Genomic DNA, 228,028 nt, shown 5'->3' with positions numbered 1-228,028 from the left:
TGATCAGCGTGGCGACGGCTCCGGCGAACAAGATGCCGATGATCGGGATGAAGCTGGACACGAAGATCAGCAAGGCGAGCGCGACCCAGAGCGGCACTCCCATGATCGCCAGGGTGACGCCGAGGAGGACGGCGTGCACCGCGGCCACCGCCACGGTGCCCTGCACGTAGAAGGAGAGCGCCCTCCACGCGGCCCGGCCGGCCCGGTCGACCCGGCGCGCCTCCCCGCCGAAGGCCTTGAGGAACCAGGCCCAGATCCGGTCGCCGTCCTTCAGCAGGAAGAACGTCACGAAGAGCAGCAACACGATGGAGGCCAGCGCCTCGATCAGCGCCACGGTGCCGGCCAGCACCGTGGAGGTGATCTCCTGCTGGCGCTGGGTCACCAGCTTGGCCGCCTCGTCGAACCAGATGCTGAGCTGGCGCGGTTTCAGGTGCAACGGGCCGGTGTAGAGCCAGGCTTCCAGTGACTTGACGGTCTGCCGCATCTGTCGCACCAGGCCGGGGAACTCCTCGCTGCCCCGGACGCCGATGATCGATCCGAGCCCGCCGAGCAACGCGAACGCGACGAACATGGTGACCCAGGTGGCCCAGATCGGCCGCATTCCCCGCCTGCGCAGCGCCCCGGTGAGCGGGAACATCAGCGCGGTCAGCAACAGGGCGACCGCGACCGGGAGTGCGACCAGCCGCATCGAGGACACGACGTTGACCACGAAGTTGGCCACGATCCCGATGAGGATCAGGCAGCCGCACCACGCGGCGATCCTGGCCAGCGTGGGCGGCACGAGCCCCCAGAGACGGTCCGGCTTCGTCGGTTCCGGAGCGTTAACTCCGGTTGCGATGCGCACGCCTCCCTCTTACCCGCAAACCGGACAGTAGGCACCGAAGTGCCTGAAACCCCCACGGGTAGGAGGGTGTGCCTCATCGTGCCGAGGTGTCCTCTGTGAAGTAGGCCGTCCGGGTTGTCCGCGACGACGATGACGGTCCGCTCGTCTGTCCCTACCGTCGCTTGCGGGGCTCTGCCCGAGCGGAGTGGCGCGTTTGTAGGCTCGTCGGCGTGAGGCAGTCGGCAGAGGGGCTGACCCGGCACCTGCGGGCCGGCGGGGCCGGGCATCGCCTGCGGTTCGGCTCCGGCGCCGAGGGGATCGAGCGGCTGGAAGCGTCGCTCGTGGGCGAGGCGTTCGCGCCCCACCGCCACGACACCTACGCGATCGGCGTGACGCTGGCGGGCGTGCAGACGTTCCGCTACCGGGGCGAGACGCGCCACTGCCTGCCCGGCGAATGGCACATCCTGCATCCGGACGAGCTTCACGACGGGGCGGCGGGCACCGAGGAGGGGTTCGGCTACCGGATCATCTACCTTGATCCGTTCCTGGTCCAGGAGGCGCTGGGCGGGGCGCCGCTGCCGTTCGTGGCGGATCCGGTCGTCGGCCGCCGGGAGATGGATCCGGCCCTCGCGGCGTGCCTGCGCGACATCGACGAGCCGATCGGCGACTTCGAGCGCCTGGAGGTCACGCTGCTGGTCGCGGGAGCGTTGAACAGGCACGCGTCCGTGCCCGCGCGCAGGCGGTCGCCGCTCGCCGTGGCGGCCCTGTCGCGGGTGCGCGACCTCATCGCCGACGATCCCACGGTCAGGCGTACGGTCCGGCAGTTCGAGGAGGTGTCGGGGCTGGACCGCTGGACGATCGCGCGGCAGTTCCGGGCCGCTTTCGGCACCAGCCCGACGCGCTTTCGCACCATGCGGCAGCTCGACCGGGCCCGGCGGGCGCTCAGGGGTGGCCTGCCGCCGTCCGAGGCGGCGCTGGAGGCGGGGTTCGCCGACCAGAGCCACCTGACGCGGATGTTCAAGCGGGCGTACGGCCTCACGCCCGCCGCGTGGACCGCCGCGCTCGCCGCGTCACAGCCCGCCGGACACGTTCAGGACGGCCCCGGTGACGTACGACGACTTGGCCGACATCAGCCAGGAGACCGCCTCGGCTCCCGCCGGTGACGATCACGATCGGTCTGGTCGTCATGCTCCGGTGCCGTCCTTCCAGGATGAGGAGGAGGTCCTGGCCTCGATCGCGTGGACCACGGCCGCCATGTCGAACCGGCCGTGCCCGAGTGACAGGGCCTCGCCGTACAGGGCGTGGCAGACGTCCAGCAGGGGTGAGGCCAGGCCGGAGGCGCGGGCGGCCTCGGCGATGAGCCGGTTGTTCATCAGCACGTCGGTGATCGACGCCTGCGGGGCGAAGTCACGTTCGACCAGTTTGGCCGCCTTCACCCGCGAGACGTCGCTGGCCATCGGCCCGGAGCCGAGCACGTCGAGCAGGAGGCGCAGGTCGAGCCCGTGCCGGTCGGCGAAGTGCACCGCCTCGGCGAGCCCGGTGACCATGGTGATCAGGAACACGTTGACCGCGAGCTTCGTCAGCAGCGCCGACGGGACCGCCCCGCACGCGACCGTCTCGTGGCACATCGGCCCGAGCAGCGGGCGTACCTCCTCGACGTCCTCGGCCCGGCCGGCGAGCATCGCGACCAGCCGCCCGGCCTCGGCGGGCCCGCGCGAGCCGGAGACCGGCGCCTCGACGTACCGGCCCCCGGCCGCGCGGACGTCCGCCTCCAGCCCGGTCGAGTAGACGGGCGAAGTCGTCCCCATGTGCACCACGATGTGCTCGGTGACGTTCGCCGCGAACCGAGGTGTCCCGCGACCCAGCACGGAGTCGGTCGCCTCGTCGCCGGCCGGCATGAGGATCACCACGCGAGCCTCCGAGAATACCTCCGCCGGGCTCGCCGCCACCCTCGCGCCCGCCGCCCGCACCGGCTCGCACCTGCCCGCCGTACGGTTCCAGACGACGAGGTCCGTGCCCGCGCGGGCCAGGTTGAGCGCCATGGGCTGCCCCATGAGCCCGAGCCCGATGAACCCCACAGCCATGAACCCGCCTCCCCACCTGGTTCTATCCCGGGACGTTCTATCCCGGGACGCGGCGGCCGGTCTTGAACGATTGTGCCGCGCCGCCCGTCACCGCCGGGACCGGAGGAGGGTGACGACGAGGAGGGCGATGCCGGCCATCAGGCCGGCGCTGATCGCCGCGGCCAGGTGGAAGCCCTCGACGAAGGCGGCTCGCGCGGTGCCGAGGAGCTCGGCCGCGAGCCGTTCGGGAAGGCCGTCCGCCACGGCCACGGCGGCGGTGAGGCTGTCGCGGGCGGCCGGCGGGAGGGACGAGGAGACCTCGTTCCGGTAGACGGCGGTGATGACGCTGCCGAGCAGCGCGATGCCGAGCGCGCCGCCGAGCTGGGGAGCGGTCGAGGAGATGGCCGCCGCCGCGCCGGCCCGCTCGGGCGGCGCCGAGCCGACGACGAGGTCGGTGGCGAGGGCCATCATCGGGCCGAGGCCCGCCGAGACGACGACGGCCCCCGTCACGAGGACGGCCAGCCCGCCGGTCTGGGTCAGCACGAGGTAACCCGCGGCGGAGACGGCCAGGCCGACGCCGATCACCATGGGTGGGCGGATCGTCCGCGCCAGGCGGGGAGCCAGCAGGGATCCGGCGATGACGCCGGCCGCCGAGGGCGCCGTCCACAGGCCCGCCTCCAGCGGGGACAGGCCGTGCACGAGCTGCAGGTACTGCGCGATGGCGTAGTTGGAGCCCCAGAGCACGAAGATGCCGAGTGCCAGTGTGGCGGCGGCGACGCCGAACGTCCGGTCGGCGAACAACCGCAGGTCGACGAAGGGCACGGCGAGCGCCCGCTGCCTGCGCGCGAACGCCGCGCCCAGCACCACCCCGGCCGCGATGGCGGCCGCCGACGGCACGTCCGGGCCGTCGGCGGCGATCTGCTTGAGCCCGTACACGACCGGCAGCACCGCGCCCAGCGACAGCAGCGCGCTGGCCAGGTCCAGCCGCCCGGCGCCGGGGTCGCGGACCTCCGGCAGCAGCAGCGGCGCGACGACGAGCAGCACCGCCATGAACGGCACCGCGAGCAGGAACGCCGACCCCCACCAGAAGTGGGCCAGCAGCCAGCCGCCGACCAGCGGGCCGATGGCGGTCCCTCCGGAGACGCTGGCGACGATGACCCCGATGGCGACCGCCCGCTGCCGTGGCTCGGGGAACAGGGCCGTGGCCAGCGACAGGGTGGACGGCATGAGGGTGGACCCGGCGACCCCCATCAACGCCCGGGCGGCGATCAGACTTCCGGCGTCGGGGGCGAAGGCCGCCAGGAGCGAGGCCAGCCCGTACGCCGCCGCGCCGATGAGCAGGAGCCGGCGGCGGCCGATCCGGTCGCCCCAGACGCCCATGGTGATGAGCGACCCGGCGAGCAGGAAGGCGTAGATGTCCACGATCCACAGCAGCTGGGTGCCGCTCGCGCCCAGATCCCGGCCGATGGCGGGTAACGCGAGGTTCGTGACGGTCAGTTCGAGCGAGGCGAGGAGGGCGGGCAGGGTGAGCACGGCGAGGCCGATCCACTCCCGCTTTCCCGTGGTGACAACGTTCATGATCTCAGGATGAAAGCTCAACCAAAGTCGAGGTCAACTCGTCAGGGTTCGGTCCGTCGCCGATCGAATGAGGAAGTATACCTACCGAAAATATGTGGATATGCTACTGTCCTCCCGACGATCTTGGGTTGCACGTGAACCCGGCTGGGGAGGGCGGTTGGACACCAATCTGGAAACACAGGGCTTCGACAACCTGGTGGGGGCCGCGCTGCGCGCGCTGAAGTCCACGGGGGAGCCGGACCGGGAGGCCTCGGCTCGCGCGGAGGGCACGGCTGACGACGGCAGGGTGCGCGCCACCGTGGTGACGGGAGGGCGGCTGGCGGCCGTGCGCATCGACCCTCGCGCGATGAAGCTGGGCTCCGAGACGCTCGGCGAACAGATCGTGCTCGCGGTCAACGCGGCCCTCGACGAACTGCACGCGGCGCCCGCCCCTCCAGGGGAGGGTGATCCGGCGGCGCACCTGCGCCGGATCCAGGACGAGGCCGTGCTCCGCCTCGACGTCTTCGCCAAGGCCGTCGAGGACGCGCTCGCCCGGGTCGAGGCGCGATGAGCACGACACCCCCGGAGCTCGGCATCCACCACTCCAGCCTGCGGGACGGAGGCGACGGGCTGCGCGCTTCGGCCACCGAGCTGGGAACGCGCATCGAGGCGCTGGCCACGTCGCTCGAGGCCCTGGGGCCGCTGGGCGGCGCCGACGACATCAGCGCGCTGATCGGCGAGGCTTACGAGGCCATCCACAATGCCGCGTTCGAGTCCCTCCAGACCGCCTTGGAAGCCCTCGCCCAGGACGGGAACACGCTCGACGCGATGCGCGTGACCTTCCGCGTCCAGGAGCGATCGACCGAGCAGAGCATCGACTCCCTGAGGGCGTGACGCATGGGACTGCAGATTCCGGACCAGCTGTCCGGGTTGCTCTACGACCTCGGCTTCCTGTGGCCCGTGGTCGACGAGGAGAAGCTCTACGCCGCGGGCCTGCTGTGGCTCCGGTTCGGCGGGGACGCGGGGACGGTGGCGCGGCAGGCGAACGACGCGGCGCTGCGGGTGTCGGCTGTCAACACGGGGTCGTCGGTCGAGGCGTTCACCGGGGCCTGGGCCGAGGACGACGCGCCCCACGCGATCCTCACCGATGGAGCGACCGGCGCGTACGTCGTGGGCGCCTGCCTCTTCGCCTGCGCGGGGCTCGTCCTGGCCCTGAAGATCACCGTGATCGTGCTGCTCTGCACGCTGCTCGCCCAGGTCATCCAGGCGCTCCTCGCCGGGCCCGGCTCCGCCCTGCTGATCCCGGTGTACCGGAAGTTCACCGCGATGGCGCTGAACGCGCTGTTCAACCGTACGGCGACGGTCCTCCTTGGCTGAGCGCGCCCGGACCGGAGGCGCCGGGCATGGTTAGGGGCGGCAAGGCGGCCAGGCTCGTCGGCGGCTTCTTCGGACGGCGGGCGGGGCGGTTCTTCCGGCGGGCCCGGAAGCGTGAGGAGATCACCCCGCGCGGCTTCCTCAGGGACGCCAGGGAACGCGGCGGGTTCACCTGGTCGCCGCACACCCGCCGGCCGCCCGACGACGGCTACATGGTCGCGCTCACCGGCCACACCGTCCAGCACCCCGCGAGCCTCCTCGACGACCTGGACGCCTCGGCCTCGGCCATCGACGACTACCTCATGCGCAGGCGGTCGCTGTTCGAGAACGACCGCGACATCTATCTGGGCGGCTGGATCGAGGACGGAAAACTCTGGCTGGAGCCCTCGCGCAACGTCCGGGACCGCGCCGCCGCGGTCAGGCTGGCCCGGGAGACCGATCAGATCGCGATTTACGATGTCAGAGCGGGGACCACCATCGATACGGGAGGTGCCGGTGGCTTTCTTTAGGAAGAGCCGGAAGGTTCATGCGCAGCCGCCTGAGGGCTACTTCGACATGTCCGAGGAGGACCGGCTGGCGTGGGCCCGCGGCTTCGCCGAGGAGCTCAGGGACGAACGCGACGGCACCCCCGACGACACCTCGCCTTCGTCAGGCCGCGACGACTCGAAGGATGGTCCCTGATTGAGCCTCACTGCCCCTGGGCGAGTGAGGCCCGATCCTGACTTCTCAGTGCGCCTAGCTGGAGCCCCTGCGAGCTTCGCGGTGTCCGCCGCAGTGATCGAAGCCCTTCGAGCCGCCGTAGGCGCGGATCTGGACACCTGCCATGCGCCCGTTGTCGGGAACGTTGCCGATGCGCCCGTCGAAGGCGAAACAACCGCCCCTGACCTGTACCTTCACCGGACCTGCGTAGTACCTGAAGTTGCCCTCGTCCGGGAAGGTGGAGTGGCTTCTGAAGAAGCCTCTGCGGACGAGGGCCGCCCTGGTCGGCGTGAGCTGCCCCACGAAGCTCGACTTGATGGTGACGACGCAGTACTGATCGGTACGCACGCTGTGGAGCAGGTGGACCTGGCCTCGGACGATGCCGAGATGGTCGGTCACCGGCTGGGTGCCGCCCGCCACCCTGCCGAAGCCGCTGCCGCACACCTGCTCAGGGGTGTATCCGTTGGTCGCGGCGGACGCGGAGGCCGGCAGTGCGCTGAGGGCGGTTGCGAGCAAGGCCGCTGAGGTGAGTCGTGCCATGACTCCACTGACCATGAGTGTCCTCCTGCTTGGCGGATTCGCGGCTGGATCCCGGCTCGACGGTGATCGCCCGGTGTTTCCGAGGCTGATGGGCGCCGCGGTTGTCCGGAACCGCTCGGCGCGAAATCGCTGGTGAAATGCGGACAATGAGTTGTCCGCGGACAATTGTTCTGCTGTCCTCATTCCGTGGAGGAGCAGCGGGACACGCCTGCGATGCCCCGCAGGGCGGGCAGGCCACAGGGCAGGGCGAGGGGGAGCACGGAGCAGGCGAATGCCCTCGCGGAGTTCGTGTTGTCGCTGACCGGCGGCGTGACCGTGCGCGAGCTCGCCGGGCGTTACCACGTGGGCAAGACGCTCTGGGGCGAGTACCGTTCCGGCCAGAAGATCATCCCGCTGGAGTTGCTGAGGCGGTTGGTGCAGGACCGCACGCCGGATGAACGCACCCGCCGGCTACGTCTGGAGACCGCCCTGCGGCTGCACGCGGCAGCCCTTGAGGCGGGCTCGGCGACCAATCCGTCACCGGACCGCGACCCCTCACCGGACCGCGACCCCTCACCGGACGCGGAACCCCCACGGGACGCGGAACCCTCACCGAACCTGGAACCAGCGCCGGAGTCCGCACAGGTACCGGCTGCGAACCCCGGTGCGGCGTCCACGGTGAGACGCCGCCCACGCCTGACGTACGTCGGCGGTGGGGTCGCAGTCGTGCTCCTCGCCGTGCTCGTCCTGCTGGTCGGGTGGGGCCCGGCGGACGTGGACGGAGTGGCGAGCGCGCCCGTCGCCCCCGAGGCCGGCGGCGCCGCGATGGCCGTGCCGAGCGCGGGCACCGGCGTGTACGCCGCCGGACCGGATGGCCGCGGCGTCTTCCAGTGGAACGGCGAAGACGCGACCGGATGGACGAGAATCGGCGACGCCGCGAAGCGGCTCTGGTCCGGCCCCGCGGGCCTGTTCGCGACCAGGACGGACGACCGGCTCTACCGGTACGAAGGGCGGGGCGGCCGCTGGATTCCCGTCAGCGAACCGGCCGCCGACTTCGCGATCAGCGGCTCACACGTCTACCGGCTGACCGCCGACCGTCAGGCCGTCGACATCTGGGACGGGCGAGGCAGGTCCTGGACCCGGATCGGCGGCCCGGCGGTGCGGTTGTACGGCGGTGCCCCGGGCCTGTTCGCGACCAGCCCGAACGACGGCCGGATCTTCCGATACCTGGGCCGCCCAGGCCACTGGGACCCCGTCGGGACCGCGGGCGCCTCGTTCGCGCTCACCGGCAGGCACCTGTACGGCCTCACCCCGGAACGGGCCATGGTCAATCGCTGGCTCGCGGACGAGCACCAGGGCCCGGGACTGCCCTGGATCTACGCGGCGGGCCCGGCCGGCGACCTGTACGGAGGCGTCGCCGGGCTGTTCTCCACCGATCTGTCGGGCGAGCGGTTGCGCTTCCTCACGGAGCCGGGGGCCGACGCCACGAGTCAGAACTGGCGGGACATCGGCTCAGCGGGCGCGGAGGTGTGGGTCGGGCGGCGGGAGGCGTACGTCCTGACCAGAGATCGCTCGGAGATCCTCCGCTGGTCCCGCGACACCGGAGCCTGGAGCCGCATCGGCGGGCCCGCTCAAACACTGACGGTGTGGGCCACCCCGGAATGACGAGGCCGATTTTTCGACGTCCGTGCAGGTCAAATGGCGGCAATGACCGCGAAGGTTATTCAAGGTACGGCAGGCATCAATTGGCTTGAAAGCGGCGTGTTCCACACTCTCGTCAAGAGAGAGAGGAACCCCCATGAAGGCCAGCCGTACGATCACGATCGCCGTCGCCACCGGAGCGCTCCTGGCAGCGACCGCCGCGGGCACCGCCACCGCCGCCTCGGCCGCCACCGTCCTCACCGCCCCCGCCACGACCCCGACCATGACCGAGCAGAGCGCGCCGACCCCCTGGGGGCCGAGGTACGCGCCCGGCAAGCGGGCCGTGGCCAAGGGCACCCTGACCAGCTCCCAGCTGAACAAGCAGACGATCCCCAACATCAGCACCGTCAAGGTCAAGGGGAAGGTCACCGACCTGACCCGTGGCGGCGGCTGCGGCTGGGCCGTCTTCCGCGTCACCTACCTCAAGTCCGACGGCAGCGTGCCGTTCAAGCACCGCAGCTACCTCGACTGCTCCTACGGCACGCCGAAGCCCTTCTCCTTCACCGACCGCAACGTGGCCCTGGTGGAGCTCAAGGTCTGCAACGAGCGCAGGGCGGGCAAGCCGTCGGACATCTGCCTGTACGCCGGCACCTGGAAGACCCTCCACTCCAACCTCTGACCGTCACCTGGGCTCAGGCGGGCGCCGGGAGCACCCGCCGAACGCCCGCCGCCACCCAGATCGTGGCCAGTCCGGCATAGACGCTCAGCAGCGCGGCGCCCATCGAGTTCAGCGGCGCCGCCGCGGCGACGGCCAGGCCGAGCAGGCCGGTCCAGCCGTACAGGATCGCCCGCCCGAGGGCCGAGCCCGTGTGCGCGGTCTCCTGAACGGCGGTGATCAGCGCCATCACGGCCACGCCGACGGTGGCGACGATCTCGCTCCCGAGCGCGATCCCCAGCCCGAGCAGGGCCGCGCCCGCGACCAGCAGCGCACAGCAGAGCACGGCCACTCGGGCCTCGACGCCCTCGAAGAGCAACCGGGTGGCCCTGGCGCGGGCCAGACGCAGCGTGGTCCAGGACTCGGCGACCCACGCCGCCCAGTGCAGCACCGCGACGAGCGCGAACACCGCGATGACGGGCGGCGCGACGGGCAGCAGGAACACCAGCCGCCAGCCACCACGGAACCGGGCCCGCAGCGGATCCAGCACCCGATAGACGGGGTTGCGCTGCTTCAGGGCGGTGACGAGCAGGTCCCTGGCCTGGTGGTAGCCGGGATCCAGGCGGAGCACCTCCCGGAAGGCGTCGGCCGCCCGGCGGGGATCGCCGGCGGACAGCGCCACCGTGCCGTACACGTGGTGAGCGCCGGCGTTCTCCGGATCCAGCCGTACGGCCTGTGCGGCGGCGGCCCTGGCCGGTTCCTTCTCGCCGAGCATGGTGAGGGCCAGCGCCAGCAGGCTCGTCAGGTCCGACTGCTGCGGATCGATCGCCAGGCCGCGTCGCGCCGCATCGGTCACCTGGTGCCACTGGGCTTTGAGCACGTGCGCGCGGGCCAGCAGCTCCCAGCTCGACGGCTGTTCGGGAGACAGGGCCAGCGACGCCTGCAGGGCGGCTATCGCCTGGTCGGCCAGATGGGCACGGACGTAGACCTGTCCGGCCAGGTAGTGCGTGAACCAGTGCTCGGGCGCGAGTCGTACCCCCTCGGACGCCTCGGCGATCGCTTCGGCCGTGCTGCCCTGCGCGGACAGGGCGAGGGCCAGTAAGGAATGCGCCCCGGGGTGCTCCGGCTGCCGGGCGAGCAGCCCCCGCAGCTCGCGCTCGGCCTCGGCGGGCCGGCGCAGCTCCAGCAGGGCGCGGGCCCGCTCGATCGCATCAGGGGCGATCACCACTTGTTGCCCTTGATCCAGGGCATCAGCTCGTCCCACGCCCCCGATTCGTTGGCGTGCATCACGTAGTTGCGCGCGGTGGACATCCACTCGCGCACCGCCGTGGGCTTGGTGCTCCTCGCGGCGGCCACCAGGTCGGCCGTCGTCAGCGGGATGGGACGGCCCGCGCTGATCGACTGGTGGAGCTTGGCCTCCACCGCCCGGTCCACCACGCCCTTCAGGTCCGCGCCGACGAAGTGCTCGGTGATCCGTGCCACCGCGTCGAAGTCCATCTCGGCCAGCGGCTTGTCGCGGCACAGGATGCGCAGGATGGCCGCGCGCGCCGCGGCGTCGGGCGGCGGCACGAACACCGGCTGGTCCAGCCGTCCCGGACGGCGGAAGGCGACGTCGATGTACCAGGGGACGTTGGTGGCCGCCAGGACCAGCACGCCCTCGTTGGCGCTCTGGTCCACGCCGTCGAGCTCGGCCAGGAACTGGTTGACCAACTGCCGGTTGTGCGCCTGGCGCATGTCGGAGCGGCGCGCGGCCAGCGCGTCGACCTCGTCGAAGAACAGCACGCACGGGCGGCTGCGCCGGGCCAGCTCGAACGTGGCCCGCAGGTTGCGCTCGCTGGAGCCGACGTACATGTCCAGGATGTCGGCCAGCCCCACGTTGACGAACGACGCGCCCAGCTCTCCGGCGGCCGCCCTGGCCAGGTGGGTCTTGCCCGCCCCCGGCGGCCCGTACAACAGCACCCCGCCACCGGCCCGCTTGCCGAACGCCGCGAACAGCTCCGGCTGCTGGAGCGGCAGCAGCAGCTTGACCCGCAACGCCTCCTTGACCGCCTCCATCCCGGCCACGTCCGCGAACGTGACCCCCGACCGCTCCACCGCTCCACCATCCGGCCCACCACCCGGCGCCCCGGAATGCGGCGCCGGCGTTCCGTACGGCGATGCGGCGGGAGCGGACACTCCGTGGGACGGCGCCGCCGGTGCCTGAAGGGGCGGCACCACCAGCCGGGCGGCCAGGCCCGGGTCGCCGACGGACGGATCACGGGAGACCGCTTCGTGATAGCGGTAGGCCGCGCCGCCCATGTCGCCCTCGCCGAGCAGCGCCCGTGCCGCGATCACACCCAGCCGGGGCGGGTAGCCGGGCGAGGCCAGGAACGGCTCCAGCGCCGCCAGCGCGGAGCCGTGGGCGTTCTGCCGGACGAACGCCTCCGCCAGCCCGGCCGTGACGTCCACATCCCGGGGCGCGAGCATGAGCGCGGCGCGGTACTCGGTCTCCGCCTCAGCGAGGTACCCCTTCTCCAGCAGCAGCCCGGCGAGGTGTCGCCGCAGGGGGAGGTTGTCGGGGGACAGGCGCGCTGCCTCACGAAGCGCCTGGAGGCCGGCGTCGTCGAGCACGCGCTGGGTCCCTTCTGTGGAAGACGTCGGTTACGTAAGCTACCGAACCGGACGAATCCCGCGCATGCTTCCGCCGTGACCCGTGCCCCCGCATGGATCGCGTCGGCCTCAGCCTCGATCGCGGGCCGCGCCGTCGATGACGTGGTCGATGTGCGCGGCCAGTTCGACGTCCTTGGCCGTCACTCCGTCCTCGCTGTGCGTCCACAGCCGGAACCGGATGCCGTCGGGAGTGCGCTCGATCTCAGGGTGGTGGTCGAGCGCGTTCGCCTCGTTCATCACCGCCTCGCTCAGCCAGCGATAGCTGTCAGGCGTGATGGAGATGTCCCTGACCAGGGCGTTGTCCTCCTGGTGCCACCCTTCCAGGGCTGCCAGCGCGGTGTCGATCTCCTCGTCGGTCAGACGCATGATGTCCCCCTATGTCCGTGTTGTCGCTCTCGCTGAGGGGGCTACCACCGTGACGCCCTTTCACACCCCGATGCGGGTAGGTTGGCCCGCTATGGGAGAACGCCCGGGGATCATCCGGTCCGGTGACCGGAACCGCACGCGTGTCAGGCCCCTCGCCGCGGTGGTGGTCGCCGTCCTCCTCGCCGCCGCGGGGTGCGGTGATCCCGGTCCAGCGCGTACGGCGGACACCGCGCCGTCACCCGTGTCCACCCCGACGCGATCACCCGCGCCCGCCGCGGCCCGATCACCGGACCTCCCGGCTCCCGATGCCAAGATCCCCGGCGACGCCGCGAAGCTGGCGGCGGGCCTGGAGCGGACGTCCAGGCGGCTCGACGAGGCCATCGACGCCTGGACGGCAGGGAAGGCCGGGAAGGCGCCGAAGGGCCCGCCACCGGAGGAGGTCGAGCTCCTCGCCCTCCACCAGCAGCGGATCTACCGCTACGCCGCCCGCCATCCCAAGGTGGCCGAGCGGGCCTTCGCCCGGCTGCCCGCCGAGCGGGCGGCCCAGGCCAGGGACAACACGGCCGCCATCCGCGAGCTGCTCTCCCTGGCCCACCCCATCAAGGGCTCGGCCACGTTCAAGGTCCAGGACCCGTTGCCGGCGGGCACGCTGCTCGGCCACTTCAAGAAGGCCGAGCGCCGCTTCGGGGTGGAGTGGGAGGTGCTGGCGGCGGTGATGTTCGCCGAGACCAAGTTCGGCAGGGTGCGCTCGGCGAGCCATGCCGGCGCCCAGGGGCCCATGCAGTTCATGCCCGCCACCTGGAGGGCGTACGGGATGGGCGGCGACATCCAGAACGTGCGCGACGCCGTGATGGCCGCCGCCAACTACCTGCGGGCGACCGGCGCGCCCGGCGACTACCGGCGCGCGCTGCACGCCTACAACCCGTCGCGGGCGTACGTGAACGCCATCCAGTTGCACGCCCGTCAGATCAAGCGTGACGCCCGGCACTTCTACGCCTACTACAACTGGCAGGTCTACGTCATCACCACCACCGGCGAGCGCCGCCTCACCGGCCCCTGACCCCGGGCGCGAGAGCGACGACGCCGGTCAGGACGGTCAAGGAGGAAACCCTCCATCAGGCCCCGCGCGGTGGTCATAATGTCGGGCGCACGTTTCGGGCGGTCTTCAAAAGCTCCCGATCTGCGCACCTATGATCTGTGTTCGCATAGTCTGAGGACTCCGCCGCTGGTCTCTGTGGTGGCCCTGGCGAATGAAAGGACCTGGGAAAACCATGGCTGACAGCGCACGTTCCACCCCCAACGGCACCGGGGTCGGTGAGGCGGAGCTGCGGCAGCTGCTGGCCGGGCTGACGGCGGTCCGCGACGGAGACTTCCGGACGCGGCTGCCGGCCGACGCCGACGGACTGCTGGGCGAGATCGCGTCCGTGTTCAACGGGATGGTCGACCAGCTCTCGCTGTTCACCTCCGAGGTCACCCGCGTGGCGCGCGAGGTGGGCACCGAGGGGCAGCTCGGCGGGCAGGCCGACGTGCCGTCGGTGTCGGGCACCTGGAAGGACCTGACCGAGTCGGTCAACGCCATGGCGGGCAACCTGACCGGCCAGGTGCGCAGCATCGCCCAGGTGACCACGGCGGTGGCCAAGGGCGACCTGTCGCAGAAGATCACCGTGGACGCGCGGGGCGAGATCCTGGAGCTGAAGAACACCGTCAACACGATGGTCGACCAGCTCTCCTCGTTCGCCGCAGAGGTCACCCGGGTGGCCCGCGAGGTGGGCACCGAGGGTCAGCTCGGCGGCCAGGCCGACGTCAAGGGCGTGGCGGGCACCTGGCGCGACCTCACCGACTCGGTGAACTTCATGGCCAGCAACCTGACCGGCCAGGTGCGCAACATCTCGCAGGTGGCGACCGCGGTGGCCAAGGGCGACCTGTCGCAGAAGATCACCGTCTCGGCGCGGGGCGAGATCCTGGAGCTGAAGAACACCCTGAACACGATGGTCGACCAGCTGTCGTCGTTCGCCGACGAGGTGACCAGGGTGGCCCGCGAGGTGGGCACCGACGGGCGGCTCGGCGGCCAGGCCGACGTCAAGGGCGTCTCCGGCACCTGGAAGGCGCTGACGGAGTCGGTGAACGTCATGGCCGACAACCTCACCGCCCAGGTGCGCAGCATCGCCCAGGTCACCACGGCCGTCGCCAAGGGCGACCTGACGCAGAAGATCCGGGTCGACGCGCGCGGCGAGATCATGGAGCTGAAGGAGACCATCAACACGATGGTCGACCAGCTCTCGGCGTTCGCCGACGAGGTGACCAGGGTCGCCCGCGAGGTCGGCACCGAGGGCAACCTGGGCGGCCAGGCCACCGTCCGGGGCGTGTCCGGCACCTGGAAGAACCTCACCGACAACGTCAACTCGATGGCCGACAACCTGACCAACCAGGTGCGCAGCATCGCCCAGGTCACCACGGCCGTCGCCAAGGGCGACCTGACCCGCAAGATCGACGTCGACGCGCGCGGCGAGATCCTGGAGCTGAAGACCACGATCAACACGATGGTCGACCAGCTCTCCTCGTTCGCCGCCGAGGTCACCCGCGTGGCGCGCGAGGTGGGCAGCGAGGGCAGGCTGGGCGGCCAGGCCGAGGTCGAGGGCGTCTCCGGCACCTGGAAGCGGCTCACGGAGAACGTCAACGAGCTGGCCGGCAACCTCACCCGCCAAGTCCGCGCCATCGCCAAGGTGACCAGCGCCGTCACCTCCGGCGACCTGACCCGCTCCATCACGGTGGACGCCGAGGGCGAGCTGGCCGACCTCAAGGACAACATCAACTCGATGGTCAAGTCGCTGCGCGAGACCACCCGGGCCAACGAGGAACAGGACTGGCTGAAGTCCAACCTGGCCCGCATCTCGGGGCTGATGCAGGGGCACCGCGACCTGGCCACCGTCGCCGAGCTGGTGCTCAACGACCTGGCGCCGCTGGTCTCCGCGCAGTACGGAGCGTTCTTCCTGGCCGAGGAGTCGGAGCTGGAGCTGATCAGCGCCTACGGCTACCCCGCCGACCCCGACCGGCCCACCCGGTTCAGGATGGGCGAGACGCTCGTGGGCCAGGCCGCCCGCAGCCACCAGACCATCGCCATGACCGACATCCCGGCGGGCTACATCACGGTCGCCTCCGGCCTCGGCCGCACCCAGCCCGCCTCGGTCGTCGTGCTGCCGATCGTGGTCGAGGAGCAGGTGCTCGGAGTGATCGAGCTGGCCTCGGTGTACGTGTTCACGCCGGTGCACCGGGCGTTCCTGGACCAGCTGATGGAGACCATCGGGGTCAACCTCAACACGATCGTCGCCAACGCGCGTACCGACGAGCTGCTGGTCGAGTCGCAGCGGCTGACCGCCGAGCTGCAGGCCCGCTCCGAGGAGCTGCAGAACCAGCAGGAGGAGCTGCAGCACTCCAACGCCGAGCTGGAGGAGAAGGCCAGGCTGCTGGCCAGCCAGAACCAGGACATCGAGGCCAAGAACCTGGAGATAGAGCAGGCCCGCCAGGAGCTGGAGGACCGCGCGCAGCAGCTCTCGATCGCCTCCAAGTACAAGAGCGAGTTCCTCGCCAACATGAGCCACGAGCTGCGCACCCCGCTCAACTCGCTGCTCATCCTGGCCCAGCTGCTCGCCCAGAACCACACCCGCAACCTCACCCCGAAGCAGGTCGAGTACGCCGGCATCATCCACTCGGCCGGCTCCGACCTGCTGCAGCTGATCAACGACATCCTCGACCTGTCCAAGGTCGAGGCCGGCAAGATGGACATCAACCCCGAACGGGTGTCGCTGCGCCACCTGCTGGAGTACGTCGAGGCCACCTTCCAGCCGATGACCACGCAGAAGAACCTCGACTTCCGCATCACCACCGCGAGCGGCGTCCCGGTCGACGTGGTCACCGACGACTCGCGGCTGCGGCAGGTGCTGCGCAACCTGCTGTCCAACGCGGTCAAGTTCACCGAGACGGGCAGCGTCGAGCTGCGCATCGAGCCGGCCGCCCTGTCCGAGCTGCCGGTGTCCGTACGCCCGCACGGCGCGGCCGTCGCCTTCCGGGTGATCGACACCGGCATCGGCATCCCCGAGCAGCAACTCGAAGTGATCTTCGGGGCGTTCCAGCAGGCCGACGGCACCACCAGCCGCAAGTACGGCGGCACCGGCCTGGGGCTGTCGATCAGCCGCGAGATCGCCTACCTGCTGGGCGGCGCCATCACCGCGCGGAGCACGCCGGGCCAGGGCAGCGAGTTCACCCTGTACCTGCCCATCGCGCGGCCCGACTTCGCGGAGGGCTCCGCCAAGCCCGCCACCGCCGAGTCCGCCGACACGGCGGACGGGCAGGACGAGACGCACGAGCCCGCCCCGCCGCGGCCGGCGCCGCAGCAGCGGCGGCTGCTGGTGATCGAGCACCGGCCCCGCGGGCTGCTGTCGCTGGTCGCCGAGAGCGTGGTGACGGAGCTGTCGCCCGACCGGGACAAGTCCATCGAGATCGTCACCGCCGAGGGAGAGGAGGCGGCCGCCACGCTGGCCGCCGAGCCGTGCCACTGCATCGTGCTCGACCTGGACATGCCCGAGCAGGCGGCCTACCGGCTGCTGGAGGCGATGGACGGCGATCCGGCGCTGCGCACGGTGCCGGTGCTCGCCTACCACAACCGGCGGGCGCACCCGCAGTACGAGGCAGACCTGCAGGCACGGGCCGCGAGCCAGCCGCTCGAACTGCTCTCCGGCCTGGACGAGCTGCGCGAACGGATCGCGCTGCACCTGTCGGCCGACCAGCCGGGCGACGTCCTGCCGCTGCTCAGGGCCGAGAGCGTCGAGGTGGCGGCTCCGGAGGCCGAGGTCGACGGGTCACTCACCGGGCGTACGGTGCTGGTCGTCGACGACGACGCGCGCAACCTGTTCGCGATCACCAGCATGCTGGAGATCCACGGGCTGCGCGTACGGCACGCCGAGAACGGCCGGATGGGCATAGACGCGCTCCTCGCGCACCCGGACATCGACCTGGTGCTGATGGACGTGATGATGCCGGAGATGGACGGCTACACCGCGACCATGAAGATCCGCGAGATGCCCGAGTACGCGGACCTGCCGATCATCACGGTCACCGCCAAGGCCATGCCCGGAGACCAGGAGAAGAGCCTGGCCGCGGGAGCCAGCGACTACGTGACCAAACCCGTCGACGCCGACCAGCTCATCACCTGTATCCGCCACTGGATGAGCGCGTAGTCCGGGATGTCACAGGTCGCCGTATCGCCCGCGAGGAGCCGCACACCGTGAACATCCCTCAGCAGCCGGTGGACTCCGCGCTGCTCGCGTACCAGCTCACCGAGGCGCCGGCCGACACCAACGTCAGCCGGCTCGCGGCCACCATCCAGCGGCTGCGCAGGGAGATCGAGGAGGCCCAGCACGCCGCCGAGGGCCGCGCCCTGATCGAGCTCGCCAAGGGCGTGCTCATCGAGCGGCTGCGCTGCGGCGTCGCCAAGGCCGCCCAGCAGCTCGCCACGCTGGCCGAGCAGGCCGGGGTGACGCAGCTCGAACTGGCCGCCGACATCATCAACCAGGCCGCCCAGGACCGCATCAGCGAGGTGGTGCGCGAGTTCCTGACCGCCGCCGAGTCCGCGACCGTGACGCCCGGGGCGTCGGACGTGGCGATCCGGCTGCGGGCCGCCGAGAGCGGCGCGCTGAAGGCGCCCGACACGCAGGCGGTCGCGGAGTCCCTGCTGGAGCACGCCCTGGCGCCGCTCGGCGCGACCGCCGTCGCCGTGTGGGAGGCCGGGCCGGACGCCTCGTTCACGCTGGTGGGCTTCGCGGGCTTCAGTGAGGAGGAGGCCCGGCGGTGGCGTTACGTGCCACCGGGCGTGGTCACGCCGGCCCGTCGCGCGCTGGTGGAGCGGCAGGCCGTGTGGATGGAGGGGATCGGCGACGGTGGCCTGCCCTCGATCGGGCAGCGCGAGACCGCCGGCGGCCGGGTCACCGTGCCGGCGGGCACCGGCGGGCGGGTGATGGGCGTGCTGGAGATCGCCTGGCCGCACCCGCTGCCGCCCCAGCCGCCGCAGATCCGAAAGCAGATCGAGGCGCTCGCGGAGCTGTGCGCGCACACCCTCGACACACCCATGCGACAGGAGCACGAGCCGCGCGTCCTGCCCGAGCTCATCGACCTGGCCGACGCGCTGCCCGACCCGGCGCTGGTGCTCCGCCCGCACCTCGACGCCGACGGCCGGCTCACCGACTTCCGGGTCCACCACACCAACAGCCACTTCGTCGACCCGGCCGGCCGGCCGCGCAGCGTCGTCACCGGCTCGCTGCTGCTGGAGGCGTATCCGCTGGCCGCCGTGGACGACGGCCTGTTCACCAAGATCGAGTACGTGCACGCCACCGGTGAGCCGTTCCGCTCGGAGCAGATGATGCTCACCGCGCTGGTCGACCAGGTGCCGCTGCCGAGCGTCGCCGGCATCAGCATCACCCGGCACGGCGACAACGTGCTGCTCATCTGGCGTATCCAGGACGAGGCCGCCAGGCTGGCCAGCATCCTGCAGCACGCGCAGCGCCTGGGCCGGATCGGCGGGTTCGAGGAGAACACGCTGACCGGAGAGATCACCTGGAACGGCCAGCTCTACGCGCTGTACGGCATGGAGAGCGGCGAGCAGCCCATCCCGCTCGACCGGCTCGCCGACCACGCCCACCCGGACGACGGAGTGGCCATCGGCCGGTTCCTGGCGACGGTGCTGCACCACCGGCGATCGGCCTCCACCGCGTTCCGGCTCCAGCGGCCCGACGGCATCACCCGGCAGATCAGGGTCGTCGCCGAGCCCGTCTTCGACACCGACAACCGGCTGATCGCCGTCCGAGGCGCCTACCAGGACATCTCCTCCCAGCACTGGACGGAGGTCGCGCTCGCCGCCACCCGTGACCAACTGGCCGAGACCGAGCAGCAGGTGGCCGAGCAGAACCGGCTGGCCCTCCAGCTCCAGCACGCGATCATGCCCGCGAGCCGGGAGCCGATCGAGATCTCCGGCCTGAACATCGCTGTCCGCTACCGCCCCGCCGAGAAGGAACACCTCGTCGGCGGCGACTGGTACGACGTCGTCATGCTGCCCACGAAGCAGATCCTGATCTCGGTCGGCGACGTGGCCGGACACGGCATCAAGGCCGCCACGGTCATGGTCGTGCTGCGCAACGCGCTGCGCGGACTGGCCGTCACCGGCGCCGGGCCGGCCCAGCTCATGACCTGGCTCAACCTGGTGGCGCACTACCTGACCGACACCGTGACGGCCACCGCGATCCTCGGCCTGTACGACCCCGAGACCCGCGTCCTGCGCTGGGCACGGGCCGGCCACCTGCCGCCCATCCTGGTCAGGCAGGGCGACGCGGAGGAGCTCGACCTGCTGCGCGGGATCCTGCTGGGCGCCATCTCCGAGAGCGACTACGTGGAGGGCGAGATCCAGCTGACGCCGGGCGACATCCTCCTGATGTACACCGACGGCCTCATCGAACGCCGTGACCAGGCCCTCCAGCACTCCCAGGAGCAGCTCCTGCACACGGCACGCCATTCGGCCGAGACGCTGGAACGCCGCCTCGACCACCTGCTCACGCACAACAACTCCGACACCGACGACGACACCTGCATCGTCGGCATCCAGCTCCACTGACCGGGCTCGACCTGGGTGACTCTTGTCCGGTGCGGGAACACGTCCACCAGCGTGTCATGACAATACGTGCGCGATCGGACACATAGAGTCGGCGGCATGGATCCCTTGGACCTCGCGCGCTGGCAGTTCGGGATCACCACGGTCTACCACTTCCTGTTCGTGCCGGTCACGATCGGGTTGTCGCTGCTGGTGGCCATCCTGAACACCGTCTGGGTGCGTACGGGCAAGGTGGCCTACCTGCGCGCCACCAAGTTCTGGGGCACCCTTTTCCTGATCAATTTCGCCATGGGCGTGGTGACGGGGATCGTGCAGGAGTTCCAGTTCGGCATGAACTGGAGTTCCTACTCCAGGTTCGTCGGCGACATCTTCGGCGCCCCGCTCGCCCTGGAGGCGCTGCTGGCGTTCTTCCTGGAGTCGACGTTCCTCGGCCTGTGGCTCTTCGGCTGGAACCGGCTGCCGAAACTGGTCCACCTGGCCTGCATCTGGCTGGTCGCGATCGGCACGACGTTGTCCGCCTACTTCATCCTGGCCGCCAACTCGTTCATGCAGTGGCCGGTCGGCTTCAAGGTCGACGGGCGGGCCGAGCTGGTCGACTTCGGCGAGGTGCTGACCAACAAGGTCCTGCTGGCCGCCTTCCCGCACACGATCGTCGGCAGCTGGCTGTCCGGCGGGATGATCCTCATGGCGGTCTCCGCCTGGCATGTCGCCAGGAAGAGAGACCTCGACGTCTTCCGCCCCTGCCTCCGGCTCGGCGCGGTCGTCGTGCTGCTGGGCGCCTTCGGCACCCTCGTCACCGGCGACGTCCTCGGCAAGGTGATGACCCAGACCCAGCCGATGAAGATGGCCGCTGCCGAGGCGCTCTACCAGACCGAGCAACCGGCGCCGTTCTCGCTGTTCACCATCGGCACCCTCTCCGGCACCGAGCCGGTCTTCCAGGTGACGATCCCGGGCGTGCTGTCGCAGCTGGCCACGGGCTCGTTCGACGGCAAGGTCCACGGCATCAACGACATCCAGGCCGAATACCAGAAGAGGTTCGGCCCCGGCGACTACCGCCCCTTCATCCCAGTCGCCTACTGGGGTTTCCGGCTGATGATCGGCTTCGGGATGCTCGCGGCGCTGGTGGCGCTCGCGGTGCTCTGGCTGACCCGTAAGGGAGGGATCCGCGGCAGCGGCTGGATGTGGAGCGTCGCCGTCTGGTCGGTCGCGCTGCCCTTCCTCGCCCACAGCTTCGGCTGGATCTTCACCGAGATGGCCAGGCAGCCGTGGATCGTGTTCAGCCAGATGAAGACCGCCGACGGCGTCTCGCCCAGTGTCGGCGGCGGCACCGTGCTCACCTCGCTGATCGTCTTCACGGCCCTGTACGGCGCGCTGGCCCTGGTGGAGCTCGGCCTCATGATCAAGTACGGCCGCAAGACCCCGCCGTCCCCCGAAGACGAGGAGCCGGGCGAGTCCGGCCAGGAGTCGTTCGCCTACTAGGCCCCATCGGGAGAGATCATGGAGCTCACCAACGTCTGGTTCGTGGCGATCGCCGTCCTGTGGCTCGGCTACTTCGTCCTGGAAGGCTTCGACTACGGCGTCGGCGTGCTGCTGCCCGTCGTGGGCAGGAACGACGCCGAACGCCAGGCGATGCTCAACACCATCGGCCCCGTCTGGGACGCCAACGAGGTGTGGCTGATCACCGCCGGAGGCGCCACGTTCGCCGCCTTCCCCGAGTGGTACGCCTCGCTGTTCAGCGGCTTCTACATCCCGCTGCTGCTGATCCTGCTGGCGCTGATCATGCGCGGGGTCGGGATCGAGTACCGCACCAAACACGACGACAAGAGGTGGGAACGGCGCTGGGACGCGGCCATCGTCGTGGGCTCGTTCGTGCCCGCCCTGCTGTGGGGGGTCGCGTTCGCCAACCTCGTGCGAGGGGTGCAGCTCGACTCCCGTCACGAGTACGTCGGCACGTTCTGGGATCTGCTCAACCCCTACGCGCTGCTCGGCGGGCTGGCCACGCTGACGCTGTCGGTCACGCACGGCGCGGTGTTCCTGGCACTGAAGACCAAGGGCGACATCAGGCGGCGGGCCGCGGCCGTGGGCCTGAAGGCGGGCGCGGTCGCCGCGGTCGCCGGGGCGGCCTTCCTGATCTGGACCCAGCTCACCAGAGGCGACCTCGTCACCTGGATCCTGGGCGCCGTCGTCGCCCTCTCCTTCGTGCTCGGACTCGGCGCCCTGGCCAGGCGCCGGCAGGGCTGGGCGTTCCTGCTGTCGGCGGTCGCCATCGGCATGACCGTGATCTGGCTGTTCACGGTCCTCTATCCCAACGTCATGCCGTCAACGATCAACCCGGCCTACAGCCTGACCGTCGAGAACGCCGCGGCCACGGACAAGACGCTCGGCATCATGACCTGGGTCGCGGTGTTCTTCCTGCCGCTGGTGCTGATCTATCAGGGCTGGACCTACTGGGTCTTCCGCCACCGGATCAGCACCAGCTGACGCCACCCGGGAGGGTCAGAGCGCGTTGGTGCGCTGCGCGGCCTGGTAGACGGCCATCGCCTCGTCGCCGAAGAAGGGGCCGAACATGAAGTCGGGGGCGAAGTTGTACTTGAAGCTGTTGACGGAGTTGAGCCAGCCGAGCCCGGTGGACTCGTCGAACCCCTGGAACCACGGGCCACCGCTCGACCCGCCGGTCATGTTGCACCGTAATCCCAGGTCCCTGGTCATGACGGTGTCGTCGAACGCTCGCCCGCCGCAGTAGATCAGCGCCGAGCCGTCGAAGGGCGCCGCCGCCGGATAGCCGAAGGAGAACATCTGCCGCTGCCTGGGCTGGTTGAACGCCACCCCCTGCCCGCCCACGACATCGGTCAGCGTCCGGCCCTGCAGGGGCGCGACCACGGCGGCGGCGACGTCGAAGTTGATGTCCTCGCGAACGTTCCACTGCTGGGTGGTCAGCAGCCTGCTGGCCACCCAGGTGCCGAACGGGCGCCGGCCGTTGTCGAAGCCCGGGACGAACACCCAGTTGCGGTGGAAGGCGCCGTTCAGCTTCACACAGTGCCCGGCGGTCATCACGACGCTCTCGTTGGCACTGGTCACGGCCGTTCCGGAACAGGAGGAGTTGCGGCCCTGCGCGGTGGTGAAGAAGACCCGTCCGGCGGTGCGCACGACGGCTCCGCCGTCGGTCCAGCGCAGGCCCGGACTGTTGGGCACCACGGCCTGTCGCTGAACGGCGCCGGCCGCCTGCCGGGTGGTGACGGCCGAGGAGCGGCGGATCGTCCACGGCGTGCCCTGGCCCGTGCCCGCCGAGCCGCCCCGGGTCGCCCACGGCGTGCCCTGGGTCGGCGTGTTCGACCGGGTCGCGCGCCGGGGCGCGGGCGCGGCCAGCGGCTGCGCCGCCAGCATGCGCCGTGGAGTCCAGTACGACAGCACGGTCCTGCGCTCCGGCCAGGAGTCCGCGGCCGACCACCTGGCGGGCGTGGGGTCGAGCCCGTTCCCTGCCCTGGCCTGGGCGGTGCCCGTGGAGACCAGGGCGCCTGCCACGGCGACCGTGACAGCGGAGAGCAGGGCGACACTGCGGTGCATGACGTACCTCCCGAAGACCGGAATCTGCTATCGGGAGGTACGTACGGCGATGTCCATCTTCCTCAAGCCATGACCGTTTGGGTATGACGCCAATACGGAAAGATGTCACCACGCTACTGCTGGTCATGTCCAAGTGTCCGGTGGCCGAACATGGCCGACCCTACGCATTCAACCTGTGTACTTCGCCCAATAAACCATTCGACCATACGCATTCAACATCGTCGGATCAGGCGTTCCCTCATGGACTTCAGGCTCGATGAGCGGATGTTCATCAGAGAACATGGCGTCCAGTTCGAAGACCACCTGATCGATGTCATCGTCAAGCTCGCTCGTTCGGCGACGAACCCAGAAGGTCAATACAAAGCGGTCCTTTTCCACGCGGACGGCCACTGCGATCACATCCGAGGAAATGAGGCCCAGCAGTGCCTGCACGGCATGCAGAGCCATCTCATTCTCTCGCTGAAGATCCTCTGGGTTCGTCAAGGGGGCCCCGGCTGAGGGTTCATCGGCACCACGTCCGGGCTCTTCGTGGCCTCGATCACACATGGAACAAATGGATGCGGCGGCACGTGGAGCACACGAAACAGGTCGCGTCACGATCAGCCCAGTCAAGGTAGAAGAATTTCATGCTCATGATGCTAGACACGTTCTCATCTGGTGCGTGATCAAGCTGTGCTCCGCCCCATCTGGTGACTGTCCGGGCCCACTGCGAAATCGCCGAAGACCAAGAACAAAGACGTGTGCGGTGCCGCGCGGACACGATCATCCTGTCATCCTATGATCGGCAAAATCGGCAGGTCAGAGGCGTGCGCGGACCGGGGCGGCTCTCCTCACTCCCTCTCGTTCCAGAGGTGAGGTCTTTACCCGCGTGACTGTTGACACACTTATCCGCTCGCTGCCACGATGCAGTGACCAGTCATTCATTACTGAATAGATATGCAGCCTGTGTGTCTGGTCAGTGGCGACGTGCGTCGCCGGCTGCCCCTTCGCAGTTCGTGTGACATTCGGCAGGAGAAAACCATCGTGGCTGACGCCAGCATGCCCAGAGGTGTCCCCGCGGTCGCCGCCATCGATCAAGGGACGAGTTCCAGCAAGGCGGTCGTCGTGGGCGCCGACGGCAGGGTCCTCGGCAGGTCCTCGGTCGGCATCGGCCGGGCCGACCCCGCTCCCGGCTGGGTCGAGCAGGACGCGAACGAGATCCGGGAGAGCGTCCTCGCCGCGCTCGTGACCGTCCTGGACTCCGTGGACGTCGAACTCGTCGGCATCGGCCTGTCCAACCAGCGCGAGTCCGCCGTCATCTGGAGCCGTAGGACGGGCGAGCCTCTCGGCCCGGTCCTCGGCTGGCAGGACCGGCGCACAGCCGATCGGGTACGCCCGCTGGAGGAGTCCGGCTGGGCCGCCAGGATCCGCGCGAAGACGGGCCTCCCGCTCGACCCCATGTTCTCCGCGCTCAAGTACGAATGGCTGCTGGACCAGGTCGATCCCGACCGCGAGGCGGCCCGACGGGGCGAGATCGCGCTCGGCACGATCGACTCCTGGCTGACCTGGACGCTGACCGGCGAGCACCGCATCGAGATCGGCAACGCCAGTCGCACCCAACTGCTCAACCTGGAGACGCTGGCCTGGGACGGCGAGCTGCTCGACCTGTTCCGCATCCCGCCCGTCTGCCTGCCGCGCGTCTCCGCGTCGGCCGAGGCGACGGCGGCGCTCATCGACATCCCCGGCGTTCCCCGGGGCACGAGCATCCACGGAATCCTCGGCGACTCGCACGCCGCCCTGTACGCCCACGGGGTGCGTGCTCCCGGCCAGGTGAAGGCGACGTACGGCAGTGGCAGCTCGATCATGGGCCTCGCCGAGGTCGACGACCGGGCCGGCGCCCGCGTCCTGGACGGCCTGGTCACCACCATCGCGTGGGCCGACCCCGTGCCGGCCTTCGCCTTCGAGGGGACGATCCTGTCGACCGGCGCCACGCTGCTGTGGCTCGCCAAGATCCTCGGAGTCGACCCGGCCCAGCTCAGCACGCTCGCGCAGTCCGTCCCCGACACCCAGGGCGTCGATCTCGTACCGGCCTTCGCCGGTCTGGGCGCGCCCTGGTGGGACGAGGCGGCGGTGGGGCTGGTCAGCGGCTTCGGGCTGGGCACCGGCCCAGGACACCTGGCCCGCGCGGCGTTCGAGTCGGTGGCGTTGCAGACCGAGGACCTGTTCGACGCGGTGGAAGAACGGCTCGGCACCCCGATCGACACGGTGCTCGCCGACGGCGGCCCCAGCCAGAACGACTGGCTCATGCAGGTGCAGGCCGATCTGAGCCAGCGGCGCGTGGTGCGCAGCAACATCGCCGAGCTCTCCGCCACCGGGGCCGCCCACCTGGCCGGCGTCAGTTGCGGGCTGTGGACGGCGGACGAGTGCCTTCGCCTTCCCCGGGACCGCTCGCCGTTCGACCCCCTGATGGAGAGATCCGACGCCGACGCCCGCCGTCAGACGTGGCGATCGGCGATCGAACGCTCCCGATTCCAGCCCGCCATCCCCAGAAAGCAGAGCAACGTATGAACGAACAGGCCTCGAACATCTTCGCCGGGCACTTCGCCGGTAAGAAGGTGCTGGTGACCGGCGCCGCCCATGGCATGGGACGCGCGATCTCCCGTGCCTTCGCCGAGGCGGGAGCCGCGGTGCTGCTGGTCGACCGCGATGATCAGGTGCACGAGACGGCGAAGCTGATGCGTGCCGACGGGCTCGACACGCGCGCCCGCACCGCGGACGTCACCGACGACGCGGCCGTCAAGGCGGCCGTCGCGGTGGCGGCCGAGGAGTGGGGGCGCATCGACGTCCTCATCAACAACGCGGGCGTGATCAGCGTCGAACGGCTCACCGACCTGACGACCGAGGAGTTCAAGCGCGTCCTCGACGTCAACACGGTCGGCCATTTCATCGTGGCGCGCGAGGCCGTCCCGCTGCTGCGCGAGGCCGGCGGCGGGGTGATCCTCAACGCCGCGAGCGCCCAGGCGAGGGAAGGCTTCATCTTCACTCCGCACTACGCGGCCAGCAAGTTCGGGGTCGTCGGCATGACGCAGTCCCTCGCCAAGGAGCTCGCCAAGGACGGCATCCGGGTCAACGCCTACTGCCCCGGCATCGTCATGACCGACATGTGGGGCTACCTGGACGGCGCCTGGGGATCCAAGCTCGGTGACTATCAGCCCGGCGAGCTCGTGGCCGAGTGGATCCGCGACATCCCCCTGCAGCGCCCCGCCACCGAGGCCGATGTGGCCAACCTCCTGCTCTTTCTCGCCTCCGATGCCGCCACCTACATAACCGGCCAGACGATCAACGTCGACGGCGGAATGTCGATGGACTGACATGGACCATCCGAACACCCGTACGCCCCCTTGGAGCCAGCAGTGGCCATGACCCAGAATCCCGCGAGCGCCGGCCCGCGCGCCGATGACGGCGCACGGTCGCGGCGCGGCGCGGCCAAAGGCCTAATGCGGATCTTCGACGGAGTGGGCGGCCCGTTCCTGGGCCTGGTCGTACTCGTCGTGATCATGGCGATCTTCGCCCCCAACTTCGCCAAACCCGTCAACCTGATCAACATCCTCGACCAGGTGACCGTGCTCGGGATCCTCGCGCTGGGCGCCACCGCGGTCATCATCACCGGCGGCATCGACCTGTCGGTCGGCGCCGTGTTCGCCCTGTCGGTGATGGTCCTCGGCTGGCTCTCCCATGACGGCGGACTGCCGCTGTGGATCGCGATGATCGCCTGTGTGGCGGTCGGCGGCCTGGCCGGGCTGGTCAACGGCCTGGCGGTCACACTCACGCGATTGCCGCCGTTCATCGCGACGCTCGCCATGATGTCGGTCGCCCGAGGTCTGGCCAACATGATCACGGACGGACGTCAGATCACCGGCTACCCCGAGTGGTTCTACTCGCTGGCGTCGACCAGATACGGCGGCTTCCTCTCGATCACGTTGATGGCACTGATCGTGCTCTACGTCATCGGGTGGGCCATCCTGAAATATCGGCCGAGCGGCCGCTCGGTCTACGCGGTCGGCGGCAACCCCGAAGTCGCCCGCCTGGCCGGCATCAAGGTCAAGGCCGTGACGACCTGGGTGTACGTCGTGGCCGGCCTCACCGCCGGACTCGCGGCCATCGTGCTGGCCAGCCGGCTCGACTCCTCCCAGCCCAGTGCGGGAGAAGGGCTCGAACTCGACGTCATCGCCGCCGTCGTCATCGGAGGCGCCAGCCTCGCGGGCGGGGTCGGCCGGATCACCGGCACGATCGTCGGCGTGCTCATCGTCGGCGTGATGCACAACGGACTCAACCTGCTCGGCGTGTCGCCGTTTCTTCAGCAAGTCATCATCGGCGTCGTCATCGCCGCCGCCGTGTTCACCGACGTTCTCCGGCGCCGCAAGGAACGAAGCGCATGAGCGCCGGACGGCAAGAGATCTGGAACGTTCCCACGGGAATCATTGGGAGAGGAACCCCCCGCATGTACAAAGCACGCAGGCCCGTCAAGCTGTTCGTCGGGCTGATGACCGCCGCCCTGCTGTCCACGACGCTCGGCGCGTGCGCGTCGAGCACCAGCGCCGAAGAGGGCGAGATCACGATCGGTCTCGCGGTGCCCAACCAGCAGTCCCCCTTCTACGTGGCGATCCGCAAGTGGGTCGAGGACGAGGCCAAGCGCGAGAACGCGAAGGTCCTGATCGCGGACGCCAAGAACGACGCCGACGACCAGGTCAGCCAGGTCCAGGACTTCATCACCCGGGGAGTAGACGGCCTCATCTACATCCCGGCGGGCGCCGCCGCGGCGACGGTTCCGGTGCGTGCCGCGAAGTCGGCCGGCATCCCGGTCGTCACGGTCGACCGCAACCCCAAGGACGCCCCCGGCGACACGTTCATCGCCACCGACAGCGTCGCCGCCGCGCAGGAACTCGGCGAGTGGGTCGTGAAGAACGCCGAGGACAAGAGCAACCTCGCGATCATCCAGGGGCAGCTCGGCACCACGCCCGAGGAGGCGCGTGACGAGGGGTTCAAGAAGGGCATCGAGGGCAGCAAGATCAAGGAAGTCGCCCGGCAGGCTTCCAAGGCGTGGCTTCAGGACGAGGGCTACCAGATCACCACGGACCTCCTCCAGGCGCACCCGAACATCGACATCATCTTCGGACGGGCCGACGGGCTCGCGCTCGGCGCGGCCCAGGCCGCGCGCAACGCGGGCAGCAAGGACATGCTCGTCGTCGGATTCGACGGTGACCCCTCGGGCCTGGAGGCGGTGAAGAGCGGTCTGCTCGCCGCGACCGTCACCCAGCAGACGACGGCCATGGGCAAGCTCGCCGTCCAGTCGGCGCTCAAGCTGATCAAGAAGGAGCAGGTGCCCGCTGAGCAACTGCAGAAGGGCATCCTGACGACCAGCGAGAACGTCGATGAGTACATGGCGAACCACCCGTGATGAACGAGCCCGCTCCGAGCCCGATTCTGACGGTTCGCGGCATCTCGAAGTCGTACCCGGGCACCACCGCGCTGAATGGAATCGACCTGGAGGCGCGGCCGGGTGAGGTGATCGCCCTTCTTGGCGAGAACGGCGCCGGAAAATCCACCCTGTCCGGTATCATCGCCGGTGCGATTCAGCCCACCACGGGCACCATGACCTGGCAAGGCCGACCGTATTCACCCGCGACGCCGCGCGATTCGATCATGCGGGGCATCGGCATGATTCATCAGGAGATGCGGCTGCTCCCCGACCTGACCGTGGCCGAGAACGTCGCGGTCGGCCGGTGGCCCACCCGGGCCGGGTTCCTCAGCGCGAAGACGATGCTCCGGCAGGCAAGGGAGCAGCTGCGCAAGGTCGGGTTCACCGGCCGGATGAATCAGCCGGTCCGCGAGTTGAGCGTCGCGGGCCAGCAGCAGGTCGAGATCGCCAAGGCGCTCATGCTCGACGCCTCGCTGCTCATCCTCGACGAGCCGACCGCCGCACTCGGCGAGACGGAGACGACCGCGCTGTTCGAGTGCATTCGCTCGCTCAAGGAGCAGGGTGTCTCGTTCATCTACGTCAGTCACCGGCTCGCGGAGATCGCGCAGATCGCCGACCGCATCGTCGTGCTCCGCGACGGAGAGAAGGTCGCGGAGCACGACAGCGGGGAGATCGCCCCTGACGTGCTGGTGCGGGAGATGGTCGGACGCAGCGTCGACCGGCTCTTTCCGGACTTCGACGCCCCGCGCGAGGAGGTCGTTCTGTCGGTCGAAGGCATCTCCGACCGGGCCGGCCGCTTCGATGACATCTCACTCACCGTACGTGCCGGAGAGGTCTTCGGCATCGCGGGCATCGTCGGCGCCGGACGCACCGAACTGGTGCGGTCCATCGCCTCTCTGGAGCCCCTCCGCCGCGGCGAGATCAAGGTCGACGGTGTGCCGCTCGCGCCGAACGATCCCATCGCGGCCAAGGCGGCGGGAGTCGTCCTCATTCCCGAAGATCGCAAGCGGCAGGGCGTCATCCTCTCCGACACCATCGAGGACAACATCGCGCTGCCGAACCTCGCCGCCATAACCCGGTGGGGCTTCGTCACCCCTTCGAACGTCACCAGATTCGCCCGGAAGGCCGCGGAGCGGTTCGGCGTCAAGGGCGGCGTCGGTGACCCGGTGGCGACCCTGTCCGGCGGCAACCAGCAGAAAGTCGTCCTTTCCAAGTGGCTCTCGTCGGATCCGAAGGTCATCATCCTCGACGAGCCGACCCGGGGCATCGACGTCGGCGCGCGAGCGTCGATCTACGAGGTCATCGCCGAGCTCGCGCGGCAGGGCAAGGCGATCATCGTGGTCTCCTCCGACCTGGAAGAGGTGCTCGGTCTTGCCCATCGGGTCATGGTTCTGGCCCAGGGACGGAATCAAGGGATCATGGAGGCGGCCGACGCGACCGCCGACCGCGTCATGGCGTACGCCACCCAGTGAACATGTGCCACCGCGGACCTGAGCGATCAGCGACAACGACGGTTCAGAAAGGAGAAGCCACGTGATTGGGAGAACAGGCACCGAGAGTCGCGATTCCGTGACCATGATCGTGCAGGTCGCGCGGATGTACCACGAGCAGAACATGACGCAGCCGGCGATCGCCGAGCAGCTGCGCATCTCTCAGTCGCGGGTGTCGCGGTGGCTCAAGCAGGCGGTGGAGATGGGGATCGTCCGCACGGTGGTGTTGCCGCCCGAGGGGGTCTATCCGGAGCTGGAGGAGCAGCTCGTCCGGAAGTACGGGCTGCGGCAGGCACTCGTCGTCGAGAGCAGCGGCGACGAACGCTCCACCATGTGGGCGCTGGGCGCGGCGGCGGCGACCTATCTTGAGGCGACGCTCACGAACGGCGCGCGGGTCGGGTTCTCCTCCTGGTCGGAGACCCTGCTGGCGACCGTCGACTCGATGGTGCCCCTCAAGCGTCGGCGTGCCGAGTCGATCGTGCAGATCATGGGCGGAGTGGGACAGCCGGCGGCACAGCTCAAGGCGACAGAGCTCACGTTTCGGCTGGCCCGCATCGTGGGCGGCACCCCGATGTTCCTGCCCACGCCGGGCATCGTCGCGACGCCGTCCGCGCGTGAGGCCCTTTTCCAGGACCCGAACGTCGTCGAGACGGCGGCGGCCTGGGAAAGTCTCACCGATGTTCTCGTCGGCATCGGCAGCGTCACGCCGTCGCCACTGCTCCAGGTCTCCGGCAACGCCGTGTCAGAGGCGCAGATGCGGACGTTGCGCGAGCTCGGCGCGGTGGGCGACGTGGCGATGCGGTTCTTCGACGCCGGTGGCCGGCCGATCGACACCGAGTTCAACGACCTGGTGGTGGGCATCGGGGTCGAGGCGCTGTTGAAGACACCGCGACGCGTGGGCATCGCCGGTGGCGCGCGCAAGTTCGAGGCCATCCGCGGAGCCCTTCGCGGGGGGTGGGTCGACGTCATCGTCACCGACCTGGTGAACGCGCAGGCGCTGGCCGCCGACAACTGACCGGAAGAACCGGCGCAGAACCCGAAAGGTGCTGCCCGGCCCTCCGTCGCTATCATTGAGAATAATCATTCGTGTTTGAATATATATGCAAGGGAGGATTTGTGCGAACCGACATACCCACGTCCACGCTGCTGGAGATGCAGCGGCGGATGACGCGCATCCGGCGCTTCGAGGAGCGCGCGGCGAAGATGGTCAAACGCGGCCTGATCCCTGGAACCGTGCACACGAGCATCGGCCAGGAGGCTCAGGTCGTCGGCTCCTGCATGGCGCTCGATGACGACGACTACATGACGGGCAACCATCGCAGCCACGGCCACCCCATCGGCAAGGGCTCGCCGCTCGGCCCGCTGATGGCCGAGCTCGTCGGCAAGGCCACCGGAGTCTGCCGGGGCAAGGGCGGGTCGCTGCACCTGGCCGACTTCTCGGTCGGCAGCCTGGGCGAGTCGGGCATCGTCGGCTCCTCCATCCCGATCGCGACCGGCTCCGCGTTCGCGTCGAAGCTCCTCGGCCGCCCGCGGGTCTCCCTCGCGTTCTTCGGCGACGGCGCCGCCAACCAGGGAGTGCTCTACGAGGCCATGAACATGGCGGGCGTCTGGAAGCTGCCGGCCATCTTCCTGTGTGAGAACAACCAGTACGCGCTCAGCACGCCGGCGCACACCGTGACCTCCGGCAACATCTTCGAGCGCGCGGCCGGGTTCGACATCCCCGGCGTCCGGGTCGACGACGGCCAGGACGTGATCGCGGTGTACGACGCGGTGAAGACCGCGGCCGACCGCGCCAGGGCGGGCGAGGGCCCGAGCCTGGTGGAGGTCATGACCTACCGCTTCAACGAGCACTCCGAGGGCCTGCGCATCGACAACTACCGCGACAAAGAGCAGATCAGTGAGTGGCTCAGCCGTGATCCGCTGGATCGCCTCGCCGGGCACCTGCGCGACCGCGGCATCACCGACGAGCAGCTCAAGCAGCTCGACGCGGAAGTCATGGAAGAGGTCGATCGCGCGGTCGAGTTCGCGAACGAGAGTCCCTATCCCGAGCCGTCCGTCGCATTCGAGGACCTGTACACCGACGAGGTGACCGCCGTATGAGCATCATGAGCTATCTCGGAGCCATCGGCGCCGCGCAGCGCGAGGCGATGGAGGCCGACGAGCGCGTCGTCATCGTGGGCGAGGACGTCGAGGCCAACGTCTACGGCACGACGGGCGGCGGAAAGTCCCGAAGCAGCGAAGGCGACTTCCTGCAGATGTTCGGCCGCAACCGCATCAGGAACACGCCGATCTCCGAGGAAGGGATCGTGGGCATCGCGGCCGGCGCCGCGATGACCGGGCTGCGTCCCATCGTCGACCTGTCCTATTCGAGCTTTCTATACATGGCGATGGACCAGTTCGTCAATCAGGTCGCCAAGAACCGCTACATGTTCGGCGGCCAGGCGTCCATGCCCGTGGTCTTCCGCTCGGCGATGTTCTACGGCCTCAACACGGGCGCGCATCACTCGGACCGGCCGTACCCGATGTTCATGAACGTACCCGGGCTGAAGATCATCGCTCCCGCGTCACCCGAGGATGCCAAGGGGTTGCTCCGCGCCGCCATCGATTCCGATGACCCGGTGCTGGCGTTCGAGGCCGTGAAGCTGTGGGGGCTGAAGGGCGAGGTCGGCGACGAGCCCTTCCGCATCCCGTTGGGAGTCGCGCGGACGGTGAAGGAGGGAACCGACGTCACCCTCGTCGCGATCTCCGGTTCCGTGCCCGACGCGTGCGCGGCCGCCGACCGCCTTGGGGAGGAAGGCGTGTCGGTCGAGGTCATCGACCCGCGCACGCTCGTGCCCCTGGACACGGCCGCGATCCTCACCTCGGTCGCGAAGACCGGGCGGCTCGTCGTCGTCGAGCCGGCCCACCGTACCTGCGGCGCCGCGGCCGAGATCTCGGCCCTCGTCGCGGAGGAGGTGTTCGACGCGCTCAAGGCCCCCATCGTGCGGCTCACCGCGCCGGACATGCAGATCCCGTTCAGCCCCAGCCTCGAGCAGCAGATGTACCCCACCCGCGACGGCATCGCCGCCGCGCTCCGGCGGGTGACCGGTCTCAAGCCGGCCTAACGATAAATCGGATATACAGGAAAGGAACTGACAATGAGGGTTGAAGTCCTCCTCCCGCAATGGGGAATGGGCATGAGCGAGGGCACGATCTCCACCTGGCTCAAGAAGGTCGGCGAGCGGGTCGTCGAGGACGAGCCGCTCGTCGATGTCGAGGCCGAGAAGGTCGAGGAGACCGTGGAGGCTCCGGCGACCGGCACTCTCACCGAGATCCTGGCGACCGAGGGAGAGACCGTGGACGTTCGCGCGGTCATCGCCGTCATCGAGACGGACTAGCGCGATGACCGTGGACGGGAGCGGCCCCGCCGTTCGCGACGTGGTGCCGCTGACCGGCATCAGGCGGACCGCCGCGCGCAGGATGATCAAGGCGTGGGAAGCGCCGGCCTTCACTCTGACGATCACCGTGGACATGTCGGCCGCGCTCGCCGCGAAGCGGCGCGCCGCCGGGGCGACCGTGACCGACAGACTGATCGAGTGCTGCGCGCGAGCACTGGTGGAGCACCCGCAGCTCAACGCGTGGTACGACGAGTTGACGGTCACGCGGTTCGACGAGGTCAACATCGGTGTGGCGGTCGCGACCGACGCGGGCCTCATGGTCCCCGTCGTCCAGGGCGCCGACCGGCTCGCGCTGCCGGAGATCAGGGCCGCCCGCCGTGATCTCGTCTCCCGGGCGCGGGAGGGCCGGCTCGGCAGGGCCGACGTGACGGGCGGCACCTTCACGATCTCCAACCTCGGCATGCAGGGCGTCGATCGGTTCACCGCGATCCTCAACGTGCCGCAGGTGGCGATCCTGGCGATCGGCGCGACCACCGAGCGGTACGTCCGCCGTGACGGGGTGGCGGAGTGGGTCCCCCAGGCCGACTTCACGCTCACCTGCGATCACCGTGCGGTCGACGGCGCGACGGGCGCCGCGTTCCTCGCCGAGTTGCGCGCCCTGATCGAGACGCCTTGATCCCCATGCTCCCCGCCGATCGGACCGGCCCCCCGGAGGGAGACCCGTTTCGGCATGTCGCGGGTCTCCTGCTGAAGCTATCGCGAGAAGAGCGGGCATCCCCCATCCTGCATGTCCGTCGGTTGCCGCCGGTCGTCGCCTTCAGCCGCCGCGACACGAGGAACCCCCGATTCGAGTCCGCCGCCGCGGCGGTCGCGGCACATGGCTTCGCCGCCCACGTTCGCCCGGTCGGGGGATCGGCCGCCCCTCTGCATGAGGGCAGCCTGGTGCTCGATCACTACGGCGTCGACCCGGTCGGCGTCGTGTCCCCGCACCACCGCTTCACCGCGGTCGCGGAGGCGCTGCGCGCCGCCCTGGCCTCCCTCGGCCTGGACGCCCGCGTCGGTCCCGTGCCACGGGAATACTGTCCGGGCGACCACAGCGTCAACGCCCGGGGCCGAGTCAAGATCGCCGGCATCGCCCAGCGCATCCGGGGGCGTTCCTGGCTGGTCAGCTCCGTCGTACAGGTCAACGGCGGCGCCGCCCTGCGCGACGTGGCCCGGTCCTGTTACGACGCGCTGGACCTCGAACTGGACCCCTCGACGATCGGCACGGTCGAGGAGGAGACGGGCATCTTCCAGCCACATATCGTCGCCGACGCGATCACCACGGCGTACGTCACGCACGGACTCGTACGCTCCGGCGACATCCTCGACACCACCACCCCGGCCCCCGCGGGAGCCCGCGGCTAGCCGGCGGCCGGTGCCGGGTGCGGACGGCGGGCCGCTCGCGCCGCCATCCGCCGTTCGAACCACAGCGAGGTGAACGGCGGGACCGCGCACGCCAGGCCCAGCAGCACCGTGCCCCGGCTCCAGCCCGCCTCTCGGGCCGCGAGGATCACTCCGGCCGCGTACAGCACGAACAGCGCCCCGTGGATCGGCCCGAACACCTTCACCCCGAGATCCCCGGTCGCGGTCACGTACTTGAAGAACATCCCGATCAGCAGTCCCGCCCATGAGCAGGCCTCGGCCACCGCCACGGCTCGGAACCAGCGCAGCATGTCTCTCCCTTTCACCCGGACACCGGCGCATACTCTACAGCCTGTAGAGGAAGGTGGTCGCTGCGGCTCCGGCGCCCGGGACAGTGATCGGAGAGACGGGTCAGCCGCGCCGGTCGGCCCGGTCAGCCCGGTCAGGCCGGTCAGGCCGGTCGGCCCGGTCAGCCCCGTCGGTCGGGTCGGTCGGGTCGCGCCGGGCGCGCCGGGTCGGTCCGGCGCGCGGCCAGGCGGTCGGGGGACGGCCAGTGCACGTCGTGCGCCCAGCCCGCCCGCTCGAACCAGCGGATCAGCCGGGCGCTCGGATCGAGCTGACCCCTGAGCACCCCGTGCCGGGCGCAGGTGGGTTCGACGTGATGCCAGTTGTGCCAGCCCTCACCGAGCGTCAGCAGCGCCACCCACCGTACGTTCGACGAGCGGTCCCTGGTCCGGAACGGACGGTCGCCGAAAGTGTGCGCGACGGAGTTGACCGACCAGGTGACGTGGTGCACCAGGGCGTAGCGGACCAGCCCGCCCCAGAAGAAGGCGGTCCACGCGCCCGTCCAGGACATCGACCACAGCCCGCCCACCACGGCGGGCAGCGCGAACGACAGCGCCGCGACGGCTGGGTAGGCGGCGTCGAACCGGCGCACGTCCGGATCGGCCAGCAGGTCGGGCACCCAGTGCCGTGGGCTGGAACGCCGGCGCGCCGTGAAGAACCAGCCGACGTGGGCGTGCGTCATGCCGCGCAGCAGGGCCAGGCCGTCGTCGCCGTAGCGCCATGGTGAGTGCGGGTCGCCTTCGCGGTCGGCGTACTTGTGGTGGCGGCGGTGCTCGGCCGTCCACAGGGTGACCGGCCCCTCGACCGCCATGCCGCCGGCCAGCATGAGCGCGATGCGCAGCGGCCTGGCGCACTTGAAGGCCCGATGGGTGAAGAGCCGGTGATAGCCGATGGCGATCCCGAAGATGCTGATCAGGTACATCACGACCGCGATGACCACGTCGCGCGGGCCGATGCCCCAGCCCCAGGCGGCGGGCACGGCCAGGGCCGGCAGCAGCGCCGGGAGCACCACGAGGACGACCAGGTAGACGGTCCGGCGGCCGGTGGTGACCGGCACCGTCTCCGCCGTGCCCGAACCCGGCTGCGGGATGGAGGACGAGTTCACGCTTGCTCCCGTGATCGGCGAGGACGATACGGCTCCTCATTCAACGGTCGTCCGCCGGGATCACGGCAATGGCCGCCGAGTGATGAAGTCGTCACTCAGAGGAAGCAAAACACTCCATACGGTAGCCATCAGGGAAGGGGGTTTCGGCCGCCTAGATTGTGGTGGCCACACAACGTGATGATCTCTGTTCGATCCGACGTCACAACGGAAGGGGCCACGGCATGGGCGCTGTCGATCAGGCAACCACGGGCAGCCATCTGGAGAGATACGACGAGGCACTGGCCCGCGACCCGATGTCCGCGTTCGGCCTCGTCCGCGAGTGGATGCGCACCGACTGGCGCGCCCTGTTCGCCGAGCTGCGCGAGCGACGCCCGGTCTTCGTCACCCCCGCCTTCACGGTCGTGACCCGCTTCGCCGACGTCACCGAAGTGCTGTCCCGCGAGGAGGTCTTCTCGGTCCGGATCTTCGGCCCGCGGCTCGACGCCGCGCTCGGCGGCCCGTTCATGCTGGGCCGCGACGCCACCCCGACGAACTGGCGGGACAAGGGCCTGATGAGGGTCATGCTCGACCCGCGCGACACGGCCGGTGCCCGCGAGCTGGCGGGTCGCATCGCGGACGAGCTGCTCGACGCCGCCCTGCCGTACGGCCGCGTCGACGCGGTCCAGGCGCTGTTCCGTCCCGTCGCCCTGGGCGTGTCCGCCGGCTATTTCGGCTTCCCCGGCCCGGACCAGCAGACCCTGTCGCGGTGGACCCGGGCCATCGTCACCGACGGGTTCGCCAACTTCCTGGGCGACCCGGAGATCCAGGCCGCGTCGATCCGCGCGGGCGCGGAGATGATCGACTATCTGCGCGGCCGGCTCGCCGAGCACAGGGCCGCGTTGCAGGCGGGGCTCGACCTGCCCGACGACATCTTCACCCGGCTCGCCCGCACCACCCTGCCGTCGGAGATCGGCCTCGACGACGAGCGCATCCTGATCAATATGGCCGGCCTGCCCCTCGGGTTCGTGGAGAGCGGGCCCGGAGCCATGGTCGAGGCCGTCGAGCAGCTCCTTCTGCGTCCCCAGGTGCTCGCGGAGGCCGTCAAGGCGGCCGCCGACCCCGACCCGGGCCGCTTCGACCGCTACGTCTGGGAGGCGCTGCGGTTCAACCCGTTCTTCAAGCTGCTTCCCCGGCTGTGCGAGCGCGACTACGTGCTGGCCGCCGGCACCCCGCGCAGCACCCTGATCCCCGCCGGCACGGTCGTGCTCGCGGCTCCGGCCTCGGCCATGTTCGACGCGGACGTGGTGACGGAGCCCGACGAGTTCCGCCTCGACCGGCCGGGTCACCACCAGCTGTTCTTCGGCTACGGCCATCACGCCTGCCTCGGCGTGCATCCCGCCAGGGCCGTCGTCTGCGAGGCGGTGCGCCGCCTGCTGTTGCGCCCCGGCGTGCGCCTGCTGCCGCCGCCGGAAGGCCGGATCGCCCGCTCCCAAGGGATCTTCCCCGACCGGTTCCTCCTCGGACTCGGCGCCGACGGCCAGGAGGGATGAGCATGGCGGCAGGCAGGACGACGGCACGCGGCATCGCCACCGACGGAGCGGCCAACCGGCTCAGGTTTCTGGCTCTGACCAGCGGCCGGCCGTTCTGGGAGCTCGTACAGACCGTCCAGCCGCTACGGTCGCGGCTCAACGCCTCGTTGATCGACCACGCGATCCGCGAGATGCCGCCCCGGCCGGAGCCGCTGAGCACGATGGCCGACTACACGTCGTGGGTCTCGCTGACCGACCGCTCCTACAGCGGCAGGCACCTGCCCCCGTTCGCGGGGGACGAGAGCGGGCGGCCCAGCCCCCAGCGCGCCGCCGACCTCTTCACCCGTGGCGACACCATGATCCCCTGCCCGCGCTCGACGGTGCTGTTCGCCTACTTCGCCCAGTGGTTCACCGACGGCTTCCTGCGCGGCGACGTCAACATCCCGCGCGACCCGCGCCGTAACACCTCCAACCACCACATCGACCTCAACCAGGTCTACGGCCTCCACGCGGAGATGACGGCCGCGCTGCGCACGTTCGACGGCGGGCTGCTCAAGAGCCAGCTCATCAACGGCGGGGAGTTCCCGCCCTACCTGTGCGCGAACGGCAAGGTCAAACCGGAGTTCGCGCCGCTGAGCGTCATCCGCTTCGCGGAGATGACCGACGAGCAGCGTGACACGCTGTTCGCGACCGGGAGCGACCGGGGCAACATCCAGATCGGCTTCACCATGCTGACGGTGTTGTTCCTGCGCGAGCACAACCGGGTGGCCCGCCTGCTGGCCGCCTGCCATCCGGGCTGGGACGACGAGCGGCTCTTCCAGACCGCGCGCAACATCCTCATCGTGCTGCTGATCAAGCTGGTGGTCGAGGAGTACATCAACCACATCACCCCCTACCACTTCCGCTTCACCCTGGACTCGGGGCTGTCGTCGATGCTGGCCCGTGCGCCCTGGCACCGCGAGAACTGGGCCTCGGTGGAGTTCAACCTCGTCTACCGCTGGCACAGCCTGATCCCTTCCTGGCTGTCCGTGGGCGAACGCGAGCTGCCGATGGAGCAGACTCTGGTCGCCGGCGCGCTGATGCCCGAGCCCGGTCTCGGCCGGCTGTTCGATGACGCCTCCCGCCAGCGCGCCGGCCGCATCGGCCTGTTCAACACCGATCCCGTCCTGCGGGAGGTCGACGTGGCCAGCATCGCCGACTCGCGCGCGCTCAGCCTGGCCCCCTACAACAGCTACCGCGAGCACTGCCGCTTCCCCCGCATTCGCCGCTTCGAGCATGTCTCCGGCGACGAACGGGTCAGCGGCGCGCTGCGCGAGCTCTACCGCGGCGTCGACGACCTCGATCTGTACGTCGGCTTGTTCGCCGAGGAACCCGGCGCGCCCGACGCCATCCTGCCGCCGCTCCTCACGAAGATCATCGCCATCGACGCCTTCTCCCAGGCGCTGACCAACCCGCTCCTGTCCCCACGGGTGTTCAACGCCGAGACGTTCTCCGCGCACGGCCTGCGGATCATCGCGACCACGAAAACCCTGTCCGACGTGCTACGCCGCAACGTCCCGGAGGATCCGCGCCCCCACTTCGTCAGCATGTCCCGACGGGCCGAGCGGTGAGCGGGGAGACCGGCCCGGCCGCCGGGTCGCTGCGCGCCGCGGCCCGCGAGCTGGTCGACATCGGGGTCATGATCCGTGAGGCGTCGGTCCACGCCACCGCCGCGCTCACGGACGGCGCCCTGCTCCGCGCCCTGCCGCACGCCCCCTCGGCGGCCTGTTCGGCCCACCGCTCGTTGCTGCGCTCCCTGGCCAACGGCGACGGCCTCGGATACGCGCTCGCCGGCGGCCGGTTGGGCGCGCTGGCGGCGGCCTTCGGCGCCATGGCGGGCACGGAGAGCCTGGCGGTGCGCGTGCTGGCCACCTCGCTGCGGCTGCGGATCGCCGCAGTGGCCGTCGACCACCCCGAGCTGACCGGCGACCCCATGCTCGGCCGGCTCATCGAGGCGGTCGCGGCCGACCGCGACCTGGCGGCCTTCCGCGCGCTGCGCGCCCTGCTCAAGGATCGGGGCGCGGTGCGCGCGCTCAGCGAGCTCGCCCCGGTCTTCGGCGAGGTCCTCGCGCTGCGGGCGCTGCTGGACGAGAACCCACTCAACGACGACGCCGCCTGGCTGATCGCCACCGGCGGGGGCTATGCCACCGCCGACCCGATCACCGGCCTGAGCAACCGGGCCATCGCCGTCCTCGACACGGGGGAGGGAGCCGCCCGCCGCGTCGACCTGACCGACGCCGAGTCCGCGCGGCTCTGCTCGCGGGGGTCGCTGCTCGGGTTCCTGCGCAACGTCAGCGCGGTGGGCACGACGGGGCGGGTGCTCATCCAGAGCGTCGAGGGCCCCGACGGGGTGGTGCGCCACATCGTCCAGGCCCCCGGCATGCGGGCGGGACGGCCCGACCTCGACTCGCCCCAGGACCTGCTCGGCGCCTTCAGCAGCGCCGTGCTGGACAGCAGCCCCTACAGTCGCGCGCTGGCCGAGGCCGTGGCCGACTACGGCCTGCCCCAGGGGGCCGAGCTGGCGCTCATCGGGCACAGCGCGGGTGGCGCGGCCATCATGAACCTGGCCCAGGATCCGGAGTTCTGCGCCCGTCACACCGTCACGCACGCCGTGGCGGTCGGCTCGCCCATCGACTTCAAAAGACCAGCCGACCCCCGCACCTGGGTCGCCAGCGTCACCAACCAGCACGACATCATCCCCACCCTCGACGGGCAGGGCGCGGGCGGCTGCTTCGACCTGCATCCCGGCTGGTACGTGGTCGACTACTTCGACTCCACCCACCTCTTCCCGCTCTGCCACAGCATCGACCACTACATCGCCAACATCGCCGACGACCTGATCGAGGCCCGTGGCCGGATCGACGGGCAGCTCGCGCCCTACCACGGGCCGGTCGTCCGCTCACAGGCGTACCTCCTGTTCGACCGCGCGCCCGACCCCGAGGGGTTCCCCTTCCTCACCGTGCCCACCTACCCGGTGGACGGCCCGGAGGGCCCCGTCGAGCTGCCGATCAGGTGTCACGACGGCAGCGCGCTCACGGCGTACTTCGCCGCGGATCCGGGTGCGGCGGCGGAGCTGCTGGCCGGCACCGGGTTCGGCCCCGCCGTGCGGCTCGCGGGCCGTGCCCTCGTCGCCCTGTACGCGTCCTGGAACCGGCGCACCAGCGTGGGCGGCTACCGCGAGCTCCACCTGGGGATCGTCGTACCCGGCCCGTGGCCGACACGGTCGTCACGCGTCTGGCCCGACCTGCTGCGCGGCGCCGACCGGCGGCGCTCGGGCAGCTACCTGGCCGGCTCGGTGGTCGACGCCGCCGCCGTCTCGGCCGTGGCGCCACGGTTGTGGGGTGGCGAGCCGTACCTCGCGCCTCTGGAGTTCGAGCTCACCAACAGGTCCGCGCGCGTCACCGCCGGCGCGGCCGACGACCGGGTGCTGACTCTGCGCGGCCACCTCGGCCCCGGGCTGCCCGCGAGCGACCCCGACCTGGTCGGCTACACGTGCGAGGCGGGCACGACGCTGCGCTCCTGCCTGCGGACCCGCGGCCTGGGTCGTCTCCATCCCGTGCCACGGCTGCGGCTGGCCGTGGCGCCACGGTCGGCTCACCCGCTGGCCCGCCGGCTTCGCGACCTGGGTCTCGACGGCGCCCGTCCGCTGCTCTGCCTGTCGTCCGGTGCCCGCCAGACGCTCCGGCCCGCCGCCACTCCGATGCCGCTCCTGTGACCGGAATGCCGTTGTCAGCCGAGCCCGGCGGCCGTCGTCCTGCCGCTCACTGACCGGAGGTGCCATGTCAGGCGACCTGGCGACTGCCGCCCGGTTCTGATCTTCTGACCGGAGGACCCATGTCAGACGAAGCCGCGGCGATCGCCGCCCATGCCGTGGTGCTGCAGTCCGACGCCCGGACGCTCGCCGAGTGCGTCGAACGCCTGCGGGAGATCGAGGCCGGGCTGGAGGCCGGTGGTGTCGCGCCACCATGGCTGCGTGAGGCGGTGACCGCACACCTCGGCGCCTGCCAGGCGGCCGCGGCCGATCTGAGCGTGGCCGCCGCGCACCTGCACCGTTACGCCGAGCGGGCACGCTCGTGAGCCTGCCAGCCGCACCGCTCGTGGCGGGCGCCTCCTGACGAGCCCTCCGCCAGGCCCGCTGCGCCCACAGCGGCGGTGATCCGGCCTGACGAAGGCACGCTCGGCGGCATGAGCAGCGTCCGCCGGCGCCTTTGGTGCTACTTCCCGGCCGTGCCGGGTTCGCCACGGATGGACTCCTGATAGAGGTCCGCGTAGGTGCGTGAGTCCTTGACCAGGTCGTCGCAGAAGGCAGCGACGTCGTTGCCGATGAGCTCCAGGACTCCCTTGCCGGCCGCGACGCCCTCCTCGAAGAAATCGAGGATCCCTGAGAGCAGGGACCCGTCAGCCAACCCGACCGGCCCGACCTTGAAGAAATACCTCTGCATCTCCTTGTAGACGATCTGGTAATCCGGCGGGAGCGCCTTGACCCGCGCCATGTGCGCCCGCCACTGCTTCTTGCCCTCGATGATGTCCTGGACGCCCACGTCAGCCTCCTAGCCGGCCCAGTTTCCTTGCGACGTTCCTGTTCAGCTGCTCGCGCCACCGGTCGCGATAGGTCCGGGCCCCTTCTCCGCCGGCCAACGCCGCGCAGAAGCCCTCGATGTCGTCACCCAGCACCTCGTGAATGCTCTGCCCATCGGACGCCGTCTCTTCGAGCAGCCCCAGAGCACCGTCGAGAATCGGCATCAGGTTGCGGCCAGTGAAGTCCCCGTAGACAAAAAGGTGACCCTTGATCTTCTCCCACGCCGCCCGGTGGTCGGCCGGCAATGTCGCGGCCCGGGCTTCGAACGTCTTCCATTCCCTGGTGAGATCGCTGCCGGTAATGGTCTCCCAGAAGTTCATCGCATCTCCTTGAGGCTGTCGATCCGTGATGAGACGTACTCCCATTTCGCCCAGAACGTCGCGAGTTCTTCGCGCCCCGCGTCATTGAGCGCGTAGAACTTGCGCGGCGGGCCCAGCCCGGACGGTCGTTTGGTCACCTGGACAAGCCTCTTCTTCTCAAGTCGCAGCAGGATGGTGTAAACCGTCCCCTCGATGACATCAGTGAAGCCGAGTTCGTTCAGCCGACGTGTGATGGCGTATCCGTAGGTCTCCTCGGTGCCGATGATTTCAAGCACGCACCCCTCAAGCGTGCCCTTGAGCATCTCCGTCAGGTCGTCCACCCGGTCCTCCTGCATCAGTACTCTGTGGCACCGAGTACCACTATACGGTATCACGGAGTAGTGAAGGGGGGGGGCCCAGCAAGCGAGCGAGGCTGTTGCGGCGGGCCGGCTTGCTCAGCGCAGAGAAGCAACCTCGGTCCTTCAGGGCTGACACGCTGCCGATTCCGTCTCTTTGTCGGGGCCGAGGAACTCCAGCCGGTTCTCGTGACAGTCGAAGGCGTAGAAGCGACGGTGACCGGGGAAGTCGTCGTCCCAGGTGACCTTGACCCCCTGGCCGGTCAGGCGTTCGGCGAGCGCGTCGAGGTCGGCCACGAGGATGCCGGGGTGGGCCTTGCGCGCCGGGCGGAAGTCCTCTTCAACGCCCAGGTGGATCTCCAGGCCGTCGGCGCGTACCCACAGGCCGCCTCGGGCGGCGAGCACCGGCGGCTTCTGGATCTCTGTCATGCCGAGCACGTCCACGTAGAAGTGGCGGCACACGTCCTCCTCGCCCGGCGGCAGGGCGAGCTGTACGTGGTGCAGGCCGAGGCCGAAGGCGGAGGTGATCGCGGTGGTCTCGTAGGGCTGGGACTGCTGGTCGTCCATGCTGAAAGGCCTTTCGTCGGTCGCTTCGCCGGTGATCGCATTGCTGATCTCGTCGGAGCCTTCATGGTGAGGTATGCCGGCCTTGGACACACGAGAGCCCTCCCGCCGGCAGCGGCGGGAGAGCTCGGGTGCGTACGTCAGGACAGGGCGGGTGCGCTGGGGAAGCGGTTCCAGACCCGGTGTTCGGTCAGCAGCTGGACGATCTCCCGCAGTGCCGTCTGGGCGTCCGGGGCGACGAGGACACCGGGCGCCTGGGTGGGCACCCCGGCCAGTTCGAGCACCCCGGAGACGTCGCCCCATCCGCCGACCGGCTTGGCGTGCCGGTAGGCCTCGGAGAGCATGAGCAGCACGCGCGGGTCGACCACGGTCTCGGTGATCGTGGCCGTGCCGGCCTTGGCGTCGCGCGCGCCGTACGCGTCCAGGCCGGGAGCCGGCGCGCCGGCCAGGAGCAGCGCGTCGAACTCCACCGATCGCGCGGTGGCGAACGTGCGCTGCACGGTGACGGGCTCGTCGCCGTCGGCCGCGAGCGTGCCGCCGGTCGGCGCGATGACCAGCGGGACCATGCCGGCGTCCAGCACTTCCTGGCGGAGGGCGCTGACGGCCCGCAGGTCGCCGTCGCCGTCGGCGATGATGCCGACGATCCGGCCGGTGACCGGCCAGGTGTCGCCCACCTGGGACAGCGCGGGGCTGGGCCGCGGGTTCGGCAGCGGCTGCGACGGCTCGGGGGCGGGCAGGCCCAGCCCCTGGGCGACCTGCTCGCACAGGTGCGGGTCGATCTCGGCGAGCACCCGCAGGTTGCGCTCCTTGATGGCCTGCTCGTAGACCTTGCCCAGCTCGAAGGTGTAGGCGGCGATGACGTGCTCCCGCTCGACCGGCGACAGGCTCAGCCAGAACAGCCGCGGCTGGGTGAAGTGGTCGGCGAAGGAGGCCGGGGCCTCCCGCACCTTGGGCGCCGCGGCCACCTCGACCGGCACCTCGACGTACGCGCCGTTCTGCGCGCCCGCGACGAAGGGGCACCCGCCGTCCAGCGAGTTGGGCCGGTACGGCGCCACGCCCTGGTGCACCGCCGTCTGGTGCATGCCGTCACGCAGCATGTCGTTGACGGGCGCGTGGGTGCGGTTGATCGGGATCTGGGCGAAGTTGGGCCCGCCCAGCCGGGTGAGCTGCGTGTCGAGGTAGGAGAAGAGCCGCCCGGCGAGCAGCGGGTCGTCGGTGATGTCGATGCCGGGCACCAGGTGGCCGGGATGGAAGGCGACCTGCTCGGTCTCGGCGAAGAAGTTGGACGGGTTGGCGTTGAGTGTGAGCAGGCCGATCGGCTGGACGGGCGCCAGCTCCTCCGGCACGATCTTCGTCGGGTCCAGCAGGTCGATGCCCTCGAAGGTCTGCTCGGGCGTGTCGGGGAAGGTCTGGATGCCCAGCTCCCACTGCGGATACGCGCCCGCCTCGATCGCGTCGGCCAGGTCACGCCGGTGGAAGTCCGGGTCCATGCCGTTGATCAGCTGGGCCTCCTCCCAGGTCAGAGAGTGCACACCGGCCTTGGGCTTCCAGTGGAACTTCACCAGGGTGGTCGCCCCCGCCGCGTCCACCAGGCGGAAGGTGTGAACGCCGAAGCCCTCCATGGTGCGGAACGAGCGCGGGATGCCGCGGTCGGACATGTTCCACAGCGTGTGGTGGGTCGCCTCGGTGTGCAGGGAGACGAAGTCCCAGAAGGTGTCGTGGGCGCTCTGCGCCTGCGGGATCTCCCGGTCCGGGTGCGGTTTGGCGGCGTGGATGATGTCGGGGAACTTGATCGCGTCCTGGATGAAGAACACCGGGATGTTGTTGCCGACCAGGTCCCAGACGCCTTCGGTGGTGTAGAACTTCGTGGCGAAGCCGCGGGTGTCGCGTACGGTGTCGGCCGAGCCGCGTGAGCCGAGCACGGTGGAGAAGCGCACGAAGACCGGGGTCTCGACGTCCTTGGCGAACAGGGCGGCCTTGGTGACGGTCGTGGCCGTGCCGTAGGACTTGAACACGCCGTGGGCGGCGGCTCCCCGGGCGTGCACGACGCGCTCGGGGATGCGCTCGTGGTCGAAGTGCATGATCTTCTCGCGCAGGTGGTGGTCCTGCAGGAGCACGGGCCCTCGGGGCCCCGCCTTGAGCGAGTGGTCGGTGTCCCGCAGCCGCAGGCCCTGGGCGGTCGTCAGGTAGGCGCCGCCCTGCGCGAGGTCCGAGGGTGGCACGTCCAGGGGCTGGCCGGTGGGGGAGTAGGGCTCCGGCCCGCGCTGGTCGGGCTTGGGTGGCAACGGCTCCCTGGGCTCGGTCGGCTCCTCCATGGCCGGGGGCCGGCTGTTCGGCGCGCCTGGGATCTCGGGGCCGTCGCCGGTCACCGCGTCGATGACCTTGTCGACCGCTGCCTTCACCGGATGGGACTCTTTCATGATCTCTCCTGGAGCGATTATGAAGATCGACTTTGTGGGCGCTGTGGTGGGGGGCGGCGTCTCGAGGCGCTACCCTCTGCCTATCGGCACAAACCGCCACATTCTGCTCATTGACGCCGTTACGGGATGCCTGACCTCTGTCCGGTAGATCCGCCGCTCAACACGCTCGCCGCCAGGCGTAGATCCAGCCGGCTTCCGCCAGCGCGTCCAGCAGGTACGTGGCGCGGATCCGCCCCGTGGGCACGTACGCGAGGTCGATGCTCAGCAGCGTCGCGGCGGTGGTCAGGCCGATCCGGCGGGCGTGCCGGACGCCCTCCGGCGTGCCGGACGCGCGGATCTGGCTGTAACCGATGCCGACCAGCAGCCCGGCGACGGTCCGCACCAGCCAGCGGTCGACCTTGGCGCCGAAGACCTTCTCGAAGCTGGACATGTGCGCCAACGGCCAGACGCCTCCCAGCAGGTTGCACGCCCCTTGGGTACGCGCCAGCCAGGCCCCGTCGGTGTGACCGTTTTCGGCATCCATGTCCGGTGGCTGCCCTCCGGTGTCAGGGACAAACCGTAGGCGACCGGGGCGGAGGGCGCAGCCCCGTGTACGGCGGCTCGCGGAGTCGCCGGAACGGCCGTCAGTTCCCGCGCTCGACGTCCAGCGCGCTGCGGGCCGCTTCGACGGCCGGTGGCAGCCCAGCGCCCCGGCGCCCACCAGGAGTCGTCGTCGGCGAAGGTGACATAAGGCGTCGTGGCCGCGCGCACCCCGAGGTTGCGGCCCGGCGCGCCCAGGATCCGGCCGTGTGGGGGCGTCCTGGGAGGTCAGGCGTCCTCGGGCTGCCGGCGCAGTGTCCGCCTGATCTCGGCGAACAGGTCGCTCGTGGTGTCCGTGACGGTCGCGCCGTACGCGGAGATCTCCTCGTTCCCCTGGAACGGCACGGCGTTGGAGGTGTAGAAGATCAACGGAGTCCGCCGTCGGCCGGACCGCATCTCGCGCAGCAGCTTCAGGCCCGCCCGCGGCTCCTCGGCGCCGTCCTCGACCCGGTGCATGTCGGAGATGACAAGGTCGAACTTTTCCGAGTCGAGGGCCTGGAGCGCCTGCGCCGTCGTGCGGGCCTTCTCGAGGTCCACGCCGAGCCGGTGCAGGTAGTTGACCTCGAAGAGGTGGTGCCGGAGGTTGTCGTCGGCCCACAGGATGCGGCTGCCGGAGAAGGACTCGTCGTCGCGTTTGGAGGTCTGCCCGGTCATCTTCGAGATCTGCTCGCCGAGGAAGTCGGCGAGCCGGGTCGGATCGGCGCCGGGCTCCTGGACCGCCTGCCGGACCGTGTCCTGTAAGGCCTCCACCGCGACCTCGTCGAACTCGACGCTGAGCGGACCGACCGACGCGCTCCGCGCCCGCCCGGTCAGCGCGCTGAGCGCGGAGATGATGCGCCTGCGGAAGAGGATCACGATGACCAGGGTCACGACCGGCCACGAGACGAGGTGGCCGACGAGGCGGAGTATGGAGTCGACCCATTGCTGAACCGTCATCACGCGCCTTTCGTCGTCTGTCCCGCCCGCGCGGCGAACTCGGCGTCGGCAACATAACACCGTGCCGGTCGGTGGCACAGCGGTGAAACGCGTTCTCAGGCGCCCGAAGACAGCCCGTCGGTGAAAAATGCAGTCGGGCTGGAGACTTATTCTCCGACCCCTTTTGGGGCGGGGAAAGCGAGAATTTTTCCACGCTTGAATGGCCGGTCACCTGCGGAAAAGAGGGCCGGTTGCTGCTGGTTGCGGCGTGCTTGATTCGGTTATGATTATCGCGGATCGCGGCAGTCGAATTATCTGGCGATTCGATTCTCGGTAATGGGAGAAAATGTTATGACGACCTCAAGTGCCGCCCTCCGCGAGCTCGACCTGACGGGCCACACCTGTGTCGTCACCGGCGCCGCGCAGGGCATCGGAGCGGCGGAGGCGAGGCTGCTCGCGCGACGGGGCGGAGCCGTGCTCTGCGCCGATCGGTCCGACACCGCCACGCTGGTCGACGCGATCCGCGACGAGGGCGGCGTCGCCCGGTCCTGGCAGGGCGACCTCACCGAACGCGGCGCGGCCGAGGACGTGCTGGCCGCCGCCGAGTCGCTCGGCCGGCCCATCTCCGTGCTGGTCAACAACGCGGGCATCGTCCGCGACCGGATGGTCTTCAACCTCGACGACGACGACTGGGACACGGTGCTCGCCGTCAACCTGACGGCGCCGTTCCGGCTGTGCCGCGCCCTGTCCCGGCACTGGCGCGCGCAACCCCGGCGCGCGGGGCGCCGCATCGTCAACACCAGCAGCGAGTCCGGCCTGTACGGCAACGCGGGGCAGAGCAACTACGCGGCGGCCAAGGCCGGGCTCGCCTCGCTGACCCTGACCCTGGCCGCCGAGCTCGCCAGATACGGCGTCTGCGTCAACGCGATCGCGCCCCGCGCCCGCACCCCGATGAGCGAGGCGGCCTTCGGCGCGCTGCCCGCCGGTGCCGGCGCGCTGCCCGCCGAGCAGGTCGCGAGCCTGGTCGCCTGGCTGGCCGGTCCGAGCGGCGACGACGTCACCGGGCAGGTCTTCGTGGTCGCCGGGCGCACCGTGCGGCGGATGACCACCTGGTCGCCCCGGCACACGGCCCGGCAGCCGGAGGTCTGGTCGGCGGCCACGGCCGAGCGGTTCCGGGCCGACCTCTTCCAGGGGGAGAGCACCCGGCACGAGCCGGCTCCGATCAGCGCACTCTTCGTCGGGGACGAGTCCCAGGAGATCCCGGCGTGATCGGTCCTGGCGTGATCGGTCCTGGCGTGATCGGTCCTGGCGTGACCGGTTCCGTTGTGAGTAGTTGGCGCGGGCGTCCAGCTCCTCGTGGCGCCAGGCCGGCGCCGAGGGGCGCGAGGTCGGCTCCGCGCCACGCGAAACCGGTCCCGCGTGGCGCGCGGGCGGCGTCACGGCCGCGGCTCGCCTCCGGTGTCCCGCGCGTCCGCGAACGAACGGGCGTCGACCGCGGCCAGTGATTCGAGCGCGAGGCCCGGGCCGAGGCCGAACTGCAGCTCGCGCCGGATCAGCATGGTCAGGCAGGCCCGGGTGTAGCGCAGGGTGAGCGTCGTGTTGGCCGCCAGCTCGCGGGCGAGCTCCCAGGCCCGGTCGAGCAGCCGGTCCGCCGGCAGCACCTCGGCCACCAGGCCGAGCTCCAGCGCCTCGCGCGCGTCGATGGTCCGCCCGGTCAGCAGGAAGTGCCGGGCCCGGTTCATGCCCAGCAGCCACGGCCAGATGATGTGCACGCCGTCTCCGGGGACCACCCCGGCGACCACGTGCTGGTGATCGGCGAAGGTGGCCGACTCGGCGGCGAGCACGATGTCCGAGAGCAGCGCCAGCTCGGCATGCTCGGTGGCGGGCCCGTTGACCGCCGCGATGACCGGGACCTCGATGTCCAGCAGGTCGAAGAGCAGGTGCCGCCCCTCGTGCGCGATCCGGTCCCAGCCCCGAGGGGTGGTGTTCCGTTTCTCGAACGCCATCTCGGTCAGGAAGTCGTCGCCGCTGCCGGTGAGGATGACCACGCGGTTGCCGGGGTCGGTGGCGATCCGCCGGAACGCCTGGGGCAGCTCGCGGTGCGCCCGCTCCGACCACTTCAGCGAGCCGCCGTCGGTGTGCAGGGTGACCTGCAGGATGCCGTCCCGCCGGGTCATCCGCACGTCGGCGAAGAGGTCGCGGTACTCCTCGAAGTCGCTCACGGGCGGGACCCTTCCGCCTCCGGCCGGCGGCCGTCCGGGGCCCACGCCTGGTACCCCGGTTCGAGCGGCACCTGGAAGGTGGCCATCAGCGTGGTGAGCGCCCGCCAGATCGCGATCACGTAGCAGATCTCGACCACCTCGCCGTCGTTCGCCAGCAGTGACTTGAGGGTGTCCAGGGTCTCCTCGGAGATCCGGTCGTCGCGCACCATCTCGTCCACCGCGCGCATCACGGCGCGCTCGGCGGGCCCGAACCCCGGGTACGCCGCGCCCTCGCGCACGCCGAGCACGTCCGTGGGCCGCCTGCCGGGCAGGTCGACGTCCACGGCCGGGGCGTAGTGGTGCGCCCACAGATACTCGGAGCCGGTTACCCAGGCCACTCGCATGATCGCGAGCTCGCGCAGCCGGGTCGCCTCCGGGCGTACGGTCAGCCGCCCCTCCCACAGGATGCGGTCGTTGATCTCGTTCTCGACCCGGCCGGCCTGCGGTGAGTTCAGCAGCAGGCGGTAGAAGTGGATGCGCGACATCTCCTCGCGCATCCCGGTGGCGACGGCGACCCGTGCCGCCTCCTTCACGGAGAGCATGGGGACCAGGCCCTCGGATTCGTCAGCCGGCATGGCGGTCCTCCTGGTCGGTGTGTGTCGTGGCGGGGCCGAACGCGCCGGCGGCGCGCAGCCTGTCCACGGCGGTGTCGTCGTACTCCAGCAGCCCGCGCAGCACGTCGTCGCCGTCCTCGCCGAGCCGGGGGGCGCGCCGGTGCTCCGTGCGGCCGGGGCCGACCCGCACCGGGCTGCCGACCTGGCGCACCGGCCCGAACCGGGGGTGCTCGGTCTCGACGACCATGCCGCGCGCCTCGGCCTGCGGGTCGGTGAGCGCCTCGGCGACGGTGTTGATCGGGCCGCAGGGCACGCCGGCCGCGTTGAGCCGCTTCAGCCACTCGGCTGTGCCCCGCCGCGCGAACGCGGCCTCCAGCAGCGGCAGCAGCTCGTCCTCGTGGCGTCGCCGGCCGTCGAAGTCGGCGAAGCGGGGGTCGTCGCGGAGCTCGGGGGCGTCGATCGCGTCGGCCATCCGGGCGAAGAACTTCTCCTTCGCGCAGGCGACGACCAGCCAGCCGTCGGCCGTCGGGAAGTTCTGGAAGGGCACCAGCGAGGGGTGGGCCGAGCGGGCGCGGCGCGCCGGGGTGAAACCGCCGGTGAGATGCCAGGTGGCGGGGTAGGTCAGCATGGCGAGCGCGGTGTCGTACAGGCTCAGGTCGCAGTCCGTCCCGATGCCGTCGCGGCGGGCGGCGAGGACGCCGGCCAGCAGCGCCTGCCCGGCGACGAGGCCGCCGCAGAAGTCCACGATGGACAGCCCCGACTTGGTGGGCGGCCCGCCCGGCTCGCCGGTGAGCGACATCCAGCCGGCGATGCCCTGCATGATGTAGTCGTAGCCGGGCTCGGCGCGTCGCGGGCCGGTCATGCCGTAGCCGCTCAGCGACACGCAGACCAGGCGCGGGTTGAGGTGCTTGAGCTGCTCGTAGGTGATGCCGAGCCGCTCGGGCACGTCGCCGCGCAGGTTGGAGTAGACCGCGTCCGCCCGGGTCACCAGCGCCTCGAACACCTCGCGGCCGGCGGGGGCCGACAGGTCGAGCGCGACGCTGCGCTTGTTGCGGTTGAAGGTCTCGAAGAAGAGGCTGTCCTCCTGCTCTTGGAACGGCGGGATGTGCCGGCCGACGTCGCCGCCGGTGGCCGGGTCCTCGATCTTGATGATGTCGGCGCCCAGGTCGGCCAGGTGCATCGAGCCGAACGGGCCGGCGCCGAACTGCTCGACGCAGATGACGCGTACGTCGGCCAGGGGCAGCGGGCGGGTCAAGGTCTCACCTCGGTGGTGTCGGGGGCGGGGACGATGGGCAGCACGAGCGCCGAGGGGTGCCTGTCGTCGTGGACGATCGTCTGCACCGCGGGCCGCGGCTCGTCCGCCGATGACCCCGGGCCGCGCTCGGTGTTGCCGTGCCGGTCGTACTTCGGGAACGAGCTGCTGGAGACCTCCAGCCGGATGCGGTGGCCCGGCAGGAACACGTTGCTGGTGGCGATCAGGTCCACCTCGACGCGCACGGGAGCGTCTCCGGCGGCCGACAGGTGCGCGGCGGTGACGCGCCGGATGCCGTCGCAGAGCAGCTCCGCCCGGCCATCGGGATGGACGTCGACGAGCTTGGCCGTCAGGTCCGTGGCCGGGGCGGTGGAGCGCAGGTACAGCACGGCACGCACCGGACCGGTGGCCTCGACCGGGTCGGCCAGCGGATCGCTCGTGTAGACCAGGACGTCGTCGCGGTCCTCGATCGCGCGCTGGTCCATCGGCCCGGAGTTGGCCGCCGGGTTGGGCAGGTAGGTCGCGCCGCCGCGCGTGGGGACGGGCCGGCGCGGGTCGTACAGGAACGTGTCGGGCGGCTCGGCGCCCGGCGGCGGCGCGAGGCTGAGCCGGCCGTCACCGTGACGCGAGTTGGCCGCTCCCTCGCCGCGCAGGAACCACTCGGTGGCGCGGGCGCGGGCCGGCGGCCACTCCTGCTCGTCGCGCCACTCGTCCACGCCCATCACGAACACCCGCACCGGTGGCAGGCCGGGGCCGGGCCCGCTGGCCAGATGCTGGTCGAACCAGGCGAGTTGCAGGCCCTCCATGTCGATCGTGGCCGGGAAGCGCCGCTCCGGGCCGCAGGTGTCGCCGAACAGCGCGGGCGACCACTGCGTCCACGGGCCGATGATGAGGCGCTGCCGCTCGGCGGCCGGCCCGCCGGCGGCCCTGATCGCCGCGTAGTTGGCCAGATTGCCGTCCAGGTGCACGTTGTACCAGCCGGCCACGTGCAGCACGGGCAGCTCCGTGGCGGCCGGCGCCTCTCCCGCGCTCAGCTCGCGCCAGTACGGGTCGCCGGGCGGGTGGGCGAGCCACTCCCGGTAGTGCGGGGCGATGCCGTCCAGGGCCGGGACGTCGTCGAGCGGGAGCCGGCCGAACGCGGCGTCCGGGTCGCGCAGCGCGCCCGCCAGCGCGGCGGCGGCGTTCGCGTGCCGGTCGGCGCCGTCGCGGGCCACCGCCCGGCGTAGCTGGTCGGGGGCCAGGTTGGCCAGGCTCCACCAGAGGTTGAAGCCGAGCTGGAACGCCCCGCCGCGCCATACCCAGCCGTCGTCGAACTCCGACGCGGTGAAGTGCGGCACGATCGTGCGCAGGGCCGGCGGCCGATGCCGCAACGCCTGCCACTGCGGGACTCCGTTGTTGGACGCGCCGTACATGCCGACCCGGCCGTTGGACCACGGCTGCGCGGCGGCCCACTCGACGCACGCGGCGGCGTCCTCGCCCGAACCGGCGAACGGGCGGAACGGCTCGTCGCCGCCGGAGCGGTGCCTGCCGCGCGCGTCCACCACGACGACGACGAAGCCGTGATCCACCGCGCGTTCGGGACTGATGACGCCGTTGACCGAGGCCCAGTTGGACTTGTCGTACGCGGTGAGCTGGAGGAGGACCGGCCGTCGGCCCGGCGTCGGGTCGCGGTGGACGTCCGCGCGCAGCACCACGCCGTCCGTGAGGGGGATCGGCAGGTCGCGCTCACGCAGTATCGGGGGACGCATCGTCAGAGCCTCCGTGGATCGCGGCCGGATGTCCGGTTCATCTGGCACTGCGTTCTACGGCGCGGGCCGTTAATCCGTCGTTACTGACCAGTTGGAACGGCTCTGTAACTGCGCGCCCGTTTGATACGGGCAAGGGGTTCGGTCACATACCGCACTAGGGGTGAGATATTGAGCGTCAAGGCGATTGTTCAGCTGTATCCGGTCATTCCGGCCGAAGGCGGTGCCGCAGGACGTGCGGCTCGGCGTCCGCTGGGACGCGACCGCGATGAGTTCCAGAAGGTGATGCGGGACTGGGCGAAGATCGCCAAGGCCGCCGAGGACCTGGGGTACTGGGGTATCGCGGGCATCGAGCACCACTTCCACTCCGAGGGCTACGAGGTCTCCCCGTCCCCCGGTGTGATCAACGCGTGGCTGGCGGCGCAGACGAGCCGGATCAACATCGGCACCAACGGCTACGTGCTCGGCACCCAGGACGCCATCCGGGTGGCGGAGGAGTGCGCGGTCCTGGACCACATGCTCGAAGGCCGGTTCTGGGCCGGCGTCAGCCGCGGCTACCAGTCCCGCTGGACCGACGTGCTCGGCCAGCACCTCGGCACCCAGGCCACGCTCTCCGACGGCGGGGCGGCCGACAAGGCCAACCGCGGGATCTTCGAGGAGCAGGTCGAGCTGATGCTCAAGGCCTGGACCCAGGACTCCTTCGACTACAAGGGCTCCAGGGTCCAGGTCCCGTTCCCGTACGAGACCGGTGTCGCCGGCTATCCCGGCGCGGACACCGCGGCGCTGATGGGCGCGACGGACGAGGTCGACGAGAACGGCGCCATCCGGAAAGTCTCGGTCACGCCGCCGCCGTACCAGCGGCCGCACCCGCCGGTGTTCGTGGCGTCGTCGAGCTCGGAGGAGTCGGTCCGCTACTGCGCGCGCAACGGCTTCGTCCTGACCAGCTTCTCGCCCGCGTCACGCACCGCCGAGTTCGCCAGGATCTACGCCGACGAGGCCGCCAAGTCCGGTCACCCGCTGCCGCTCGGCGCCAACCAGGCTCCGGTGCGCTGGCCGCACGTGACCGACTCGCTGGCCGCGTTCGACAAGGCCCTCATGGACTACGACGCGGACATCTTCGAGAACTTCTACTCGAAGTTCTTCAAGCACAAGATGCCGGTGGGCTCGGACGTGCTGCAGGGCATCAAGGACTCCGGCCTGTTCCTGGGCGGCACCGTGGACCAGGCGAAGGCCCAGTTCGCGGCGGAGTGGGAAGAGGTCCCGTACGAGTACTCGGTGCTGATCTGGCACTGGGCGCAGCAGCCCACGGACGACCTGATCCGCGAGATGGAGCTGATGGCGAACAAGGTCTACCCGGAGATCGGCGGTCTGGCGGGGCCGGAGGAGCGCCCCCGGGCGCAGTGGACCACGCCCTGATCTCGACGACCTCCGACAGGTCGGTGATGCCGGTGCGCCTGCCGGTCGACAGGGCCGGGCGCGCCGGGTAACGCCGAAAGTAATGATCCACAAGGTATAAGTAAGTCCGCAGATGTCATGGACGTGCGTGGCGCGGGGGTCCCGCCGATCGTCACGCCGTCCCGCGAGGAGTCGCCGTGTTCGAGTTCTTCCCGGGCAACCATGCCTGGTCGACGACCGTCAATCTGGCGCTGATGGCCGGTGGCTCGCTCGGCGACGTCCAGCGCTGGTTGAGCCCACTCCGCGACGCCCCGGCGGCGGACCTCGACGCCTGGGTGGCGGCCTGGGCGGGCATGGCGCACCAGCAGGAGCTGATCGCCGCCGGCGACGTCAAGGCCGGATACCTGGCCACGGCGGGAGCGCGCTACCTGCGCGCGTCCGTCTACCACGCGAGCGGGCAGCGGCAGATCCCGCTGGGCCCGGCGAAGTCCGAGAGCTACGCCGCGGCCCTGCAGGCGTTCGGCAACGCCATGGACTACGCGCCCGTCTCGCTGGAGCGGATCCACGTCGACTCCCCGGACGGCACGCTGCCCGGCTACCTGATCGCGCCGGACACCGCCGATCCGCAGCCGGTGGTCATCGTGTACGGCGGCCTGGACCTGACCAAGGAACTGCTCTACGCCGTCGTCGGCGACAGGTTCGCCCGCCGGGGCATCACCTGCCTGGTCATCGACACCCCCGGCGCGGGCGAGCTGATCCGGCTGCGCGGGGTGCCGTCGCGTCCCGACTACGAGGTGCCGACCGCGGCGATCATCGACCACCTGGCGACCCGGCACGACGTGGACGGGCGGCACGTCGCCGTGCTGGGCATCAGCTTCGGCGGCTACTACGCGGCCCGTTCGGCGGCGTACGAACCGCGGGTCTCGGCGTGCGTCTCGTGGGCCGGCACCTGGGACAGCGGCGCCGTCTGGCGGCGCCGGTGGGACGAACGCTCCGGCCCCGAGCCGGCGTCGTGGTTCCTGCCCTGGGTGATGGGCACGCCCTCGATCGAGGAGGCCCTCACCAGGATGGAGCAGTGGACGCTGGCCGACGTGTGGCCGCGGGTGAAGCAGCCCCTGCTCATCGTGCACGGGGAGAACGACCGGGAGATCCCCGTCGCGGACGCGCGCCGCGCCTTCGAGGCCGCGGGATCGGCAGACAAGCGGCTGCGCGTCTTCACCGCCGACGAGGGCGGGGCGGAGCACATGCAGACCGACGATCCGGGGCCGGCCCTCAACCTGATCGCCGACTGGCTCTCCCTGCACCTGCCGGTGGCGCCGTGCCCGCCGGGCGAGCGCGCGCTGCGGACGGTCTGACCGCCCGCCGGGCGAACGCACGCGTACGGTCTGACCGCGCGCCGGGCGAACGCACCGCGTACGGTCTGACCGCGCGCTCGCCCGGCGCTCGCCGTCAGGTGGCCGCGGGCCGCCAGAACGGAAGGGACGCCTCATCGTTCAACGGGACGAACTCCACCTCGACCCGCATGCCGATGCGGACCTCGTCCACCTCGCAGCCGATCACGTTGCCCATCACGCGCGGGCCCTCGTCGAGCTCCACGATGGCCACCGCGTACGGCGTCCACTGGTTGAACGGGAACGCGCCGGTCTGCCGCACCACCGAGTAGGTGTGGACGGTGCCCTTGCCCGCCGTGGTCAGCCAGCCGGGCGTGTCGCCGCACTCGACGCAGATCGACCGGGGGTAGAACTGCCGGTGACCGCACGCGGCGCACTCCTGCACCAGCAACTCCTCGCGGAGGGTGGCCTCCCAGTACGGTCGCGTCGAGGCGTCCAGCAGGGGGACGGGACGGCCGTCGGTCTCTGGTGTGCTCAGGTTCGTCATGCTCTGTCCTTTCCGAGGATCACGGTGCCCATCGCCGAGAGCCAGCCGCCGGAGCCGCAGGCCAGCGCGACCTCGGCGTCCTTGACCTGCGCGGCGCCGGCCTGGCCGCGCAGCTGCCGGGTGGCCTCGATGAGCAGGAAGATGCCGCGCATGCCGGGATGGCACGAGCTGAGCGCGCCGCCGTCGGTGTTGAGCGGCAGCGCGCCGCCGAGCTGCAGCGCGCCCGAGGCCGCGAACGGGCCGCCCTCGCCCTTCTTGCAGAACCCCAGGTCCTCCAGCATGAGCAGCGCGGTGATCGTGAAGCTGTCGTAGAGCTGCACCGTGTCGACGTCGTCCGGGGTGAGGCCGGCCTGGGCGAAGGCCTCCTGGCCGCTGCGCTCGGCCGCGGTCCGGGTGTAGTCGGGCATCTGGCTGATGTTCCAGTGCGTCTGCGCCGACGCGGCGCCCAGGATGTGCACGGCCGGCTGCCTCAGGTCGCGGGCGCGCTCGGCGGTGGTGACGATCACCGCGCCGCCGCCGTCGGAGACCACGCAGCAGTCCAGCAGGTGCAGCGGATCGGCGATCATGCGGGAGTTGACGACGTCCTCGACCGTCATCGGCTTGCGGTACTGCGCGTTGGGGTTGAGCCCGGCGTGCGTGCGGCAGGCCACGGCGATGGCCGCGAGCTGCTCGGAGGTGGTGCCGTACTCGTGCATGTGCCGTTGCGCGGCCATCGCGTACGCGCCGATGAGGCTGTTGCCCCACGGCGCCTCGAACTGCAGCGCGCCGGCGACCTTGGCGCCCGCCTCCTTGGCCCCGAAGCCCGGGTTGGTGCCCGACTTCGTGTAGAGGTCCGAGCCGTAGACGATGAGCACGTTGGTGCACATGCCCGCCCGGATCGCGGCCATCGCGTGCTGGATGTGCAGCTCGAAGCTGGAGCCGCCGACGGCCGTGCCGTCGAAGTAGCGCGGGTTGATGCCCAGGTACTCCGCCATGGTGCCGGCGTTGTCGGGCAGCGAGAAGTCGCCCTGGGCGCACATGAACCCGTCGATGTCGCTCTTCTTCATGCCGCTGTCGGCGAGTGCCCGCTGGACGGCGAGCACGTGGTGCCCGACCGCGTCCAGATGCGGTGCCTTGGGATAGTCGCTCAGGCCGATGCCGGCGATCACTGGGGTGCGGTCAACCATGGATGTGGCTTCTCCTCGTGTGTGCGTGAAGTGTGCGTGAAGTGCGGCGCGCCGGCCGGACGTGGCAGGCTGGCCGGCGCGGGCGATGGTGGGTGGTGAGGCGGGGCGGTCAGCGGTTGGGCGCCGACTCGCGGGGGAGGCCGAGGATGCGCTCGGCCATGATGTTGCGCATGATCTCGTCGGTGCCGCCGGCGATCCGCCGTGAGGGCGCGCTGAGCACCAGCTCGGCCCAGACGTAGGTGCCCCACTCGCCGGTGTCGGCGGTCATCCGCGCGCCGAGGATCCGGCCCGCGAGCGTGCCGATGGCGCGCAGGTTCTCCGAGTCCATCAGCTTGAGGATCGAGGACTCGGCGCCGGGCTCGCCGCCGGCGGCCAGGGCGGCCGCGGCGCGCGCGGCCGTCCACCGGATGACGTCGCGGCGCATCGCGATCCTCGCGAAGTCCTGGCGGATCTGCGGGTCGTCGCCCAGGCCGAAGTGCCCGATCATGGCGAGCAGCCGCTCGACCGGGTCGGACGTGGGCGGCGCGGTGCGGTAGCCCATGGACACCCGCTCGTTGCCGAGCGTGGTCATCGCCACCTTCCAGCCGTCGCCCGGCTTGCCGAGCACATGGCTGTCGTGGACGAACACGTCGTCCACGAACACCTCGTTGAACGCCTCGCCGCCGGTCATCTGACGCAGCGGGCGGATCTCGACGCCGGGGGCGTGCATGTCGATCATCAGCATGGTCAGCCCGGCGTGCTTCGAGGCGCCGGGATCGGTGCGGACCAGCATCTCGCCGATGTCGCTGAAGTGGCCGCCCGACGTCCACACCTTCTGGCCGGTCACCCGCCAGCCGTCGCCGTCGCGTACCGCCCGGCTCTTGACGCCGGCCAGGTCGGAGCCCGCCTCGGGCTCGGAGAAGAGCTGGCAGGCGAACAGGTCCGCCCGGTAGAGCGCGCGGAGGTACTTCTCCTTGACCTCCGGCGTGCCCCACGCGAGCAGCGTCGGCGCGACGATGTGATGGCCGACCACGAAGCACGCTTCGGAGGGGAGCTCGTACGCCTGCGCGACCTCGTCGAACAGCTCCTGGTAGCGCGGGTCCAGGCCGCCGCCGCCGAACTCCGGCGGGCCGGTCAGCCAGCCGAACCCGGCGTCGAAGAGCTCGCGACGGAAGGCCGCGGCGGCCTCGACCATCCGCAGCTCCTCCTCGCGGGTCGGCTCGGCGCCCGCGCTCAGCTCGTCCGGGCCGTTGCCCCAGCCGGCCTCCCACTCGGCGATCGGCTTGGCGTGCGCGTCGAGGAACGCCGTAACGGCCTCCCGGAACGCGAGCTCCGCCGCGGTCAGGTGTTGTCCGGTCTCTTCGCTCACGTTCGCTCCCGCAGCAGACGGTGGAGCACCTTGCCGCTGGCGTTCTTGGGCAGGGTGTCGCCGTGGATTCGGATCTGGTCGGGCACCTTGTACTTCGCCAGGCGCTCGCGGCAGAACCGCTGGATGTCCTCCGCCGTCACGCCGGTGCCCTCCGCGATGACGACGTGCGCCCGTACGGTCTCCCCCCAGTGCGGGTCCGGGACGCCGACGACGGCGCACTCGACGACGCCGGGGTAGGCGGAGAGGGTCGCCTCGATCTCGATCGGATAGACGTTCTCACCGCCACGGATGATCATGTCGTCCTTGCGGCCGGCCAGGTAGAGGTAGCCCTCGTCGTCGAGGTAGCCCAGGTCACCGCCCTTGAACCAGCCGTTGACGACGGCCTGGGCGGTCTTCTCCGGCTGGCCGAGATAACCGCTCATGACCATGTCGCTGCGCGTGACGATCTCGCCGATCTGGCCCACCGGCAGCTCGTTGTCGTCGACGTCCCAGATCTGCAGGTCGATGTTGTAGCCGGGGCGGCCCACCGAGCCCAGCAGGTGCGGGTGCCCGTTGAGCGCGAGTACGTGGTCCTCGGGGGTGAGCACGGTCTGCATGCCCGCCTCGGTGCCGGCCCCGAACCCGTTGTAGAAGTCGCAGTCCATGATCGCCATGGCCCTGGTGAGCAGGTCGGGCGACATGGGCGCGGCGCCGTAGAAGACCGAGCGCAGGGACGCGAAGTCGGCCGGGCTCACGTCCGGCTGCCGCAGCAGCGAGTTGATCATCGTCGGCACGAGGAACACGTCGGTGAGGCCCTGCCGGAACCAGGAGAGCAGCCGGGCCGGGTCCCACTGGGGGACCAGCAGCGACGCCGAGCTCCGGCAGATCGCGTTGAGCACCAGCCCGAGGCCGGCGACGTGGTAGAGCGGAGAGGCGGAGTAGCGGAACTCGTCCCGCAGGAAGCGATACTCCAGGACCGCGTTGGAGGACATGTTCTTCCACATGCGGTGCGACTGCATGACGCCCTTGGGCAGGCCGGTCGTGCCGCTGGTGAAGGCGAGCGCGATCACGTCCTCATCCTCGACCACCGCCGCGGGCAGCTCCCCGCCGTCGGCCAGAGTGCGGACCTCGTCGTAGGAGACGGTGCCCTCGGCGCCCTCGTAGCCGACGACGTGCACGAGGTGCTCCAGCTCCGGCCGCGCCCGCAGCACGTCCGGCGCGTACCGGTCGCCGACGAAGATCCAGGACGCCTCCGCGGTGCGCAGCAACGTCGTGATCTCGGCGGGCGACAGCCGGTAGTTGAGCGGGACGGCGATCGCGCCGATCTTGAACAGGGCGAGGAACGTCTCGACGTACTCCGGCGTGTCGGTGGCGAGGACGGCCACCCGGTCGCCCTGCCGCATGCCCATCCGGTGCAGCCCGCGAGCCAGGCCGTGCACCCGGTCGCGGACCTCGGCGAAGCTGCGCGACCCCGACTCGGTGACGAAGCAGGCCCGTCCCGGGGAGCGCCTGGCGGCCATGTCGATCCACTCGCCGATCTGGATCCTCGACAGGGGGCGGCCGGTGATGCGGTCCGGGCGGGCACGCAGAACCGTCATGTCACTTCCCCAGCATCGCGGCGAGCAGGTTCATCTCGTCCATGCTGTTGCCGGGGACCTGGTAACCGGTGTCGTCGAAGATCTCGGGCAGATGGTCGCGGATGTCCTCCGCGGTCAGCTCACCGTTGAGATAGCCGCGCGTGACGCCGACGAAGACGCGGGCCACGCGCCCGCCGCCCGCGCTGAGCACCTCGCCGGACAGCTCGCACGAGTCGTGACACAGGAACGCCACCGCCGCCGAGACCAGCGCGGGGTCCAGGTGGTCCGCGAGCGGGTTCTCGAAGCCGCTGGTCATGCGGGTCATGGCCACCGGGCCGATCGCGTTGGCGGTGATGTTGTACTTGCGCCCCTCGATGGCCAGCACCTTGATCAGCCCGACCAGCCCGAGCTTGGCCGACGCGTACGACGCCTGGCCGAAGTTGCCCCAGAAACCGGCCGACGACGAGGTCACCACGACCCGGCCGAACCCCTGGTCGCGAAAGAGCGACCAGGCCGGGCGGGTGACGTTGAAGGCCCCCTTGAGGTGCACGTCGAGCACCGGGTCCACATCGTCGGGGCCGGTGTTGTGGAAGGTCTTGTCGCGCAGGATGCCGGCGTTGTTCACCACGATGTCGACCTGGCCGAACGCGGAGACGGCGGTCTCGATCACGGCCCGGCCGCCGTCCTCGGTGGCGACCGAGTGGGTGTCGGCCACCGCGGTGCCGCCGAGCGCCTCGATCTCCTTGACCACGATCGCCGCCCGGTCGCGCTCGGCGCCGTCACCGGACAGCGAGGCGCCCATGTCGTTGACGACCACCCTCGCGCCACGGCGGCCGAGTTCGAGAGCGTGGGCCCGGCCGAGACCACCACCCGCCCCCGTGACGACGGCAACGCGACCGTCGAAGCTGAGATCCACGGTAAGTTCCTCCTTGTTCGCGACGGCTCGCACCAGACCGGCACCAGGCCGACCCCAGACCGGCACCAGGTCGCACGATCGCGCATGGATAGTTACCGCTGTCGTTACGGCTCCGGCCGCTCATGCCGCGCGCCACACCCGCGCCGTACGGTCCGGGGCCATGAGCGAACTTCAACAGCTGGCTGACGCGACCGCGGCATTCACCGGCCTCGCCGAGGAGCACGAGGACTTCCGGGACAGCGTGCGGTCGTTCGTCGAGCGCGTCTCACCGGAGTCGCAGGTCCGCCGCCTCATGGAGACCGACACCGGGTACGACCCGGCGGTCTGGCGGCAGATGGCCGAGCAACTCGGCCTGCAGGGTCTGGCCATCCCCGAGCGGTTCGGCGGCTCAGGGGCGTCCTTCCTCGAACTCGGCGTGGTGCTGGAGGAGATGGGGCGGGCGCTGGTGTGCTCGCCGTTCTTCTCCACCGCGGTGCTCGCCGCCAACGCGCTGCTGCTCTCCGGCGACGAGCGGGCCCAGGAGGACTTCCTCCCGGGGATCGCCGCGGGCGACACCATCGCCACGGTGGCCGTCACCGAGAGCTCCGGCTCCTGGCGGGCCGACGACCTCGCCACGCGGGCGGCGGCCGGGGACGGCATCTGGAGGGTGTCGGGGACCAAGTCGTTCGTCTTCGACGGCCAGGTGGCGGACCTGCTGCTCGTCTTCGCCCGGAGCGCCGCCGGCATCTCGCTGTTCGCGGTCTCCGCCGACGCCTCGCGGCTGACCCGGACGCCGCTGCCGACCATGGACCAGACGCGCAAGCAGGCGGTCCTGGAGCTCGACGGCACCCCGGCCCGGTTGATCGGCGCCGAGGGCGGCGCGGGGCCGGTGCTGGAACGGCTGCTCGACCTGGCGGCGGTCGCCCTGGCCGCCGAACAGCTCGGCGGGGCCCAGCGGTGCCTGGAGATGTCCGTCGAGTACGCGAAGGTCCGCACCCAGTTCGGGCGGCTGATCGGGTCGTTCCAGGCGATCAAGCACAAGTGCGCCGACCTGCTGATGGCGGTGGAGTCGGCCCGGTCCGCCGCCCACTACGGGCTGTACGCCGCCGCGTCGGACCTGCCGCAACTGCCGGCCATCGCGAGCCTGGCCAAGTCGTACTGCTCCGAGGCGTACACGCTGGTGGCGGGCGAGAACATCCACATCCACGGCGGCATCGGCTTCACCTGGGAGCATCCGGCGCACCTGTACTTCAAGCGGGCCACGTCGTCGGCGCTGCTGTTCGGCGACCCCGACCAGCACCGCGCGCGCTACGCGGACCGGGTGGTCGCATGAGCGCGCTCCGGGCGATCGCGGGCGACGACCTGCGCGGCGCGATGGCCTGCTTCGCGACCGGGGTCGTCGTGGTCACCGCGGCCCCGCCAGAGGGCGGCCCGGTCGGCATGGCGGTCAACTCGTTCGTCTCGGTGTCGCTGGACCCGCCGCTGGTGCTGTTCTGCGCGGGGAACGGCTCGACCACCTGGCCCTCGATCCTCGCGGCCGGGCACTTCTGCGCCAACGTGCTGTCGGCCGACCAGGAGGAGCTGGCCCGCGGCTTCGCCCGCAAGGGCGACCGCTTCGCCGGCGTCTCCCACACTCCGGGCATCACCGGCGCGCCCGTGCTGACCGCCGTGCACGCGCACCTCGAATGCGAGATCGTCGACACCCACGAGGCCGGCGACCACACCCTGGTGATCGGCCGCGTGCTCGACCTCGCCCTCGACCAGCGGGCGTCGCCGCTGCTGTTCTACCGCAGCGCCTACCGGCTGTTCTGAGCCGGCAGGCCCCCGACAATCACCCCCCGACCCGGCGCCTGGCGGTCGCCAGGGTGACGTCCGTAGTCCCAGTGCTGAGGAGGACGAGTGGTAGCCGCGATCCGCGACGCCGAATGGTACGCGCAGTTCCCCGACGACTACCGGTGGTCGTACAACGTCATGATCGAGCTCGCCCAGATACCGACCGGCGGCGGCGAGGTCGGTGAGATCGACCGGATCTGCCGCCGCCTGGCCGGTCACGTCGGCGACGACGAGCGGTGGTTCCGCGAGTGGCGGGCCATGGGCGACCAGGTCCGCGCCCTCGCCGAGCGGGCCGTCGGGCTCGGCGACCGCCGCGCCGCCGTGGCCCACTACCGGCGCGCGTCGAGCTACTACTTCGCGGCCGAACGGTTCCGCTTCCCGAAGGACGACGACGCGCTCGACACGTACCGGGCGATGCTGGACGCCTTCCGCAGGGCCGCCGAGCTCGACGACCGGTATCGCGTCGAGTTCGTCGAGGTGCCGTACGAGTCGGGTTCGCTGCCCGCCTTCTTCGTCTCCGCGACGAGCTCGCCCGCCGAGCGCGCGCCGGTCGTGGTGTTCATGAACGGCTTCGACGGCAACAAGGAGCTCAACTGGTTCCTCGGCATCGAGGACCTGGTCGCCCGGGGCGTCTCCGTGCTGTCGCTGGACAGCCCGGGCGTCGGCGAGGCCATCCGCTTCCGGGGCATCCCGCTGCGGCACGACTACGAGGTGGCCGGCGGCGCCGCCGTCGACTGGCTGGAGACCCGGCCGGACGTGGACCCGGACCGGATCGGCGTGATGGCCCTGAGCCTCGGCGGCTACTACGCCTCGCGCAGCGCCAGCATGGAGCCGAGGTTCAAGGCGTGCGTCGCCTGGGGAGCGATCTGGGACTACCACCGCATCTGGCGCGAACGCATCGAGGCCGCGTTCGCCAAGCAGTTGCCGGTCCCCGGCGACCACCTCGTCTGGTCCACGGGCACCACGTCCACGGCGGAGGCGCTGGAGGTGCTGGAGGGATTCCGGCTCGCCGAGGTGGTGCCGAAGATGCGGTCCTCGTTCCTGCTGGTGCACGGGGAGGACGACCAGCAGGTCCCCGTGTCGGACGCCCATCTGCTCTTCGACGCCTGCGGCTCGGCGGACAAGACGCTGCGGATCTTCACCGGTGCGGAGGGCGGCGCGCAGCACTGCCAGATGGACAACCTGTCGATCGCGGTGCCCGAGATCAACCGCTGGCTGGCCGACCGGCTCGGCGCGACCGCTGGATAACGACCGGTTTAACGGCGGGTGCCTACCGTGCTCGCACAGGGGCCGCTCAGATCCGCCCACGACCTCCACACGGCCACCCTCACGTGGCAAGACCAACCATGGAGAGTGCTACATCATGTCAACCGGTAACCCCCGCCCCCTCATCTCGGTCGACTCCCACGTCGTGGAGCCCAAGGACCTCTGGCTCAAGCGGCTGCCGCAGCGCTTCCAGCACCAGGCGCCCCAGGTCCAGTCCACCGACAAGGGCGACTACTTCGTGGTCCCCAACACCGGTATGCCGCCGAAGCCGGTCGGCACCGAGGGCGCCATGATCAACACGAAGATCAACGGTGTGATCACCCGAGCCACCGGCTACCGCTTCGAGGACCAGCGCCCCGGCGCCTACGACCCCGCCGCCCGCCTGATCGACCAGGACAGCCAGGGCATCCGGGCCGAGATCGTCTACCCCGGCTGGCTGATCGTGCACAGCATCCCCGACTTCGACCTCAAGGTCGCCTGCGTCCGCGCGTACAACGACTGGCTGTTCGAGGAGTTCTGCGCCCACGACCCGGTCCGGCTCGTCGGCGCCGCCGCGCTCCCCGTCGGCGACGGCCCGATCGAGCCCGCCATCGAGGAGGCGCGGAAGTGGGCCGCGCGCGGCGCCAAGACCTTCCTGCTGCCGCAGTCGGTCCCCGGCAAGGCGTGGGGCGACGAGCACTTCGAGCCCCTGTGGGCGGCGCTGGAGGAGATCGGGCTGCCCGTCGGGTTCCACCAGGCCGCAGGCCAGGTGGCCATGTTCAACGACAAGACCACTCCCGGCGTGTTCTGGACGACGGCCATCGGCAACAAGATCAGCCTGGGCTGGGTGTTCATGCAACTGGTCTACGGGGCCGTCCCCGAGCGCCACCCCGGGCTGCGGTTCATCCTGGTCGAGGGCGGCATCGGCTGGATCGCCTTCCAGCTCAACACCATGGACCACATGTTCACCGACCACCACCGCTGGACCGTCCCCGAGCTGGCCCTCAAGCCCAGCGACTATTTCAACCGCCAGTTCTGGGCCACCTTCGAGGACGACCGTCCCGGGATCCTCACCCTGCCCATGCTCGACGAGAAGCGCCTCATGTGGGCCGGCGACTACCCGCACACCGAGGGCAACTTCCCGTTCGCCCAGGAGCAGGTCGCGCACGACTTCCAGGGCGTCGACGAGGCCACGGTGGCGGCGATCACCCACGACAACGCGATCGACCTGTTCGACCTGTCGATCCCCGCCCTCGCCCGCGCCTGACGGGACCTCTTGACCTCCGGCGAGAGACCGGACACGACGCGAGCGGCCAGGTGATCCCGGGCCGCTCGCGTCGCCGTCCGCCGGAACGACCGGTCCGGACCCGCCGCGCGGATGGGGCCGGACCGGTCGAACTCTCTCCGGATGTGGCGGGGCCGGTCAGACTCTGTCCGGGTGTGGCGGGGCCGGTCAGACTCTGTCCGGGTGTGGCGGGGCCGGTCAGACTCTGTCCGGGTGTGGGCGGAAACGTGGGCCACCGAGCGCTTCGTACCAACCGGCGACCTTGTCACCGGGCGGGGCCACCGCGTCGATCGCGGCCAGGTCCTCGGCGGTCCACTCGATCGCCAGCGACTCCGCGCACGAGTCGAGGTCGGCCAGCCGCTCCGGCCCGCACAGCGCGCTCGTCACGCCGGGCTGCCGCACCACCCAGGAGTAGGCCAGCTGGGCCACGGTCACGCCGTGCCGCGCCGCGATCTCCCGCAGCACGTCGAGCACGTCGAACACGGCGTCGCTGAACCTGTCACCGGCGAAGCCCGCGAGCACGCCGCCCGCGCCGTACCTGCTGCCCTCGGGTGGCGGCTCGCCGCGCCGGTACTGCCCCGTGAGCACCCCTCCGCCGAGCGGCGCCCACGGGTTGACCGCGAGCCCGAACGTCGCGGCCATCGGCAGCAGCTCACGCTCGACCCGCCGGTCGAGGATGTTGTACGGCGGCGTCTCGGCCACGATCCGGTTGAGCCCGAACTCCTTGGCCACCCACAGCGACTCGACGACCTCCCACGCGGCGGACGTGCTCACCCCCAGGTAGCGGACCTTGCCCGCGCGCACCAGGTCGTCCAGGGCGCGCAACGGCTCGTCGACCGGCGTGCCGGGGTCGAACCGGTGCAGCGTGAACACGTCGACATGGTCCGTCTGCAGCCGCCGCAGGCTCTCCTCGCACTGGCGGATCAGATGGCGGCGGCTCACGCCCCACCCGTTGGGGTCGTCGGGATCGACCGGCATGTACGCCTTGGTGTTGATCACCACCCGGTCACGCCGGGACGACCTCGCCAGGTTGGCCCCCACGACCGACTCACTGCGCCCGGGGGCTCCGCCGTAGTTGTTGGCCGTGTCGAAGAAGTTGACGCCGAGGTCGAGCGCCCGGTCGATGATCCGGGCCGACTCGGCCTCGTTGGCCCGGTCGCCGAACATCCAGCACCCGAGGCCCAGGGCGCTCACCCGCACGCCGGTCCGCCCGAACGGCCGATACTCCATCGCGGTCACTCCTCACTCCACGCCCGCGACCGCGCGCACGGCGTCGGCCAGCGGGACGAACGGTTCGGCGCCCGGCGCGGCGCCGAGGAACATCCGGTTGTGGGTGATGACGACGGCCAGCCCGCTCGCGAGGTCGGCCCATCCCATCGATCCGCCCACCCCGGCATGGGCGAGCACCTGGGTCGACCGGCCGAGCAGCGGGTCGGCCGGCGGGGACTCGCCGCCCAGCCAGAAGCCGCCGGTGCCGATCCAGGTGGGCGCCTGGTAGACCTCGTCGAACTCGCCCGCGTTCGGCCGTGGCCAGGTCAGGGCGAGCAGGCGGCCGGCCGAGAGGTAGCGGCGGCCGCCGAGTTCGCCGCGGTTCGCGAGCAGGCTGAAGAACCGCGCGCCGGCCCGGGCCGACATCACCGCGCCGGCCGCCGGGACCGACGACGACCGGAACCGGGGGTCGTTCCAGCGGTCGGCGTCCGGACGGATCTCCGGCGGCATCGACAGCAGCGGCACCCCGGTCATCGGAGCGCGCTTCGGCGGGTTCGGCCCCCAGGTCAGCCGGGCGACCCGAGGCTCGTGCTCCGCCGGGAGCACGTCCCAGACGTCCTCGGCGCCGATCGGCAGGCACAGCTCCTCGCGCAGGAACCGGTCGTACGGGCGGTGCTCCGGGTCGGTGCGGCGGACGACCTCACCGAGGATGTGCCCGAAGCTGATCGAGTGGTACATGGAGCGTTCGCCCGGCGGGTGCAGCGGTTCGACGCCCGCGAGCCAGGAGGTGATCGCGTCCCAGTCCGCCAGTCCGGCGGCGTCCAGGTCCGGCGGCATGTGCGGCACACCGGCGCGGTGCGTGAGCACGTGGCGGACGGTGATGCGCTCCTTGCCGCGCTGCCCGTACTCCGGCCAGTACGTCGCGATCGGCTCGTCCAGGTCCACGAGCCCCCGTTCGCACTGGAGCTGGATCGCCGTCGCGAGCAGCGCCTTGCTCACCGAGAACACGGGGAACAGGGTGTCGCCGTCGACCGGCCGGCCGTCGCGCGGGTCGGCGACGCCGGTCCACGCGTCGACGATGAGCTCGTCACCGAGGTAGGCGGCGACCTGCACGCCGACCTCGCCCAACTCGACGGCGCGGGCGAGCGCCTTCTCGATCCGATCGTCGGACCTCATCACTCGACTTCCTCTCTCTTCCGCACGCTCTCGTTCCGCGCTTCGACGGACTGCGGCTCGACCTCGTGCGGCTCGACCTCGTGCGACTCGACCTCGTGCGACTCGGCGCCGTGCGGCTCGGTCACCTGGGGTGCGGCCTCCCGCGATTCGGCGTCCGAGGACTCGTCGCCGAGGTACGCCGCGATGACCCGGGGGTCCCGGCGCACGTCGCCCGGTGTCCCCTCGGCGATGACCCGCCCGCGTTCCATCACGATCACCCGGTCGCACACCCGCATGACCAGCTCCATGTCGTGCTCGACGACCAGCACGCCCATGCCGCGCTCGTCGGCGAGCCGCCGGAGCAGCACGCCCAGCTCGGCCGACTCGGTCGAGCTCAACCCGGCCGCCGGCTCGTCGAGGCAGAGGATGGACGGCTCGGCGGCCACCGCGCGGGCGATGCCGACGAGCCTTCGCCGGCCGTACGGCAGCTCGGTGGGCAGCCGGTCGAGGTCGGGGCCGAGCTCGAACAGCTCGACGGCGGCGAGCGCTCCCGCGGTGAAGGCGGTCTGGCGCGGCCAGACCAGGTCGGTCACGTAGGCGCTGCCGGACCGCGCGTCGACCGACGCCTTGAGGTTGTCGGCCACGGTCATGTCGTCGAAGAGTTCGAGGCTCTGGAACGACCGGCCGATCCCTTCGCGGACCCGGCGGTACATCCGCATGGACCCGATCGGCTTGTCGCCGAGCGTGACCGTGCCGGCCTTCGGCCTGGTCGCGCCGGTGACCGCGTCGATCAGGGTCGTCTTGCCCGCGCCGTTCGGCCCGATGAGGCCGACGATCTCACCCGGCCCGACGTCCAGCGAGGTGTCGTCGACCGCGACCACCCCGCCGAAGGCGACCGTCAGCCCCTGACCCCGCAGCACCCGTTCGGGCACCCGGCCGGCCGGGGCCGTCGTGGCCGTCACCGGGGCCCGGCGGGACCGGCGCGGCAGGTGGAGGTGCCGGCCGAGGCCCTCCGCGGCCCCGTCCGGCCGCGCCTGCAGGTACCAGATGGACAGCACGCCGCCCACGAGGGCGATCCACAGCGGCGTCGTCGCGCTGTCCGAGTCGAGCAGCGTGGAGATGAACCCGCCGGGATGCCCGAGCACGCCGAGGAACGGGCCGGCGATGTAACCGATGCCGCCCAGGACGACCTGGGAGAGCCCCAGGATCGAGTCGAAGGCCGCGAAGCCCCGCTCGAACACCATGGTCGGCTGCCGGAACACCACGAGGATTCCGCCCAGCGCGGCGATCGCCGCCGAGAGGGCGAACGCGTAGAGGCGGACCCGCCACGGGTTCAGCCCGACGGACTCGGCCGCCCGCTCGTTGGTGCGGACCGCGATCATGCGGCGTCCGACGCGACCGCGCCGGACGTTGGCGACCACGAGACCGGCCAGCACGAACGCGACCAGGCACACGATCGCCCACCGCTCGGGATGGGCGAGCGAGTCGACCCGCCAGCCGAACACCGTCAGCGGGTTCGGCAGGGGTACGTAGGCGCCCGAGTACGTCGGGTTCTGCAGCAGCACGCCCTGGATCGCCACGGCGGAGCCGAGCGTGGCCACCGCGAAGTTCACGCCACGGGTGCGCAGCAGCGGCACGCCGAGCAGCGCGCCGACGACGAAGGTCGCGACCAGGCTGAGCGCGATCGCCGGCAGGAACGGCATCCCGGTGCGGGTCAGCAGCAACCCGGTGATCACCGCGCCGATGCCGGCGAAGCTGAACTGGCTGAGCGACAGCTGCCCGGTGTAACCGGTGATGACGACGCTGGACAGCAGGATGATCCCGTACGTGCAGGTGATCGTCATCGCCGTGACGTACGACAGGTCGAACACCGCCGTGAGCAGCACGATGGAGCCGCCGACGAGCGTGAGGAGGACGAGCGGGCGGAGGTGACCGTCGCCGACCTTCGGCCGCCGCTCGACGATGGCCGTGCGGATCCGCTCGCCCCCGCCGCGCCACACCATCACCAGCACGATCAGCAGGAACGGCACCGCGTCCGCCCAGCCGGGCGTGGCCACGTAGCGGGTCACCTCGGCCTGCGTCACCCCGATGAGCAGGGCGCCCAGGTACGTCAGCGGGAACGAGCGCAGCCCGCCGATCAGCGCGGCGGCGAGCGCCGGGACGATCAGGTGGGTCAGCGTGACGATCTGCACCCCGACGATCGGGGCGAGCAGGACACCGGCGACACCGGCGAACACCGAGCCGACCACCCAGTTGGTGGTCGCGATCCGGACCGGGGAGATGCCCAGCGCCGCCGACGCGATCGGGTTCTCCGCCTGCGCCGAGGTGGCCAGCCCGAAGCGGGTCCGGCCGTAGGCGGCGGTGAGCAGGGCGACGAGCACGGTGGCGATGAGGAAGGTGATGATCCGGTCCTGGCCCAGGTGGATCCCGAACAGCGACACCGGATCGGTGGGGAAGAGGGGCTGGACGATGCGCTCCTCCGCGCCGTACCTCAAGGTCAGCGCCGACTGCACGACGACGAGCACGATCAGCGAGACGCAGGTGCGGCTCAGCGTCGACGTGCGCGCCATGCGCTGGATCGCCAGCCGGTAGGTCAGATAGCCGCACAGCGCGGCGGCGAGCAGCACGCCGGGCACCGCGAGCACGGGCGAGAGCCCCTGGCCCGCGTTGAGCTCCCAGTAGGCGAACGCCGCCACGGTCCCGACGATGCCGTGGGAGAAGTTGATGATCCCGGACCCGCGATAGGCGATCACGATGCCGAGCGCGGTCAGCGCCAGGAGCGAGCCCGAGGACATCCCGACCAGCGCGAGCTGGATGGCGCCGTTCATGGTCCGTGGCCTCCGATCGGGGCCGTGGGGTCGTCGGCCGCAGGTTCGTCGGCCACGGGTTCGTCGGCCACGGGTTCGTCGGCCACGGGTTCGTCGGCCACGGGTTCGTCGGCCACGGGTTCGTCGGCCGAGGCCGACAGATAGCTGGCCTCGATCTCGGCCAGTCGCGATCCCATCTCGGCGGCCGTGCCCTCGATCACGATCTCTCCCCGCCGCAGCACGCAGACGCGGTCGGCCACCTGGAGGGCGCGCTGGACCCGCTCCTCGACGATGAGCACGCCGACGCCTCGGTCGGCGGCGGCGCGCAGCCGGGTGAGCAGCCGGGCCACGATGAGCGGGGCCAGGCCGAGGGTCAGCTCGTCGGCCAGCAGCACCTTCGGCGAGCCGGCCAGCGCGCGGGCCAGGGTGAGCATCTGCTGCTCGCCACCCGACATCAGTCCCACCTTGCGGTCCAGCAGCGGCTCCAGCTCGGGCATCAGCGCCAGGCTCTCCTCGACGCCGCCGCGGCCGAGCCGGAGGTTCTCCCGGCAGGTGAGGCCCATGAAGACCGAGCGGTCCTCGCAGATCAGCGCCACCCCGGCGTCCGCCCTGCGATGCAGCCCCTCCGGCGCGGGCCGGCCGTCGAGCAGGACCGAGCCGGAGATCGGGGTCAGGACCCCGGCCAGCGCCAGCAGGGTCGTGGTCTTGCCGGCGCCGTTCGCGCCCAGCAGCGCGACGATCTCGCCCGGACGCACCGCCACCGACAGCCCTTTCAGCACGGGGAGGTGGCCGTAGCCGACCTCGAGGCCGGCCGCCTCGAGGATCGGCCCGGCCACCGGGCGGGATGCGGCTCCCGCCCGGTCCCCGGTCTGGATCACCCGTTCTCCTTGACGGCGTCGAGCACGCTGAACGGCTCCGCGGCCGGACCGTAGGTGCCGTCCTTGACCGTGTAGGTGACGACGTTGGTGTTGAGGATCCGGCTGAAGTCCTTGATGCCGAGCGGCGTGGTGAGGTCGAGAGCCGGTCCGACGCCCGTCTCGACGGAGCTGAGCGTGCCCAGCGCCTGCTGCACGGCCTTGGCGTCGATGGGGCCCTGGACGGATTCGGCGGCCGCCTTCACCGCCGCCACCGCCGACCACACGACCACGCCCGCCGAGGTCGGCTTCGCGTCCGGCTGGTACTTCGTCATCGCGTCACGGAAGGCGACCATGCCCGCCTCGTCGCTGTTCACCGGCAGGAACGAGTCGGACAGCAGCACGCCCTCGGCGGCCTTGCCCACCTGGTCGATCAGCGCCTGGGTGAGCGACGCGGCGGCGAGCCCGGCCTTCACGCCCGGCGCGCCGGCGCCCAGCGCCGCGATGGCCTTGCCGGCCTCGCCCGGCGGGAGCGCGATGACCACGCAGTCGGCGCCGTTCGACACGACCTGGGCGACCGGGGCCCCGTAGTCGGCGTTGGTGGTCGGCACCGCGATCTTCGCGTTCAGCTTCATGCCGAGCGACTTCAGCCCGGCGTCGGCGAAGTCGGCCGAGGCGATCGAGGACGGCAGCGACTGCGTGATCGCGTCGACCTTCTTGCAGCCGTAGGTCTTGACCAGCCCGATCGCGGCCCCGCTGAACGACACCGGCGTGCCGCCGGGGATCGGCCAGGAGGCCGCGCTGGTGAACTCCAGCGGGTTGATCGGGTGGCTGAGCAGTGGGATGCCGGCCTGTTCGAGCACCGGCACCATGCCGCTGCCGCCGACGGACAGGCCGCCGATCACGGCGATGGCGCCCTGGGCGACCGCCTCCTGAGCGCACTTCGCGCTCACGTTGGGGTCGGCCTGGTCGTTGCAGACCGTCAGCTCGACCTTGCGACCGGCGATGCCGCCGGAGTCGTTCACCGCGGACACGGCGGCCTCGATCGCCGCGGCCTGGTCGGGGAACCCGACGGATGGCGCGGACACGGTCAGGATGCCGACGAGCTTGAGCGGATCCGCCCCGGACGAGGCGGCGGGTGCGGCGGCGGACGAGACGTCGTCCGCGGATGAGCACGCTGCGGTAAGTGCCAGCGTGGACGCCACCACGGCGACGGCTGCGAGCCGTCGAGGGCGGTGGGCGCGGGAGGTTCTGTTCGTCATGGCGATGGTCCCATCGGCTGGTCACGGTGTTGGTCCCCCGACGCGGTAGGGGGGAGCGTGGTCGCGCTCTGTTACCCGTGGCATTACCGACCGCGACGGCGGGCCCTCGATAACAGATCACCCGCCCGGCGCCCGAGCCGGCAACGGTCCGCGTAACGCGGGCCGGCGCCCGGCGCGCCCCTGGTTAACGCCGCGTCCGTACGGTCGGCGGCATGGCTGAAGCATTCATCATCGACGCCGTCCGAACCCCCGTGAGCAGGCGCGGCGGGCCGCTGAGCACGGTTCACCCCGCCGATCTCGGAGCACACAGCATCCGCGCCCTGTTGGAGCGGACCGGCGTCGACCCCGCCCTGGTCGACGACGTGATCTTCGGCAACGTGGACTCGGTGGGTCCGCAGTCGTTCGACATCGCCCGCACCTGCTGGCTGGCCGCCGGGTATCCGTTGCACGTCCCGGGCGTCACCATCGACCGGCAGTGCGGTTCGGCGCAGCAGGCGGTGCACTTCGCCGCCCAGGCCGTGATGAGCGGCACGATGGACCTCGTCGTCGCCGGTGGCGTGCAGAACATGAGCATGGTGCCGCTGATGTCGGCGGCCGACTCGGGCCGGGCGCTGGGCTTCGACGACCCGTTCTCCACCTCGCCGGCCTGGACCGCGCGCTTCGGGACCGGCGAGGTCAGCCAGTTCCGGGGCGCGGAGATGATGGCGACGCACTGGGACATCTCCCGCGACGAGATGGAACGGTTCGCGGTCGAGTCGCATCTCCGGGCGCTGCGCGCGAACGCCGCCAAGCTCTTCGAGCCGGAGATCGCGCCGCTCAACGGGCTCGACGCCGACAACGGCCCGCGCGAGCCCGACTGGGACAAGATCCGTTCGCTGCCCACCCTGCTGCCGGGCGGTCGCATCACCGCCGCCTGCGCCAGCCAGATCAGCGACGGCTCGGCCGCCCTGCTGATCGCGGGGGAGCGGGCGGTGACGCGGCTCGGGCTCACGCCGAGGGCGCGGATCCACCACATGAGCGTGATGGCCGACGACCCGATCATGATGCTCTCCGCGCCGATCCCCGCGACCGAGCGCGCGCTGCGGCGGGCCGGGATGACGCCCGAGGACATCGACGCCGTCGAGATCAACGAGGCGTTCGCGCCGGTCGTGCTCGCCTGGCTGAAGGAGACCGGCTTCGACCCGGAGAAGGTCAACCCCAACGGCGGGGCGATCGCGCTCGGCCACCCGCTCGGCGCGACCGGGGCGCGGCTGATGACGACGCTGCTCAACCACCTGGAGCGGACGGGCGGTCGCTACGGGTTGCAGACGATGTGCGAGGGCGGCGGCCAGGCCAACGTCACGATCATCGAGCGGCTCTGACGCGGCTCCGACGAGGCTCTGACCCGGTCGTCACAGCGACGACCCCTTCGTCACAGCGACGACCCCTTCGTCACGCCGACGACCCCTTCGTCACGGCGGTGGCGAAGCGGCCGGACCGGCGGCCGGGCACGGCCCGGCCGCCGGTCCGATGGCCGACGGCGGGGCCGTCACGCCAGGTAGGTTTCGAGCAGGTTGTCCTGGAGGTCCTCGCTGCGGCCGGACGCGACGACGTTGCCCACCACCATGACGTAGGCGCGGGCGGCCACCTCCAGCGCCAGCCCGGCGTTCTGCTCCGACACGAGTACGGCGGTGCCGGTCTCGACCACGCGGTGCAGCGTGTCCAGCACGTCGCCCACGATGCGCGGCGCCAGCCCCATCGACGGCTCGTCGATCATGAGCAGGCGCGGCCGGGCCATCAGCCCGCGGGCGATCGCCAGCATCTGCTGCTCACCCCCGGACAGGACGCCGCCGAGGGAGTCCAGCCGCCGCCCCAGCACGGGGAACAGCTCGATCATCTCCTCCATGCGGGCCTCGACCTCGGCTCCGGGCAGCCGGTGACCGCCCATCAGCAGGTTGTCCTTCACGGAGAGGGCGGACAGGATCGCCCGGCCCTCCGGCACGTGGCTGACCCCCAGCCGGGCCACCCGGTAGGCCGCCATCCGGCCCAGCGGGCGGCCGTCGATCCGCACCGATCCGCTCGCCGGGCGCACCAGGCCGGAGATGGTCCGCAACAGGGTCGTCTTGCCGGCGCCGTTGGGCCCGACGATGGCCACCGCCTCGGCCGCCCCGACCTCCAGGCTCACGCCGTGCAGCGCCTCGACGGCGCCGTACCGTGCGACCAGTGACTCAACCACGAGCATCGGGGGCCTCCTCCTTGAGCCGCTCGTTCGTACCGAGGTAGGCCGTCTTGACCCGCTCGTCCTGCCACACCTCGGTCGGACCGGCCTCGGTGAGGACCTGTCCCCAGTCCAGGACGACCACCCGGTGGCAGACCTCGGTGACGAGCCGGACGTTGTGGTCGACGAGCAGCACCGTCACGCCCTCGGCGTTGACGGCGCGGATCAGCTCGCCGATCTCGTCGGACTCGGCCCGGCTCATCCCGGCGGTCGGCTCGTCGAGCAGCAGCAGCCTGGGCTCGGTGGCCATCGCCCTGGCGATCTCGACCCGGCGCCGCATGCCGTAGGAGAGCTCGGCCACGTCGGCGTCGGCCACGTCGCTGAGCCCCACCCGGTCGATCAGCCGCCGGGCCACCTCGTGCTGCTCGGCCTCCTCCCGTCTGCGCACCCGGCCCAGCTGCCAGCGGCGTCCGCGGAAGGACATGTGGCGGCCGATGAGCACGTTCTCCAGCACGGTGCTCTCGTCGAACAGTTGCAGGTTCTGGTAGGTACGGGCGACGCCCGCCGCGGCCAGCCGGTGCGGGCGCAGGTTCACCACGTCCGCGCCACCCACCCGGATGGTCCCGGCGGTCGGTGTCAGGTAGCCGCTGATGAGGTTGACCACCGTCGTCTTGCCCGCGCCGTTGGGGCCGATGAGGCCGTAGATCGCCCCTTCTTGTACGGCGAACGACACGTCGCTGACGGCCTTCATGCCGCCGAAGGACTTGCTGACCTCGTTCAGTTCCAGCAGAGCGGTCATCAGCTCGCCGCCTTCGCGCTAGGGGTGTCGATCTCCGGCCGTGACCGCAGGGATCGCCACCATCGTCGGAGACCGCGGTAGAGCGAGCGATCCGACAGGCCGTTCGGGGCGACCAGCAGGACCAGGACGAGCAGCACGCCGTAGATCACGTCCTCCCAGTTGGAGCCGGCGACCTTGAGCTCCTCGCGGACGATCGTCAGCCCCCAGGTGACCAGCACCGGTCCGAGCCAGTGCCCGTTGCCGCCGACCAGCACGTAGGTGAACACGATCACCAGGGTGGCGAAGCCGTACTGGTCGGGGCTGATCACGCTGGTGCGATGCGCCTCCAGGGCGCCGGCCAGCCCGGCCATGGCGGCGGCCATGGTGAAGCTCATGAACCGGACACGGAACACGTTGATGCCGAGCCCCTCGGCGGTGCGCTCGTCCAGTCGTACGGCCTTGGCGGCCCTGCCGTAGTGGGAGCGATGGCTCAGCTGCAGGACACAGAAGGTGACGACCAGCAGGCCGAGCAGCAGCTCGGTGCCCACCTCCTGGGGGATCCCGGCGATGCCGTTCGGGCCGTTCGTCACGTCGCTGATCCGGATCAGGACGACGATGGCCTGGGCGAGGGCCAGGCTGCCCAGCGCCATGTAGATGCCGCGCAGGCGCAGCACCGGCGGGGCGAACAACGCGCCGATCCCGCCCGCCACCAGCGTGGCGACGACGAGGCCCGCGGCGAGCGGCAGCTCCGAGTTCATGGCGATGAGCGCGGCGGTGTAGCCGCCCACCGCGGCGAAACCCATCGGCGCCAGCGAGAAGATGCCCACCCGGAACGTCAGGTGCACACTCACCACCAGCAGGGTGAGGATGAGCGCGGTGTCCAGCCGGAAGAGCTGGAGCGGGTCGAGCCAGTCAAACACGGGTGGCCTCCTTGTTGCCGAAGAACCCCGAGGGCCGCACCACCAGAACCGCGAGGATGGTGGCGAAGGCGACGATCTCCCGGAACACACTGGAGACGTAGGCCGTGGCGTAGACCTCGATGACCCCGAGGACGAGGCCGCCGACGATGGCGCCCTTCACCGAGCCCATGCCGCCGAGGATGATCACCGCGAAGGCGACCAGCAGCAGGCCGTCGCCGGACGAGTACGACACCTGCGCCGCCGAGGCCGCCACGAAGATCCCCGACACGGCCGCCAGGCCACCGGCCACGAAGAAGCAGATGGAGAAGACGAGCTGGCTGTTCACGCCCAGGAGTTCGGCGGTCTCGCGGTTGTAGGCCACGGCCCGCACCGACCGGCCGGATCTCGTCCGGTTCAGCCAGTAGCCCAGTCCCGCCATGGCCACGACGGCGATCGCCAGCATGACGACCTGGAGCCGCGGCACGTTCTGGCCGGCCAGCTCGAAGGCGCCCACGGGGAAGCCCTCGCGGGGGAAGGCTTCGGTCTGCGCGTCCGTACGCCAGCGCAGCACCGTCGCGAGCACGAGCCCCACGCCGATCGTCGCGACCACGAAGGAGAACTCGGGCGCCTTGCGGGCCCGCAGCGGCGCGAGGATGAGCAGGTCCACGAGCACCGACAGCAGGCCGGCGGTCACCATCCCCACCAGGATGGCGACGGGCACCGGGACGCCCATCCGGAGCGCCACGAGGGCGGCGAAGCTGCCCCAGGTCAGAATCTGGGCATGGGCGAAGGTGAGGATGCCGAGCACTCCCCACACCAGGGTGACGCCCACCCCGAGAAGCGCGTACGTACTCCCCAAGGCCAGGCCGTTGATGGTCTGCTGCACACGGAACCCCGTTCCTCGTTGCCGCCCCGGGTCAGGCGGGGCGCCACACCTGTGACGCCGGTGACAGCGTCCTGTGACCTCGTTAACAGCGCCGTTACGTGCGCCGGAGCGGGCGGCGGGAGACGCCTCGCGGCCCGCGCGCCCGCCCGCTCCTCGCCGCTCTACCCGCCGCTCTCACCGCCGCTCCGGGAACTCCATGAGGGTCACCAGCGTCCCGTCCGGGTCGCGGATGGTGACCACGTGCCGCTGCCGGCCGGGCATGGGCGTGAGCGTGACCGGGCCGCCGACCACCGGCACCCCATGCTCCTCGATCCAGGCCAGCGCGGCGGCCAGATCCCGCACGCGCAGCCCCAGCCGGGCGAGCCCGGTGTCCTTGGCCGTGCGCGCCGCGGAGCCGCCGCCGTCGGCGAAGGCGAGCAGATCGAGGTACGTGGCGGTGTCGTCGTCGCTCCAGGTGAGCAGCGCGGCCCGGCACCGGGCGCCGCCCGTGACGCCCAGGATCGTCATGAAGTCCTCGCCGGCGTCGAACTCGAACACCTCGCCGATCACCCGCGCGCCGAGCAGGCGGGTGTAGAAGTCCAGCGATCGTTCGAAGTCCGCGCAGACGACGTTGGCGTGGATCAGGTGGTCCGCTCCGAGAGTCATGCGGTTGTTCTCCCTTCGGATGGCGCCCGCGAACGCCGCCGCCCCGGCGCCTCCGCGAGGGGAGTGCCGGGGCGGCGGTCGTCGGGGCCGGGGACGGTGGCTAGCGCTCGCAGGCCACGCTCTTCGCCGGGTCGAACAGGGTGATCTTGCTGTCCACGATCTGCAGCTTGGTGCCCTTGACGCTGGCGGCGCGGTTCTCGGTGTAGCCGATCTTGCCGAACGGCGAGTCGATGTCCTTCACCGCGGCCAGCGCGTCACGGACGGCCTTCTTGTCCGTGGTGTTGGCCGCCTTGACCGCGTGCGCCAGCGACCACAGCGACGCGTAGCCCGCCGCCTCGAACACCGTGGCGGAGCGGTTCTCGCCGTTGGCCTTCCAGTACTCCAGGAAGTGGGCGTTGTTGCCCTCGGTGCTCTGCCCGTTCCACGCCGTCGTGTAGACCATGCACTGCATGGCCTTGCCCGCCTGCTCCAGGGTGGCGTCGCTGGCGTCCGGGGCGGCGAACACCAGGCCGTCGTAGCCGACCTCCTCCAACTGCAGGTAGATGGTGCTCATCATGCCGGGCAGCGGCATCGTCACGAGGACGTCGGGGTTCTTGCCCTTGATGTTGGTGAGCTGGGCCCGCACGTCGGTGTCGGTGCCGACGAAGGTCTCCTCACCCACGGTCTGGATGCCCATCCCCTCCAGCACCTGCTTGCGCTTGTCAGTGACGGCCTTGGCCGCCTCTGAGTCGCCCTGGTACATGTAGGCGGCGGTCTTGACGTTGCCGTACGCCTCGGCGAACTCCTTGTCCGCGGGCGGCATCACGTTCGCCATGTCCGGATAGAGGCGGAACATGTAGTCGCCGACCTCCGTGACCCCGGAGGCGGAGAGCCCGACCGTCACCGTCGGGATGCCCGCCTGCTGGAGCTGCGGTCCAGCGGCCAGGAACGACGGGGTGAGGGTGAAGCCGACGACCGCGTCGACGCCGTCCGAGGTCAGCTTGAGCACCGACTGGACGGCCTCCTGCTTGCTCGCCTTGGTGTCGATCTCGACCAGCTCGACCTTCGTGCCGCCCAGGAAGCCGGTGTCGTTGATCTCCTTCGCGGCCAGCCGGATGCCGTCGCGCTCGGCCGTGCCCACTCCGGCGATGCCCGCCGCGCCGCTCAGGTCGAGCGGCACGCCGACCTTGACGGTGGCCGGAAGCCCGGCCGACGCCTCCGAGGCGCCGTCGCCGCCGTTCCCCGAGGCGCACGCCGTCACCAGCAGTCCGGCACACAGGATGATGCCGAGGGTCCGCCGTTCGCTTTTTCGCAGGTCGCTCTTTCGCATCTCAACCTCTTGTTTGTACGGCTCCGCAGCGGAGCCATCTGGAACGTGACGGCGAAGCGCCGGCGGACCAGATACTGGGGGGAGCCTCGTTAACGAGGCCGTTACGGTCACCCGCTAACGCGGCCGGGCTTCGTGCTGATGGTGATCGCGGCCAGGCGGCCGCTCACTCGGGCAGGCCGAGGCGGTTCTCGGCCGGGCGCTCGGCGGTGGCCAGGATCTCCTCCACGCGCGCGAGCAGATCGTCGTCGATGGTCGTGGCCAGGCCGCGCAGACCGTCACGCACCTCGGCCGCGTTGCGGCAGCCGAACAACGCGATGTCCGAGTGCGGCTGCCGCACCGTCACCGCCAGCACGAACGCCGCGAGCGACAGGCCCACCGAGTCGGCGAGCGCGCGCAGCCGCCGGGCGATCGCCACGTTGGCGGCGAACGCCGCACCGGCGAAGAACACGTTCCCCGACGTGCCGGAACGCCCCTCCAGCCGGCTCCGCCCGCGCCAGTCGTCGGGCTCGAACGCGTGGTCCTCGGCGAAGTTCTCCGACAGCAGCCCGTGCACGTACGAGCCGTAGGTGACACGCAGCCCGCCCCGCCGGCCGGCGTCGGCGAGCTCGTTCAGGTAGCGGTGGTCGAGCAGGCTGAAGCTGTACTCGACCGCCGTCGGGATGCCGGTCGCCAGCGCCCGCCTGCTCGCCTCGGCGCCGAAGTTGCAGAAGCCGACGTGGCGGGCGAGCCCCTCGTCCTTCAGTCGCTGCAGGTTCTCCATCTGCTGCTCCGGCGTCAGCGAAGGGTCGAACTGGTGCAGGAGGTAGACGTCGACGTGGTCGGTGCGCAGCCGGGTCAGCGACTGCTCCATGAACTCACGCAGCGCGCCGTAGGACGAGTCGCGCACCAGGCTCAGCAGGTCGGTGGGGTCGGTGTAGCGCACACCGCCCTTGGTGCACAGCCGCACCTGGTCACGCAGGCCGTCCAGCATCTCGCCGACGAGCGCCTCGGACCGGCCGGAGCCGTAGAAGTGCGCGGTGTCGAAGAACCGCACCCCCGCCTCGTAGGCGGCCTGCACGGCGCCCCGCGCCGCGTCCTCGTCGACCGCGCCGTACCCCTGCGCGATCATGGTGCCGCTGCCGAAGCCGACGCGGTCGATCAAGGTGTTCGCTTCCGGCCTGTCTTGCGGCCTGGCCTCCGGCATGGCTGTCCTCTCCTTCGCCCGCGTACGGGACAGAGTGCTACTTGTGTACGGCCGAGCCGCGCGCCACCGCGTCGCCCGTCATCACGACCGCGTCGTGCTGGTCGGTCACGGTCAGGGCGACCGAGGCCAGCCCCTCGGCGTCGATCGACTCGACGCGGGCCCGGACGGTGAGCGTCGCGCCCGGGAACACCTGCGCGCGGAACCGTGCCTGGTAACGCACCAGTGCCTCGGGGCCGAACCAGTCGGTGAGCACCCGCCCGGCCATCGCCATCGTCAACATGCCGTGCGCGAACACCGACGGGTAACCGGCGGCCTCCACCGCGAACCGCTCGTCGGTGTGCACGGGGTTGAAGTCACCCGAGGCGCCCGCGTACTGGACGATCCGCGTCCGCGTCAGATCCCGGACGACGACCAGCTCCCTGACCTCGCCGACGGCCGTCACCGGTCCGCTCCGATGGTCTGGGAGGTCCGCACCATGACCATCGTCGCGGTGACGACCGGCTCGCCGTCCTGGTCGCGGTACTCGGTGATCTGCTCGGAGAAGGTCAGCGAGCCGCCCCGGCGTCCCGCCTTCCGCCAGGTGCGGCCGGGGCGGCTCACCGCGCTCAGCACGTCGCCCTCGCGCACGGGCCGGTGGTACTCGTAGCGCTGCTCGGCGTGCAGGCCGAGGCCGGCCGCATCGTCCACGGGTGCTCCCGACGGCTCTGCGCCCGACCCGATCCAGGGCTCGTCCGGCTTCGGGCGGACCGCGCTGTCCGGGTCGTAGTGGTCCGCCGCCCAGACGAAGGTCGGCGGCGCGATCGAGGGAGCGCCGGTGAGCGCGCCGTGGAAAGCGGGATTGGCATCCCCGATGGCCCGCGCGAACATCATGATGTGCCCGCCCTCGACCGGGAAACGCTCGACTGTCATCCTCGTGCCTCCTGGTTGGTCGGATCCTGATCTTCACTGGCCGTCGTTCACCGCAGGGTTACGGGCGCGGTACGTAACGTCGCGGGTAACGCCGCCCTCGTCACCCTGGGCGCCACCGCCCAAGGAGGCACGCATTGGCCGCCCCACGACCGCGGATCGGGCTCGACCTGCCGCTGCGCTTCGCCGCCGGCACGAGTCCGGGCGCCATCGCCACCTGGCTCGGCGGGATCGACGCCTCGCCCGTCGATTCGGTGTGGACCCTCGACCAGCTCTCCGGCCGCGTGCCGACGCCGGAGCCGGTCGGCCTGCTCGGCTTCGCCGCGGCCCACACCGCGCGGGTCCGCCTCGGCATCGCGCTGCTCGTCGCCCCCGGCCGCAACCCGATCACGGCGGCCAAGGAGCTGAGCACCCTTGACCGGCTCAGCGGCGGCGGCCGGCTCATCGTGGGCGTCGGCACCGGGGACCGGCGGTTGCTCCCCGCGATGCGGCTGGGCGAGTGGAGCGAGCGGCCGGGGGCGGTGCTCGACGAGTTCCTGACCGTGGTGCGCCGGCTCTGGACCGAGGACGACGTGGCCCACGACGGGCCGATCTGGCCGCTGGCCGGTGTGACGACCTGCCCCCGGCCGGACGCGCCGCCTCCGCTGTGGGTCGGCGGCGCGTCCGTCGCGGCGCTGCGCAGGGCGGTGCGCCTCGGGTCGGGCTGGGTCGCGGCCGGACGGCAGACGACCGCGCGGTTCGCGGAGCTGGCCGCCCGGCTGGACGAGGTCGCCGAGCGGGAGGGGCGCACCCGGGAGTCGCTGGCCGTCGCCAAACGGGTCTACCTGCTGGTCGACGAGCGGCGGTCCCGCGCCGAGCGGACCATCGACGACTGGTTCGCCGGCTTCTACGGCCGGCCCGACCTTGGCCGGCAGGTCACCGTCCACGGCGACGTCACCGCCTGCGCCGAGCAACTGGCCGAGCTGGCGCGCCTCGGCGTCACCGACCTGATCCTGCACCCCCTGGACGAGTCGCCGGAGCACGAGGCCACCGTCCTGGGCGACCTGCTGCCCGCGCTGACCCCCTGACGAGCCCCGCACGCCTCGCCGCTCCGCCACGCGCCGCTTTGCTACGCGCCGCTCCGACTCGCGCCCGGTCAGCGTCGCGCGGCGGGCGTCGCGCGACGGGCGTGCGGGACGTGCCGTCAGCGGCGGGTCGCGGTGCGGGCGAAGTCCCAGCTCGACCAGCGGTCGGCGTGGATCACGATGCCGACGCGCGCGCCCGACAGCGCCATCTCCCGGTAGTCGGGCCGGCCGGGCTCGGGATAGTTGCGCGGCACCAGCGCCTCCCCGATGCGCAGCAGCGTCTCGTCGTCCTCGACGAGCTCCGCCTGGCCGGTGACGGTCAGGCCCTTCAGGCTCGCGTAGTCGTCACCGGACTCCACGAGGCACGCGACGCGGGGATCGTGCCGCAGGTTGCGCGCCTTCACCGAAGTCCGCTGCGTCCACATCACGATGTCGTCGCCGAGCACGCCGAACCACATGGTGGCCAGGTGCGGCGAGCCGTCCGGGTTCAGCGTGGCGAGCTGCAGGCTCTTACGCGACAGCAGGTAGTCGCGCAGCTCGCCCGGTTCGATCGGCAGCGGTCCGTTGCCCATGGCGGGCTCCTTTCGTCCGGGCCCACTACAGCCGGTCCGGCGCACCCTGGAGCGGCGGCGCACGGCGTAACGCGGCAGGTAACGGGAGGTCGCGTTACGTGGCTGCGATGGGCACCGACGTCACGCGAACGGGAGCACTGCCACGATGATCGTGTCGGCCGACAACGAGATCCACCTCGATCCATCCGGCGGCCCGGAGGTCGACGCGGAGATCGTCCACTTCTTCAGCGACGGCCTGCGCCTGCGCGGCGTCCTGGTGAGACCGCGCGAGCACACGGGCGGCCTGCCCGCCCTCGTCGCGGGCCAGGGCTGGAGCGGCGCGGTCAACTTCCGCGTGCTGCCGCTCGCCGCGCGGCTGGCGCGGCGCGGATACGCCGTGCTCGCCCTCGACCACCGGGGATTCGGCGGCAGCGAGGGCGCGCGGCTGCGCTGCGACCCCCACGAGCAGGTGCGCGACATCGCCAACGCGGCCACCTTCCTGGCCGGCCGTCCCGAGATCGACGGCTCCGCGCTGGGCGTGCTCGGGGCCAGTTTCGGCGGCGGGATCGCGGTGGCCGCCGCGGCGGCGGACGAACGCCTCCGGGCGTGCGTCGCGATCGTCCCGCTCGCCGATGGGCGGCGCTGGCTGCGCGACCTGCACGGCCCCGCCGACTGGCCCGGGTTCCTGGACCGACTGGCGCGTGACGAGGCGGAACGGGCGCGTACGGGAGTGGGCGAGAGGGTGCCCCTGTCGGTGCTCATGCCGCTGCCGCCGAGCCCGGAGGCCGAGCTCATCGCGGCCACCTACCCCGAGGCGTACCCGCTGGAGAACGCCCGGCTGGCGCTGGACTTCTCGCCCGAACGGCAGGTCGCCGCGATCGCGCCGCGCGCGCTGTGCCTGATCACCCCGGGCGACGACCCGGTGATCCCGGCCGAGCACTCCACCGGCATGTACGCCCTGGCCGGCGAGCCGAAGAGGCTGCACCTGCTGCCGCACGGCGGCCACGGCGGGCCCATGGGCCCGCTCGTCGACACCACCGCCGAGCTGGCCGCGTCCTTCCTCGACGCGCACCTGCGCGCCACCCCGGCCCCATGACCGCGCCCCTCACCGGCTGGACCCCCCTCACCGGCGAGGCGCCCCTGGCCGGCCGGGTGGCCGTCGTCACGGGTGGCGGATCGGGAATCGGCCGCGCCACGGTCGAGCGCTTCGTCGCCGACGGCGCGTCGGTGGTGCTCGCGGACGTCAGCGAGACGGCCGCCCGCGTCGCCGCCGAGCTCGACCCGGCCGGCCGCACGGTGCTGTTCCAGCGGACGGACGTGCGCAGCGCCGAGCAGGTGGCGGCGGCGTTCGCGGTGGCGATGGACCGCTTCGGCAGGTGCGACATCGCGGTCAACAACGCCGGGATCATCGCCGGCGGCCCGATCCACGACGACGACGCGAACGACCACTTCGAACGGCTCTGGCAGATCTGCGTCACCGGCGTCTGGCACGGCTGCCGCTCGGCCCTGGAGTGCATGCGCCCCCAGGGCGGCGGCGTCATCCTGAACACCGCGTCGACGGCGGCCATCTGGCCCACCCCGGCCGCTCCGGCGTACGGCCTGGCCAAGGCCGCCGTGGTGCACTTGACCCGCTCGCTGGCGATCGCCTACGGTCCCGACGGGGTCCGGGTCAACGCCGTCCTGCCCGGCCCGACGCACACCGGGATCTTCGCCGGGGCCGGGGTCGCCGACGACGGCCTGGAGCAGAGGTACGCGGCGAGAATGTCGCTCGGCCGGATGATCGACCCGGAGGAGGTCGCGGCCGCCTTCGCCTACCTCGCCTCCGACGCCGCGCGCTCCGTCACCGGGGCCACGCTCCAAGTCGACGGCGGTTACCGCCCGGGCACCGCGTGAGAGCCCGGCCCGCCCCGGAAGGCGCCTCCACCCCCGCCGACACCCCTGAATCCGCCGACGCGCCTGAATCCGCCGACGCCTGAATCCACCTTCGCCAACGCCCCTGAAGGAGAACAGTCATGACCTATCTGGTGACCGGCGCGACCGGGTTCATCGGCTCGTACGTCGTCGACCGGCTGGTGCGCGACGAGCACCGGGTGGTGGCGCTCGACCGGCGGCCCGGCTGGGCGGCCGGGCCGGGGGAGCACGATCCGGCCGCGCTGACCTTCGTCGAGGGCGACGTGACCGACTTCGCGCTGATCGCCGACCTGGTGCGCGCGCACCGGGTCGACCGGATCATCCACCTGGCCGCGGAGCTGCACGACCGGTCCGCCGCGCAGCGCGGTCAGTGCATCCAGTCGAACATCGTCGGCACGTACAACGTGCTGGAGGTGGCCCGGCTGTTCGACGTGCCGCGCACGGTGCTGGCGAGCAGCGCGGCCCTGTTCAACCCGGCCGACAACGACGCGGAGGCGGCGCTCGCCGAGGACGCCCGGATCCGCGCCGGCGACGTGTACGAGGCCAGCAAGGTCTTCGGCGAGACCATGGGCGACTACTACCGGCGCAACCTCGGCGTGGTCAACACCTCGATCCGGATCGGCCTCGCCTACGGCGCCACCTGCATGATCGGCGTGGCCCGGCGGCTGATCGACGAGCTGGTCACCAAGCCACTCGCCGGGGAGCCGGGCCGGGCGGCGTACCGGGCCGAGTCGATGATGAACCTCGTCTACATCCACGACGCCGCCGACGCGTTCGTCCGGGCCAGCCAGGGCCCCGAGCCGACCAGCCCCGTCTACCACGTGCGCGGCGACTACCGCAGCGTCGGCGACATGGTGAAGATCGCCCGCGAGCTCATCCCGGGCGCCCGGATCGAGGCCGGCGAGGGCGACCACCGGTGGCCGATGAACTTCGACGACGCCCTGTTCCGCCGCGACTACGGCTACGCCACCCGGTGGACCCTGGAAGCGGCGATGGCGGACATCGTCGCGGAACGAACCGCGGCGATGCCCGCCGGTTGATCGAGCGGAAGGGCGCGGCGTCCCCCGCCGGTGGATCGAGCGGGGGACGCGCGGGTGGATCGAGCGGGGACGCGCGGCGTCAGACCGCCGGCACCGCGCCCTCCCGCCGGGGGAAGCTGGTCAGCGGCTCCGGGCTCTCCAGGGCGGTGACGTCACCCGGGTCGGCCCCGATGTACACGGCACGGGCCACCCGGCGCAGCACCTTGCCGTTGCGCGTCTTCGGCAGCGCGGACACCGCGTGCACCGCCTTGGGCCGCGTCGCCTTGCCCTCACGCGCCACGATCGACGCCTCCAGGCGCGGCAGCACCCGCTCGGCGTCGGCGCCGTCCATCAGCACGACGAAGCACACCAGCGCCTCGCCCTTGGCCTCGTCCGGGACGCCGACGGCCGCGGCCTCGACCACGTCCGGGTCGTCGACGAGCAGTGACTCGATCTCGGCGGGGCCGACCCGCTTGCCGGCCAGCATGATCGTGTCGTCGGACCGGCCGAGCAGGAACCAGTGCCCGTCGGCGTCGACGTAGGCGAAGTCGCCCTGCAGCCAGCTTCCGGGGAAGCGGCCCCAGTAGGTGCGCAGGTAGCGCTCCGGGCCGTCCCACAGGCCCTTGGTCATGCCCGGCCACGGGCCCCGCACGACCAGCTCGCCCACCTCGCCCCGGATGGAGCGGCCGTCCGCGTCGAACACGTCGGCCGCCATGCCCAGGGTGGCGCCGGAGAACCCGGCCGGCTTGATCGGCCGGTGCACCGAGCCGCTCACGATGGAGGCGCCGCACTCGGTGCCTCCGCTCATGTTGACCACCGGCAGCCGCCCCTTGCCCACGTGGCGGAAACACCACCACCACGGCTCGACGTTCCACGGCTCGCCGGTGCTGGCGATCACGCGCAGGTCCGGCAGCTCGTGCGCGTCTGGCCACTGGTCGCCGAACCCGGCGAGGATCCGGATCAGCGTGGGCGCGACACCGAGCACCGTCACCCGGTGCCGCTCGACGACCGACCACAGCCGGTCCGGCGTCGGGTGGTCGGCGGTGCCTTCGAACAGCACCGCCGTGGCGCCGTTGCCGAACACCGCCGACACGACGTACGCGCCCATCACCCAGCCCATGTCGGTGAGCCACATCAGCCGCTCGCCGGGCTGCATCCCGTACCCGTGCCGGGCCTCCTGCGCGAACTTGAATGGCAGGCCCGAGTGAGTGTGCAGGCAGCCCTTGGGCCGGCCGGTGCTCCCGGACGAGTACAACAGGATGCAGGGCGTCTCCGCGTCGAACACCGGCATGTCCGTGACCGGCTCGGCCGAGTCGAGCGCGTCGTCCCACCACTCGTCCCGGCCCGCCACCAGCGTGATGTCGCGGCCGAGGCGGCGCACGACGAGCACGGTCCGCAGCTCCGGGGCGTCGGCGGCGGCCTCGTCGGCCGTCTCCTTGATCGGCACGAGCTTGCCGCGCCGTTCGAAGCCGTCGGCCGTGACCATCAGCTTGGCCCCGGAGTCCAGCAGCCGCTCCCGCACCGGCGTCGGCCCGAAGCCGCTGAAGAACGGCGCGACGATGGCGCCGATCTTCGCCGCCGCCAGCATGACGACGACCGCCTCCGGCACCATCGGCAGGTACAGCGCGACCACGTCGCCGACCCCGACACCGCGCGCGGCGAACGCGCCTGCGGCCCGGTCGATCTGCTCCTTCAGCTCGCCGTACGTGACCGTCCGCACGGAGCCGTCGTCGCCCTCCCAGACGATCGCCTCGTCGGCCGCGCGGCCCTGCTCGATCCACCGGTCGATCGCGTAGTCGGCCCAGTTGAGCCCGCCGCCCTTGAAGAAGTGCGGGAACTCCGGGCCGTCCGACAGGTCGAGCACCTTCTCGTACGGCCTCAGCCAGCGCAGCCCGACGTCGTCGGCGGCGGCGCCCCAGAACCACTCCGGGTCGGCCGCGGACCGGGCCACCACCTCGTCGAACGAGGAGAGGCCGTGCCGGGCCGCCATCCGCCCCAGCGGCGTGCCGGCGAAGCCGGCGGGGTCGGGCTCCCACGCGACGGGGAGCCGGTTCAGCTCATCGACGTTCACGATCGCGCTCCCTCGGTACGGTACGGCGGGCCGCCGGTCACTTGATCGCCATGGGGTTCAGGGGCGAGCCGACCGCCTTGGTGAACGGCAGCGGCCCGGCCGCGAACATGAACTCGTACACACCGTCGTCGGCGCAGTCCTGGGCCAGCTTCTCCAGGTCGAAGATCTCGCCGATCAGCAGGCCGGCGTTGACCAGCAGCACGATGTGCACCGGCTGGAAGATGTCGTCGAGCTCGTTGGGGCGCACCTCCATCCCCCACGTGTCGGTCGCGATGCCGGCGACCTCGTTGCCGCAGATCCAGTGCGCCGAGTCGAGGGAGAGCCCGGGGGCGTCGCCGGCGGCGTAGTCGCCCCACGAGCCCCGGTCCCTGCACATGGCGATGTGCCCGGTGCGGATGAGCACGAAGTCGCCCCTGCCGACGGTGACGCCCTGCGCCTCGGCGCAGCTCTCCAGCTCGGCGCTGTCGATGCCCTGCCCCGGCTCCAGCCAGGGCACGCCGCGGTGGCGTGGGATGTCGAGCAGGACTCCCCGCCCGACCACCTTCTCGGTCATCAGGTGGATGGCGTTCTTCTCGGCTCCCTTGCTGGAGACGTGCTCCAGCCCGTAGCCGTTGTACATCTTGCCCTCGTAGAACACGTGGGACAGGGCGTCCCACTGCGTGCCGCACTGCAGCGGCATGTAGATGGCGTCGTCGGCGTACCTCAGTTTGGCCATGTGGTCCTGGGCGCCGATGACCGCGTCACCGCCGTCCTGCAGCATGAAGTGCAGCGGGTTGACCCGGCCGCCCCAGCCGTTCTGCGGCCCGTCGCCGTCGTACGGCAGGGCGCAGGAGATGACCTTGCCCTGTCTGACCAGTCCCGCCGCGGCGACGACCATCTCCGGCTCGATGTAGTTGAGCGTGCCGAGCTGGTCGTCCGGGCCCCACTTGCCCCAGGTCCGGTAGCGGTCGCAGAGCGCGTGGACGTCGTCGATCGTCACCTGCTTCGGACCGCGCGTCTCGTTCGTGTCAGTGGTCATGCCGATGCCTGCCTCTCCGTCGTCACCGCGCTCCACCCTCGGTCAGTCCCGCGCCGGCAGCGTGCCGAACCGCTGCGCGAACCAGTCGGCGATCAGCTGCCGGGCCGGGTCGGGCTCGTCGGTCTGGCAGTGCTCGGCGCCGCCCTCGGCCACCGTGAAGATCCGCAGCTGCTTGTCGGCCGAGCCGGCGGCGGCGAACGCCTTGCGCGCGTCCTCGACCGCCACCTGCCGGTCGTTCTCCCCGTGCACGATCAGCAGCGGCTGGGTCAGCTTGGGCAGCACGTCCACGAGCGTCCACTGCTTGACCCGTTCGAGGCCGGCCTCCATGGTGTCGGTGCCCATGACCCAGGGGAGCTGGAACCACGGCACGGACACCGTCTTGGACCGGGTGCTCCAGCGCTTCTCCCAGGTGGCGCCCCAGTCCCAGATCCCGCCCCACGCGGCGCACGCCTTGATCCGGGGCTCGAAGGCCGCCGATCGCGGGGCGTAGTAGCCGCCGAGGCTGATGCCCATGACGCCGATGCGGTCCGCGTCCACGTCGGAGCGGGTCTCGAGGTAGTCGATGATGGCGCCGGTCGGGACCTCGTAGTCGGGGCGCGACGGCACGCCGCGCAGCCGGAGCGGCTCGCCCACGCCGGGGCTGTCCATCACCAGGCAGGTGATGCCCCGGCGGACGAACTCCTCCTCGACGAAGCCGTAGAGGATCTCCTTGGTGACGTCGAAGCCGCCGTAGAAGATGACGATGGGCGCCGGCTCGGCGGTCCGGGCCGGGATGAGGTAGCCCGGCAGGACGCCGTCGGGGGAGGGGACGTCGATCCGCTCCACGTTCAGCGGGGCCAGCTCGATGGCCTTCTCGAACGCGGCCAGCGCGGCCTGGTAGCTGGCCGTCTTCTCCGGTCCGGGCGGGATCTGCCGCTCGCCGCTGGCGTGGTAGACCGAGGCGCGCAGGTAGCGCGCGCCGGCGCTGCGGCGCAGCCCGGCCTCGAGGTCCGCCGCGGCCTGCGCCTCCTGCTGCTCGGCCATCCCGGCCCAGGCCTTGCCCCAGGCGGCGGAGTCAGGCTCACCCTCGCGGAGCGGGGACAACCACCGGTTCATCTCGCCGAGCGAGGCGCCCGCCATGAGGGCCAGGTTGAAGGCCGAGGACCACATGTAGTTGTCAGGGAAGTAGTAGAACAAGGCGGGGGCTCCGTTCGCGTGCCGGTGAATGCGGGTGCGCTCCGCGAACCACCCCACCCCAGCCGCGTTACCCCCGTCGTTATGACTCCCGTGCCGGCCCCGTCACGGCCGCCGCGACGGCTCGGGTGATGCCCGGAGGCTCAGTCTCGCGGCGAACGGGGCGGGGGCTGTCGGACGCCGGTTCTTCTCACAGGGGTGCCGACACCCCAAGGGCCCCAGAAGGGCTTATAGCGTTCGAATAAGTACGAACTGACGCGAAAGTCTTGACAGTTCCCGCGCTGTGCCTCATTGATTAAGACACCGCCCTACCGAAACTCCGATTTCGGTCGGATTGCGGAAACGCTACACCCAGGTGAACTGAGGCCTGCATGATCTTGAGCCACAAGGTGCTACCTCCGGGACTGCCGCGCGGGACCGTCGCCCGAGACAGACTGGACGAGCAGTTCGCCGCTCTCCTGGAGGAACACGAGACCATCGCGGTCTTCGCCGCCGCGGGGTCGGGCAAGACAGTGCAGACCCGGATGTTCGCCGCACGATACGGCTGGCCGCTGGCCTGGGTGACGCTCGACGTCGGAGACCGCAGCGCGTCACGGTTGATGATCTATCTCGCCGAGGCCCTCTCGGAGGTCAACTCCGAAGCCCCCCGCATGGTCGAGACCTGGCTGGAAGGCGGCTTCCCGGCGGCCGAGGTCGCGGCCATGCTCGCCGAGAGCATCGCCGACCAGTCCCTGCTGCTGGTGGTCGACGACTGCGAGTGGCTGGTGGGGGCGGACGAGGCGCTCACCGTCCTCGGCGTCTTCCTCGACTACCTGCCGCCGAACGTCCGGACCGTCATCGTGAGCCGCGAGGACCTCGACGGCCCGATCGGCCGGATGATGCTGCAGGGACGGATCGCCCGGATGAGCGGCGAGGACCTGGCCCTGACCATGTCCGAAGCCCGCGCGCTGCTCGCCGCGCACGGCCAGGGCGACCGCGACCCGGCGCCCCTCATGGAGGCCACCCAGGGCTGGATCGCCGCCGTCGCCTTCGACATCGTGCCCGGACTGCAACCGGAGAACGGCCCCGACTCGCTGGCCCGCTTCGTCGCCCGCGAGATCCTGGCCCGCCTCCCCGAGGACGAGCAGGAGTTCCTGCTGCGCACCTCGATCCCCGCGACCGTCACGGCCCGGGCCGCCGTCGCCCTGTGCGGCGAGAAGGGCTACGCGCTCTGGCAGTCGCTCGGGTCACGGCACCTGCCCGCGACCAAGGCCGACCGCGCGCTCGTGTACCACCCGAGGTTCCGCCAGTTCCTCCGCGAGCAGTTACAGGCACGCCTGCCCGGCGAACTGCCCGGCCTGCAGAGCAGGTACGCCCGCATGCTGGAGGACCTCGGCATGTCCGAGGAGGCCGTCGAGACCTACCTCGACGCGGGCGAGCTGGCGCAGGCCGCCGACGTGGCCGAACGCGCCGTCGCGGCGCTGTCCGCGCGCGCGGACTGGGGCGTGCTGCTGCGCTGGCTGGAGGCCTTCGGCCCGGAGGCGGTCGAGTCACGCCCGATCCTCCTCGGCGCCTCCATCCGGGCACTGTACGGCGTGCGGCGCATCCCGGAGGCGCAGGCGCTCATCCGCCGGCTGCACCAGGAGGGCACGCTGAGCGACGTTGCCAAGGCCGACCCCGGCAGCGTCGCCTTCGTCGGCTACGCCATGCAGTGGCGCCCGGCCGAAGCCCTCGAACTGATCCGCAACTACGAGGGCGACTACCGGGCCGACGCGGTGAGATACGAGCTGGAGGCCGTGGCCGCGCGCGACCCGGTGGCACCGCCGCCCGGCGTCGACTGGGTGGACGGCGAGCGCGTCTACACCTGGGGCCTGCTCGTACAGGGCCGGCTGGACCAGCTGCTGCGCCTGCTCCCGAGCGAGGACCAGTGGCCGCCGCGCTCGTTCTACCGCACCCCGCACCCGCTGCTCACGCTGGTCTGGCGCGGCGAGCTGGCCCTGGCCCGCGAGCTGCTCGACGAGGTCCCCGAGGCGATCAGGTCCGGAGCGCACACCGACCTCTGGTTCTTCCACGAGGCGTGGCTGCTGTGGGCCGAGGGCCAGCCGGAGAAGGCCCTGTGGGCCGCCGAGGCCGCGGTCGAGCACAGCCGGAAAACCCGTTTCGGCTGGGAGCCGTGCTTCGAGGTCGTGGTCGGCGCCCTGCAACTCGCGCTGGGCCGGGTGGACGACGCCCGCATGAGCCTGGCCGACGCCATCAGCCGTTCGGCCGCGAGCGGCAACCGCTGCTACGTCGAATGGGGCCAGACCTTCCAGGGGCTGGCCTACCTGCGGATCGACCGGCCCGAGGACGCGGCGCGCGTGCTGCGCGTCGCGACCGAGGGCATGCGGAACGCGGGCCGCTCGCTCATGCTGCCCTTCGCCGCGACCTACCTGGCCGAGGCCGAGGCCCGGCTGGGCTTCGCCGAGGCGGCGTCGAACGCCATCGAGCTGGCCTACGAGACCGCGAGCGCGATGGGCTGCCTGTTCGTCCTGAAGAACGCGCTCAACGACGTGCCCGCGGTGCTGCGCCGCCAGATCGAGAGCGACGTCAGCGGGATGCGCTGGCGCCAGCTGGCCGGACACCGGCCGCCCGTGGCGCGCAAGCGGCAGCCGGCCGTGCCCTCCGAGCGCATGGTCATCGTCGACGTCCACACGCACGGGCCGGTCCTCGACCTGATCGTCGACGGCGTGCCCCGCTGCTCGCGCCGCACGAAGGTGCTGGAGCTGGCCGCCTACCTCGCGCTGCATCCCGAGGGGGTGGAGCGGCACCGGCTGCAGGAGCGCCTGTTCCCGGACGCCGACCCTCGCCGGGGCGGCAACTACTTCCGCCAGGTGGTGCACAAGCTGCGGCAGGCGACGGGCGTGAACCTGGCCAGGACCGCCCTGGGTCACGTCCGCTGGGCCGACGGCCTGTACGTCGACAGCACCGACCTGCGCTTCGAACGGATGATCAGGGAGGCGTACGGCCTCCGGGGCGAGGAACGCCTGGACCGGATCGAGTCCACGCTGACGATCGTCGAGGGGCCGTACCTGCCGGAGAGCGAGCTGGAGTGGGCCGAGGAGCGCCGCCACGAACTGGAGGTGATGATCGTCGACGCGGCCCTCGACGCGGCGCAGGTGGCGTTGGCGCTGGGCTTCCTGGAGCGTGCCAAACAGGCCGCGTCGTTCGCGATCAGCCGTGACCCGTTCTGCGAGTCCGCCTACTGCGTGCGGATGCAGGTCGAGGGGGCGCTGGGCTCACCGCACGCCGTCCTGGCCGAGTTCCAGCGGCTGACCGCCGCCCTCACCGAGCTCGGCGTCGAACCGGCGCAGTCGACCAGGCAGCTGGTCCGCGAGCTCCGTGGCACCTGACCCCGTTCCGGCCCGCTCGTGCCGCCGTCATCGGCTCGTAAGGAGTGGAGCGGGGCGGCGCTCCTAGGCTCGACGGCATGACTCGAACGCGAACGCTGGCCGTACTGGCGATGGCGACCCTGCTGGCGAGCGCCTGCGGCACCATGGAACAGGACGGCATGACCCCTGGCGACGCCTCCCCGCCGACCTCCGAGATGGCCTCCGAGATGGCCTCCGAGACGACCCCCGCGCCGACCTCCGGGATGACCTCCGGGACGGCCGCTCCGACGGCGTCCCAGGAGGCGGCGGCGCCGGCCTCGGTGCCCGCCGCCCTGCGGTTCTCGGCTCGGACGCTCGACGGTGAGACCTTCCAGGGAGCGGGCCTGGCGGGCAGGCCGGTGGTCTTCTGGTTCTGGGCCGCGTGGTGTCCCAAGTGCGCCTCGGAGGCGCCCGCCGTCAAGTCCGCGGCCACCGCGCGCGGTGACGTCGCGTTCGTCGGCGTCGGCGGACTGGACACCGAGGCGGCGATGAAGGAGTTCGTCCAGCGCACCGGAACCGCCGACCTGACCCACCTGTCGGATGCCAAGGGCGCGGTCTGGACGAAGCTCGGCGTCAGCGAACAGTCCACCTTCGTGTTCATGAAGCCGGACGGCTCCACCGAGAAGGTCTCAGGCCCGCTTAACCGGGACAAGCTGGACGAGCATCTTCGCAAGCTGACCGGTCGGTAGTCGCGCCATGCCCCCCTCCGGCCCTCCCGGACACGCATGAACCTCACCGAACTGCCGCTCGCCCTCGCGCTCACCGCCGGCACGGTCGCCGCGTTCAACCCGTGCGGCTTCGCCATGCTGCCCGCCTACCTCACCCTGCTGATCAACGACGAGCAGGCGGCCCGCCCCGGTCCCGTCGTCCGGGCGCTGATCCTCTCGGCGGCCATGACCGCCGGATTCGTCACGGTCTTCGGCCTGTTCGGGCTCGCCGTGACCGCGCTGGCGGTGTCGGTGGGCGGCTACCTGCCGTGGGCGACCATGGCCATCGGAGCGGTCCTGGTGGGGCTGGGCCTCTGGTCGCTGTCCGGCCGCGAGCTGCTGCTGCGCCTGCCGGGACTGAACGCCGGCCGCCCCACCTCCTCACCGTGGTCCCTGTACGGCTACGGCCTCTCCTACGCGGTGGCCTCCCTCTCGTGCACGGTCGGTCCCTTCCTCGCCGTCACCTCGGCCTCCCTGGCCGGCGGCGGGCTGCTCGGCGGCGTCGTCGCCTTCTCCACGTACGCGCTCGGCATGGGGCTGGTCATCGCCGTGCTGTCGCTGGCCGTGGCGCTCGCCCGCGCGGCCGTCGTGACCAGGCTGCGCCGCGTCCTGCCGTACGTGTCCAGGGCCGGCGGCGTCCTGCTCACCCTGGCCGGTCTGTACGTCCTCTACTACGGCTGGTACGAACTCCGCGTCGTCGCCGGCGGAGACGCCGACGACCCGGTCGTGACCGCGGTGACCACCGTCCAAGGGGTCGTCGCCGGCTGGTTGGGGGGAGTCGGCGCGGGCTGGATCGCCGTCGTGGCCGTCGTGCTCATCCTGGGAGGTCTCGTGCTCCGCCGCGCGAGGTGACCGGGGGCCGCCACGGGGCGCCGGCCGGGCGCCAGGAGCAAGGCGCGACCCGATCGCCGTGCACGTCCCGGTCGATCAGGGGCGTAGCAGGGCGCGTACCCGGTCGATCGTCGCGGCGGCGTGCTCCAGGTTCTCCTGGAGCGCGCCGGTCGCGTGGCGGAGCTGGTCAGCGACGAGCCGGCGGTCGGTGAGGAGCCCGTTGTCGGCGCCCAGGACGGCTTCGGCTCTGCCGCGTTCCTCAGTCTCGGCCTGGGTCCGCGCCTGGTGAATCAGGTCGCGAACGGTCTCGGCGAGCGTCTCCGAGTCCATGCGCATGGCACGGGGATCGAGGCGCAGCTCCCGGACCCCCGACGTGCAGCCGTACTCGACGCGGACCCAGCCGTTCACCGACTCGGCGCACGCCACGGTCTCGGCGCCGCCGGGCAGGTGGCGCAGCTGTTCGAAGAGGTGGTCGGCGTCGGCCGCGAGCCGCTCGGGATCGAGGCCGAGCGCCTGTTCGAAGTCCATCGTCACTCCCAGGGGAACGAGTAGGAGCCGTCGGCGGCCTGCTCCGGAACGTACCGGCCGGTGACCGTCTGACCGCCGGTGGCGAGGTCGTTGAACGCCTTGGCACCCGCCAGTTGGGGCAGGCCGGGCGGGAGCGGCGTATTCGCTCGCGCGCTCGACCAGGGCCGACCGGCGGGATGGAGACCGCTGAGGCCGTGGGCGGTCAGGTCGCGCTCGATCCGGTTGGCGGTGCCCCAGACCAGCATGGGCCCCTGGGCGAAGGTCGCCGCGGCCAGGTCGCGCACGCCGCTGAAGTCGCCGCGGGCGGCCTCCAGGCCCACGTCCACGGCGACGGCCGCGCCCAGCGCGGCGGCACACCCGTGCAGCAACGTGTTGAGCAGGGACTCCACCGCTCGGTACCCCTCGAAGAGCTTGATCAGGCACTGTACGGCCAGGATCCGGGCGCCGGCCAGGCTGAGCGGCGTGACGGCGGCGGTGAGCACCCACAGCGCCACCATGGCCATGGCCGCCGCGACCAGGAACTGGAACATGACCATCGCGGCCAGCGCCGCCCCCACCGTGTACAGGGTGAGAGCCGTCACCACGGCGCGGATCTCGATGCCGCGCAGCTCGGCCAGGAGAGCGTCAACGCGGCGCTGGAAGGCCCGGCCGTCCTCGCTACGCCAGCTCGTCACGGCCACCTCGTCCACGAGGACCACGAGGTTCCGCCTGGTGGCCGCCGCGTCGTCGTGCACCTCGAGCCAGGTCCGCGCCCCGTCGAAGAACGCCTGCGGGTCGTACTGGTGGATGTACATCTTCCCGACGAACGGCCATCCTGCCGGGACTCCCAGCGCTGACAGTGTCACCGCCGCGCCCGTGCCCATGACCAGGCTCCGCTGGGCCAACTGCGCGAAGTTCACAGCGTTCTCACGGAGCTCGCCTGCTCCGCGTTCTGCCAGGTGTTGATCGAGGCGGTCATGCCGTCCTCGACCCGTTCGGCGTCGTCCATCCAGCGGCGCACCTCCTTCATGGTGAACGCCTCGACCTCGTTGTAGGCCAGCGCCAGCGAGTAGGTGAACGACGTGAAGGCGGACTCGGCCACCGTGAGCGCGACCAGACTCGGCAGGACCTCGCCGAGCGGCCGGACGGCCTCGGGCAGGCGCGACCGGATCTCCCGCAGGCGCACCCGCTCGATCTCCACCTCGTTCGGGCCGGCCGGCTCCTGAGGCGTCCCTAGGTGTTGATTTATCAGCATGTGTCGCTTTGCTTTCGTCGGCGGGTGATCTCCCCACCCTCCACCCGCGGCGGCCCGGAGCGGGGCCCTCCTGACGGAACCTCTACGCGAACCCGGCGCCCCACTACGCGATCCTGACACGCCCGTCGCCGGGTCGCGGTGGGTGCCCAACACGGTCTCGCACCGTACATCGGTGCCGCCGGAATACGTCGAAACGCGTACACGGCCGGGCTTTCAGCCGGACGACGGGCGGCGGATCGGACTCATAGCGTGACCGAGTCCGAGTTCCGATCGCCCGAAAGCAGGCCCGATGCGACAGCGACTTTCTCTGCCCGTCCTCTCCGTGTACGTCTGGATCGCCATGGTGGCGTTCGGCGGCATCGCGGTGGAGACGATCGTGATCTATCCGAACGTTTTCCACGACGTGCCCGCCTCGCTGGCCGAGACGGTGGAGTTCTTCGCGGTGACCGGCCCCGCGGACTTCTTCCCGCCGATGGGCGCGGTGACGGTGGTCGCCGCCGTGGCGTCCCTGGTGCTGGTCTGGCCGGTGCGGGACATGCGCCTGTGGGCCGGCGGCAGCCTGCTGACGCTGCTGCTGGGCGAGTTCCTGTTCTCGGTGCTCTACTTCTGGCCGCGCAACGACATCATGTTCGAGGATGGCGCCGCCGTTCATTCGGTGGAGGTGCTGCGGCAGACCGCGTGGGAGTTCGAGGCCGGCCACTGGGGGCGGCTGGCGATGAGCGCGGTGACCGCGACGCTGGCCTTCACCGGCCTGTGGCGCCTGCATCGCGAGCGCGCCCGGGCCGCCGCCCTCGCGGGGGTCGCGTCGTGAAGGCCCGGCTCGGCCTGCCCGCCTCGGCCGTGTGGGGGCTGGCGCTGCTCGGCCTGCCGCGGGTGATCGCGCATGACCTGCGGCTCGTCGGGCCGGTGGTCAACGCGTTGCTGGTGTTCGTCCCGATCGCCGTCTGGGCGGCCGTGGTGCTGTGGAAGCGGGTGCCGAACGCGTTCGTGACGCTGCTCGCCGTGGGGGCCGCCTACGGCGTGCTGCTCGGCGTGACGCATCAGGTACTTTGGGAAAGCTCGTTCGACGGCCGGCCGACTCTGGGCGGCAACTTCGCCGGCGCCTTCTCGCCCGCCGTGGAGGACTGGGTGCTGCGGAGCTTCGCCCTGGGCAGCAGCCTGATGACCGGGATGGTGGTCGGCGCGGCCGTCGGCGCGGTGGCCTGGGTGGTCACCAGGATCGTGCCGGGTTTCCGGCCGCACCCACGAGACTGACGGGGGAGGCGTGCGGGGCGAACCTCCTGCCGGCCGTGAGCTGGCGGTCGACACCGGCCTGGCCATGCTGGTCCTGGTCGTGGTCGGCACCGCCATCACGGCCGACGTCGGCCACGCGTCGGCCGGGCCTGGCATGGCCGCGTACGCGTTCGGCGCGCTGCTCGCCGTCCTGATGTTCGCCCGGCGGCGCTGGCCGGTGGCGACGCTGCTGCTCACGGCCCTGACCCTGATCGTCTACTACGGGCTGTCCTACCCGCCGATCGGGCTGGCCGCGCCGGCCGCCGCGGCGCTGTACTCAGCTGCCGAGCAGGGCGAGCTGCGCTGGTCCGTCGGTACGGCCGGCGCCCTGTTCGGCATCTCGACCACCCATCGGATCCTGGAGGGCGACGACCTGGCCTATCTGCTCGGGTTCGAGACCGGGACCACCTTGGGCCTCATGGCCGCCGCGATCGCGCTGGGCGACGGCGTACGGGCCCGGCGCGGCTGGCGGGCCGAGCTGGCCAGGCAGAGCCACGCCGCCCGGCTGGAACGCGAGCGGGAGTCGGCGCGGAGGGTGGAGCAGGAGCGCCTGCGGATCGCCAGGGACCTGCACGACCTGATGGCGCACACGGTGTCGGTGATCTCGCTGCACACGGACGTGGCCAGGGAGTCGCTGCGCGATGCCCCCGAGGTGGCCGAGCGTTCGCTGGCCGCGGCCCGGTCGGCATGCAGCGACGTCAGCCGTGAGCTGCGGCTGACCCTGGGCGCGCTGCGCGCGGGCGATCCCGACGACGGCCCGGCGCTGGGGCTGGACCGGCTGGACGGGCTCGTGGCGACGGCCGCCGCCGCAGGGCTCGACATCGACGTGCGCACCTCGGGCCGGCCGGTGCGGCTGTCGGCGATCTCGGACGCGACGGCGTACCGGGTGGTGCAGGAGTCCTTGAGCAACGTGCTGCGGCACGCCGACGCCCGGAGGGTGCGCGTCGACCTGGACTACGGCGCGGGCGAGCTGCTGCTCCGCGTCAGCGACGACGGCCGCGGCGCCGGCACTGAGACCGACACGGGCAAGGGCACGGGCACGGGCGGCGGTGAGTCGCGGGGGTGGGGTCTGACCGGGATGCGTGAGCGGCTGGCGCTGCTCGGCGGCGGCCTGCGCACGTCGTCGCCGGCGCAGGGCGGCTTCGTGGTGGAGGCGAGCGTCCCGCTGGAGGAGCACTCATGATCAAAGTCGTGATCGTCGACGACCAGCACCTGGTCAGGGAAGGGCTGCGGTTGCTGCTCGAACGCGCCGAGGACATCACCGTGACCGGCGACGAGAGCGGCGCCGACAAGGGCGTCGAGCTGGTCGCCCGCCTCCGTCCCGACGTGGTCCTCATGGACATCCGCATGCCAGGCGGCGACGGGTTGGCCGCCACCCGGCGGATCACGGCCGATCCGGCGCTGCGCCACGTACAGGTCATCGTGCTCACAACCTTTGACACCGACCAGAACATCCAGGAAGCGATCCGGGCCGGAGCGGCGGGATTCCTGCTCAAGGACACCAGTCCCGAGCGGATGCGCGAGGCGGTGCGGATCGTGGCCGGCGGCGACGCGCTGCTGTCGCCCGCCGTCACCCGGCGCGTCATGCGGGCCGCTGCCACCGGCCCGAGCCCCGCGACGGCCGCGCGGCTCGACCGCCTGACCGAACGCGAACGCGAGGTGCTGGCCGAGGTCGGCGCGGGCCGTACCAACGCCGAGATCGGCGAGCGGCTGTTCATCAGCCCGGCGACCGCCCGCACCCACGTGGGCCGCCTGCTGACCAAGCTCGGCGCCCGTGACCGCTCCCACCTCGTCGTCCTGGCATACGAGACGGGTCTGATCACACCGGGCGCCGAGGAGCGGTACCGAGACCCGTAGGACCGGGTGGCGGCAGGACTCCACAAGATGGACTCGGAGCCATGAACCACCGCAGTTGCGATCATTCACCAGCAAGCGCGTCAGACGGCAGGGAACAGGCCCGGATGGCCGCGTGATCAGGCCGTGATCGGCCGCGGCGGAGGCCGGGTCACGTTCCGGCCGGGATCCGGGCGTCGACCTCGATCTCGACCTTCATCCGGGGGTCGGCCAGCCCCGCCTCCCACATGGTGGCGGCCGGCTTGGCCTTGTCGAAACGGCGGCGGAGGCTGGGCCAGCACAACTCGAAGTCGTTCTTGTCGGGCAGGAGATAGCGGACCCTGACGACGTCGGAGAACGTGCAGCCCGCCTCGGTGAGCGCGGCCTCGATGTTGTCGAGGCACTGCTCGGTCTGCTCGACCACGTCCTCGGAGATCGACATGGTGGAGTAGTCGAAGCCTCCGGTGCCCGAAACATGCACCCAGCCGTCCAGCACCACCGCGCGGGCGTACCCGACCTGCTCCTCGTAATAGGAGCCGCTTGCGATTTCAATTCGATTCGCCATGGCCGCACCATAACACCGCGTCCAGGAGAATTCCCAACTCTGCACCTCCGGAAAGGCCGGTATCGCGCTCTGCATTGTTTTCCTGGATCGTGATACGCGCGTGATATGGCCGCGTTATGGACTGGCCTGATCCTGACCTAGGCGCTCGACGAGGAGGTGGTGGGAGAAATGCCGATGGGATCGACATCGGGCCGCATCCTCTCTGGCCACTTCCTGGTCGCAGGCCGTAAGAGCCCGACTGGTGCTGTCTCGGAGAGTGCTCAGCTCCACCAGAACATGATTCTTCACATCCTTCGTGCCTTAATGTTAGGAGCCGACGGACATGCCGAAAAGAATCGATCCCGTCCTTGACTGCCCGCTCGATGAGGTTCCGGATGCCGAGGCTCTGATCCAGGCCGCCATGCGATGGCATTTCAGTGCGGAGACGGGGACTCCGTATTGGCTTGAGCGGGCCAAGTCCTTGGATTTCGACCCGATAGGCGACGTGCGCACCTTCGCCGATCTGGCGCTTTTCCCTAACATTGTCAACGAATTGCGTACCGTACCTGCCGAAGAGCTCATCCCCAACGGGCTCCCGGAGCGTTCGGAGCTGTTCGGCGTCTTCGAGAGCGGCGGCACCACCGGCGCGCCCAAGCGTGTGGTCTGCATGGTCGACTGGATGAGGCGCTGGCTGGCCTTCGACAACCGGAACATGGACGCGTGGGGTCTTCCTCGCGGGCTCAACTGGATGACCATGGTGCCGAGCGGCCCGCACATGGCCTCGGCGAGACCGCGCGAACAGGTGCGCAGCCGTGGGGGGATCCTGTTCACCATCGACATGGATCCGCGCTGGGTCAAGAAGTGCATCGTCGAAGGGCGGCCGGAGGACGCCGAGCGTTACCTTGACCACCTCCTCAAGCAGGCGGAGTTCTTGCTGAAGACGCAGAACATCGGGATCCTGACGATTTCGCCGCCGTTGCTGGAAAGGCTCGCGCGAAGCGACCTGCTGGTCGATCTGGTCAACGAGAAGGTGCGGATGATCGTCTGGCAGGGGGCGCACATGGGCGCCGACACCCGGCACATCCTGCGGACCGAGGTTTTTCCTGAGGTCAAGTTGCGGGGCTTCTACGGCAGCACGATGGTTCTGGGCGGCGCGTTCGAGCGCATGGACCTGACCGATGAGGACCGGTGTGTGTTCGACCCGTTCTCCCCGTACATCTCCTACTCCGTCATCGATCCGGAGACCGGCGCGGCGGTCGAGTACGGTGAACGCGGCCAAGTCGTGATGCACCACGTCAGCAAGGGCCAGCTGCTGCCCAACAACCTCGAACGCGATACGGCCATCCGCGTGAAGCCGCTGCCGGGGCAACTCGGCGACTCGGTGGCCGACGTCCAGCCGGTCGCCAGTTTCCATGGCAAACCGGTCATCGAAGGGGTCTACTGATGACCGGACCGATCCAGCTCGACGCGCTGGGACACAACGGTGCCTACCGGTCCCGCGATCGGCTGACCGTGTCCGACGTGACGGGGACACCCGTCGCGGAGCTCAGCCTGGTGCCGCGGTTGTTCGTGGACCGCGCCATGGCGGCCTTGCGCCGGGCGGATGGCGTCCCGGCCGATCGGCGAGTCGCCGCGCTGACCCAGGCGGGCCGCACGTTCGCCGACGCGATGATCGACGGGTTGTCGGTGTCGGACTACCAGTACGCGGTCAGCCGCGTCTGCGGCCTCCCGATCTCGGTGGTACGAGGCACCACGGAGGCGATCAGGGACGCCGCCGCGCACGCATACGGCAACGCTCGATCTGCCCGCCCTGTGGGCGCGGTCGACCACTGGGCGGATCCTTCGACCCGTACGGGCACCGCGCTCTGGACCCGGCGCGGAGATGTGTTCGCCGTGCACGCCTCGGGCAATCACCCCGGCGTGCACTCGTTGTGGCTGGAGGCTCTGGCGCTCGGCTATCGGGTGGCCGTACGTCCTTCCAGGCGCGATCCCTTCACGCCGCACCGGTTGATCACCGCGTTGCGCGCAGCCGGCTTCGGTGACGACCAGGTGGTGCTCCTGCCCACGGCGCACAGTGTGGCCGGCGACATCATCGGCGGGGCCGATCTCGCGATCGTCTATGGCGATGACGCCGTGGTGAACAGGTACGCCGGAAACAGCACTGTGCGGGCGCAGGGCCCCGGCCGGTCGAAGATCCTGCTCACCGGCCAGGCCTGGCGATCCCACCTGGACACCGTCATCTCCTCGATCGCCAGCCGGGCCGGGACGGCCTGCGTCAACACCACGGCGGTGTTCGTCGAGGGTGACCCGACGCCGGTGGCCCAGGCCATCGCCGAAGAGCTGAGCGCCATCCCGAGCCTGCGGCCTGAGGACGACGAAGCGATGTTGCCGGTCAAGCCGCTGGCCACCGCGAGGGCCATGGAGGAGTTCCTGCTCGGCCGTGCCGAGGGCACCAAGGCCTGGCTCGGTGGTGACGGTGTGGTCGACGATCTCGGCGACGGCAGCGCGGTGATACGTCCTGCGGTGTTCCAGGTGGACGACGCGGCCGCGCCGCAGGTCGGCGTGGAAATGGGTTTCCCGTGTGTCTGGGTGGCGCCATGGTCGAGAGCCGAGGGAATTCGGCCGCTGCGGAACACACTGGTGCTCACCGCGATGACCGATGACGAGCGGCTCATCGACGAGCTGGTCAACGAGCCCACCATCGGCAACGTCTACGTCGGTGACCATCCCACCTGGTGGTTCCGGCCAGGCGTGCCGCATGACGGCTATCTCGGGGAGTTCCTCATGCGCACCAAGGCGATCATCCGAGACTGAACCCGCGGGCACGCTCCGTCCCCTTGCTCGATGTCCCGAGCATGGCGCGGCCCCTCGTAGGGGCGTTCGTCGGATCCGCTGATCCGGATGCGGCGGCCCGGCCCTGCCATGCGCACCAAGATCTACTTCCAGGACGTTGAACAGCTATGATCGATTCTTCATCCGTCCCGTCATGCGTGATGGTTGGTCCCAGACGAGATTGGTACGCCCCTTTCGGCCTGCCTGGTCTCGTGCGAGCCAGTTCGGAACGGACTCCGGCCGCCGCCGCACTCATCGACGATGCCGGGACCCTCACCTATGCCCAGCTGGAGGCGGAGTCCGACGCGCTGGCCGCACGGCTTCGCGCTGCGGACGGCCGGCCCGGTGACGTGGTCGCCGTTTGCGTGCCCCGCGGGCGGAACATGGTGGTCGCCCTGCTCGCGGCGCTCAAGGCTCACATGCCGTACCTTCCACTGTCGGTGAACGATCCACAGCGGCGCCGTGACCTGCTGCTCGATCTGTCCGGGGCGCGCCATGTGCTCGTCGATGCCGAAACGGAGCCGTTGGTGGGGCGACGCGACGACCTGGACGTGATCCGCGTCGAGCTCGGAGCGGCGGGTGACAGCTGGTCCGAACTCGTTCCCTGTGACGGGGACCAGCCGGCCTATGTGTTGTTCACCTCGGGAACCACCGGGACCCCCAAGGGAGTCGTCGTCCCGTCAGACGCGCTGATCAACCGGTTGTACTGGGCGCATGAGACCTTCGGGATACGGTCGGATGATCGGATCCTGCAGAAGACCCCGTACACCTTCGACGTCAGCGGCTGGGAGCTGTGGAATCCGCTGATGGCCGGCGCGACGATGGTGTTGCTGTCGCCTGGCGCGCACCTGGATCCCGGCCAGGTCGCCCAGTGCATCGTTGACCGGTCCGTGACTCTCTGCCACTTCGTTCCCTCGATGCTCGCGGAGTTCCTCCGATGGCCCACCGCGGGACAGTGCGAGTCGTTGCGCGCGGTGTTCTGCAGCGGCGAGGAGCTGACTCCCGGCCACGTGCGCCGGTTCCGGCGGGTGCTGGACGCGGAACTGCACAACCTCTACGGGCCGACCGAGGCCGCGATCGACGTCACACACTGGGCCGTCCCGGACATGGCTGACGTTCCGCGCACACTCATCGGGGGGCCGATCAGCAACTGCACGCTGGTCGTGCTCAACGAGGACCGCTCGCCGACGCCCGCCGGTGCGGTCGGCGAGCTGGCGATCGGCGGAACACCGCTGGCCACCGGCTATCTGAACGAGCCGGAGCTGACCCGCGAGTCCTTCATCGACGCGCCGTCCTGGGCTCCCGTGTCACGGCTCTACCTGACCGGCGACCTGGTCCGCCGGCATCCCGAGGGACTGGAGTACCTGGGCCGAAAGGACTCCCAGGTGAAGATTCGCGGGCAGCGGGTGGAGCTGACGGCCGTGGAGGACGCCCTCCGGGAGTTGGCGGGCGTCAGGGACGCCGCGGCCACGACGGTGGAGCGCGGCAGCGGGCAGGACCTGTGCGCGCTGGTGGTCCTTGCGCCGGGAGCGGACGACCTCGGCCTCATCCGGTCCGGGCTGCGCCAGGTGCTGCCCGACAGCCACGTGCCGACACTGCTTTTCCCGGTCGCGGACATCCCGCTGAGCTCGAGCGGCAAGCAGGATCGCCGGCAGGTGCGCGAACGGGCGGCCGCCCTGGCCGGCTCCCTCGGCCGTGGTGCGGCGCCTGCCGGAGACGACCTGCCGGCCCGGCTCTGGTATGAAGCGACCGGGTCGTACCCGGCCAGTGCCGACACCGGTTTTCTGGACGCCGGCGGCCACAGCCTCGGGGCGGTCCGGCTCGTGGGGCTGGTGCTGGCGCGCTACGGCGTGCGCCTGCCGCTGCGGGAGCTGTTGCGTACCAACATGTCGCTCGCCGAGTTGCGCGTCCGGCTCGACGCCACCGCACCGGAACCGGCGGCCGCTCCGCCGACGACTCCGGCCGGAACCGAGCTCTCTCCGCAGCAGCATGGGCTGTGGGTCTGGTCACGGCTGTTCCCGAAGTGTCCGGCGTACAACGTCACGGTGGTGCTCGACCTTGACCAGCAGGTCGACACGACCCGTCTTGAACGCGCGGTGAACGACCTGGTGCGGCGCCATCCCGCGCTGCGCACGACCTTCCGCGACACCGGCCAGGACGTGCGGCGCCAGGTGCACCCGGCAGACGAGGCCGGTGTGCGGCTGCACGTCGGACAGAGCGAAAGCGTCCTCACAGACGTGCTCGACCACCTGTTCATCCCGCATCTGCTGCCACGACTCTCCGTCGGGGTGCGGCAGCGCGTGGACGGGCAGGGAGACACCCTGCTGCTGGCCATCGATCACCTGGTCGCCGACCAGCACAGCCTCGACCTGCTGCTTGCCGAACTCGCCGAGCTCTACGCGGGACGTCCCGGTGCGGGCAGCGAGACGGCCAGCGAGACGGACCGCGCGGCGGGCGACGTGACGGTGACGCCGCCACCCGGCCCCGAGCAGCGGGAGCGAGACCTGGCGTTCTGGCGGGACCGTCTGTGGGACGCCCCGAGATCGCTGGACCTGCCGTGGCGGCTGCGGCGCCCCGTGGTGCCGAGTTTCCGCGGCGCGTCCCTGGACGTGGAGCTCGGGACGGACGGGAGCAGCCTCGTCGAGCGGTTCTGCGCCAGGGCACGGGTCACCCCGTTCGTCTTCGTGCTGACGGTCTTCGCGCGGCGGCTCGCCCTGTGGGCCGGCGTCGACGATCTCGTGGTGGGAGTGCCCATGACGGGCCGTGAGTCGCCGTGCGAGCAGGACGCGGTCGGCTTCTTCGTGCGAACACTGCCGGTCCGGCTGCGGGTCACCGCGAAGCAGCCGATCCAGGACGCCGTCGAGGCGAGCGCCGAGGCGCTGTTCGAGGCGGCCGAGCACGCGGCGGTGTCGTTCGAGGAGATCGTCGAGCACCTGGGCGGCTCACGGGACCTGGCCCGCAACCCGATGTTCCAGGTGTGGTGCAACGATGTCAGCCACGAGCAGGTGCCCACCGCCTTCGGCGAGGCCGCGGTGACACCGGTGCGCCCGCCCGCCAGGTGGTCTCTGTTCGATCTCGGCCTGTACCTCTGCCGGGGCGAGGCGGGAGCCCTGCGGCTACGGCTGACGTACGGCACGGAGCTGTGGAGCGAGGACACGGCGGCGGTGTTCCTGCGGCAGTGCCACGACGACCTGCTGCTCGCGGCCGACCCGGACCGCGCTGAGTTGGCCGTCGCCACGGGACAGGTGGCTCCCACTGACACTAGGCGGACGTGCGGTGACCTGGTCGACGCCGTGCTGGCCCACGCGGAGGCGGCACCGGACCGTGTCGCGACCACGGGTGCGGGACGCGACGTCACCTTCGGCGAGCTACGGCGGCGCATTCTTCAGGTCAGTGCGGCCGTTCGCGCCCGGACCGGTGAACGGGCCGCGGTCGTCGGCGTGCTGGCCCGGCGGCACGCCGATCTGGCGCCGGCGATCTTCGGCTGCTGGCATGCCGGTGTGGCGCCCTTGCTACTCGGCGCCGACGCGCCGAAACGGTGGCAGGCCGACGCCATCCGCGCGGCGGACTCCACAGTCGTGCTGGACGTGGGCGCGCTGGGTACGGAGGGCGACGCTCTCCGGCTGACCGACGAGTTCTGGGCCACGGCGGTGGTGGATGCTTCGGTGAGCCGAGCGGAACCCGGCCGGATCGGGCATGTCCTGCTCACCTCCGGCACGACCGGCGGGCCCGGCGTGGTGGCACTGCCCTCCGAGGCGTTGCCCGCCGTTCTCGACGGCTACCGTGACGCACTGAGCCTGACGGCGAACGACGTCTTCGCCTTCACCGTGCCGCCTGACCACGATCCGGTGTTCCGCGACCTGGTGCTGCCGCTGGTGGTCGGGGCGAGGGTACACGTCGCCGCGCCGGCGGAACATCACCAGCGCGGACTGGCGGCCTGGCTCGACGAGATCGGCGCGACGGTCCTGCACATCACGCCCTCGCAGGCGATGCTGCTGACCGCCGCGCGTTCGGGCCGGGTTCTGCGGTCACTACGCCGGGTGGTGTTTCACGGTGACACCCTGCGCTACGACACGGTCGCCGCGATCCGCGAGCTCGCCCCCGGAGCGGAGATCTACAACCTCTACGGCACGACGGAGACGCCACAGGCGAGCGGGCTGCGCCGGATCGAGCCCGCGGAGAAGGGCAGCGCAGGCGACGCCGTGCCGATCGCCGCGTCGGCGCCGCACCGGAAACTGCTGGTGCTCGGCCCGCATGCCGACGACGAGATCGGCGTCCTCGGGGAGATCGGGGTGACCGGGGCCGGCCTCACCCTGGGATATCTGGGAGGGACCGGCGCTACCGACGGGCACGACTGCTACCGCACGGGTGATCTCGGGCGGTTGCGCGTGGACGGCCTGATCGATCTGGTCGGTCGCGCCGACCGTCAAGTGTCCGTGCGAGGACACCGGGTCCAACTGGACAGCGTCGAGGCGGCCATGCGTGAGATCGACGGAGTCGAGGACTGTCACGTCGCCATGGAGGCCGGTACATCACGGTTGGTGGCATGGTGGAGCGGTTCCGGCGAGCCGGATGCCACGGAGATCGTCTCGGCGTTGCGCGCCCGACTCCCCGCCGCCGCGGTACCCGTACAGATCCGCGAGGTCCAGGCCATCCCGTTGACCGCCAGGGGAAAGGTGGACACGGCGGCGCTCCTGCGGGACTCCGCCGAGCAGGAGAGGCCGGCGCCCCTCACTGGCGTCGAGCCGGTGATGGACCTCGTGCTCCGGAGTGTGCGCGAACAGCAGCCGGGTCTGACCATCGGCCCGGACGACGACTTCTTCGCCGCGGGCCTCACCTCGCTCAACCTGTTGCGTCTGCATGAGGCGTTGAGCGACAGGCTCGGGGAGCACGTCACGATCGCCGATTTCTTCCGGCTGCCGACCGCCCGCCAGTTGTCCGACCACGCGGCCGGCGCTCCGACGGCCGCCCACCGCACACCCTCACGCCGGCGTGAGAGAAGTGATCTCGCCGCTGAGCTGAAGCTGCGTCGCGGGATGCGACAGAACATGGCCAACAGGCCGGAGAAGGGGCGCTGACCATGGGAATCGAACCGATCGCAGTCATCGGTCTGGCCGCGCGGGTCCCTGACGCGAGGTCCACCGACGAGTTCTGGGCCAACCTTCTCGCCGGGCGCGACAGCATTCACCGACTGACCGAGCAACACCTCCTGGACGCCGGCGAGGATCCCACCTTGATCGCGGCTCCCCACTACGTCAGGGCCCGGCCGCTGCTGGACGACGTTTGGGGATTCGACAACGCGTACTTCGGGATGTCGCGCCGGGAAAGTGAGCTGCGAAACCCCCAACACCGCCTGTTCCTGGAACTGTGCGACACCGCTCTGCAGAGCGCGGCGACGGTGCCCGAGCGGTTCGAAGGCACGATCGGGGTGTACGGCGGCTGCGCCACGGACCGCTTCTTTGAGGACCATGTCCGGGCTGATCCGACGCTCATGGAGCAGGTCGGCGAGACGGCCGCGGCCATTTCGAACAACGTCGACTTCATGGCCGCCCACGTGTCCTACAGACTCGGGCTGCGCGGTCCGAGCCTCGCCGTGCGCACCGCGTGCTCCACCTCGCTGGTGGCCGTCCACCTCGCATGCCAGGCGCTGCGGGCCGGGGACTGTGACATCGCGCTGAGCGGCGGAGTCGAGATCGAGACGCCGTACGGGCGCGGTTACCTGTATGTGGAGGGCGGTATCGACTCGCAGGACGGAGTCTGCCGCCCGCTCGACTCCGCTGCGAGCGGCACCGTGTTCGGCAACGGCGGCGGTGTGGTCGCGCTCAAGCGGCTGTCGGACGCGCAGGCGGATGAGGACCGGATATTGGCGGTCATCCTCGGATCGGCGGTGAACAACGACGGTGCGCAGAAGGCCGGGTTCACCGCTCCGAGCAGCACCGGCCAGAGCGAGGTCATCGCCGAGGCGATCGCGGTGTCCGATGTGGACTCGGCGAGCATCTCGTACGTCGAGTTGCACGGCACGGGAACGAAGGTCGGCGACCCGATCGAGATCCGAGGCCTGCACGAGGGCATGGCGAGAACGGCACGGAGCGAGCTCGCGCCGGAAAGCTGCGTGGTCGGGTCGGTGAAGTCGAACATCGGCCACCTCGGTCCAGGCAGCGGTGTGGTCAGCCTGATCAAGACGGTGCTGGCGCTGCACCACGAGTTGATCCCTCCCACGATCAACGTGCGCGAGGTCAACCCGAGGTTGGAGCTCCATCGCACCCCCTTCGCCGTCGCCGAGGGGGTGCGGCCATGGCCGCGAGTGGTGGGGGCGCCGCGCCGGGCCGGGGTGAGCAACTTCGGGTTCGGCGGCACCAACGCGCACGTCGTTCTCGAGGAGGCGCCCGAGGCCGCACCGGAGGCCACGAGCACCGGCGGCGCGCAACTGCTCGTATGGTCGGGCGTGGACCACCAGGCACGTGAGGAGGTCGGGAACGCGCTGCTGCGCACCGCCGCGGAGGCGGCGGAGGCCGACCTGCCCGCCATCGCCTACACGAGCCAGACCGGCCGCCGTACGCTCCGGTCGCGAGCAGCGCTGCGGATCGACGGTCCGGGGGCCGCCCGCGCGGCGCTGACGGATCCCCGCGCGATCCTGACCGGGGACGGGCATTCCCGTAAGCCGGTGCTTCTCTTCCCCGGGCAGGGATCCCAGTTCCCCGCGATGGGCCTGGACATGGGCCGATGGTTGCCCGGCCACACCGCGTCGGTCCGGCGACACCTGGCCGGCTTCAGCAGCCTGCTCGGCACCGACCTGGTCGGACTCTGGGAGAACGAGCGCGACCCGGCCGTGCTCTCGGCCACCGTCCACGCGCAACCGCTGCTTTTCTCGATCGGGCTGGCGTGCGCCCAGTCCTTGGACGAGCTGGGTGTACGGCCCGCGGCGGTGCTCGGACACAGTGTCGGCGAACTGGTGGCCGCCACGGTGGCCGGCGTGTTCAAAGTGGAGGAGGCGATCCAGGTCGTCGCCGAGCGGGCCCGGCTCATGCGGATGATGCCCCCGGGTGTCATGCTCGCGGTCTCCGCGCCTGTGGCCGAGGTGCGGCAGGCCCTGCTCGACGTGCCCGGCGGGGTGTGGGTGTCGGCCGTCAACGGCCCGAGTCAGACCGTGGTCGGCGGCGCCGCGGAGTCGATCACCGCGTTCCAGCCGGTGCTCGACAGCCGGGGGATCGACTACCGGAGGCTGTCGACCTCGCACGCCTTCCACACCCCCATGATGGGCGACGCGGCAGCGGAGTTCCTGTCGATCCTCGGCAAGATGGCGTTGGCCGAGCCTGTGCTGCCGCTGGTGTCCGCGGCGTCCGGCCGCCTGCTCGAAGCCGGGGACGCGGTGCGGCCGGAGTTCTGGGCGAACCAGCTCGTCGAGCCGGTTCTGTTCGCCGACGCGCTGGCGAACCTGCCGATGACGGACCCGGTGCTCGTCGAGTCCGGGCCCGGTTCGGCACTCAGCGGTTTGGCCCGCCGTCATCCGGCGGTGGGCGGCGCCCCGCGGTCGGTCGTGGAGTTGCTGCCCGACCGCGCCGGGCACCACGTCCTCGACGCGCTCGGCGCGCTGTGGGTCAACGGCGTCGACGTCGACTTCGGGAAGATGCCCCGCGAGAGCCGGCGCACGTATCCGCTCCCCGACTATCCCTACCGGCGCATCGCATTCCTGCTACCCGACCGCAGCGGTACCGTCCGAGGCTCCAAGGCGGCGATCGGAGCGCCGGAGACGACGCGAGCGAGCGAGCCGGTCAGCGGACCGGGGCACGACGGGCGACCGGTCGTCGGCCTCCCGGTATGGCGGTCCGCGGGCGTGCTGACGCCGTCGCGGCCCTCCCCGCTCGGCGTGCTCGGCAACGCCGTCGTCCTGCTGCCCGAGGACGACGTGTCGGCAGCCGCCGTCCGGAGGGTCGTGCAACGGGCCGGATACCGCGTGCTGCCGATCACCTACGGCGAAGACCTCGACACCCAGGACTACGGCTGTGTGGTCCGGGCAGATCATCCCGAGGATTTCGACGCGGCGATGGCGGTGCTGACCGGAAGCGGCCGGATCGATCTGATCGTTCACGCGGGCGGCTGCGGGCCGGTGGACACAGGGATCGACCCCGGCGCGCCGCACCTGCTCGAACGCTCTGTGCTGTCGGCGCTGCGGATACATCGGCAGGCGAACCGGCTGAGGAGACAGTCGGGACGCGCGGTGCCGATGCTCGTGCTGACCAGGGGGGCCGTACCGGTGACGGCCGCCGAGCCGCTGGAGCCCGCGCGGGCGGCCATCGCGGCGATCGTGCGTTCGGCCGTCCTGGAGTCCGGCCAGGGCGCCGCACGCATGCTCGACATAGCGGGCGTGAGTGATGACGTGCTCGCCGCCGAAATCGGCACGCCCACGTTCCCTGACCCGGTCCTGGCGGTGCGCGGCAAGCAGGTATGGCGGCCCGGCCGGGTCCGGTGCCCGCTGCCCGAATGGTCCTCCTCGCTACTCGAACCGGAGGGCCGATACGTGATCACGGACGGTCTCGGCGCGACCGGACTGGCCCTGGCGCGGGGACTCGCCGACACCGGACTCCAGCCGAAAATCGTCCTGCTGGTGAAGGACGCCGATCCGGCTCGGCACGATCCGCTGACGCGGCGGCGACTCGCCGCGCTCGAAACCGCAGGGGCCGAGGTCGACGTCGTGACGGGCGACGTCTCCGACAGTGGGGCGATGACCGAGGTGTTCGAGCGCATAGCGGCCGGACACGGGCCGGTGACCGGAATCGTGCATATCGTGGCCGATGCCGTGCAACGCGATGTCAACGGTGCGGTCGTGCTGCGCGATCTGGCCCTGGCCGTTCCGTCGGTCCGATTTCTGGCCCTGTTCTCCGGCTGGTCCGCCCGTCCGGCCGGCCGCCCGGACGAGGCGGCGGCCGGAGCGTTCATGGACGCGTTGGCCGCGACGGCACCTCGCGACCGCAGGACCACGATCGTGAGTGTCGACTGGCAGGACCGGCACGACGGATCCGCCGTGCCGGGAGCCGCTGAGGAGCTGACCGAAGAGCAGAAAGTGGCCACGGCCCTGCGCTTGTTGTGCGATCAGGTGGAGCCGCACGTGGTCGTGGTGCCCGCCGAGGAGTGGACGGATGAGCCGGTGCCGGCGGCCGCGACACGACCCGCGCCGACCGCCGGGGCGGGTCCTGATCCGCTGCCGGCCGCCGGGCGGTCCGGTGGGCTCGTCGACGAGGTCAAGAGCATGTGGGCCGAAACCCTGGGCCTGCCGGACCTCACTCCGGACGCCGACTTCTTCGCCATCGGAGGCGACTCGCTCGTGGCAAGCCAGCTTGTGTCCCGCATGAGGGAGCGGTTCGGCGTCGGGCTCACCGTGGTGGAGCTCTACGACGCGCCCACGCCGACCGGCTTGGCGGGCCTGATCGAAGCGAAGACAGGATGACCGCACTGGCCAGACCGATGTCGAGAAGAGCCACCGCCCGGTGGCGGAACACTCCCCGCTGCTCCCAGAAAGATCCTCATCCATGTCTCGACCTGCCCAGCTGAGCCCCATCCGACGCATCCTGACCGGGGTGGACGCCGATGGCCTGTCCCGCATCGTTCAGGACGGGACCGTCTCGGTGATCTCGGGGGTGACCGAACGGCCCGGTTACGTCAATGCCAACCTCTACCGCACCCTCGGCCCGCAGGCCGCGGTCGACGGCCCGGACACCACGGCCGAGCACCAGGGTCTCCTCCCGCCGGCCGGCGGCACCGTCATCCGCGCGATCGACTTCCCGCCGGAGTCCGCCGATGCGGAGGAGCGGCGCCGCCAGGCCGCCGGGACGTTCGCGGCGATCTTCGCCGACGTCGAGTACCAGCCCACCAGCGATCGTCATCCGTCCATGCACACCACCGACACGGTCGACTACGCGATCGTCCTGGAAGGCGAGATCTACGCGGTCCTGGACAAGGACGAGACCCTGATGCGGGCCGGTGACGTCCTCATCCAGCGTGGCACCAGGCATGCCTGGTCCAATCGCTCGGATGGGATGGCCCGCGTCGTCTTCGTCCTCATCGACGGCCGGCGCGGCACGGCATGATCGCCCAGGATTCGTGGACCGTCTCCTCCGTCCCCTCCATCCACAAGGTCGATCCTGCCGAATGGGACCGTGTCGCAGGCGGGCGCGGCCTCTACGTCAGTCATCCGTGGCTCACGGCCACGGAGGAGGCCGCGGAGAACCGCGGGGCCACCGAATATCTGCTGGTCCACCAGGGGCCGGAGCTCCGCGCGGCGATGGCCCTCTACCCGAGGACCCGCCCTCCCGAGGACCGCTTCTACGACGTCATCTCACAGTTCGCCGAGCCCAGCGGGTGCGAAGACCGGGAGGGCTGGTACCCGTCCGTACTCGGTGGGACCATCGCGGCCTACTGGAACGACCTCCTCGTCGACCGGACCGCTCCTCCTCAGGCCCGTGACACCGCCATGAGGCTGCTGCTGGAGGCGTTCGACCGGGCGCGGGCCGGGCGGGCGGCCGCGCTGCGGTATCTGACCGCCGAGGCGGCCGAGGCGGCCGGAGCGCATTTCGGGGAGCGCGCACAGGTGTTCTTCAGCGGCGGCGCGCAGACCACCATCGACGTGCAGTGGTCGTCGTTCGAGGACTATCTGAGCTGGCTCCCTGGACGCCGCCGCATCGAGGCGGGCAGGGAGATCCGGAAGTTCCACGCGTGGGAGGCGGACCTGACCTCCCCCGGCTTCGGGGACCGCATCGGCGAACTGGCTCCGTTGGTGGCTCAGCTGAAGAGCAACTACGGTCATGCCGCCGACGAGTCCACGATCAGTGACCAGCTGCACGCCCAGGAGAAGTATCTGGGCGATCGGGCGAAGGTGTTCGCCTCCGAGCTGTCCGGAAGGGTGGTGGCCTTCTCCCTGTCCTTCGTGTGGGAGAACGAGCTCTACGTCCGGTCGGTCGGTTTCGACTACGCCCGAACCGAACGCACCTTCGCCTACTTCAACCTCACCTATTACGAGCCGATCAGGTTCGCCATCGAGAACGGCCTGCGACGGGTCCACCTCGGTCTGGGCACGTACGAGGCCAAGCAGGCGCGAGGCGCGCGCCTCGAACCGTCCTGGTGCGTGGTCTTCCCGCCCGCGGGGACCGGTGTCCGGGCCCGCGACGCGCTGGAACGACAGGCGGCCACCGGCTTGCGTCGGTGGGAAGAGCGGTACGGGCCGATCCCGGCGGTGATCCGATGAAGGTCACCGGACTTCGGGGCCCCGCCATGTTCTCCGGTCTGCCGGGCGGGTTCTGGCTGCTGTGGACAGGAACCCTGGTGAACCGGCTGGGCACCATGGTCCTGCCCTTCATGACGCTCTACCTGCAGACCGTGCGCGGGCTGCCGCTGACGACCGTCGGGGTGCTCATGGCGCTCTTCGGCGGCGGACAGGTGCTGTCCCAGCTGATCGGGGGAGCATTGACCGATCGGGGCGGCCGGCTGCCTACCCTCACCGGCAGCCTGCTCGCCAGCGCCACCGTCATGGTCCTCCTCGGACAGGCTGAGAGCCTGCTCGCCCTCGCAACGGGAATCTTCCTGCTGGGCCTCGTCGTGGACGCCTACCGCCCGGCCGCCACCAGCCTGATCGCCGACCTCGTGCCGCAGCGCGACCGGGCACGGGCCTACGGGCTGATGTTCTGGGCGGTGGGACTCGGCTTCTCCGTCGCGACACTGCTCGGCGGCACGATCTACGAGCTCGGCCCGCGCTGGCTGTTCTGGGTCAACGCGCTCGCCACGGTGGCGTTCGCGCTGCTGATCATCGGCTGGTGGCGACGCGGCACCGTGCCGCGGGAGCGGCCCACCGGCAAGCGCGAGGACGGCGGCACGTTCGGCGCGGTCCTGAAGGACCGGCCCATGGTCGTCTACTGCCTGGTCACCCTGGTGTACGGGATCGTCCATTTCCAATCGATCACCACCCTGCCGCTGGTGATGCACGCGGACGGCCTGGACGCCCGGGCGTACGGGACCCTCATGGCGCTGAACTGCCTGATCATCGTGGTGGCCCAACCCGTCGTCAGCGCGCGTGCCGGCAACTGGGACCTCACGACCGTGTTCGGCGCGGGGGTGCTGCTGCTCGGTCTCGGGTTCGGAATCGGCGGCCTGGCCTCGTCCTTGGCCGGGTACGCCTGTTCGGTCCTGGTGTGGACCGCGGGTGAGATCGCCATGGTCAGTGTGGGCCAGACGATCGTGATCGGTCTCGCGCCCGAGCATTCGCGCGGCCGCTACAGCGGACTGTGGGGCACCTCGTGGGGAGGCGCCGCCGCGATGCTGGGTCCTCTGATCGGCACCTCGCTGCTGGCCGGAGGCGCCGGCCTGTTGTGGAGCACGTGCCTGGCCTCGTGCGCACTGGGGGCCCTCGTCATGTGGACACTCCGCGGCGAGATCCGCCGCAGATGCGCCGTGACGGAAGAAGAACACGCTCATGACCGTTGACGTCCGGCTCTAGGAGGCTCTGTGGATACCAACGCACCGGGACTGCTGCTCGTCGGCAGCGGAGCCCAGCAGTACCGTGAGTACATCTTGGCGGCCGTGTCGCGCCACTTCAGGGTGTGGCTGCTCGACTCTGACGCGCCCACCTGGCAGCTCGCCTACCTCGAAGGAGCCACCCGCCTGGACGTCCGGGACCCCCAGGCGTTGCAGCGCGCCGCCCGAGAGGTGATGGACCGACTCCCGGTCGCGGGAGTCCTCACCTACGACGAGTGGCTGGTACTTCCCGTGGCGCGGCTCGCACGGGAGCTGGGACTGCCGGGGAGCTCTCCCGAAGCGATCCTCGCCTGCCGCGACAAGGCACGTACGCGGAGTGTGCTCACCGCCGCGGGAGTGCCGCAGCCCGCCTACGCCGTGGTCTCCACCGTGGAGGAGGCCATCGAATCCGCGACCGCGATCGGTTATCCCGTCGTGGTCAAGGCACGCGATCTCGCCGGCAGTCTCGGGGTGGTCCGTGCCGACGATCCCACCGCCGTCATCGCCGCCGTCAGCGCGGCGGTGACGGCCCGCTATCCGGGAGTGCCCCGGGAGGGAACCGACCTGCTCGTTGAGGAATACCTCACCGGTCCGGAGATCAGTGTGGACACCGTCGTCGCGGCGGGCGTCTGCACACCGCTGGTCGTCGCGCGCAAACAGGTCGGTTTCGCTCCGTACTTCGAGGAGATCGGTCACACGGTGGACGGCGCGGACCCCCTTCTTCATGACCCGGAACTGCTGGAGCAGCTGAGCGGGATCCACCGGGCGCTCGGCTTCGACTACGGGTTCACGCACGCGGAGTTCAAGATGACGCCTGGCGGGCCGCGTCTGGTCGAGGTCAACGCCAGGCTCGGAGGGGACCTCATTCCCTATCTCGGGATGCTCGCGACCGGAGTCGATCCGGCCGTCGCGGCAGCACGGGCAGCTGTCGGCCTCGCCCCCGACACCACCCCTCGGCACCGCAGATTCGCGGCGGTGCGTTTCCTCTATCCGGAAGCCGACTGCGAGGTGCTCGACCTCACCGTGCACGAGGACCGTCAGGGCCCCACCGTGCACCGGAGCTCGGCCACGGTGGCGCCGGGGACCCGGCTCGAGCTCCCGCCCCGCGGCTATCTCTCGCGCTACGGGAACGTGATCGCCGTGGGAGACGACAGAGCCCAGGTCACCGCCGATCTCAGCGAGGCCGAGTCGATCGTGGAACTGCACGCCAAACCTCTCGACTGAGTTTCGAGAAAGCCCATGAAGCCGCGATCCACGCTGAAGATCGCCTTGGTTGCCAAAGGAATGACATGCTCAGTTCGCACCTCAGAGGGGAGCAATCTCCCCAGGGGATCCAGGCCGCAGCCGCGGGAAGGGCGACGGCTCCGTTGGCGAGCCGGCTCCGGAAGATCCCGCCCTCGGTGTTCGGGCGGATCGCCGCGGTCCAGACCCGCACCGGCGCGATCAACTTCGGGCAGGGATTCCCGGACCAGGAAGGGCCGCCACAGGTGGTCGAAGCCGTGGTCACGGCGCTGCGCTCGGGCCGTAATCAGTACGCCCCGGTACGCGGCGACCAAGCGCTGCGCGAGGCCGTCGCCCGTCATCAGGAGTCCTACTACGCGCTGACGGTCGACCCGGACACCGAGGTCGTGGTCACCACCGGGGCCTCGGAGGCCATCGCGTCGGCGCTGCTCGGGCTGGTCGAACCCGGCGACGAGGTCGTCGTGCTCGAGCCCTACTACGACGCCTACGCAGCCGGTCTCGACATGGTGGGCGCCGTCCGGCGCCCGGTGCTGCTCGCCGCACCGGACTTCAGGCTGGACGAGAAGGCCCTGCGCGCCGCGGTCACCGCCAGAACGAGCGCCATCATCGTCAACAGCCCGCACAATCCCACGGGGAGGACCCTCACCCGTGACGAACTCGACCTCGTCGCCGCGGTCGCCCGGGAGAACGACCTGATCGTCATCACCGACGAGGTCTACGAGCACATCACCTTCGACGGCCGAGCGCACCTCCCGCTGGCCACGCTGCCCGGGATGTGGGAGCGCACCCTGACCATCTCGGGGTCGGCCAAGTCGTTCTCCTTCACCGGCTGGAAGGTCGGATGGACGATCGGGCCCGAACCGCTGGTGTCCGCCGTGCTCGCGGCGAAGCAGTGGCTGACCTTCACCACCAACGCGCCCGCGCAGGCGGGCATCGCCGTCGCGCTCACCGAGCACACCGACTACCTCGACGGCCTGGGCGCCGACCTGGCGGCACGGCGGGACCTGCTCTGCGAAGGCCTGGCCGCCGCGGGTCTGCCGGTGTTCGTCCCCGAGGGCACCTACTACACGCTCACCGACGTAGGCGAGCTCGGCTGGGACGACGCACTGCAGTTCTGCCTCGCCCTCCCCGAAAGAGCGGGCGTCATAGCCGTGCCGGTGAACGGTTTCTACGACGACCCGGCCGGCGGCCACATGGTCCGCTGGGCGTTCTGCAAGCACCGCCCCCTCATCGAGGAGGGGATGCGAAGGCTTGGCTCGGCCCGCCTGCGCCGCTGACCCGGGCAGGAGCCACGGAGCGACATCCGGCTCCACGATCGGTCATTCCGAACCCCCCTCTACGAAAGGAATCATGCGGTGTCGGTCGACAGCCGTTCCCGGCAGATGTCGTTGGCGGCCTATGTGATGGTGCCCACGGCACATCACCATGGCGCCTGGCGGCACCACGATGCCGACCTGGGGTTTCTCGACGCGCGCTGGTGGATCGAGCTGGCCCGGATCTACGAGAGGGGCCGGTTCGACATGCTCTTCCTCCCTGATCTGCTCGCGATCCCGGACCAGGCAGGCGGCTACGAGGCCACCGTTTCGAAGGGTTCCCAGGGCGCCGTCCAACTGGACCCGCTCGTCACCCTGGCGGCGGTGTGCGCGCACACCACCCACCTCGGCCTGGGCATCACCCGCTCGGTGTCGTTCCACCCGCCGTACGACATCGCCCGGTCCATGGCGACGCTCGACCACCTCAGCGGCGGCCGGGCGGCCTGGAACATCGTCACGACCAGCATGCGGAGCGCCGCCCTCAACTTCGGCCAGCCCCTGCCCGAACGGAACGAGCGATACGACCGCGGTGACGAGGTGATCGAGGCGTGCATCGCGTTGTGGGAGAGCTGGGCCGGCCACGCGCTGGTCGCCGATAAGGAGAGCGGCGTCTTCGCCGATCCCGGGGCCGTGTCCCGACCCGACTACCAGGGGAAGTGGATCTCCGTACGCGGACCGCTCAGCGTGCCACGTTCCCCGCAGGGCCGCCCGGTGCTCATGCAAGCCGGCGCCTCCGAGCGCGGGCGGCGCTTCGCCGCCCGCTGGGGTGAAGTGATCTTCGCTCTGCAGCACTCGCTGCCGGACATGCAGGCCTTCTACCGGGATATCAAGAGCCGGGCCCGGAACGAGGGCCGCGACCCCGACCAGGTCAAGATCCTGACCGGTGTTCAGGTGGTGGTGGCCGAGACAGCCGAGCTCGCCGAAGTGAAGCGGCGTGAGCTGGAGGCCCTGATCGACCCCGTGGCCGGGCTGCTCACGTTGAGTTATCAACTCGGGATCGACCTGTCCGACTTCCCGCTCGACGACATGCTGGAGGCGATCGACGACGTGCCCGGCACGCGAGGCTCGCTCGACGTGGTCCTGCAGGGGACGAAGGCGGAGGGCCTGACCCTTCGGGAGGCGGCTGTCCGGTACGCGACCTCCGAACTCACCCCGCAGATCGTCGGGGACGCCGATCAAGTCGCCGACGAACTGGAGCGCCTCTTCGTCAACGAGGGATGTGACGGCTTCATCGTGACGCCGGGCCCGCTCCCGGCCAGCGCGACCGACTTCGTCGATCTCGTCGTGCCCGTACTGCAGCGACGGGGCCTGTTCCGCACGGAGTACGAGGGCCGCACCCTGCGCCACACCATGGGCCTGTCCTCGCTCTGACCTTGGCCAGGCGGCCGTCCACGAGAACGGAATCCGTTGATGAGCATCGCACCATCCGCTATCCCGTACCAGCTCTCCACGACGCGGCACCTGACACGGGTCCGGCGCCACCTGTCCGCCGAGCCGGGGCGGGGCGGACTGTGACCGGGCGGAAGACCCTCGTGTCCGGGAGCAAGCTCCGCTCAGCCGCCCGCGGCCTGCCGACCGGGGTCACGATCGTGATCGGCGGACGCGGGGCCGACGCACACGGGCTGACCGTCAACTCCTTCGCCACACTGTCACTGGATCCGCCGCTCGTGTCCTTCTGCCTCAAGGAGGGCGCACGGCTGCACCCGCGGATGGCGGAGACCCGGGAGTTCGTGGTGAGCATCCTCGCCGAGGACCAGGCCGGGCTGGCTCTGCGGTTCGCGGACCCATCCCGTCCGGCCGGGTTCGCGGGAGTGGAGACGACCAGCCTGCCGGGCACCGGTGGGCTGGTCGTCGCCGGGGCGGTCGGCTACTTCGAGTGCCGCGTCCGAAGCATGGCTCCCATGGGCGACCACACCCTCATGGTCGGCGAGGTGACCGGATGCGACATCCTCAGGGATCATCCGCCCTTGCTTTTCGCCGGCGGAAGACTGCACCGCCTCGGATCTGCCCTTGCCTGACCTCCTGGCGAAGCCGGACCCGGGAGACCGGACCGAGCCCCGGCCCTCCTACACCGCGGCCCTCGAACTCGTCCCGTTGAACGGCCTGAGCGCGGCGATGATCTTCTGCTGAACGGCATCGCGCTGGGGATGGTTCAGCTCGTCGAGGGTCCGATGGGCCTTGCGCCACAGGCGTAGGGCCCCTTCGGTGTCGCCGAGCTCGTACCTGAGGTCGCCGTACCGGCTCTGGGTCTCGGCCTGGCGGTAGCGGTGGCCCAGCCGGTCGAGCTTCTCGTCCATGGAGATGACCCGGCGATAGCACCTGTCCGCCGCGGTCAGGGCTCCGCTGCGCTGGTGGGCCCAGGCAAGACTGTCCCAGGTGTCGGCCTCACCGGTCAGGTTGCCGGATCCGGCATAGAGCTTGAGCGCCTTGCGGCAGGTAGATATGGCCGTGTCGTAGTCACCGAACGACACGCAGAACCAGCCCAGAGCGTTCAGCGCTTCGGCCTGCCCGGCCAGGTTGGCATCCTTGCCGTGCAGGATGAACGCCTGCTCCGAGTGATGCTGACACTCACTCTGACGGTGTCGTCTGCCGTGAAACAGGGTGAGGCGGTAATGGGTCCGGGCCTGTCCGGCGACGTCGCCGAGCTCCTCGAACAGGGTGAGTGCCCGGTCCAGGCCATGCCTGGCGCTGTCGTCGGCGGGGTTGAGCAGGTCGGCCACGCTGCCGAGCTCCAACTGGGCGACCGCCTCGGCGTACAGGTCGCCGAGGGAGCGGGCCGTTTCAGCCGCCCTCCGGGCGGCCCTCCGCCAGTCATGCCAGTGGCCGAGCCGTTCGAGAAGGGGTGAGATCCGTTCGACCAGGCGCCAGCAATACAAGGGGAAGCCGTCGTCCGGAGCGTGGAGCAGCGCCGACATGATGGAGTCCCGATTGGCCTCGAACCAGGCGGCGGCCTCGGCGGGGGTGTGAAACCGGCTGACGCGAATCCGCCGTTGGGCGGTCGGCAGCGGTTTGAAACGGCGCATCGGCATCAACAGGGCTACGGCGCCGTGCACGGAGTGCACGTAGTAGTTGAGCACGCGGTTGCTCGCGAGGCACCGGCCGGTTTCGGTCTCCTCACGGTTCACCACCTCGACCGCGAAGCTACGGATCAGGTCGTGCATGGAGTACTGGCCCGGCCGCACGTTCTCGACGAGATGATTCCGCCTGAGGTCGACGAGGGCCTTGCGGGTGTTCTCCAGGGACATCGAGGTGAGGCTGGCCGCGGCGGCATGGTTGATCTGGTTCCCGTGATGGAGGCCGAGAAGTCGCAACAGTCTGCGTGCGTCATCGGTCAGGTGCCGGTAGGAGCCGTCGAGGAGGGACCGGACACTGGTCACGGTGTCGCCGGTGTCGAACCGGTCGAGCGGGCTAGGGATCGTCTCGAAGATCCCGATGAGCTCAGTGAGGCTCAGCGACGGCTGGATGCGCGCCTTTGAGGCCATGATGCTCGCCGCCAGCGGTATGCGGTCACACATCGCCACGAGCTTGGCCATCGACTCGGGCTCGGCTTCGGTCCGCTGCCGCCCGATGAGCTTCTCGATCAGTTCGATCGTCTCGCCTACTTCGAGAGGACCCAGGCTGACGGAGTGCGCGCCTGTCCGCACCAGGAGGCCGGTCAGCTGGTTGCGGCTGGTGACAATGGTCAGGCAGCCTTGGCTGGCCGGGATCAGGGGGAGCACCTGCTCCGCATCCTGGACGTTGTCGAGGATGAGCAGGACCCGTTTACCCGCGAGCGTGCTGCGGAACAGCGCGGCCTGGTCCTCCAAGCCCGCGGGGATGTGCTCCTTGGGGACCGCGAAGGCGTCGAGCAGGGACCGGAGCGCGGTCTCCAGAGCCATGGAATGGTCAGCGGTCTCGAAGCCGCGGAGATTCAGGAAGAGCTGGCCGTCGGGGAAGAGATCGGCTACCTGGTGTGCCCAGTGCACGGCCAGCGCGGTCTTTCCGATGCCGCCGATGCCGCCGATCACCACGACGGACGCCGCCGTCCGGCCCTCCCGTTGAGTCTCGTTCAGCGCGAGGTTCAGAGTGTGCCGGGCGTCGAGGCGTCCGGTGAAATGGCGGGGCGCGAGGGGAAGCTGGCGGGGGACCAGCGTCGGCGGTGGTTCGATCGTGGGCTGCGGCGCTCCAAGACGGCCGGCGCCGCCGCCACGGCCTTCATCGACCCGCGGCTCCTCCTGAGCCTTGGGGAACGCCAGGCCGACGTCGTCGTTGAGTATCGCCTGGTGCAGGCGTTGCAGTTCCGGTCCGGGCTCGATCCCCAGTTCGCCGACGAGCTGGCGGTGGACCTTCTGGAAAGCGGTGAGCGCGTCACCTTTACGCCTGCTGCGGTAAAGCGCCGTCATCAACTGGGCCCAGAACCGCTCGCGGAGCGGGTGGGATTCGATCGTGCGCTCCAACTCCAGCACCGCGTCATGGTGCTGGCCGAATCTGAGCTGCGCCTCATAATGCAGTTCCAGTGTCCGCAGGTACAACTGCTCGATGTGCGGAAGTTCCCGCTCACGCAGGACGGTGGACGGGACCTCGGTGAACGGCTCGCCGCGCCAGAGTGCGAGGGCCTGCAGCAGCTCGGCCGCGGCGGTCTCCCAGCTGTCCTCCCGGACCGCGGCCCTCGCGTTCGCCGCGTGTCGCTGGAAGAGCAGGAGGTCGATCTCGTGTGTCTCGGCCTTGATCAGATATCCCTGCGGCCGGGTGACGATTCTGGCGCCCAGCTCCTGGCCGAGTGTCTGGCGCAGCCGCATCGTGTAGGTGCGTAGTGCCGCTCTGGCGTTCTCGGGGGGACGGTTGCCCCACAGGACCTCGATAAGGTGGTCCGCGGACAGCGGCTGGTTCGGGTTGACCAGGAGCGCGGCCAGCAGCGCCCGTTGTCGTCCCGAGGTCACGTGAATCGTGCGACCGCCGTCGCTGACGCACAGGGGGCCGAGAAGCCGTGCTTCCATCGTCCTTGTCGAGCCTTCCCGTCGATCGCCCAGATCCAGGCTGCATCCTATGCATAGAGATGATCTTAGTTTCGGTGATCTATAGGCGATATATCCGTGATACGGGCCATATGGCACGTTATGAAACGAGATCATTACTTCTTATGGCAGTCCTGTCACGAAAAGGTGTTGATGACCAGGTGACATCTTGCCGCCGGGTTCGGCCCAGGGCCGGCGCTGATCATCCCGATCGGCGCCCAGAGAATTCCAGAGAGGAGCCGCCTTGCCCGACGAGGTGTTCGAGCGGTGGATCAGACGCTTCCACCCCGCGCCCGAGGCCCGCGTACGTCTCGTCTGCCTACCGCACGCCGGCGGCGGTGGTTTCTTCTCCCTCTCGGCTGCCCTGGCCCCCTCGATCGAGGTGTGGTCGGTCAAGTACCCCGGCCGTCAGGACCGCAGGCATGAACCGCTCATCCCCGACATCGGGCGCCTGGCCGCCGAGCTCGCCGGCGTGTTGGACGGGCGACTGGAGGGACCGTGGGCTCTGCTGGGCCACAGCATGGGCGCCATGGTCGCTTTCGAGACCGCCAGGCTTCTGCCGGGAGCGCTCTGCCTGATCGCCTCAGGGAGACGTGCCCCCTCCACGCACCGCGACGAGCGCGTGCACCTGCGCGACGATCAGGGCATCGCCGATGAGTTGCGCTTGCTCAGCGGCACCGATCCGGCGTTCATCGGAGAGCCGGAGCTCTTCCAGATGATCCTGCCGGTCCTGCGCGCCGACTATCGCGCCGTCGAGACCTACGAGGCGGGTCGGGAAGCGGTCGTCGACTGTCCGATCACCGCCTTCGTCGGCGATGACGACCCCAAGACCACGATCGAGGAGGCCCGCGCCTGGCGGCGGCACACCTCCGCGACCTTCGGCCTGCGGATCTTCCCAGGCGGCCACTTCTTCCTCGATGACCGCCGGGCCGAGGTGGCCGCGGCTCTGTCGGGCCTCCTGCTTGACCGGCCCGTGAAACGGCCATGACCCGGCCGCTCGCGGTCCTGCGTTGCGGAACGCCAGGCTCGGCTACCCGTTCTCCGGCGCGGTGCGCTTCGTGAACGGCAGCACGAGCCGCGACCGGTGGACGGCGTCGCGATAGATCTTGTGGGTGACGGGGCGACCCACCGGCAGGTGGAACGCGTCCGGCGGCAGCAGCGAGTTGTGCGCGTCCGCCAGCGGCTCGTCGTTGGAGAGCTCCACCAGCAGCCGGTGGCCGGGGCCGAACGTCGCCGCGAACGGGTAGAGCCGCAGGACGTACTCCTCGATCTGCCCGGGCTCCACCGGCACGGCGCGGGTGTGCGGGTGGTACGGGTCGCCCTCGGTCGTCCGGTCGTCCAGCTCGCGGTGCGACGCCTTGAGGAAGCCCGTGGTGATCAGCTGGCGGCTTCCGTTCGGGGCGACGTCCCACAGCCGCATGATGAAGTTCGTGTCATCCTGGTCGATCTCGGCGAACAGGTGCGCCGCGCCGGAGCCGATGAGCTCCGTGGGCTCCTCGAACGGCTCGGTGCTCCAGCTGACGATCTCCACCTTGTCGGTCACCGTCAGCGGCGCCTGGTAGAAGCCGTCCGGGGCGGCGTGCTCGGCGCCCATCAACTCGGGCTCCGACGAGAGCTTGCGGCGCGGGCGCAGGTAGAGCGGCCGGTACTCGATCTCCTTCGGCGGCCACTGATCGGCGGTGACCACCTCCCGCGAGCCCTCCACGAAGACGCTCACCGCAGGCTCGTCCATGACGCCGTTGTCGACGCCCTTGAGCCAGTACTCGTACCAGCGGAACATCTTGTCGTGCTCCTCGACCCAGGGGCGTGACTGCATCGGCGGGTAGGAGCCGATGTCCAGCCGCTTGGGACCCTTCAGCACGTTGAACAGCTCGATGTGGCCGTCCACGGTCCAGCCGCGACCCTGGTCGATCTGCAGATAGACCGGGATGTCGATGTTCTCGGCCAGCCGGATGGGGTTGCGTTCCTCGTACCACTCCCCGTCGAGGTGGTTCATCACGATGTCGAACCAGAACTCGCGGTTCTTCGGGTACCTCAGCACGTGCACGAGGTTCGGCCACGCGGCGACGTCCGGGTCCCGGAGCCGCTCGTCGACGAGTTTCCCGAGCTCCTCCGGGGAGTGGACCTCCCGCATGCGGGACCTGACATCGGTGTGCGCGATGCCGGAGTCGCCACCGCGTCCCTCGCGGGCGGCCCGTGGCATGAACCACATGACGCCGCCGTGGTAGGTGGTCTCGTAGAAGTCGAAATGGCCGCCGCTGACGAAGATCGCCTTCAGGTGCGGCGGCCGCTCCGCCGCGGCGAGCACCTGCATCGAGCCGAAGTAGGAGATGCCGATCATGCCGACGTTCCCGTCGCACCACGGCTGCTCGGCGACCCACTCGATGACGTCGTACAGGTCCTGACCCTGGGGAACGCCACCGGCGTTGTAGTTGCCGATCATCACGCCGCCGGAGTCACCGGTGCCGCGCATGTCACCGATGACGTGGACGTAGTCCTCCTTGACGACGCGCGCGATGTCGCCGGCCTCGATGCAGCCGTCCCACATCGGGCTGGGACGACGCTGCGGCGGCGTGGTGAGGGCGAGGGCCTGCAGCTCCTTGCCGTACGCGCTCATCGCGATCAGGGCCGGCCGCGGCCTGTCCTCGGTGCCGTGGTAGGCGTCCACGGCGAGGGTGACCCCGTCGCGCATCGGCACCCGCAGGTCCTTGCGGACGGCGATCGTCTGCTCGCCCGCCTGGATCGTCTGGAAGTCGGCCATCAGTGCGAATCCTCTGTCACGTTCTGGTTGAAGTGTGTGCGGTAGCCGTGCATCGAGGTGAAGAACGGCGACGGCTCGAGCGTGGGGTCGCCGGTGTAGCCGAGCCTCTCGGCCACGGAGGCGAACGGTGAGTACGGCGAGTCCGTCTCCCGCAGGCCGTCCGCAAGGCAGCGGCAGGCCGCTTCGCCGACCTCGGCCTCGATGTCCAGGCTCTCCTGGAGCGCCTCCCGAGCCTGGGCGGCGTCGAGCTCGACCCCGTACGGCGTGCCGTCCGCGCGGCGGTACGGGTGCCCGAGGTACAGGTGCCGCGGACGGACCTCGTCGCGCAGGTGGCGCAGCCCGGCCCGGTAGGCGACCGGATCCAGGTAACCGGGGAAGCCGTTGGCGGCCCCGTGGACCTGGACGGCGTCGCCGACGAACACGGATCGCTGGCCGTCGATCACGTAGGCCACCGAGCCGGGCGTGTGGCCCGGCACCGAGTGGACGGAGACGGTCACGTCACCACCGAGCGAGAGGGTCTCGCCGCCGTTGAGCAGCATGGTCGGCTCCATTTCGCCGGAGATGACCGCATCGGCGGCGGCCGTCACCTTCGCCGCGCCCTCCGGGTCGTTCAGGTACCGCCCCCGGCCGTGGAGGTAGTCGTCCACGTGCGCCCGGCGCGAGCGCAGCATCGGGGCGTCGGCCTCGTGGATGACCACCCGCGCCCGCCGTCCGGTGAGCTCCCACAGGGCGTGGGCGCCGCCGACGTGGTCGATGTGGCCGTGGGTCAGCAGGATCCAGCGCACGTCCTCGATGCGGCGCCCGATGGCCGCGAGCGCGGGGGCCATGCCCTCGGCGGGCGAGGAGGCGATCCCGGTGTCGACGACGGCCGGCTCGGGGGCGTCGATGAAGAAGCTGTACAGACCGAACCGGCCCCACGGCGAGACCAGGGGATGAACGTTCACCCGCGTCATGACTCGCGCCCCAGGAAGGCGGCCGTCTCCTCGAAGACCCGCTGGTAGGCCGGGATCCAGGAGAAGTGCTGCACGAATCCGTGGTTGGCGCCCGGGTAGCGACTCACCGTGGCGTCGACTCCGGCCTCCTTGAGGCGCCGGCCGTAGAGTTCGCCCTCATCGCGCAGCGGGTCGCACTCCGCGGTCACGATCAGCGCGGGCGGCAGCCCGGTGAGGTCGGCCCGCTTGATCGGAGAGACCCGCGGATCGGCGGGGTCGGCGCCGCCGTCGAGATAGAAGGCGTTGAACGGCTTCAGTCCCGCCGTCTCCAGGCCGTAGCCGACGGCGTTCTCGCGCAGCGAGGCGTAGCGGTCGACGTCGAAGTCGAGATCGAGCGAGGGGTAGAAGAGGATCTGATGGGTGATCCGGTCGAAGCCCTCGTCGTGCGCCATCGCGGCGACGGCCGCGGCGAACGTGCCCCCGGAGCTGTCACCGGCGATGGCCAGCGTCGTGCCGTCCCAGCCCAGGGTCTCGCCGTTCTCGGCGGCCCATCGGACCGTGGCGTAGCAGTCCTCGAGACCGGCAGGGAAGGCGTGCTCGGGCGCCAGCCGGTAGCCGACGGAGACGACCTTGAGCCCGGTCTCCTTGGCCAGGGCGCGCGCGACGTGGTCGTGCGTCTCCAGGCTGCCGAGGAAGAACGCGCCGCCGTGGAAGTAGACCAGTACGCCGTACGCGTCGGCCTCGACCGGCGTGTAGACCCGGACCGGGACCTCGCCGGCGGCGGTCCGTGCGGTGAGGTCCTCGACGGAGTGGAGCGGCAGGCGGGCGGACACGGGCGGCACCGCGGCCTCCTCGCCGGCGCGCATCGCCTCCGGGTTCAGCGGACCGGGAGGCGATGCCGGCAGGTCGGCGAGGATCCGGGCGATGTCGGGGTGCAGTGGCATGGCGTCAGACCTCCGGCTTCTGTGAGGCGGGCTTCGCAGGGGAGGCGGGCTCCTGGGACGCGGGCTTCGGAGGGGAGGCGGGCTCCTGGGACGCGGGCTTCTGGCCCGGGAAGACGTCGCTGATCTCGTCCTCGGTCCAGCCCTGGCGCGAGATCCGCTGCAGCTCGTCGGTCACCGGCTTGCGGGTGGCCTGGTAGCGCGCCAGCGCCTCCTTGACGGAGCCGGCCTCCCTGAGGGCGTCGGCGAGGCCGCCGGCGTCCAGGATCGCCGAGTTGGCGCCCTGACCCTGGTGGTGCAGCATCGAGTGGGCCGCGTCGCCCACGAGGACGACGGAGTCCGAGTGCCACGTGTCGACCGGGTCGATGTCGTAGACCGCGCGGCAGTTGACGGCGTCCATGTCGAGGCCGCGGGTGATGCTCACGATCCGCTCGTCGAACCCCTCGACGGTCTTCAGCAGGTCGTCCTTGGTGACCTTCGGCGCCCAGGTGCTGTCCGGGCACAGGGCGGTGATGTCGAACGAGACCTGGCCGCGGTGGCGCAGCGGCAGGAAGTAGATCTTCGTGCCCCGGCCGATGTACATCCGGAGGTTGTCGTCGACGGCCATCCCGAGGGCGTCGTCCACGGAGATCACGGCGCGGTAGGCGTGCTCGCCGGAGAACACCGGCTGGTTGTCGCCGAACAGCTGAGCCCGCACGACCGACTTGATGCCGTCGGCGCCGACCACCAGGTCGGCGGTGACCGCCTCGCCGTTGGTGAAGGTCAGGGTCGCCTTGTCACCCTCGTCCTTGACGCTCTCCAGCTTGTGACCGAGGTGCACCATGCCGTCGGGGAGCACGCCCAGGAGAGCCTCGATGAAGTCACAGCGGTGGATGAGGTGGGTCTTCTGGCCGAAGGTGTCGATCTCCGGCCACGCCTCCTTCATGATCGGGTCGGCGGTGGGCGTGAGGATCTCGAAGTAGTCGCTCGGCGAGCTGACCTTCGCGATCGCGTCGAAGATGCCCCACTGGCGGAACTGGTCCATGGTGGACGGCCGCAGGCCGATGCCGGCGCCGACCTCGCGGGTCCGGCTCGCCTGCTCGTAGACGTTGACGGTGGCGCCGAGGAGGCTCAGGGCCTTGGCCGCGGCGGCTCCGGCGTACCCCGCGCCGACGATGGCGATGTTCAGGTGCTTCAGGTCTGAGGTGTTCATGCTTTTGGTCCTTGCTGGATCGTCAGGAAGTCGGCGGGGTTGTCGACGAAGATCGTCTTGATCGTGGCCTCGTCGAGACCGGCGGCACGGAGGTCCGGGATGAGGTCCTCGAAGAGGTAGTTGACGGTGTGGCCCTTCACGCCCGGCCAGCCCAGCGGGCTGCAGTTGGCGTCGGCCGAGGCGAGCACCTTGCCCAGGTGCCCCTGACCGATGAACCGGAGGAAGTGGTCCAGCCGCTCCTTGCGCGGACGGGCCCAGAACGGCGGGTCCTCGAGCTCGGTCTCGTAGCCGAAGGTGTCGAACCCGATCCGGCCGCCCTGCTCCGCGATCCAGGTGTCACGGGTCTTGTCGGCGTTCACGCCGTCGTCGACGTGGCCGAACAGGACGCGGTCGAGCGGGAGCCCCTCCGCGTCGAAGACGGCGATCGCGTTCTCGGCGTCGATCGCGAGGTGGGTCAGGACGGGCACGCCGGTGATGAGGGCGGCGCGGGCGGCGGCGCGGTAGATGCGCTTGTCCAGGTCCGTCATCCGGCCGCCACGGCTCACGCCGACCTTGATGATGCCGGCGCGTCCGCCGGTGTCGCCGATGCCGACGGTGATCTCGTGGATGAAGTGCTGGGCCAGGTATTCCACACTCGCCCGGGCGAAGAACGGCAGCGCGGTGTCGCCGCCGACGAAGCCGGTGCTCGCCACGATGTGCACGCCGGTCTTCGCGGACAGCGATCTGTAGTAGTCGACGTCCCGGCCGTTGCAGATGCCGGTCGCGTCGACGAACGTGCCGCCGCCGTACTCATGGAACCGGCGCAGCTTCGGGACGGTCTCCTCGTATCGCTGCTCGGGGGTCTTCCACCACTTCGTGTCCAGCTCGGAGCCCGGCATGCCGTACCCGATGTGCTCGTGGACGGCCACCAGACCCAGATCTTCGGCCGGGATCGGCCCCAGGACGGTATTCACTCTCGACACAACACTCACCCTTCAGCGAAGAACTTGACGATCTCGGGCCGCGCTCAGCGCACCGACAGCAGCTCGCGCGGGTTGTCCACGAGGATCCGCTGGACGTCCGCGTCGCTGAGGCCCTGCGCCTTGAGGAGGGGGACGAATGCGGTCAGGACGTAGCTGTAGGGCAGGTCGTTGGCCGGGTGGCCCTTGGCGACGCCGGTCGCGCCGCTCGAGAGCAGGATCCGGTCGCCGTGACCGGCCTCGACCAACTCGGCGACCAGGGCGGCGCGCTCGGTGTCGGTGACGTGGGCGTCGTCCTCGGTGCCGACCTGGTCGAGGGCGACGTAGGCGCCACGGGCCGCGACCTCGAACGGCGCGCCGGCCGCGACGGCGTCCTCGCGGTCGAGCCCGCCGACGACGACGCGGTCGGCCGGCAGCTTCTCGTCCAGGACGATCTCGAGGTCGCGCACGGCGTCGTCGCCGTAGCGGATGGACACCGGGACACCGGTGGTCAGGGCGGCGCGGGCCGCGCCGCGAAACAGGCTCTCGTCGGTCGCGGTCATGCCCGCGAGGGTCGCGGCGGTGGCCACGAGGCCCGCGGCGCCCCGCCGCTCGACGCGGGGGACCACCATGCCCTCGGTGACCTCCTTGGCGAAGAGGTCGGCGAACTTCTCGGCCGGCCACGGCGTCGGCGGATTGGTCTGCGGCGTCAGGAAGTAGCCGCCGAGCATCTCCTCGGGGCCCTGGCCCGTCGACGCGACGATGTGCACGCCGGTCGTGCGCGAGAGGGTCTCGTACAGCCGCACGTCGCGCCCGTGGAACATGCCGGTGCTGTCGACGATCGTCCCGCCGCCGTGCCCGCGGAAGTCGCGCAGCTTCCCGGCCAGGGTCTCGAAGATCTCGGCACGGTCGATGGTGACGTCGAACGCGTACTCCGCTCCCGGAACCACCGACAGCAGAGCCTCGTGAACCGCGACGACCCCCAGCTCCCGCGCGGGAACGGGGCCCAGGACGGTGTTGACGACGCTGTCGGTGGTGTTCTCGGCAGTCTGGGCACCCATCGCTGCCCCTCCTTTCGGTGTCGGCGAGTGACCGCGGTCACGCCACTCTGGAAGCGTGTCATTTAGGTTTACGCCACGTCAAGAGAATGTTCTGCACGTAAATTAAATTTTATACGCGTACGGAGAGGGTCGAGGTCGCCAGTCGCCAGTCGCCAGTCGCCAGTCGCCGGTCGCCGGTCGCGGGGAGCGGCGACCGGCGACCGGCTATCCGGTCCAGCGACCTCGACCAGGTCCGGCGGCCCGCTGGTCACTCGGCGGGGGCGAACTCCTCGTCGCTCAGCGGCTCCTCGGCGTCGGCGCGCTGCACGCCGAAGAGCCCGAACAGCGTCAGGGCCGCGGCAGCGGCGGCGCAGAGGCTGGCGACCAGGAACCCGAGGCTGTAGGCGCTGCCCAACGACTCGAACGCGAGCAGGCGAAGGCTCTCCGGCATCGGCACCGGCGGCAGGTCAGGACCGGCGCCGGGCACGACCGGCATCGAGTTGATCGCCAAGGCGCCACTGCCTTGCGCGATGCCCCCGGCGATGTCGGTGTAGGGCGGCTGGAGCCCGGACTGGCCGAGCGCCCCGCCGAAGCCGGCGCTCAGGTCACCGTTCGCCCGGCTGACCGCGAACGCGGCGATGAGCACCGGACCGAGCGCGAAGCCGAAGTCGCGGAGCAGGTTGGTGGTGGCACTGGCCATGCCGGCCAGCCGCAGCGGAACGGTGTTGATGGCGACGGCCGTGATCGAGCCGACGGTGAGCGCGAAGCCGACGCCGAGGGCCAGCATCGGGCCGAAGAACCGCGTCCAGTCCATGTCGTGCACGTCGAACGTCGAGCACCAGAGGCCGCTGACGGAGATCAGGGCGAAACCGACGGTGAGCACCCAGCGAGGCGAGAAGTTCCGGATCAGATGGGAGACGGCCGGCACCAGCACGAAGGCCGGACCCTGGATGAACAGGAACAGCACGCCGATCTTCAGAGCGCTCTGGTGCTGGATCGCGCCGAGCCAGATGCTCATCGAGTAGCAGGTCGCGAGGAACGCGAACATGCCGACCACCGTGGCGATCGCGACGATCGCGTAGGAACGGTTGGCGAAGATGTTGAGGTGCAGCAGCGGGACGTCGGTCCGCAACTCGATGACGACGAAGGCGGCGAGGAGCGCGAGGCCCGCGACGAAGGCACCGATGATCTCGGGCCGGGCGAAGCCGGCCTCGGAGCCCTGGGTGGCGGCGAAAAGGATGGCGATCAGACCGAGAGCCAGCGTGACCTGGCCAGGGATGTCCAGCTTGCGCCCCTCCGGCGCCGAGGAGTCGGCGGCGAACTGGGTGATGATGATCGAGACGACCGCCGCCATGATCACCACGAGGTACGACGTCCGCCAGTCGCCCTCCGCGGCCAGCCACCCGCCCATCAGCGGGGAGATCGCCGCGCCGATCGACAGGAAACCGGCCCAGACCGCGATGGCCTTGGAGCGGGCCTCCTGCGACGGGCTGACCGCGGCCAGCATGGCGAGCGAGATCGGGTAGAGGATCGCGGCTCCGAGGCCCGCGACGACCTGCCCGATCCACAACATGTGGACCGTCTCGGCGAGGCAGCTGACGAGTGAGCCGGCGACCGTCAGCAGAGCACCCGCCTGCAGCAGTCGCTTGCGACCGAACAGGTCACCGATCACGCCGGTGGTCAGCTCGAAGACGACCATGGGGATGGCGAAGGCGGCCGTGACCCAGGCCAGCTCGGCGCCGGTGGTCTGGAACTCCTGTTGGAACGTGCCATTGAGCGCGCCGGGCAGCGAGTACGCCACTTGGGCGAGGAGTACGGCGAAGCACCCGGCGACCACCGTGGCGGTGTAGCCCTGCTTGCGCGCAGCGGTCTGCGTCATTGCGATTTCTTCCTTGTCGATAGGCCGGATCGTCGATTCCGGCCGCTCGGGATCGGCCACCCGATGTGAGCGCAATCACCTGTTGGGTGTGCAAGGTGCCATATGATTTAACACAGCGTCAATAGTTTGAGCAGCACGTATTCAGCACGATCAGCGAGAGCGGAGTGCGGCCGCGGTGCCCTATGCTGGCCGCCATGGCGACGCTTCGTGCGGCACAGAAGGAGATGACGCGCAAGCTCCTGCTCGACGCCGGCCTGGACCTGTTCGGGTCGAAGGGCTACGCGACGACGACGGTCGACGACATCGCGTCAGCGGCGGGGACGACGCGGGTGACCTTCTACGCGTACTTCCCCTCCAAGGTCGATCTGATGAAGGCCCTCGTCTCGGAGCGGCTCAACGCCGCGCTCGACCGGCTCCCCTCCGCCGAGCACGGGTCGACCGAGCGTGAGCTGGTCGCCGTGGTCGAGGACGGCTCGCGCGAGCGCGTCCGCGCGTGGCTCGCGTCGACCTCCGAACGATGGGATGTGATCCGTCCCTACACCAAGGCCGCCTTCGAGGCCGCGGCCGTTGACCCCGAGATCCGCACGCTCCTCGACGAGTGGCTGAACGAGGCCATCGGTGACATCAAGGAGGGGCTCGACCGCGCCGACCGGTTCCCGGTCGGCACCCGCCACTTCCGCGGCGTCATCGCCATCACCGAGCTGGACCACGTCGCCCGCCACTGGAAGCCGGGGACCTGGGGCGTCGACCGCGACGAGATGCTGGACGTCCTCACCGAGAGCTGGATCGGCTCGATCGGGCGTCAGTGAGCGCCAAGCCGCGTCGACACCACGGCGAGCGCCCCCGATTCTCCCGGCGCGCCCCGGTGAGGCTGGTGGTCGTGACGCTCTTGCTGGGCGTCGCAGGCCGAACAGGATGGCGACCTTCCTCCCGCAGAGCAGGGCGACCACGAAGCCGGTCGGAGGAGTGCCCATCCACAGCAACGCCACCAGCGCCCCGACTGGCGGCGGCACACCTCCGCCGCCTTCGGCCTGCGGGTCTTCCCTGGCGGCCGTCCTGGCATCGGGCCCGGCGGGCAGCTGCCAGGCGACCGTCCGGGACAGGACCTTCGGCGGACAGCTTCAAAGTCTGATCACATGATTCCGGCGGCAGCCGTGTCCATGCGGCGGCCAGCGGGTCGAAGCCGCCAGGACAGACCAGTGAGGATCACCAGCATGCCCAGCACCGCCACCTCACCCAACTGGTAGCCGGTGACCAGGTGGGAGACGATGGCGCCGGCGTAGGTGAAGAAGGCGCCCGCGTAGGCCCACTCCTTGAGCAGCGGGCGGCCGGGGACGACCAGCGCGAGCGCCCCCAGGACCTTGCAGACGCCGAGGAGGGTCAGGAAGTACGCCGGATAGCCCAGATGACGCACGAGGTCGCTGAAGGCGGGGAATCGCGCGATGTCCAGGATGCCGCCGACCCCCAGTTCGGCCGCCACCAGCGCGGTGGCCAGCCAGTAGTAGTGCTTCGACGTCATCGCATGCTCCTTGTCACATTCGCTCGTGCCGACGGTTCACAGCGATGAACCGGATGGAAGGGAGAATGTGACTGATGAACGAGGCCGCTTGGCTGGCTGCGCGATTCGAGGAGCAGCGGACCCGTCTGCGGGCCGTCGCCTTCCGCATGCTGGGTTCGCTCACCGAAGCGGATGACGCCGTGCAGAACGCTTGGCTGAGGTTGAGTCGCGCCGACACCACCGAGGTGGACAACCTGCCCGGCTGGCTGACGACCGTGATCGCCCGGGAGTGCCTCAACCTGCTGCGTTCCCGCCGTGGCCGCGGGGAGATGCCCATGCTCGACCTGGCCGACGGCGGCCATGATCCGGAAGCCGAGGCCCTCCTGTCCGACTCGGTGGGGTCAGCGCTGCTGGTCGTGCTCGACACCCTCACCCCCGCCGAACGCCTGGCCTTCGTCCTGCACGACGTCTTCGCCGTACCGTTCGACGAGATCGCGGCCATCCTGGAGCGCTCGCCGGACGCCTCCCGCCAGTTGGCCAGCCGTGCTCGCAGGCGGGTGCGCGGCGCCGGCCCGCCCGCCCACCCGGATGCCACGCGTCGGCGGCAGGTCGTGGACGCCTTTCTGCGCGCGGTACGCGAGGGCGACTTCGACGCGCTCCTTGCCGTCCTGAACCCCGGAGTCGTCTTCCGCGACGACGGCGCGGGCCTGCCGTTGATCGGCGCCCGGGCAGTGAGCGAGCACGCGATGACCTACACCAGGCACGCCCGGTACGCCCGTCCCGCACAGGTGGACGGGGACCCGGGGCTGGCCTTCGTCGTGGGGGGACGGCTCGTGGGGGCGCTCGGCTTCACGTTCACCGACGACAAGATCATGGAAATGGAAGGGATCTTCGATCCGGAACGCCTGCGGCGGGTCGTACCGGAAGGAGCAGCAGGGTGACGCCGCTGGCGGGGCCGGCCCGCGGATCGGCGCCGGAGAGCGACCTGGACACGTCAGCAAGGCTTACGTACGATTCGAGAACGCCGGGGGGCCACGTCGCTGCATGTCCAGGGGGGCATCTGTGCGTGAGGGGGAAAAGCGGAGCAGGGCCGAGGTCTGCATCCGCCGGGCCGAACACGCCCTCCATGAGGAGGGCAACCTGCGTACCAGCCGTCGCTGGTTCGAGGAGGCGCACCAGGAGGCCGAGCGCTGGGGCGACACCGCGACACAGGCTAGGGCGGCGCTGGGCCTGGGCGGGATCTGGCTGAACGAGCATCGCACCACCGCCGAGTCGGTGATGATCAGCACTCGCCAGCAGCAGGCCCTGGCCGCCATCACCCCCGGCTCTGCCCTCGCCGTACGGCTGCGCGTGCGATTGGCCGCCGAGCGGGACAACCTCATCGGCGAGCACGCCTCGGTCCTGCGGACGCTGGCCCAGGCCAGGAGCACCGGCGATCCGGTGGCCCTGGCCGAGGCGCTGAGCCTGTCCCACCACTGCTTGATGAGCCCCGAACACCAGGACCTCAGGTTCGAGCTGGCCCGGGAACTGATCGGCCTGGCCAGCCGGACCGAGCGCCGGGGCGACCTGCTCATGGGGCTGCTGTGGTGGACGGTCGACCTGTTCCTGGCCGCCGATCCGCACGCCGAGCGATCTCTGGGCGAGTTACGCGACCGGCTGGCCGCCTGGGACCATCCCGCGATCGGGTTCGTCATCGACGCGATCGAGGTCATGCTGCTCATCAGGGCGGGCCGGTTCGAGCAGGCCGAGCGGGCGGCGGCGGCCTGCTCGGAGCGCGGCTCGGCCGCGGGTGATGTCAACGCCGTCGGCTGGTACGGCGCGCAGCTGGTGACGATCCGCTGGTATCAGGGACGCGTCGCCGAACTGCTCCCGCTGCTGTCGGACCTGGTGAACTCCTCGGCACTGTGCCACGCGGACTACGCCTACTTCCCCGCGCTGGCGGTGGCCGCCGCCGAGGCGGGAGACCGGCGCCTGGCCGAGACGATGGTGGGCCGGCTGCGCGACATCACGCTCCCACTGGCGAAGAACTGGCTGGCGGCGATGTACGGGCTGGTGGAGGCAGCCCACCTGCTGGACGACGAGGCTCTGGCCGCGCGGGCCTACGACCTGCTCAAGCCCTACGCCCGGCTGCCGATGATCGCCAGCCGCGGAGCGGCCTGTTTCGGCTCCGCCCACCAGTCTCTCGGGCTGGCCGCGCTGACGGTGGGCCAGGTGGAGCGCGCCGTCGAGCACTTCGGCGAGGCGTTGCGGGCCAACCAAGCGCTCGGCCACTGGCCTGCGGCGGCGCTGAGCCGCTGGCGGCTCGGCCATGCGCTGGTCCGGATGGGCGGGCCCCGCGATGAGCTGGTGATGGCGGAGAAGGAGGCGGCGGAGCTGGGCATGGCGCTCCCCGAGGTGCGAGGCCCGCAGGCGCGTGCCGCCGGGCCGTCGGTGGCGGTGTGCTCGAACGGCGGGCGCTGGTGGCGGGTCGAGCTGGCCGGCCGGACCGCGCTGGTCAAGCCGAGTGTGGGTATGCGCCACCTTGCCATGCTGATCGCCAACCCCAGACGGGAGATCCGCGCCATCGACCTCGTCGCCGGCGGGGAGGACACGTCGGCCCAGCGGGCCCACTCCGCTCAACCAGTCCTGGACGAGCACGCGGAACGCACCTACGTGGCGCGGATGACCCAGCTCGAAGAGGAGATCGGAGAGCTGGAGGCCGCCAACGACCTGGAGCGCGCCGCGGTGCTGCGGGCCGAGCGCGACTGGCTGGTCTCTGAGCTGACCGCGAGCACCGGGCTGGGCGGCCGGGTGCGGCACTTCACCGATGACCAGGAACGGGCCAGGATCGCGGTGAGCAAGGCCATCCGGCGGGCGCTGACGCATATCGCCGAGGCCGACGATGTGATCGGCGCGGAGCTGCGCGCCACCGTGCGGACGGGGGTCCGCTGCTCCTACCTGCCACGTTGATCACGGGGCCGGTCATGCCGGTGGTCTTCGGCGGGGCGGCTCGCTCGTCGCTCCCTGACCGAGGACGTGCTTGATTTCGTCATCTGTCAAATCAGAATCGCGGCATTGTCGGACAGTGGCGCTTTTCTACCTCAGTGCACAAGCTTTGGTCATCTATAAACATCTGAGGTATGACTGGTGATCTCGCGGGCGCATGTGCTAAAGGTCCTCCTGGTGGAGGTGGGCGATCACATGTATTGCGTTTGGGTCACATGCATTTCCTCAACCTTGACGCTTGTGAATACATCTGAGGAATATAGGGTCCACCGTCGCCCCCTAGCTGGAGATAGCTCATGTCGGTTCGACTCATGCACCTGTCCCGCTACCGATCCCCACGACGTGGCCCCGTGAAATTCGTGGGCCTGGCGTTCGCCACGGTCCTGGCGCTGAGCGCCTGTGGCGCGGGCGAGACCGCGGACACGGCCGCCGCCGCGAAGCCCAAGATCGACGCGCCGGAGATCAGCGCGAGCCTCTCGCCGATGGATCAGGCTGAGGCGTACGACAAGGCCGTGGGCAAGGCGTCCACCAACTACAAGATCGCGGCTCTCAACACCTGTACCGACCTGAACGCCTGGTGCCAGGCCATGTCCAAGTACCAGCAGGAAGCGGCGCAGAAGTACGGGATCACCCTTGAGGTGTTCGACGCGGCGTTCGACCCGGCCAAGCAGCTTCGGCAGGTGCAGGACGCCATCGCCAAGGGCGGCTACGACGGGTTCATCTTCCAGCCGGTCGCCGCGGCCCCGGGCTGCCAGATGATCAAACTCCTGCTCGACACCGGCCTGCCGGTGCAGCAGGCCAACAGTCCCGTATGCCAGGACAAGGACTACCACGAAGGCACCACCGGGATGGTGGCCACCAGCACCGAGGCCTACTACGGCAAGTACCTCGAGCACATCTTCGACTCGTGCGACGGCAAGCCGTGCAAGGCGGCCGTCATCGGTGGCGTTGCAGGCCAGGACGGCTGGCGTCGGCTCCAGGCCGCCATCAAGGACACGTCCGCGAAGTACCCCAACGTGGAAATCGTCGTCGAGCAGCCCGCGGACTACGACCCCAACAAGGCACTGCGCATCACGCAGGACGCGCTCACCGCCCACTCCGACGTCTCCGTCATCATCTCGGCGTACGACGAGATGTCCCGGGGAGTCCTGCAGGCGCTCGGCGACGCCGGACGCAAAGTCGGCAAGGACGTCAAGCTGTTCAGCATCGGGGGCACCCCGTACGGGCTGTCGCAGGTGAAGGCGGGCAACTTCACCGCGACCGTGCAGTCCGATCCCAAGCCCGAAGGCTGGTTCTCGATCGTGGAACTGGTCCGCGCCCTGGACACCGGGCAGCAGACGAAGGGCTGGTCCAGCACCGGCGACTGGGACGGGATCAAGGACGGGCCGGGCAGCGAGATCCTGACCGTCGAGAACGTCGACCGTTACACCCCGAGCTACGGATGAGCGGCGCGACCGAATCCGGCGCGACCGCCCTGGAGGTGAGCGGGTGCTCGAAGACCTTCCCTGGGGTCAGGGCGCTCACCGACGTCTCCATCGCGGTCGGCGCCGGAGAGGTGCGCGGACTGGTAGGCCAGAACGGCGCCGGCAAGTCGACGCTGATCAAGGTGATCTCCGGGGCCGAGCACGCTGACAGCGGGACCGTTTCGGTCAACGGGCAGCTGCTCGCGCCGGGCGTGGCCGCGCACCGCGATGCCGGCATCGCGGTCATCTACCAAGATCCGGGAGTCGTGCCCGCGCTCTCCGCGTGCGAGAACGTCTTCCTCGGCGACCTGCCGACTCGTGGGCCGGTCGTCGACCGCGGTCACATGCGGGCGCGGTTCGAGGAACTGTGCCGGGAGTTGCAGGTCTCGATCGATCCGTCGGCTCGCGCGGCGAGTCTCTCGCTGGGAGATCGCCAGCTCATCGAGATCATGCGCGCGATTCGATCGGCGTCGACAGTGCTGATCCTCGACGAGCCCACCAGCGCCCTGCCGGAGGAGGAGCGGGTCAGGCTGTTCGAGGTGATCACCAGGCTCAGTGGAGCCGGCCTCGCGGTGGTGTTCATCTCGCACGACCTCGACGATGTGCTCGACGTCTGCGACACGGTGACCGTGCTGCGCGATGGCGGCCTGGTGTGCACCAAGGCGGCGTCGAGCATGACGCGGGACGACCTGGTGACCGCGATGACGGGCCAGACGATCGAATCCGCGCCGCGCTCGGTGACCGATCGGTCGATCGGCGCCGAGGTCCTCCAGATCACCGGCCTGACGACCAGGTCGGGCGCCGATCAGGTGGATCTTCGGGTGCACGCCGGTGAGATCGTCGGACTGGCGGGTCTGCTCGGTTCCGGCCGTTCCGAGATCCTGCGCGCCATCGCGGGAGCCGACCGCGTTCAGTCAGGCCGGATCTCGTTGATGGGCGAACAGGTGGCCTGGCCCAGGTCCGTACGCGAGGCCAAGAGGCTGGGCATCCACCTGGTCGCGGAGGACAGGCGTAGGTTCGGCCTGGTCGGCGGCGAGAGCACCACGATGAACGTGGCACTCGGCGGTTTCGACCGGCGACGCTGGTTCGGACACGTGTCCCGGTCAGCCGAGATGCGAAGCCAGCACGAGGTGCTCCAGCATGTCGGCTACCCCATGGGCAGGGAATCCCAGCCGGTCAGGAACCTCTCGGGAGGCAACCAGCAGAAGGTGCTGCTGGCGCGGCTCCTCACCCTGAAGCCCAGGGTCGTCCTGCTCGACGAGCCCACCGCGGGCATCGACGTGCAGGCCACGGCCCAGATCCTCGACCTGGTCCGCGGCCTGGCGAGCGAGGGGGCCGCGGTCATCGTCGTGATTTCCGACCTGCAGGAGCTCATCCACGCCTGTGATCGCATCAACGTCGTGCGGAGCGGCCGCATCGTGGGCCAGTTCGCCTCCGAAGCCGTCACGGAGTCGGACATTTTGCACTTGGCGTTCGCCCAACCAGCCTGAAAGTGATCCATGACCACCGAAAGACTTGCCCCCACACCACCAACCTCTGGGAAACGAAGCGCTGTCCGAGCCACGACCTGGTTGCTCGACCACGCGGTGGTCGCGCTCCTTGTGCTCATCGTGCTCGCGCTCGCCGTGCTCAGCCCCTCCTTCTTCACCGGGGCCAACCTGGCCAACCTCACCGGCCAGTGGGCGGCGGTCGGTGTTCTGGCCATCGCCGCGACGTACCTCATCATCGCCGGTGGATTCGACCTGTCGATGGGTGCGACATTCGCCTTCTGCGCCGTGGTCGCGGCCGGAGTCGGCACCCAGTATGGAACGATCCCGGCCTACGGAGCCGCCATCGCCGTGGGCTGTGTCGTAGGGCTGGTGAACGGTCTGATCGTACGGCTCGGCGGGATCAACCCGTTCGTGGCGACCTTGGGCACCAGCTTCATCATCACCGGCATCGGCTTCGCCATCACCAATGCGCAGCCCTTCTACATCTACGACGGTTCGTTCCAGTGGCTGGGCAGCGGGCGACTGTGGACGATCCCCTACTCGGGGGTGCTGCTGCTCGCCCTCCTCGTCATCGCCGGCCTGGTGCTGTCCAAGACGGTGTTCGGAAGATCTCTCTACGCGATCGGCGGCAACGAGGAGGCGTCCCGCCTCGCCGGGCTGAGGGTCGACCGGACGCTGATCACCACGTACATGCTCTCGGGGCTCGCGGCGGCCGTCGCCGGCATCATCTCCGCCTCCCAGCTCGGGGCGGGTCAGATGACGACCGACATCTCGATCCTCTTCGACGCGCTGACCGTGGTCATCATCGGCGGCACGTCGCTGTCCGGTGGGGTGGGGGCCATCTGGCGTACGGGGATCGGCCTGGCGATCCTGGCCTGCCTCGGCAACGGGTTCACGCAGCTGAACCTCTCGTCACACCTGCAGGACATCATCACCGGACTCATCGTTCTGGCCGCGTTGGGCCTGGACCGACTGCTCACGACCTATCGCAAGAGAGGAATGGAGGTGTGACCGTGGAGACTCAGATTCACGGGTACGTCGCGCCTGGATTCGAGCGCGTCCGCACCCAGTTTGAGCGGAACTTCGCGGAACTGGGCGAGGTGGGGGCCTCGGTGGCGGTTCATCACCGGGGATCGCTGGTGGTCGACCTGTGGGCGGGGAGCGCGGGCGACGGGCGGGACTGGGAGGAGCGGACCATGGCGCCGGTCTTCTCCGTGTCGAAGGGCATCGCCGCCATCGTTCTCACGTACCTGGCGTCCCGGGGTGACCTACGGATCGACGCGCCCATCGCCGAGGTCTGGCCGGAGTTCGCGCAGAACGGGAAGGCGGAGGTCACCTTGCGGCACGTGCTGTCGCACACCGCGGGCCTGCCGTGGTTCGACGGTTCCAGTGAGATCGTGAGCTTCGACTCCATCGAAGGCTGGGCCTCTCGTGATCACGTGGAGGACTGCATCGCCAGGCAGGCGCCGCTGTGGGAGCCGGGCACCCAGGTGGCCTACCACTCCTTCACCTACGGGTGGATCGCCGACGCCGTCGTACGCCGAGCCACCGGGCGAACGATCGGTGAGGTGCTGGCGCGGGATCTCGCGGGCCCACTGGATGCCGACTTCGCGATCGGTTATCGCGGGGACCCTGGTCGCGTGGCCGAACTGGTCCCGCCGAAGCAGATCAGCGACACCCGCAAGGCGGACACCGCCGGTGATGCCGCGCGGGCGATGTTCTACGGCCCAGAGGTCAGGCCCATGTGGGAGATCGCGGGCATGCCTTCCTACTGGGCCCTCGGCGGTTGCGCCGCCGGAGGCGTCGGCAACGCGCGGGGCATCGCGCGCCTGTACTCCTTGCTGACCACGAGCCAGGAAGAGGGCGGGCTGATCCCCGAGGCGAGCGTCGCCGAGCACACCAGGGAGCAGTTCTCCGGCCGGGACCGCGCCTTCGGCTTCTGGTCCCGTACCGGCCTCGGCTTCGGGCTGGCCACCGAGGACGGCATCTCCTACGGTCCGTTCGTCAACGCCGCCGGGTTCAGCGGAATGGGCGGGGCGCTCGGCTTCGCCGACCGGACCCGTGCGGTCACCTTCGGGTACGCGATGAACCAGATCCGGCTGGAGAGCTATGGGAACGTGTCCACCGTGGCCGCCCTGCTCGACACGCTCGACCAGTGCATTGACTGATCCACGCCGCTCCGCGGGCCTTCCCGGGGATCGTGATCTCAGGCTGACTCGTAGGTGAACCCGCCTCAGCCCGAGCGCATCGGAGGTGCGAGGTGCTCGGGCTGAGGCGGTGCGGCGGTCGGCGGCTTGGACGTCACGCTCTTCGCGGGCGCACGGTCCTTCGTCCGTCCCAGGGCTCACAGCGCGGGGCGGACGGCCAGGCGCACGCCCAGCTGGGCGTGCATGCCGAGCAACCACGCCGAGCTGACCCACACCGAGAAGGCGGCGCCGCCGAAGATCTGGGCCACCATGGTCACCGGGAACCACATGCCCACCAGCAGGGGCAGCCAGCGCGCCGCGCCGCGGTAACGGCCCCGGATCGCGACGGCGATGCCGAGGGCGAGCATGCCGAGCTGGCTGAGCGGCCAGCAGGCGTCCAGGATCATCAGCGGCAGCGGGAAGTCGTCGTGCCTGGCGTAGCCGAAGGACAGCGCGTTGAGCAGGAATGCCCCGGGAAGTAGCAGCAGCAGGCCGAACGGGATGACGCGGGTCCACCCCTCGCCGGCGCCGCGCGTGGCTCGTACCGTCCAGACGTAGGCGAACAGGCCCACGACGAACAGCATGCCGGTGATGGTGTCGAGGGTCTGGATGCCCTGCTGGATCTTGTCCCCGACGATAGCGGTGCCCGCGGCCCAGGCGGTGGATCCGGTGGCCAGGAGGAGTCCGGAGATGCGGATCCGCATCGGATCTCCGGAGGACCGGACCGTGACGGGGTCGTCGGGATTGACGTTGCTGGGCACGATGTAGCTGGACACGAGCGCTCCTTCGTCGGCTGTCGTTGGGAGCACGATCCCGGTCACGCGTCCCGGACGACCAGGGAGCGGAGCCTCGCGCACGGTCCCGAGTCGGCCCGGCATGACGGGGGACAGGTGTCCCGGGGAGATCAGGACTCCCCGCCCCGGCACGGGCCGGTCAGTGGCCGAGGCCGGCCTCGCGAGCCTGGATGATGGCCTGGGCGCGGTCGGCTACCTGCAGTTTCGTGAAGACGTTGGAGACGTTGTTGCGCACCGTCTTCGGCGACAGCGACAGGCGCTCGGCGATCTGCCGGTTGGACAGACCGGCCGCGATGAGGTCGAGTATCTCCCGTTCGCGGGTGGTGAGCTGCGGGAAGGGATCCGTGTGGGGCACGTGGGCGGCGGCGAGCCTGGCGAAATAGCGCGTCACCCGTTCCGCCAACGCGGGACCGAAGATCACCTCACCGCTGGCCACCGCCGTGATCGCGCGCAGGATCTCGGTCTGGTCGGCCCCCTTGAGCAGATAGCCACGGGCACCGGCCAGCATGGCGGCGAAAACGCTCTCATCGTCCTCATGCATCGTGAGCACGAGCACGTGTGTGCCGGGGCAGTCGGTGACGATCCGCCCGGTCGCCTGCACGCCGTCCAGCCGAGGCATCCGCAGATCCATCACCACGACCTGGGGCCGCAGGCGGACGGCCTCGGCCACCGCCTCCTCCCCGTCGGCGGCGGTGCCGACCACCTCGGCCTCGCCGGTGGAGTGCAGCATCATCCGCAGCCCGTCGCGATAGACCGGATGATCGTCCGCCAGCAGCACGCGGGGTGTCACGGAACCGTCACCGCCCCGGCGGGGAGGAGGGCGTGCACCCGGGTCCCGCCACCGCCGGCGCGGCCGACGGTGCACCGGCCGCCGAGTTCTTCCGCCCGCTCACGCATGCCGACCAGCCCCACTCCCACCACTGCGCCGGGACGCACGCCACGCCCGTCGTCGGTCACCTCGACCTCCAGTTCGCTCCCGGCCACGGCCACGCGGACGTGGCAGTTGGCCGCGTCCGCGTGCCGGACGACATTCGTCAGAGCCTCGCAGACGATCCGGTAGGCCGCCACCTCGGTCGCGGCGGGCAGCGCCGTCAGGTCCCCCTCCGCCTCCAACCGGACTGCCAGGGAGCCGTTGCGGAACCTGGCGGCCTCATGACGCAGCGCTCCCGCCAGGCCGAACTGGTCCAGGGCCGGCGGCCGCAGGCCATGCACGAGCCGCCGCACGTCGCCGAGCATGCTTCCGAGATCCGTCTTGACCTGGTCCAGCGCCGCGCGGGCGGCCTCGGTGTCGCGGGTGATCAGGTTGTGCGCCGCCTGCGCCTTCAGCGCGGCGGCGGCCAGGGTGGGCCCCAGCCCGTCATGCAGGTCACGGCGCAGCCGGCGGCGCTCCTCCGCCACGCCGGTGACCAGGCGCTCACGGCTGTGCTGCAGCTCCTCGGTCAGCGCGGTGGCGCGTACGGCGGCGGCGGCCTGGCGTACCACGTCGGCGAGGAGCAGTTGGGCGGCCTCGGCCGGCCACGCGCCCGGGCGCGGGACCAGCACGAGCCTGCCGATCGGCGCCTCCCGGTAGGCGAAGGGCAGCACGACGACGTCCTCGCGGGGTGTGCCGTGCTCCACCACGAAGGTCCGGCCGTCGGAGCGGTCCAACTCGACCCGCACGTACGGCGAGCGGAACGCCGCCGAGACGGCCTGGGCCACCTCCAGCAGCAGGTCCTCCGGCCGCGTGGACTCCTCCAGACGTCGGGCGAGGGCCGAGACCACCTCGTACGGCTCGGCCCGTCCGGTCAGCACCCGGTTCACCCAGCGCCGCACCCGTTCCCGCAGCGGCGCGTAGACCACGCCCACCGCGACCGCCGCGAGCACGGCCGCGACCGGCTCGCCGATCAGAGCGCCCAAACCGGCGAAGAGCGGCACGTCGATCGCGATGACGGCGAGCGCGAGCCCGCCGTACAGCAGCGTCCAGCCGAGCACGGGATCGATGTCGTAGAGCCGATAGCGGCTCACCGCCACCAGGACCGCCGCGGCGAGCGCCACCAGGGACAGCACGAAACCGAGGTCCTGCGGCGCCCCGTCGACGAAGGCGGAGGCCACCGTCAGGACGACGTTCAGCAACCCCGCCAGCAGCATCCAGCGAAGCTGCGCCCGCCGCGCGCCCGAGGATCCCCGGAACCGCCAGGCGAAGGCCGCCACCGGTACCAGCAGGCTCACCACCAACAGGACCGGCGCCACCGCGAGCGCGAAGCGCCAGAACGCCTCGGGAAGCGCGGGGATCGTGGCATCGAGCCCGGGCAAGTGGCCCTGCGGCGACACGATGCGCCACGGGACGAACAGGAAGATCAGCACTGTCAGGCCCGTGACGGCGAGCGAGCCCGACGCGGCCCACCGCCATCGCGGGGACGGCAGCCGCCCGTCGGGGAAGAACAGCAGGATGAGCAGCGGCACCATGTTCAGCAGCGGCCCCAGTCGCGCCCCGGCGTAGACGGCGGCGGTGGTCAGCGCGAGCGTGCCGTCGTGGTGCGTCAGGGACAGCACCGCGTACGCGGCGGCCAGGCCGTTGACGCCCGCGACCAGGCCTCCCGCGATCAGCAGCCAGCTCATCAGGTGGCGCGGCAGCCGCACCACCAGCACTCCGCCCGCGATCGCCAGGGCCGCGCAGGGAACCGTCGAGGACCACACCGCCCAGTCGAGCGCCTCGGGCCGCGTCACCGTCCCCGTCGCCAGGTCGATCCCGGTGGCGGCCATGGCAGCCAGGACGGACGACACGGCCAGCGCCATCGCGCCCACCGCCAGGCGCCGATCGCCCGCCGCGTCGGCCTCGGGAACGACCTCCGGCGCACCGTCGTCGGCCTCGGGAACGGCCTCCGCGGCGACCTCCGGCACTCCGTCGGACTGGGAGACGACCTCCGGCACTCCGTCGGACTGGGAGATGCCATCGGCGGCACGTCGGCGATCCGGTGCGGCCGGTGCGTGGCCGGTGGCAGAGGGGTCGAACACGCCGCCAAGCGTGCCACATGCCGCGTCCCGCCTGCATGTGAGCAGAGTCCCGCCGAAGTCCCGTCCCGGCCGGGACGCCGGTCCCGGACCGGGGCGAACACCGCCGCAACGGCGATGCCCGGGCGACGACGAGCTTCGGACCGCGCCGCCTTCAGATCGCGCCGCGGGCCGCTATGCGCGCCAGCACCTCAGGCGTGCCGAACCGCTGGTCGATGCGCCTGACCGCCTCGGCCCAATCGGTCATCGAGCGGACCGGGGTGAGTGTGTCGACGACGAACGGGTCACTCCATCGCTCGACGGCACGCCGCCACACCTCCATGGGAACGTCGGTGAGCAGGCTGCCGACGGTCCCCTCGTAGATCGGCATGGCGCGCACCTCCCCGCCGGGCTCGACGTGCATCAGCCGTGGCCCCGCGCCCTGGGTCGTGGCGCCGGGATGCATGAGCAGGACGTAGTTGTCCGAGGTGCGCACCTGTACGGTGTCCGGCACGAGCGCGGACAGCCGCTCGACGAACCCGGGATCGGTCAGCTCGTCGAGCCGGTCGTCCGGCAGGAGTTCGTGTTCGGCGTATCCGGGTCCGCTGGCCAGCCCGGACGGTACGGCGGCGCCGAAGTTCACGAAGCCGAGCCCGTCGAAGCGGTGGGCGACGGTGGCGCAGAACTCCTCGACCTGGTGGAAGTTACTGCGCACGACCACGAAGTCGACGCCGTAGTTCAGTGGTGCCGTTCCCTCGGTGACCCGCCGCCTCCAGATGGCCTCCAGGTGGGCGAGGGCGCGCATGGCCCGTTCGAAGGAGCCGGCACGGCCTCGGACGCGGTCATGGACGCCGGCGTCGGCCCCGTCCACGCTGACGGTGATCCGGGAGAACGCCTCCGCGGCTCCCTCGGCCACGGCGGCCGTCACCGTCCACCCGCTGGTGTAGAGGTTGACCGCGACCCCCGCCCGCGAGATCCGCCCCGCCACGTCGAGCAGGCCCCGCACCAGCAGCGGCTCGCCGCCCGCGAACTCCACCGAGGTCGGCCGCAGCGAGGCGATCGCCTCGGCCACCTTGAGCATGTCGTCGCGGCCGAGTTGGCGGGCGGGCCGCCGTCCGGACTCGGAGTAGCAGTGCTGGCATCTGAGCGGACACGCGTAGGTGACGTCCCAGATGACGTCGGTGGGTCCGTCGAAAAGGTCGTTCATGGAGTGGCCTTTCATCGCGGGAGAGGTCAGTACGGCGTGCCGGCGGGCATCGACGGGTCGCCGCCGGCCCAGTGGCCCACCAGGTTCGCGTACAGCGGTGAGCGGCTCACCAGCTCGCGGTGCGGTCCGGCGAGCACCTGGGCGCCGTCCATCAGGACGACCCGCTGTGCCCGGATCGCTGAGCTCATGCGGTGAGCGATCACGATGAGGGTTCCGGGGCGCGCCGCGAACGCCGTCTCGGCGAGGTGCTCGGCGGCCGGATCGAGGTGGCAGGTGGCCTCGTCGAGTACGACGACGCGGGCGGGTGAGGCGTGGACCCGGGCCAGCGCGAGCAGTTGCCGTTCTCCCGCCGACAACCACGACGGCTGCTCGATCACGGCGGAGAGGCCGCCGAGCCTGCTGACGAGCCGTTCCGCGCCCACGGCGGAGACGGCTTCCCGGATGCGCTCACCAGCGGCGCCGGGGTCGCCGGGGCACAGGTAGGCGAGGTTCTCGGCGACCGTACCCGAGAAGACGTACGCCTCCTGGGGCACCAGTGCGACGGCCGAGCGCAGCGTCGTGGGCGGCACCGCGCCGATGGGCACGCCTCCCAGCAGCACCCGGCCCCGGGTGGGCACGCGAAGGCCGGTGAGAAGCATCGACAGGGTGGACTTGCCGATTCCGCTCGGACCCACCAGGGCCAGGTGCTCGCCCTCCTCGACCTCGAGGTCGAGGTCGAGGACGACCGGGGCGGCCCCGGGGGCGTAGGCGAAGGTGACGCGCTCCAGGCGGATGCGGTGACCGGCCGGGGCGGCGGCGACTCGCGGCTGGGTGGGCGGGGTGGGCGGGGATGCCAGGGGTGGGGGCGCGAGGGTCTCGGCGATCCGGCGCAGCGTGACCGCCAGAGGCACCGCCCAGCCGCTCACCGTCCCGACGAGCGAGCGCAGGGCCGGATCGAGCCCGGTGGCGAGGTAGGCGACGGCGCCGACCACCTCGCCGGCGCTGAGGTGCCCGCCCGCGATCAGCGGCCTGGCCGCCAGGATCAACATGAGCAGGGGTACGTGCGCGCCGAGCGTCACGATGAGCCGCCGGGTGGTGCCGGCCCACGCGAGCGCGACCCCGGCAGCAGCCTGGGCGTCGATGGCCGCCCGGACGGTGGCGCGGGCCTCCCGCTGCGCGCCGCACGCGGCCACGTCGCGCAGGCCGGCCAGGATGGGCGTGCTCTCGCTGGTCAACCGCTCGCCGGTCAGGATGAGCGCGCGCTGGCGGGTGACGAGGATCCGCAGCAGCAGGACGAACACGATCAGAGAGAGGGCGACCGGCACCGCGACCGCGGCGGCCAGCGACGGTGACAGCAGCACCAGCCCGGTGAACGCGGCGACCAGGGAGATCCCGAGTGCCCGCGCGCTGCGCAGCAGCGCCGAGACCAGATTGCGCACCATCTCGACCTGTTCGGTGAGGCGGGTGATCGCCGCGGTGTCCGGCGGCTCGGCCAGCGCGACGGCGCGGTTCACGGTCGCGGTGACGACGGCGGTCACCAGGTCGTCGCGCAGTGGCTCGGCCACGGCCGCGAGGGCGGGGAACATCGACCGGGTGGCGGCCGCCTGCAGCAGCATGGCGGCCCCGAGGATTCCCAGCCAGGCGAACCCGGTGCCGGCGTCTCCCGGCAGGAACCCGCGATCGACCGCGTTGGCGATGAGAAGACCGGACAGCAGATTCGGCGCTGCCTCGACCGCCGACCAGAGCGCCGCCACGGCGAGCGGACGGGCCCGTGGCGCGAGCAGCCTGACCAGCAGCCGCCGGGCGCCGTCGCCGGGTCTGATCAGGGGCGTGCCGGTCATCGGCCGTCCCGTTCATCCCGGTCATCCCCGGTGGGGTGGAACATCGCTCGATAGGCGGGGTCGCGCCACAGCTCGGCGTGGGTGCCGCGGGCGCGGACGCGGCCGTTCTCCATCCACACCACGAGGTCGGCGTGCGCGGCGGTGGTGGTCCGGTGGGCGACGACCAGCCGGGTACGGCCGCGCATGTCCTCGGTCAGCGTGCGGATGACCTCGGCCTCGGTGGCCGTGTCGAGGCTGGACGTGGCGTCGTCCAGCACGGTCAGGCGAGCGCGCCTGGCCAGCGCGCGGGCGAGCCCGAGACGCTGGAATTCGCCGCCGGACAGCGGGACCGCGTCCACGGGCGTGGCGTAGCCCAGGGGCAGCCGCCGTACCACGTCGTCGATCCGCGCGGCGCGGGCGGCGGCGGTCACGGTCGCGGCGACGTGCTCGCGGTCGGCGGGCAGGCCGTAGGCGATGGCAGAGCCGAGATCGGGGCCCAGGAGGGCCGGGCGCTCGAACGCGTACGCGACCTCGGCGCGCAGCACCGCGGGGTCGATGTCGCGTATCGGCCGGCCGTCCAGCAGGACTTCGCCGCCGGTCGGGTCGATCAACCCCCCGGCCAGGAGGGCGAGGGTGCTCTTGCCGGAGCCGGAGCTGCCGACGACGGCGGTGAGCAGGCCCGCGGGCACGTCGAGGTCCAGCCGCCGCAGCACGGGCATCGAGGCGGAGGCCACCGTCACGACGTTGAAGGACAGCGAACCTGGTCCAGGAGCGAGCGGGCGGTCGCCTCGCCGTTGGCCGGGCAGCGCGAGGACCTCGCACAGGCGCATCGCGGCGGCACGTGAGTCGATCAGGTCGAGCAGCGTGTCGAACTGGTCCATCAACGTCATGGCCAGGGCCGTGTAGCCCGCGACGGCGAGCAGCGATCCGGGAGCGAGCACGCCTTCGGCGATGCCGAGCCCGGTCACGCCGAGCACCAGCAGCTCGATGAGCACCAGGAGCAGCGAGACCTGCCAGACGCTGCCCGCCTGAGCCCGCCATAGGGCGCGTCCGCTGGCCGACAGCTCGGCGAGCGGAGCGAGCACCCTGCTGATCTCCCGTTCGGCGGTTCCGGAAGCGCGCACCGTGCGGACACCGGCCAGGGTGTCCAGGAGCCGACCGGCCAGCCGGCCCTGGGCGTCCTGGTAGCCGCCGTACAGCTGGGACGCCCGGCCGACGAACACCCGGACGGCGACGAGCAGCAGGGGCAGACCCGCCAGGAACGCCAGCCCCACCCGCGTGTCGATGCCGAACAGGGCGATGACGCCTCCGATGGAGGTGAGGAGCCCGGCCGCGGCCCGCAGCAGCGTCAGCGGCACGTGACCCGCCGTCATGGCGTTGCCGCCCAGACGGCTGGCGAGGTCGCCCGCCGGGAACCGGCGGGCGCGCACGACGTCGAGGCCGAGCACGTGGTCGATGAATGTCGTCCTGAGCCTCGCGGTGCCCGAGGTCGTGGCGACCGCGCCGGCCACACCGCCGACGACCTCGGCGGCCGCGGCGAGCAAGATGAGGCCGGCGAGCCAGGCGACCGCGACGGCGGTGCCCCGTCCCGCGAGCACCGCGTCCGCCGCCGTCCCCAGCACGCCGGGCAGGGCGAGCGCCGCGCCCGACGACACCAGGGTCGCGGCGGCGACGACGAGCAGCGGGGTCCGCGTCGTCCGGGCGAGGTCGCCGAGAAGGCGGTGGGCGTCGGCGAAGGTGACGGTCCGGCCCGGATCGCGCATCGTGATCTCGTCCTTCCGTGTGGGCTAGCCCACGGTGGGGCGGGTCTGCGTCTGATCGGTGGAGCGGGTGCAGGTGCAGGCGCAGGGGTACAGGAGGACTTCCTCGTCGCTGGGCAACATGTCGAGGACGGTGACGTCGAGTTCCATGGCATGGCCTTTCTGCGGGATGGTCTGGGTGGAGGAGGGGACCATGGACGAGGGCCGTTCCTCGCGGTCCGGACGCCCGTGCCGGGGGATGGCGGTGAAACCAGGAGGTCCGCCGTGGACGGGATCGCGGGCACGCGTCCGCGATCCCGTCCACGGGGCCGGCGGCCTCACCTCATGCGGTCAGGCTTCCTCTGTCACTTGACAGAGGTGTAGCTGCAGGTTTTGCCGGTGCAGGTGTGCGCGCACGTTTCGGTGCACGCGGCGAGCGGGGACTCCTCGATGGGAAAGAGGTCCAGCACAGCGATGTCAAGTTCCATGATCATTTCCTTTCGGTGTGGATGACGGCGGATTACCGGGGTCAGGTGGTGGTGATCTGGCAGGTCCTGCCCTTGCAGGTGATTCCTTCGCAGGTGATCGAGCAGGGGTAGAGCCGCTCTTCCTCCACGGCGGGGATCATGTCGAGCGCGGTGACGTCCAGTTCCATGGACGACCTTCCTTTCTTGGTCAGAGCTCTCGGCGGTCGGAGCTCTTGGTGGTCGGAGCTCGCCGCCGTTCGCGGCGGGCTCCCACCTTCGGCGCGTCACGCGTCGCCGCGGCGTTCGGCGGCGGACGGACGGCCTCAGGCGGCTTAGAGGCGCGCGGGCCGGTCAGCCGGCCATGCGCGGCGGGGCACCGCGGAGGAACCCGGCGATGCGCTCCCTGATCTCATCGCCGCCGGCCTCGGCGAGCGGGTCGTGACCCGCTCCGGGGATCTCCAGGTAGGTCACGTTGAGCAGCCGGTCGCGCAGGCGCCGAGAGTGGGCCACGGGGATGATCGGATCCTCCGCCCCGTGCACGATCAGCACCGGCAGGTCCAGGCGCCCCGCGAGCCGGAGCAGGTCGCGCGGGCCCAGGTCGTCGGGGATTTCGTCCCGGCCGCGCAGCCGGTCCAGCAACGCCCGGACCGGTGGCGGGCCGTCCTCGTACAGAGCGGGCCCGGAGACGAAAGGAGCGACGACCGCTGCGCGAGACCACAGTCCGGGGCGCGCGGCGGCGGCGAGCAGTGCGAGGAATGCTCCATAGCTGGCGCCGTACAGCAGGGGCGCGGGCCGGTCGGTCCCCCGGGCGCCCGCGAGCCATCGGCCCAGGGCGAGGACGTCGGCCAGGTCGGGACCACCCCAGACGCCCCGCACCGCGTCCCGATGCGCGGGGCCGTACCCGGTGCTGCCGCGCTGGTTCGGCGCGACGACCGCGATGCCCCCGAGGGCCATGCGCTGCAGGGTCGGCTCGAAGGCGAACTGCCAGGCGGCCTCGGGCCCTCCGTGCAGCGCCACGACGACGTGCTCGCATCGCTCCGGCCGGCCGTAGACGACGGCCTCCATCGTCCCCTCGGCCGCCTCGACGTCCATCAGCCGGGCGGAGACCCAGGGCGATGGTCGCGGGCGGCGCGGGGCCGCGCGCCCGGCCGCCTCCCGCACGCGGACGGGGTGGGGCGGCCGGTCCGGCGTGCTGTGCACGACATGGAGGCCGCCGTCACTCCACGCGGCGACCGGGAGCAGCATTCCCGGCGGCAGGTCGATCTCCTCGGAGGTGTCGGCGGCGAGGTCGTGCAGCAGCAGGTGAGAGCGCGCGCCCCGGGTCACGGCCAACGCCGCCCTTCGCCCGCAGGGTTCGAGCGCCAGCGGCGTCACGACCCCCTCGATCCGGTTGAGCCGATCGGGGAACACGGCTCGCTCCCCGCCCTCGCGGTGCAGGCCGATCCGGTAGGCGCCGTCGAACCGCGTGGCCACCAGTGACACCCTCGCACGCGGTGCGTGGCACAGCAGGTGCGTGTCCGCGAGGCCGCCGCGCAGGGCGCTCAGCTCGCCGGTCCGGAGGTCGAGCACGGCTCCGCGCCCCGTGTCGTCCCGCCGTACCGCCAGGCGGTCGCCCTGCTCGTCGAGCCAGACACCGCCGCGCAGCGTTCCCGGCACCGCGCACACGGCCCGCGAAGCCCCGGAGCCCGCCGTCAGCCGCAGGACGGTGGTGGCGTGCCGGTCGTTGACGAAGGCGAGGCCGGCCGGCCCCGCGGCCGGGCCGGGAATCGAGCGCAGGCCGTCGCCGCGCACCACCGCCAGATCGCGGGCGACCGCCTCGCCGTGCTCCCCGGGCCGGGCCAGGGCGAGACGGTGCGTCCCCTGCTCGCCGATGCGGCACAGGATGACCCCGTCGTCGCCGGTGGGGATCGGCACCGTCGAGACGGTCAGGCCACCGACCGGTACGGGCACCGTCTCGGGCCGGTCACCGGTCAGCCGCCACAGGCCGACGGTGAGTTCGGCGCCGCCCGCCAGGCAGGCCAGCCGGGTGCCGTCCCCGGAGAAGCGGAAGTTGAGCCGCCGGGCGTCCATGAGGCCGGGCCGCGACCGCGCGGCACTCACGCGGGATTCCCGGGAGCCGCGTCGGCCATCCAGGGACGGGGGCCGCCATGGCCGAGCCGCAGCAGGAAATCCAGGACGCCGGTCATGCCGGTGTTCCAGCCCAGTGTCAGCTCCACGCCGCTCTCGTCGGGCACGAGGAGGAGCCCGTCGTGAAGTACGGCGTTCGCCCACAGCGAGGCGGCGACCTCCTCCGCCTGGGCGCGGTAGCCGGGCTCGCCGAGCAGATCCGCCATGTCGAGCAGGAACTGGCCGTCTCCGGCCAGGCCGTGGCAGGTGGCGGTGCCGAAGCCGAAACGCTGGAAGTGGGCCACGCGGGCGGCTCCTTCCGCCGCCTCCCTGAAGCGGTGGTCGCCGGTGGCGACGTGCAGCCGCACCAGGAACGTGCCCACTCCGGAGGACCCGTTGCACCAGTGCGGCAACCTCGTCGTGCTGCCCGGCCCCTCGGTCCACCAGATGGCGTCGTCATCGCGCACGCCGGCGGCCAGCAGGGTCTCGCCGGCGGCCATGGCCAGGTCGAGGTGGTCGTCACGGCCCAGCGCCGTGCCCGAGGCGAGCAGGAACGCTCCAATGCCCGCCACGCCGTGGGCGAAGCCGTAGTGCCTGACGCCCGCGAGCGCCGAGTCGAAATCGGCAGGAACCTCCCAGATGACTTCGCCGTCCCCGCTCAGCGCGGCCTCGACGAGGGCGTCGGCGCTGGCGGCGGCCTGTCCGGCGAAGACCTGGTCACCGGTCGCGTGCCAGAAGTGCAGCTGGGCCAGCCCGGCTCCGGCCAGCCCGTGGCAGACGTCCGGGTTGGGCCACTCCGTCGGCAGCTCGCGGGCCATGCGCAGAGCCTGGGCGCGCAGGCCCTCGTAGCGCAGCGCGCCGGCGGCCTCGAACAGCGCCCAGGCGATGCCGGCGCGGCCGAAGTACAGTCCCGGCGAGGGCCGCGGCTCCCCGGTGAGCCGCCGGACGGTCCATCCGGCCACCTGGCGCAACCCCGCCAGCACCTCTTCCCGGCGGCCGGGCGCGCGACCGCCGGGCCGTTCCGCCGTCCCGGCGAGACCTGCGAGCAGCGTCATGACACCCGCGGTGCCGTACTGCACCGCGCACGGGTCGGCGGTCGCGGCGAATCCGCCGATGGGCCACAGGGCACCCCGGCGGCCCTCGTCCACGCCGGCGGCCACGGTGCGCAGGACGTAGGTGAGCCCGTCGTCCAGGAGGCGTTCCCGGTCGGGCGCGGCGAGCCGGTATCCGCTGCCACGCCCGGACACGCCGGTCCGCGCGACCGTGCCGTCGAGGAAGGCGCGCAGCCGGTCCATGTCCCACCGGTCATGCGGCCGTTCGGCCATCAGCCCGGCGACCGCGGGGGCGAAGGCCATGGCGATCGGGTCTCCGGCCGTGGCCACCCGCACCAGGTCACCCAGCCGCTCCGCCCAGTCGCGCTGCCCGGCCGGGGCGTCCCTGGTCGCCGGCGGCGGGGAGCCCGTGGTCAGGTAGAGCAGGCACGCCCCGAGCGCGTAGAGGTCCGCGGCGGTACCGGGGGCGGGGCCGTGCGTGGGGCCCCCGCTCTGCTCGGGCGGCGCGTAGCCGGGAGTGTAGGCTCGCCCGACCTCCTCACCGGGTACGACGGTCATCTCCAGGTCGATGAGCCGGCAGTCGTCGTCATCGAGGACCATGACGTTGCTGGGAGTGAGGTCGCGGAACACGTGCCCGTGCAGGTGCACCGCGGCGACGAGATCGCACAGCCGCCGCGCGATCCGGACGACCCGGTCGCGCCACCGCTCGTCGAGGCGCGACGGGCGGTTCGTGGCAACCCAGGCCGACAGCGGGGTGCCGGTCAGACACTCCTGGGCGAGGAAGACATGTCCCCCGCTCTCGAACAGCTCGACCTTGCGTGCGGTGACACCGGACGAACCGAACAGTTCGAGCATGCGGCTCTCGTGCCGCAGCAGGTCCCTGCCGTCGGTGCCGTCGAGCGAGGCCCCGAGATGCGGCCGGGCCTGCTTGATCACCACCTGGCCGCCCTCCACGCGGTCCTCGGCGAGGAAGACTCCGCCCTTGGAGCCGTGCCGCAGCGCCTTGCGAATCACGAAACGGTCGGCGAGCAGTACCGCCTCGGGTGGCGTGGTCCGCGCCGGCGCCCGGCCCGAGGGGAACGGGCACGCGGCCCACTCCGGCGGCGAGTACCAGGCGTTGCGGGCGTCGGGCACCCGCGTGCCGTCGGGGGCGGTCAGGCGGGACTCGTACGATCCGTCGTTGCCCAGCTCACTCGGGGCGGAGAACACCCCGTAGCGGTAGTGGACGAGGCCGCCGGCGCGGTAGGGGCGGTCGGAGAGGATCGGCGGCCCGGGCAACCCCCTGGTGGCACGGTCCAGATCGTCGGCGATCCGCACCGCGGCGTCGTCGTCCGGAGGGTAGACCGTGATGAACTTGCCGACCGACCCGCGGTTCTGCTCCCGGGCCACCAGCCCCGCCAGCTCGTCGATGGTGGCCGCGAACTTGAACGGGCACCGGTGGCGGGCGAGCACCTCCACGGCGCGGGCGAGCACCACCGGCGCAGACAGCGGGATCGCCGAGACGTGCAGCTTCCAGCCCTGCGCCCTGGCGGACGAGTCGTCGGGCGTGACATGCGTCCAGGGGCTTCCCGGTTCGATGCGCCAGCCGGGAACGCCTCCCGGCTCGTCCGGCGACCGGTCCTGGCGCCCTCGTACGGCGCGCGCCATCGCCGCGGCGGCGACATCGAGCAGGACATGATCATCATTCGGCGCGTGCGCGGTGATTTCAGACACTTCCCGGCCCCAGCCGTCCACCCTTGTCGTCGGATCCGCACCGGGCCCGGATGCACCCAGCCGCGACGGACGCGCCGAGCCCGACGTCGCGGGCACGATACGACCGGACACCGGTGCCAATCGGCGCGAACACGATCCCGGCATCGGCTCCCGGGCGCCCGGGTCAATGGCGCGAATGGGCATGAGTGATCTTTTCTTCCGTGATCGAACCACGGGTCCCGGCGGATGCCGGGCCCGGACAGGTTCGCCCGCGAACGCTCGCGTGCGACCATCCGGATCATTCACCGTGGGCGTCCCGGGCCCCCAGAGCGAAATGTCCCGGCTTTGCCCGCCGCGAGGAAGACTCGTGTCCCGACCGGGACGGGACACTCCCCGATCGAGATATGTCTTGAAGCCGCCTGTGGGACGAGAACACGGACGCCAAGCGCTGCTCCAGGTGCTTGATGTCTTCGAGAAGCGCTTCGGTGCCCGTACGAGGTTCCTGTCCGCCGGATAGGACGATCAGAGGACCCGGACGATGCCGGGCTTCTAGGTGCTTGGTTGAGGGTCAGGTGCGTCGTGCGGCCCAGACAGTGCGTTCGGTGCGTACCGAGAGGTCGTCACGGCGCAGGATGCTGTGCGGGCTGTCCGTGTCGAGCAGCCGGTCGAGCGCGGCGAGGTCTTCGGCCGGGAGCGCTTCGGCGACGGCGCCGCGGATGCGCCGAAGGGTGCCGAGGGCGTAGTGGCCGATGGCTTCGCTGTGGACACCGTCGATGTTCACGGTGATGGTGCGCTCGCCGTCGAGGGTGAACCCGGCGGCGGCGAGCATCGGTCCCCAGTCGGCGCCGCGGTAGGGCATGTGTTCGGCGAGGATCTGGTCGGTCGCGGTGTGGCAGCGGTCTTCCAGGCCGGGCCGGTCTTCGGGGGCGCCTGCCGGCAGGAAGCGGGGGAGCCCGGCCAGTTCGATTACGGCGAACAGGCCGCCGGACGGGAGCAGGTCGTGGACGTTGCGCAGGGCGTGGTCGGGGTCGGCCAGGTGGTGCATCGAGGCTGAGGCCCAGACCAGGTCCGGCGTGCCGAGGTCGGGCCAGTCGGCGGCGTCCAGGTCGGTCTGCACGGTGCGCACACGGTCGTCCACCTCCTGGGCGCGCGCCTTCTCCCGCAGGCGCTGAAGGTGTCCGGGCGCGGCGTCGACGGCGATGACATGAGCCTCGGGGAAACGGTTCAGGAGGGCGAAGGTGCCCGCTCCCGTGCCGCAGCCCAGGTCGACGATCTGGCGCGGGCTGGTTTTCAGGGGCAGCCATGCGGTGATGGCGGCGATGTGCCCGGCGAGGACTTCCGCTTCCAGGTCCAGGATTTCCACCTGGCCGGCGTCGTCCTGCTGGTGGTGGCCGTGCTGCGCGTCGTGGTGGGGAGTGTGCGGGTATGCGTGGGTCATGCCGTCACCGTAAGGCGGGTTTGCTTACCCGGTACGACGGCTCCCGGGATGCGCAAGAAGTCGGCGCGTGGTGGTGCCCGACGCGCAAGGCGCACTCCGAACCGAGGGCGCGTTGCCGTTATTCGCGAATGCCAGAGGTGTCGCTGTCGTTGTCGCGCTGGTGTCCGCGGCGGGCATCGCGGTCGAAGATGCCCAGAATCTCGCACGGTCCGCCTTCGGCGCCGATGGCGTGCGGCATCATGGTCGGGAACTCGGCGGCCTGGTTGGTCTCGAGGCGGATGCGCCGGTGGCCCAGCATGAGGATCGCGGTGCCGGAGAGCACGACCATCCATTCCCGGCCGGGGTGGGCACGCATGCGGGCGGGGTTGTCGGGCGGTGGCTCGGTCATGCGCTGGCGTAGGACGCTCATGCCGGGGTCACTCTTCACGGGCCAGCGCATCAAGCCGTGGGCGCCGTCGATCACCGGGCTGGTGACGACGTCGTCGGTGGCGGTCTCGACGAGTTGGTCGAGGGTGGTGTCCAGGGCGCGGGCGAGGGTGACGAGCTGGTCCAGGGCAAGGCGGCGCTGACCGTTCTCGATGCGGCTCAGTGAGGACTGGCTGAGGTTGGCGCGGGTGGCCAGTTCTTCCAGTGACCAGCCCTGCGCGACCCGCAGGGCGCGAATGCGTTTGCGTACGAGGCAGTCCAGCTCTCCATTTTCTTGCGTCATGCGCAACATTGTATGCCCTTCTCGCAACGCGGGTTTAACGTCGTGTGCAGACGGCCGAAAGCGGCTGACATGAGGAAAGGGCGCGACATGTCTGTGCAGACTTCCCACTACGCGAGCGACGCACTGCCCGGTGAGACCGTGGACGTTGTGGTGATCGGCGGCGGCGCCGCAGGCTTGAACGGTGCTCTGATGCTGGCCCGTTCCCGCCGCTCGGTCGTCGTGATCGACAGCGGGACGCCCCGCAACGCGCCTGCCGAGGCCATGCACGGCTTCATCGTGCTGGACGGCATGCCGCCCACCGAGCTGCTCAAGCGGGGCCGGGAGCAGGTGCGCCAGTACGGCGGCCGGGTCGTCTTCGGAGAGGTGACCTCTGCCGAACCGGCCGCCCCGGCCGTCGACGGTGATCTGCGTTTCGTGGTCAGCCTGGCCGACGGGGGCACGGTGACGGCGCGCCGCGTGCTGGTGGCCACCGGCCTGCGGGACGTTCTGCCGGACGTGCCCGGCCTCGCTGAGCACTGGGGGCACGATGTGGTGCACTGCCCGTACTGCCACGGCTGGGAGGTACGCGACCAGCCCATCGGCATCCTCGCCACCGGCCCCGCCTCGATCCACCACGCGCTGCTGTTCCGCCAGCTGACCGATGACCTCGTCTACTTCACCCACGGCACCGGACTCGACGACGACACCCGCGCGCGCTTCGCCGCCCGAGACATCCGCGTCATCGACACCCCGCTGCGGGAAGTCATGCCGCGCGAGGACGGCGGCATCGCGGGTGTGCGCCTGACCGATGGCACGGTCGTGGCCCGCCGCGTCCTCGTGGTCGCCACGCACCTGCAGGCTCGCACCGAGGGTCTGAACGGCCTGAAGCTGCCGATGGAGGACCTGCCCGACAACCTGGGCCGCCGCTTCGCCTCCGGCACGGCCGGCACCACCGAGGTGCCGGGGGTGTGGGTCGCCGGCAACGCCACCGAACTGACCGCCCAGGTCGGCGCCTCCGCCGCGGCGGGCGCTCTGGCCGGCGCCCACATCAATGCCCTTCTGGTCACCGCCGACACGGACGCGGCCCTCGCCGCCGCCCAGTCCGGCACCACCGTCTGACGCCAGGACTCGTACCATCGACGGCCGGCAGCGGGCCATGTGGGCCAGGCTATGACGCGGCTCCGGTGAGCTGGGCGTGAAGGCGCTTGCACTCGTGGACGAAGCGGATCGTCCGGCGGCTCCGCGCGAACTCGGCGACGACCGGGATCTCTCCGCGCGCGCTGGCCCAGCGTGCCACGTCGGCGGCGAAGGCGACGAGTTCGGCGTGGGTCACGGTGATGCGCTGCCCCTCGCCCGGCAGCATCCCGGGCAGCAGGGCGCGCAGGATGCGCCACACCTCGTGGTGGCCGCCGGCGTCGGCCAGCTCGGTCAGGGCCGCGATGGCAGGGCGGGTCTCCCGCCAGGTGCGGCGCAGCACCAGCGCGAGCTGCCGGCCGATCGCCTCGGCGGGCAGCTCGCTCCTGGCGGCCATGCTCAGGACCAGTGGGATCACGCCGGGCACGCTGTCGGCCAGCAGAATGGCGAGGATCACCGCCGTGGACTCGCCCATCGGGCCCTGGGCGATCTCCAGGCCGGTGATCTCCGTGGGCCTCACCCACGCGCCCCAGTGATCGCGCAGCAGGAAGGGCAGGAAGTTGACGGCCACGACCTCGCGGTGCGAGGGCAGCATGGCGGGCCACGCCCCGAGCGTGCCGCCGAACTCGGCCGTCCAATCGAACGGCTGACGCAGCAGCACCTCGTCGATCAGCCGATGGCCGGTCGGGGCCGTCACCCGCAGCAGGGGCTGCAGCCTGACCTCGGTGAAGTGCTCCGGTTCGCCGTCGCCGAACTCGACCATGGACGCACCCACCATGTGGCGCCACACGTGGCCGCACTCGGGGTCGGTCATGCCGCCACCTGCGAGCCAGCGCGCGGCCGAGCGCGCCGCCTCCGAGTCGACCTTGGCGGCCCGGTCGGCCGCGGCCTGGTGGCTGCCCCGGGGCAACCGCAGCAGCGCCTGCGCGAGGTCGGCAGGGGGCGGCTCCACCCCGGCGGCGGCGCAGGTTTCCAGCCGGTCGACCAGCACGTCGGGGTCGAGGTGACCGCTCATCCAGGTCGGCGTGGCCAGCAGCACCGGCGGCAGGGTGCCGTTGCGGAGGGCCTCGGCGAGCTCCGCGTAGCGGTGCAGCAGGAAGTCGTGGGGCGGGGAGACGCGATTGGGGTGGGGCAGCTGGTTGCGCCGCCGCCACTCGTCGTGCTCGGGCAGCTGCTTGGGGAGGAAGGAACGCAGCCGGGGCGGGACGAAGACGACGGTCACTTCCACGAGCGGCTCGCTTGGGCCTGGCGGGGGCACCTGCTCCTTCGCCCGCATCGCCGCGATCCGGGCGGGGTCCACGCCGAGCTCGGCCATGCGCTCGTAGACGCGGTCGAGGATGAAGTACGGCATGGCCTCCACGGAGTCGTCGTACAAGACGCCGGGCTTCGTCCGCACCGGACGGAGGTGATCCGGCAGCCTGTCGTCGCAGATCTCCTCGTCCGCGTAATGACACGGCTGCTCGACGTCGGTGGGGGAGTCGTTCAGGTGGATCCGGCCGTTGGTGAAGGGGATCTGCCGGTCGCCCTCGTGGGCCACCGCCCCGTCCGGGCCGTCGTCGCTGGTCCAGGTGATGAAGAAGGCGCGCAGCGGAGTGTCGTCGTCGAGGTAGCGGCCAGGCCGGAAGGCGCCGCCTATGGTGATCCGCCGGGGTCTCGGCTCCGGGTCGGGCTCCTCGCCACGGGTGAGGGCGCGTACTCGCACCCTGTGGTTCGCGTCGTCCCAGAACTTCTTCGGTCCGATCGGTGGCAGCTCCGGCACGCTTCCGGGAGTGACGAGCTCGGCGGACAGCGCCGACTGCCAGTCGTCGGGGTCGATGCGCACCTCCTTGGACCGCCAGTAACCCTGGTCCTGCTCGACGTGGGGCTTGAGCTTGCTGCGCAGTTTCGCCCGGTCGTCGGCGATCCCGGCGACGAAGGCCGCCAGCCAGCGCTCCTGGCCGATCCAACGCTCGTGGTAGTCGGGGAAGATCGACGGCTCGGGGAACCTCCGCGCCTCCGGCGGCTCGGGCAGCGGCGGGAACTCCTTCTGCTCCAGCAGTTCGTCGACCGGGGCCTCCCCGCCGAACTGCTCGGCCAGCTTCGCGCCCAGGTCGGCGGGGAGGTGGCGGACGCCGTCGAGGATCGCCTCGCTGTGGTCGGCGAACAGCTCGGCGTACTTCAGGGTCAACTCGGCCGCGCGGTTGCGCACGTCGAACGACTTGTGCGCGTACGCCGTGGTCAGCGCGGTCACGAAATCGGCGGCCGCCTCGGGCGTGGCCCGGATCGCCTGGCCGAGCCAGCGCAGGCCCGTGGCGGCGAGCTTGGCCTCGTCCCGGAAGGTGAGCGCGTCGACCGCCTCGACCAGGTCTGCGTGGTCGAGCGGCATCGCCCCGCGCACCTGCCCGGCGGCCAGCTCGGCGACCGTGCCCGGAGCAGACGGCAACAGCCGCAGGTAGTCGCGCAGGCGGGGAGCGGACTCCGCGGGCGTGGGAGCGAGGAGCGTGTGCAGCCGGACGAAGAACCGCAGGTCCTGCGCCTCGCCGCCGCGCAGGAAACGGCTCACGCAACCGTCGAGCACCTGCTGTCTGGGCAGCTCGCGGGCGGCGGCGGTCAGCCAGCGGGTCGGCCGGGGCTCCAGCCGCTCGTCACGGAGGGCGCGGCCGGCGCCGTCGGCGTCGAAGACACGAGGCAGCAGCACGGGGGTCAACGGGTCAGCGGCCACGCTCGGCGCGGCCAGCCAGGCGGCCACCAGCGGGTCGTGGTCGGGCGGCACGGCGCCGGACTCACGCAGCAGCGCCACGGCCAGCGGCGCGATGCGGTCGGCGGGACGGCGCACCCGCTGGGCCAGCCGGACCGCGACATCACGACGCCACTCCCGGGGACGGCTGGCCGCCACCCGGCACACCTGGGCGACGTTGAGGTCCTCGGCCCAGCGGCGGTTGACGTCGCGGGCGGTCATCCACGTCACGGCGGCCGCCGGGCCGGTGATGACGCCGACACCGGTCAGCAGCAGCGCGCCGGCAAGTCTGTCGAGCAGTTCGCCGACCTCCCAGGAGGCCATCTCCTCGAAGTCGTCGGGATGATCGGCGCGTACCTGCTCAGTGAGGGTGCGGCGCAGCTCCTTGACGAGGCCGGGCAACCGCCCGCCCAGCTCGGCGCGCTCCTCTTCAGTGAGCGTGACCAGCCGGTCGGTCAGGCGGGTGACCTGGTTACGGGTGACCAGATCACAGATCTCCGTCCAGAGGGTCATCGGGAGAAGACCTCCACGGCGGCGCGGGCGACGATCCGGGCGGCCAGCACGTGTTTGCACGGCCCTCGGGAGCCGCGATGGTCCCACCACCACTCGCAGGTGCAGGAGCCGTCGGCCAGCGAGACCCGGCGCGCGCCGCCCGAGGTGCGGACGGTGGCCAGCTCGCCTTCGAGGTGCACGGCGCCCGCGTCGACGAGCTTGCGCGCCTTGGCCAGCCGCGGGTTGAGCAGGATCACGTTGTCCTTGTCATAGGGCAGCTCACGGTGGAAGTGGGCGGCCTCCGACAGGTCGTAGCCGACCCGGCCGGCGACGCCGAGCTGCGTCAACGCGGCCCGCACCCGGTCGGCGGGCATGCCCGCGCGGTCGGCCAGCAGGCCGATCTCGACCTCGGGCTCGAAGTTGAGCAGCATGCCCACCACGTCGGCGTCGTTCTCGGCCTCGTCGGTGGCCAGGTCGTCGAGCACCGCGCCCTCGCCGGAGAAACCGCGCCAGCGCTCGGGCGAGAGGGTGAGCGTGTAGCGCATGCCGGGAAGCTCCAGCTCCCAGGCGCTGGAGGCGGCGTCGGCCGGGCCGTACACCCGGAGGGACTTCGCGAAGCGCAGCAGCGGCAGGAGGGTGCCGAGCCGGTTGGGGCCGGCGAGCTGGACCGAGCCCGGAACCTGACGGTCTGAGACCTTCAGCTCCCGCCCTGCCTGCGCCACCCACACCGTGCCCTTCTTGGGCAGCCCGCGCAGAAACCGCACCGCCGCCATGCCGGCCAGATCACCGCGCTGGTCCATGCCCGAGGCGATGACCTGCACCTCGGCGAAGCCGCGTAACCAGCGCTCGGGCAGCGGCACCTTCTTCTCCACCACTGCGCCATCCATCGTGGTCACGACCAGCTCGTCGAGCCCGACCCCCAGGTGCAACGGGTCACGCGCGCCGATGCGCGCCAGCGCCTCGCGGAGCGGCGCGTTCACGTCGACGTTGGTGGTGCCCCGGTCGAACACCTCGCCGTCGAGCGCGCCGTTCAGCAGATCAAGCCGGGCGTACACGCCGCCACAGGCCGAGAACGACTCGAACCGCAACCGGTCGCCATTGCACGTCACCACCGGGTCGCGCACCCAGCCGGGCCGCGCCTGCGGCTGGTGGTAGCGGGCCAGCGCCACGTCGGCGACGCCGAGCAGGGCCGCCGCGGCGGGGGCCGCCTGGGTCACCACGCCGCTGAAGAACCGGGGGGCCACGGCCGGCCCGGACAGGGCCCGCCCGCCTGAGGTCGCCAATCCGAGACGACCGTCGACAAGAGAGGAAGGCGCGGCGTATGTGTACGCCTGCGTCGCTGAAGTCATGGCCGGGACGTTAGATCGCCCCACCGACAAAACCGTTCGAGCGGCTCACCGAGGTGTTCTACGGCCACGTGCGTCAAGGATGACCTGCTTGTCCCGCTCTTCGCCCACATGGACGCACGGCACCCGAGGTTCGTGGCCCTGTGGCTGGGCGAGGTGTTCGGCGGCCCTGACCGCTACACGAGCGAGCGCGGCGGCTACCGGCACATGCTCGCCCAGCATCTCGCCCAGCATCTCGGCAAGCACATCGGGGAGGAGCAGCGCCGCCGGTGGGTGAGCGTGCTGATGGACGCCGCCGACGAGGTGGGGCTGCCCGGCGACCCCGAGTTCCGGGCCGCCTTCGCGAGCTACATCGAGTGGGGCACCCGCCTTCCCGTGCAGAACTCCCCGCCCGGCGCGACGCCGCCCACCGAGGCGCCGGTGCCGCGCTGGGGCTGGGGCGCCGCCCCGCCGTACCTGCCTTGAAGCGGGAACGGCGATTGAGCAGGACCAGTGAATCGGCAGGCGATGGCTCCGTGGTCAGAAAGGTGACCACGGAGCTTTTACGGCGAGTGCCCATGAAGGCAGACCCGACCACGGAACGACTGTTTCCACCGCGACAGCAGCTATCCGTTACGAGCAGGGGGCGGTCCAGTAGAACCCGTCGTTCGGGTCGTCGTCACGCTCCTCATACTGGAAGTTTTCGTTCGACATCCAGCCGTGGGTGGAGGTCCCCGCCACTCTCACGTACCACCACGTGTTGCCGTAGTCGTTGGACATATAGCAGTGGAGATAAATGTACGTACCCTGGCTGAGATTGGTGACGTTGCCGCACGAGGCGTACGGCGCCACCTTGAGGTTGTAGGACCCCAGCATCCTCCCGGCGCCGTCGCCGTTGTAGAGGTGCGGAGGGCTCACGCAGCTGACCTGTGCCGTCAGCTCCGCCTGCGCCGCCGGGTCCCCCGGGTCCGCCTTGGCCGCCGGTGCCGTCACCGCCGCGACAGAGAACGCGACAGCCGCGGCGGCCGCGAGAGTGGTGAACTTCGATCGAGTGCGCATGCTGATCGTTCCTTTCGTCGATTTTCCATCCAGAGAATTCCGAATAAACGAATTTTCCGTGCATTCCTGGACGATGTCGCGTGAACCACGTCCAAGAATTCAAGCATGTACGCGTAGCTTCCATCGGACTCCGCACTCGTGTTGACGTGCACATACTTGTTGTTCGTATTGGAGGCGGCGACCGAGTCTTCGGCGGAAGCCCCCTTTCCTTGCGCGAGGAGGCGGAAAAGCGCAGGTAAGAACATCTCATGGCGCCTCCGATATCGATGTCTAGACCACCGCCAGAGAACCGTCCGGATTCGAGTGGCGACAAGTATCTGCGTTTGCCTGCCGGCGGCCATTTCAAACACGATCCTGGATAAGGCGAAGGGCGCCTTATCGAGTGATCGACTCATGGTTGGGGATCGTAGTCACGGTGGGTATAGCGGGGGTATATCGCGGGTTCATCCAACGAATCACCCATACAGAGGCGCGCATGAGCAGCCGGATCCGATCGCCGGTCACGCCGTTCTGGAATGGAGTCCCGTCGCGGGGCGGTGACCGGTCTACTCCTGGGCGAGGATGCGGGCAACCGGCAGCCGCTGGATCACGTTCTGGCCCAATTTATGACCGAGGACGTACCGCTGCTGGGGCGGGAGCTCCGCGGTTGGGCCGACGCGCCTTGGCTATTGGTCACCGAAGCCTTCGCGTACGCGCTCGGCCGCGCGGATCATGTCGTTGCTGAGGTGCTGGAGGAGCCGGCCCATCGTTTTCAGCCGGGCGCCGGCGGGGGTGGTGAGGCCAAGGGCTTCGGCTCCGCTATTGGCCACCTCGGCGAGCTGGGCGTTCTTGTGGGCGCTGGCCAGCCACGATTGGTACCAGATGTCGCCGTCGATGACGTAGCGATCTCGGCGCCGCCGGGGATCGCGCTCCCGCCGGATCAGCTGCTGCTGTTCGAGCTGGGCGACGGCCTTGGAGATGGACGCCGGGCTGACCTGAAGCCGCTGGACGAGCTCAGCGGCGGTGAGGCTGCCGCTGTCGGTGGTGTAGAGACCGGCGAGCACCCGGGCGGTCATGTGCGGCAGGCCGCTGTCCACCAGCATTGCGGTGAACTGCTCCGCCAGCTTCCTGATCGTCTCCGGGTCTCGCCCGAGCTCGTCGCTGGCGGCCGGCGCCGGGCGGGGCGCGGCGGCCTTGGTGCGGCGGGCCCGGACCGCGGTCGCGTGGTGGGCGAGGTCCGCTTGGTAGCCGCAGGGCCCGCCGTTGCGGATCACCTCGCGGGTGATGGTGGAGATCGGGCGCTCGAGGCGCCTGGCGATCTCGGTGTAGGTGAGCCTGTCGGCCAGCCCGCTGGCGATGTCCCGGCGCTCCTCGTACGTCAGCCTGCCGCCTGGCATCGGTGCCGTGCCCCCTCCCGTCGGACGACCAGTATTGCGTTCGCAGACATATCATTGCAAATTTGTTTTGCATTCGCTTGCATTGTCATTGCAAAATGCAGCATCAGTATGCAGGTTTATATTGACCAAATACTAAAAGCAAAGTAGCTTTCCTCTTGGCTAAACACGTACTATCTCGTTTAGAGAAGGGGTTCGGCGTGATCACATCCCTCTTTCTCGCCGTGACGATGGCGGCGAGTCCTCCCCAGGTGCAGGTCGCGCTCGATCGGGCCGTGTCCGAGAGTGGTGCGCCCGGCATCGCAGCCGAGGTACGCGACGGGCGCGAGCGATGGTTCGGCTCGGCGGGATTCTCCAACACAGAGACGGCTCGCGAACGCCGGCCGGACGAGCGCTTCAGGATCGGCAGCGCCACGAAGGCGTTCACGGCTACCTTGGTGCTGCAGCTGGCCGGCGAGGGCAAGCTGAGCCTGGACGACCGCGTGCAGCGCTGGCTGCCGGGGCTGGTGCACGGCAATGGTTACGACGGCGGCCAGATCACCGTCCGGCAGTTGCTCAACCACACCAGCGGGATCTTCAACTACGGCAATGACGAGGAGTTCTTCGCCAAAGGGCAGGGCGCCGCGTGGTTCGAGCACCGATACGACACCGTCACGCCTGAGGAACTGGTGAAGGTCGCACTGCGCAACCCGCCGTACTTCGCGCCGGGCGAGGGTTTCGCCTACTCCAACACCAACTACATCCTGGCCGCCATGATCGTCGAGAAGGCGACGGGCAGGACCTTCGGCCACGAGGTGACCCGGCGGATCATCCGGCCATTGCGGCTGACCGGAACCTACCTGCCCGGAACGGAGGCGAAGATCCGAGGCCCGCATCCTGTGCACTACTCCACGCTGTTCTCCCAGGAGCCCGACCCGACGATCCACGACGCCAGCGACATGAACCAATCCGCCGCATGGTCGGCCGGCGGCCTGGTTTCGACCGTCGGTGACCTCAACCGGTTCTTCGGCGCGCTGCTGGGCGGTCGGCTGCTGCCCGCCGCCCAGCAGAAGGAGATGTTCACCACCGTCGAGACCAAGGGCGGGCCCGCGTGGATCCCCGACACCCGCTACGGGCTCGGCGTCTTCACCCAGAAGCTGCCGTGCGGCCTGTGGGTGTGGGGCAACGCCGGGGCGACTTACGGGTCGTGGACGTACGCCATGGGGTCGCGTGACGGCAAGCACCTGCTCACCACCGAGATCAACGGCGACTGGAGCGGCCTGAGCGTCTTCACTGACGTCCTGTCGGCCGAGTTCTGCCCGAACAGGCCCCGATGAGCGCGCCCACCACCCTCTCGCTCGGCCTGACCCACCAGGTCACTTGCGCCTGACCTGGCACGCGGCTTCATGCTGTTACTGATCGCCCTCTCGCACTCGGCGGCTACGGGCTCACTCTGCTGGTGCTCGCCCCCTTTCGTCCGCGCTCGAGAGTCGGTGCTGTGGTGGACGAGCATCCTGACGCTCCTCCCCGCCACCTTCCTGCTGGCCTGGCAGAGCGGCCGCCCAGGCCGACCCATCGACCCCGAATGGCACCTGCCGCTGCTGCGCCGCATCGCCGTGCTCGGCATCGGCATGGCCGCCGCCGTCGGGCTCGCCGCGGCCGGAATCCAGCGCTGCCGCACTCGCACACATCCAACGTGAGCGCGCCGGGGGGAGGCACACACCTGCCTACGGCAGCGCCCATCTGCCTATGAAGGCGCGGGCTCTGGACCAAGCTCATGCGGCTCGGCCACGATGAGGGCATGACGAAGAGTGGATCAGCGCAGCCGTCGAGCGCGGGTTCAGGAGCGGGCTTGCCCTTGAACTGGCAGGCTGTAAGCGCTCTGGCGGCTGCGGTTGCCGCCGTGGTCGCGCTGATCGCCTACCTGGCGCCGCCGGCCCCGCCTCCGCAGCCCCAGCCCGACGCGGCAGCCCCCACCCCGGCCACGCAGTCATCGTCATCAGATCCGGTCACCACCCGGCCCGCACCGCCGACCCCGAGTCCATCGCGTGAGTCCAGCCCGCCCCAGTCGCCGATGCCGAGCTCCACGCGCGCGGCTCCGGCTTCCTCCGAACCGCTGTCAGCGGTACGCCCCGGCGGCTGCGATGCGGCGGCGGCGGCGCTGACCGCCTACCGCCAGAACGCCGGGAGTGTCCGCAGCAGCCAGGCGGCCGCGGCTCAGCAGACGTACCGCGACCTGATGGGCGCGGGCCTCGACGCGCAAGGAGTGGTGGGCGCGAAGATCAGTCGGCTGGCCGCCGAATTCCAGGAACTGAACTTCCGCTTGACCGGCATGACCGGCGGCGATCCCAACCAGGTGATCGCGGACATCAATACAGACGTCGCGGAGCTCAACAGGCTGTGCGGATCCCTCTGACCCGACGACACGTCGCAACCGGACTGGCACGCGACGGCGGCGATTACCGTTCAACCTGCAGAAACAGGATCACCGCGAAGGACGGCTCGTACACCAACGTGGCGGCTGACCCATGGCCAGGGCCAGATCAGGCCTGGTCGGTCCAGACGAAGCCCTTGTTACGACACAGGCAGAAGGGGTGGCCGATCGGGTCGGTGTAGACCCGCCAGCCGTAGCCGTTGGGGCCGATGAAATCCTGCTGCAGCGTCGCGCCGAGATCGAGAACGCGGCGCTGCTCGGGCTCGATCTCGTCCACCTCGAAGTCGAGGTGGAACTGCTTGGGGTGCTCGCTGTCGGGCCACTGCGGAGCGCGGTAGTCATCCACCCGGATGAAGGCCAGCTCGACCTCGCCGAACTCGATGCCGGCCCATTCCTCGTGGCTGCCTTCCTTGATCGGGCGGCCCGTCACCTCAGAGTAGAAGGCCGCCAGCTTCATCGTGTCCGGGCAGTCGATGATGAAATCAGTGAGTCGCAGCATCTCGCGATCTTGTCACAAGATCTCTGATAGCGGCTCTTAGGTGAACCGGTACTCGAGCATGAGCGCTCCTCACGCGTAGACAGCAAGCCCTACACGGGTGTGATAGCTGTGAGCACCGTAACGGCCTGGCGAGTCGGCTTCAGCGCGGGTCGGCGGCGAAGGCGAAGGCTGCGGCCCGGTCCCGCAGCAGGGCGGCGAGCTCGGGGGAGTCGATGACCTCGAAGGGCCATCGCATCCAGAGCAGGCCGCCGGCGAGGACCTCGAGACGTGCGTCGGCGATGCGCCAGTGTGTCGCTGCTTGACCGGTGGCGGTCGTCGTCGGGGAGAAGTCCGCGGCGAAGCCACCCATGTACGCCTGTACCTGGTCTATCGGTGCGTGGATCAGGATCGTCGCTGTGTGTCTTCGAGGCGGGGCGCCGAGCTGGCTGGTGACGAACGCGACCGGGTCGCCTCCGGGGACCTCCTGCGGCTCGAAGCGCACGCCCGTCGCTGATGCTCGCGTGATCCGATCGACGCGCAACACCCGCCAGCCACGGTCGAGGTCGCGGCACACGAGGAACCACCGGGTCTGCCGGGGCACCAGGGCAGCAGGCTCGACGTGGCGCGGGGACTCCCGTCCAGCGTCGGAACCCCCGGTGCTCATCACGCGCAGCTGGACCCGCTCCGCATCCCGGCACGCCAGCGCCAGGACTGCCAGCACGTCGGCGTTCATCGGAGCCGGATACGCGCCGGCCACCGCGTTCGGCGTGTCGCCGAGGGCGACCGAGGAACGCAGCGCCCGCACCCGCCGACGCACCGCCGAGGGCATCACCTGCTCCATTTTGGCCAGGGCGGTGAGCGCGACCTCGCCACCGCCGGCAGCGCCGTTGGCGGCCGACGAGGCGAGGGCGGCGGCCACGGCTAGTGCCTCATCCGGGGTGAACACCAGTGGCGGCAGGTCGCTGCCTGTGGACAGTCGGTAGCCCCCGTCGGGGCCACGACGGGCCTCGATGTGATAGCCGAGGCCCCGCAGCCGCTCCACGTCCCGCCGGAGAGTGCGGCCGTCGACGCCGAGGCGGTCGGCGAGCTCGCCGCCGCTCCAGGACCGGCGGGCCTGCAGCAGCTCCAGCAGGCGCAGCGCCCGCTCTGTCGTGCTCTGTTCCGGCATACTCCTCAAGTCTAGGAGAAATACGGACAGGAAATGACCTAAACCTTCCTTAGGTTGGCGTTCAAGCCGGACGGACCGGCACTACTTCCCTAAGGTGAGCCATCTTGACCATCCTTGTTACCGGTGCGACCGGCACCGTTGGTCGTCACCTCGTCACGACCCTGCTCGCCCGTGGCGTTGCCGTACGTGCGCTGACCCGCAAGCCCGATGACGCAGACCTGCCGGCCGGGGTCGAGGTCGTCGCCGGTGACCTGGCCGACGCCACCACGGTCGGGTCGCAGGTGTTCGACGGTGTCGATCGCGCCTTCGTCTTCCCTGCTCAGGGCGTCGACGCGTTCGTCACCGCGGCCATCGCCCACGGCGTCCATCGCTTCACCGTGTTGTCCTCCCTGGCTGCTGCGAAGGAGTTCCAGCGCGACCACGGCTCGGCGAGCCAGCTCCACCACACCGAGGTCGAGGCCGCCGTGACCGGCCGCACCGATGCCTGGACGATTCTGCGGCCCGGCACCTTCGCCAACAACCTGCTCTCCTGGGCCTGGCAGATCCGTTCCGGCGCACCGATCCGGGCGCCCTACCTGGCATCGGCTCAGGCCCCGATCCACGAGTACGACGTCGCCGAGGCCGCCGCCGAGACCCTGCTCTCCGACAATCAGGTGGGTGAGGCGATCCCGCTCACCGGCCCGCAAGCCCTGACCCGCTCCGAGCAGGTGGCGATCATAGGCGAGGCCCTGGGACGGGAAATCCCGCTAGTGGAGATCACGCCCGAGGAGTTCCGCACCGAGACCGCACGGTTCATCCCCGAGCCCGTGATGAAGATGCTGCTCGACTACTGGCACGACACCCTCACCGTCCCCGACGTCCCCCGTCCCGTCACCGTAGTGACCGGGCGGCCAGGCCGCACTCTGGCAGAATGGGCCGCCGACCACCGAGCCGACTTCGAGGCGGCCTGACGGGACCGGGCAGACGCGATGGTCGGGCAGGAGCCGCCGAAACCGAATCCTCCTGGCCTGTGGTGCTTAGCCTCGGACGGTCATGAAGCCTCCCGGCCACAGCCAGATCGCACTGACCATGAACACGTACGCGCCCGTGCTTCCCGATATCGAGCGGGCGGCAATTGACGCGGCCGCCGAGCAACTCTTCGGATCTTCGGGACGACCAAGGGCCGGACTCCCCGCAGCGGGGAGTCCGGCCCTCTTGGCTGTAAAAGGTGGCTGTACAACCTCGTCAAACAAGACCAATGAGAGGTGTTCTTGCTGGTAGGGCGCCCGGGGCTCGAACCCGGAACCTACGGATTAAAAGTCCGCAGCTCTGCCAATTGAGCTAACGCCCCCTGCAACAGCAAGGGTACAGAGATTACCGCCCTCCACGCGACGCACTTCCCGCCCCCCTCAGCGGTAAGCGGACAGCCCGGTCAGCGCCTCGCCCAGCACCAGTGTGTGGATCTCCTGGGTGCCCTCGTAGGTCAGCACACTCTCCAGATTGTTCATGTGCCTGATCACAGGGTACTCCAGCGTGATCCCGTTGCCCCCGAGGATCGATCGGGCCTGCCGCGCGATGTCCAGGGCCGCCCGCACATTGGCCAGCTTGCCGAAGCTGATCTGCCGCGGCTCCAACCGCCCCGAGTCCTTCAGCTGCCCCAGGTGCAACGCGGTCAGCCCGGCCTGGGCCGCTCCGACGTACATCCACGCCAGCTTCTCCTGCGTGAGCTGGAACGCCCCGATCGGCTTGTCGAACTGCACCCGCGTCTTGGCGTACGACACCGCGGCCTCCAGGCACGCACGGGCGGCGCCCACAACACCCCAGAGGATCCCGAAACGCGCCTCCGACAGGCACGACAGCGGCCCCTTCAGCCCGGAGACACCGGGCAGCACCGCGGACGCCGGGAGCCGGACGTCGTCGAAGTAGAGGGAGGAGGTGACGGATGCCCTGAGGGACAGCTTCTTGTGGATCTCAGGGGCGGAGAATCCCGGGCTGTCGGTGGGCACGACGAAGCCGCGGACCCCGTCGTCGGTCTGCGCCCACACCACGGCCACGTCGGCGATGGAGCCGTTGGTGATCCACATCTTGGAGCCGTTGAGCACCCAGTCGGAGCCGTCGCGCTTGGCGTGGGTGCGCATCTTGGAGGGGTCGGAGCCGTGGTCGGGCTCGGTGAGGCCGAAGCAGCCGATCGCCTCGCCGGACGCCATACGGGGCAGCCACTCGTCCTTCTGCTCGTCGGAGCCGTACCGCCAGATGGGGAACATCGCCAGCGAGCCCTGCACCGACACGAACGACCGCAGGCCCGAGTCGGCGGCCTCCAGCTCGCGGCAGGCCACGCCGTACGAGATGGCGTCCGTGCCCGCGCAGCCGTAGCCCTCCAGGTGCATGCCGAGCAGGCCGAGCGCGCCGAGCTCGGGCGCGAGCTCGCGCGCCGGGAAGGTGGCCTCCTCGAACCAGTCGCCCACGTACGGCAGGACGCGGTCGGCGACGAAGGCGCTGACCGTGTCGCGGATCAGCCTCTGGTCACCGCTGAGCCGGTCGTCGAGGCGCAGCAGGTCGTCCATCGCGGGTCCTCTCCTCGAATTAGGGGGCTACCAGGGTTGTACCAGGGGCAATCCTGATGTGCGAACACCGGGTCCAGGGGCAGTCTTGAAGCATGAACGAACAGAACATCAAGCACCTGCGCAGGACCCACAACGGCCGGATCATCGCCGGTGTCTGCTCGGGCATCGGCGACTACGTCGGCATCGACGCCAACCTCATCCGCATCGGACTCGCCATCGCGACGCTGTTCGGCGGCGTCGGGATCGGTGTGTACGCGATCGCCTGGCTGCTCCTGCCCGAGGAGGGCAAGGACACCTCGATCGTCCAGGACCTGATCAGCAAGCAGCAGGCCAAGTCCACCTGGCAGGGCAGCACCGACACATGGAATGACGAGCAGAAGCCGCAGCAGTGATCAGGCGGGGGCCTGCGCGCCGCCTCGGGCGGCGGTGCCCTCCTCACGGGACTCGGTCCAGATCATGGCGAGCACGGCCGCGCACGTCACCCCCATGACGCCGGCCAGCGCGACCACGGGCTCTGGGCCGAGTCTCTCGGCGGCCAGCCCGCCGGCCAGGATGCCGATGCCCTGCGCGGCCATCAACCCCGCGTGCACGAGACCGAACGCCTGGCCGCGCCGCTCGGGGGGCACCCGCTGAACGAACGCGGCGTTGGCGGCCAACTGGTAGGCCCCGCCGATGCCCGAGACGACCCACGCCACCAGCACCACGGCGAGCGGTGGCCGCATCGCCGTCACGATCAGCGGCAGGCAGCTGAGCATGGCCAGCCAGCCCATCATCCGCAGCCGCCCCGACGGTGACACGAACCTGCTGAACACGAACGCCCCCAGCACCGTCCCCATCGGCATCGCGGCCATCAACAGTCCCGTGATCACCGGAACGGGCAGCGTGCCCGTGTAGAGCTTGGCGGCGTAGGGCGCGGCGAGGCCCTCGGGCAGGATGTAGAAGCCGCACAGCCAGGCGAACAGCACGAGCGTGCGCAGCTTCCGGTCACCGAAGACCAGCCGCGCTCCCGCCCTCGTCATCGCCCACATGGACGGCTTGGCCCCGTCTCCTCCGCTCGCGGCCGGCCGCCGTCGTACACCTATGATCAGGATCAGCGCCGACAACAGGAACGTGGCAGCGTCGAGCGCGAGGGCCCGGTAGGGGCCGATGGTGGCGATCATCGCGCCGCCCGCCGCGAAGCCCAGCATCTGAACGGCCTGGTTCGTCATGTTCTGCAACGCGGAGCCGGCGACGTAGCGGTCGCCTTCCAGGATCTCCGGCAGCAGCGCCGCGCGAGCGGCCGAGAACGGCGCGCTGAGCAGCACCACGAAGAACACCAGCGCGCAGAGCACCAGGAACGGCACGCCGGGCAGCGCCATCACGGCGACGAGCGCGGCACGGACCAGGTCGCAGACGAGCATGACGCCCCTGCGCGCGAACCGGTCGGCCAGCCCCGCCAGCAGCGGGCCGCCGAGGATGGACGGCAGGTAGGTCAGCGCGTAGACCGACGCGGTCGCGAGCGCCGATCCGGTGCGGTCGTAGACGAGCACGGCCAGCGCCACCTGGGCGAGCTGGTCGCCCAGCAGCGACAGGCTCTGGCCGTACCAGAGTGCGCGAAACTCCCTGATGGCGATGACCTCGCCATAGGTGGCTTGACGTTCCAGATCACGGCGATGCCGCCCGGGCAGCCGTCGCGTCCGCATGGCCCCCATTGGACTCCGCTGTGCCTGACTCAGAGTGTTCGGTATGTCACCTAAGGTGCCTGAACACTTGGCAGGCCGCAACCCAAAGCAGTCAACCCGCTGCAAGCGGTTACCAGCCCAGCTCGTGCAGCCTGTCATCGTCGATGCCGAAGTGGTGACCGACCTCATGGACGACGGTGATCCGCACCTCGTCGACCACATCGGCTTCGGTATCGCAGATCTGGCATATCGGATTGCGGTAGATCTCGATCCGGTCGGGCAGAACTCCCGAGTACCAGTCGCCGCGTTCGGTGAGGGGGACGCCGGTGTACAGACCCAACAGGTGGGGTTCGGGCGGGTCGTCGACCACCGTGACGACGACATTGCTCATCGCGCGGGTCAGCTTTGGCGGGATCGTGTCCAACGCCTCGGCCACGAGCTCCTCGAACTTCTCCCGCGAAACCTCAATCACCTTAACCATTCTGCCCCGCTGGTCAGGTAAGCAAGAAACTGTATGAAGTTCGTCGACAGGTTGACCGCCGTTGTCCAGTCCCGCCTGGCCAGAGCACTGGTCGTGCTCCTCGTCGCCGCCGTCGGCGCGTGGCTGGGCATCTTCCTCAGTGGCACGCTCAGCACCCAGGTGGGCCCCGTCGAGACCGGTATGTCGCTCCGCCCCGCCTGGGACGGCGAGACCGTCGTCGACGCCAGCCCCCTCGGCACGCTCACGTTCAACACCCACGACGCGCCGCTCCGGCTCCGGATCACGCTCGAGAACATCGACCAGGAACGTGCCAAGACCCTCTTCGAGGACCCGCGCCTGGCCGACCGGCTCCCCGAGATCATCGAACGCGACCTGCTCGACGGCACGCGTGCCCTGATCATCCGCTCGCTCCTGTGCGCGGGCGCGGGCGCGCTGATCGCCGTCCTCATGGTGTTCCGGCGCCCGCGCGTCGCGCTGCTCGGCCTGGTGGCCGCCTCCGTGGCGCTCGCCGCCACCGGCGCGCTCGCCGCCCTCACCTTCCGCCCGAACTCCCTGGTCGAGCCCCGCTACACCGGCCTGGTCGCCGCCGCGCCGTCCCTGGTCGGCAGCGCCGAGTCGATCGTGACCAAGTTCGAGTCGTACCGGTCGCAGCTCACCAAGCTCGTGACGAACGTCTCCAAGCTGTACGACACGGTCTCCACCCTGCCCGTGTACGACGCCGACCCGCGATCCATCCGAGTCCTGCACGTCTCCGACATCCACATCAACCCGATCGCCTGGAACGTCATCCGGTCCCTGAAGGAACAGTTCGCCGTCGACCTGATCATCGACACGGGCGACATCTCCGACCACGGCACCAAGGCGGAGAACAAGTTCGTCGAGGAGATCAGCCGCCTCGGCGTGCCGTACGTCTTCGTCCGCGGCAACCACGACTCGAAGGTCACCCAGAAGGCGGTCGCCGCCCAGAAGAACGCCATCGTCCTGGACGACAAGACCGAGACGGTGGCCGGCCTCAAGATCTACGGCCTCGGTGATCCGCGTTTCACTCCCGACAAGACGACCGCGGTCGACTCGAACCCCGAGGCGCTGGCCCAGTTCGGCCGCTCCCATCTCGGCAGCCTGGACGAACCCGACCTCGTCGCCGTCCACGACTCCCTGATCGGTCGCGGCTTCTCGGGCGCGACCCCCATGGTCCTGGCCGGCCACGCCCACGCCCGTTCCACCAGCGTGCTGCCCAGCGGCACCCGCGTGCTCGTCCAGGGCTCCACCGGCGGCGCCGGCCTGCGGGCCCTCGAACACGCCGAACCCACCCCCGTACAGGCCTCGGTTCTGTACTTCGACAAGGAGACCAAACGCCTCCAGGCCTGGGACGACATCACGCTCGGCGGGCTGGGGGAGCAGTCGGCGTACATCCAGCGTCACGTGGAGGAGAACCCGGGACGTATGATTTCTCCAGAGCCATCGAGCGCCCCGTCGCCAACGGGATCCGTGAGTGGCACGCCAACGCCGGCCGCCGGTCCGCCACTTTGGCATCAGGGGCGATCGTCCCCTATGCTTCAGAGGTCTCCGACGGAAGGCGACCGGGAATCCTAAGCCCCCATCGTCTAGCGGCCTAGGACACCGCCCTTTCAAGGCGGCGGCACGGGTTCGAATCCCGTTGGGGGCACGGCGAAGCGTCTAGCGCCACTAGGAAAACGGTAGGTCGAAGACCTCCGGAAGACTGGTAAGCTAAGCGAGTCGCAAAGCAAGGTCCTGTAGAGCAGTTTGGAGTGCTCGCCACCCTGTCAAGGTGGAGGTCGCGGGTTCAAGTCCCGTCAGGACCGCTTCTGGTCAGGTAGCTCAGTTGGTACGAGCGTCCGCCTGAAAAGCGGAAGGTCGGCGGTTCGACCCCGCCCCTGACCACTTCAACTGACCAGCAAAGATGCCCCGAAGCGAAGATTGCTCCGGGGCGTTTTCGCGTCTGTGACAGCAACGTCGCCACCTCCGCTGCTCGGTGCCATGGCAGGCTGACACTCGTGTGGTTACTTCCTTGGCCTGTGGCGAAAGATTCGGATCATGGCACAGTGTTGCCCACGACGCTTCGGACCGTTCGCGCCGTTGACACCGCCACGATGATCGAGTTGCTGCGCGAAACCTCACACTCTGCCCAGTCGCAGGCCGTCGAACTGCTGGCTCACCTCGCGCCGGGAGGAACGCACTATGTGATCCCTTGGCCACGTAAGTCGTGGGATGTGCCCGCCGAAGGCTGTATTTCTGCGGTCATGGTGCTCAGGATGAACGACGGTGCGCTTATCAGGAGCGGTCTTAGCAGGTCTGTACCGATGCCGCGTTTCCAGCAGCTTCCCAAGACGCTGTCACGGTGGGAGGAGTATCAGACAGCGCGGCGCGCCAGGGGCATAAGGCGGGACTTCCACGTGTGGACCCGTGATCACCGGCACGACCACAGTTGCCAGCACCTGCGTTGCGTTGAAGAACGTGAAGGCCACTGCTCCTGCTTCACTTTTCTGGAAGACATGCGGACAGCGCGTGACCGGCCGGCCGGGTTGGAACGTGGTTCGGCGCAGGAGGCCGTCAGGGTCTTGATGGCCAGGGGGTTCGTTGAGCTTCGAGCCGGCAGTCACCTCGTGAAGCGCGCATTGGCTGCTGGGGAAACGGACACGGCGCTGAGTCATCTGGAGCACATGCGCATGATCGCGGACGTGTGTCACAACCTTCCGCAGGATTTCTTCCCCAAGAGGCGCAAGGCCCGTGAGCGGAACGCCATCGAGAGCCTCCGATTCCACTTGCGGGAGCTTGATCCCGACGATCGTGCTGCTCAGTGGGTCGTGCGGCAGCTGAAAGATCAGGGGTTCAACTATGCTCGTGTTCTCCGAGATCGGACCACATGGAAGCACGCTCGGTAACGGTGTCACTGAGCGTGCTGACCAGCCTGGAAGGGCTGGCTATCCGAGGGCATCGCCCAGCTTGCGCAGGGCGGTGCGCTTGTCGTCGAGGGAGTCGTGGGCGTAGATCGTCATGGTGACCTCGATGTCGCTGTGGCCGACGATGTCACGGACGATCTGGGGTGGGACGCCGAGGTTGAGCAGGAGCGTCACGCAGGTGTCGCGGAGGTCGTGGAACCTCATCTCGCCGAGGCCGGCGGCCTCTCGGATGGCCGCTCCCCAGCTTCGCCGTAGGTTGTCTGGCTCCATCGGTGTCCCGCAGCAGGAAGGGAAGAGGAGACCTTGTTCCGTCCACTCCTCCCAACGGTCGGAACGTTCGGGGAACAGCTTCCTTAGGTGCTCCCGAAGAGCCTCCACGCAGATGGGCGGCAGCGGGACGGTCCGCTCCGAGTCGGAGGTCTTCGGACGGACGAACTGGAAACGGCCCGCGACCCGCTGGAGGCTCTGAACCACTTCCAGGTTGCCGGTCTCAAAGTCGACGTCTGTCCAGCGAAGCAAAGTACATTAATTGCCGGCAACTACCGCACCGACCCTCATTCCCTGGCGACACCTACCGGCCGGCGAGCGACGGTTAGCCTGGAGACCGCCAACGAGGAGCGGCACCGAACATGAGCGACACGCCTTCCGCCGGCAGCCGCTACGTTCCCGGGATGGTCGGCGTGTTCCTCGTCCTCGCCACCGCGTTAACGTTCGTCTGGGCGACCGGTTCATGGCTCAGCAAGATGTTCGACTGGACGTACCAGGGCTTCTCGTCGGCGTCCCTCCTCCAGCTCGCGGGCTACTTTATCGGCGGTGCGCTGAAATACTTCGCGATCTTCGCCTGGCCCGTGCTGCTCGCCCAGATCGGGCGGGCGCTGTCCCGGCGGCGGTACGCGGCCATGAGCGGTGTCCTGCTGGGCGCCGGGCTCACCACCTTCGCCCTGACGTTATGGCTGCGTGGCGACACCCCGGTCACGACCTGGCCGCACTGGCTCCTGTTGGGAGCGGCGCTGCACGGGACGCTCGCCGGACTCGCTGGGCTCGGTCACTGCACCTATCTCGCCCGGAAAGCACGAAAGGCAGGAAAACCGGAGAATTCCCCCTGACTGGTCCCGCCCCTGTGCCCTTCACCTCAGCCCAATCGGCTGGATGCGGCCTCCCCTCATCCGCCGCCTACGAACCCACGGCTGACCAGCGCCGCGAGCACGCCGGATTCCCCTGAACAAACTCCGGATCGCCTCGGCGACCCAGCAACCCCGCCGACCAGCGATGGCGCGACACGGCACTTACTGTCCCCCGACGAGCGCGCGAGCTCTAACAACTGATCTGCCGCGAGTTCACACGGAAGTGGTCGGTCCAGGCCGTGACAATCGCTGACCGCGGTGCCCATCGACCGTAGATGGGGACGCCTACGTGTCTGCCGCGATTTCTGCGGCGAGCGCGGCCACGTCCACCCGAGCTCCATCCGGGGCGATCAGGAGGCGGCGCGCGAGCGGGTGCGCGTAGGCGTGGCCGCGCTTCCGCAGCTCGCGGTGGAGTACGGGGAAGATCACGCACACGGCGCGATCCCTGTGGGAGCACAACCAGGTGAGGTGTTCCCAGGCGAGCTCGCTGGCTCGTCTGGCACGGGCGACGTCCACGACGTCCTGGAACGTCGCGTCCCTTTGGCCGAGCAGGGCGGCGACGGCGGCCAACACATCAACGCGCTCCCGCTCCAATACGCCGTCCCAGACCCGGTCGGGCACCTCACGCAGTGGCACGGCCCGAACGGCCGGACGGGCCAGCAGTTCGCGCATGCAGGCCCTTGCCAGCCGCCTCTCGACCTTCTCCGGCAACCCTTCGGACAGCACCGCCGATCCAGCGCCTTCTGCTCGAACCCCGATCGCATCGGCGGCAGGGTGCTCCTTCAAGACAGCGCCGATCCCGGTGGCAGCGGCATTGGCGCCGGTGTAGGCGGTGATGTTGGTGGCGACGGTGGTGGGTGCCTCGCCGGCGAGAGCGGCGATTCTGATGGTGGTGGAGCCGGGGCGGTCGTCCTCGGCGACGGAGCGGGCGAAGGCCGTCAGGAGGCCGTCGTGGCGCGCCTTCCAGCGCCAGCCTGCGTACAGATCGGGCGGGAAGCCGCGCGACTCCGCTGCCGTAACGCCGTACCGTACGGCGAACCAGGTGAACGAATTGGTGATCAGGCTGCCGCGGAGCAGAGCCGACACGGTGGCCGGCATCCCGGCCACGCGGGCCGCGGCGGCGTCAGCGCTCCGGAACATGTCGACCAGGACGGCCTCGACCTCGGCCGGCAACGGCCGTCCGCGCCGTATGTCCGTCATCCACCACCTGTGCACGGCGTCGCCGAGCGGGGACCTGCGTAGGGCGAGCAGGGCGAGCTCGTGCGCGACCACGGCACGTAGTTCGTCGCGCTCCATCTCGGTCAGGTACGGCAGGCCCAGCCGTAGCTCGTTCCGCCAGGGAGCGACCCGCAAGGCCAGCGCGTCGGGATACGCCCACACGTACACTCTCACCGGCCGACGCAGTCTCAGTTCGGCGGCCACCTCGGCGATCAGCCGGTGCAGTTCCTCGTCATCCAGCGGCACCCGCGACTCGTCCGGATCCACCAACTGGAACGCCGCGGCCACCCCACCCGCGACCAGCCCGGCTGCCACAGCGGGAAGGAGAGCCGGAACGAGCGCGGCCACGACCGCCGCCATGGCGATCCCGACCGCCACCGGCACCAACCACCGCCGCGCCCACGCCGGCACGAGCAACTGCGGCCGCGCCTTCATCACTACCCAGAGCGCACGCAGCCGCGGAGCGGAGAGGCGCTCTTCCTCAGCACGCTAGGGAGGATGGAGACGGGCAGGCAAGGCCACACGCTCCCGACCGAGCCGCTCATCTCCCTCAGAGGCAACACCACGACCGCCACACTGTCTTCTACCCTCAAGAGGCCGGACTTGCCGCGGCTCCCTTCGTCCGGGGCCTGCGGCAGGGTACGGCGGGTTTCGTGACGGATCCGCTGACGGCAACGTCGGTCACCAAGCTCACACGAAGAGCACTGCGAACGACTGGCTGGCTCCTGGAAGGGGGCGGGGACCACGGTGATTGCTACACCTGAAAAGCGGAAGGTCGGCGGTTCGACCCCGCCCCTGACCACCTCAACTGACCACCTCAACTGACCAGCCAGGATGCCCCGTAGCGATCATCGCTTCGGCGCCTTTTTGGTGTCCGCTGACATGGACGGCCGTCATCGGTTCGGCCGGCTCATCCTCCATGGATCAGATAATCTGATATCTATGAAGGTGATGACTGCCACTGAGGCGTCTCGAAGCTTTGCGACGGTGCTCGACGAGGCCGAGCGCGGGGAAACAATTGTGGTGACTCGCGGTGGGAAGCAGATCGCTGTGATCGGACCTGCACCGACAGCGCCGGGGCGTATGGTCAAGGCGTTTCTGGCAAGCAGAGCGGGAACGTTGGACGCCGATTTCGAAGCTGACGTGGCGGCGGCCCGCGAGGCGATCGACAACGAGATGAGGGGCACATGGCCCGACGCCTGATCCTTGACACCGGTGTGCTCATCGCGGCCGAGCGAGGCAAGGCATCCGTTGACGCGGTGATAGGAGACGCCGATGATGTTGCGATCTCGGCGATCACTGTGGCCGAGCTGCTCGTCGGCGTGGAGCTGGCCGATGTGGCACGACGGCCCGATCGGCAGACCTTTGTGGACCAAGTTCTCGCGTTGATCCCTGTTGAGGAGTACACGACGGACGTCGCCAGAGTCCACGCCCGTCTGATGGCGCATGTCCGACGAGAGGGCAAGTCGCGGGGCGCGTACGATCTGCTGATCGCGGCTACGGCCGCGGCCACCGCGAGAACGGTGCTGACGATGGACGCGTCAGCCGCGTTCGACGATCTCCCCGGCGTGAACGCTCAGGTAGTTCCCCGCTGAACGCCGACGGCAACCCTGACGGCAACGTTCATCACCGTAGCCATACGTGAGGCGCCGTTGACGGCCTTCGACCTCCAGGCCGCGGTATGTCAGCAGGGCGATCGCCACACCTGAAAAGCGGAAGATCGGCGGTTCGACCCCGCCCCTGACCACCTCCTAAAACGCCCCGCCCATTACTTTATGAACGGGGCGTGAGTGTCTATCTGAGTGACTACGGCTCCGCAATCAGCGGAAAGATCCTGTCCATGACCGTCGCACCCTCCTGCATGACGGGGCGAATCTGCTTGCGGTAGACCGTCTCCGTGACCACGGTGTTCGTGTGGCCCACCAGGCGCGAGATGTGCTCGATCGGGACATCGTGCGCCGAGAGCTCAGGCACCGGATCGCGCTCTAGGGCAACCTCTAGACCTAGAGGGGACTGACTCTAGGTCTAGAGTCCCGACCCCCCGGCTGGTGGCGCAACTCGCCATCCGACAAGCCACCAGTTGGGGATAGCGCCCCCCATTGGATGCTTCGCGGTCCGTCACTGGCGAGCTCGCGGAACCGCTACGCCAGCCGTTGTCTCAGCACGCCTTCCAATCAGAGCAATGCTCAATACCTGTGGATCCGCACTGACGGAAGGAGGCGTACCTTCCCGATGGATGCGGGTGGCATGACTGTCTTCCGGGTACACCCCACCGTGGTGTCGGCTCCACCGGCCGGGTCTTATGTGGTAGGCGGAAGCGGTGGCAGGGGCAGGGGCAGACCCGGCAGGCCATCGATGCTGGTCGCGATGTGCTCCTTCTTCTGGAAGTACACGTCGAGCGACTCATCGGTCTCGCGCGCGAAGCGCGACGCGTGCAGCGGGCGGTCCTCGTCATAGGTCATGAACGGGACGGCGTACCCGCAGGTATCGCGGATCTTCTCGGCGGTCACGACGATGATCGCGCGCAGGCCGTGCAGGGTCGGGTCGATGTGGGGGAAGTAGCCCATCAGCTCGGCCCAACGTGCATCGTCGCGGAAGACCGGCTCTCCGCGGCCGTGCACGCGCACGATGTTGGGCGGCCCCTCGAAGGCGCACCACATCAGGGTGATGCGGCCGTTCTCGCGCAGATGAGCGATGGTCTCGGCGTTGCTGCCGGCGAAATCGAGGTAGGCCACGGTGAGTTCGTCGAGCACCGCGAACGAGCCGTTCAGGCCCTTGGGTGAGAGGTTGACGGTGCCGTCGCCGTCCAGCGGCGCCGTCGCCGTGAAGAAGATGTGCTGTGCCTCGATGAAGGCACGCAGCCTGCCATCTATCCGCTCGTAACTCTTTCCCATAGAGGCCGATTATGACGGGTGGGTGATCCTTCCCCTCCACGGCGGGAGGCAGGGATCACGCGCCAGTCGAGATCGACTACCGCCAGCCCAGATCACGATCGACCAGACGGCGAGAGCGGCGCCCCGCCGGGCATGGTGGCCTGCTGAAGCGCGAGCCGCGGCCCAGGCGTCGCAGCGTGCCCCGAGTCGAGATCCGCCGTCTCATGCCGGTACGGCTGACCGGCGACTTCAGCGACCTCCACCCCTAGGAGGAGATATCCGACGGGGCGTTGACTTTGTCGCAAGATATGACGCACCATGTTGATACAAAGCTTGCGACAAAGGAGGCGCTATGACCCGTGAACCGTTATCGGACGCTGGCCCGCCGGCGCGTGCGGCCGATCTGCGACTGGCGGGCGAGTGGCTGGCCCGGCACGACCTGGCCGGCGCCCGCCCGACCCCGCTGCTGGCCGGTCGGCTGGCGGTCCGCAGACGCGCCCGTCTCGCCGCTCAGATCATCCTGACCGTGCTGATCCTCGCGAGCACGCTCGTCGCCACTTCCGCCTTCGGCGGCTCCCAGCCGCATCGCCCGCTGCCGCTGCTGGCCCTGATCGCGCTGGTGGCCGGGCTGCTGCTGGCACAGTGGCTGCTCGACTGGTGGGTGCGACGCGTCGACCAGCGGGCGGGCGCGACGCTGTCTCGCAGGGCCGCCCATCTGATCCAGCCCGGCTGGCGGGCCGTGCTCGGCTGGCCGTACGCCGTCTTCGCGGTCGCCACGTCCGCCGGCGCGATGGCGCTGGCCGGGAGCGCCCTGGCCGTTCCCGACCCCACCGTGCGGCAGCTGGCCGTCGTCCTGCTGATCGGCCTGCTCGGCGTGACGGCCATCCTCGCCATGCAGCTGCGCCACCTGCTCAGGCGCCCGGTCGTGGCGCAGGACGAGGAGTCGCTGACCGCAGACGTCATCATGCGCGTCGAGGACGCCCGCGAGTTCACCTTGCCGAGCGTGCAGTGGACGCTGCCCATGGTGCTGCTGTTCGGCACCGCGCCCGGCTGGTTGAGCGCCGCTTCGGTCGTCTATCTGATCCTCGGCCTGGTCGCGTGCGTCGTGCTCCAGGCCAGGATGCCGTCGAGCGCGACGATGGCCCGGCGGGCCATGAGCGTCCGATGATCGTCATCGACGCGGCCTCGCCGGTGCCGCCGTTCGAGCAACTGCGGGCCCAGCTCGCTCGGCAGATCCAGGACCGCACGCTGGCCGTGGGTGCCCGGTTGCCGACCATCCGCCACTTCGCGGCCGACCTCGGCCTGGCCGTCAACACGGTGGGCCGGGCCTACCGGGAGCTGGAGGAGGCGGGGCTGATCGAGACGCGCGGGCGGGCTGGCTCGTTCGTGGCGGCCGCCGGCGAGGAGGGGCGGGAGCGGGCCCGCCGGGCCGCCGCCGACTACGCGGCCGTGATCGCCAGCGTCGGCATCGACACGGGCGAGGCGATCCGCATCGTAGAGGCGGCTCTGACGTCCGGCGCGGCAGCGCCGGCCTCGTCATGACCGTGACCCAGCCACGAGGTCACGTCGCCGGGGTCACGTCGCCGGGGTCACGTCGCCGGGGTCACGTCGCCGGGCGCGCGACGCCGGCGTAGCAGCCGATCAGGCGGCGTCCATCCGCCGCATCGGCTGCTCCAGAAAGCCCGCACCGACTCCGCGGTGATCTCTCGATCTCGGTGTGGGTCATGCGGAGCAACAGTAGTCGGATGGCGGCCGCCCATTCCGGTTGCCGGAAAGGGGACCTGCTCGTGAAAACGCGAAGCGGCGTATTCTTCGGCCGTGGGACTCCGGTTCGAGACGCGTCGGTCCGACTCGCCGTGGGTCGACACCGTGTGGACATGCACGAGCGAGCAGGTCGCTGCGATGACGTCCGTCGCGGGAGTGTGTTGGGGCCTGGTGTTCTGGGAGCAGGCCGGCCGGACGTACGCGGGCATCACCGGTCCCGAGACCCGGACCGGCACGGCGCCGGTGCCGGAGGTCGCGACCTTTACCGGCATCGACTTCGCCGTGGGCACCTCGTTGCGGGCCGTGCCCACGCCGGCGCTGGTCGGCGGCGGCATCGAGCTCCCCGACGCCACGCGCCGGACGTTCCGGCTGGACGGCGCGCGCTGGGAGACGCCCGGCCCCGACGACGCCGAGGCCCTGGTCGACAGTCTCGTCCGAGCCGGGATCGTGGTCCGTGACCTGCTCGTCGCCGACGTGCTGCGGGGTCACCGCCCGGCCGTCTCGGGGCGCACGGTCGAACGCCGGTTCCGCGCCACGACCGGACTGACGCGAGGCGTGGTCCGGCAGATCGAGCGGGCCCGCACGGCGGCGGCACTGCTGGCTGCCGGCGACCCGGCCGCCGACGTCGTTGCCAAGCTCGACTACTTCGACGAGCCGCACCTGGCCCGAGCACTGCGCTCCTACATCGGACGCACCGTCAGGCAGCTGCGCGAGGGCGCCGGCGGCGCGATCGCCCTCGACCTGGGTCAGCGCTTGACGTCGTAGACCAGCTTCAGGATCCCGTTCGAGTAGCTCTCCGACTCCCGCAGCGTCAGCAGGTGCTTGTCTCGGTCAGCCCGGCCGAACAGGCTCTTCCCGGCACCGAGCAGCACGGGGAAGACGAGCAGGTTGTGACTGGTCGATCAGGCCCGCATCCGACAGCCGCCGGGCCAGCTCCGCGCTCCCGTGGATGAAGATCGCGCCGCCCTCGCCCTCCTTGAGCGCGGCGACGTCCTCGGTCGAGCGCAGGATCGTCGTCGGCCCCCACCCGTCGACGAGGGCGTCGTCAGACAGCGTGGTCGACACCACGTACTTGGGCAGCTCCTTGTAGTCGGCGTGGTCCTCCGAACCGGGCCAGACCGGAGCGAACGCCTCGTAGCTGCGGCGGCCGAACATCAGCGCCGTCGTGTCGGTGAGTTCCTCGCCCTTCAGCGACCAGGCTTCCGGGACGAAATCGAGGTCCTTGACCACCCACCCGCCGCTGCGGTGCTCCTCCCCAGGCCCGCCGCCGGGCGAGTCCACGACGCCGTCCAGCGACATGAAACCGGTGTAGACCAGGTCACGCATTGTGCTGTCTCCTCATGTTCGGGCGAACTGCTGGGTCCACGCTAGATCGCGGCCGCGGCGGCCGTCTTGGACGGAAACGACAGCGGGTCCGAAATGCGCTCCCCTCGTAGCGTAGAGACCGACCCGAGATGAGGTTGGCGCGTGGGAAGCACCAAGCGGACGTTTGATCGGGAGTTCCGGGCGGGCGCCGTGCGCATCGTCAAGGAGACCGGCAAGCCCGCCACCGCTGGCGGCGGTTGGGCGCCGCCGGGGTGGCGCCGTCCGCCACGATGCTCGGGGTGACCCGGCTGGCGATCCCCGACCGAATGGTCGAGCTTGAGGGGACCGCCGTCGGGTGAGGTGACCTCGCCGCCTGCCAAGAGATCGGCGACCGTGAGGGTGAACCCGCGGATGGGGTGTCTCTCCGGGATTCACGGATGGAGGGTCGCGCCTTCCGGCGAGTCCCTTTCTGTTGTTAACGCTAACATTCCGCCTTTCGATCGCGCTCTCGTCTCTGTCGAGCGGGTTGTGGTGGCGGAGAGGAGCAAATCTCAGGCGGAGGGGGCTGTCAAGGGCCCCGCAAGTGCCGGGCCGGGAGGAGTGAGAGGCGCGCCGGTCTATCTGGCGTTCCAAGGGGGCCGCACCTGGCCGGTGAAGGTTGTTCGTGATGAACGTTTCATCGATGATGTCGTGGCTCGAGTGACGGCGCCGCAACTTTCAGGAGGATCAGGCGGACGTCGGAGCATGTCCGTCGCCTATGTGTTGGGCAGGTGAACCGAAACTTTCCGGAGAAGCTTGACACATTTCGTGATGGTTTCCACACTGAGGCACCGAGACGGTCTCCTGTCAGTCGGTGGTGCGCGGCAGGGATCGCCGTCCGCGACGCCCGGTGGTGTGCGTCCCCGGTGAGGGACGTGGCGTCGGTCCATGGGATGTCCCCCGCGTTTCCCTGCTTTCCATGATCAAAAATGGAGGCTCAGTCATGGGCACGAATGCCATACCCCCGCCCGGAACCAGGCGGCCCTTCAGCGGCCTCCGCCGGGCCCTGATCGCCGGCGCTGTCGGCACCCTCGTACTCGGCACGATCACGACGGTGACCGGCCCGATCTCTGCCGGTGCCGCCTCCGCCAGTGCCGCGGCGAGCACGCTCGGCGCGGCGGCCCAGCAGAGCGGACGATACTTCGGCACCGCGATCGCCGGAGGCAAGCTCGGCGACTCGGCGTACACCACGATCGCGAACCGCGAGTTCGACATGGTGACGGCCGAGAACGAGATGAAGATCGACGCCACCGAACCCAACCGAGGTCAGTTCAACTTCACCAACGGCGACCGCGTCTACAACTGGGCCGTGCAGAACGGCAAGCGGGTCCGCGGGCATACCCTCGCCTGGCACAACCAGCAGCCGGGCTGGATGCAGTCCCTGTCCGGTGCGACGCTGCGCCAGGCGATGATCGACCACATCAACGGCGTGATGGCCCACTACAAGGGCAAGATCTACGCCTGGGATGTGGTCAACGAGGCCTTCGCCGACGGCCCCTCCGGCGGCCGGCGCGACTCCAACCTGCAGCGCACCGGCAATGACTGGATCGAGGTCGCCTTCCGCACCGCACGAGCCGCCGACCCGGCCGCGAAGCTCTGCTACAACGACTACAACATCGACAACTGGACCTGGGCCAAGACCCAGGGCGTCTACAACATGGTCCGCGACTTCAAGGCGCGCGGCGTGCCGATCGACTGCGTCGGCCTGCAGTCACACTTCAACAGCAACAGCCCCTACAACAGCAACTACCGCACCACCATCCAGAGCTTCGCCGCCCTCGGCGTCGACGTACAGATCACCGAGCTGGACATCCAGGGCGGCTCGGCGACCACCTACGCCAACGTGACCAACGACTGCCTGGCCGTCCCCCGCTGCACGGGCATCACCGTGTGGGGCGTCCGCGACAGTGACTCCTGGCTGGGCGCGAACACCAGCCCCCTGCTCTTCGACGGCAACGGCAACAAGAAGGCCGCCTACACGTCGGTCCTCAACGCCCTCAATGCCGCGGACCCGAACCCGGATCCCACCCCGACGCCCACCCCCACGCCGACCTCGGGCGGCGGCACCGGACAGATCAAGGGTGTGGCCTCCGGACGTTGCGTGGACGTGCCCGGCTCCAGCACCACCGACGGCACCCAGGTGAACCTTTGGGACTGCCACACCAATCCCAACCAGCAGTGGACCTATACCGCCGCCGGTGAGTTCAGGGTCTACGGCAACAAGTGCCTGGACGCCGCCGGCACCGCCAACGGCGTCAAGGCTCAGATCTACACCTGCTGGGGCGGCGACAACCAGAAATGGCGCATCAACACCGACGGCAGCATCACCGGCGTGCAGTCCGGCCTGTGCCTGGACGCCGTCGGCACCGGAACCGCCAACGGCACCCTGATCCAGCTCTATGCCTGCTACGGCGGCAACAACCAGAAATGGACCTGGAACGGCACCCCGGGAACCCCCGACCCGACGCCGACACCGACCGGCACGTGCGCTCTTCCGTCGACGTACCGCTGGACATCAACGGGCCCGCTGGCGAACCCGAAGTCGGGGTGGGTCTCGCTCAAGGACTTCACCGTCGTCCCCTACAACGGCAGGCATCTCGTCTATGCGACGACGCACGACACCGGAACTACGTGGGGTTCGATGAACTTCGGCCTCTTCACCAACTGGTCCGACATGGCCTCGGCCAGCCAGAACACGATGTCCTCCGCCACTGTCGCGCCTACGCTCCTCTATTTCGCACCGAGGAACATCTGGGTGCTCGCCTACCAGTGGGGTGGGACCGCTTTCTCCTACAGGACGTCGAGCGACCCCACCAATCCGAATGGCTGGTCGTCGCAGCAGGTGCTCTTCTCCGGAAGCATCTCCGGCTCCGGAACAGGACCCATCGACCAGACACTCATCGGTGACAGCACGAACATGTATCTGTTCTTCGCCGGGGACAACGGCAAGATCTACCGGGCCAGTATGCCCATCGGGAATTTCCCGGGCAGTTTTGGCACGACCTCGACGGTGATCATGAGTGACACGACGAACAATCTGTTCGAAGGAGTTCAGGTCTACAAGCTCCAAGGCCAGAGCCGATACCTCATGCTCGTCGAGGCGATCGGCTCGCAGGGGCGTTACTTCCGCTCCTTCACGGCCACCAGTCTGAACGGTTCGTGGACACCGCAGGCCGCGACCGAGAGCAATCCCTTCGCCGGCAAGGCCAACAGTGGCGCCACCTGGACCAACGACATCAGCCACGGCGAACTGGTTCGCAGCGATCCCGATCAGACCATGACCGTTGATCCCTGCAATCTGCAGTTGCTCTACCAGGGACGTAACCCCAGCTCCGGCGGCGACTATGGCCTCCTGCCCTACCGGCCGGGAGTGCTGACACAGCAGCGCTGACGGCGTGGAGTCGGAGCGGCGGGCTCGGCGTAAGGACCGAGCCCGCCCCGGTCAGCTGGTGCCCGATGGGCCGCCTGGGGAGATCAGTCCGGTTTCGTAGGCCAGCACGACGGCTTGGACACGGTCGCGGAGGCCGAGTTTGGACAGGATGCGGGCGACGTGGGTTTTCACGGTCGTCGCGCTGAGCGTCAGCCGGTCGGCGAGTTCGGCGTTGCTCAGGCCGGTGGCGAGCAGGCGTAGTACTTCCAGTTCGCGTGGCGTCAGTTCGGACAGATCGCGGTGGAGATCGGCCTTCGCCTCGTCTCGGGATGCGAACCGCTCGATGAGGCGGCGCGTGATGGTCGGTGCGAGCAGGGCGTCGCCGGAGCGCACCAGACGTACCGCGGCCACCAGGTGCTCGGGGCTGACGTCTTTGAGCAGGAAGCCGCTGGCGCCGGCGGTGAGGGCGGCGTAGACGTAGTGGTCGAGATCGTACGTGGTCAGGATGACGACGCGGGTCTCGTTCGCTCCACCGCTCATGATCTGGCGGGTGGCTTCGATGCCGTCCATCCGCGGCATCCGGATGTCCATGAGCACGACGTCCGGCCTGGTGCTCCGTACGGCGGCGACCGCTTCGGCACCGTCGGCCGCCTCCGCCGCGACCTCGATGCCGTCGGCGGAGAGGATCATCCGAAACCCGGTGCGGACCAGCGCCTGGTCGTCGGCGATCACCGCGCGCAGCGGCCCGCTCATGCGGCGGTCCACGGAAGGCGGGCCGTGACCTGATACCCGCCCTCGGTCCTGGGGCCGGCGACCAGGATTCCGCCGTAGACGGCCAGCCGTTCACGGAGCCCGATCAGCCCGCGGCCGTTGCCGGCCCGCGACTGGGGGCCCGGCACGCCGCCGGTGTCGGTGACCTCGATCTCCAGCCAGTTGCCGCTGTGGCCGATCGCGATGGACGCCGCCGCGCCGACCGCGTGCTTCATCGTGTTGGTCAACGCCTCCTGCACGACGCGGTAGACGGTGAGGCCGACCCCGTCGGGCAGGGGGCTCGGCGGCGAGAGCGCGACGTCCACCGGCACCCCCGCTGCGCGTACCCGCTCGACGAGGCCGCCGAGTTGGTCGAGTCCGGGTTGCGGTTCGAGGCCATCGCTCCGGCTGTCCACGTGCCCGTCTTCCTGTCCTGCGAGCAGGCCCATGACGTTGCGCAGTTCGGCCATGGCGGCTCGACCGCTGCTTTCGATCGCGAGTAGTGCCTGCTTGGACAGCTCCGGCTCGACGTCCATCACTTTGCGCGCCGCGCCCGCCTGGATCACCATCACACTCACATTGTGGGTCACCACATCATGGAGTTCGGCGGCGATCCGGGAACGCTCGGCCTCGACTGCCTGCCGCATGGCGTCCTCCTGGGCCTGCTGAAGTTCGGTGAGCCGATCCCGGCTCCGCCGCAGGAAGCGGACGATGCTCGCGCAGACCCCGGCGCTCAGCAGGACGACGTAAGGCCCCAGCCAACTGGGAAGACTGGGGAGGCTGGATGCGATGTCCCGGTCCAGGGCACCGGCCAGCACGGCCGCGAGCAGGAGGCCGGCCGCCGCAGGCACTCGGTTGCGGCTGTGGGCGATGGCGCTGTAGCCGGCGATCGCGCAGGTCAGCACGGTGATCCACGTCTGACCGCCGTTCGCGGCCAGCGCCGCGGACACCACCACCCAGAAGGTGGTGAGCGGATACCGGCGCCGGGCCGCCAGCGGCAAGGCGGTCAGCGCCACCAGGAGCCAGGGCGGATCCTCGGAGACGGCGCCATGCGGCGGGTCGATCCGCGCAGGGGCGGACGGCTGGGCGCCGATGCTCACGCCCGGTAGCTCCGGAGGAGACGGGACCACGGGGGGAGACGGGACCACCGGGGGAGACGGCAGTTGCAGCCATTCGGTCAGAGGGTGTGACCGCACGTCGACGCGATGAACCGGGCCTTGGAGTCCTGCCGCGGCCATCAACGCGATGACGGTCAGGAAGATCGCGAGCAGTGCGTCGGCGGCGAGAGCCCTGTGAGACGGACGGACGGTTCGCGGTTCCGGACGCAATATGTCCCGCACGTACTGCCGCCAAAACCGTCGTTCGTCTGTTGCCATCGGCACATTGTCGCGCTCACGTGGTCCGCCGCACATCGGCTTCAGTGACCCACGGCGGTGTCCGCTGGGAGTACATCGCAGGGATGACACCGCAGGCGGGTCGTTCTCTGGAGGTATCCGATATGGGTACGACGGCCGACGCGCATGGACATCAGCCACGTCTAGCCTCGTCCCTGCCATCGGGCCGCTGCGGGACTTCCCGCCTGAGCGGCCCTTTCGATCGGAAGGACGGACACGTTCATGGGGCATGTGACAGAGCCGGTGGACACAGGCAGGCGGTACGGCGGCGCGGGTGCCCCGGCGCACGCCGCCAGGGGAGGGGCGTCCGCCACCAAGCAGGGCATCTCCCGGATCCTGCGCGGCGGTGGGGTCGCCGCAGGGGTGCTCGCCTTCGTGGCGACCACGTCGATCACGTCGGCCGCGTCCGCGCAGTCCGCGCCTGCCTCGGCCGGCCTTTCGACGACGATGAGCAGAACAACCTACCTGCCCAAGCCGACCGGTTCGCATCCGGTCGGCACCACGTCGCTGTACCTGAAAGACACCTCCCGCCCCGACCCCTGGGTCCCTTCGGTGAAAGCCCGGGAGCTCATGGCCTCCCTGTGGTACCCGGCCAGGTCGCCGGGCCGTAAGCGGGCCCCGTACATGACACCCAAGGAATCCGAGCTCCTCCTGAAGAGCGGGAAGATCACCAGCGTGCCGGCCGACACGCTGAGCAAGACGCGGACCAACGCCTTCACCGACGCCAAGCCGGCAGGTCGTAAGCACGGTCTACCCCTCGTCGTGCTCTCCCCCGGCCACAGCAAGCCCCGGACCGAACTCACCGCACTGGCCGAGGATCTGGCCAGCCGAGGCTATGTGGTGGTCGCGATCGACCACACCTACGAGAATGTCGCCACCACCTTCCCCGACGGACGGGTGACCACCTGCGTCACCTGTGAGCTGGACAAGAATCCGGCATGGTGGGAGAAGCTGGCGAACAGTCGGGCGGCCGACGTCTCCTTCGTGCTCGACCAGGTGACCGGGTCGCAGTCGAAGTGGAAGGGCGCTCGCCTGATCGACACCTCCAGGATCGCCATGGCCGGCCACTCCGTCGGAGGAGCGAGCACCATCGCGGCCATGCTCAAGGACTCCCGGATATGCGCCGGCATCAACATGGACGGCACCACGGAGGTCCGGATCCCGGACGGCGGACTGGCGCGGCCGTTCCTGTTCTTGGGCAAGTCGGCCACCTACACCCCGGGGAAGGGAGAGGCGGCCGCCACCTGGGAGCGCGACTGGAAGCAGATGAACGGCTGGAAGCGCTGGCTCCTGGTGACCGGGGCGGAGCACACCTCCTTCACCGACCTGGGTGTGCTGGTCGACCAGCTGGGCATCGACGTCGGCGCCGACATTCCCGGTGTCCGCGCCATGGACATCACCCGCAGGTACGTCGCGGCCTTCTTCGACCTGCACCTGCGCAAGAAAGCCCAACCCCTGCTGAACAAGCCGTCGACCCGCTACCCCGAGGTCAAGCACTGCTCGCCCGAGACGAAAACCTGCCAGTAGGACGCTGCCCGGTGCCGGCCAAGGCCGACGAGGCAGCGGATGGCTCGCCGCGTCGGGCTGAATGGCTGGCGTGGTGGCAGAGCTTGACACCGGAGGCCGCCCGCTGCGCCGACATCGGGTACGGTTTCGGCCATGGTCAACAAGTTCGTCCGTCTTCGGAGCATCTGAAACGGTGTGCCCTGTCGGTCGTTCAGCGACCGGCGGCAGTTGAGGAGATCCCGCCAGGAAGTGATGAAACCCTGGGGTGGTTACGGCGCCAGAAGCCGAAGATATCCGCTGCGTTCCCTGTGTCTTTGATCGGTAGAGTGGTCGGCCATGGGCGTTCTCGTCGACTATTTCACCGCGGACTCCGACCAGTCCGCCCGGCTGGCCCTGGATGGTGGGCCGGAGGGCATCAATCTGCCGTACGTCGATTGCAAGGGGTGGCTCGACGAGCTCGACACGCTGGTCGCGGAGCTTAGCGGACGCGATCTCAGCGAGTTCGGGGACAGCGAGACCGTCGTGGACGACGGCGAGTCAGCGGGCGTGGACCGGGCAGCGCCCGAGACCGTTGCCGCGCTCGCCGCCGTGGACGACGTGCGGTTGCGTGAATATGCCGAGGAGGAACTACTCGACGAGTTCGAGGTCGACCGCATCACGGCCTTACGGGATCTGGCCCGCGAGGCGGTGCGGCTCAATCAGGAGCTGTATCGCTGGATGTGCGTCTGAACGCCTCGAACAACTCCTCGCGGAGCGCGGGCGGCACTTTGCGGCCCATGTCCAAGGGACTCACCAACGCCTGGTCGTCGTTCCGCGTGAAGGCTGTGTCCGCGAGGAACTCCAGACTGAAGCGGGCCTCCTTCCGAAGGCGTGTATCCGGCCACTGTTCCACCAAGGGCAGTACGGCGGCCACGCGCACGCTGATCCGGTCGAGGAGCGCGTAGCCGGGCAGTCCGGGCCAGCATTGGGCTTGCAGGTCGATGTGATGGAAAGCGACGTGGTCCAGCTCTGCGCCGATGAAGTCGTTTCCGGTGAAGTCATTGCGGTCCCTGCCCAGCGCGGGCTGGTTGTCGGTCGGGCGGCCCCAGAAATTGATGTTCCGTACGCGACCGAGGAAGACGCAGTCGACGAACTCTGCTTCGAAGGTGTTCGTCTGGTCTCTCAGCCGAGACCGGTCGAAGGTGCACCTCTCGAAGCGGACGTTGCCGAAGAACGTGGAGGGTGCGAAGCGGGTGCGCCGGAACACGCAATCGCGAAAGACCGACTGTGGCCAGTTGACACCGTCCCAGGTGCCTCGCCCGCAGGTCGTGGCCATCGACAGGCGCTCGAAGACGACGTCGGTGAAGTCGCATCCCTCGAACTCGCCGCCGTGAGCGCTGAACTCGGCGAACCGACTTCCGGAGAAGTCCACGTCCACCAGCCGTGCCCGGTCGAAGGTCACGCTCGATATTTCGGGGGGTAACTCGAACCGCTGACCGCGAAGCTCACCGCGCGCTATCCAGGCAGGGTCCCATGCCTCTGGACTTGGCTGAAGGTTGAGTTGCTCGAACGCGTTCACGTGGGCCGCCTGTTTCAGATCGGGAGTTTGGGCTGAAGCCGAGGTGTTCTAGCTGATCCAGCGCGCCGGCTGTCCGGTCAGGCGGGAGATGGTCTCGAAATCGGCGTCGGCATGCAGCACGGTGAGCTTGTGATGCCGAGCCGTAACCGCCATGAGGAGATCGACCGGTGAAGCGCACTGGTGTCACCCCTTGTCGGCCAATTCGCGCTGCAACGTGCTCGTCTCGTGCCAAGCGAAATCAGGGATCCCGTAGTACGGGAAGGTCTCCTGAAGGAGGTTGCCGGCCTCGTAGAAGGCCGGTCGGCCGCCGACAGCCCGGAGGTACTCCTGCCTGACCGGCTCACAGATGCCGACGAGTCCGGCGCAGACTGTCTGGTCCCATTCCGCGCCGACCTGACCATGGTAGAAGCGGACCAAAGCGCTGGTGTCGATGAGGTAGGGCTCTGTCACGCAACGGCCTGCTGCGCGCCGTCACCCTTGTCGATGGCTGAGAAGTCGATCTCTCCTTCGGAGACCATCGCACGCATGCGAGCCACAGCCGCTGCCCGCCTGCGTCGATCGACGATCTCTCGTATAGCGGTGTTCACGGTGTCTTTCTTGGACCAGGTGCCGAGCAGCTTTGCGGCTTCGGCCAAGGCTTCGTCATCGAGATCGATCAGAGTCTTCGTCATGCCACCGCCTTGTATATACGAATTCAGATCAGTAGATCAGGGGGCGTTGGCCCTGGTGATTCTCGAGGCACGGGTTCAGGGCGGGGGCGTAGCGCGTGGACGGCGGTTCTGGGGTCGTCGGCGAAGAAGCGGATGACGCGGGCCTCGGCGCGGCGGCCGAGGGGGCGGACGGCGATGATCGGTTCGGTCAGTTCGATGATCAGGTTGGTCTGGGAGGCCACCGCCACGGCCAGCCGGTCGTCCTCCACCTTGACCGTGCCGTTCTCGTTGAAATTGTGGACGTGTCGCACTTGGGCGATCCGCTCGCGCGGGACGCGCAGGTCGAAGAACGCGCCGTAGCGGATGCGGACCTCGTCGGCGGAGACGACGTGGGGCCGGGTGACGCAGGCCGCGATGACCGCGAGCACGATGAGGACCGTGTAGGCGTCGACCACCAGGATCACGGTACGCAGGCCGATCGGCGCGCCGAACGCCCGCAGCAGGATCTCCGCGCCCACCAGCTCCACGACCATCGCGCCCAGGAAGATCGTCATCGTGGAGGTCTGCGCGCGGGAGTAGGAGACGGCAGTGGCTCCATCGGGCACGCCGTCGCGGCGTCGCGCGACCCACAGGGCGAGGCTGACCAGGCCCTTCAGGTCGAATCCCACGATCCGCCGCACCTGTTCGGGGACCAACCGGCGATAGGCCGTCCGCAGCGCCGTTCGCCGTTTCGCGCCGGCCCGGCGCTCCGCTCCGAACAGTCGGTACAAGGTCGCGGCCTCCAGGATGAGCACCGCGACGACGGCCGCCTCGGCCAGCGCGATCAGCGGGAGAGGCAGTGACACGCCGGACACGAGCAGGACCACGAGCAGCAGCTCCATGGGGACCATGGCGAACAGCGCGGCGCGCGCGACCCTCAGCATCCCCGCTCCTTCAGCATGATCACGAGCAGCCGGAACACCTCGATCTGGGCGGCGGACACCTCGGCGTACATCATCCCCAGCCACTGCCCGCCGACCGTGTCCGAGCCGGTGCCGGGCGGGGGCAGGCTCGCGATCATCGCAGCCGCCATCTCGTCCGGCAGGTAGGCGGCGAGATCGGCGGCGAGCGTGGTGACGCGGGGGTCGCCGGGGTCGGCGTCGGCGAGTTCGTCCAACCGGGCGTAGAGGGCGTGTCCCCGCGCGACCGCGTCGGGCTCGGTGAGCGGGCGGAACAGCTCGACGAACTCGGCCCGGTCGGCCGGGTCGGCGACGGTGTCCAGCAGAGCCAGCAGCTCTCGGTCGATCGCTGCGGACTTCGAGCCCTCGGCGGTGAGATCGCGCAGCACCGCCGCCATGTCGGGCGACACCGTCGAGTCGGGATGCAGGTCCGCCTCCGCCAGCAATGCGGCCAGCCGGTTCCGTTTGACGCCGATCGCCTCCTGCTGCCGGGCCAGGTCGGCGTCCAGCTCCAGGAGCATGTCCCGCAGCTCCCGGCCCTGGTCGTCGGCCAGTGCGTCGCGGATCTCGTCCAGCGACAGACCCAGCTCGGCCAGCCGGCGCACACGGGCGAGAGCCACCGCGTCCCGCAACCGGTACTCCCGGTAGCCGTTGGCCAGGCGTTCGGGCTCGGGGAGAAGTCGCAGGTGGTGGTAGTGGCGCACGGTCCGGGTGGACACCCCGACCAGCGCGGCAAGCTCGCCGATCCTCATGCCCCTCATTGGACACGTTGACGCTACGTCAAGGTCAAGCCGGTCATTCGCCGGCGGCGAGCAGGCGGCGGGCGAAGGCGGCACAGGCGTCGCGGAAATCCGAGGGCTCGATGATGGAGAAGTCGGCGTCCAGGAAGGCGAGGTGGAGGATGAGCCATTCCCAGGAGTCGAGCCAGACGGTGACGAGGGTCTCCTGGTCGTCGACGCGCTGGATCTGCGCGTCCTGGTACTTCAACGCGTCGGCGACCTCGTGCGGTTGCGCTCGTACGGCGAACTGGACGCGACGACGCTCGGCGTTCAGGCCCTGTCGGAGGTAGGACAGGGCCGTGTCGGCCGGCAACCTGCGGGCGGGGTGACGCAGGCCGGTGCGTACGAGGTCGGTGAGGCGGTCGAGACGGAACACCCGCCAGTCGGATCTGTCCAGGTCCCAGCCCAGGAGGTACCAGCGCAGATGCAGGTGGACCTGCCGGTGCGGCTCCACCCGTCGCCGGCTCGACCTCCTGTGCTGGTCCGTGTAGTCGAACGACACGACCTCCTGACCGCTGATCGCCTCGGCCAGGCCGGCCAGGACCTCCGGGCTCACGCTGGGCGCGTGTTGCCGGCCGGTCTCCAGGCTGGCGCGCAACGCGGTCGCTCGTGGACGTAGCCGCGCCGGGAGGAACTGGTCGAGTTTCCCGTAGGCGCGGGTGGCGGCGTCGTCGAGAGTCCCGTCCTCGTCCGAGCTCGCGGAGGCGAGAGTGGCGAGACCGAGCAGCGCCGCGATCGCCTCGTCGTCGTCGAGGACGAGTGGAGGCATCGTCCGGCCTGCCACGAGCCGGTAGTAGCCGCCGGGCCCCGGTTGGGTCTCGACGGGATAGCCGTAGCCCCGGAGTCGTTCGACGTCACGGCGGACGGTGCGCGGGCTCACCGCCAGCCGGGAGGCCAGCTCTTCCCCGCTGAACGGCCGGCCCGTCTGCAGGGTCGACAGCAGGGCCAGCATGCGTCCGGTCACATCGGCCATGCCTCCATCATGCGCGCAATTGCGGTCAGGATCCGACCACATCTGGTCCTACCGTCGGGGCATGCGCAACATCTCCATCAAGGGCGCCCGTACGAACAACCTCCGCCGGGTGGACGTGGAGATCCCACGCGACCACCTCGTCGTCTTCGCCGGCCTGTCAGGGGCGGGCAAGTCGTCGCTGGTCTTCGACACGATCGCGGCGGAGGCCGGTTACCAGCTCAACGACACCTTTCCGCCGTTCACCCGGAACCGGCTGCCGAAGTGGACCCGTCCCGACGTGGAGCACATCAGCGGGCTCTCGCCGGTGGTGATGATCGACCAGCGGCGCATCGGCGGCAACGCGCGCTCCACACTCGGCACGATCACCGACACCTGGACCTACCTGCGGCTGCTGTACTCGCGACTCAGCGAGCCCCATGTGGGCGAGTCGAACCACTTCTCGTTCAACGACCCGGCCGGGATGTGCCCGAGGTGTTCGGGACTCGGCGAGATCGTCGCCTCCGCCGTCGACCGCTTCCTCGACCTGGACAAGTCACTTCACCAGGGCGCGATTCGGCTGCCCGGTTTCGGTGACGGGGGCTACTGGTACTCCAAGTACGCCGACATCGGGTCTTTCAGCCCGGACACGCCGCTGCGGGAGTGGAGCCAGGCCGAGCGGAACGCGCTGCTCTACGGCGGCGAGGCGGCGGCCGGGTTGGGGCACCGGCCGCCCAAGGACTACGAAGGGGTCGTCGAGCGGTTCGAGCGGATCTACCTGCACACCTCGGACAATACGTCCGAGCGCAAGCAGGAGACGATCCGCCGGTTCACCCGGTCCGAGGTCTGCCCGGACTGCGGTGGGGATCGGCTCAACGAGCGGTCCCGCTCCGCCACCGTTCTGGGACACACGATCGGCGAGCTGTCCCACCTGGAGGTCGCCGAACTCGCCGAACTCATCCGGGGCATCGACGCGCCGCACGTCGCCCCCGTGGTGACCGCACTGATCTCCAGGCTGGACGCCATGGACGCCATCGGGCTGGGCTACCTCACCCTGTCGCGTGCGACCACGACACTGTCGGGCGGTGAGTCCCAGCGCGTCAAGATTGTGAAGCATCTCGGCTCCAGCCTCACTGAGATGATCTACGTGTTCGACGAGCCCACGGTCGGGCTGCATCCCACCGACGTCGAGTCCGTGACGAGACTGCTCGGGCGACTGCGTGACAGCGGCAACAGCGTGCTCGTCGTCGAGCATGACCCCGCTGTGATGGCGGTCGCCGACCAGATCATCGAACTCGGTCCCGGCGCCGGGGCCGACGGAGGCCGGCTCGTCTTCCAGGGCACCTTCGAGGAGCTCCGGCACGCCGACACGCACACCGGTCGCGCGCTCTCCCAGCCCCGGCCCGCCGGACGCACTCCGCGTACGGCCAAGGCGACGCTTACGATCAGCGACGCGACGCGCAACAACCTGCGGCATGTCACCACCGGCATTCCCGTCGGTGTGATGACCGCCCTCACCGGCGTCGCGGGCTCCGGCAAGTCCAGCCTCGCCGCCGAACTGGTCGAGCAGCACGAGGTCACCGTCATCGACCAGCGGCCGGTCAGCACCAACCGCCGGTCCACGCCCGTCACCTACACCGGCATCGCGCCGGCCATCCGCAAGCTGTTCGCCCGGTACAACGGTGTTCCCGCCGCGCTGTTCAGCGCCAATTCGGCAGGGGCCTGCCCCGAATGCGACGGCCTCGGGATCGTCTACACCGACCTGGCCTTCATGGACGGTCAGGAATCCGTCTGCGAGGTCTGCCAGGGGCGGCGCTTCGTTCCCGAGGTGCTCGCCCACACCGTCGACGGGCTGTCCATCGCCGACGTCGAGGCCCTCTCCGTCGACCAGGCCAGGGACCGGTTGCCCGACAAGCACATCACCAAGGCCCTCGGGCACCTGTCAGAGGTCGGGCTCGGCTATCTCCGGCTGGGCCAGTCGCTCACCACGCTCTCGGGAGGGGAGTGCCAGCGCGTCAAGATCGCCAAAGAGTTGCGCGACACCGAACAGCCCACCGCCTACCTGCTCGACGAGCCCACGACGGGCCTGCATACCAACGACATCGACACCCTGCTCCACGTGCTGGACGCGCTGGTCGAGCAGGGCCACACCGTGGTGGTGATCGAGCACGACCTGGACGTCGTACGCCACGCCGACTGGCTGATCGATTTGGGGCCCGGCCCCGGAAGGCACGGCGGGACCGTCCTCTACGAGGGCCGCGTCTCGAACTACCCGCCGGACGCCGGCACGCCGACGGCCCGAGCCCTCGCGGACCACGACGCGGGCCGGACATGGGCCAAGGCGGTTCGGGACGCACCGGCGCCTCGGAGACCTGAGCCGTCCGTTCACTGAGCGTGCCTGGGCGGCAGCCGGGACTGACCTGCCCCCCGATGATCAGCCGCAATCGCAACCGCAGGCGCAGCCGTCCTCGCCCGAGCAGCACGAGCAGCAGTTGCCGCAGTCGCAACAGCAGTCGTAGCCGGAGCAGTCGCAACGCCGGCAGAACGAGCTCTCGTGATCGTCGTCCCAGGCGGGCCGATACAGGCCGCAGGTGCAGCAGGTCAGCGCGGCGCACGCCAGTGACAGCAGCCCGCCGGGGTCCCGCTTCGGTGGCCGACCACCCGGCGGTGCTTCGGGATCGGATCCGGGGGCGTGGCCGGGGCCGTGCGTTCCGGCGGTGGCGAAGGTCCGGGAGACGGCCCTGCCGGTCTCCCGTACCAGCAGGGCCCGCGTCAGTCCGGGACGCGGCAGGTCCAGCTCGGCCACGGCGGCGCGCAGATCGGCGTGCGCGGCGTCGCAGTGGCGGCGCGCTTCGTTCAGGTCGGTGCCGGTGGCGGCCAGCGGGTTGTACGCCCCGGACGCACGGTCGTCGGCCAGGTCGTCCACCGCGTCGATCAGGTGTGCCAGCCTCCCGAACCCGCGCCCGGCCGCCTCCAGGGCCTCCAGGTTGTGCGGCTTTCCGGTGAGCACCGCGGTGTGCGCGAACGCGGCGGCCACGGCGTCCTCGGTGGGCCTCGTCAACTCCGGTAACCCGGGCGTCGTGGCGCTCCCTGAGGCCGGGCCGCGTTCCAGAAGGGCCTGGCGATGGGCCGCCTCGGTCAGGGGAGCGGGATCGAACCCCAGCGTGCCGGCCGTGACGGTGCCGGCCGAGGACCAGCGGCGCGCCAGGCGGGTGGCGCCGGCGGCCACCGGGCGGCGAGCGTAGACGCCATCGCCGTCCGCCACGTGGTCGCGCATCTTTCCAGCCGCCAGGAGCAGCGACACCGAGGCCGCCAGCCGTACCCCCTCGGCCTCGATCACGTCGGCGCCCTTGAAGCCGCGCAGCGCGCACGCGCCCGCCCGACGGCGTGGCGCGGACGCGGGCGACTGGGCCTCGGTGAGGACGGACACGAGCAGGCCGTCGTAGTTGGTGACCAGGCGGGACAGCTGTCCGTGTTCGTCGCGGAGCGCCAGGCAGAGCCCGCACAGATGGCCCATCCAGTCCGCGTAGAGCCCCTCGCGCATGACGTGCCGACACGGGCGGACAATGCCGAACATGCGTCCCCTTTGGTGCGTATTGCGGAGCCAACCGTAGCATCGGGCCGGTAGGAGCATGGTGGTGCGAGCGCCTACCTTGGGGGCATGCGCCTGACCGCCTTCACCGACATCTCGCTGCGGATCGTGATGCGCCTGGCCGTGGTGCGCGGCGACGAGCTGCTGACCACGCGGGCGGTCGCCGACGTGCTCGCGGTGCCGTACACACATGCCGCCAAGGCGGTGGCGCGGTTGAGCGAGCTGGGTCTGGTGGAGGCCCGGCGGGGGCGCGGCGGTGGGCTGCAGCTGACCGCGGAGGGACGCGGTGTCACGGTGGGCTCGCTCGTACGGCGCCTGGAGGGCGAGCACGAGGTGGTGGGGTGCGAGGACGCGCTGATGCCGTGCCCGTTGCGGGCGGCCTGCCGCCTGCGCGGCGCGCTGCGCCAGGCGCAGGAGGCCTTCTACGCCTCGCTCGACAGGCTCACGGTCACCGAGCTGGTGACCGAGCCGACCGGGCCGGTGCTGCTCACGCTGACCGCCCCTCCCGATTGAGGGGGCGGCGACCCGTCCGTTCGGCGCGCCATTGGTCAATGGGTGATGATGACGAGGCTGCCCAAAGGGATGCGAGACAGAACGCGCAGCGCCGCCGCGGGGACCCGTACACAACCGTGGCTAACGTCCTGACCGAACACGCTCTTGTCCGGCCAACCGTGCAGAGCGATCGTGCCGGCTCCGCCGTTGAAGCGGTCAAGGGTGGTCGAGTGCAAGCCCAGCGGAAGCATGAGCGGGGTGAAAGCCGGGTCGGGGGGAGACAGAGAGGCGAGCAGAAACGTGCGGCCGGTCGGCGTGGGTGTCGCTGCGGCGCCCACGGCCACTGTCCATGACCGGGGTCGATGGCCGGCTTCGAACAGGGTGAGCTTGCGAGCGGACAGCTTGATTTCCACTCGGTAAGGGCTGTAGGCGTTCTGCAGCTTTCCGTTGTCGCTGTAAATCCATCCGGTCGACTTGTTCGGTCGGCTTGGCAAGAGAACTCGCATCCACCCCGGCTGCGTCTGCACCACCGGAACCCACGTCGGGTTTCCCAGTTCAGTGTTGGACAGCACCGCCACCGGAGGCCCACCAGGACGGGCGTAGACGACCTGTGGCTCCGTGGGATGTGTCACGAGCCCAGTGCCGGGATCGAGCGGGTGGGAGTCCTTTGGCGCTCCGCGCAGCTTCGTGAAGGTTGTAGCGCGTGGCAATCGCGCGATATGCGCTGATGACACCGACACCGGCCTGATCAGTTGCTCCGGCGGTGATGCGATCCGCTGTGGCATGTCCGTGCCGCAGGCGGCTGCGAGCGGCATGACCGTCAGCACCGTCCACACGATCGCCTTTTTCGACCGGCCGGCCACACGAGCGGATGTGTGGCACCGAAGGTGACCGTGCAAAGAGAACCTCCGAGTACTCGATGGTCGGTGGCGGGGGAGAGCGCGGAGCCGAGGGTGACATGAGCAGCCGACGCCATGTAATGCGCCACAACACGACGTGCGAGCACCTTTCAGATATAGCATCGCAGAAATCTGGGAATGGTTCTTACCGGTGCTAGGGAATGTAAATGTTCCCCAGATTTCAGTCAGCGGAGACGTGCTGGATTTCCGCCTCACGTTCTCTTTGAGATGGCCTTTCATTCATCTGGATGCCGAAGCATGTCAACCGTCCAGATTGTGATGATTCGCCTGGCCGAGTGGACTTGCCTTGCGGCCTCGCATAGCGCCGGCTCCGCACCTCGGCGTATTAGGCCTTGGGTTCTTGGCCGTCTGCCGCTCCGGTGCGCATCGGCGCAACCGTCAAGAGTTGCTCGATTCACAGCAATAGCCAAAGGTGTCCTGAACGTGTATTGAAACCAAAATCGATCAACTTTAGATGATGCTTTAAGGGTTGGTGTCCGCTGATGAGGATGTCTCCAGATAGCGTGCCGGAGGCGGGATGGCGCTTTCAGCAGCCAGGAGCCACCGATCGTTCCGCAGGGGCAAGTCCGATGAGTTGGTGGTCCGAGCGGCGGGATGTTCTTCGCCTTCTGTTGACGTTACAGGCGGTGGGTCTGGCCCACTCTTATCAGGAGAATGATTCGTCAATGAGAGTGTCCTTCAAGCGCACTTTTCTGAGGTTCCCCCGATCGAACTGGCCGGTGCTGGGCCTGATGCTCCTTCCCATGGTTGGCGCACTCATCGTCGTGCAGTCCGGCCCGAGCATCGCTCAGGAAGCCCCGTTGAATCTCGGAACCGTCGGCAGTTTCGCGGTCCTCGCTGGGACCACGGTCACCAACACCGGCTCCAGTGTCATCACTGGAGACCTGGGAGTAAATCCAGGTACCGCGGTGACCGGCTTCCCTCCCGGCATAGTGATCGGAGCGCAGCACAGGGCCGACGCTGTCGCGCTTCAGGCCCAATCCGACTTGACCATTGCATACGACGACGCCGCCGGGCGAACCCCCGCCACTAGCGTTTCGGGCGACCTCGTCGGCCGGACCCTCGCACCAGGCCTTTACGCGTCCACCTCTGAGCTCGGGCTGACGGGTACGCTCACACTCGACGCTCAGGGCGACCCTAACGCGGTCTTCATCTTCCAGATCGCCTCCACGCTCATCACCGGATCAGCCAGCAATGTCAACCTGATCGGCGGCGCTCAGGCGTGCAATGTCTACTGGCAGGTAGGCAGCTCCGCGACGCTGGGGACAAACTCCACCTTCGTGGGGAACATCCTTGCCCTGACATCGATCTCGGTCAATACAGACGCTACGGTCGAAGGCCGAGTGCTGGCTCGCAACGGTCAGGTCAGCCTCGACGACAACGTCATCACCATCCCCATCTGTGCATTGCCGACGCCCACGCCGACCGTGACGCCGACGGTGACTCCGACGGTCACGCCGACCGTGACGCCGACGGTGACTCCGACGGTCACTCCGACCGTGACGCCGACGGTCACTCCGACCGTGACGCCGACCGTGACGCCGACGGTGACGCCGACGGTCACGCCGACCGTGACGCCGACCGTGACGCCGACCGTGACGCCGACCGTGACGCCGACGGTCACGCCGACCGTGACGCCGACGGTCACGCCGACCGTGACGCCGACCGTGACGCCGACGGTCACGCCGACCGTGACGCCGACCGTGACGCCGACGGTGACTCCGACGGTCACTCCGACGGTGACGGGGATTCCGACCATGAGGCCGACGGAGAGGCCGACCATGAGGCCCACGGTCACTCCGATCATGAGGCCGACGGAGAGGCCGACCATGAGGCCGACGGTCACTCCGACCATGAGGCCGACGGAGAGGCCGACCGGCACTCCGACCGCGACCTCGACGGCAAAGCAGACGCGGGAGTCGGCGAAGCCGCCCAAGACGAACCACTGCCGAGGCGGCCACGGCCACCACGGGGTCTGCCGGCACAAGCCGTGCAGCGAGCGGTTCTGCCACGCGGACGGGCTTCCTTGGGCACCCGTCCCCAAGCCGATCAAGAAGCACCTTGACGTGACCGGCTGACGATCCCATTTCCGCAAGGCGCATGTCGTGGAAGAGCCGGCCTGTCGGCTTCTCAGCCGTCAACACCGACTCGGTCGTGGCGGCATGGTCGCCGCCAGCCGTGATCAAGCATCAGCAGCCCATGCGGCCAGTAAACGAGGGGCTTGTGCTCTGGTCATTCCTGCTGTGTGCCCGTTCCGGGGAATGCGGGAAGAGTCGCAGGCGAGCGCGGGGGGCATGCGCCTGACCGCTTTCACCGACATCTCGCTGCGGATCGTGATGCGCCTGGCCGTGGTGCGTGGTGACGAGCTGCTGATGACGCGGGCGGTCGCCGAGCTGGTGACCGAGCCGACCGGGCCGGTGCTGCTCTGCTCATCTGACCACCCCTCCCGGGTGAGGAACCGGCCATCGGCCCTTTTAATATGCATTCCAGATGCCAATTATCTGGAGGTTCCCCCATGCTGTCCGCGGAAAGCGCCGCGATCATCAGGGCCACCATCCCCGCCGTGGGCGCGTCGCTCGACACGATCACCACGAGGTTCTACGAGACCATGTTCGGTGACCGTCCCGAGTTGCTCGACGGGCTGTTCAACCGCGGCAACCAGCGCAGCGGCGAGCAGCGCAGGGCACTGGCCGGGTCCATCGCCTCGTTCGCCGGGGCGCTGCTGGCCAACCCGAACGAGCGTCCCGACGCCCTGCTCGCCCGCATCGCGCACAAGCACGCCGCCGTCGGCATCACCGACGACCAGTACGTGATCGTGCACAAGTACCTCTTCGCCGCCATCGTCGAGGTGCTGGGCGAGGCCGTCACGCCGGAGGTCGCCGCGGCCTGGGACGAGGTCTACTGGCTGATGGCCGGCGCCCTGATTGCGATGGAGGCCCGCATCTACGCCCACGCCGGCGCGCGGGACGGCCGCACCTGGCGGCCGTGGCGGGTCGCCGAGCGCCGCGAGGAGACCGCCGACGTCATGTCGCTCCTGCTCGCGCCCGTCGGCGACGAGCCCGTGCCGCCCGCGCTGCCCGGTCAGTACGTCAGCGTCCAGGTGCTGATGCCCGACGGAGTGCGCCAGCTGCGGCAGTACACGCTGTCCGGTTACGGCGCCAACGGGCTGCGGCGGATCACCGTCAAGCGGGTGCGCGGCGAGGGCGCACCCGAGGGCGAGGTGTCCACCCTGCTGCACGCCACCGTCAAGGAGGGCGACGAGCTGATCCTGTCCGCGGCGTTCGGGGACGTGACGCTCCCCGAAGGCGGGGCACCGCTGGTGTTCGCCTCGGCCGGCATCGGCTGCACTCCCATCACGGCCATGCTCCAGCACCTGGCCGACACCGGCAGCACCCGCCGCGTGCTGTCGCTGCACGCCGACCGGTCCGCGTCCGACCACGCGCTGCGCGAGGACATGGAGTCGCTGACCGCCGCGCTGCCCGGCGGCGAGAAGATCTTCTGGTACGAGGACGGCGACCGCGGTGTGGCCGGCCGGATGGACCTGGCCGAGGTCGAGATCCCCGCCGGCGCGGTCGCCTACCTGTGCGGTCCGTTGCCGTTCATGCGGGACGCGCGGGCCCAGCTCATCGGGGCGGGAGTGGCGCCGCGCGACATCCACTATGAGGTGTTCGGCCCTGACCTGTGGCTTCCGGCCTCCTGAACCGGGACCAACGGCCCTACAGGCCCCGATCCGGCGACCGGCACCCTGAAAGAGGCGAGACGACGGATCGAGGCCAGAATGTGCAACTACTGCGGGTGCCGGGACTTCCCGCTGATCGGCAGGCTCTCCGAGGAGCACGTGCGGATCAGTGAGCTGGCCGGCGCGCTGCGCCGGGCCATCAGGGCGACCCGGTATGACGAGGCCCTCCCGCTGCTCGACCCGCTGCTAACCGAGCTGCTCCCGCACACCGCCGACGAGGAGCGCGGCCTGTTCGCCGAGTTGCGCGCGGAGGGGTCGCTGGCCGACGAGGTCGAGCGGCTGTGCGGTGAGCACGCCGACATCCACGGCGTGCTCACGGGCATCGACCGCGCGTCGCCGGACTGGCCACGGGTGCTGGGAGCGCTGGAACTGCTGCAGCGGCACATCGACAAGGAGGAGCACGGCCTGTTCCCCGCGGCGGTCATCATGCTCCCCATCCCCGCCTGGGAGCGCATCACCACCGAGTCCGCCCGCTGACCGGGGGTGACAGCTGACCTACCGGCGCGACGACGTGGGCTCCGGCACTCGCGCATCGCCAGACGGCGACGCCGGCTTCCAGGCCTACGTGAACGCCCCGGTTGTGCGTGTGACACACGGGCCAGGCCGCCCAGATGATCTCCATGATCACTTCTTGGGTGGCCGCTGCGACGCTCGCACGTGCTTCCTGAGTGTGGCGCCCCTCGGTGGGCCAGATGCCGTTGCCCTGGCGCTTGCCCCGGAACTTCACCCAGGCCTGCCCCCTGTCGTCCCAGTCGGCGATGATCAGCTCGAGGGTTCCGGTGATCCCGGAGGCGCGAACGTCGCGCTCCACGACCGTCAGCGCCTGCTCCAGCCCTGCCCACAGGCTCGGATCGAGGGCGAAGGTCGGCTCGTGATTGGTCTCCTTGAGCAGACGCTCACCCAGTCGCGTCAGGTCGGCCCCTGTGAGCTGGGCGAGGGGACGTTCGAGGACTTCCCGTGTGGCGGGGGTGCTCACCTCCCACTCCTCCAGGAGGCAGGCCAGCTCAACGACGCGCTCGACGTCCAGGCCACCGTCGCGCAACGATGTGTAGACGCGGTCTCTTAACTCGTCGATGACCTGCATGGCCTGCTCTTCGGAGTGCACACCCGCAGTCTCGCCCTGCTCCGTAGACCGGGCAAGACATCGAGGAAGGGGCGAGGCGACCTCCCCGTCGACGCCATCGGGATGGCGTCTGAGTGGAGGCCGCCTCGTTGTGCGACTTGAGAGGGCTGGTCTACCACCAACCACCACCCCAGTCGTCCCAGTCGTCCCAGTTGTTCCAGTGGCCCCAGCCACCGCCCCACCAGCGCCTACGGTGGCAGAAGCGACGGCGACGCCAGCGGCGGCCGCAGCCGCCCCCATACGTCCTTGTCATGATTCCTCCCCCATTGGCCTTCTTCCTCAATTTGGACGCTAACACCCAGATAGGGATAAATCACGGCGTGTGGTTGAGGTTTCAACGAGGCTTGACCGGCATATTCAGTACGCCGGGCCGCTCGTCGCCTCAGGCGGGGTTGAAGCGGAAGTACTGGCCGAACGACCAGCGCTGCCGGAGGGCGCCGGAGATCTGGACGACCTGCTCGATGTCGAAGTCGACGAGCCGGTGCGCGCCGGGCACCGCCGCCGCCCGGTCCGGGTCCCAGTCGATGCGGGCGCGGCCGGTCAGGTGCAGGGCGTGACCTCCTTCCCAGTCGAGAAAGAGCAGGCCGCAGCGCGGGTCGAGGGCGAGGTTGCCCAAGGTCATGTACATCGAGTTGCCGATGTAGTCGGGCCAGGTCAGCCGCCGGTCGCCGGTCAGGGTGACGAACCCGGGGTTTCCGCCGCGGTGCGAGGCGTCGGAGCCCAGGCCGGCGACGTGGGTGCCGACGAAGAACGTGTCGGCCGCGGCGATCCACCGCCGTTGGGCGGGGGTCGGCTCACGGGTGACGTGCACGGTCCTGCTCGCCGCCCGGACCTCGGTCTCGGTCACCGTACGGGTCTGAATGTACTTCGGGCAGTTGGAGTAGACCTGCTCGGTGCGTACCGTGAGCCGGTCGCCCTCCTCGCGGGCTCGGCCGTTGACCCGCATCCTCTTGCGGCTGGCCGGCTCGATGGCGAGCATCCCGATGTCCCGTTCGGTGGCGAACCGTCCGGCGAGCGGGTCGCCGTCGCCGGGCAGCCGGTCGGCGACGACCGTGCGGTCGTCGGGTGCGGTGACGAACCCGGGCGGGCCGGTGAGCACACCGGCCCAGACCGCCCCGCTCTCATCGGCGGCCGCGATCACCAGCAGGTGCTGCCGGCTGAGGAACTCGGCGGCCACCGGGGGGATGACGGCGCCGACAGTGTCCGACCCACGGCCGTCGACGGCGAGGCCGGCGCGCTGCCGTACCGCACGTTCACCCGCGTGGAACATCAGGGACTCCTTGTCGCTCGCGGGGCCGGAGCAGGCGAGACCCGGCCCGAGTGGGTCGGTTAGAAGAAGCCGCAGGTCGGCGCGCCCTGCGTGGGGGCCGGTGCGGTGCCGGCTCCGGCCGGGGCGAAGATCTCCAGGCGAATGCCGTCCGGGTCGGTGAAGAACACTCCGCCGGAGCTCGCGCCTTCGCCATGCGGGACGACCCCGTCGTAGACCAGCTCGGCGCCGAGCTCGCGCAGGGTGGTCTCGGCGCGGTGGACCGCGTCGATGTCGGCCACCTGGAACGACAGGTGATGGAGTCCGGGGAGGCCGGTGGCGAACGTGCCGTCGCTCTGCTGCCACAGCGTGATCAGCAGAGTGCCTTCGCGGCCGAGGAAGGCGAACCTGCGGTCACCGTCGGTCTGCGCGCCGACGACCTCCAGGCCGAGGACCTGACAGTAGAAGGCGGTCGAGCGGGCCAGGTCGGTCACGTTCAACCCGACGTGGCCGGTCTGCAGAGTGGGCGTGCTCATGTGGCGACTCCAGGAGCTCATGGAAGGGAGGTCGGCCGATCCGTTCTAATGGCCGACATGAGGGCGTGACGTTAGAATGCAGCATGGCTCTAACGGAGTCAACCTGCGGATACCATGAGAAAATGGATGTGGCCAATCTCGCCGACGGTGGTGCCCCGGTCCTGGGGGAGCCGTTGCCGCTCGAGTTCGGCAACACCGTCTACGCGGTGCGAGGCCGTCCCCGTGACGGCCTGGAGACCGCCGAGCACCTCGCCGCCTGGCTCCGAGACGTGCGCGCCCGCCTGGCGGTCGCCCTCTCCGACGACGACCTGCGCGGCGTGACCGACGACGACCTGATCTCCGGGCGCGAGCTACGCGACGCCATCCGGCTCCTGGCGGACGCCGCCGTGGCCGGGCAGGACGCCGACCCCGACGCGGTCGCCACGCTCAACCGCCACGCGCGACAGACTCCGCGATGGCCCCAGCTGCGCATCACACCTGAGCCGCACGTGGCGGTGGGCACGGCGGGCCGGTCGGTCGCGGCCGTCCTCACCGCGCTCGCCGAGGACGCGATCCACCTCTTCGGCGGGCCACTGCGCCACGAGATCCACGCCTGTCACGGCCCCGGCTGCGTGCTGTACTTCGTCCGCGACTCGTCACGGCGCGAGTGGTGCTCGCCCGGCTGCGGCAACCGCGCGCGGGCGGCCCGCCACTACGCCAAGGTACGCAAGGTCTGAGCCCCGGCCGGCCGGTGGGTCAGCGGAGCCGTTCGGCCAGGAAGTCCTCCCAGGTGCGCTCGCCCACGGTGGCCCCTTCGAGGGTCAGGTTGGCGCCGGCCCGGTAGGCGCGGCCGGCCTTGCCCGGCAACCGGACCGGCACCGTCGGCCGGCGCCGTCCGCTCGCCCGCAGGTAACCGCGGATCAGCTCCGCCATGCCGTACACCTTGGGGCCGACCAGGTCGGGCACCAGGCCGGCCGGTGCGCCGAGCGTCAGCTTCACGAGCCGTTCCGCCACCTCGCGCGCGTCGACCGGCTGGAAGCGGAGCCCACCCGGGACGGGGATCACCGGCAGCTTCGCCATGGACCGCACCACCTTCAGCGTCAGGTCGTGGAACTGGGCGGCACGCAGAGTGGTCCACGGCAGCCCGGAGTCGGACACGGCCCGCTCCGCGCCCAGCTTGGACCTGAAGTAGCCCAGCGGGACCTGGTCCGCCCCCGTCACCGAGATGTGCACCAGATGCCGCACCCCGGCCCGCGACGCGGCCCGGACCAGGGTGCGGGCCGCCTGGTCATCGCCCTTGGGGCCGCCCGCGAGGTGCAGGACGGTCTCGGCTCCGTCCACCGCGCGCTCGATTCCCTCGTCCTTGAGCAGATCGCCGGTCACGTACTCGACGCGGTCGCCCGGCGCGTGACCGCGCCGGCTGAGCACCCGCACGTCACGGCCGGTGTCCCGCAGGAGCGGTACGACGAGGCGGCCGAGCGTGCCCGTGCCGCCGGTGATCAGAATGGGTGAGGTCAAGGCTTCTCCCAAGGTCGTTCCGTACAGGGGCCGGGCTCCCGGTCACATCCACCGGATTCCGCGGGTCTACCGTTACGACCCGCCGCGAGGAAGGAACGTGACACGTGGACGAGCGCGACTGGCTGGCCGAGCGTTTCGAGGAGCATCGGCCACAGCTGCGAGCGGTGGCCTACCGGATGCTCGGCTCGGTGAGCGAGGCGGACGACGCCGTGCAGGACGCCTGGCTGCGACTCGCTCGCGCCGACACGGGCGACGTGCGGAATCTCGGCGCGTGGCTGACCACGGTGGTCGCGCGCGTGTGCCTGAACGTGCTGCGCTCGCGCGAGCAGCGGCGCGAGGAACCTCTCGAAACCCGCATGCCCGACCCGATCATCAGCGTCGAGGACGGGACCGACCCCGAGCGGGAGGCGTTGCTGGCCGACTCGGTCGGATTGGCGCTGCTGGTGGTGCTGGAGACGCTGTCGCCGGCCGAGCGGCTGGCGTTCGTGCTGCACGACATGTTCGCCGTGCCGTTCGAGGAGATCGCCCCGATGGTCGAGCGGTCGCCGGACGCGGCCAGGCAACTGGCGAGCCGTGCCCGCCGCCGGGTGCGGGGGCAGACGCCCGTGCCCGACCCCGATCTGACCCGTCAGCGCGACGTCGTCGACGCGTTCTTCGCCGCCGCGCGCGACGGCGACTTCGAAGCGCTCGTCGCCGTGCTCGACCCCGGCGTCGTGCTCCGGTCGGACGGAGGCGTGGCGCGGGCCCGGCACACCGTCACGATCCGCGGCGCACGGGCCGTGGCCGAACAGGCGTTCACCTTCGGCAGGTTCTCCCCGTTTGTCCGGCCGGCGCTGGTCAACGGGGCCGCCGGGGTCGTGGTCGCGGCGGGTGGACGGCCGCTGTCGGTGATGGGCTTCGTCGTCACGGAGGGCAGGATCGTCGAGATCGACGTGATCGCGGACCCGGACCGCCTCCACGGGCTCGATCTCGCCGGGCTCGATCTACCTGGGCTTGATCTCCCGGAGCTTGATCTTCCTGGGCTCGATCTGCCCGAGCGCGACGACTGACGGCGAGGCTCAGTCGGTCTCCAGGACGACCGCCGCGCGGGTGGACCCGTAGGAATAGGAACCGACCGGCTCGCCGGGAGCTATCGTCCCCTCGCCCGCGCTCGTCGAATGTTGATAACGCAGGACCATAGGGCTCTCCGCCAGGTTGATCGTGCCACTCATCTCGATGAAGGCGTACTGGCTGCCTATCTGGCTGGATGACGTACCGGAAAAGGAAAGGGTCGCGCCGTCCTGTCGGAATGTGCCTTTCAACGGGTACGTGTCCGTTCTGACGTCGGTGGTGGTATAGCTGAATGTTCCGTCTTTGCGGAACTCCCACTGACTGTCCGCGACCCTCGCGCGCTGCCGGGAAACCCATTCGCGGCTGCCACGGGTCTGCTCGAACTCCTGGATGTACTTCACGCGAACTTTTATCGGCAGCGTGAGGGCCTGCGTAGGGGCCTGCGTGGTGGCCTGCGTGGTCGGGGCCGCCATGGGAGACGGAGGCGTCGCGCCGCTCTTCTCGTCCTTGGGCGCGAAGACGGTCACGAGGGAAACGATGACCCCGAGGACGCCAACGGCCACGCCCACGCCCTGCCACCATGACTGACCCAGGAATTTCCCGGCCCGAAAAGAGCTTTGAGGATGCGTCCCGCGACGACGTGGTGAGCCTGTTCGCATTCATGATCCCAAGGCAGTGCAGCGGCCGATTGCGAGAATTGTACTGCTGGGCAAGGATTTCGTGGTTCTTCCTGTCGGCCCGGCCAAAGGTGACGCCGGGCTGCAAAATAGACATAACCCTTTCTTATGTCATCACCTGGCGCTTCCTCGCCGGATCGGCGTCATCTGGTAGCGGATCTGTCCGATAATCGTCGGACGTGCGTGAGTGGTCGTGGGGATCGCGGGGCGAGTGCCCCGAGAACCATGAGAAACCCATCTAAAGTTAACCGCATGCACTAGTTTGGCAACTGTGAGTAATGCAGACGTCGCCGGTGCGCCCGTGATCCGCCGGGCCGTCGCTCGGGTGCTGCGGCGCATCGGCCGGCGGGGGGCCTCGCTGGCGTTCGTCGGCCTGCTGGGCCTGGTCATCGCCGCGTCTCTGGAGTTCGTGCCGGTCGAGCAGCTCGGCACTCCCGCGTACGCCACCCTGTCCGCTGTCGCTCCGCTGAAGGTCTGGGCGCTGGTCTGGGGTCTCACCGGCGCGCTGTGCCTGGTGCAGATGTTCATGCGTTCCGACCGGGTGGCCTTCGCCGTCGCGACCGCCCTCCTCCTGCTGTACGGCCTGATCTATCTGATCTCGACCTTCACCGGCGACAATCCGCGAGGCTGGGTCGGCGGCGCCGTGTGGCTGGCCTTCGGCGGCTGGATCGCGCTGATCGCCACCTGGCCCGAGGCCGTCACGGTCGATCGGCTGCCGGGCGACGCGACCGACCCGGCGGTGGTCATCGTCGCCGACGCCGCCGGAGTCATCCGGTCGTGGAACCCTGAGGCGGCGGCCATGTTCGGCTGGACCACCGAGGAGGCGGTCGGGCGGCCGTTGACGATCCTGATGCCGTCCCGTTTCCGCGACCAGCACACCGCCGCGCTGTCCCGGGTGTGCTCCGCCGGCCGCTCCGACCTGGCCGGGCGCGTCATCCCGGTGGCGGGCCTGCACCGCGACGGCACGGAGTTCGCGATGACCCTCACCGTCAACGCCTGGCACAGCGCCGACGGCATCACCTACACAGGAGTCATCCGACCGGCAGGAGGTCGCAGTGTCCGGGCTGAGTGACATCATCGTCCAGCTCGCCATCGCCATCGTCCCGCTTGGCGTGGCCTATCTGGCGTTCCGCTCCGCGACCGACGCCAACAAGAAGACGCAGCAGACCGCGCTGCAGCAGGCCGAGCGCCAGGCCGAGTTAGAGCGTTCCAAGGTCGACGCCGAAGCGTTCACCCGCGCCAAGACGATCTACGAAGCCGCGCTCACCCAGATGGAGCAGCAGGTGGCCCGGGTGCAGAGCCAGGCCGAGCAGTTCAGCACCGACCTGATCGCCGAACAGACCACTGCCACCGCGATGGGCGGCCAGATCCGCCAGCTCCAGGCGCAGATCCGCGCCCTCGAGCGCACCGTGGCCGCGTTGCGGGCCCAGCTCATCTCGGCGGGGCTCTCCCCGGTGCCCGCCTCCGACCCCACCGGCCCCTTCTCGATCAGGCGCTCGCCGCGCACCCGGTTCTCGGAGTGACGCGCGGCGCACGCGCTCCGGTCCCGGCCAGGGGAGTTGCGGCTCCCGTAGGGGGAGGCGCGAAGGTGGGGGCATGCACGGCGACACGCTCCACTCGATCGGTGATCTGGCCCGGCGGACCGGGCTGACGGTCAAGGCCATCAGGTTCTACTCCGACAGCGGGATCGTGCCGCCGACCGACCGTGGCCCGGCCGGTCACCGCCTCTACGACAGCGACGCCGTCGCCCGCCTGGACCTCGTACGAACGCTGCGCGACCTGGGAGTGGGCCTGCCCGCGATCCGCAGGATCCTGGACCGGGAGATCTCACTCGCCGAGGTGGCCGCCGCGCACGCCGACGCCCTGGCGGTGCAGATCCGCACCCTGCGCCAGCGGCGCGCGGTGCTGACGGCGGTGGCCAGACGCGGCGCAGACCCTGAGGAGGCGCATCTCATGCACCAACTGGCGAGGCTTTCGGAGGACGAACGCCGGCGGCTGATCGGCGAGTTCCTCGACGCCGTCTTCGGCGGTCTGGACGACGGCGCCGGATTCGCCGGGATCAGCCGCTCGATGACTCCCGAGCTGCCCGACCACCCCGAGCCCGAGCAGATCGAGGCGTGGGTGGAGCTGGCCGAGCTCTCGCAGGACCCGGACTTCCGTGCCAGTGTCCGGCACCTCGCCGAGCACCATGCGGCCGAGCGGGCCCAGGGCGACACCCGGATCCCGCGCCGTGACTCCGTCGCGATGGTCCGTGACCACGTCGGCCCGGCCCTCGCGGCGGGCATCGACCCCGTCTCACGCCGGGCCGATCCGGTCGTCGCGGCGGTCACCGCCGACCACGCGCGTGTCTTCGGCTGCTCCGACGACGCCGCCCTGCTGGCTCACCTGGAGAGGGCGAACGACCCGCGCAGAGAGGTGTATCTGCGGCTGCTGGCGGTGGTCAACGGCTGGCCGGCTCCGGAAAGCCTGACGCCGGCGTTGGACTGGTTCATCCGGGCGTTGCGGGCCCGAGGGTAGGTGGGGGACCACCGTCGATGGGGCGCCGGACCGGTGGACAGACGCCCGGATGATCTGTCAGTATTTTTCGTATGATCATCGGAAAGGACGACGCCACCCTCATATGGTGAGCGTTCTCGTGCAGCGGGAAGCTGCCGAAATTCGCGAAGAATGGCTGGTCCGGGCGTTGTCGACGCTGCCCGCCGACCGTCCGGCCGCAGAGGCCGCCATCTCCGAGCTCTATCTCCTGATCGGGCTCGCTCCGCCACGTTTTCACTGGGTCTCGTCACCGGTCATGGCCCTGGCGACCATGCCTCCGGGTGTGCGCCCGCGGCCCTCCGAGAGCATCGAGCGGGTGTCCGAGTGGCCGGTGCCGGCCAAGCTCGCGTTCCTGATGAGGACGCTGTGCCACGAACTCGACGTCCAGGTCAAGTGGGTCCAGCAGCCGCTGGATCAGCTGATCCGGGCGCAGGTTCGCCGCTCGCTCTCACGATCCATTGACAGCTCGCTCACCATGCCGCTCCGGGCGGCGCACAACGCGCCGTACCAGATGGGCACCTGGTACGGAGTGCAGTGCGCCTCCTGGATAGCCCACTACGACGCCCTGCGCCGGGCGGCCGGCGTGGCCTTCACCCCCGAGCAGAGCCGGCGGCTCGATCTCTGGGCGGCGGTGACCGGGATATGCGGCTGGTGGTGGCCCCGCGAAGACGTGTGCGTCATCTCCGAGCGGCCCGTCGCCCTGCGCACGGAGGTGTGGGGCGACGACGGTGAGGTGCGCCCGCACTGCTCGGACGGTCCCGCGGTGCGTTATTCGGACGGGTGGGACGTCCACGTCTGGCACGGGACCCGAGTGCCGGCCTGGGTGATCACGGATCCCGGTGTCGAGCGGATCGCGCGGGAGGCCAACGTCGAGATCAGGCGGTGCGCGATCGAGCGCATCGGCTGGGCGGCCTACATCGATCGGGCCGGGCTCCGGCTGGTCGCCACCGCCCCCGACCCCGGCAACCCCGGCTCCGAACTACGGCTCTTCGACATGCGCGCGGAGACGAGGGTGCTCCTGACCGTCAACGGATCCGTCGAACGCGACGGGCACCGCCGGAAGTACGGGCTGACCGTGCCGGGTTTCCTCGACGATCCCGTCGAGGCCGCCGGCTGGACCTACGGGCTGTCCGCCGCGCAGTACTCCCTTCTCCTACGCCGAACCTGAGGTGAATTCCATGACAGTGACTCTCGCTTCGCTCTCCCAGCAGACCGGACTCGCCGTGCTCGACCACCTCGAACGGTCGGTGCGCATCCCCGTCGTCGACGGGCTCCAGGCCCAGGGCGACCTCATCGTCATCCCTTACGCCGTCGTCGCGTCGTCGGTGACGTTCTGGCCGGACCGCGGCTGGACGGACGTGCCCGCGGAAGGGGTCGAGCTGCTCCGCGGAGCGGCCGGGGGCAACCCGCACACGCTCGTCGCCGACCCCGGCACCTGCCGGTGGACGACTCGCGTGCTGGACTCCGAATGGCTGGCGATCGGGGTCTTCGAGACCTCGGCCCCGGCCTATCTGCTGCATCCCGAGCACGGTGCCACGGGTTGCGCGCCGGGGACGTACGTCGTCCGGCGGCAGCGCGAGCGCGACGGGCAGCGGGCGCGCGTCGTCGCGGACTGATTCAGTCACCCGCTGGTTCGCGACAGCGTGCCGCGATCACACCAGCGGGCTCGTCGCTGATTCCTAGTTGTACTTGTACAGTCTGGTGGTCACTTGGTGGTCGTCGTCGAACACCGAGGCACGGTACATGCTGATGGCGAGGTCACCGTGTTCGGCCTTCCCGCAGGTGTTGACCCCGGCCAGCTGGTGGATCTCGTAGCGGGCCGTCGGGTCGCCGCCGACGAAGTATTCGGCCCGCGCCTGGTGCTCGTCGGCGCCCGTGTCACACGCGAAGACGAACGTGTTCTTCTCGGCGAAGCAGGTGCTGGCGGCGCCTCTTGTCGACACGCAGATCGCGGACCTGGCCCGGGCGCCGGCCGGGGTGACACGTGTTTCTCTTTTCACCGGATATTTGGTGACGTCGCGGACTGTCTTCCATCGGCCGACCTTGACCCGTCTGTCGCCTTTGTACAGTGCCGCTCTGAATGTGATGGTTTTGCCGATTTCGCGGCTTCCGCGAATCTCGCCTTCGCGGGCGAGATTGTGAATGACGTACTTCGTGCCCAGGTAGCCGTTCAGGTAGTACTCGACCGCGGGATGGAGCCGGTCGTTCCTCGTGTCCTCGATCGAGACCCCCGGCCGGCTGCTCTCGTCGTCTCCCACGCAGGCCGCCGCGCCCTTGACCCGTACGCATTCGGGCTCGTCGGCGCGGGTCTCGCCGGTCTCGGCGGGCGTCGCGACCGTGGCGGGCGCCGCCGCGGGCGCCTCGCCCTCGGGACGGGCCGCACCACTCGCCGCGGCTCCCTCGACGCCGAAGGCCAGGGCGGCGAGTACGGCCACTACCAAGGATCTGCCTAATGTCACTTTGGCCTCACCAGGATCAGGAGTCACGTAGTTGCGTGAGTGTGACGCACAGAGCCCTTTATACGGTTCCGAATGCGGACCAATGGACCTTTCCGGGCGCCTTTCCTCTGTGTCGGTGATGCGCGGTTTAAGCACCCGTCAACCTCCGGTAAACCTAGAAGGTCGAACGAAAAGGGGGCCCGAGTGGCGAAGGCGCTTGACCTGCTCCGCTCCGACCCGCGGACCGCGGGCTGGCTGGCCGGCGTGGAGGCCGGCGACTCCCCGGAGGTCGAGATCGTCCTGCCGGATGCCGGCACCCTGCTCGACCTGGCCGTGCCGCACGAGGACGTCAACGAGCTCGTCGCGCTGGCCGGCGAGCTGCGGGCCGACCCGGAGCTGTGGTGGCTGCTGCGACGCTGCGTCCACCGGCTGACGGCCGCCATCGGGACGATCGGCGACGCCTTCGACCTGCCCTGCCTGCCCGAGGGGCTGGGCCCCATCGGCCGCTACTTCCCCGCCTACGTGTTCGCCGCCACGCTCCCCTACGTCCGGGCCTACCACCGCGAGAGGGGAGTGCCGGCCGACGTGTCGCGGCACACCCTGGCCGACCTCGGCCGCAACCTGGCCCTGCACCGCAGGCGGCACGGCACCGGCGGCGTGCTGCAGCCCTTCTGGATCAAGCTGCACTTCCGGGGCGAGCTCTACCAGCTGGGCCGCCTGCAGTTCCAGCGCGGGACGCTCGGCCGGCGCACCGGGCAGGCGGTCGCCGCGGCCCTGCCGCTAGGCCCCGGAGACCCCGCCCTGCACCTGCACATTCCCGACTTCTACGGCCCGCTGACCCGGGCGGCCTGCGACAACTCGCTGGCCCGCGCCCGCGAGTTCTTCCCACGCCACTTCCCCGAGGAGAAGTACACCGTCGCCACCTGCGACTCCTGGTTGCTCGATCCACAGCTGCGCGACCACCTGCCGGAGACCTCGAACATCGTCGGGTTCCAGCGCCGCTTCCGCCTCGGTCATCGGCCCGAGCACCCCCACGACAGCGGGCCGATCGAGTTCGTCTTCGGCGATCCCGACCTGAAGCCGGAGGTGTTGTCCCCGCGCACCACGCTGGAGCGCGCGATCGTCGATCACCTGCGGGACGGCGGCCACTGGTACGGCGGCAACGGGTGGTTCCCGCTCTGAACCGTCCCGCTCTGAACCGTCCCGCTTAACACGGTGTGCGAATCCGCTCGAAGCGGGATCATGTGGGCATGCTGTCCATCTTCGCCGCGGTCCTGGCCGCCCTCGCCCTCCTGCTGAACGGCGTCATGGCGGGCATCTTCTACGCGTTCTCCAACTCCGTCATGCCGGGCCTGAACGCCGTGGACCCCGCGCAGGCGGTCACCGTCATGCGCAGCATCAACCGGAAGATCCTCAACCCGGGATTCCTGCCGGTCTTCACGCTCTCGCCGCTCGCCTCCGCGGGCGCCGGCCTGCTCCTGCTGCTCGACGGCCAGACCGCCGCCGCGACCTGGTTCTTCGCGGCGGGCGTGGTCTACGCGCTGGGCGCGTTCCTGCCGACGGCCGCGCTCAACGTGCCGATGAACAACGCCCTGGACGCCGACCGGCTGGACTGGGCGGCGTACTCGCCGCGCTGGACCCGCTGGAACACGGTCCGCGCCGCCGCGAGCGTCGCCGCCCTGCTGCTGATCGGCGCGGGGCTGTACGTGTGGCGATGATCGGTACGGTCGCGCCGATCACATGTTGATCATGTGGCCGGACAGGCCGTGGATCGCCTCCTTGACCGCCTCGCCGAGGGTCGGGTGGGCGTGCACGTTGCGGGCGACCTCGTGGACGGTGAGGTCCCACTGCTGGGCCAGCGTCAGCTCGGGCAGCAGCTCGGTCACCTCGGGGCCGATCAGGTGGGCGCCGAGCAGCTCGCCGTACTTGTCATCGCTGATGATCTTGACGAAGCCGGTGGTGTCGCCCAGGCCGTGAGCCTTGCCGTTCGCCGTGAACGGGAACTTGGCCACCTTCACGTCGTAGCCCAGGTCGCGGGCCTGCGCCTCGGTGTAGCCGAAGCTGGCCACCTGCGGCTGGCAGTAGGTGGCCCGCGGGATCATCACGTAGTCGAGCTCCATCGTCTCGGCGTCGCCGATGGTCTCGGCCGCGATGATGCCCATCGCCTCGGCCGCGTGGGCCAGCATGAGCTTGGCGGTGACGTCGCCGATGGCGAAGATGTGCGGCACGTTGGTCCGGCAGCGGCCGTCGATCGCGATCGCGCCCCGGTCGGTCAGGGCCACGCCGGTCTTCTCCAGCCCGTAGCCGTCGACCCTCGGCGCGAAGCCGATCGCCTGCAGCACCTTGTCGGCCTCGAGCACCTGCTGCTGCCCGTCGCGGCTGACGGTCACCTTGACGGAGGAGCCGGTGTCGGTGATGTCCTCCACGCGGGTCGAGGTCAGCACCTCGATGCCGAGCCGCTTGTAGCGCTTGGCCAGCTCGGCCGACACCTCCTCGTCCTCGAGCGGCACCAGCCGGTCGAGGAACTCCACGATCGTCACCTTGACGCCGTAGTTGCGCAGCACGTACGCGAACTCCACGCCGATCGCGCCGGCGCCCGCGATGATGATGCTGCCCGGCAGCTGCTCGGAGAGGATCTGCTCCTCGTACGTCACCACCCGCTCCGACAGGCTGGTGCCCGGGATCAACCTGGTGGTGGCGCCGGTGGCGATGATGCAGTGGTCGAAGGTGACGGTCTCGCCGTTGACCTGGATCGTGTTGGCGTCCAGGAACGTGCCACGGCCGTCGTACTCGGTGATGGCGTTCTTCTTCATCAGGTAGTGGACGCCCTTGACCCGGCCGTCGGCCACCTTGCGGCTGCGCGTGTAGGCGGCGCCGTAGTCGAAGGTCACCTCGCCGCTGATGCCGAACGTCTTGGCCTCGTTGTGGAAGATGTGGGCCAGCTCGGCGTTGCGCAGCAGCGCCTTGGACGGGATGCATCCCACGTTCAGGCAGACGCCACCCCAGTATTTCTCCTCGATGACCGCTGCGCGCAGCCCGAGCTGGGCGGCGCGGACCGCGGCCGTGTATCCTCCTGGACCCGCGCCGAGAACGACGACGTCATAGTGAGAGCTCATGAGTCGGACCATACCGCCCGCCCGGCTCTACCCCTGACCGCCGCCCTCGCCCTGATGTCCTGCCCCCTGTCGTGCTCCGGCCGATGATCTGGCGAGCAGCTTCCGGACGTGGTCGCACAGCACGCGGGCCTCGTTGTGCTCGGTGTCCTTGGCCGCGTAGAGCAGCGTCACCGGGCCGCGCCTGGCGGCGTCCAGCAGCGGCCGCAGGGCGTCGGGATGCTGGTCGAGCTGGGCCCGGTAGCGCGAGGCGAACTCCTGGTAACGCTCGGGGCGGTGACCGAACCACTGGCGCAGCTCGGTCGCGGGCGCGAGGTCCTTCAGCCAGCCGTCCAGGTGCAGGTCGGCCTTGCGGACGCCGCGCGGCCAGAGCCGGTCGACGAGGAACACCGTCCCCTCGGCGGGTTCATGGTCGTAGACGCGTTGGATTCTGACAGGTCCCATACAGGTCGCGTACCCGGGCGGGCCGCGATCATCGCGCGCGACGCCGGGTTGGTAGCCTGACCTCTTGATGTATCGCCTCGTATTCACGCAGGTCTTGCGACGTTTCGACGCCGAGGCCGTGCACCACCTGACCGTCCGGGCCCTCGCGGTCCTCTCGACGCTGCCGCTGGTCAAGCGCCTGCTGCACCGACGCCTCGCGCCGCGTGACCCGGCCCTCCGGATCAGCGCGTTCGGCGTGCACTTCCCCGGGCCACTGGGGCTGGCCGCCGGCTTCGACAAGGACGCGGCCTGCGCCGAGGGCATCGCGGCACTCGGCTTCGGCCACGTCGAGGTCGGCACCATCACCGCCCACGGCCAGCCCGGCAACCCCCGGCCACGGCTGTTCCGGCTGGTGCGGGAGCGGGCCGTCATCAACCGGATGGGCTTCAACAACGAGGGGGCCGTCGCCGCCGCCCGCCGCCTGCGCCGCCCGCGCGGCCTGCCGGTCGTGGTGGGGGTCAACATCGGCAAGACCAAGGTCGTGCCGGAGGCGGAGGCCGTGGCCGACTACGTGGAGAGCGCCAAGGAGCTGGCGCCGCTGGCCGACTACCTCGTGGTCAACGTCAGCTCGCCCAACACGCCCGGGCTGCGAGACCTGCAGGCCGTGGAGCTGCTCCGGCCGCTGCTGCGCGCGGTCAAGGAGGTCGCCGACGGCACCGCCCACCGCACCCCGCTGCTGGTGAAGATCGCCCCCGACCTGACCGACGACGACGTGGACGCGGTGGCCGACCTGGCGCTGGAGCTGGGCCTCGACGGCATCATCGCGACCAACACCACCATCAGGCACGGCGGCGAGACCGGCGGCCTGTCGGGGCGGCCGCTCAAGGAGCGCTCCCTGGAGGTGCTGCGCCGGCTGCGGGCCCGCGTGGGCGACCGGCTCACCCTCGTCTCCGTGGGCGGCGTGGAGGACGTCGACGACGTGTGGGAGCGGCTGCTCGCCGGCGCCACGCTCGTGCAGGGCTACACCGGCTGGATCTACGGCGGTCCGCTGTGGGCCTCGCGCATCCACCGGCAGCTGTCACGCCGCGTACGCCGCCACGGCCTGACCTCCATCACCGACATCATCGGCCGCACCGCCTGAGACCGCACCGCTTGAGACCTGAGACCGCGCCACCTGAAACCGGTGGCGCGGTACGGCGGCGTGGCGCGGGTCCTAGGGTTGGACGGTGAACTTCCCACTCGCTGACGGCGTCGTCCTGCGTCCGGTCGCGGCCGACGACGCGGAGGCCCTCGCCGAGGCGTACACCCGTAACCGTGAGCACCTGCGCCACTGGGACCCTGACCGTCCCGACGAGTTCTTCACCCCGGAGGGTCAGGCCGCCCGGGTGAAGGACCAGCTGGAGCAGCGCAGCACCGGACGCCTGGTGCCGTACGTGCTCGCCGACGGCGACACCGTCGTCGGCTGCCTCAACCTGAACGACATCGTGCTCGGCCCCTTCCGCAACGCCCATCTGGGCTACTGGGTCGACGCCCGCTACAACGGCCGCGGCCTCGCGACCGCCGCCACGCTGGTGGCCTGCCGGGTGGCCGACGAGCGCCTGCGCCTGCACCGGATCCAGGCGGGCACCCTGCTGGACAACGCGGCCTCCCAGCGAGTGCTGGTCAAGGCGGGGTTCGAGCCCATCGGCGTCGCCCCGCGCTACCTGCACATCGACGGTGCGTGGCAGGACCACCGGCTCTTTCAGCGCATCCTCAACGAGCGCCCACCCGGGAGCTAGCCGACAGGGAGGCCGGCTCGGGCTCTGGGCAGCGTGACGGTCACGCTAAGGCCGCCCTCCGGGCGAGGCGTGGCGACGGCCGTACCTCCATGTGCCCGGGCGATCGCCCGGACGATCGAGAGTCCCAGCCCGGCGCCGGAAGCAGACCCGACGCGAGCGCGTTCGAGCCTGCTGAAGGGCTCGAAGAGCCGGGCGACCTGCGAGGCCGCCACCGCCGGCCCGGTGTTCTCGACGGTGAGAGCGACCTGATCGCCCAGCGTGGCGGTGCGGACCTCGATCAGCCCGCGCTCGTCGTTGTACTTGGTCGCGTTGTCCACCAGATTGGCGATCATCCGCTCCAGCAGGACCGGGTCGCCGACCGTGGGAGCGGACTCCAGATCGGGACGGTCGGCCAGGTCGCGCAGATCCACCGGCTCCCGCGTGGTCAGCTCCCGCTCGCTCTGGGTCAGCAGGAGCAGCCCCTCGATCAGGCGTTCCTGCCTGCCGTTCGCGGCGAGCAGCTCGTCACGGACGGGGCGGAGCGGCCGGGGGAGGGCGTCGTCGCTGAGGGAGACCTGGAGGAGCGCCCTGCTGATCGCCAGGGGTGTCCTGAGCTCGTGCGAGACGTTGGCCACGAACCGCCGCTGGCCGTCGAAAGCCCGGTCGAGCCGTTCCAGCATGGAGTCGAAGGTGTCGGCCAGCTCCTTGATCTCGTCGTGCGGCCCGCCGAGCGAGATCCTGCGGTGCAGCGTCTCTCCCGACAGTTTCCTGGCGGTCTCGGTGACGGTCAGCAGCGGAGTCATCGCCCGCCGGGCGATGAACCAGCCGGCCGCCAGACCGGCGAGCCCCACGATGGCGGTCGCCAGCAGGGACCAGCTCAGCAGCCAGCTCATCACCTGCTCCCGATAGCGCCCGATCTGGTCGTTGACCGACGACACCATGATCGCTCTGCCGGATCCCGGGGGCGGGGTCGGCGGCTCGGTCCCGGCCGGCCGTACGAAGGCTCCCTCGGCGAGGACCTGCTGGTTGAGGATCTGGTTGACCGCGACGTAGTTGATCGCCACCAGGATGCCGGTGGCGAGGAAGAAGAGACTCCCGTAGATGAGGGTCAGCCGCCAGCGGACCGGCATCCGCCGGCCGGTCAGATGCGGTAACCCGCGCCGGGCACGGTCTCGATCAGCGGCGGCTGGCCCAGCTTCTTTCGCAGGGTCATCACCGTCATCCGCACCGAGTTGGTGAAGTAGTTGATGTTCTCGTCCCATGCCTTCTCCAGCAGTCCCTCGGCGCTCACCACGGTGCCCTCTGCCCGCATGAGGACCTCCAGCACGGCGAACTCCTTGGGGCTGAGCGCCACGTATCGCGCATCCCTGAAGACCTGGCGGCGGCCGGGATCCAGGCTCAGTCCGGCGCGTACCAGCACGGGCGGCACCGCCTGAGGTGTACGGCGGGCGAGCGCCCGCAGGCGGGCCACGAGTTCGGGGAAGTCGAAGGGTTTGGTCAGGTAGTCGTCGGCGCCGAGCCCCAGCCCCTCGACCTTGGAGCGCAGATCGCTCGCCGCCGTCAGCATGATGATCCGGGCCGGGATCCGCTCCGCGGCCAGCGCCCGGCAGACCTCGTCACCGTGCAGGGACGGGAGATCCCGGTCCAGGACGATCACGTCGTAATCGTTGGTCATGGCCCGCTCGACGGCGGCGGAGCCGTCATGGACGACGTCCACCGCCATCGCCTCCTTCCGGAGACCGGTCGCCACGACGTCGGCGAGGACGCGCTCGTCCTCCGCAATGAGCACCCGCATGCGGGAAATGATCCACGATGGGCCGTAAGAGGTGGGTCAAAGCCCCTGCGGGTCCGTCAGGTGGTCGCGAGCGCCAGCGTCGGTGGCAACCTGGCTGCTCGCATGGCCGGATAGATCCCCGCTACGACCCCCACCAGGAGCGTCGCCGCCAGGCCGCCGCCGATGGCCCATGGGGGCACCACGGCCGGCATGTTCCGTACGGCGGCGAAGCCGATCGTGACCACGGCCCCGCACACCGCGCCTACCGCTCCGCCCAGGCCGGACAGCAGCAGCGACTCGGTCAGGAACTGGGTGCGCACGTGGCCGCGCCTGGCCCCCAGCGCGCGCCGCAGGCCGATCTCCCGCCGCCGCTCAAGAACCGAGATGACCATCGTGTTGGCCACGCCGACCCCGCCGACCAGCAGGGCGACCGCCCCCACCCCCAGCAGGAGGCCGGTGAAGGCGCCCGCGGCCGCCGCCCGCGCGGCCAGGGCGTCGGACGGCCGGCTGACCTTGACCTCCTCCGGATGCTCCGGGTTCGCCGTTCTGGCCAGCACGTCGCGGACGGCGATGACGTGGTCGTTGTCCGCCCGCGTGTAGATGGTGGTCGGATATCCGTCGAAGGCCAGGTAGCGCTCCGCCGCGGAGAAGCCGACCAGCACCGATCTGTCGATCTCGCCGGCCAGGGTCGACCTGTCGAGCACGCCGATCACGGTCCACCACTGGCTGCCGATCCACACCTGCTCGCCGGCGCCGACGCCGAGCCGTTCGGCGGCCAGCGCCCCGAGGACGACGGCCCGCTGCCGCTCGTTCGCCGCGTTGAGCCAGACGCCGTGGCGCACCGAGGTCTTGAGCGTCTGGAGCAGATCGGCCGTCGCAGCCTGCACCAGGAGCCCGCCCGTGTTGGTGGCCGGGACGCGGTCGGTGCGGTAGGCCGACACGCTGATCAACCCGGTGGAGGCCACGGACTCCACCGGCCCGATGCCCTTGATCATCCTGGTCGAGGTCTTCGGCAGGTGGGCGCCGTCGCCGAACATGGTGTCGCCGGGCGTGACCCGCAGCAGGTTGGTGCCGAGCTGGTCCAACTGGTCGAGCAGGTCCGCCTTGCTGCTGGAGGAGATGCCCACGACGGCCACCATGGTGGCGATGCCGATCGCGATGCCCAGCGCCGACAGCAGCGCCCGGGCGGGGCGGGAGCGCAGTCCTTCCGCGCCGACCCGGATGACGTCCGATGCCGCGAGTCTCATTCGATCCGCCCGTCCCGTAGCCGGATCTGTCTGGGAGCCGCGGCGGCCACCTCGGTGTCGTGGGTGATGATCGCGACGGTGGTGCCCGACCCGTTCAGCTCG

General features: G+C 70.2%; 208 protein-coding genes, 4 tRNA genes and 3 pseudogenes (2 of these 215 only partly in view). 105 read left to right on the top strand and 110 right to left on the bottom strand.

Annotated elements, in window-relative coordinates; genetic code table 11:
- A protein-coding gene (locus AC5L3X_RS01340; protein ID WP_494854512.1) for an AI-2E family transporter crosses the window boundary here: on the bottom strand, positions 1–844 show its 5' portion. 389 nt of this gene lie to the left of the window's left edge; only the first 844 of its 1,233 coding nucleotides appear in the window; its start codon is at positions 842–844; the stop codon falls past the left edge of the window.
- 209 nt (positions 845–1,053) lie between these two features.
- Between AC5L3X_RS01340 and AC5L3X_RS01335 the strand changes: the two genes are divergently transcribed.
- Positions 1,054–1,986, top strand: a complete 933-nt coding sequence (locus AC5L3X_RS01335) for an AraC family transcriptional regulator (RefSeq protein ID WP_494854511.1) — start codon at positions 1,054–1,056, stop codon at positions 1,984–1,986.
- Between the two features lie 21 nt (positions 1,987–2,007).
- Here AC5L3X_RS01335 and AC5L3X_RS01330 read toward each other — a convergent pair whose 3' ends face one another.
- Positions 2,008–2,907, bottom strand: coding sequence for an NAD(P)-dependent oxidoreductase (locus AC5L3X_RS01330; protein ID WP_494854510.1), 900 nt, complete (start codon positions 2,905–2,907; stop codon positions 2,008–2,010).
- A gap of 87 nt (positions 2,908–2,994) precedes the next feature.
- Positions 2,995–4,464 carry an MFS transporter gene (locus tag AC5L3X_RS01325; protein ID WP_494854508.1) on the bottom strand — a complete coding sequence of 490 codons (1,470 nt, stop codon included), beginning with the start codon at positions 4,462–4,464 and terminating at the stop codon, positions 2,995–2,997.
- Between the two features lie 157 nt (positions 4,465–4,621).
- Here AC5L3X_RS01325 and AC5L3X_RS01320 point away from each other — a divergent pair, with 157 nt between their 5' ends.
- From AC5L3X_RS01320 to AC5L3X_RS01300, 5 genes are read left to right on the top strand one after another with little or no spacing between them, the layout of a single operon-like run.
- Positions 4,622–5,014 carry a YbaB/EbfC family nucleoid-associated protein gene (locus tag AC5L3X_RS01320; protein ID WP_494854507.1) on the top strand — a complete coding sequence of 131 codons (393 nt, stop codon included), beginning with the start codon at positions 4,622–4,624 and terminating at the stop codon, positions 5,012–5,014.
- Entirely contained in the window at positions 5,011–5,337 is a 327-nt protein-coding gene (locus AC5L3X_RS01315) for a hypothetical protein (protein WP_494854506.1), read from the top strand. Before AC5L3X_RS01320 ends, AC5L3X_RS01315 begins: the two co-directional genes overlap by 4 nt.
- Before the next feature lie 3 nt (positions 5,338–5,340).
- A complete protein-coding gene (locus AC5L3X_RS01310; RefSeq protein ID WP_189122025.1) occupies positions 5,341–5,820 on the top strand; it encodes a hypothetical protein in 480 nt (159 codons plus the stop codon).
- Between the two features lie 26 nt (positions 5,821–5,846).
- On the top strand, positions 5,847–6,326 hold the full coding sequence (locus tag AC5L3X_RS01305; RefSeq protein ID WP_494854505.1) for a hypothetical protein: 480 nt from the start codon (positions 5,847–5,849) through the stop codon (positions 6,324–6,326).
- Complete coding sequence (locus AC5L3X_RS01300; RefSeq protein WP_494854503.1) at positions 6,313–6,498, top strand: hypothetical protein; 186 nt, start codon at positions 6,313–6,315, stop codon at positions 6,496–6,498. The genes AC5L3X_RS01305 and AC5L3X_RS01300 overlap by 14 nt, the downstream gene beginning before the upstream one ends.
- Before the next feature lie 54 nt (positions 6,499–6,552).
- On the opposite strand, the gene AC5L3X_RS01295 is transcribed toward AC5L3X_RS01300, so the two are convergent.
- Positions 6,553–7,056, bottom strand: coding sequence for a hypothetical protein (locus AC5L3X_RS01295; protein ID WP_494854502.1), 504 nt, complete (start codon positions 7,054–7,056; stop codon positions 6,553–6,555).
- Positions 7,057–7,242: 186 nt separating this feature from the next.
- On the opposite strand from AC5L3X_RS01295, the gene AC5L3X_RS01290 reads away from it, so the two are divergent.
- On the top strand, positions 7,243–8,700 hold the full coding sequence (locus AC5L3X_RS01290) for a hypothetical protein (protein ID WP_494854501.1): 1,458 nt from the start codon (positions 7,243–7,245) through the stop codon (positions 8,698–8,700).
- 133 nt (positions 8,701–8,833) lie between these two features.
- The gene (locus AC5L3X_RS01285; RefSeq protein ID WP_494854499.1) at positions 8,834–9,355 is read left to right on the top strand and encodes a hypothetical protein; all 522 of its coding nucleotides are present in this window, start codon (positions 8,834–8,836) and stop codon (positions 9,353–9,355) included.
- 13 nt (positions 9,356–9,368) lie between these two features.
- Here AC5L3X_RS01285 and AC5L3X_RS01280 read toward each other — a convergent pair whose 3' ends face one another.
- The 3 genes from AC5L3X_RS01280 to AC5L3X_RS01270 form a co-directional block, all read right to left on the bottom strand.
- Positions 9,369–10,556, bottom strand: a complete 1,188-nt coding sequence (locus AC5L3X_RS01280; RefSeq protein WP_494854497.1) for a tetratricopeptide repeat protein — start codon at positions 10,554–10,556, stop codon at positions 9,369–9,371.
- Entirely contained in the window at positions 10,553–11,941 is a 1,389-nt protein-coding gene (locus tag AC5L3X_RS01275) for an AAA family ATPase (RefSeq protein WP_494854496.1), read from the bottom strand. The genes AC5L3X_RS01280 and AC5L3X_RS01275 overlap by 4 nt, the downstream gene beginning before the upstream one ends.
- A gap of 108 nt (positions 11,942–12,049) precedes the next feature.
- Positions 12,050–12,346: a 4a-hydroxytetrahydrobiopterin dehydratase gene (locus AC5L3X_RS01270; protein ID WP_494854495.1), complete on the bottom strand. Its 297-nt coding sequence runs from the start codon at positions 12,344–12,346 to the stop codon at positions 12,050–12,052.
- Positions 12,347–12,437: 91 nt separating this feature from the next.
- On the opposite strand from AC5L3X_RS01270, the gene AC5L3X_RS01265 reads away from it, so the two are divergent.
- From AC5L3X_RS01265 to cydB, 5 genes are all read left to right on the top strand, one after another.
- Positions 12,438–13,406 carry a lytic transglycosylase domain-containing protein gene (locus AC5L3X_RS01265; RefSeq protein ID WP_494854493.1) on the top strand — a complete coding sequence of 323 codons (969 nt, stop codon included), beginning with the start codon at positions 12,438–12,440 and terminating at the stop codon, positions 13,404–13,406.
- Positions 13,407–13,617: 211 nt separating this feature from the next.
- Positions 13,618–17,580, top strand: a complete 3,963-nt coding sequence (locus AC5L3X_RS01260) for a HAMP domain-containing protein (RefSeq protein ID WP_494854492.1) — start codon at positions 13,618–13,620, stop codon at positions 17,578–17,580.
- A gap of 47 nt (positions 17,581–17,627) precedes the next feature.
- Entirely contained in the window at positions 17,628–20,003 is a 2,376-nt protein-coding gene (locus tag AC5L3X_RS01255) for a SpoIIE family protein phosphatase (RefSeq protein ID WP_494854491.1), read from the top strand.
- 96 nt (positions 20,004–20,099) lie between these two features.
- Positions 20,100–21,479 carry a cytochrome ubiquinol oxidase subunit I gene (locus tag AC5L3X_RS01250; protein ID WP_494854489.1) on the top strand — a complete coding sequence of 460 codons (1,380 nt, stop codon included), beginning with the start codon at positions 20,100–20,102 and terminating at the stop codon, positions 21,477–21,479.
- Between the two features lie 18 nt (positions 21,480–21,497).
- A complete protein-coding gene (gene cydB, locus AC5L3X_RS01245) occupies positions 21,498–22,481 on the top strand; it encodes a cytochrome d ubiquinol oxidase subunit II (protein WP_494854487.1) in 984 nt (327 codons plus the stop codon).
- A gap of 15 nt (positions 22,482–22,496) precedes the next feature.
- On the opposite strand, the gene AC5L3X_RS01240 is transcribed toward cydB, so the two are convergent.
- The gene (locus AC5L3X_RS01240; RefSeq protein ID WP_494854486.1) at positions 22,497–23,564 is read right to left on the bottom strand and encodes a trypsin-like serine peptidase; all 1,068 of its coding nucleotides are present in this window, start codon (positions 23,562–23,564) and stop codon (positions 22,497–22,499) included.
- A gap of 168 nt (positions 23,565–23,732) precedes the next feature.
- Entirely contained in the window at positions 23,733–24,011 is a 279-nt protein-coding gene (locus AC5L3X_RS01235; protein ID WP_189122011.1) for a MafI2 family immunity protein, read from the bottom strand.
- A 576-nt stretch (positions 24,012–24,587) separates the two neighbouring features.
- On the opposite strand from AC5L3X_RS01235, the gene AC5L3X_RS01230 reads away from it, so the two are divergent.
- From AC5L3X_RS01230 to AC5L3X_RS01180, 11 genes are all read left to right on the top strand, one after another.
- The gene (locus AC5L3X_RS01230) at positions 24,588–26,111 is read left to right on the top strand and encodes an FGGY family carbohydrate kinase (RefSeq protein WP_494854484.1); all 1,524 of its coding nucleotides are present in this window, start codon (positions 24,588–24,590) and stop codon (positions 26,109–26,111) included.
- Positions 26,108–26,914, top strand: a complete 807-nt coding sequence (locus AC5L3X_RS01225; protein ID WP_494854482.1) for an SDR family NAD(P)-dependent oxidoreductase — start codon at positions 26,108–26,110, stop codon at positions 26,912–26,914. The genes AC5L3X_RS01230 and AC5L3X_RS01225 overlap by 4 nt, the downstream gene beginning before the upstream one ends.
- Before the next feature lie 48 nt (positions 26,915–26,962).
- Complete coding sequence (locus AC5L3X_RS01220; protein ID WP_494854481.1) at positions 26,963–27,982, top strand: ABC transporter permease; 1,020 nt, start codon at positions 26,963–26,965, stop codon at positions 27,980–27,982.
- Between the two features lie 62 nt (positions 27,983–28,044).
- Complete coding sequence (locus AC5L3X_RS01215; protein WP_494854479.1) at positions 28,045–29,001, top strand: substrate-binding domain-containing protein; 957 nt, start codon at positions 28,045–28,047, stop codon at positions 28,999–29,001.
- Complete coding sequence (locus AC5L3X_RS01210) at positions 29,001–30,494, top strand: sugar ABC transporter ATP-binding protein (RefSeq protein ID WP_494854477.1); 1,494 nt, start codon at positions 29,001–29,003, stop codon at positions 30,492–30,494. Before AC5L3X_RS01215 ends, AC5L3X_RS01210 begins: the two co-directional genes overlap by 1 nt.
- 61 nt (positions 30,495–30,555) lie before the next feature.
- Entirely contained in the window at positions 30,556–31,527 is a 972-nt protein-coding gene (locus tag AC5L3X_RS01205) for a sugar-binding transcriptional regulator (protein WP_494854476.1), read from the top strand.
- A 101-nt stretch (positions 31,528–31,628) separates the two neighbouring features.
- The gene (locus tag AC5L3X_RS01200) at positions 31,629–32,612 is read left to right on the top strand and encodes a thiamine pyrophosphate-dependent dehydrogenase E1 component subunit alpha (protein WP_225261923.1); all 984 of its coding nucleotides are present in this window, start codon (positions 31,629–31,631) and stop codon (positions 32,610–32,612) included.
- Positions 32,609–33,616, top strand: a complete 1,008-nt coding sequence (locus tag AC5L3X_RS01195) for an alpha-ketoacid dehydrogenase subunit beta (RefSeq protein WP_189122007.1) — start codon at positions 32,609–32,611, stop codon at positions 33,614–33,616. The genes AC5L3X_RS01200 and AC5L3X_RS01195 overlap by 4 nt, the downstream gene beginning before the upstream one ends.
- A gap of 33 nt (positions 33,617–33,649) precedes the next feature.
- Positions 33,650–33,889, top strand: coding sequence for a biotin/lipoyl-containing protein (locus AC5L3X_RS01190; protein ID WP_189122006.1), 240 nt, complete (start codon positions 33,650–33,652; stop codon positions 33,887–33,889).
- 4 nt (positions 33,890–33,893) lie between these two features.
- A complete protein-coding gene (locus AC5L3X_RS01185) occupies positions 33,894–34,565 on the top strand; it encodes a dihydrolipoamide acetyltransferase family protein (protein ID WP_494854474.1) in 672 nt (223 codons plus the stop codon).
- 5 nt (positions 34,566–34,570) lie between these two features.
- A complete protein-coding gene (locus tag AC5L3X_RS01180) occupies positions 34,571–35,296 on the top strand; it encodes a lipoyl protein ligase domain-containing protein (RefSeq protein ID WP_494854947.1) in 726 nt (241 codons plus the stop codon).
- On the opposite strand, the gene AC5L3X_RS01175 is transcribed toward AC5L3X_RS01180, so the two are convergent.
- On the bottom strand, positions 35,293–35,604 hold the full coding sequence (locus AC5L3X_RS01175) for a DUF3817 domain-containing protein (protein WP_494854472.1): 312 nt from the start codon (positions 35,602–35,604) through the stop codon (positions 35,293–35,295). The genes AC5L3X_RS01180 and AC5L3X_RS01175 overlap by 4 nt on opposite strands.
- A gap of 158 nt (positions 35,605–35,762) precedes the next feature.
- Positions 35,763–36,743, bottom strand: a complete 981-nt coding sequence (locus AC5L3X_RS01170; protein WP_494854471.1) for an acyl-CoA desaturase — start codon at positions 36,741–36,743, stop codon at positions 35,763–35,765.
- Positions 36,744–36,964: 221 nt separating this feature from the next.
- Here AC5L3X_RS01170 and AC5L3X_RS01165 point away from each other — a divergent pair, with 221 nt between their 5' ends.
- The 4 genes from AC5L3X_RS01165 (at position 36,965) to AC5L3X_RS01150 (ending at position 42,367) form a co-directional block, all read left to right on the top strand.
- Positions 36,965–38,272 carry a cytochrome P450 gene (locus tag AC5L3X_RS01165; RefSeq protein WP_494854470.1) on the top strand — a complete coding sequence of 436 codons (1,308 nt, stop codon included), beginning with the start codon at positions 36,965–36,967 and terminating at the stop codon, positions 38,270–38,272.
- 2 nt (positions 38,273–38,274) lie between these two features.
- Entirely contained in the window at positions 38,275–39,861 is a 1,587-nt protein-coding gene (locus AC5L3X_RS01160) for a peroxidase family protein (protein WP_494854468.1), read from the top strand.
- The gene (locus AC5L3X_RS01155) at positions 39,858–42,005 is read left to right on the top strand and encodes an alpha/beta hydrolase family protein (RefSeq protein WP_494854466.1); all 2,148 of its coding nucleotides are present in this window, start codon (positions 39,858–39,860) and stop codon (positions 42,003–42,005) included. The genes AC5L3X_RS01160 and AC5L3X_RS01155 overlap by 4 nt, the downstream gene beginning before the upstream one ends.
- A 119-nt stretch (positions 42,006–42,124) precedes the next feature.
- Positions 42,125–42,367: a hypothetical protein gene (locus tag AC5L3X_RS01150; protein WP_494854464.1), complete on the top strand. Its 243-nt coding sequence runs from the start codon at positions 42,125–42,127 to the stop codon at positions 42,365–42,367.
- Between the two features lie 137 nt (positions 42,368–42,504).
- Here AC5L3X_RS01150 and AC5L3X_RS01145 read toward each other — a convergent pair whose 3' ends face one another.
- From AC5L3X_RS01145 to AC5L3X_RS01115, 7 genes are all read right to left on the bottom strand, one after another.
- Positions 42,505–42,831, bottom strand: coding sequence for a DUF1048 domain-containing protein (locus AC5L3X_RS01145; protein ID WP_494854463.1), 327 nt, complete (start codon positions 42,829–42,831; stop codon positions 42,505–42,507).
- Position 42,832: 1 nt separating this feature from the next.
- On the bottom strand, positions 42,833–43,189 hold the full coding sequence (locus AC5L3X_RS01140; RefSeq protein WP_494854461.1) for a DUF1048 domain-containing protein: 357 nt from the start codon (positions 43,187–43,189) through the stop codon (positions 42,833–42,835).
- Entirely contained in the window at positions 43,186–43,509 is a 324-nt protein-coding gene (locus AC5L3X_RS01135; RefSeq protein WP_494854460.1) for a PadR family transcriptional regulator, read from the bottom strand. Before AC5L3X_RS01135 ends, AC5L3X_RS01140 begins: the two co-directional genes overlap by 4 nt.
- Positions 43,510–43,650: 141 nt before the next feature.
- The gene (locus tag AC5L3X_RS01130; RefSeq protein WP_494854459.1) at positions 43,651–44,091 is read right to left on the bottom strand and encodes a VOC family protein; all 441 of its coding nucleotides are present in this window, start codon (positions 44,089–44,091) and stop codon (positions 43,651–43,653) included.
- A 137-nt stretch (positions 44,092–44,228) separates the two neighbouring features.
- A complete protein-coding gene (locus tag AC5L3X_RS01125) occupies positions 44,229–46,508 on the bottom strand; it encodes a catalase (RefSeq protein ID WP_494854458.1) in 2,280 nt (759 codons plus the stop codon).
- A 157-nt stretch (positions 46,509–46,665) separates the two neighbouring features.
- Positions 46,666–47,031, bottom strand: coding sequence for a hypothetical protein (locus AC5L3X_RS01120; RefSeq protein ID WP_494854457.1), 366 nt, complete (start codon positions 47,029–47,031; stop codon positions 46,666–46,668).
- 284 nt (positions 47,032–47,315) lie between these two features.
- Positions 47,316–48,023, bottom strand: coding sequence for a response regulator (locus tag AC5L3X_RS01115; protein WP_494854455.1), 708 nt, complete (start codon positions 48,021–48,023; stop codon positions 47,316–47,318).
- 330 nt (positions 48,024–48,353) lie between these two features.
- Here AC5L3X_RS01115 and AC5L3X_RS01110 point away from each other — a divergent pair, with 330 nt between their 5' ends.
- The gene (locus tag AC5L3X_RS01110) at positions 48,354–49,271 is read left to right on the top strand and encodes an SDR family NAD(P)-dependent oxidoreductase (protein ID WP_494854453.1); all 918 of its coding nucleotides are present in this window, start codon (positions 48,354–48,356) and stop codon (positions 49,269–49,271) included.
- A gap of 167 nt (positions 49,272–49,438) precedes the next feature.
- Here AC5L3X_RS01110 and AC5L3X_RS01105 read toward each other — a convergent pair whose 3' ends face one another.
- Genes AC5L3X_RS01105 through AC5L3X_RS01090 form a run of 4 tightly spaced genes read right to left on the bottom strand, consistent with a single transcriptional unit; the run spans position 49,439 to position 53,817 of the window.
- Positions 49,439–50,224: an enoyl-CoA hydratase/isomerase family protein gene (locus AC5L3X_RS01105; RefSeq protein WP_494854451.1), complete on the bottom strand. Its 786-nt coding sequence runs from the start codon at positions 50,222–50,224 to the stop codon at positions 49,439–49,441.
- Complete coding sequence (locus AC5L3X_RS01100; RefSeq protein ID WP_494854449.1) at positions 50,221–50,838, bottom strand: carboxymuconolactone decarboxylase family protein; 618 nt, start codon at positions 50,836–50,838, stop codon at positions 50,221–50,223. The genes AC5L3X_RS01105 and AC5L3X_RS01100 overlap by 4 nt, the downstream gene beginning before the upstream one ends.
- Positions 50,828–52,072: a CaiB/BaiF CoA transferase family protein gene (locus tag AC5L3X_RS01095; RefSeq protein WP_494854447.1), complete on the bottom strand. Its 1,245-nt coding sequence runs from the start codon at positions 52,070–52,072 to the stop codon at positions 50,828–50,830. Before AC5L3X_RS01095 ends, AC5L3X_RS01100 begins: the two co-directional genes overlap by 11 nt.
- Positions 52,069–53,817 carry a CocE/NonD family hydrolase gene (locus tag AC5L3X_RS01090; RefSeq protein WP_494854446.1) on the bottom strand — a complete coding sequence of 583 codons (1,749 nt, stop codon included), beginning with the start codon at positions 53,815–53,817 and terminating at the stop codon, positions 52,069–52,071. The genes AC5L3X_RS01095 and AC5L3X_RS01090 overlap by 4 nt, the downstream gene beginning before the upstream one ends.
- A 282-nt stretch (positions 53,818–54,099) precedes the next feature.
- Here AC5L3X_RS01090 and AC5L3X_RS01085 point away from each other — a divergent pair, with 282 nt between their 5' ends.
- Together AC5L3X_RS01085 and AC5L3X_RS01080 are read left to right on the top strand one after the other, a co-directional pair.
- Positions 54,100–55,230, top strand: coding sequence for an LLM class flavin-dependent oxidoreductase (locus AC5L3X_RS01085; RefSeq protein ID WP_494854444.1), 1,131 nt, complete (start codon positions 54,100–54,102; stop codon positions 55,228–55,230).
- Positions 55,231–55,406: 176 nt separating this feature from the next.
- The gene (locus tag AC5L3X_RS01080; protein WP_494854442.1) at positions 55,407–56,564 is read left to right on the top strand and encodes an alpha/beta hydrolase family protein; all 1,158 of its coding nucleotides are present in this window, start codon (positions 55,407–55,409) and stop codon (positions 56,562–56,564) included.
- A 94-nt stretch (positions 56,565–56,658) separates the two neighbouring features.
- Here the strand turns inward: AC5L3X_RS01080 and AC5L3X_RS01075 are convergent, their stop codons facing one another.
- The 5 genes from AC5L3X_RS01075 to AC5L3X_RS01055 all read right to left on the bottom strand — a co-directional run bounded on the left by AC5L3X_RS01075 (position 56,659) and on the right by AC5L3X_RS01055 (position 62,073).
- Positions 56,659–57,087 (bottom strand): Zn-ribbon domain-containing OB-fold protein, encoded by a 429-nt coding sequence (locus tag AC5L3X_RS01075; RefSeq protein ID WP_494854440.1) that lies wholly within the window; start codon positions 57,085–57,087, stop codon positions 56,659–56,661.
- Entirely contained in the window at positions 57,084–58,253 is a 1,170-nt protein-coding gene (locus AC5L3X_RS01070; RefSeq protein ID WP_494854438.1) for an acetyl-CoA acetyltransferase, read from the bottom strand. The genes AC5L3X_RS01075 and AC5L3X_RS01070 overlap by 4 nt, the downstream gene beginning before the upstream one ends.
- Before the next feature lie 109 nt (positions 58,254–58,362).
- Positions 58,363–59,601 carry an acyl-CoA dehydrogenase family protein gene (locus AC5L3X_RS01065; protein WP_494854436.1) on the bottom strand — a complete coding sequence of 413 codons (1,239 nt, stop codon included), beginning with the start codon at positions 59,599–59,601 and terminating at the stop codon, positions 58,363–58,365.
- A complete protein-coding gene (locus tag AC5L3X_RS01060; protein WP_494854434.1) occupies positions 59,598–61,178 on the bottom strand; it encodes a class I adenylate-forming enzyme family protein in 1,581 nt (526 codons plus the stop codon). Before AC5L3X_RS01060 ends, AC5L3X_RS01065 begins: the two co-directional genes overlap by 4 nt.
- Before the next feature lies 1 nt (position 61,179).
- On the bottom strand, positions 61,180–62,073 hold the full coding sequence (locus tag AC5L3X_RS01055; RefSeq protein ID WP_494854433.1) for an SDR family NAD(P)-dependent oxidoreductase: 894 nt from the start codon (positions 62,071–62,073) through the stop codon (positions 61,180–61,182).
- Positions 62,074–62,233: 160 nt separating this feature from the next.
- Here AC5L3X_RS01055 and AC5L3X_RS01050 point away from each other — a divergent pair, with 160 nt between their 5' ends.
- From AC5L3X_RS01050 to AC5L3X_RS01035, 4 genes are all read left to right on the top strand, one after another.
- Positions 62,234–63,385, top strand: coding sequence for an acyl-CoA dehydrogenase family protein (locus AC5L3X_RS01050; protein ID WP_494854431.1), 1,152 nt, complete (start codon positions 62,234–62,236; stop codon positions 63,383–63,385).
- Complete coding sequence (locus AC5L3X_RS01045; protein ID WP_494854429.1) at positions 63,382–63,864, top strand: flavin reductase family protein; 483 nt, start codon at positions 63,382–63,384, stop codon at positions 63,862–63,864. Before AC5L3X_RS01050 ends, AC5L3X_RS01045 begins: the two co-directional genes overlap by 4 nt.
- Before the next feature lie 87 nt (positions 63,865–63,951).
- Positions 63,952–65,133, top strand: a complete 1,182-nt coding sequence (locus AC5L3X_RS01040) for an alpha/beta hydrolase family protein (protein ID WP_494854427.1) — start codon at positions 63,952–63,954, stop codon at positions 65,131–65,133.
- Positions 65,134–65,248: 115 nt separating this feature from the next.
- Entirely contained in the window at positions 65,249–66,397 is a 1,149-nt protein-coding gene (locus tag AC5L3X_RS01035) for an amidohydrolase family protein (protein WP_494854426.1), read from the top strand.
- Between the two features lie 216 nt (positions 66,398–66,613).
- Here the strand turns inward: AC5L3X_RS01035 and AC5L3X_RS01030 are convergent, their stop codons facing one another.
- From AC5L3X_RS01030 to AC5L3X_RS01010, 5 genes are read right to left on the bottom strand one after another with little or no spacing between them, the layout of a single operon-like run.
- Positions 66,614–67,645, bottom strand: coding sequence for an aldo/keto reductase (locus AC5L3X_RS01030; protein ID WP_494854424.1), 1,032 nt, complete (start codon positions 67,643–67,645; stop codon positions 66,614–66,616).
- 12 nt (positions 67,646–67,657) lie between these two features.
- Complete coding sequence (locus tag AC5L3X_RS01025) at positions 67,658–68,800, bottom strand: serine hydrolase domain-containing protein (protein ID WP_494854423.1); 1,143 nt, start codon at positions 68,798–68,800, stop codon at positions 67,658–67,660.
- A complete protein-coding gene (locus AC5L3X_RS01020) occupies positions 68,800–71,607 on the bottom strand; it encodes an ABC transporter permease subunit (RefSeq protein ID WP_494854421.1) in 2,808 nt (935 codons plus the stop codon). The genes AC5L3X_RS01025 and AC5L3X_RS01020 overlap by 1 nt, the downstream gene beginning before the upstream one ends.
- Complete coding sequence (locus AC5L3X_RS01015) at positions 71,604–72,464, bottom strand: ABC transporter ATP-binding protein (protein WP_494854419.1); 861 nt, start codon at positions 72,462–72,464, stop codon at positions 71,604–71,606. Before AC5L3X_RS01015 ends, AC5L3X_RS01020 begins: the two co-directional genes overlap by 4 nt.
- A complete protein-coding gene (locus AC5L3X_RS01010) occupies positions 72,461–73,702 on the bottom strand; it encodes an ABC transporter substrate-binding protein (protein WP_494854418.1) in 1,242 nt (413 codons plus the stop codon). The genes AC5L3X_RS01015 and AC5L3X_RS01010 overlap by 4 nt, the downstream gene beginning before the upstream one ends.
- A gap of 212 nt (positions 73,703–73,914) precedes the next feature.
- Here AC5L3X_RS01010 and AC5L3X_RS01005 point away from each other — a divergent pair, with 212 nt between their 5' ends.
- The gene (locus AC5L3X_RS01005; RefSeq protein ID WP_494854417.1) at positions 73,915–75,063 is read left to right on the top strand and encodes an acetyl-CoA C-acetyltransferase; all 1,149 of its coding nucleotides are present in this window, start codon (positions 73,915–73,917) and stop codon (positions 75,061–75,063) included.
- A 167-nt stretch (positions 75,064–75,230) separates the two neighbouring features.
- Here AC5L3X_RS01005 and AC5L3X_RS01000 read toward each other — a convergent pair whose 3' ends face one another.
- The 9 genes from AC5L3X_RS01000 to AC5L3X_RS00960 form a co-directional block, all read right to left on the bottom strand.
- Positions 75,231–75,923 carry an ABC transporter ATP-binding protein gene (locus AC5L3X_RS01000; RefSeq protein ID WP_494854416.1) on the bottom strand — a complete coding sequence of 231 codons (693 nt, stop codon included), beginning with the start codon at positions 75,921–75,923 and terminating at the stop codon, positions 75,231–75,233.
- Positions 75,910–76,698, bottom strand: a complete 789-nt coding sequence (locus AC5L3X_RS00995; RefSeq protein WP_494854415.1) for an ABC transporter ATP-binding protein — start codon at positions 76,696–76,698, stop codon at positions 75,910–75,912. Before AC5L3X_RS00995 ends, AC5L3X_RS01000 begins: the two co-directional genes overlap by 14 nt.
- Positions 76,698–77,597: a branched-chain amino acid ABC transporter permease gene (locus tag AC5L3X_RS00990; RefSeq protein ID WP_494854413.1), complete on the bottom strand. Its 900-nt coding sequence runs from the start codon at positions 77,595–77,597 to the stop codon at positions 76,698–76,700. Before AC5L3X_RS00990 ends, AC5L3X_RS00995 begins: the two co-directional genes overlap by 1 nt.
- On the bottom strand, positions 77,590–78,462 hold the full coding sequence (locus AC5L3X_RS00985; RefSeq protein WP_494854411.1) for a branched-chain amino acid ABC transporter permease: 873 nt from the start codon (positions 78,460–78,462) through the stop codon (positions 77,590–77,592). The genes AC5L3X_RS00990 and AC5L3X_RS00985 overlap by 8 nt, the downstream gene beginning before the upstream one ends.
- A 174-nt stretch (positions 78,463–78,636) precedes the next feature.
- Positions 78,637–79,107, bottom strand: coding sequence for a VOC family protein (locus tag AC5L3X_RS00980; RefSeq protein WP_494854410.1), 471 nt, complete (start codon positions 79,105–79,107; stop codon positions 78,637–78,639).
- A gap of 100 nt (positions 79,108–79,207) precedes the next feature.
- A complete protein-coding gene (locus AC5L3X_RS00975) occupies positions 79,208–80,416 on the bottom strand; it encodes an ABC transporter substrate-binding protein (protein WP_494854409.1) in 1,209 nt (402 codons plus the stop codon).
- Between the two features lie 163 nt (positions 80,417–80,579).
- Positions 80,580–81,599 (bottom strand): aldo/keto reductase, encoded by a 1,020-nt coding sequence (locus AC5L3X_RS00970; RefSeq protein ID WP_494854408.1) that lies wholly within the window; start codon positions 81,597–81,599, stop codon positions 80,580–80,582.
- Positions 81,600–81,636: 37 nt separating this feature from the next.
- Positions 81,637–82,041, bottom strand: coding sequence for a MaoC/PaaZ C-terminal domain-containing protein (locus AC5L3X_RS00965; protein WP_494854406.1), 405 nt, complete (start codon positions 82,039–82,041; stop codon positions 81,637–81,639).
- Positions 82,038–82,508: an FAS1-like dehydratase domain-containing protein gene (locus tag AC5L3X_RS00960; protein ID WP_494854405.1), complete on the bottom strand. Its 471-nt coding sequence runs from the start codon at positions 82,506–82,508 to the stop codon at positions 82,038–82,040. Before AC5L3X_RS00960 ends, AC5L3X_RS00965 begins: the two co-directional genes overlap by 4 nt.
- A 134-nt stretch (positions 82,509–82,642) precedes the next feature.
- On the opposite strand from AC5L3X_RS00960, the gene AC5L3X_RS00955 reads away from it, so the two are divergent.
- Entirely contained in the window at positions 82,643–83,572 is a 930-nt protein-coding gene (locus AC5L3X_RS00955; RefSeq protein WP_494854404.1) for an LLM class flavin-dependent oxidoreductase, read from the top strand.
- A gap of 116 nt (positions 83,573–83,688) precedes the next feature.
- Here AC5L3X_RS00955 and AC5L3X_RS00950 read toward each other — a convergent pair whose 3' ends face one another.
- Positions 83,689–84,141 carry a PPOX class F420-dependent oxidoreductase gene (locus tag AC5L3X_RS00950; RefSeq protein ID WP_494854402.1) on the bottom strand — a complete coding sequence of 151 codons (453 nt, stop codon included), beginning with the start codon at positions 84,139–84,141 and terminating at the stop codon, positions 83,689–83,691.
- A 145-nt stretch (positions 84,142–84,286) separates the two neighbouring features.
- On the opposite strand from AC5L3X_RS00950, the gene AC5L3X_RS00945 reads away from it, so the two are divergent.
- The 3 genes from AC5L3X_RS00945 to AC5L3X_RS00935 all read left to right on the top strand — a co-directional run bounded on the left by AC5L3X_RS00945 (position 84,287) and on the right by AC5L3X_RS00935 (position 87,071).
- Positions 84,287–85,216, top strand: coding sequence for an alpha/beta hydrolase (locus tag AC5L3X_RS00945; protein ID WP_494854400.1), 930 nt, complete (start codon positions 84,287–84,289; stop codon positions 85,214–85,216).
- Entirely contained in the window at positions 85,213–86,013 is an 801-nt protein-coding gene (locus tag AC5L3X_RS00940; protein ID WP_494854398.1) for an SDR family NAD(P)-dependent oxidoreductase, read from the top strand. The genes AC5L3X_RS00945 and AC5L3X_RS00940 overlap by 4 nt, the downstream gene beginning before the upstream one ends.
- Before the next feature lie 119 nt (positions 86,014–86,132).
- Positions 86,133–87,071, top strand: coding sequence for an NAD-dependent epimerase/dehydratase family protein (locus AC5L3X_RS00935; RefSeq protein WP_494854396.1), 939 nt, complete (start codon positions 86,133–86,135; stop codon positions 87,069–87,071).
- Between the two features lie 79 nt (positions 87,072–87,150).
- Here the strand turns inward: AC5L3X_RS00935 and AC5L3X_RS00930 are convergent, their stop codons facing one another.
- From AC5L3X_RS00930 to AC5L3X_RS00920, 3 genes are read right to left on the bottom strand one after another with little or no spacing between them, the layout of a single operon-like run.
- Positions 87,151–89,121 (bottom strand): AMP-binding protein, encoded by a 1,971-nt coding sequence (locus tag AC5L3X_RS00930; RefSeq protein ID WP_494854395.1) that lies wholly within the window; start codon positions 89,119–89,121, stop codon positions 87,151–87,153.
- Positions 89,122–89,158: 37 nt separating this feature from the next.
- A complete protein-coding gene (locus AC5L3X_RS00925) occupies positions 89,159–90,139 on the bottom strand; it encodes a cyclase family protein (protein WP_494854394.1) in 981 nt (326 codons plus the stop codon).
- A 42-nt stretch (positions 90,140–90,181) separates the two neighbouring features.
- Positions 90,182–91,372, bottom strand: coding sequence for an alpha/beta hydrolase family protein (locus tag AC5L3X_RS00920; protein ID WP_494854392.1), 1,191 nt, complete (start codon positions 91,370–91,372; stop codon positions 90,182–90,184).
- 311 nt (positions 91,373–91,683) lie between these two features.
- Between AC5L3X_RS00920 and AC5L3X_RS00915 the strand changes: the two genes are divergently transcribed.
- The 3 genes from AC5L3X_RS00915 (at position 91,684) to AC5L3X_RS00905 (ending at position 96,257) form a co-directional block, all read left to right on the top strand.
- On the top strand, positions 91,684–94,680 hold the full coding sequence (locus AC5L3X_RS00915) for an ATP-binding protein (protein WP_494854391.1): 2,997 nt from the start codon (positions 91,684–91,686) through the stop codon (positions 94,678–94,680).
- A 77-nt stretch (positions 94,681–94,757) separates the two neighbouring features.
- Positions 94,758–95,387, top strand: a complete 630-nt coding sequence (locus tag AC5L3X_RS00910; RefSeq protein WP_494854390.1) for a redoxin domain-containing protein — start codon at positions 94,758–94,760, stop codon at positions 95,385–95,387.
- Positions 95,388–95,423: 36 nt separating this feature from the next.
- Entirely contained in the window at positions 95,424–96,257 is an 834-nt protein-coding gene (locus tag AC5L3X_RS00905; RefSeq protein ID WP_494854389.1) for a cytochrome c biogenesis CcdA family protein, read from the top strand.
- 75 nt (positions 96,258–96,332) lie between these two features.
- Here AC5L3X_RS00905 and AC5L3X_RS00900 read toward each other — a convergent pair whose 3' ends face one another.
- Genes AC5L3X_RS00900 through AC5L3X_RS00890 form a run of 3 tightly spaced genes read right to left on the bottom strand, consistent with a single transcriptional unit; the run spans position 96,333 to position 97,944 of the window.
- A complete protein-coding gene (locus tag AC5L3X_RS00900) occupies positions 96,333–96,764 on the bottom strand; it encodes a YbaB/EbfC family nucleoid-associated protein (protein ID WP_494854388.1) in 432 nt (143 codons plus the stop codon).
- Positions 96,765–96,766: 2 nt separating this feature from the next.
- On the bottom strand, positions 96,767–97,663 hold the full coding sequence (locus tag AC5L3X_RS00895; RefSeq protein WP_494854387.1) for a hypothetical protein: 897 nt from the start codon (positions 97,661–97,663) through the stop codon (positions 96,767–96,769).
- The gene (locus AC5L3X_RS00890; protein WP_494854385.1) at positions 97,660–97,944 is read right to left on the bottom strand and encodes a hypothetical protein; all 285 of its coding nucleotides are present in this window, start codon (positions 97,942–97,944) and stop codon (positions 97,660–97,662) included. Before AC5L3X_RS00890 ends, AC5L3X_RS00895 begins: the two co-directional genes overlap by 4 nt.
- A 343-nt stretch (positions 97,945–98,287) precedes the next feature.
- Between AC5L3X_RS00890 and AC5L3X_RS00885 the strand changes: the two genes are divergently transcribed.
- The 4 genes from AC5L3X_RS00885 to AC5L3X_RS00870 are packed head-to-tail and all read left to right on the top strand — an operon-like array spanning position 98,288 to position 101,127.
- Positions 98,288–98,809: a hypothetical protein gene (locus tag AC5L3X_RS00885; protein ID WP_494854384.1), complete on the top strand. Its 522-nt coding sequence runs from the start codon at positions 98,288–98,290 to the stop codon at positions 98,807–98,809.
- Positions 98,806–99,252 carry a hypothetical protein gene (locus tag AC5L3X_RS00880; protein ID WP_494854383.1) on the top strand — a complete coding sequence of 149 codons (447 nt, stop codon included), beginning with the start codon at positions 98,806–98,808 and terminating at the stop codon, positions 99,250–99,252. The genes AC5L3X_RS00885 and AC5L3X_RS00880 overlap by 4 nt, the downstream gene beginning before the upstream one ends.
- Positions 99,253–99,262: 10 nt before the next feature.
- Entirely contained in the window at positions 99,263–100,453 is a 1,191-nt protein-coding gene (locus AC5L3X_RS00875; RefSeq protein ID WP_494854382.1) for a sensor histidine kinase, read from the top strand.
- The gene (locus AC5L3X_RS00870; RefSeq protein WP_494854381.1) at positions 100,450–101,127 is read left to right on the top strand and encodes a response regulator; all 678 of its coding nucleotides are present in this window, start codon (positions 100,450–100,452) and stop codon (positions 101,125–101,127) included. The genes AC5L3X_RS00875 and AC5L3X_RS00870 overlap by 4 nt, the downstream gene beginning before the upstream one ends.
- A 148-nt stretch (positions 101,128–101,275) precedes the next feature.
- Here AC5L3X_RS00870 and AC5L3X_RS00865 read toward each other — a convergent pair whose 3' ends face one another.
- Positions 101,276–101,668, bottom strand: coding sequence for a RidA family protein (locus AC5L3X_RS00865; protein ID WP_189121972.1), 393 nt, complete (start codon positions 101,666–101,668; stop codon positions 101,276–101,278).
- Between the two features lie 322 nt (positions 101,669–101,990).
- On the opposite strand from AC5L3X_RS00865, the gene AC5L3X_RS00860 reads away from it, so the two are divergent.
- The 11 genes from AC5L3X_RS00860 to AC5L3X_RS00810 all read left to right on the top strand — a co-directional run bounded on the left by AC5L3X_RS00860 (position 101,991) and on the right by AC5L3X_RS00810 (position 121,553).
- Positions 101,991–103,091, top strand: a complete 1,101-nt coding sequence (locus AC5L3X_RS00860) for an acyl-CoA synthetase family protein (protein ID WP_494854379.1) — start codon at positions 101,991–101,993, stop codon at positions 103,089–103,091.
- Positions 103,091–104,461 (top strand): aldehyde dehydrogenase family protein, encoded by a 1,371-nt coding sequence (locus tag AC5L3X_RS00855; protein ID WP_494854378.1) that lies wholly within the window; start codon positions 103,091–103,093, stop codon positions 104,459–104,461. The genes AC5L3X_RS00860 and AC5L3X_RS00855 overlap by 1 nt, the downstream gene beginning before the upstream one ends.
- A 230-nt stretch (positions 104,462–104,691) precedes the next feature.
- The gene (locus AC5L3X_RS00850) at positions 104,692–109,557 is read left to right on the top strand and encodes an amino acid adenylation domain-containing protein (protein ID WP_494854377.1); all 4,866 of its coding nucleotides are present in this window, start codon (positions 104,692–104,694) and stop codon (positions 109,555–109,557) included.
- A gap of 2 nt (positions 109,558–109,559) precedes the next feature.
- A complete protein-coding gene (locus tag AC5L3X_RS00845) occupies positions 109,560–113,924 on the top strand; it encodes a beta-ketoacyl synthase N-terminal-like domain-containing protein (RefSeq protein ID WP_494854376.1) in 4,365 nt (1,454 codons plus the stop codon).
- Positions 113,925–114,006: 82 nt separating this feature from the next.
- Positions 114,007–114,564, top strand: a complete 558-nt coding sequence (locus tag AC5L3X_RS00840) for a cupin domain-containing protein (RefSeq protein ID WP_494854375.1) — start codon at positions 114,007–114,009, stop codon at positions 114,562–114,564.
- Complete coding sequence (locus AC5L3X_RS00835) at positions 114,561–115,718, top strand: GNAT family N-acetyltransferase (RefSeq protein WP_494854374.1); 1,158 nt, start codon at positions 114,561–114,563, stop codon at positions 115,716–115,718. Before AC5L3X_RS00840 ends, AC5L3X_RS00835 begins: the two co-directional genes overlap by 4 nt.
- The gene (locus AC5L3X_RS00830; protein WP_494854372.1) at positions 115,715–116,950 is read left to right on the top strand and encodes an MDR family MFS transporter; all 1,236 of its coding nucleotides are present in this window, start codon (positions 115,715–115,717) and stop codon (positions 116,948–116,950) included. Before AC5L3X_RS00835 ends, AC5L3X_RS00830 begins: the two co-directional genes overlap by 4 nt.
- 21 nt (positions 116,951–116,971) lie before the next feature.
- Positions 116,972–118,204, top strand: a complete 1,233-nt coding sequence (locus AC5L3X_RS00825; RefSeq protein WP_494854371.1) for an ATP-grasp domain-containing protein — start codon at positions 116,972–116,974, stop codon at positions 118,202–118,204.
- 143 nt (positions 118,205–118,347) lie between these two features.
- Positions 118,348–119,499: an aminotransferase class I/II-fold pyridoxal phosphate-dependent enzyme gene (locus tag AC5L3X_RS00820; RefSeq protein WP_494854370.1), complete on the top strand. Its 1,152-nt coding sequence runs from the start codon at positions 118,348–118,350 to the stop codon at positions 119,497–119,499.
- 78 nt (positions 119,500–119,577) lie between these two features.
- Positions 119,578–120,906 carry an LLM class flavin-dependent oxidoreductase gene (locus tag AC5L3X_RS00815; protein ID WP_494854369.1) on the top strand — a complete coding sequence of 443 codons (1,329 nt, stop codon included), beginning with the start codon at positions 119,578–119,580 and terminating at the stop codon, positions 120,904–120,906.
- 161 nt (positions 120,907–121,067) lie between these two features.
- Positions 121,068–121,553 carry a flavin reductase family protein gene (locus AC5L3X_RS00810; RefSeq protein WP_189121962.1) on the top strand — a complete coding sequence of 162 codons (486 nt, stop codon included), beginning with the start codon at positions 121,068–121,070 and terminating at the stop codon, positions 121,551–121,553.
- A 48-nt stretch (positions 121,554–121,601) separates the two neighbouring features.
- Here AC5L3X_RS00810 and AC5L3X_RS00805 read toward each other — a convergent pair whose 3' ends face one another.
- Positions 121,602–124,511, bottom strand: coding sequence for an AfsR/SARP family transcriptional regulator (locus tag AC5L3X_RS00805; protein ID WP_494854367.1), 2,910 nt, complete (start codon positions 124,509–124,511; stop codon positions 121,602–121,604).
- Between the two features lie 262 nt (positions 124,512–124,773).
- Here AC5L3X_RS00805 and AC5L3X_RS00800 point away from each other — a divergent pair, with 262 nt between their 5' ends.
- Entirely contained in the window at positions 124,774–125,517 is a 744-nt protein-coding gene (locus AC5L3X_RS00800; protein WP_494854366.1) for a thioesterase II family protein, read from the top strand.
- A gap of 42 nt (positions 125,518–125,559) precedes the next feature.
- On the opposite strand, the gene AC5L3X_RS00795 is transcribed toward AC5L3X_RS00800, so the two are convergent.
- From AC5L3X_RS00795 to AC5L3X_RS00765, 7 genes are all read right to left on the bottom strand, one after another.
- On the bottom strand, positions 125,560–127,290 hold the full coding sequence (locus AC5L3X_RS00795) for a CocE/NonD family hydrolase (RefSeq protein ID WP_494854365.1): 1,731 nt from the start codon (positions 127,288–127,290) through the stop codon (positions 125,560–125,562).
- The gene (locus tag AC5L3X_RS00790; RefSeq protein ID WP_494854364.1) at positions 127,290–128,243 is read right to left on the bottom strand and encodes an MBL fold metallo-hydrolase; all 954 of its coding nucleotides are present in this window, start codon (positions 128,241–128,243) and stop codon (positions 127,290–127,292) included. The genes AC5L3X_RS00795 and AC5L3X_RS00790 overlap by 1 nt, the downstream gene beginning before the upstream one ends.
- A complete protein-coding gene (locus AC5L3X_RS00785) occupies positions 128,240–129,166 on the bottom strand; it encodes an alpha/beta hydrolase (RefSeq protein WP_494854362.1) in 927 nt (308 codons plus the stop codon). The genes AC5L3X_RS00790 and AC5L3X_RS00785 overlap by 4 nt, the downstream gene beginning before the upstream one ends.
- A gap of 4 nt (positions 129,167–129,170) precedes the next feature.
- A complete protein-coding gene (locus AC5L3X_RS00780) occupies positions 129,171–130,355 on the bottom strand; it encodes an FAD-dependent oxidoreductase (RefSeq protein WP_494854361.1) in 1,185 nt (394 codons plus the stop codon).
- Complete coding sequence (locus AC5L3X_RS00775) at positions 130,352–131,317, bottom strand: phosphotriesterase family protein (protein ID WP_494854360.1); 966 nt, start codon at positions 131,315–131,317, stop codon at positions 130,352–130,354. The genes AC5L3X_RS00780 and AC5L3X_RS00775 overlap by 4 nt, the downstream gene beginning before the upstream one ends.
- A 44-nt stretch (positions 131,318–131,361) precedes the next feature.
- Positions 131,362–132,354, bottom strand: a complete 993-nt coding sequence (locus AC5L3X_RS00770) for a phosphotriesterase family protein (protein WP_494854358.1) — start codon at positions 132,352–132,354, stop codon at positions 131,362–131,364.
- A gap of 247 nt (positions 132,355–132,601) precedes the next feature.
- The gene (locus AC5L3X_RS00765) at positions 132,602–134,212 is read right to left on the bottom strand and encodes an MFS transporter (protein WP_494854357.1); all 1,611 of its coding nucleotides are present in this window, start codon (positions 134,210–134,212) and stop codon (positions 132,602–132,604) included.
- Between the two features lie 194 nt (positions 134,213–134,406).
- On the opposite strand from AC5L3X_RS00765, the gene AC5L3X_RS00760 reads away from it, so the two are divergent.
- Complete coding sequence (locus AC5L3X_RS00760; protein WP_494854356.1) at positions 134,407–135,021, top strand: TetR/AcrR family transcriptional regulator; 615 nt, start codon at positions 134,407–134,409, stop codon at positions 135,019–135,021.
- A 323-nt stretch (positions 135,022–135,344) separates the two neighbouring features.
- Here AC5L3X_RS00760 and AC5L3X_RS00755 read toward each other — a convergent pair whose 3' ends face one another.
- Positions 135,345–135,731, bottom strand: a complete 387-nt coding sequence (locus AC5L3X_RS00755; protein ID WP_494854354.1) for a DoxX family protein — start codon at positions 135,729–135,731, stop codon at positions 135,345–135,347.
- Between the two features lie 74 nt (positions 135,732–135,805).
- Here AC5L3X_RS00755 and AC5L3X_RS00750 point away from each other — a divergent pair, with 74 nt between their 5' ends.
- The 6 genes from AC5L3X_RS00750 (at position 135,806) to AC5L3X_RS00725 (ending at position 143,816) form a co-directional block, all read left to right on the top strand.
- Positions 135,806–136,651, top strand: coding sequence for a sigma-70 family RNA polymerase sigma factor (locus AC5L3X_RS00750; protein ID WP_494854353.1), 846 nt, complete (start codon positions 135,806–135,808; stop codon positions 136,649–136,651).
- A 121-nt stretch (positions 136,652–136,772) separates the two neighbouring features.
- Positions 136,773–138,659: an ATP-binding protein gene (locus AC5L3X_RS00745; RefSeq protein WP_494854352.1), complete on the top strand. Its 1,887-nt coding sequence runs from the start codon at positions 136,773–136,775 to the stop codon at positions 138,657–138,659.
- 386 nt (positions 138,660–139,045) lie between these two features.
- Entirely contained in the window at positions 139,046–140,140 is a 1,095-nt protein-coding gene (locus AC5L3X_RS00740) for a sugar ABC transporter substrate-binding protein (protein WP_494854351.1), read from the top strand.
- Positions 140,137–141,648 (top strand): sugar ABC transporter ATP-binding protein, encoded by a 1,512-nt coding sequence (locus AC5L3X_RS00735; protein ID WP_494854350.1) that lies wholly within the window; start codon positions 140,137–140,139, stop codon positions 141,646–141,648. The genes AC5L3X_RS00740 and AC5L3X_RS00735 overlap by 4 nt, the downstream gene beginning before the upstream one ends.
- Before the next feature lie 9 nt (positions 141,649–141,657).
- Positions 141,658–142,659 (top strand): ABC transporter permease, encoded by a 1,002-nt coding sequence (locus AC5L3X_RS00730; RefSeq protein ID WP_494854348.1) that lies wholly within the window; start codon positions 141,658–141,660, stop codon positions 142,657–142,659.
- 2 nt (positions 142,660–142,661) lie between these two features.
- Positions 142,662–143,816, top strand: coding sequence for a serine hydrolase domain-containing protein (locus tag AC5L3X_RS00725; RefSeq protein WP_494854346.1), 1,155 nt, complete (start codon positions 142,662–142,664; stop codon positions 143,814–143,816).
- A gap of 176 nt (positions 143,817–143,992) precedes the next feature.
- Here AC5L3X_RS00725 and AC5L3X_RS00720 read toward each other — a convergent pair whose 3' ends face one another.
- From AC5L3X_RS00720 to AC5L3X_RS00660, 13 genes are all read right to left on the bottom strand, one after another.
- On the bottom strand, positions 143,993–144,610 hold the full coding sequence (locus AC5L3X_RS00720; protein WP_494854344.1) for a hypothetical protein: 618 nt from the start codon (positions 144,608–144,610) through the stop codon (positions 143,993–143,995).
- 157 nt (positions 144,611–144,767) lie between these two features.
- Complete coding sequence (locus AC5L3X_RS00715; RefSeq protein ID WP_494854343.1) at positions 144,768–145,418, bottom strand: response regulator transcription factor; 651 nt, start codon at positions 145,416–145,418, stop codon at positions 144,768–144,770.
- A complete protein-coding gene (locus tag AC5L3X_RS00710) occupies positions 145,415–147,622 on the bottom strand; it encodes a sensor histidine kinase (protein ID WP_494854341.1) in 2,208 nt (735 codons plus the stop codon). The genes AC5L3X_RS00715 and AC5L3X_RS00710 overlap by 4 nt, the downstream gene beginning before the upstream one ends.
- A gap of 151 nt (positions 147,623–147,773) precedes the next feature.
- Positions 147,774–148,805 carry a radical SAM protein gene (locus AC5L3X_RS00705; protein WP_494854340.1) on the bottom strand — a complete coding sequence of 344 codons (1,032 nt, stop codon included), beginning with the start codon at positions 148,803–148,805 and terminating at the stop codon, positions 147,774–147,776.
- A gap of 26 nt (positions 148,806–148,831) precedes the next feature.
- A complete protein-coding gene (locus AC5L3X_RS00700; protein ID WP_494854338.1) occupies positions 148,832–150,625 on the bottom strand; it encodes an ABC transporter ATP-binding protein in 1,794 nt (597 codons plus the stop codon).
- The gene (locus AC5L3X_RS00695; protein ID WP_494854337.1) at positions 150,622–152,367 is read right to left on the bottom strand and encodes an ABC transporter ATP-binding protein; all 1,746 of its coding nucleotides are present in this window, start codon (positions 152,365–152,367) and stop codon (positions 150,622–150,624) included. Before AC5L3X_RS00695 ends, AC5L3X_RS00700 begins: the two co-directional genes overlap by 4 nt.
- 24 nt (positions 152,368–152,391) lie before the next feature.
- Positions 152,392–152,559 (bottom strand): ALQxL family class IV lanthipeptide, encoded by a 168-nt coding sequence (locus AC5L3X_RS00690; protein WP_494854336.1) that lies wholly within the window; start codon positions 152,557–152,559, stop codon positions 152,392–152,394.
- A 149-nt stretch (positions 152,560–152,708) separates the two neighbouring features.
- Entirely contained in the window at positions 152,709–152,831 is a 123-nt protein-coding gene (locus AC5L3X_RS00685) for a hypothetical protein (protein ID WP_494854334.1), read from the bottom strand.
- A 41-nt stretch (positions 152,832–152,872) separates the two neighbouring features.
- Positions 152,873–152,998, bottom strand: a complete 126-nt coding sequence (locus AC5L3X_RS00680) for an ALQxL family class IV lanthipeptide (protein ID WP_494854333.1) — start codon at positions 152,996–152,998, stop codon at positions 152,873–152,875.
- A 163-nt stretch (positions 152,999–153,161) separates the two neighbouring features.
- Positions 153,162–154,910 (bottom strand): alpha/beta hydrolase family protein, encoded by a 1,749-nt coding sequence (locus AC5L3X_RS00675; RefSeq protein WP_494854332.1) that lies wholly within the window; start codon positions 154,908–154,910, stop codon positions 153,162–153,164.
- Positions 154,907–157,681, bottom strand: coding sequence for a class IV lanthionine synthetase LanL (lanL, locus tag AC5L3X_RS00670; protein ID WP_494854331.1), 2,775 nt, complete (start codon positions 157,679–157,681; stop codon positions 154,907–154,909). The genes AC5L3X_RS00675 and lanL overlap by 4 nt, the downstream gene beginning before the upstream one ends.
- A 547-nt stretch (positions 157,682–158,228) precedes the next feature.
- A complete protein-coding gene (locus tag AC5L3X_RS00665; protein WP_494854329.1) occupies positions 158,229–159,098 on the bottom strand; it encodes a class I SAM-dependent methyltransferase in 870 nt (289 codons plus the stop codon).
- Between the two features lie 118 nt (positions 159,099–159,216).
- A complete protein-coding gene (locus AC5L3X_RS00660; protein ID WP_494854945.1) occupies positions 159,217–159,807 on the bottom strand; it encodes a helix-turn-helix domain-containing protein in 591 nt (196 codons plus the stop codon).
- Positions 159,808–159,894: 87 nt separating this feature from the next.
- Here AC5L3X_RS00660 and AC5L3X_RS00655 point away from each other — a divergent pair, with 87 nt between their 5' ends.
- Positions 159,895–160,905 (top strand): NAD(P)/FAD-dependent oxidoreductase, encoded by a 1,011-nt coding sequence (locus AC5L3X_RS00655; RefSeq protein ID WP_494854327.1) that lies wholly within the window; start codon positions 159,895–159,897, stop codon positions 160,903–160,905.
- A 49-nt stretch (positions 160,906–160,954) separates the two neighbouring features.
- Here the strand turns inward: AC5L3X_RS00655 and AC5L3X_RS00650 are convergent, their stop codons facing one another.
- Positions 160,955–164,149: a DUF7824 domain-containing protein gene (locus AC5L3X_RS00650; protein WP_494854326.1), complete on the bottom strand. Its 3,195-nt coding sequence runs from the start codon at positions 164,147–164,149 to the stop codon at positions 160,955–160,957.
- Complete coding sequence (locus AC5L3X_RS00645) at positions 164,146–165,477, bottom strand: SWIM zinc finger family protein (protein ID WP_494854325.1); 1,332 nt, start codon at positions 165,475–165,477, stop codon at positions 164,146–164,148. Before AC5L3X_RS00645 ends, AC5L3X_RS00650 begins: the two co-directional genes overlap by 4 nt.
- 108 nt (positions 165,478–165,585) lie before the next feature.
- Here AC5L3X_RS00645 and AC5L3X_RS00640 point away from each other — a divergent pair, with 108 nt between their 5' ends.
- Complete coding sequence (locus AC5L3X_RS00640) at positions 165,586–165,939, top strand: globin family protein (RefSeq protein ID WP_494854323.1); 354 nt, start codon at positions 165,586–165,588, stop codon at positions 165,937–165,939.
- 147 nt (positions 165,940–166,086) lie between these two features.
- On the opposite strand, the gene AC5L3X_RS00635 is transcribed toward AC5L3X_RS00640, so the two are convergent.
- Positions 166,087–166,512 (bottom strand): hypothetical protein, encoded by a 426-nt coding sequence (locus tag AC5L3X_RS00635; protein WP_494854321.1) that lies wholly within the window; start codon positions 166,510–166,512, stop codon positions 166,087–166,089.
- A gap of 665 nt (positions 166,513–167,177) precedes the next feature.
- The gene (locus AC5L3X_RS00630; RefSeq protein WP_494854320.1) at positions 167,178–167,888 is read right to left on the bottom strand and encodes a GbsR/MarR family transcriptional regulator; all 711 of its coding nucleotides are present in this window, start codon (positions 167,886–167,888) and stop codon (positions 167,178–167,180) included.
- Positions 167,889–168,085: 197 nt separating this feature from the next.
- Here AC5L3X_RS00630 and AC5L3X_RS00625 point away from each other — a divergent pair, with 197 nt between their 5' ends.
- From AC5L3X_RS00625 to AC5L3X_RS00615, 3 genes are all read left to right on the top strand, one after another.
- Positions 168,086–169,201, top strand: coding sequence for a serine hydrolase domain-containing protein (locus AC5L3X_RS00625; RefSeq protein ID WP_494854319.1), 1,116 nt, complete (start codon positions 168,086–168,088; stop codon positions 169,199–169,201).
- A gap of 156 nt (positions 169,202–169,357) precedes the next feature.
- A complete protein-coding gene (locus AC5L3X_RS00620; RefSeq protein WP_494854318.1) occupies positions 169,358–169,564 on the top strand; it encodes a hypothetical protein in 207 nt (68 codons plus the stop codon).
- A 152-nt stretch (positions 169,565–169,716) separates the two neighbouring features.
- Complete coding sequence (locus AC5L3X_RS00615) at positions 169,717–170,280, top strand: hypothetical protein (protein ID WP_494854317.1); 564 nt, start codon at positions 169,717–169,719, stop codon at positions 170,278–170,280.
- A gap of 127 nt (positions 170,281–170,407) precedes the next feature.
- On the opposite strand, the gene AC5L3X_RS00610 is transcribed toward AC5L3X_RS00615, so the two are convergent.
- Together AC5L3X_RS00610 and AC5L3X_RS00605 are read right to left on the bottom strand one after the other, a co-directional pair.
- Positions 170,408–170,797: a VOC family protein gene (locus AC5L3X_RS00610; protein ID WP_494854315.1), complete on the bottom strand. Its 390-nt coding sequence runs from the start codon at positions 170,795–170,797 to the stop codon at positions 170,408–170,410.
- 139 nt (positions 170,798–170,936) lie between these two features.
- The gene (locus AC5L3X_RS00605; protein WP_494854314.1) at positions 170,937–171,944 is read right to left on the bottom strand and encodes a helix-turn-helix transcriptional regulator; all 1,008 of its coding nucleotides are present in this window, start codon (positions 171,942–171,944) and stop codon (positions 170,937–170,939) included.
- A gap of 104 nt (positions 171,945–172,048) precedes the next feature.
- Between AC5L3X_RS00605 and AC5L3X_RS00600 the strand changes: the two genes are divergently transcribed.
- The gene (locus AC5L3X_RS00600; RefSeq protein ID WP_494854312.1) at positions 172,049–172,894 is read left to right on the top strand and encodes an SDR family oxidoreductase; all 846 of its coding nucleotides are present in this window, start codon (positions 172,049–172,051) and stop codon (positions 172,892–172,894) included.
- Positions 172,895–173,198: 304 nt separating this feature from the next.
- Here the strand turns inward: AC5L3X_RS00600 and AC5L3X_RS00595 are convergent.
- Both AC5L3X_RS00595 and AC5L3X_RS00590 read right to left on the bottom strand, forming a co-directional pair.
- Positions 173,199–173,274, bottom strand: a tRNA-Lys gene (locus AC5L3X_RS00595).
- Positions 173,275–173,332: 58 nt separating this feature from the next.
- Entirely contained in the window at positions 173,333–174,487 is a 1,155-nt protein-coding gene (locus AC5L3X_RS00590; RefSeq protein ID WP_494854311.1) for an acyl-CoA dehydrogenase family protein, read from the bottom strand.
- A gap of 92 nt (positions 174,488–174,579) precedes the next feature.
- Between AC5L3X_RS00590 and AC5L3X_RS00585 the strand changes: the two genes are divergently transcribed.
- Positions 174,580–174,879: a PspC domain-containing protein gene (locus AC5L3X_RS00585; RefSeq protein ID WP_189121939.1), complete on the top strand. Its 300-nt coding sequence runs from the start codon at positions 174,580–174,582 to the stop codon at positions 174,877–174,879.
- Here the strand turns inward: AC5L3X_RS00585 and AC5L3X_RS00580 are convergent, their stop codons facing one another.
- Complete coding sequence (locus AC5L3X_RS00580; RefSeq protein ID WP_494854309.1) at positions 174,880–176,169, bottom strand: MFS transporter; 1,290 nt, start codon at positions 176,167–176,169, stop codon at positions 174,880–174,882. It abuts the gene before it with no gap.
- Positions 176,170–176,278: 109 nt separating this feature from the next.
- Positions 176,279–176,629, bottom strand: a complete 351-nt coding sequence (locus AC5L3X_RS00575) for a metallopeptidase family protein (protein WP_189121937.1) — start codon at positions 176,627–176,629, stop codon at positions 176,279–176,281.
- Positions 176,630–176,662: 33 nt separating this feature from the next.
- Here AC5L3X_RS00575 and AC5L3X_RS00570 point away from each other — a divergent pair, with 33 nt between their 5' ends.
- The 5 genes from AC5L3X_RS00570 (at position 176,663) to AC5L3X_RS00550 (ending at position 179,532) form a co-directional block, all read left to right on the top strand.
- The gene (locus AC5L3X_RS00570; protein ID WP_189121936.1) at positions 176,663–178,222 is read left to right on the top strand and encodes a metallophosphoesterase family protein; all 1,560 of its coding nucleotides are present in this window, start codon (positions 176,663–176,665) and stop codon (positions 178,220–178,222) included.
- Positions 178,223–178,295: transfer RNA gene (locus AC5L3X_RS00565), tRNA-Glu, on the top strand.
- Between the two features lie 82 nt (positions 178,296–178,377).
- A tRNA-Asp gene (locus tag AC5L3X_RS00560) sits at positions 178,378–178,452 on the top strand.
- Between the two features lie 5 nt (positions 178,453–178,457).
- Positions 178,458–178,531: transfer RNA gene (locus AC5L3X_RS00555), tRNA-Phe, on the top strand.
- Between the two features lie 209 nt (positions 178,532–178,740).
- Positions 178,741–179,532, top strand: coding sequence for a hypothetical protein (locus AC5L3X_RS00550; RefSeq protein ID WP_494854308.1), 792 nt, complete (start codon positions 178,741–178,743; stop codon positions 179,530–179,532).
- A 39-nt stretch (positions 179,533–179,571) separates the two neighbouring features.
- On the opposite strand, the gene AC5L3X_RS00545 is transcribed toward AC5L3X_RS00550, so the two are convergent.
- Positions 179,572–180,069, bottom strand: coding sequence for a site-specific integrase (locus AC5L3X_RS00545; RefSeq protein ID WP_494854307.1), 498 nt, complete (start codon positions 180,067–180,069; stop codon positions 179,572–179,574).
- A gap of 110 nt (positions 180,070–180,179) precedes the next feature.
- Here AC5L3X_RS00545 and AC5L3X_RS00540 point away from each other — a divergent pair, with 110 nt between their 5' ends.
- Positions 180,180–180,656 carry a hypothetical protein gene (locus tag AC5L3X_RS00540; protein ID WP_494854305.1) on the top strand — a complete coding sequence of 159 codons (477 nt, stop codon included), beginning with the start codon at positions 180,180–180,182 and terminating at the stop codon, positions 180,654–180,656.
- Positions 180,657–180,959: 303 nt separating this feature from the next.
- Here the strand turns inward: AC5L3X_RS00540 and AC5L3X_RS00535 are convergent, their stop codons facing one another.
- Entirely contained in the window at positions 180,960–182,330 is a 1,371-nt protein-coding gene (locus tag AC5L3X_RS00535; protein ID WP_494854303.1) for a M48 family metalloprotease, read from the bottom strand.
- A gap of 504 nt (positions 182,331–182,834) precedes the next feature.
- Between AC5L3X_RS00535 and AC5L3X_RS00530 the strand changes: the two genes are divergently transcribed.
- Together AC5L3X_RS00530 and AC5L3X_RS00525 are read left to right on the top strand one after the other, a co-directional pair.
- Positions 182,835–183,095, top strand: coding sequence for a type II toxin-antitoxin system Phd/YefM family antitoxin (locus tag AC5L3X_RS00530; protein WP_355046286.1), 261 nt, complete (start codon positions 182,835–182,837; stop codon positions 183,093–183,095).
- Positions 183,080–183,487, top strand: coding sequence for a PIN domain-containing protein (locus AC5L3X_RS00525; RefSeq protein ID WP_494854302.1), 408 nt, complete (start codon positions 183,080–183,082; stop codon positions 183,485–183,487). Before AC5L3X_RS00530 ends, AC5L3X_RS00525 begins: the two co-directional genes overlap by 16 nt.
- A 211-nt stretch (positions 183,488–183,698) precedes the next feature.
- On the opposite strand, the gene AC5L3X_RS00520 is transcribed toward AC5L3X_RS00525, so the two are convergent.
- Entirely contained in the window at positions 183,699–183,866 is a 168-nt protein-coding gene (locus AC5L3X_RS00520) for a hypothetical protein (RefSeq protein WP_494854301.1), read from the bottom strand.
- A 326-nt stretch (positions 183,867–184,192) separates the two neighbouring features.
- The gene (locus AC5L3X_RS00515) at positions 184,193–184,786 is read right to left on the bottom strand and encodes a pyridoxamine 5'-phosphate oxidase family protein (RefSeq protein WP_494854299.1); all 594 of its coding nucleotides are present in this window, start codon (positions 184,784–184,786) and stop codon (positions 184,193–184,195) included.
- Positions 184,787–185,117: 331 nt separating this feature from the next.
- Between AC5L3X_RS00515 and AC5L3X_RS00510 the strand changes: the two genes are divergently transcribed.
- The 3 genes from AC5L3X_RS00510 (at position 185,118) to AC5L3X_RS00500 (ending at position 187,294) form a co-directional block, all read left to right on the top strand.
- Complete coding sequence (locus AC5L3X_RS00510) at positions 185,118–185,933, top strand: hypothetical protein (protein WP_494854297.1); 816 nt, start codon at positions 185,118–185,120, stop codon at positions 185,931–185,933.
- Positions 185,930–186,307, top strand: a complete 378-nt coding sequence (locus AC5L3X_RS00505) for a GntR family transcriptional regulator (RefSeq protein ID WP_494854295.1) — start codon at positions 185,930–185,932, stop codon at positions 186,305–186,307. Before AC5L3X_RS00510 ends, AC5L3X_RS00505 begins: the two co-directional genes overlap by 4 nt.
- A 276-nt stretch (positions 186,308–186,583) precedes the next feature.
- Positions 186,584–187,294, top strand: coding sequence for a helix-turn-helix domain-containing protein (locus AC5L3X_RS00500; protein ID WP_494854293.1), 711 nt, complete (start codon positions 186,584–186,586; stop codon positions 187,292–187,294).
- Between the two features lie 66 nt (positions 187,295–187,360).
- Here AC5L3X_RS00500 and AC5L3X_RS00495 read toward each other — a convergent pair whose 3' ends face one another.
- Entirely contained in the window at positions 187,361–187,855 is a 495-nt protein-coding gene (locus AC5L3X_RS00495) for a dihydrofolate reductase family protein (protein WP_494854291.1), read from the bottom strand.
- A gap of 233 nt (positions 187,856–188,088) precedes the next feature.
- On the opposite strand from AC5L3X_RS00495, the pseudogene AC5L3X_RS00490 reads away from it, so the two are divergent.
- Positions 188,089–188,193: pseudogene (locus AC5L3X_RS00490) on the top strand (RidA family protein); the annotation flags it as partial.
- Between the two features lie 734 nt (positions 188,194–188,927).
- Positions 188,928–191,264 carry a non-reducing end alpha-L-arabinofuranosidase family hydrolase gene (locus tag AC5L3X_RS00485; protein ID WP_494854290.1) on the top strand — a complete coding sequence of 779 codons (2,337 nt, stop codon included), beginning with the start codon at positions 188,928–188,930 and terminating at the stop codon, positions 191,262–191,264.
- Between the two features lie 51 nt (positions 191,265–191,315).
- Here the strand turns inward: AC5L3X_RS00485 and AC5L3X_RS00480 are convergent, their stop codons facing one another.
- Both AC5L3X_RS00480 and AC5L3X_RS00475 read right to left on the bottom strand, forming a co-directional pair.
- On the bottom strand, positions 191,316–191,996 hold the full coding sequence (locus AC5L3X_RS00480) for a response regulator (protein ID WP_494854289.1): 681 nt from the start codon (positions 191,994–191,996) through the stop codon (positions 191,316–191,318).
- Complete coding sequence (locus tag AC5L3X_RS00475; protein WP_494854288.1) at positions 191,993–193,093, bottom strand: sensor histidine kinase; 1,101 nt, start codon at positions 193,091–193,093, stop codon at positions 191,993–191,995. The genes AC5L3X_RS00480 and AC5L3X_RS00475 overlap by 4 nt, the downstream gene beginning before the upstream one ends.
- 516 nt (positions 193,094–193,609) lie before the next feature.
- Here AC5L3X_RS00475 and AC5L3X_RS00470 point away from each other — a divergent pair.
- A complete protein-coding gene (locus AC5L3X_RS00470) occupies positions 193,610–194,914 on the top strand; it encodes an alpha/beta hydrolase family protein (protein ID WP_494854286.1) in 1,305 nt (434 codons plus the stop codon).
- A gap of 315 nt (positions 194,915–195,229) precedes the next feature.
- Positions 195,230–195,622 (top strand): hypothetical protein, encoded by a 393-nt coding sequence (locus tag AC5L3X_RS00465; protein WP_494854285.1) that lies wholly within the window; start codon positions 195,230–195,232, stop codon positions 195,620–195,622.
- Here AC5L3X_RS00465 and AC5L3X_RS00460 read toward each other — a convergent pair.
- The 6 genes from AC5L3X_RS00460 to AC5L3X_RS00435 form a co-directional block, all read right to left on the bottom strand.
- Positions 195,588–196,451: a pentapeptide repeat-containing protein gene (locus tag AC5L3X_RS00460; protein WP_494854284.1), complete on the bottom strand. Its 864-nt coding sequence runs from the start codon at positions 196,449–196,451 to the stop codon at positions 195,588–195,590. The genes AC5L3X_RS00465 and AC5L3X_RS00460 overlap by 35 nt on opposite strands.
- Positions 196,452–196,634: 183 nt before the next feature.
- Complete coding sequence (locus AC5L3X_RS00455) at positions 196,635–196,901, bottom strand: PIN domain-containing protein (protein WP_494854283.1); 267 nt, start codon at positions 196,899–196,901, stop codon at positions 196,635–196,637.
- On the bottom strand, positions 196,898–197,122 hold the full coding sequence (locus AC5L3X_RS00450) for a type II toxin-antitoxin system VapB family antitoxin (protein WP_189121913.1): 225 nt from the start codon (positions 197,120–197,122) through the stop codon (positions 196,898–196,900). The genes AC5L3X_RS00455 and AC5L3X_RS00450 overlap by 4 nt, the downstream gene beginning before the upstream one ends.
- Positions 197,123–197,145: 23 nt before the next feature.
- Positions 197,146–198,024, bottom strand: coding sequence for a hypothetical protein (locus AC5L3X_RS00445; RefSeq protein WP_494854281.1), 879 nt, complete (start codon positions 198,022–198,024; stop codon positions 197,146–197,148).
- Entirely contained in the window at positions 198,018–198,791 is a 774-nt protein-coding gene (locus tag AC5L3X_RS00440; protein WP_494854279.1) for a MerR family transcriptional regulator, read from the bottom strand. The genes AC5L3X_RS00445 and AC5L3X_RS00440 overlap by 7 nt, the downstream gene beginning before the upstream one ends.
- Positions 198,792–198,834: 43 nt before the next feature.
- Positions 198,835–199,791, bottom strand: a complete 957-nt coding sequence (locus tag AC5L3X_RS00435) for a helix-turn-helix transcriptional regulator (protein ID WP_494854277.1) — start codon at positions 199,789–199,791, stop codon at positions 198,835–198,837.
- Positions 199,792–199,852: 61 nt separating this feature from the next.
- On the opposite strand from AC5L3X_RS00435, the gene AC5L3X_RS00430 reads away from it, so the two are divergent.
- The gene (locus tag AC5L3X_RS00430) at positions 199,853–202,159 is read left to right on the top strand and encodes an ATP-binding cassette domain-containing protein (protein WP_494854276.1); all 2,307 of its coding nucleotides are present in this window, start codon (positions 199,853–199,855) and stop codon (positions 202,157–202,159) included.
- 42 nt (positions 202,160–202,201) lie between these two features.
- On the opposite strand, the gene AC5L3X_RS00425 is transcribed toward AC5L3X_RS00430, so the two are convergent.
- Positions 202,202–203,344: a DUF5685 family protein gene (locus AC5L3X_RS00425; RefSeq protein ID WP_494854275.1), complete on the bottom strand. Its 1,143-nt coding sequence runs from the start codon at positions 203,342–203,344 to the stop codon at positions 202,202–202,204.
- An 84-nt stretch (positions 203,345–203,428) separates the two neighbouring features.
- Here AC5L3X_RS00425 and AC5L3X_RS00420 point away from each other — a divergent pair, with 84 nt between their 5' ends.
- Positions 203,429–203,872 carry an RrF2 family transcriptional regulator gene (locus AC5L3X_RS00420; protein ID WP_494854273.1) on the top strand — a complete coding sequence of 148 codons (444 nt, stop codon included), beginning with the start codon at positions 203,429–203,431 and terminating at the stop codon, positions 203,870–203,872.
- Positions 203,873–203,907: 35 nt separating this feature from the next.
- Here AC5L3X_RS00420 and AC5L3X_RS00415 read toward each other — a convergent pair whose 3' ends face one another.
- Complete coding sequence (locus AC5L3X_RS00415; RefSeq protein WP_494854272.1) at positions 203,908–204,687, bottom strand: L,D-transpeptidase; 780 nt, start codon at positions 204,685–204,687, stop codon at positions 203,908–203,910.
- A 566-nt stretch (positions 204,688–205,253) separates the two neighbouring features.
- Between AC5L3X_RS00415 and AC5L3X_RS00410 the strand changes: the two are divergent.
- Positions 205,254–206,102 (top strand): annotated as a pseudogene (locus tag AC5L3X_RS00410) (ice-binding family protein); the annotation flags it as partial.
- Between the two features lie 29 nt (positions 206,103–206,131).
- Here AC5L3X_RS00410 and AC5L3X_RS00405 read toward each other — a convergent pair.
- Entirely contained in the window at positions 206,132–206,824 is a 693-nt protein-coding gene (locus AC5L3X_RS00405; RefSeq protein ID WP_494854963.1) for a hypothetical protein, read from the bottom strand.
- Positions 206,825–207,065: 241 nt separating this feature from the next.
- Between AC5L3X_RS00405 and AC5L3X_RS00400 the strand changes: the two are divergent.
- The 3 genes and pseudogenes from AC5L3X_RS00400 to AC5L3X_RS00390 all read left to right on the top strand — a co-directional run.
- Positions 207,066–207,179: pseudogene (locus tag AC5L3X_RS00400) on the top strand (transcriptional regulator); the annotation flags it as partial.
- A gap of 107 nt (positions 207,180–207,286) precedes the next feature.
- Positions 207,287–208,471, top strand: a complete 1,185-nt coding sequence (locus AC5L3X_RS00395; RefSeq protein ID WP_494854270.1) for a globin domain-containing protein — start codon at positions 207,287–207,289, stop codon at positions 208,469–208,471.
- A 78-nt stretch (positions 208,472–208,549) separates the two neighbouring features.
- On the top strand, positions 208,550–208,987 hold the full coding sequence (locus AC5L3X_RS00390; protein ID WP_494854268.1) for a hemerythrin domain-containing protein: 438 nt from the start codon (positions 208,550–208,552) through the stop codon (positions 208,985–208,987).
- Here AC5L3X_RS00390 and AC5L3X_RS00385 read toward each other — a convergent pair.
- The 4 genes from AC5L3X_RS00385 to AC5L3X_RS00370 form a co-directional block, all read right to left on the bottom strand.
- Positions 208,965–209,615: a hypothetical protein gene (locus AC5L3X_RS00385; protein WP_494854266.1), complete on the bottom strand. Its 651-nt coding sequence runs from the start codon at positions 209,613–209,615 to the stop codon at positions 208,965–208,967. The genes AC5L3X_RS00390 and AC5L3X_RS00385 overlap by 23 nt on opposite strands.
- 130 nt (positions 209,616–209,745) lie before the next feature.
- Positions 209,746–209,886: a hypothetical protein gene (locus AC5L3X_RS00380; RefSeq protein WP_494854264.1), complete on the bottom strand. Its 141-nt coding sequence runs from the start codon at positions 209,884–209,886 to the stop codon at positions 209,746–209,748.
- Between the two features lie 129 nt (positions 209,887–210,015).
- A complete protein-coding gene (locus tag AC5L3X_RS00375; protein WP_494854263.1) occupies positions 210,016–210,903 on the bottom strand; it encodes a pyridoxamine 5'-phosphate oxidase family protein in 888 nt (295 codons plus the stop codon).
- Positions 210,904–210,962: 59 nt separating this feature from the next.
- Entirely contained in the window at positions 210,963–211,415 is a 453-nt protein-coding gene (locus AC5L3X_RS00370) for a VOC family protein (RefSeq protein ID WP_494854261.1), read from the bottom strand.
- A gap of 122 nt (positions 211,416–211,537) precedes the next feature.
- On the opposite strand from AC5L3X_RS00370, the gene AC5L3X_RS00365 reads away from it, so the two are divergent.
- Positions 211,538–212,131 (top strand): CGNR zinc finger domain-containing protein, encoded by a 594-nt coding sequence (locus AC5L3X_RS00365; RefSeq protein ID WP_189121901.1) that lies wholly within the window; start codon positions 211,538–211,540, stop codon positions 212,129–212,131.
- Positions 212,132–212,150: 19 nt separating this feature from the next.
- On the opposite strand, the gene AC5L3X_RS00360 is transcribed toward AC5L3X_RS00365, so the two are convergent.
- Positions 212,151–212,912 carry an SDR family oxidoreductase gene (locus tag AC5L3X_RS00360; RefSeq protein ID WP_494854259.1) on the bottom strand — a complete coding sequence of 254 codons (762 nt, stop codon included), beginning with the start codon at positions 212,910–212,912 and terminating at the stop codon, positions 212,151–212,153.
- A 104-nt stretch (positions 212,913–213,016) separates the two neighbouring features.
- Here AC5L3X_RS00360 and sigJ point away from each other — a divergent pair, with 104 nt between their 5' ends.
- Positions 213,017–213,961, top strand: a complete 945-nt coding sequence (gene sigJ, locus AC5L3X_RS00355; RefSeq protein ID WP_494854258.1) for an RNA polymerase sigma factor SigJ — start codon at positions 213,017–213,019, stop codon at positions 213,959–213,961.
- A gap of 9 nt (positions 213,962–213,970) precedes the next feature.
- Here the strand turns inward: sigJ and AC5L3X_RS00350 are convergent, their stop codons facing one another.
- A complete protein-coding gene (locus tag AC5L3X_RS00350; protein WP_494854257.1) occupies positions 213,971–214,489 on the bottom strand; it encodes a hypothetical protein in 519 nt (172 codons plus the stop codon).
- Positions 214,490–214,910: 421 nt separating this feature from the next.
- Between AC5L3X_RS00350 and AC5L3X_RS00345 the strand changes: the two genes are divergently transcribed.
- The 5 genes from AC5L3X_RS00345 (at position 214,911) to AC5L3X_RS00325 (ending at position 218,790) form a co-directional block, all read left to right on the top strand.
- Positions 214,911–215,711, top strand: a complete 801-nt coding sequence (locus tag AC5L3X_RS00345; protein ID WP_494854255.1) for a PAS domain S-box protein — start codon at positions 214,911–214,913, stop codon at positions 215,709–215,711.
- Positions 215,695–216,162, top strand: a complete 468-nt coding sequence (locus tag AC5L3X_RS00340; protein ID WP_189121899.1) for a hypothetical protein — start codon at positions 215,695–215,697, stop codon at positions 216,160–216,162. Before AC5L3X_RS00345 ends, AC5L3X_RS00340 begins: the two co-directional genes overlap by 17 nt.
- Before the next feature lie 73 nt (positions 216,163–216,235).
- Positions 216,236–217,156 carry a MerR family transcriptional regulator gene (locus AC5L3X_RS00335; RefSeq protein ID WP_494854253.1) on the top strand — a complete coding sequence of 307 codons (921 nt, stop codon included), beginning with the start codon at positions 216,236–216,238 and terminating at the stop codon, positions 217,154–217,156.
- Positions 217,157–217,262: 106 nt separating this feature from the next.
- Positions 217,263–218,342 carry a DUF6745 domain-containing protein gene (locus AC5L3X_RS00330; RefSeq protein ID WP_494854251.1) on the top strand — a complete coding sequence of 360 codons (1,080 nt, stop codon included), beginning with the start codon at positions 217,263–217,265 and terminating at the stop codon, positions 218,340–218,342.
- A 10-nt stretch (positions 218,343–218,352) separates the two neighbouring features.
- Positions 218,353–218,790 carry a DUF8820 family protein gene (locus tag AC5L3X_RS00325; RefSeq protein ID WP_494854250.1) on the top strand — a complete coding sequence of 146 codons (438 nt, stop codon included), beginning with the start codon at positions 218,353–218,355 and terminating at the stop codon, positions 218,788–218,790.
- A gap of 63 nt (positions 218,791–218,853) precedes the next feature.
- Here the strand turns inward: AC5L3X_RS00325 and AC5L3X_RS00320 are convergent, their stop codons facing one another.
- Positions 218,854–219,615, bottom strand: coding sequence for a hypothetical protein (locus tag AC5L3X_RS00320; protein ID WP_494854248.1), 762 nt, complete (start codon positions 219,613–219,615; stop codon positions 218,854–218,856).
- A gap of 201 nt (positions 219,616–219,816) precedes the next feature.
- Here AC5L3X_RS00320 and AC5L3X_RS00315 point away from each other — a divergent pair, with 201 nt between their 5' ends.
- Entirely contained in the window at positions 219,817–220,794 is a 978-nt protein-coding gene (locus AC5L3X_RS00315) for an acyltransferase domain-containing protein (protein WP_494854247.1), read from the top strand.
- A gap of 68 nt (positions 220,795–220,862) precedes the next feature.
- Entirely contained in the window at positions 220,863–221,330 is a 468-nt protein-coding gene (locus tag AC5L3X_RS00310; protein WP_494854245.1) for an anthrone oxygenase family protein, read from the top strand.
- Positions 221,331–221,348: 18 nt separating this feature from the next.
- Here the strand turns inward: AC5L3X_RS00310 and lpdA are convergent, their stop codons facing one another.
- Together lpdA and AC5L3X_RS00300 are read right to left on the bottom strand one after the other, a co-directional pair.
- A complete protein-coding gene (lpdA, locus tag AC5L3X_RS00305) occupies positions 221,349–222,728 on the bottom strand; it encodes a dihydrolipoyl dehydrogenase (protein ID WP_494854243.1) in 1,380 nt (459 codons plus the stop codon).
- A 27-nt stretch (positions 222,729–222,755) separates the two neighbouring features.
- Positions 222,756–223,169, bottom strand: a complete 414-nt coding sequence (locus AC5L3X_RS00300) for a DUF488 domain-containing protein (protein ID WP_189121891.1) — start codon at positions 223,167–223,169, stop codon at positions 222,756–222,758.
- A gap of 67 nt (positions 223,170–223,236) precedes the next feature.
- Between AC5L3X_RS00300 and AC5L3X_RS00295 the strand changes: the two genes are divergently transcribed.
- The gene (locus AC5L3X_RS00295; RefSeq protein WP_494854241.1) at positions 223,237–224,289 is read left to right on the top strand and encodes a quinone-dependent dihydroorotate dehydrogenase; all 1,053 of its coding nucleotides are present in this window, start codon (positions 223,237–223,239) and stop codon (positions 224,287–224,289) included.
- An 85-nt stretch (positions 224,290–224,374) separates the two neighbouring features.
- Entirely contained in the window at positions 224,375–224,926 is a 552-nt protein-coding gene (locus AC5L3X_RS00290; RefSeq protein ID WP_189121889.1) for a GNAT family N-acetyltransferase, read from the top strand.
- On the opposite strand, the gene AC5L3X_RS00285 is transcribed toward AC5L3X_RS00290, so the two are convergent.
- The 4 genes in view from AC5L3X_RS00285 to AC5L3X_RS00270 are tightly spaced (at most 56 nt apart) and all read right to left on the bottom strand, a layout consistent with a single transcriptional unit that may run on beyond the window.
- Positions 224,923–226,035: a sensor histidine kinase gene (locus tag AC5L3X_RS00285; protein ID WP_494854239.1), complete on the bottom strand. Its 1,113-nt coding sequence runs from the start codon at positions 226,033–226,035 to the stop codon at positions 224,923–224,925. The two genes, AC5L3X_RS00290 and AC5L3X_RS00285, sit on opposite strands and share 4 nt — an antisense overlap.
- 11 nt (positions 226,036–226,046) lie before the next feature.
- Entirely contained in the window at positions 226,047–226,700 is a 654-nt protein-coding gene (locus AC5L3X_RS00280; RefSeq protein WP_494854237.1) for a response regulator transcription factor, read from the bottom strand.
- A 56-nt stretch (positions 226,701–226,756) separates the two neighbouring features.
- On the bottom strand, positions 226,757–227,926 hold the full coding sequence (locus tag AC5L3X_RS00275; protein ID WP_494854236.1) for an ABC transporter permease: 1,170 nt from the start codon (positions 227,924–227,926) through the stop codon (positions 226,757–226,759).
- A protein-coding gene (locus AC5L3X_RS00270) for an ABC transporter ATP-binding protein (RefSeq protein WP_494854234.1) crosses the window boundary here: on the bottom strand, positions 227,923–228,028 show its 3' end. 545 nt of this gene lie beyond the right edge of the window; the window shows 106 of its 651 coding nt (coding positions 546–651); the start codon falls outside the window, past its right edge; its stop codon occupies positions 227,923–227,925. The genes AC5L3X_RS00275 and AC5L3X_RS00270 overlap by 4 nt, the downstream gene beginning before the upstream one ends.

The organism is Nonomuraea sp. CX421 (genome assembly GCF_059358955.1).
The sequence above is the reverse complement of the archived record's forward strand: the minus strand, read 5'-3'. Positions and strand labels throughout refer to the sequence as shown.

Coding starts and splice junctions, on each gene's coding strand:
- AC5L3X_RS01330 (WP_494854510.1), bottom strand. CDS start 2,907: ATGGCTGTGGGGTTCATCGGGCTCGGGCTCATGGGGCAGCCCATGGCG.
- AC5L3X_RS01325 (WP_494854508.1), bottom strand. CDS start 4,464: ATGAACGTTGTCACCACGGGAAAGCGGGAGTGGATCGGCCTCGCCGTG.
- AC5L3X_RS01315 (WP_494854506.1), top strand. CDS start 5,011: ATGAGCACGACACCCCCGGAGCTCGGCATCCACCACTCCAGCCTGCGG.
- AC5L3X_RS01310 (WP_189122025.1), top strand. CDS start 5,341: ATGGGACTGCAGATTCCGGACCAGCTGTCCGGGTTGCTCTACGACCTC.
- AC5L3X_RS01305 (WP_494854505.1), top strand. CDS start 5,847: ATGGTTAGGGGCGGCAAGGCGGCCAGGCTCGTCGGCGGCTTCTTCGGA.
- AC5L3X_RS01295 (WP_494854502.1), bottom strand. CDS start 7,056: ATGGCACGACTCACCTCAGCGGCCTTGCTCGCAACCGCCCTCAGCGCA.
- AC5L3X_RS01285 (WP_494854499.1), top strand. CDS start 8,834: ATGAAGGCCAGCCGTACGATCACGATCGCCGTCGCCACCGGAGCGCTC.
- AC5L3X_RS01270 (WP_494854495.1), bottom strand. CDS start 12,346: ATGCGTCTGACCGACGAGGAGATCGACACCGCGCTGGCAGCCCTGGAA.
- AC5L3X_RS01265 (WP_494854493.1), top strand. CDS start 12,438: ATGGGAGAACGCCCGGGGATCATCCGGTCCGGTGACCGGAACCGCACG.
- AC5L3X_RS01260 (WP_494854492.1), top strand. CDS start 13,618: ATGGCTGACAGCGCACGTTCCACCCCCAACGGCACCGGGGTCGGTGAG.
- AC5L3X_RS01250 (WP_494854489.1), top strand. CDS start 20,100: ATGGATCCCTTGGACCTCGCGCGCTGGCAGTTCGGGATCACCACGGTC.
- cydB (WP_494854487.1), top strand. CDS start 21,498: ATGGAGCTCACCAACGTCTGGTTCGTGGCGATCGCCGTCCTGTGGCTC.
- AC5L3X_RS01240 (WP_494854486.1), bottom strand. CDS start 23,564: ATGCACCGCAGTGTCGCCCTGCTCTCCGCTGTCACGGTCGCCGTGGCA.
- AC5L3X_RS01235 (WP_189122011.1), bottom strand. CDS start 24,011: ATGGCTCTGCATGCCGTGCAGGCACTGCTGGGCCTCATTTCCTCGGAT.
- AC5L3X_RS01225 (WP_494854482.1), top strand. CDS start 26,108: ATGAACGAACAGGCCTCGAACATCTTCGCCGGGCACTTCGCCGGTAAG.
- AC5L3X_RS01220 (WP_494854481.1), top strand. CDS start 26,963: ATGACCCAGAATCCCGCGAGCGCCGGCCCGCGCGCCGATGACGGCGCA.
- AC5L3X_RS01215 (WP_494854479.1), top strand. CDS start 28,045: ATGTACAAAGCACGCAGGCCCGTCAAGCTGTTCGTCGGGCTGATGACC.
- AC5L3X_RS01210 (WP_494854477.1), top strand. CDS start 29,001: ATGAACGAGCCCGCTCCGAGCCCGATTCTGACGGTTCGCGGCATCTCG.
- AC5L3X_RS01195 (WP_189122007.1), top strand. CDS start 32,609: ATGAGCATCATGAGCTATCTCGGAGCCATCGGCGCCGCGCAGCGCGAG.
- AC5L3X_RS01190 (WP_189122006.1), top strand. CDS start 33,650: ATGAGGGTTGAAGTCCTCCTCCCGCAATGGGGAATGGGCATGAGCGAG.
- AC5L3X_RS01185 (WP_494854474.1), top strand. CDS start 33,894: ATGACCGTGGACGGGAGCGGCCCCGCCGTTCGCGACGTGGTGCCGCTG.
- AC5L3X_RS01180 (WP_494854947.1), top strand. CDS start 34,571: ATGCTCCCCGCCGATCGGACCGGCCCCCCGGAGGGAGACCCGTTTCGG.
- AC5L3X_RS01175 (WP_494854472.1), bottom strand. CDS start 35,604: ATGCTGCGCTGGTTCCGAGCCGTGGCGGTGGCCGAGGCCTGCTCATGG.
- AC5L3X_RS01165 (WP_494854470.1), top strand. CDS start 36,965: ATGGGCGCTGTCGATCAGGCAACCACGGGCAGCCATCTGGAGAGATAC.
- AC5L3X_RS01160 (WP_494854468.1), top strand. CDS start 38,275: ATGGCGGCAGGCAGGACGACGGCACGCGGCATCGCCACCGACGGAGCG.
- AC5L3X_RS01150 (WP_494854464.1), top strand. CDS start 42,125: ATGTCAGACGAAGCCGCGGCGATCGCCGCCCATGCCGTGGTGCTGCAG.
- AC5L3X_RS01140 (WP_494854461.1), bottom strand. CDS start 43,189: ATGAACTTCTGGGAGACCATTACCGGCAGCGATCTCACCAGGGAATGG.
- AC5L3X_RS01130 (WP_494854459.1), bottom strand. CDS start 44,091: ATGGACGACCAGCAGTCCCAGCCCTACGAGACCACCGCGATCACCTCC.
- AC5L3X_RS01125 (WP_494854458.1), bottom strand. CDS start 46,508: ATGAAAGAGTCCCATCCGGTGAAGGCAGCGGTCGACAAGGTCATCGAC.
- AC5L3X_RS01120 (WP_494854457.1), bottom strand. CDS start 47,031: ATGGATGCCGAAAACGGTCACACCGACGGGGCCTGGCTGGCGCGTACC.
- AC5L3X_RS01115 (WP_494854455.1), bottom strand. CDS start 48,023: ATGACGGTTCAGCAATGGGTCGACTCCATACTCCGCCTCGTCGGCCAC.
- AC5L3X_RS01110 (WP_494854453.1), top strand. CDS start 48,354: ATGACGACCTCAAGTGCCGCCCTCCGCGAGCTCGACCTGACGGGCCAC.
- AC5L3X_RS01100 (WP_494854449.1), bottom strand. CDS start 50,838: ATGCCGGCTGACGAATCCGAGGGCCTGGTCCCCATGCTCTCCGTGAAG.
- AC5L3X_RS01090 (WP_494854446.1), bottom strand. CDS start 53,817: ATGCGTCCCCCGATACTGCGTGAGCGCGACCTGCCGATCCCCCTCACG.
- AC5L3X_RS01085 (WP_494854444.1), top strand. CDS start 54,100: ATGCGGGACTGGGCGAAGATCGCCAAGGCCGCCGAGGACCTGGGGTAC.
- AC5L3X_RS01075 (WP_494854440.1), bottom strand. CDS start 57,087: ATGACGAACCTGAGCACACCAGAGACCGACGGCCGTCCCGTCCCCCTG.
- AC5L3X_RS01070 (WP_494854438.1), bottom strand. CDS start 58,253: ATGGTTGACCGCACCCCAGTGATCGCCGGCATCGGCCTGAGCGACTAT.
- AC5L3X_RS01060 (WP_494854434.1), bottom strand. CDS start 61,178: ATGACGGTTCTGCGTGCCCGCCCGGACCGCATCACCGGCCGCCCCCTG.
- AC5L3X_RS01050 (WP_494854431.1), top strand. CDS start 62,234: ATGAGCGAACTTCAACAGCTGGCTGACGCGACCGCGGCATTCACCGGC.
- AC5L3X_RS01045 (WP_494854429.1), top strand. CDS start 63,382: ATGAGCGCGCTCCGGGCGATCGCGGGCGACGACCTGCGCGGCGCGATG.
- AC5L3X_RS01035 (WP_494854426.1), top strand. CDS start 65,249: ATGTCAACCGGTAACCCCCGCCCCCTCATCTCGGTCGACTCCCACGTC.
- AC5L3X_RS01030 (WP_494854424.1), bottom strand. CDS start 67,645: ATGGAGTATCGGCCGTTCGGGCGGACCGGCGTGCGGGTGAGCGCCCTG.
- AC5L3X_RS01025 (WP_494854423.1), bottom strand. CDS start 68,800: ATGAGGTCCGACGATCGGATCGAGAAGGCGCTCGCCCGCGCCGTCGAG.
- AC5L3X_RS01020 (WP_494854421.1), bottom strand. CDS start 71,607: ATGAACGGCGCCATCCAGCTCGCGCTGGTCGGGATGTCCTCGGGCTCG.
- AC5L3X_RS01010 (WP_494854418.1), bottom strand. CDS start 73,702: ATGACGAACAGAACCTCCCGCGCCCACCGCCCTCGACGGCTCGCAGCC.
- AC5L3X_RS01005 (WP_494854417.1), top strand. CDS start 73,915: ATGGCTGAAGCATTCATCATCGACGCCGTCCGAACCCCCGTGAGCAGG.
- AC5L3X_RS01000 (WP_494854416.1), bottom strand. CDS start 75,923: ATGCTCGTGGTTGAGTCACTGGTCGCACGGTACGGCGCCGTCGAGGCG.
- AC5L3X_RS00995 (WP_494854415.1), bottom strand. CDS start 76,698: ATGACCGCTCTGCTGGAACTGAACGAGGTCAGCAAGTCCTTCGGCGGC.
- AC5L3X_RS00980 (WP_494854410.1), bottom strand. CDS start 79,107: ATGACTCTCGGAGCGGACCACCTGATCCACGCCAACGTCGTCTGCGCG.
- AC5L3X_RS00975 (WP_494854409.1), bottom strand. CDS start 80,416: ATGCGAAAGAGCGACCTGCGAAAAAGCGAACGGCGGACCCTCGGCATC.
- AC5L3X_RS00970 (WP_494854408.1), bottom strand. CDS start 81,599: ATGCCGGAGGCCAGGCCGCAAGACAGGCCGGAAGCGAACACCTTGATC.
- AC5L3X_RS00960 (WP_494854405.1), bottom strand. CDS start 82,508: ATGACAGTCGAGCGTTTCCCGGTCGAGGGCGGGCACATCATGATGTTC.
- AC5L3X_RS00950 (WP_494854402.1), bottom strand. CDS start 84,141: ATGGGCAACGGACCGCTGCCGATCGAACCGGGCGAGCTGCGCGACTAC.
- AC5L3X_RS00945 (WP_494854400.1), top strand. CDS start 84,287: ATGATCGTGTCGGCCGACAACGAGATCCACCTCGATCCATCCGGCGGC.
- AC5L3X_RS00940 (WP_494854398.1), top strand. CDS start 85,213: ATGACCGCGCCCCTCACCGGCTGGACCCCCCTCACCGGCGAGGCGCCC.
- AC5L3X_RS00935 (WP_494854396.1), top strand. CDS start 86,133: ATGACCTATCTGGTGACCGGCGCGACCGGGTTCATCGGCTCGTACGTC.
- AC5L3X_RS00925 (WP_494854394.1), bottom strand. CDS start 90,139: ATGACCACTGACACGAACGAGACGCGCGGTCCGAAGCAGGTGACGATC.
- AC5L3X_RS00915 (WP_494854391.1), top strand. CDS start 91,684: ATGATCTTGAGCCACAAGGTGCTACCTCCGGGACTGCCGCGCGGGACC.
- AC5L3X_RS00910 (WP_494854390.1), top strand. CDS start 94,758: ATGACTCGAACGCGAACGCTGGCCGTACTGGCGATGGCGACCCTGCTG.
- AC5L3X_RS00905 (WP_494854389.1), top strand. CDS start 95,424: ATGAACCTCACCGAACTGCCGCTCGCCCTCGCGCTCACCGCCGGCACG.
- AC5L3X_RS00900 (WP_494854388.1), bottom strand. CDS start 96,764: ATGGACTTCGAACAGGCGCTCGGCCTCGATCCCGAGCGGCTCGCGGCC.
- AC5L3X_RS00885 (WP_494854384.1), top strand. CDS start 98,288: ATGCGACAGCGACTTTCTCTGCCCGTCCTCTCCGTGTACGTCTGGATC.
- AC5L3X_RS00870 (WP_494854381.1), top strand. CDS start 100,450: ATGATCAAAGTCGTGATCGTCGACGACCAGCACCTGGTCAGGGAAGGG.
- AC5L3X_RS00865 (WP_189121972.1), bottom strand. CDS start 101,668: ATGGCGAATCGAATTGAAATCGCAAGCGGCTCCTATTACGAGGAGCAG.
- AC5L3X_RS00860 (WP_494854379.1), top strand. CDS start 101,991: ATGCCGAAAAGAATCGATCCCGTCCTTGACTGCCCGCTCGATGAGGTT.
- AC5L3X_RS00855 (WP_494854378.1), top strand. CDS start 103,091: ATGACCGGACCGATCCAGCTCGACGCGCTGGGACACAACGGTGCCTAC.
- AC5L3X_RS00845 (WP_494854376.1), top strand. CDS start 109,560: ATGGGAATCGAACCGATCGCAGTCATCGGTCTGGCCGCGCGGGTCCCT.
- AC5L3X_RS00840 (WP_494854375.1), top strand. CDS start 114,007: ATGTCTCGACCTGCCCAGCTGAGCCCCATCCGACGCATCCTGACCGGG.
- AC5L3X_RS00835 (WP_494854374.1), top strand. CDS start 114,561: ATGATCGCCCAGGATTCGTGGACCGTCTCCTCCGTCCCCTCCATCCAC.
- AC5L3X_RS00830 (WP_494854372.1), top strand. CDS start 115,715: ATGAAGGTCACCGGACTTCGGGGCCCCGCCATGTTCTCCGGTCTGCCG.
- AC5L3X_RS00805 (WP_494854367.1), bottom strand. CDS start 124,511: ATGGAAGCACGGCTTCTCGGCCCCCTGTGCGTCAGCGACGGCGGTCGC.
- AC5L3X_RS00795 (WP_494854365.1), bottom strand. CDS start 127,290: ATGGCCGACTTCCAGACGATCCAGGCGGGCGAGCAGACGATCGCCGTC.
- AC5L3X_RS00790 (WP_494854364.1), bottom strand. CDS start 128,243: ATGACGCGGGTGAACGTTCATCCCCTGGTCTCGCCGTGGGGCCGGTTC.
- AC5L3X_RS00785 (WP_494854362.1), bottom strand. CDS start 129,166: ATGCCACTGCACCCCGACATCGCCCGGATCCTCGCCGACCTGCCGGCA.
- AC5L3X_RS00780 (WP_494854361.1), bottom strand. CDS start 130,355: ATGAACACCTCAGACCTGAAGCACCTGAACATCGCCATCGTCGGCGCG.
- AC5L3X_RS00770 (WP_494854358.1), bottom strand. CDS start 132,354: ATGGGTGCCCAGACTGCCGAGAACACCACCGACAGCGTCGTCAACACC.
- AC5L3X_RS00765 (WP_494854357.1), bottom strand. CDS start 134,212: ATGACGCAGACCGCTGCGCGCAAGCAGGGCTACACCGCCACGGTGGTC.
- AC5L3X_RS00760 (WP_494854356.1), top strand. CDS start 134,407: ATGGCGACGCTTCGTGCGGCACAGAAGGAGATGACGCGCAAGCTCCTG.
- AC5L3X_RS00755 (WP_494854354.1), bottom strand. CDS start 135,731: ATGACGTCGAAGCACTACTACTGGCTGGCCACCGCGCTGGTGGCGGCC.
- AC5L3X_RS00750 (WP_494854353.1), top strand. CDS start 135,806: ATGAACGAGGCCGCTTGGCTGGCTGCGCGATTCGAGGAGCAGCGGACC.
- AC5L3X_RS00735 (WP_494854350.1), top strand. CDS start 140,137: ATGAGCGGCGCGACCGAATCCGGCGCGACCGCCCTGGAGGTGAGCGGG.
- AC5L3X_RS00730 (WP_494854348.1), top strand. CDS start 141,658: ATGACCACCGAAAGACTTGCCCCCACACCACCAACCTCTGGGAAACGA.
- AC5L3X_RS00705 (WP_494854340.1), bottom strand. CDS start 148,805: ATGAACGACCTTTTCGACGGACCCACCGACGTCATCTGGGACGTCACC.
- AC5L3X_RS00700 (WP_494854338.1), bottom strand. CDS start 150,625: ATGACCGGCACGCCCCTGATCAGACCCGGCGACGGCGCCCGGCGGCTG.
- AC5L3X_RS00695 (WP_494854337.1), bottom strand. CDS start 152,367: ATGCGCGATCCGGGCCGGACCGTCACCTTCGCCGACGCCCACCGCCTT.
- AC5L3X_RS00690 (WP_494854336.1), bottom strand. CDS start 152,559: ATGGTCCCCTCCTCCACCCAGACCATCCCGCAGAAAGGCCATGCCATG.
- AC5L3X_RS00685 (WP_494854334.1), bottom strand. CDS start 152,831: ATGGAACTTGACATCGCTGTGCTGGACCTCTTTCCCATCGAGGAGTCC.
- AC5L3X_RS00680 (WP_494854333.1), bottom strand. CDS start 152,998: ATGGAACTGGACGTCACCGCGCTCGACATGATCCCCGCCGTGGAGGAA.
- AC5L3X_RS00665 (WP_494854329.1), bottom strand. CDS start 159,098: ATGACCCACGCATACCCGCACACTCCCCACCACGACGCGCAGCACGGC.
- AC5L3X_RS00660 (WP_494854945.1), bottom strand. CDS start 159,807: ATGACGCAAGAAAATGGAGAGCTGGACTGCCTCGTACGCAAACGCATT.
- AC5L3X_RS00655 (WP_494854327.1), top strand. CDS start 159,895: ATGTCTGTGCAGACTTCCCACTACGCGAGCGACGCACTGCCCGGTGAG.
- AC5L3X_RS00650 (WP_494854326.1), bottom strand. CDS start 164,149: ATGACCCTCTGGACGGAGATCTGTGATCTGGTCACCCGTAACCAGGTC.
- AC5L3X_RS00645 (WP_494854325.1), bottom strand. CDS start 165,477: ATGACTTCAGCGACGCAGGCGTACACATACGCCGCGCCTTCCTCTCTT.
- AC5L3X_RS00640 (WP_494854323.1), top strand. CDS start 165,586: ATGGACGCACGGCACCCGAGGTTCGTGGCCCTGTGGCTGGGCGAGGTG.
- AC5L3X_RS00635 (WP_494854321.1), bottom strand. CDS start 166,512: ATGCGCACTCGATCGAAGTTCACCACTCTCGCGGCCGCCGCGGCTGTC.
- AC5L3X_RS00630 (WP_494854320.1), bottom strand. CDS start 167,888: ATGCCAGGCGGCAGGCTGACGTACGAGGAGCGCCGGGACATCGCCAGC.
- AC5L3X_RS00610 (WP_494854315.1), bottom strand. CDS start 170,797: ATGCTGCGACTCACTGATTTCATCATCGACTGCCCGGACACGATGAAG.
- AC5L3X_RS00605 (WP_494854314.1), bottom strand. CDS start 171,944: ATGCCGGAACAGAGCACGACAGAGCGGGCGCTGCGCCTGCTGGAGCTG.
- AC5L3X_RS00590 (WP_494854311.1), bottom strand. CDS start 174,487: ATGGACGACCTGCTGCGCCTCGACGACCGGCTCAGCGGTGACCAGAGG.
- AC5L3X_RS00585 (WP_189121939.1), top strand. CDS start 174,580: ATGAACGAACAGAACATCAAGCACCTGCGCAGGACCCACAACGGCCGG.
- AC5L3X_RS00580 (WP_494854309.1), bottom strand. CDS start 176,169: ATGCGGACGCGACGGCTGCCCGGGCGGCATCGCCGTGATCTGGAACGT.
- AC5L3X_RS00575 (WP_189121937.1), bottom strand. CDS start 176,629: ATGGTTAAGGTGATTGAGGTTTCGCGGGAGAAGTTCGAGGAGCTCGTG.
- AC5L3X_RS00570 (WP_189121936.1), top strand. CDS start 176,663: ATGAAGTTCGTCGACAGGTTGACCGCCGTTGTCCAGTCCCGCCTGGCC.
- AC5L3X_RS00550 (WP_494854308.1), top strand. CDS start 178,741: ATGATCGAGTTGCTGCGCGAAACCTCACACTCTGCCCAGTCGCAGGCC.
- AC5L3X_RS00540 (WP_494854305.1), top strand. CDS start 180,180: ATGAGCGACACGCCTTCCGCCGGCAGCCGCTACGTTCCCGGGATGGTC.
- AC5L3X_RS00530 (WP_355046286.1), top strand. CDS start 182,835: ATGAAGGTGATGACTGCCACTGAGGCGTCTCGAAGCTTTGCGACGGTG.
- AC5L3X_RS00525 (WP_494854302.1), top strand. CDS start 183,080: ATGGCCCGACGCCTGATCCTTGACACCGGTGTGCTCATCGCGGCCGAG.
- AC5L3X_RS00515 (WP_494854299.1), bottom strand. CDS start 184,786: ATGGGAAAGAGTTACGAGCGGATAGATGGCAGGCTGCGTGCCTTCATC.
- AC5L3X_RS00510 (WP_494854297.1), top strand. CDS start 185,118: ATGACCCGTGAACCGTTATCGGACGCTGGCCCGCCGGCGCGTGCGGCC.
- AC5L3X_RS00505 (WP_494854295.1), top strand. CDS start 185,930: ATGATCGTCATCGACGCGGCCTCGCCGGTGCCGCCGTTCGAGCAACTG.
- AC5L3X_RS00495 (WP_494854291.1), bottom strand. CDS start 187,855: ATGCGTGACCTGGTCTACACCGGTTTCATGTCGCTGGACGGCGTCGTG.
- AC5L3X_RS00480 (WP_494854289.1), bottom strand. CDS start 191,996: ATGAGCGGGCCGCTGCGCGCGGTGATCGCCGACGACCAGGCGCTGGTC.
- AC5L3X_RS00470 (WP_494854286.1), top strand. CDS start 193,610: ATGGGGCATGTGACAGAGCCGGTGGACACAGGCAGGCGGTACGGCGGC.
- AC5L3X_RS00465 (WP_494854285.1), top strand. CDS start 195,230: ATGGGCGTTCTCGTCGACTATTTCACCGCGGACTCCGACCAGTCCGCC.
- AC5L3X_RS00450 (WP_189121913.1), bottom strand. CDS start 197,122: ATGACGAAGACTCTGATCGATCTCGATGACGAAGCCTTGGCCGAAGCC.
- AC5L3X_RS00445 (WP_494854281.1), bottom strand. CDS start 198,024: ATGCTGAGGGTCGCGCGCGCCGCGCTGTTCGCCATGGTCCCCATGGAG.
- AC5L3X_RS00440 (WP_494854279.1), bottom strand. CDS start 198,791: ATGAGGATCGGCGAGCTTGCCGCGCTGGTCGGGGTGTCCACCCGGACC.
- AC5L3X_RS00435 (WP_494854277.1), bottom strand. CDS start 199,791: ATGGCCGATGTGACCGGACGCATGCTGGCCCTGCTGTCGACCCTGCAG.
- AC5L3X_RS00430 (WP_494854276.1), top strand. CDS start 199,853: ATGCGCAACATCTCCATCAAGGGCGCCCGTACGAACAACCTCCGCCGG.
- AC5L3X_RS00425 (WP_494854275.1), bottom strand. CDS start 203,344: ATGTTCGGCATTGTCCGCCCGTGTCGGCACGTCATGCGCGAGGGGCTC.
- AC5L3X_RS00420 (WP_494854273.1), top strand. CDS start 203,429: ATGCGCCTGACCGCCTTCACCGACATCTCGCTGCGGATCGTGATGCGC.
- AC5L3X_RS00395 (WP_494854270.1), top strand. CDS start 207,287: ATGCTGTCCGCGGAAAGCGCCGCGATCATCAGGGCCACCATCCCCGCC.
- AC5L3X_RS00390 (WP_494854268.1), top strand. CDS start 208,550: ATGTGCAACTACTGCGGGTGCCGGGACTTCCCGCTGATCGGCAGGCTC.
- AC5L3X_RS00380 (WP_494854264.1), bottom strand. CDS start 209,886: ATGACAAGGACGTATGGGGGCGGCTGCGGCCGCCGCTGGCGTCGCCGT.
- AC5L3X_RS00375 (WP_494854263.1), bottom strand. CDS start 210,903: ATGTTCCACGCGGGTGAACGTGCGGTACGGCAGCGCGCCGGCCTCGCC.
- AC5L3X_RS00370 (WP_494854261.1), bottom strand. CDS start 211,415: ATGAGCACGCCCACTCTGCAGACCGGCCACGTCGGGTTGAACGTGACC.
- AC5L3X_RS00365 (WP_189121901.1), top strand. CDS start 211,538: ATGGATGTGGCCAATCTCGCCGACGGTGGTGCCCCGGTCCTGGGGGAG.
- AC5L3X_RS00335 (WP_494854253.1), top strand. CDS start 216,236: ATGCACGGCGACACGCTCCACTCGATCGGTGATCTGGCCCGGCGGACC.
- AC5L3X_RS00325 (WP_494854250.1), top strand. CDS start 218,353: ATGACAGTGACTCTCGCTTCGCTCTCCCAGCAGACCGGACTCGCCGTG.
- AC5L3X_RS00310 (WP_494854245.1), top strand. CDS start 220,863: ATGCTGTCCATCTTCGCCGCGGTCCTGGCCGCCCTCGCCCTCCTGCTG.
- lpdA (WP_494854243.1), bottom strand. CDS start 222,728: ATGAGCTCTCACTATGACGTCGTCGTTCTCGGCGCGGGTCCAGGAGGA.
- AC5L3X_RS00300 (WP_189121891.1), bottom strand. CDS start 223,169: ATGGGACCTGTCAGAATCCAACGCGTCTACGACCATGAACCCGCCGAG.
- AC5L3X_RS00295 (WP_494854241.1), top strand. CDS start 223,237: ATGTATCGCCTCGTATTCACGCAGGTCTTGCGACGTTTCGACGCCGAG.
- AC5L3X_RS00285 (WP_494854239.1), bottom strand. CDS start 226,035: ATGCCGGTCCGCTGGCGGCTGACCCTCATCTACGGGAGTCTCTTCTTC.
- AC5L3X_RS00280 (WP_494854237.1), bottom strand. CDS start 226,700: ATGCGGGTGCTCATTGCGGAGGACGAGCGCGTCCTCGCCGACGTCGTG.
- AC5L3X_RS00275 (WP_494854236.1), bottom strand. CDS start 227,926: ATGAGACTCGCGGCATCGGACGTCATCCGGGTCGGCGCGGAAGGACTG.